At 60.6% G+C, this 228283-nt stretch carries 207 protein-coding genes, 2 tRNA genes and 1 other RNA gene (1 of these 210 only partly in view); 92 read left to right on the top strand and 118 right to left on the bottom strand.

Going from position 1 to position 228283, the window contains the following annotated elements; genetic code table 11:
* The first annotated feature begins 309 nt into the window (after positions 1-309).
* The 5 genes from H4I99_RS08225 (at position 310) to H4I99_RS08245 (ending at position 5130) form a co-directional block, all read left to right on the top strand.
* The gene (locus H4I99_RS08225) at positions 310-2607 is read left to right on the top strand and encodes a putative bifunctional diguanylate cyclase/phosphodiesterase (protein ID WP_163900893.1); all 2298 of its coding nucleotides are present in this window, start codon (positions 310-312) and stop codon (positions 2605-2607) included.
* 218 nt (positions 2608-2825) lie between these two features.
* A complete protein-coding gene (locus tag H4I99_RS08230) occupies positions 2826-3581 on the top strand; it encodes an N-acyl amino acid synthase FeeM domain-containing protein (protein ID WP_163900891.1) in 756 nt (251 codons plus the stop codon).
* A gap of 172 nt (positions 3582-3753) precedes the next feature.
* Positions 3754-3978 carry an aa3-type cytochrome c oxidase subunit IV gene (locus H4I99_RS08235; protein ID WP_163900889.1) on the top strand — a complete coding sequence of 75 codons (225 nt, stop codon included), beginning with the start codon at positions 3754-3756 and terminating at the stop codon, positions 3976-3978.
* A 23-nt stretch (positions 3979-4001) separates the two neighbouring features.
* Positions 4002-4316, top strand: a complete 315-nt coding sequence (locus H4I99_RS08240) for a hypothetical protein (protein WP_163900887.1) — start codon at positions 4002-4004, stop codon at positions 4314-4316.
* A complete protein-coding gene (locus H4I99_RS08245) occupies positions 4309-5130 on the top strand; it encodes an NAD(P)(+) transhydrogenase (Re/Si-specific) subunit beta (protein ID WP_163900885.1) in 822 nt (273 codons plus the stop codon). The genes H4I99_RS08240 and H4I99_RS08245 overlap by 8 nt, the downstream gene beginning before the upstream one ends.
* A 150-nt stretch (positions 5131-5280) precedes the next feature.
* Here the strand turns inward: H4I99_RS08245 and H4I99_RS08250 are convergent, their stop codons facing one another.
* Together H4I99_RS08250 and rpsU are read right to left on the bottom strand one after the other, a co-directional pair.
* Positions 5281-6066 carry a tetratricopeptide repeat protein gene (locus H4I99_RS08250; protein ID WP_244624997.1) on the bottom strand — a complete coding sequence of 262 codons (786 nt, stop codon included), beginning with the start codon at positions 6064-6066 and terminating at the stop codon, positions 5281-5283.
* A 213-nt stretch (positions 6067-6279) separates the two neighbouring features.
* Positions 6280-6504 (bottom strand): 30S ribosomal protein S21, encoded by a 225-nt coding sequence (rpsU, locus tag H4I99_RS24680; RefSeq protein WP_099058844.1) that lies wholly within the window; start codon positions 6502-6504, stop codon positions 6280-6282.
* Between the two features lie 300 nt (positions 6505-6804).
* On the opposite strand from rpsU, the gene H4I99_RS08260 reads away from it, so the two are divergent.
* From H4I99_RS08260 to H4I99_RS08275, 4 genes are read left to right on the top strand one after another with little or no spacing between them, the layout of a single operon-like run.
* The gene (locus H4I99_RS08260) at positions 6805-8058 is read left to right on the top strand and encodes a sarcosine oxidase subunit beta family protein (protein ID WP_163900881.1); all 1254 of its coding nucleotides are present in this window, start codon (positions 6805-6807) and stop codon (positions 8056-8058) included.
* Positions 8059-8077: 19 nt separating this feature from the next.
* A complete protein-coding gene (locus H4I99_RS08265; protein ID WP_163900878.1) occupies positions 8078-8398 on the top strand; it encodes a sarcosine oxidase subunit delta family protein in 321 nt (106 codons plus the stop codon).
* A complete protein-coding gene (locus H4I99_RS08270; RefSeq protein WP_163900876.1) occupies positions 8395-11388 on the top strand; it encodes a sarcosine oxidase subunit alpha in 2994 nt (997 codons plus the stop codon). Before H4I99_RS08265 ends, H4I99_RS08270 begins: the two co-directional genes overlap by 4 nt.
* On the top strand, positions 11381-11932 hold the full coding sequence (locus H4I99_RS08275; protein WP_163900874.1) for a sarcosine oxidase subunit gamma: 552 nt from the start codon (positions 11381-11383) through the stop codon (positions 11930-11932). The genes H4I99_RS08270 and H4I99_RS08275 overlap by 8 nt, the downstream gene beginning before the upstream one ends.
* Before the next feature lie 40 nt (positions 11933-11972).
* Here the strand turns inward: H4I99_RS08275 and H4I99_RS08280 are convergent, their stop codons facing one another.
* The 14 genes from H4I99_RS08280 to mgtA form a co-directional block, all read right to left on the bottom strand.
* Positions 11973-13031: a DUF2332 domain-containing protein gene (locus tag H4I99_RS08280; RefSeq protein WP_163900872.1), complete on the bottom strand. Its 1059-nt coding sequence runs from the start codon at positions 13029-13031 to the stop codon at positions 11973-11975.
* A 2-nt stretch (positions 13032-13033) separates the two neighbouring features.
* A complete protein-coding gene (locus H4I99_RS08285; RefSeq protein ID WP_163900870.1) occupies positions 13034-13522 on the bottom strand; it encodes a MaoC family dehydratase in 489 nt (162 codons plus the stop codon).
* 87 nt (positions 13523-13609) lie between these two features.
* Complete coding sequence (gene glgX, locus H4I99_RS08290; protein ID WP_163900868.1) at positions 13610-15577, bottom strand: glycogen debranching protein GlgX; 1968 nt, start codon at positions 15575-15577, stop codon at positions 13610-13612.
* Positions 15578-15590: 13 nt separating this feature from the next.
* Entirely contained in the window at positions 15591-17222 is a 1632-nt protein-coding gene (locus tag H4I99_RS08295; protein WP_163900866.1) for an alpha-D-glucose phosphate-specific phosphoglucomutase, read from the bottom strand.
* Between the two features lie 4 nt (positions 17223-17226).
* Entirely contained in the window at positions 17227-18666 is a 1440-nt protein-coding gene (glgA, locus tag H4I99_RS08300) for a glycogen synthase GlgA (protein ID WP_163900864.1), read from the bottom strand.
* A gap of 5 nt (positions 18667-18671) precedes the next feature.
* Positions 18672-19934 (bottom strand): glucose-1-phosphate adenylyltransferase, encoded by a 1263-nt coding sequence (gene glgC, locus H4I99_RS08305; protein WP_163900862.1) that lies wholly within the window; start codon positions 19932-19934, stop codon positions 18672-18674.
* 14 nt (positions 19935-19948) lie between these two features.
* Positions 19949-22162 carry a 1,4-alpha-glucan branching protein GlgB gene (gene glgB, locus H4I99_RS08310; RefSeq protein ID WP_163900861.1) on the bottom strand — a complete coding sequence of 738 codons (2214 nt, stop codon included), beginning with the start codon at positions 22160-22162 and terminating at the stop codon, positions 19949-19951.
* Positions 22162-24621, bottom strand: a complete 2460-nt coding sequence (locus tag H4I99_RS08315; RefSeq protein WP_186663279.1) for a glycogen/starch/alpha-glucan phosphorylase — start codon at positions 24619-24621, stop codon at positions 22162-22164. The genes glgB and H4I99_RS08315 overlap by 1 nt, the downstream gene beginning before the upstream one ends.
* Positions 24622-24896: 275 nt before the next feature.
* Entirely contained in the window at positions 24897-26021 is a 1125-nt protein-coding gene (locus H4I99_RS08320; protein WP_244624981.1) for a vWA domain-containing protein, read from the bottom strand.
* 184 nt (positions 26022-26205) lie between these two features.
* Complete coding sequence (locus H4I99_RS08325) at positions 26206-27084, bottom strand: transglutaminase family protein (protein ID WP_163900857.1); 879 nt, start codon at positions 27082-27084, stop codon at positions 26206-26208.
* Between the two features lie 4 nt (positions 27085-27088).
* Positions 27089-29497, bottom strand: a complete 2409-nt coding sequence (locus H4I99_RS08330; RefSeq protein WP_163900855.1) for a circularly permuted type 2 ATP-grasp protein — start codon at positions 29495-29497, stop codon at positions 27089-27091.
* Between the two features lie 8 nt (positions 29498-29505).
* Positions 29506-32832, bottom strand: coding sequence for a transglutaminase family protein (locus tag H4I99_RS08335; RefSeq protein WP_163900853.1), 3327 nt, complete (start codon positions 32830-32832; stop codon positions 29506-29508).
* Between the two features lie 153 nt (positions 32833-32985).
* A complete protein-coding gene (locus H4I99_RS08340; RefSeq protein WP_163900851.1) occupies positions 32986-34413 on the bottom strand; it encodes a mannose-1-phosphate guanylyltransferase/mannose-6-phosphate isomerase in 1428 nt (475 codons plus the stop codon).
* A gap of 416 nt (positions 34414-34829) precedes the next feature.
* Positions 34830-37457 (bottom strand): magnesium-translocating P-type ATPase, encoded by a 2628-nt coding sequence (gene mgtA, locus H4I99_RS08345; RefSeq protein ID WP_163900849.1) that lies wholly within the window; start codon positions 37455-37457, stop codon positions 34830-34832.
* A 129-nt stretch (positions 37458-37586) separates the two neighbouring features.
* Between mgtA and H4I99_RS08350 the strand changes: the two genes are divergently transcribed.
* Positions 37587-38570, top strand: coding sequence for a zinc-dependent alcohol dehydrogenase family protein (locus H4I99_RS08350; RefSeq protein WP_163900847.1), 984 nt, complete (start codon positions 37587-37589; stop codon positions 38568-38570).
* 15 nt (positions 38571-38585) lie between these two features.
* Here H4I99_RS08350 and H4I99_RS08355 read toward each other — a convergent pair whose 3' ends face one another.
* Positions 38586-39044 (bottom strand): MarR family winged helix-turn-helix transcriptional regulator, encoded by a 459-nt coding sequence (locus tag H4I99_RS08355; RefSeq protein ID WP_163900846.1) that lies wholly within the window; start codon positions 39042-39044, stop codon positions 38586-38588.
* A gap of 268 nt (positions 39045-39312) precedes the next feature.
* On the opposite strand from H4I99_RS08355, the gene H4I99_RS08360 reads away from it, so the two are divergent.
* The 5 genes from H4I99_RS08360 to H4I99_RS08380 all read left to right on the top strand — a co-directional run bounded on the left by H4I99_RS08360 (position 39313) and on the right by H4I99_RS08380 (position 44845).
* Entirely contained in the window at positions 39313-40017 is a 705-nt protein-coding gene (locus H4I99_RS08360) for a fumarylacetoacetate hydrolase family protein (RefSeq protein WP_163900844.1), read from the top strand.
* 94 nt (positions 40018-40111) lie between these two features.
* The gene (locus tag H4I99_RS08365; protein WP_163900842.1) at positions 40112-40744 is read left to right on the top strand and encodes a TetR family transcriptional regulator C-terminal domain-containing protein; all 633 of its coding nucleotides are present in this window, start codon (positions 40112-40114) and stop codon (positions 40742-40744) included.
* Positions 40745-40887: 143 nt separating this feature from the next.
* Positions 40888-41670, top strand: a complete 783-nt coding sequence (locus tag H4I99_RS08370; protein ID WP_163900840.1) for a transporter substrate-binding domain-containing protein — start codon at positions 40888-40890, stop codon at positions 41668-41670.
* Positions 41671-41715: 45 nt separating this feature from the next.
* Positions 41716-43077 (top strand): aspartate aminotransferase family protein, encoded by a 1362-nt coding sequence (locus H4I99_RS08375; protein WP_163900838.1) that lies wholly within the window; start codon positions 41716-41718, stop codon positions 43075-43077.
* A 283-nt stretch (positions 43078-43360) separates the two neighbouring features.
* Positions 43361-44845, top strand: a complete 1485-nt coding sequence (locus H4I99_RS08380) for a coiled-coil domain-containing protein (RefSeq protein ID WP_163900836.1) — start codon at positions 43361-43363, stop codon at positions 44843-44845.
* Between the two features lie 164 nt (positions 44846-45009).
* Here H4I99_RS08380 and H4I99_RS24750 read toward each other — a convergent pair whose 3' ends face one another.
* Positions 45010-45801, bottom strand: coding sequence for a LuxR C-terminal-related transcriptional regulator (locus H4I99_RS24750; RefSeq protein WP_186663263.1), 792 nt, complete (start codon positions 45799-45801; stop codon positions 45010-45012).
* A gap of 125 nt (positions 45802-45926) precedes the next feature.
* Here H4I99_RS24750 and H4I99_RS08390 point away from each other — a divergent pair, with 125 nt between their 5' ends.
* The 8 genes from H4I99_RS08390 (at position 45927) to H4I99_RS08425 (ending at position 53510) form a co-directional block, all read left to right on the top strand.
* Positions 45927-47270, top strand: a complete 1344-nt coding sequence (locus H4I99_RS08390; protein ID WP_206110884.1) for a glutamine synthetase family protein — start codon at positions 45927-45929, stop codon at positions 47268-47270.
* Positions 47271-47324: 54 nt separating this feature from the next.
* A complete protein-coding gene (locus H4I99_RS08395; RefSeq protein ID WP_163900833.1) occupies positions 47325-48482 on the top strand; it encodes an ABC transporter substrate-binding protein in 1158 nt (385 codons plus the stop codon).
* A 190-nt stretch (positions 48483-48672) separates the two neighbouring features.
* On the top strand, positions 48673-49776 hold the full coding sequence (locus tag H4I99_RS08400; RefSeq protein WP_163900831.1) for an ABC transporter ATP-binding protein: 1104 nt from the start codon (positions 48673-48675) through the stop codon (positions 49774-49776).
* Complete coding sequence (locus H4I99_RS08405; protein ID WP_163900829.1) at positions 49773-50651, top strand: ABC transporter permease; 879 nt, start codon at positions 49773-49775, stop codon at positions 50649-50651. Before H4I99_RS08400 ends, H4I99_RS08405 begins: the two co-directional genes overlap by 4 nt.
* The gene (locus H4I99_RS08410) at positions 50651-51484 is read left to right on the top strand and encodes an ABC transporter permease (RefSeq protein ID WP_163900827.1); all 834 of its coding nucleotides are present in this window, start codon (positions 50651-50653) and stop codon (positions 51482-51484) included. Before H4I99_RS08405 ends, H4I99_RS08410 begins: the two co-directional genes overlap by 1 nt.
* Positions 51485-51512: 28 nt before the next feature.
* Positions 51513-52688, top strand: coding sequence for an iron-containing alcohol dehydrogenase (locus H4I99_RS08415; RefSeq protein WP_163900825.1), 1176 nt, complete (start codon positions 51513-51515; stop codon positions 52686-52688).
* Between the two features lie 60 nt (positions 52689-52748).
* Positions 52749-53171 carry a beta/alpha barrel domain-containing protein gene (locus tag H4I99_RS08420; RefSeq protein ID WP_163900823.1) on the top strand — a complete coding sequence of 141 codons (423 nt, stop codon included), beginning with the start codon at positions 52749-52751 and terminating at the stop codon, positions 53169-53171.
* A 105-nt stretch (positions 53172-53276) separates the two neighbouring features.
* Complete coding sequence (locus H4I99_RS08425) at positions 53277-53510, top strand: Sec-independent protein translocase family protein (protein ID WP_244624982.1); 234 nt, start codon at positions 53277-53279, stop codon at positions 53508-53510.
* A gap of 128 nt (positions 53511-53638) precedes the next feature.
* On the opposite strand, the gene H4I99_RS08430 is transcribed toward H4I99_RS08425, so the two are convergent.
* Positions 53639-53713 (bottom strand) — tRNA-Val (locus H4I99_RS08430).
* Between the two features lie 94 nt (positions 53714-53807).
* Positions 53808-54170, bottom strand: a complete 363-nt coding sequence (gene cpdR1, locus H4I99_RS08435) for a response regulator CpdR1 (RefSeq protein ID WP_112828718.1) — start codon at positions 54168-54170, stop codon at positions 53808-53810.
* Positions 54171-54366: 196 nt separating this feature from the next.
* On the opposite strand from cpdR1, the gene H4I99_RS08440 reads away from it, so the two are divergent.
* Complete coding sequence (locus tag H4I99_RS08440; RefSeq protein WP_163905812.1) at positions 54367-55242, top strand: N-formylglutamate amidohydrolase; 876 nt, start codon at positions 54367-54369, stop codon at positions 55240-55242.
* A 417-nt stretch (positions 55243-55659) separates the two neighbouring features.
* Positions 55660-56436 carry a histidinol-phosphatase gene (gene hisN, locus H4I99_RS08445; protein WP_163900821.1) on the top strand — a complete coding sequence of 259 codons (777 nt, stop codon included), beginning with the start codon at positions 55660-55662 and terminating at the stop codon, positions 56434-56436.
* 3 nt (positions 56437-56439) lie between these two features.
* Here the strand turns inward: hisN and H4I99_RS08450 are convergent, their stop codons facing one another.
* Positions 56440-57441 (bottom strand): alpha/beta fold hydrolase, encoded by a 1002-nt coding sequence (locus H4I99_RS08450; RefSeq protein ID WP_163900819.1) that lies wholly within the window; start codon positions 57439-57441, stop codon positions 56440-56442.
* Positions 57442-57848: 407 nt separating this feature from the next.
* Between H4I99_RS08450 and H4I99_RS08455 the strand changes: the two genes are divergently transcribed.
* Complete coding sequence (locus H4I99_RS08455) at positions 57849-58316, top strand: Hsp20 family protein (RefSeq protein WP_163900817.1); 468 nt, start codon at positions 57849-57851, stop codon at positions 58314-58316.
* A 76-nt stretch (positions 58317-58392) separates the two neighbouring features.
* Here the strand turns inward: H4I99_RS08455 and H4I99_RS08460 are convergent, their stop codons facing one another.
* Complete coding sequence (locus H4I99_RS08460; RefSeq protein ID WP_163900816.1) at positions 58393-59379, bottom strand: bile acid:sodium symporter family protein; 987 nt, start codon at positions 59377-59379, stop codon at positions 58393-58395.
* Between the two features lie 98 nt (positions 59380-59477).
* Here H4I99_RS08460 and H4I99_RS08465 point away from each other — a divergent pair, with 98 nt between their 5' ends.
* Positions 59478-60338 carry a LysR substrate-binding domain-containing protein gene (locus H4I99_RS08465; protein ID WP_163900814.1) on the top strand — a complete coding sequence of 287 codons (861 nt, stop codon included), beginning with the start codon at positions 59478-59480 and terminating at the stop codon, positions 60336-60338.
* Here H4I99_RS08465 and H4I99_RS08470 read toward each other — a convergent pair whose 3' ends face one another.
* On the bottom strand, positions 60339-61394 hold the full coding sequence (locus H4I99_RS08470; protein WP_163900812.1) for a threonine aldolase family protein: 1056 nt from the start codon (positions 61392-61394) through the stop codon (positions 60339-60341).
* A gap of 421 nt (positions 61395-61815) precedes the next feature.
* On the opposite strand from H4I99_RS08470, the gene gltB reads away from it, so the two are divergent.
* Positions 61816-66537 carry a glutamate synthase large subunit gene (gene gltB / locus H4I99_RS08475; RefSeq protein WP_163900810.1) on the top strand — a complete coding sequence of 1574 codons (4722 nt, stop codon included), beginning with the start codon at positions 61816-61818 and terminating at the stop codon, positions 66535-66537.
* Between the two features lie 89 nt (positions 66538-66626).
* Positions 66627-68081, top strand: a complete 1455-nt coding sequence (locus H4I99_RS08480; protein ID WP_163900808.1) for a glutamate synthase subunit beta — start codon at positions 66627-66629, stop codon at positions 68079-68081.
* A 53-nt stretch (positions 68082-68134) separates the two neighbouring features.
* Here the strand turns inward: H4I99_RS08480 and H4I99_RS08485 are convergent, their stop codons facing one another.
* Both H4I99_RS08485 and H4I99_RS08490 read right to left on the bottom strand, forming a co-directional pair.
* On the bottom strand, positions 68135-69328 hold the full coding sequence (locus H4I99_RS08485) for an SGNH/GDSL hydrolase family protein (protein ID WP_163900806.1): 1194 nt from the start codon (positions 69326-69328) through the stop codon (positions 68135-68137).
* A gap of 74 nt (positions 69329-69402) precedes the next feature.
* Positions 69403-70614, bottom strand: coding sequence for a lytic murein transglycosylase (locus H4I99_RS08490; RefSeq protein ID WP_163900804.1), 1212 nt, complete (start codon positions 70612-70614; stop codon positions 69403-69405).
* 199 nt (positions 70615-70813) lie between these two features.
* Between H4I99_RS08490 and galU the strand changes: the two genes are divergently transcribed.
* Positions 70814-71701, top strand: coding sequence for a UTP--glucose-1-phosphate uridylyltransferase GalU (gene galU, locus H4I99_RS08495; RefSeq protein ID WP_163900803.1), 888 nt, complete (start codon positions 70814-70816; stop codon positions 71699-71701).
* Between the two features lie 8 nt (positions 71702-71709).
* Here the strand turns inward: galU and H4I99_RS08500 are convergent, their stop codons facing one another.
* Positions 71710-73221 carry an outer membrane beta-barrel protein gene (locus tag H4I99_RS08500; RefSeq protein WP_163900800.1) on the bottom strand — a complete coding sequence of 504 codons (1512 nt, stop codon included), beginning with the start codon at positions 73219-73221 and terminating at the stop codon, positions 71710-71712.
* A gap of 151 nt (positions 73222-73372) precedes the next feature.
* Here H4I99_RS08500 and H4I99_RS08505 point away from each other — a divergent pair, with 151 nt between their 5' ends.
* A complete protein-coding gene (locus H4I99_RS08505) occupies positions 73373-74368 on the top strand; it encodes a KpsF/GutQ family sugar-phosphate isomerase (protein ID WP_163900798.1) in 996 nt (331 codons plus the stop codon).
* Positions 74369-74488: 120 nt separating this feature from the next.
* On the opposite strand, the gene H4I99_RS08510 is transcribed toward H4I99_RS08505, so the two are convergent.
* From H4I99_RS08510 to H4I99_RS08560, 11 genes are all read right to left on the bottom strand, one after another.
* Positions 74489-74947 carry an NfeD family protein gene (locus H4I99_RS08510; protein ID WP_163900796.1) on the bottom strand — a complete coding sequence of 153 codons (459 nt, stop codon included), beginning with the start codon at positions 74945-74947 and terminating at the stop codon, positions 74489-74491.
* A 3-nt stretch (positions 74948-74950) separates the two neighbouring features.
* Positions 74951-75967: an SPFH domain-containing protein gene (locus H4I99_RS08515; protein WP_163900794.1), complete on the bottom strand. Its 1017-nt coding sequence runs from the start codon at positions 75965-75967 to the stop codon at positions 74951-74953.
* Positions 75968-76093: 126 nt separating this feature from the next.
* The gene (hemH, locus tag H4I99_RS08520; RefSeq protein WP_163900792.1) at positions 76094-77128 is read right to left on the bottom strand and encodes a ferrochelatase; all 1035 of its coding nucleotides are present in this window, start codon (positions 77126-77128) and stop codon (positions 76094-76096) included.
* A 126-nt stretch (positions 77129-77254) separates the two neighbouring features.
* Positions 77255-79123, bottom strand: coding sequence for a 5'-nucleotidase C-terminal domain-containing protein (locus H4I99_RS08525; RefSeq protein ID WP_163900791.1), 1869 nt, complete (start codon positions 79121-79123; stop codon positions 77255-77257).
* A 216-nt stretch (positions 79124-79339) separates the two neighbouring features.
* Positions 79340-79705 (bottom strand): outer membrane lipoprotein Omp10, encoded by a 366-nt coding sequence (gene omp10, locus H4I99_RS08530; protein ID WP_099060124.1) that lies wholly within the window; start codon positions 79703-79705, stop codon positions 79340-79342.
* Between the two features lie 209 nt (positions 79706-79914).
* The gene (locus tag H4I99_RS08535) at positions 79915-81357 is read right to left on the bottom strand and encodes a homospermidine synthase (RefSeq protein WP_163900789.1); all 1443 of its coding nucleotides are present in this window, start codon (positions 81355-81357) and stop codon (positions 79915-79917) included.
* A 197-nt stretch (positions 81358-81554) separates the two neighbouring features.
* Positions 81555-82466 carry a heme-dependent oxidative N-demethylase family protein gene (locus tag H4I99_RS08540; protein WP_163900787.1) on the bottom strand — a complete coding sequence of 304 codons (912 nt, stop codon included), beginning with the start codon at positions 82464-82466 and terminating at the stop codon, positions 81555-81557.
* A gap of 39 nt (positions 82467-82505) precedes the next feature.
* Complete coding sequence (locus tag H4I99_RS08545) at positions 82506-82790, bottom strand: YciI family protein (RefSeq protein ID WP_163900785.1); 285 nt, start codon at positions 82788-82790, stop codon at positions 82506-82508.
* Positions 82790-83419 carry an aminotransferase class IV family protein gene (locus tag H4I99_RS08550; protein WP_163900783.1) on the bottom strand — a complete coding sequence of 210 codons (630 nt, stop codon included), beginning with the start codon at positions 83417-83419 and terminating at the stop codon, positions 82790-82792. Before H4I99_RS08550 ends, H4I99_RS08545 begins: the two co-directional genes overlap by 1 nt.
* Positions 83404-84564, bottom strand: coding sequence for an aminodeoxychorismate synthase component I (locus H4I99_RS08555; protein WP_163900781.1), 1161 nt, complete (start codon positions 84562-84564; stop codon positions 83404-83406). The genes H4I99_RS08550 and H4I99_RS08555 overlap by 16 nt, the downstream gene beginning before the upstream one ends.
* A 20-nt stretch (positions 84565-84584) precedes the next feature.
* The gene (locus tag H4I99_RS08560; protein ID WP_163900779.1) at positions 84585-86438 is read right to left on the bottom strand and encodes a M3 family oligoendopeptidase; all 1854 of its coding nucleotides are present in this window, start codon (positions 86436-86438) and stop codon (positions 84585-84587) included.
* Between the two features lie 239 nt (positions 86439-86677).
* Between H4I99_RS08560 and H4I99_RS08565 the strand changes: the two genes are divergently transcribed.
* Together H4I99_RS08565 and mepK are read left to right on the top strand one after the other, a co-directional pair.
* Entirely contained in the window at positions 86678-88225 is a 1548-nt protein-coding gene (locus H4I99_RS08565) for a sigma-54-dependent transcriptional regulator (protein WP_186663265.1), read from the top strand.
* Between the two features lie 255 nt (positions 88226-88480).
* Positions 88481-90328, top strand: coding sequence for a peptidoglycan L,D-endopeptidase MepK (mepK, locus tag H4I99_RS08570; RefSeq protein ID WP_246225623.1), 1848 nt, complete (start codon positions 88481-88483; stop codon positions 90326-90328).
* Positions 90329-90412: 84 nt separating this feature from the next.
* On the opposite strand, the gene H4I99_RS08575 is transcribed toward mepK, so the two are convergent.
* The 3 genes from H4I99_RS08575 to H4I99_RS08585 form a co-directional block, all read right to left on the bottom strand.
* Positions 90413-90676, bottom strand: a complete 264-nt coding sequence (locus tag H4I99_RS08575; protein WP_099058787.1) for a DUF2312 domain-containing protein — start codon at positions 90674-90676, stop codon at positions 90413-90415.
* A 176-nt stretch (positions 90677-90852) separates the two neighbouring features.
* Positions 90853-91158, bottom strand: coding sequence for a DUF1244 domain-containing protein (locus H4I99_RS08580; protein ID WP_163900775.1), 306 nt, complete (start codon positions 91156-91158; stop codon positions 90853-90855).
* Positions 91159-91277: 119 nt separating this feature from the next.
* Positions 91278-92072: an N-formylglutamate amidohydrolase gene (locus H4I99_RS08585; protein ID WP_163900773.1), complete on the bottom strand. Its 795-nt coding sequence runs from the start codon at positions 92070-92072 to the stop codon at positions 91278-91280.
* 288 nt (positions 92073-92360) lie between these two features.
* On the opposite strand from H4I99_RS08585, the gene H4I99_RS08590 reads away from it, so the two are divergent.
* Entirely contained in the window at positions 92361-92753 is a 393-nt protein-coding gene (locus H4I99_RS08590) for a DUF1036 domain-containing protein (protein ID WP_099060122.1), read from the top strand.
* A complete protein-coding gene (pyk, locus tag H4I99_RS08595; RefSeq protein ID WP_163900771.1) occupies positions 92753-94192 on the top strand; it encodes a pyruvate kinase in 1440 nt (479 codons plus the stop codon). Before H4I99_RS08590 ends, pyk begins: the two co-directional genes overlap by 1 nt.
* A 78-nt stretch (positions 94193-94270) precedes the next feature.
* On the opposite strand, the gene H4I99_RS08600 is transcribed toward pyk, so the two are convergent.
* From H4I99_RS08600 to H4I99_RS08620, 5 genes are all read right to left on the bottom strand, one after another.
* Entirely contained in the window at positions 94271-94837 is a 567-nt protein-coding gene (locus H4I99_RS08600) for a tetratricopeptide repeat protein (RefSeq protein ID WP_244625006.1), read from the bottom strand.
* Positions 94838-95009: 172 nt separating this feature from the next.
* Positions 95010-95135: a type B 50S ribosomal protein L36 gene (gene ykgO, locus H4I99_RS08605; protein ID WP_003497670.1), complete on the bottom strand. Its 126-nt coding sequence runs from the start codon at positions 95133-95135 to the stop codon at positions 95010-95012.
* A 176-nt stretch (positions 95136-95311) separates the two neighbouring features.
* Positions 95312-96379: a 5-(carboxyamino)imidazole ribonucleotide synthase gene (locus H4I99_RS08610; RefSeq protein WP_163900767.1), complete on the bottom strand. Its 1068-nt coding sequence runs from the start codon at positions 96377-96379 to the stop codon at positions 95312-95314.
* Positions 96376-96876, bottom strand: coding sequence for a 5-(carboxyamino)imidazole ribonucleotide mutase (gene purE / locus H4I99_RS08615; RefSeq protein ID WP_163900765.1), 501 nt, complete (start codon positions 96874-96876; stop codon positions 96376-96378). Before purE ends, H4I99_RS08610 begins: the two co-directional genes overlap by 4 nt.
* Before the next feature lie 20 nt (positions 96877-96896).
* On the bottom strand, positions 96897-97100 hold the full coding sequence (locus H4I99_RS08620) for a YdcH family protein (RefSeq protein WP_112828684.1): 204 nt from the start codon (positions 97098-97100) through the stop codon (positions 96897-96899).
* Between the two features lie 239 nt (positions 97101-97339).
* On the opposite strand from H4I99_RS08620, the gene H4I99_RS08625 reads away from it, so the two are divergent.
* On the top strand, positions 97340-97516 hold the full coding sequence (locus H4I99_RS08625) for a YdcH family protein (RefSeq protein WP_163900763.1): 177 nt from the start codon (positions 97340-97342) through the stop codon (positions 97514-97516).
* Between the two features lie 171 nt (positions 97517-97687).
* On the opposite strand, the gene H4I99_RS08630 is transcribed toward H4I99_RS08625, so the two are convergent.
* On the bottom strand, positions 97688-97948 hold the full coding sequence (locus H4I99_RS08630; protein ID WP_163900761.1) for an ArsR/SmtB family transcription factor: 261 nt from the start codon (positions 97946-97948) through the stop codon (positions 97688-97690).
* Between the two features lie 251 nt (positions 97949-98199).
* Here H4I99_RS08630 and H4I99_RS08635 point away from each other — a divergent pair, with 251 nt between their 5' ends.
* The 7 genes from H4I99_RS08635 to H4I99_RS08665 all read left to right on the top strand — a co-directional run bounded on the left by H4I99_RS08635 (position 98200) and on the right by H4I99_RS08665 (position 106251).
* A complete protein-coding gene (locus H4I99_RS08635) occupies positions 98200-98853 on the top strand; it encodes a thiamine phosphate synthase (protein WP_163900758.1) in 654 nt (217 codons plus the stop codon).
* Between the two features lie 8 nt (positions 98854-98861).
* Positions 98862-99986, top strand: a complete 1125-nt coding sequence (locus tag H4I99_RS08640; RefSeq protein ID WP_163900756.1) for a tetratricopeptide repeat protein — start codon at positions 98862-98864, stop codon at positions 99984-99986.
* A gap of 30 nt (positions 99987-100016) precedes the next feature.
* Entirely contained in the window at positions 100017-101300 is a 1284-nt protein-coding gene (locus H4I99_RS08645) for an MgtC/SapB family protein (protein ID WP_163900755.1), read from the top strand.
* Positions 101301-101445: 145 nt separating this feature from the next.
* Positions 101446-102246 (top strand): inositol monophosphatase family protein, encoded by an 801-nt coding sequence (locus H4I99_RS08650; protein ID WP_163900753.1) that lies wholly within the window; start codon positions 101446-101448, stop codon positions 102244-102246.
* Positions 102247-102333: 87 nt separating this feature from the next.
* Positions 102334-103374, top strand: coding sequence for a MotA/TolQ/ExbB proton channel family protein (locus H4I99_RS08655; RefSeq protein ID WP_163900752.1), 1041 nt, complete (start codon positions 102334-102336; stop codon positions 103372-103374).
* A 1-nt stretch (position 103375) separates the two neighbouring features.
* The gene (locus tag H4I99_RS08660) at positions 103376-104407 is read left to right on the top strand and encodes a peptidoglycan -binding protein (protein ID WP_163900750.1); all 1032 of its coding nucleotides are present in this window, start codon (positions 103376-103378) and stop codon (positions 104405-104407) included.
* A 200-nt stretch (positions 104408-104607) separates the two neighbouring features.
* On the top strand, positions 104608-106251 hold the full coding sequence (locus H4I99_RS08665) for an FAD-binding dehydrogenase (protein ID WP_186663267.1): 1644 nt from the start codon (positions 104608-104610) through the stop codon (positions 106249-106251).
* Between the two features lie 2 nt (positions 106252-106253).
* Here H4I99_RS08665 and H4I99_RS08670 read toward each other — a convergent pair whose 3' ends face one another.
* Positions 106254-108056 carry an ABC transporter transmembrane domain-containing protein gene (locus H4I99_RS08670; protein WP_163900748.1) on the bottom strand — a complete coding sequence of 601 codons (1803 nt, stop codon included), beginning with the start codon at positions 108054-108056 and terminating at the stop codon, positions 106254-106256.
* A gap of 188 nt (positions 108057-108244) precedes the next feature.
* On the opposite strand from H4I99_RS08670, the gene rpmE reads away from it, so the two are divergent.
* Positions 108245-108466, top strand: a complete 222-nt coding sequence (gene rpmE, locus H4I99_RS08675; protein ID WP_099058772.1) for a 50S ribosomal protein L31 — start codon at positions 108245-108247, stop codon at positions 108464-108466.
* A gap of 168 nt (positions 108467-108634) precedes the next feature.
* Here rpmE and rcdA read toward each other — a convergent pair whose 3' ends face one another.
* Positions 108635-109150, bottom strand: coding sequence for a protease adaptor protein RcdA (gene rcdA, locus H4I99_RS08680; protein ID WP_163900746.1), 516 nt, complete (start codon positions 109148-109150; stop codon positions 108635-108637).
* A 44-nt stretch (positions 109151-109194) separates the two neighbouring features.
* Here rcdA and H4I99_RS08685 point away from each other — a divergent pair, with 44 nt between their 5' ends.
* Positions 109195-109440 carry a hypothetical protein gene (locus H4I99_RS08685; protein WP_163900744.1) on the top strand — a complete coding sequence of 82 codons (246 nt, stop codon included), beginning with the start codon at positions 109195-109197 and terminating at the stop codon, positions 109438-109440.
* A 76-nt stretch (positions 109441-109516) separates the two neighbouring features.
* Here H4I99_RS08685 and H4I99_RS08690 read toward each other — a convergent pair whose 3' ends face one another.
* Both H4I99_RS08690 and H4I99_RS08695 read right to left on the bottom strand, forming a co-directional pair.
* The gene (locus H4I99_RS08690) at positions 109517-109711 is read right to left on the bottom strand and encodes a DUF1192 domain-containing protein (protein ID WP_163900742.1); all 195 of its coding nucleotides are present in this window, start codon (positions 109709-109711) and stop codon (positions 109517-109519) included.
* Positions 109708-111003 (bottom strand): MFS transporter, encoded by a 1296-nt coding sequence (locus H4I99_RS08695; protein WP_163900740.1) that lies wholly within the window; start codon positions 111001-111003, stop codon positions 109708-109710. Before H4I99_RS08695 ends, H4I99_RS08690 begins: the two co-directional genes overlap by 4 nt.
* Before the next feature lie 182 nt (positions 111004-111185).
* Between H4I99_RS08695 and H4I99_RS08700 the strand changes: the two genes are divergently transcribed.
* Positions 111186-111341: a hypothetical protein gene (locus tag H4I99_RS08700; RefSeq protein WP_164490783.1), complete on the top strand. Its 156-nt coding sequence runs from the start codon at positions 111186-111188 to the stop codon at positions 111339-111341.
* A gap of 5 nt (positions 111342-111346) precedes the next feature.
* On the opposite strand, the gene H4I99_RS08705 is transcribed toward H4I99_RS08700, so the two are convergent.
* From H4I99_RS08705 to tkt, 7 genes are all read right to left on the bottom strand, one after another.
* Entirely contained in the window at positions 111347-112255 is a 909-nt protein-coding gene (locus tag H4I99_RS08705) for a PhzF family protein (protein WP_163900738.1), read from the bottom strand.
* 36 nt (positions 112256-112291) lie between these two features.
* Positions 112292-112732 carry a PACE efflux transporter gene (locus H4I99_RS08710; protein ID WP_163900737.1) on the bottom strand — a complete coding sequence of 147 codons (441 nt, stop codon included), beginning with the start codon at positions 112730-112732 and terminating at the stop codon, positions 112292-112294.
* A 178-nt stretch (positions 112733-112910) separates the two neighbouring features.
* On the bottom strand, positions 112911-113807 hold the full coding sequence (locus H4I99_RS08715) for a fructose bisphosphate aldolase (protein WP_163900734.1): 897 nt from the start codon (positions 113805-113807) through the stop codon (positions 112911-112913).
* 295 nt (positions 113808-114102) lie between these two features.
* Positions 114103-115305 carry a phosphoglycerate kinase gene (locus tag H4I99_RS08720; RefSeq protein WP_163900732.1) on the bottom strand — a complete coding sequence of 401 codons (1203 nt, stop codon included), beginning with the start codon at positions 115303-115305 and terminating at the stop codon, positions 114103-114105.
* A 77-nt stretch (positions 115306-115382) separates the two neighbouring features.
* The gene (locus H4I99_RS08725) at positions 115383-117218 is read right to left on the bottom strand and encodes a potassium/proton antiporter (RefSeq protein WP_163900730.1); all 1836 of its coding nucleotides are present in this window, start codon (positions 117216-117218) and stop codon (positions 115383-115385) included.
* Between the two features lie 265 nt (positions 117219-117483).
* Positions 117484-118494 carry a type I glyceraldehyde-3-phosphate dehydrogenase gene (gap, locus tag H4I99_RS08730; RefSeq protein WP_099058763.1) on the bottom strand — a complete coding sequence of 337 codons (1011 nt, stop codon included), beginning with the start codon at positions 118492-118494 and terminating at the stop codon, positions 117484-117486.
* An 81-nt stretch (positions 118495-118575) separates the two neighbouring features.
* Positions 118576-120558, bottom strand: coding sequence for a transketolase (tkt, locus tag H4I99_RS08735; RefSeq protein WP_163900728.1), 1983 nt, complete (start codon positions 120556-120558; stop codon positions 118576-118578).
* A 350-nt stretch (positions 120559-120908) separates the two neighbouring features.
* Here tkt and H4I99_RS08740 point away from each other — a divergent pair, with 350 nt between their 5' ends.
* The 3 genes from H4I99_RS08740 (at position 120909) to ssrS (ending at position 121853) form a co-directional block, all read left to right on the top strand.
* A complete protein-coding gene (locus H4I99_RS08740; protein ID WP_163900726.1) occupies positions 120909-121181 on the top strand; it encodes a DUF4164 domain-containing protein in 273 nt (90 codons plus the stop codon).
* Positions 121182-121243: 62 nt separating this feature from the next.
* Positions 121244-121618, top strand: coding sequence for a cell division protein ZapA (locus H4I99_RS08745; RefSeq protein WP_163900723.1), 375 nt, complete (start codon positions 121244-121246; stop codon positions 121616-121618).
* 76 nt (positions 121619-121694) lie between these two features.
* Positions 121695-121853: non-coding RNA, 6S RNA (gene ssrS / locus H4I99_RS08750), on the top strand.
* A 40-nt stretch (positions 121854-121893) separates the two neighbouring features.
* On the opposite strand, the gene H4I99_RS08755 is transcribed toward ssrS, so the two are convergent.
* The 3 genes from H4I99_RS08755 to H4I99_RS08765 form a co-directional block, all read right to left on the bottom strand.
* Entirely contained in the window at positions 121894-122523 is a 630-nt protein-coding gene (locus H4I99_RS08755) for a LysE family translocator (RefSeq protein WP_163900722.1), read from the bottom strand.
* Between the two features lie 87 nt (positions 122524-122610).
* A complete protein-coding gene (locus tag H4I99_RS08760) occupies positions 122611-123855 on the bottom strand; it encodes an SAM-dependent methyltransferase (RefSeq protein ID WP_163900720.1) in 1245 nt (414 codons plus the stop codon).
* Positions 123856-124139: 284 nt separating this feature from the next.
* Positions 124140-126173 carry a methyl-accepting chemotaxis protein gene (locus H4I99_RS08765; protein ID WP_163900718.1) on the bottom strand — a complete coding sequence of 678 codons (2034 nt, stop codon included), beginning with the start codon at positions 126171-126173 and terminating at the stop codon, positions 124140-124142.
* A gap of 185 nt (positions 126174-126358) precedes the next feature.
* Here H4I99_RS08765 and H4I99_RS08770 point away from each other — a divergent pair, with 185 nt between their 5' ends.
* From H4I99_RS08770 to H4I99_RS08785, 4 genes are all read left to right on the top strand, one after another.
* On the top strand, positions 126359-126931 hold the full coding sequence (locus H4I99_RS08770; RefSeq protein WP_163900716.1) for a 5-formyltetrahydrofolate cyclo-ligase: 573 nt from the start codon (positions 126359-126361) through the stop codon (positions 126929-126931).
* A gap of 19 nt (positions 126932-126950) precedes the next feature.
* Positions 126951-127775, top strand: coding sequence for a TIGR00282 family metallophosphoesterase (locus H4I99_RS08775; protein WP_163900714.1), 825 nt, complete (start codon positions 126951-126953; stop codon positions 127773-127775).
* 129 nt (positions 127776-127904) lie between these two features.
* Positions 127905-128741: an MBL fold metallo-hydrolase gene (locus H4I99_RS08780; protein ID WP_163900712.1), complete on the top strand. Its 837-nt coding sequence runs from the start codon at positions 127905-127907 to the stop codon at positions 128739-128741.
* Between the two features lie 123 nt (positions 128742-128864).
* Positions 128865-129611: a YebC/PmpR family DNA-binding transcriptional regulator gene (locus tag H4I99_RS08785; RefSeq protein ID WP_163900710.1), complete on the top strand. Its 747-nt coding sequence runs from the start codon at positions 128865-128867 to the stop codon at positions 129609-129611.
* Between the two features lie 112 nt (positions 129612-129723).
* Here H4I99_RS08785 and glmM read toward each other — a convergent pair whose 3' ends face one another.
* From glmM to ybgC, 10 genes are all read right to left on the bottom strand, one after another.
* On the bottom strand, positions 129724-131079 hold the full coding sequence (gene glmM, locus H4I99_RS08790) for a phosphoglucosamine mutase (protein ID WP_163900708.1): 1356 nt from the start codon (positions 131077-131079) through the stop codon (positions 129724-129726).
* A gap of 221 nt (positions 131080-131300) precedes the next feature.
* A complete protein-coding gene (gene ftsH / locus H4I99_RS08795; RefSeq protein ID WP_163900706.1) occupies positions 131301-133244 on the bottom strand; it encodes an ATP-dependent zinc metalloprotease FtsH in 1944 nt (647 codons plus the stop codon).
* Between the two features lie 110 nt (positions 133245-133354).
* Positions 133355-134671 carry a tRNA lysidine(34) synthetase TilS gene (tilS, locus tag H4I99_RS08800; RefSeq protein WP_163900704.1) on the bottom strand — a complete coding sequence of 439 codons (1317 nt, stop codon included), beginning with the start codon at positions 134669-134671 and terminating at the stop codon, positions 133355-133357.
* A 25-nt stretch (positions 134672-134696) separates the two neighbouring features.
* Complete coding sequence (gene ybgF, locus H4I99_RS08805; protein WP_163900703.1) at positions 134697-135662, bottom strand: tol-pal system protein YbgF; 966 nt, start codon at positions 135660-135662, stop codon at positions 134697-134699.
* 175 nt (positions 135663-135837) lie between these two features.
* Positions 135838-136371: a peptidoglycan-associated lipoprotein Pal gene (pal, locus tag H4I99_RS08810; protein ID WP_163900701.1), complete on the bottom strand. Its 534-nt coding sequence runs from the start codon at positions 136369-136371 to the stop codon at positions 135838-135840.
* Between the two features lie 154 nt (positions 136372-136525).
* Positions 136526-137833, bottom strand: coding sequence for a Tol-Pal system beta propeller repeat protein TolB (gene tolB, locus H4I99_RS08815; RefSeq protein ID WP_163900699.1), 1308 nt, complete (start codon positions 137831-137833; stop codon positions 136526-136528).
* Between the two features lie 22 nt (positions 137834-137855).
* The gene (gene tolA / locus H4I99_RS08820; RefSeq protein ID WP_163900697.1) at positions 137856-138971 is read right to left on the bottom strand and encodes a cell envelope integrity protein TolA; all 1116 of its coding nucleotides are present in this window, start codon (positions 138969-138971) and stop codon (positions 137856-137858) included.
* A gap of 9 nt (positions 138972-138980) precedes the next feature.
* Positions 138981-139430 carry a protein TolR gene (gene tolR / locus H4I99_RS08825; protein ID WP_163900695.1) on the bottom strand — a complete coding sequence of 150 codons (450 nt, stop codon included), beginning with the start codon at positions 139428-139430 and terminating at the stop codon, positions 138981-138983.
* 26 nt (positions 139431-139456) lie between these two features.
* A complete protein-coding gene (gene tolQ, locus H4I99_RS08830) occupies positions 139457-140176 on the bottom strand; it encodes a protein TolQ (protein ID WP_099058746.1) in 720 nt (239 codons plus the stop codon).
* A gap of 286 nt (positions 140177-140462) precedes the next feature.
* Positions 140463-140903 carry a tol-pal system-associated acyl-CoA thioesterase gene (gene ybgC / locus H4I99_RS08835; protein WP_163900693.1) on the bottom strand — a complete coding sequence of 147 codons (441 nt, stop codon included), beginning with the start codon at positions 140901-140903 and terminating at the stop codon, positions 140463-140465.
* Positions 140904-141027: 124 nt separating this feature from the next.
* Here ybgC and H4I99_RS08840 point away from each other — a divergent pair, with 124 nt between their 5' ends.
* From H4I99_RS08840 to H4I99_RS08850, 3 genes are read left to right on the top strand one after another with little or no spacing between them, the layout of a single operon-like run.
* Positions 141028-142248 carry an NAD-dependent epimerase/dehydratase family protein gene (locus H4I99_RS08840; protein WP_163900691.1) on the top strand — a complete coding sequence of 407 codons (1221 nt, stop codon included), beginning with the start codon at positions 141028-141030 and terminating at the stop codon, positions 142246-142248.
* Positions 142245-143114: a glycosyltransferase gene (locus H4I99_RS08845; protein ID WP_163900689.1), complete on the top strand. Its 870-nt coding sequence runs from the start codon at positions 142245-142247 to the stop codon at positions 143112-143114. The genes H4I99_RS08840 and H4I99_RS08845 overlap by 4 nt, the downstream gene beginning before the upstream one ends.
* Positions 143111-143995 (top strand): NAD-dependent epimerase/dehydratase family protein, encoded by an 885-nt coding sequence (locus tag H4I99_RS08850; RefSeq protein ID WP_163900687.1) that lies wholly within the window; start codon positions 143111-143113, stop codon positions 143993-143995. The genes H4I99_RS08845 and H4I99_RS08850 overlap by 4 nt, the downstream gene beginning before the upstream one ends.
* A gap of 100 nt (positions 143996-144095) precedes the next feature.
* Here H4I99_RS08850 and H4I99_RS08855 read toward each other — a convergent pair whose 3' ends face one another.
* From H4I99_RS08855 to ruvC, 8 genes are all read right to left on the bottom strand, one after another.
* Positions 144096-144428 (bottom strand): RcnB family protein, encoded by a 333-nt coding sequence (locus H4I99_RS08855; protein ID WP_163900685.1) that lies wholly within the window; start codon positions 144426-144428, stop codon positions 144096-144098.
* A 194-nt stretch (positions 144429-144622) separates the two neighbouring features.
* Positions 144623-145186: a DinB family protein gene (locus H4I99_RS08860; RefSeq protein WP_163900683.1), complete on the bottom strand. Its 564-nt coding sequence runs from the start codon at positions 145184-145186 to the stop codon at positions 144623-144625.
* Between the two features lie 34 nt (positions 145187-145220).
* On the bottom strand, positions 145221-146144 hold the full coding sequence (locus H4I99_RS08865; protein ID WP_163900681.1) for a metallophosphoesterase: 924 nt from the start codon (positions 146142-146144) through the stop codon (positions 145221-145223).
* On the bottom strand, positions 146145-147185 hold the full coding sequence (ruvB, locus tag H4I99_RS08870; RefSeq protein ID WP_163900679.1) for a Holliday junction branch migration DNA helicase RuvB: 1041 nt from the start codon (positions 147183-147185) through the stop codon (positions 146145-146147).
* 93 nt (positions 147186-147278) lie between these two features.
* Complete coding sequence (gene ruvA / locus H4I99_RS08875; RefSeq protein ID WP_163900678.1) at positions 147279-147896, bottom strand: Holliday junction branch migration protein RuvA; 618 nt, start codon at positions 147894-147896, stop codon at positions 147279-147281.
* Between the two features lie 12 nt (positions 147897-147908).
* Positions 147909-148322 (bottom strand): type II toxin-antitoxin system VapC family toxin, encoded by a 414-nt coding sequence (locus H4I99_RS08880; RefSeq protein WP_163900676.1) that lies wholly within the window; start codon positions 148320-148322, stop codon positions 147909-147911.
* 3 nt (positions 148323-148325) lie between these two features.
* A complete protein-coding gene (locus tag H4I99_RS08885) occupies positions 148326-148577 on the bottom strand; it encodes an AbrB/MazE/SpoVT family DNA-binding domain-containing protein (protein WP_099058735.1) in 252 nt (83 codons plus the stop codon).
* A 59-nt stretch (positions 148578-148636) separates the two neighbouring features.
* Positions 148637-149149 (bottom strand): crossover junction endodeoxyribonuclease RuvC, encoded by a 513-nt coding sequence (gene ruvC / locus H4I99_RS08890; protein WP_099058734.1) that lies wholly within the window; start codon positions 149147-149149, stop codon positions 148637-148639.
* Positions 149150-149345: 196 nt separating this feature from the next.
* On the opposite strand from ruvC, the gene H4I99_RS08895 reads away from it, so the two are divergent.
* The 5 genes from H4I99_RS08895 to serA all read left to right on the top strand — a co-directional run bounded on the left by H4I99_RS08895 (position 149346) and on the right by serA (position 157056).
* On the top strand, positions 149346-150347 hold the full coding sequence (locus H4I99_RS08895; protein WP_163900674.1) for an LLM class flavin-dependent oxidoreductase: 1002 nt from the start codon (positions 149346-149348) through the stop codon (positions 150345-150347).
* A gap of 171 nt (positions 150348-150518) precedes the next feature.
* Entirely contained in the window at positions 150519-152840 is a 2322-nt protein-coding gene (locus tag H4I99_RS08900; RefSeq protein ID WP_163900672.1) for a methyl-accepting chemotaxis protein, read from the top strand.
* A gap of 292 nt (positions 152841-153132) precedes the next feature.
* Positions 153133-153975: an outer membrane protein gene (locus tag H4I99_RS08905; RefSeq protein ID WP_163900670.1), complete on the top strand. Its 843-nt coding sequence runs from the start codon at positions 153133-153135 to the stop codon at positions 153973-153975.
* 219 nt (positions 153976-154194) lie between these two features.
* Positions 154195-155373 carry a phosphoserine transaminase gene (locus tag H4I99_RS08910; RefSeq protein ID WP_163900668.1) on the top strand — a complete coding sequence of 393 codons (1179 nt, stop codon included), beginning with the start codon at positions 154195-154197 and terminating at the stop codon, positions 155371-155373.
* Between the two features lie 87 nt (positions 155374-155460).
* A complete protein-coding gene (serA, locus tag H4I99_RS08915) occupies positions 155461-157056 on the top strand; it encodes a phosphoglycerate dehydrogenase (protein ID WP_163900666.1) in 1596 nt (531 codons plus the stop codon).
* Between the two features lie 81 nt (positions 157057-157137).
* Here the strand turns inward: serA and H4I99_RS08920 are convergent, their stop codons facing one another.
* Positions 157138-157779 carry a TetR/AcrR family transcriptional regulator gene (locus H4I99_RS08920; RefSeq protein WP_163900664.1) on the bottom strand — a complete coding sequence of 214 codons (642 nt, stop codon included), beginning with the start codon at positions 157777-157779 and terminating at the stop codon, positions 157138-157140.
* 14 nt (positions 157780-157793) lie between these two features.
* Complete coding sequence (locus H4I99_RS08925; protein ID WP_163900662.1) at positions 157794-158672, bottom strand: DMT family transporter; 879 nt, start codon at positions 158670-158672, stop codon at positions 157794-157796.
* Positions 158673-158949: 277 nt separating this feature from the next.
* Between H4I99_RS08925 and H4I99_RS08930 the strand changes: the two genes are divergently transcribed.
* Positions 158950-159945, top strand: a complete 996-nt coding sequence (locus tag H4I99_RS08930; RefSeq protein ID WP_163900660.1) for a Tim44 domain-containing protein — start codon at positions 158950-158952, stop codon at positions 159943-159945.
* 93 nt (positions 159946-160038) lie between these two features.
* Here the strand turns inward: H4I99_RS08930 and H4I99_RS08935 are convergent, their stop codons facing one another.
* Together H4I99_RS08935 and H4I99_RS08940 are read right to left on the bottom strand one after the other, a co-directional pair.
* The gene (locus tag H4I99_RS08935; protein WP_163900658.1) at positions 160039-160404 is read right to left on the bottom strand and encodes a GFA family protein; all 366 of its coding nucleotides are present in this window, start codon (positions 160402-160404) and stop codon (positions 160039-160041) included.
* A 39-nt stretch (positions 160405-160443) separates the two neighbouring features.
* The gene (locus H4I99_RS08940) at positions 160444-161028 is read right to left on the bottom strand and encodes a transglycosylase SLT domain-containing protein (protein ID WP_163900657.1); all 585 of its coding nucleotides are present in this window, start codon (positions 161026-161028) and stop codon (positions 160444-160446) included.
* A 488-nt stretch (positions 161029-161516) separates the two neighbouring features.
* Here H4I99_RS08940 and H4I99_RS08945 point away from each other — a divergent pair, with 488 nt between their 5' ends.
* Positions 161517-162038, top strand: coding sequence for a hypothetical protein (locus H4I99_RS08945; protein ID WP_163900655.1), 522 nt, complete (start codon positions 161517-161519; stop codon positions 162036-162038).
* Positions 162039-162185: 147 nt separating this feature from the next.
* On the opposite strand, the gene H4I99_RS08950 is transcribed toward H4I99_RS08945, so the two are convergent.
* Positions 162186-162262, bottom strand: a tRNA-Met gene (locus H4I99_RS08950).
* Between the two features lie 136 nt (positions 162263-162398).
* Entirely contained in the window at positions 162399-163595 is a 1197-nt protein-coding gene (mnmA, locus tag H4I99_RS08955) for a tRNA 2-thiouridine(34) synthase MnmA (protein ID WP_163905806.1), read from the bottom strand.
* A gap of 199 nt (positions 163596-163794) precedes the next feature.
* Here mnmA and dgcA point away from each other — a divergent pair, with 199 nt between their 5' ends.
* Entirely contained in the window at positions 163795-164781 is a 987-nt protein-coding gene (dgcA, locus tag H4I99_RS08960; RefSeq protein ID WP_163900652.1) for an N-acetyl-D-Glu racemase DgcA, read from the top strand.
* Positions 164782-164844: 63 nt separating this feature from the next.
* On the opposite strand, the gene H4I99_RS08965 is transcribed toward dgcA, so the two are convergent.
* From H4I99_RS08965 to H4I99_RS09010, 10 genes are all read right to left on the bottom strand, one after another.
* Positions 164845-166425, bottom strand: coding sequence for an FGGY-family carbohydrate kinase (locus H4I99_RS08965; RefSeq protein WP_163900651.1), 1581 nt, complete (start codon positions 166423-166425; stop codon positions 164845-164847).
* A 25-nt stretch (positions 166426-166450) separates the two neighbouring features.
* Positions 166451-167128, bottom strand: a complete 678-nt coding sequence (locus tag H4I99_RS08970) for an HAD family hydrolase (protein ID WP_163900649.1) — start codon at positions 167126-167128, stop codon at positions 166451-166453.
* A gap of 7 nt (positions 167129-167135) precedes the next feature.
* A complete protein-coding gene (locus tag H4I99_RS08975; protein WP_163900647.1) occupies positions 167136-168620 on the bottom strand; it encodes a mannitol dehydrogenase family protein in 1485 nt (494 codons plus the stop codon).
* Between the two features lie 47 nt (positions 168621-168667).
* Entirely contained in the window at positions 168668-169444 is a 777-nt protein-coding gene (locus tag H4I99_RS08980; protein WP_163900645.1) for an L-iditol 2-dehydrogenase, read from the bottom strand.
* Positions 169441-170439 carry an ABC transporter ATP-binding protein gene (locus tag H4I99_RS08985; RefSeq protein WP_163900640.1) on the bottom strand — a complete coding sequence of 333 codons (999 nt, stop codon included), beginning with the start codon at positions 170437-170439 and terminating at the stop codon, positions 169441-169443. The genes H4I99_RS08980 and H4I99_RS08985 overlap by 4 nt, the downstream gene beginning before the upstream one ends.
* 11 nt (positions 170440-170450) lie before the next feature.
* A complete protein-coding gene (locus H4I99_RS08990; protein WP_163900638.1) occupies positions 170451-171281 on the bottom strand; it encodes a carbohydrate ABC transporter permease in 831 nt (276 codons plus the stop codon).
* A 1-nt stretch (position 171282) separates the two neighbouring features.
* A complete protein-coding gene (locus H4I99_RS08995; protein WP_163900636.1) occupies positions 171283-172155 on the bottom strand; it encodes a carbohydrate ABC transporter permease in 873 nt (290 codons plus the stop codon).
* Between the two features lie 185 nt (positions 172156-172340).
* Entirely contained in the window at positions 172341-173654 is a 1314-nt protein-coding gene (locus H4I99_RS09000) for an ABC transporter substrate-binding protein (protein WP_163900634.1), read from the bottom strand.
* Positions 173655-173808: 154 nt separating this feature from the next.
* A complete protein-coding gene (locus H4I99_RS09005) occupies positions 173809-174762 on the bottom strand; it encodes a sugar-binding transcriptional regulator (RefSeq protein WP_163900632.1) in 954 nt (317 codons plus the stop codon).
* 69 nt (positions 174763-174831) lie between these two features.
* Entirely contained in the window at positions 174832-175503 is a 672-nt protein-coding gene (locus H4I99_RS09010; protein WP_163900630.1) for a spermine/spermidine synthase domain-containing protein, read from the bottom strand.
* 649 nt (positions 175504-176152) lie between these two features.
* Here H4I99_RS09010 and hpaR point away from each other — a divergent pair.
* Both hpaR and H4I99_RS09020 read left to right on the top strand, forming a co-directional pair.
* The gene (hpaR, locus tag H4I99_RS09015) at positions 176153-176695 is read left to right on the top strand and encodes a homoprotocatechuate degradation operon regulator HpaR (RefSeq protein ID WP_163900628.1); all 543 of its coding nucleotides are present in this window, start codon (positions 176153-176155) and stop codon (positions 176693-176695) included.
* A gap of 105 nt (positions 176696-176800) precedes the next feature.
* Positions 176801-177271 (top strand): MarR family winged helix-turn-helix transcriptional regulator, encoded by a 471-nt coding sequence (locus H4I99_RS09020; protein ID WP_244624984.1) that lies wholly within the window; start codon positions 176801-176803, stop codon positions 177269-177271.
* A gap of 21 nt (positions 177272-177292) precedes the next feature.
* Here H4I99_RS09020 and H4I99_RS09025 read toward each other — a convergent pair whose 3' ends face one another.
* Together H4I99_RS09025 and H4I99_RS09030 are read right to left on the bottom strand one after the other, a co-directional pair.
* Positions 177293-178642 (bottom strand): sigma-54-dependent transcriptional regulator, encoded by a 1350-nt coding sequence (locus H4I99_RS09025; RefSeq protein ID WP_163900626.1) that lies wholly within the window; start codon positions 178640-178642, stop codon positions 177293-177295.
* Positions 178643-178646: 4 nt separating this feature from the next.
* Entirely contained in the window at positions 178647-180476 is a 1830-nt protein-coding gene (locus tag H4I99_RS09030) for a sensor histidine kinase (protein WP_163900624.1), read from the bottom strand.
* A 246-nt stretch (positions 180477-180722) separates the two neighbouring features.
* Here H4I99_RS09030 and H4I99_RS09035 point away from each other — a divergent pair, with 246 nt between their 5' ends.
* On the top strand, positions 180723-182054 hold the full coding sequence (locus tag H4I99_RS09035; protein WP_163900622.1) for a dicarboxylate/amino acid:cation symporter: 1332 nt from the start codon (positions 180723-180725) through the stop codon (positions 182052-182054).
* 182 nt (positions 182055-182236) lie between these two features.
* Here the strand turns inward: H4I99_RS09035 and H4I99_RS09040 are convergent, their stop codons facing one another.
* Positions 182237-182545 carry a ribbon-helix-helix domain-containing protein gene (locus H4I99_RS09040; RefSeq protein WP_163900620.1) on the bottom strand — a complete coding sequence of 103 codons (309 nt, stop codon included), beginning with the start codon at positions 182543-182545 and terminating at the stop codon, positions 182237-182239.
* A gap of 216 nt (positions 182546-182761) precedes the next feature.
* Between H4I99_RS09040 and H4I99_RS09045 the strand changes: the two genes are divergently transcribed.
* The 3 genes from H4I99_RS09045 (at position 182762) to H4I99_RS09055 (ending at position 185511) form a co-directional block, all read left to right on the top strand.
* Complete coding sequence (locus H4I99_RS09045; RefSeq protein ID WP_163900618.1) at positions 182762-183157, top strand: VOC family protein; 396 nt, start codon at positions 182762-182764, stop codon at positions 183155-183157.
* Positions 183158-183288: 131 nt separating this feature from the next.
* Positions 183289-183834 (top strand): gluconate 2-dehydrogenase subunit 3 family protein, encoded by a 546-nt coding sequence (locus tag H4I99_RS09050; RefSeq protein ID WP_163900616.1) that lies wholly within the window; start codon positions 183289-183291, stop codon positions 183832-183834.
* Between the two features lie 105 nt (positions 183835-183939).
* Complete coding sequence (locus H4I99_RS09055; RefSeq protein WP_163900614.1) at positions 183940-185511, top strand: GMC family oxidoreductase; 1572 nt, start codon at positions 183940-183942, stop codon at positions 185509-185511.
* A gap of 226 nt (positions 185512-185737) precedes the next feature.
* Here H4I99_RS09055 and H4I99_RS09060 read toward each other — a convergent pair whose 3' ends face one another.
* A complete protein-coding gene (locus tag H4I99_RS09060) occupies positions 185738-186934 on the bottom strand; it encodes a ceramide glucosyltransferase (protein WP_163900612.1) in 1197 nt (398 codons plus the stop codon).
* A gap of 204 nt (positions 186935-187138) precedes the next feature.
* Here H4I99_RS09060 and ung point away from each other — a divergent pair, with 204 nt between their 5' ends.
* The 6 genes from ung (at position 187139) to H4I99_RS09090 (ending at position 192851) form a co-directional block, all read left to right on the top strand.
* A complete protein-coding gene (gene ung, locus H4I99_RS09065; protein WP_163900610.1) occupies positions 187139-187840 on the top strand; it encodes a uracil-DNA glycosylase in 702 nt (233 codons plus the stop codon).
* Between the two features lie 175 nt (positions 187841-188015).
* Positions 188016-189302: an FAD-dependent oxidoreductase gene (locus H4I99_RS09070; protein ID WP_163900608.1), complete on the top strand. Its 1287-nt coding sequence runs from the start codon at positions 188016-188018 to the stop codon at positions 189300-189302.
* Positions 189303-189420: 118 nt separating this feature from the next.
* The gene (locus tag H4I99_RS09075) at positions 189421-190848 is read left to right on the top strand and encodes an aldehyde dehydrogenase family protein (RefSeq protein WP_163900607.1); all 1428 of its coding nucleotides are present in this window, start codon (positions 189421-189423) and stop codon (positions 190846-190848) included.
* A gap of 147 nt (positions 190849-190995) precedes the next feature.
* Positions 190996-191883, top strand: a complete 888-nt coding sequence (locus tag H4I99_RS09080) for a DMT family transporter (RefSeq protein WP_163900605.1) — start codon at positions 190996-190998, stop codon at positions 191881-191883.
* Positions 191884-191898: 15 nt separating this feature from the next.
* Entirely contained in the window at positions 191899-192288 is a 390-nt protein-coding gene (locus H4I99_RS09085; RefSeq protein WP_163900602.1) for a RidA family protein, read from the top strand.
* A 164-nt stretch (positions 192289-192452) separates the two neighbouring features.
* Positions 192453-192851: a DUF1236 domain-containing protein gene (locus H4I99_RS09090; RefSeq protein ID WP_163900600.1), complete on the top strand. Its 399-nt coding sequence runs from the start codon at positions 192453-192455 to the stop codon at positions 192849-192851.
* An 81-nt stretch (positions 192852-192932) separates the two neighbouring features.
* On the opposite strand, the gene H4I99_RS09095 is transcribed toward H4I99_RS09090, so the two are convergent.
* From H4I99_RS09095 to H4I99_RS09120, 6 genes are all read right to left on the bottom strand, one after another.
* Positions 192933-193514 (bottom strand): NAD(P)H-dependent oxidoreductase, encoded by a 582-nt coding sequence (locus tag H4I99_RS09095; protein WP_163900598.1) that lies wholly within the window; start codon positions 193512-193514, stop codon positions 192933-192935.
* A gap of 202 nt (positions 193515-193716) precedes the next feature.
* On the bottom strand, positions 193717-195123 hold the full coding sequence (locus H4I99_RS09100; protein WP_163900596.1) for an FAD-binding oxidoreductase: 1407 nt from the start codon (positions 195121-195123) through the stop codon (positions 193717-193719).
* 32 nt (positions 195124-195155) lie between these two features.
* Complete coding sequence (locus H4I99_RS09105; RefSeq protein ID WP_163900594.1) at positions 195156-196475, bottom strand: cytosine deaminase; 1320 nt, start codon at positions 196473-196475, stop codon at positions 195156-195158.
* Positions 196475-197326: an ABC transporter permease gene (locus tag H4I99_RS09110; RefSeq protein WP_425314369.1), complete on the bottom strand. Its 852-nt coding sequence runs from the start codon at positions 197324-197326 to the stop codon at positions 196475-196477. The genes H4I99_RS09105 and H4I99_RS09110 overlap by 1 nt, the downstream gene beginning before the upstream one ends.
* Positions 197326-198168 (bottom strand): ABC transporter ATP-binding protein, encoded by an 843-nt coding sequence (locus tag H4I99_RS09115; protein WP_163900592.1) that lies wholly within the window; start codon positions 198166-198168, stop codon positions 197326-197328. The genes H4I99_RS09110 and H4I99_RS09115 overlap by 1 nt, the downstream gene beginning before the upstream one ends.
* Positions 198169-198328: 160 nt before the next feature.
* Positions 198329-199345 carry an ABC transporter substrate-binding protein gene (locus H4I99_RS09120; protein WP_163900590.1) on the bottom strand — a complete coding sequence of 339 codons (1017 nt, stop codon included), beginning with the start codon at positions 199343-199345 and terminating at the stop codon, positions 198329-198331.
* Positions 199346-199527: 182 nt separating this feature from the next.
* Between H4I99_RS09120 and H4I99_RS09125 the strand changes: the two genes are divergently transcribed.
* A complete protein-coding gene (locus H4I99_RS09125; RefSeq protein ID WP_163900588.1) occupies positions 199528-200520 on the top strand; it encodes a LysR family transcriptional regulator in 993 nt (330 codons plus the stop codon).
* Here the strand turns inward: H4I99_RS09125 and H4I99_RS09130 are convergent.
* Positions 200508-201305, bottom strand: a complete 798-nt coding sequence (locus H4I99_RS09130; RefSeq protein WP_163900586.1) for a creatininase family protein — start codon at positions 201303-201305, stop codon at positions 200508-200510. The two genes, H4I99_RS09125 and H4I99_RS09130, sit on opposite strands and share 13 nt — an antisense overlap.
* 311 nt (positions 201306-201616) lie before the next feature.
* Here H4I99_RS09130 and H4I99_RS09135 point away from each other — a divergent pair, with 311 nt between their 5' ends.
* Entirely contained in the window at positions 201617-202192 is a 576-nt protein-coding gene (locus tag H4I99_RS09135; RefSeq protein ID WP_163900584.1) for a transglutaminase-like cysteine peptidase, read from the top strand.
* 108 nt (positions 202193-202300) lie between these two features.
* Here the strand turns inward: H4I99_RS09135 and H4I99_RS09140 are convergent, their stop codons facing one another.
* A complete protein-coding gene (locus H4I99_RS09140) occupies positions 202301-203191 on the bottom strand; it encodes a DMT family transporter (protein ID WP_163900582.1) in 891 nt (296 codons plus the stop codon).
* A gap of 195 nt (positions 203192-203386) precedes the next feature.
* Between H4I99_RS09140 and H4I99_RS09145 the strand changes: the two genes are divergently transcribed.
* The gene (locus H4I99_RS09145) at positions 203387-204685 is read left to right on the top strand and encodes an adenylosuccinate synthase (protein WP_163900580.1); all 1299 of its coding nucleotides are present in this window, start codon (positions 203387-203389) and stop codon (positions 204683-204685) included.
* A gap of 63 nt (positions 204686-204748) precedes the next feature.
* Positions 204749-207145: a hypothetical protein gene (locus tag H4I99_RS09150; RefSeq protein WP_163900578.1), complete on the top strand. Its 2397-nt coding sequence runs from the start codon at positions 204749-204751 to the stop codon at positions 207143-207145.
* Positions 207146-207229: 84 nt separating this feature from the next.
* Here the strand turns inward: H4I99_RS09150 and rpoH are convergent, their stop codons facing one another.
* Together rpoH and H4I99_RS09160 are read right to left on the bottom strand one after the other, a co-directional pair.
* Entirely contained in the window at positions 207230-208132 is a 903-nt protein-coding gene (gene rpoH, locus H4I99_RS09155; RefSeq protein WP_163900576.1) for an RNA polymerase sigma factor RpoH, read from the bottom strand.
* Between the two features lie 169 nt (positions 208133-208301).
* Positions 208302-208985, bottom strand: a complete 684-nt coding sequence (locus H4I99_RS09160) for a helix-turn-helix transcriptional regulator (protein ID WP_163900574.1) — start codon at positions 208983-208985, stop codon at positions 208302-208304.
* Between the two features lie 95 nt (positions 208986-209080).
* Between H4I99_RS09160 and H4I99_RS09165 the strand changes: the two genes are divergently transcribed.
* Entirely contained in the window at positions 209081-209953 is an 873-nt protein-coding gene (locus tag H4I99_RS09165) for a DMT family transporter (protein WP_163900572.1), read from the top strand.
* A gap of 50 nt (positions 209954-210003) precedes the next feature.
* Here the strand turns inward: H4I99_RS09165 and H4I99_RS09170 are convergent, their stop codons facing one another.
* Entirely contained in the window at positions 210004-212994 is a 2991-nt protein-coding gene (locus H4I99_RS09170) for an autotransporter outer membrane beta-barrel domain-containing protein (RefSeq protein WP_163900570.1), read from the bottom strand.
* Positions 212995-213147: 153 nt separating this feature from the next.
* Positions 213148-214188, bottom strand: coding sequence for an RluA family pseudouridine synthase (locus H4I99_RS09175; protein WP_163900569.1), 1041 nt, complete (start codon positions 214186-214188; stop codon positions 213148-213150).
* Between the two features lie 178 nt (positions 214189-214366).
* Between H4I99_RS09175 and H4I99_RS09180 the strand changes: the two genes are divergently transcribed.
* Both H4I99_RS09180 and H4I99_RS09185 read left to right on the top strand, forming a co-directional pair.
* On the top strand, positions 214367-214756 hold the full coding sequence (locus tag H4I99_RS09180) for a hypothetical protein (protein ID WP_163900567.1): 390 nt from the start codon (positions 214367-214369) through the stop codon (positions 214754-214756).
* A 9-nt stretch (positions 214757-214765) separates the two neighbouring features.
* Positions 214766-215599, top strand: a complete 834-nt coding sequence (locus H4I99_RS09185; RefSeq protein ID WP_163900565.1) for a TrmH family RNA methyltransferase — start codon at positions 214766-214768, stop codon at positions 215597-215599.
* A 33-nt stretch (positions 215600-215632) separates the two neighbouring features.
* Here the strand turns inward: H4I99_RS09185 and H4I99_RS09190 are convergent, their stop codons facing one another.
* A complete protein-coding gene (locus H4I99_RS09190) occupies positions 215633-216799 on the bottom strand; it encodes a coiled-coil domain-containing protein (RefSeq protein ID WP_194362070.1) in 1167 nt (388 codons plus the stop codon).
* Positions 216800-216982: 183 nt separating this feature from the next.
* A complete protein-coding gene (locus H4I99_RS09195) occupies positions 216983-217570 on the bottom strand; it encodes a DUF1134 domain-containing protein (RefSeq protein ID WP_163900561.1) in 588 nt (195 codons plus the stop codon).
* 191 nt (positions 217571-217761) lie between these two features.
* On the opposite strand from H4I99_RS09195, the gene chpT reads away from it, so the two are divergent.
* Positions 217762-218409 (top strand): histidine phosphotransferase ChpT, encoded by a 648-nt coding sequence (gene chpT, locus H4I99_RS09200; RefSeq protein WP_163900559.1) that lies wholly within the window; start codon positions 217762-217764, stop codon positions 218407-218409.
* Between the two features lie 150 nt (positions 218410-218559).
* Positions 218560-218922, top strand: coding sequence for a response regulator (locus tag H4I99_RS09205; RefSeq protein ID WP_163900557.1), 363 nt, complete (start codon positions 218560-218562; stop codon positions 218920-218922).
* A 188-nt stretch (positions 218923-219110) separates the two neighbouring features.
* Here the strand turns inward: H4I99_RS09205 and ctrA are convergent, their stop codons facing one another.
* Entirely contained in the window at positions 219111-219812 is a 702-nt protein-coding gene (gene ctrA, locus H4I99_RS09210; RefSeq protein ID WP_099058674.1) for a response regulator transcription factor CtrA, read from the bottom strand.
* A 443-nt stretch (positions 219813-220255) separates the two neighbouring features.
* On the opposite strand from ctrA, the gene H4I99_RS09215 reads away from it, so the two are divergent.
* Positions 220256-220606, top strand: coding sequence for a flagellar export protein FliJ (locus H4I99_RS09215; RefSeq protein ID WP_163905801.1), 351 nt, complete (start codon positions 220256-220258; stop codon positions 220604-220606).
* A 200-nt stretch (positions 220607-220806) separates the two neighbouring features.
* Here the strand turns inward: H4I99_RS09215 and H4I99_RS09220 are convergent, their stop codons facing one another.
* Positions 220807-221100, bottom strand: a complete 294-nt coding sequence (locus H4I99_RS09220; protein ID WP_163900555.1) for a GNAT family N-acetyltransferase — start codon at positions 221098-221100, stop codon at positions 220807-220809.
* Positions 221101-221213: 113 nt separating this feature from the next.
* Here H4I99_RS09220 and H4I99_RS09225 point away from each other — a divergent pair, with 113 nt between their 5' ends.
* Positions 221214-221672 carry a paraquat-inducible protein A gene (locus H4I99_RS09225; RefSeq protein WP_163900553.1) on the top strand — a complete coding sequence of 153 codons (459 nt, stop codon included), beginning with the start codon at positions 221214-221216 and terminating at the stop codon, positions 221670-221672.
* A gap of 90 nt (positions 221673-221762) precedes the next feature.
* On the opposite strand, the gene sciP is transcribed toward H4I99_RS09225, so the two are convergent.
* The gene (gene sciP / locus H4I99_RS09230) at positions 221763-222038 is read right to left on the bottom strand and encodes a CtrA inhibitor SciP (RefSeq protein ID WP_006725852.1); all 276 of its coding nucleotides are present in this window, start codon (positions 222036-222038) and stop codon (positions 221763-221765) included.
* Between the two features lie 182 nt (positions 222039-222220).
* On the opposite strand from sciP, the gene H4I99_RS09235 reads away from it, so the two are divergent.
* Together H4I99_RS09235 and H4I99_RS09240 are read left to right on the top strand one after the other, a co-directional pair.
* Entirely contained in the window at positions 222221-222412 is a 192-nt protein-coding gene (locus H4I99_RS09235) for a hypothetical protein (RefSeq protein ID WP_163900550.1), read from the top strand.
* Positions 222413-222449: 37 nt separating this feature from the next.
* Positions 222450-223187: a helix-turn-helix transcriptional regulator gene (locus tag H4I99_RS09240; RefSeq protein ID WP_163900548.1), complete on the top strand. Its 738-nt coding sequence runs from the start codon at positions 222450-222452 to the stop codon at positions 223185-223187.
* 72 nt (positions 223188-223259) lie between these two features.
* Here the strand turns inward: H4I99_RS09240 and H4I99_RS09245 are convergent, their stop codons facing one another.
* The 3 genes from H4I99_RS09245 to cysQ all read right to left on the bottom strand — a co-directional run bounded on the left by H4I99_RS09245 (position 223260) and on the right by cysQ (position 226315).
* Complete coding sequence (locus H4I99_RS09245) at positions 223260-223886, bottom strand: sugar transferase (RefSeq protein WP_244624986.1); 627 nt, start codon at positions 223884-223886, stop codon at positions 223260-223262.
* 469 nt (positions 223887-224355) lie between these two features.
* Complete coding sequence (locus H4I99_RS09250; RefSeq protein WP_163900545.1) at positions 224356-225381, bottom strand: DUF2793 domain-containing protein; 1026 nt, start codon at positions 225379-225381, stop codon at positions 224356-224358.
* Positions 225382-225538: 157 nt separating this feature from the next.
* Positions 225539-226315: a 3'(2'),5'-bisphosphate nucleotidase CysQ gene (gene cysQ, locus H4I99_RS09255; protein WP_163900543.1), complete on the bottom strand. Its 777-nt coding sequence runs from the start codon at positions 226313-226315 to the stop codon at positions 225539-225541.
* 237 nt (positions 226316-226552) lie between these two features.
* Here cysQ and H4I99_RS09260 point away from each other — a divergent pair, with 237 nt between their 5' ends.
* The 3 genes in view from H4I99_RS09260 to H4I99_RS09270 are tightly spaced (at most 9 nt apart) and all read left to right on the top strand, a layout consistent with a single transcriptional unit that may run on beyond the window.
* Positions 226553-227806: a sarcosine oxidase subunit beta family protein gene (locus tag H4I99_RS09260; protein WP_163900541.1), complete on the top strand. Its 1254-nt coding sequence runs from the start codon at positions 226553-226555 to the stop codon at positions 227804-227806.
* A gap of 9 nt (positions 227807-227815) precedes the next feature.
* Positions 227816-228097, top strand: coding sequence for a sarcosine oxidase subunit delta (locus tag H4I99_RS09265; RefSeq protein WP_163900539.1), 282 nt, complete (start codon positions 227816-227818; stop codon positions 228095-228097).
* Positions 228094-228283, top strand: partial view of a sarcosine oxidase subunit alpha family protein gene (locus H4I99_RS09270; RefSeq protein WP_163900537.1) — the 5' portion only. Its footprint extends 2768 nt past the window's final position; only the first 190 of its 2958 coding nucleotides appear in the window; the start codon lies at positions 228094-228096; the stop codon falls past the right edge of the window. The genes H4I99_RS09265 and H4I99_RS09270 overlap by 4 nt, the downstream gene beginning before the upstream one ends.

The raw sequence follows: 228283 nt of genomic DNA on the forward strand, positions 1-228283 counted from the left end.
CTGCTGGAACGAGGTCTATCGGGGGCGTCCAGAAGGGTCTTCATCCACGAAGCGATTTCCTCCCGCATCCGAAGTCGTTCCAATCCGGTGCAGGCGGCCGATTCTGGTTGATGGGATCTTGAGGGATTGTCCGCCGATAAATTGTGATTTGTCAATTTATCGGGCAGGTTGTGGCGGGAGAAGATTGCGGGCTGTTCGAGGAATGTGTCCGGTGATGATCAATAACTGGAATAGATCGCCTTTTTCCTATGCTGGAAAGCGAATTTTAAACCGTCTTGCCTAACGTCGCCCGCATCAAGGAGGCCGTGGATGAAGGTTCGAAGCAGGAGGGCTGTGCCGCCGGACGTTTATCTGTCCTTCGTCAGCTCGCTTTTCGAAAATCGCAATACGTTGTTTACGGGAATGGCTGTCCATATCCTGACGTTCGTTGCTATCTACTTGAAAAGTGGCGATGCCTTCTATCTTATGCTCTGTGCCGGCTTCGTCATCGTCTTCGCCAACCGCATCTACTGGTTCACGCGTTTTCAGCAGGCGGACAAGTCGCAAATGACGCGGCACGAAATTCGCCAATGGGAACGACGTTATGTACTGGGCGCTGCTTCCACGGCTGCCATTCTCGGCACCGGTAGCGGCTATGCCATTTTCGTTTTGCAGGACAGTTTTGCCGAGCTGGCCAGCATTGCCGTCACCATGGCGTCGATGGTCTCCGTTGTCGGACGTAATTACGGCTCGCGTCTTGCCGTCGATCTTCAGACGCTCGCCTGCTGCCTGCCGATGGTGGCGGGGAGCCTTCTGGCACAGGACTTCTACAAGGCTCTGTTATCCTTGATGCTCATTCCGTTTGGCCTGACGACGCGGGCCATGGCCAACGGCGTGCGGGAGTTTCTCTACGAGAACGTCATTGCCTCGCAGGAAATGAAGAAGATCGCGGGGCGCTTCGATACGGCCCTTACGAACATGACCCATGGCCTGGTCATGCTCGACCCGCACAATCGCATCGAGGTCATCAACCGGAAGGCCTGTGAACTTCTGCATCTTGGCGATCGCAAACGCCTGACAAACTGCGATCTCGACGTAGTGCTGCGCTATGGCGTTCGTCACACCTTTGTCGATGGTTCCATGCCGAGCCTGATCCAGAAACAGTTGGCGCAGTTGATCGACGGCAGCACGTCTCGTGCGGTGATGCAGTTCTCCGACGATCTTATTCTCGAGTTCTCGGCAAGCCGGCGCCCCGAGGGCGGCGTCGTGCTTATTTTCGAGGACGTGACAGCGCGTATTCGGGCCGATCGCAAGATCCTGCACATGGTGCGCTACGATTCCCTCACCGGCCTGCCGCAGAGGGCCTACTTCTGCGATCTGGTGAAGGAAAAGGTTGCGCAGCAGGCGACGGGGCAGGTCGGCTTCATGGTCCTCGACGTAGACGAATTCAAGCACGTCAACGACATGAAGGGCCACCTGACGGGCGATCGTCTGCTGGTCGCCATCGCCAATCGGCTTCTCGAGCTTGCCGCCGGCGAGGCGATCACCGGGCATTTTGTCGGGAACCAGTTCGTTCTCTTCTTTCCCGGTCGAGAGGGTGAGCTCGGTCTCGATGCGCGCATGCGTTCTATTCATGAGCGGATTGCCGGCAATTACGACGTCGAGGGGCTTCACATCGCTGTGACGTTCTCCGCCGGATGCGTGATCCTCGACAGTGCCGAGTTGCGGATGGAAGAGTGGCAGATCAAGGCGGATCTGGCGCTCTACGAGGCCAAGTCTCGCAGCAGGGGGCGCCTCGTCTTCTTCGCGGAAGAGATGGATGCTCGTTACGTGGAGCGGCAGAGGCTGAAGACGGACCTGCGCGCGGCTGTCGATGCCGGCGATATCAGCGTCGCCTACCAGCCGATGTTCAAGCCCGACGGCTCTGCGCTCGAATGCTGCGAGGCGCTTGCCCGCTGGACGCACCCCGAGAAAGGCGCGATCCCGCCGAATGTCTTCATTCAGGTGGCCGAAGAGATGGGAATTGTTTCTGAAATTACCCGTCAGGTGATCAAGAAAGCGTGCCGCGACTGCATGACATGGCCGGAGCATATTTCCATTTCCGTCAACCTCTCTGTGCAGGACCTGCGAAACGAACTCATCATCGATACCGTGACATCGGTGCTGGCCGAAACCGGTCTTGCGCCCGGAAGGCTGCATCTAGAAGTTACCGAAAGCAGCCTGATCGAGGAGCTTTCGACCGTTCGGCTGATCCTCGAACAGTTGAGAGGCTACGGTATCACCGTCGCGATCGACGATTTCGGCACGGGCTTCTCCAGCCTCAGCTATCTCGACACGTTGCCGGTCGATGTGGTCAAGATCGACCGCTCCTTCGTGCGCAACATCTGCGAGGATGTTCGTCGTCTGAAGCTTTTGCGAGGCATCGTCACGCTTTCGCGCGGTCTCAATCTTCAGATCGTCGTCGAGGGCGTGGAGACACGGGAGCAACTGGCGCTTCTCATCAAGTATAATTGCGCCGATCTGATACAGGGCTATGTCTACTCCATGCCGGTATCTTCAAGCGACATCGAGGAACTCAGTCAGCTTGCCGAGCGCAAGGAGTTCGAGGCTCGCACCTACGTCGCCTGACGACTTCCTAGTTAAGGCGTTCCATTTTCTTACAGTTTGTTTCCGCTCGGCGGTCCCGAATGCGCCGGAGGCCTCAGCGTGAGCAATAGCGTTAACTAATTGTTAACCTTAACAAGGAATTAACAGGAAAACCTACTAATCTTACCGGGTGTCCCCGGGCCACTCCACGTGATAGCTATGCTTAACAATTCGTTAATCATCAGCGAGATCATAAGAGCATGGTGCCTTCGGGAGGAGACGGTTTCGCCCAGCGTTTGATGCGAATACTCGACGACATCGAGTACCGGCGCATCGAGACGGGTGAAGACATGGAGGATATCGCGCGCCTGCGATACAAGGCCTACAAGGCGGCCGAGGTGCTGCCGGTCTCGGGCTCCAGCCTCATCGATGAGGCTGACTTCGACGATCATACCTATGTGTTCGGAGTGTATTATTTCGAAGAACTGGTCAGCACCATCCGTCTGCACCATGTGACGCCGGACCATCGCGTCTCGCAGTCGGCGGGCGTGTTTCCCGATGCCATGGAAGACTTCCTGAATGCCGGCCTGACGCTGATCGATCCGGCGCGTTTTGCTGCGGATCCGGGCGTTGCTGCGGAATTGCCTGTCATTCCCTACATCACACTTCGGCCGAGTATCGTCGCCGCAGCCTATTTCAAGGCGGACCGTGTGTTGCAACACGTGCGCCCGGCGCATGCCGCTTTCTACAAGCGCGTGTTCTATGCAGATACAGTGGTCGAGCGCCGAATGGCCGATATCTATGGTTTCGAGCTTACCCTGCTCGCCACCAACACCCACACGACAGGCGACAGGCTCCTGAAACGTTATCCGTTTTTCGATTCCGGCATACATGAACGGCGTTTGATGTTCGAGCGGGGCGGCGAGCCAGTGTTTACTCCGCTAACCGTGTTGCCCTCGGCGCGGCTGGTTGCAAAAGGGTTCATCGCCGGCGCCGTCGCAGGGCTGGATTACTGACGCTCACTATCCGCTATTCACGCCGTCCGGAAGAGGGGGCCGGATTGCGCTTGGCTGCGGCATTGTGTATTTCCTTATGCGGAGGCGACGCTTACGGTGTCTCTGTGACGGCAGATAAGCGTTGCGGGTTTTGAGAGCGCCTGGAAAGCGCTCGCATGAGGGGAGATGAAGCATGAGCGAACATCACGCGGGTCCGGTCGAAACGGGAGCGCAGATGAACTATGCCGAGCACGAGAAGACCTATGATCTTTTCATCGCCGGCACGAAATACGGTACGGCTCTTCTGGTTGCGCTGATGATCGCCATGGCAGCGGGCTTCATGGGTGGGGCCGGCTTCTTCGGTGGCTTCCTTATCTTCATCGTCCTGAGCGCTGCCGGTATCTTCCTTCTGCGCTGAACATCCCGGTATAGAGCGCCTCGATGCTCATGGAAGCTTCCGATCCGTTTCTCTTTCGGCTGGCGGTGTTCGCACTGGCCGTATTTGCCGGTCTCGTGATCGGCGCAGGGACAAAGCGCGACTTTCGCAACACGCTCGTTCTGGCTGCGGGACTTCTCGCGGCGGCGTTGGCGGCGGCCTCGGTGTATGCCACGGGCAGGCTGCCGAGTGGCATGGGCCGTACGATTGCCTTTGTAGCTCTTACTCTTTCATCGGCCGGGCTTGTGTCCGGCCTTATTCTTGCCTGGCGCACCGGCTCGGGATTTTCAACCGACGACAAGGGTGGGCGCAATGGGTAGTGGCATGGCCGCGGTGGCGGAGCTTGCGGCGATTGCGTTCCTCATTTTTTCCATCGGTCGTGCTAACAGGTCGCACTCCCCTGGGAAGGCTGATTTCTGGCTCGTTGGTTTTGCGCTGACACTATGCGTCATGATCGGCCTTATGGCGGCGGAGCCGACGTTTGGCGGCTGGCTGATCGGTTTTCTCGCGCTCGCCGTGGGCGGTAGCCTCGGTGGCTGGCTTGCGCTGGCAACGCCGTCGAAAAAAATAGCGCAGTTGGTTGCCGGCCTGCTGGCCCTGCATGGACTGGTCGCGGTTTTGCTGTCGTTTTCCGTGGTGACTACCGGTCCGCAATTCTGGGATGACCGCATGATCGCCACCGAGTTCGAGCGCTCGCTCGGCACGGCCGTCGCCACCCTTTTTGGCGCTGCCGCATTTGGCGGAGGCATGTCGCTGGTGTTTCGTCGGCTGAGGTTCGGTCTGTCGAGGCGACTTCATTCGCTTGAGCCGTTCCGGCTGGTCTTGGTCGGTTTGGCCGCGGTTGCGTTGGTGTTGTTTGCAGTCTGGCTGGTGCCCGGCTTTTTCCTGCTGACCGCCATGCTTTCAACCGCAACGGGGATTGTCATGGTGCTGTCTGCCGACGACCGCAAGCTGCCTCTTGCGGCTGTCGTGCTCACGGCCTTTGGTGGGCTCGCGACGGCGGCCATAGGCTTTGCTTTTGCCAGCATCGCGCTGATCGTTGCGGGTGGCTGGGCTGGGGCGATCATGATCGCCCGTTACCGGACGATGTGCCGCGAACACTCGCTTGGCCCCTTCTGCCTTATCGTCGAATAGGCCTCGGGATAGCAGTCCTTCCGATAAGCTCAGGCCGCGATAAGGCCCGTGGCACTAATATGAAAAAAGCGCTGCGGTCGGGTTCCGCAACGCTTGTTTTTGTCTGCCATTTTCTCAACGGCAAGCCTGTCTCTTGACCTGTTGGGAAGATCAGACGCCGCGGGTGCGAGCGAGGCCCTGCTTGGCAGGTGCGTATTTCGGGTCAAGCTGGAGCGCGTGCGAATAGGACTTGGCAGCGCGTGCCTTGTCGCCGCGGCGCTCGTAGATCAGCGCCTGGTTGGCCCAGGATTCGGCAATCCGGCCGTTCAGCTCAATCGCGTGGTTGAAGTCGGCAAATGCGTTTTCGTCGTCGTTCAGGGCAACATAGGATACACCGCGACCATTATACGGCTCAGGCGAGCTGGGCGAGAGCGAGATAGCCTTCGAGAAGTCGTCGATCGCCTTGTCGTGCTGGCCGCGCACCTGATAGATCAGGCCGCGATTATGGTAGGCGCGACCATCCGTGGTGTCGAGCTGGATGGCGCGGTTGAAATCGCTGAAGGCCTCATCGATGCGGCCAGCCTGGCGGTAGATGTTGCCGCGGCCGATATATGCGACGTCGTAGTTCGCATTGATCTTGAGAGCGGCGTTATAGTCCGCTGCCGCTTCGACTGGCTTGCCCATATTGCGATAGACCAGCGCGCGGTTGGCGTAGGCCTGATAGAAGTTGGGGTTCAGTTGCAATGCGACATTGAAGTCGGCCAGCGCCTTGCTGAACTGGCCGGCACGACCGTAAGCCGATCCGCGGACATTGTAGCCTTCCGGATCGTTCGGATTGCTGCTGATGACCTGTGAGAGCGAGGCGATATTTTCCTGTGAGCCCTGGTCGCGGTCGATCTTGATCATGTCCGACGTTTCGGTCGTCTGGCACCCTGCAAGGCCAAGAGCCGTGATCATTGCAACGGCAAGGCCACCGCGCCGAAGGCTGCGGGCGGAAAGGGTTTCGAGAGACTGAGAAAGAAGTTGTACGGTCATGACTGCCATCGTTCGGACGCACCGTCCGCATCAGAGTCTGGGCGGGGCAGCACGTGGAGCTGAATATCAAAAGAGCGGCGGCGAACCCTTCGCCCCCGCCCTTAGATCATCGGAAAACGTCCAAAAAACGACCGATCAACGGCCAGGACGTGCCGCAATGAGACCTTCGCGCTGGGCGCGCTTACGAGCCAGCTTTCGAACGCGGCGAACGGCTTCGGCCTTTTCGCGGGCGCGCTTCTGCGAGGGCTTCTCGTAGTAATCGCGCATCTTCATTTCGCGGAAAATGCCTTCGCGCTGCATCTTCTTCTTGAGAGCGCGGAGCGCCTGATCAACGTTGTTGTCGCGGACAAGTACCTGCACGTCTATCCCGTTCCTTAGGTTTTGAGTTGGCAAACCGCCGATATCCGAGTCGACGGAAATAGTATAGCTTCGCTCAGCCCGAAGGCCGTCGATTGGGGACGCCAATTATCAGATCACTTCATGGAAGTCCATATGGAGACTGCAACCCCTTTGCAGAAAAAAGTTTGCAGCGCTTGAGGATAAGTCGGGCGTGTCGAAAGCCGGTCGTCAATGCGTCGCAAAATGACCGTCATGACGCATATTGATTTGCGACTTGTTTGGTCCTACCCAATTGCCTGAACCTACAGGAGTTTGAGGCGAATGCGCAAATATTCGGTCTTTGCCGTAGCACGCGAGGCGCTCCGTGCCCACAAGGGCTGGGAGGCCCAGTGGGTCTCTCCCGAGCCGCGCCAGTCCTATGACGTCATCATCATCGGCGGGGGCGGCCACGGTCTCGGCGCAGCCTATTACCTTGCCAAGGAGCATGGCATCACCAATGTCGCGGTGATCGAAAAGGGCTGGCTCGGCGGCGGCAATACCGGCCGAAACACCACGATCATCCGGTCCAACTATCTCTATGAAGAGAGCATGGACATTTTCGAGCACTCGCTGAAGCTCTGGGAAGGGTTGAGCCAGGAGCTCAACTATAACGTCATGTATTCGCCGCGCGGTGTTCTGATGCTGTCGCATAACGTTCATGACATGCAGTCCTTCAAACGCCACATCAATGCCAACAATCTCTATGGCATCGATAACGAGTGGCTGACGCCGGAGCAGGCGAGGGATTTCTGCCCGCCGCTCGACATTTCCAAGACGGCGCGCTTCCCGATCAACGGTGCAGCGCTCCAGCGCCGCGGCGGCACGGCTCGTCACGATGCGGTGGCATGGGGTTACGCCCGTGCGGCTTCCGACCGTGGCGTCCACATCATCCAGAACACCGAGGTCACCGGCATCCGTCGTGGTCCAAACGGCGAGGTGACTGGTGTCGAAACGACGCGCGGTTTCATCGGCGCGAAGAAGATCGGTGTTTCGGCTTCGGGTCACAATACGGTCGTCATGGCGATGGCCGATGTTCGCGTGCCGCTCATGAGCCAGCCGCTACAGGCTCTGGTGTCAGAACCGATGAAGCCGATCTTTCCCTGCGTGGTCATGTCCAACACGGTTCATGCCTATATCTCGCAGTCGGACAAGGGCGAGTTCGTCATCGGCGCTGGTACAGACCAGTACAATTCCTATTCGCAGACCGGCGGCCTGCAGATCATCACGCACACGCTGGATGCCATCTGCGAGCTCTTCCCGATGTTCCGTCGCGTCAAGATGATGCGTCAGTGGGGCGGTATCACCGACAACACGTCCGACCGTTCGCCGATCCAGAGCGTGACGCCGGTTCCCGGCCTATTCGTCAACTGCGGCTGGGGTACCGGCGGCTTCAAGGCTACGCCGGGCTCGGCGAACCTCTTCGCCCATCTGATCGCCCGGGGCGAGCCGCATCGCCTTGCCGCAGGCCTGACGCTCGACCGTTTCCGCACCGGCCGTCTGATTGACGAGGCGGCAGCGGCCGCCGTGGCGCACTGATTTCTAGGGATCACTCATCATGCTGATCATCAAATGCCCATACTGCGAAGAAGAGCGTTCCGAGCTCGAGTTTCGCTCCGCCGGCGAGGCGCATATCGTCCGCCCGGCCAATATCGCTGACATTTCCGATGAGGAATTCGCTGAATTCTTCTTTTTCCGGGACAATCCGAAGGGTCTCATCTTCGAACGCTGGCGCCATATCAGCGGCTGTGGCCGTTTCTTCAACGCGGTTCGCGACACCGTCAGCGACAAGATCCACCTGACCTACAAGGCCGGTGAGCCGAAGCCGGATGTTTCCGCCTTCCTCCCGTCCGCCGACCAGAAGGGAGCGTCGAAATGAGCGGCGCCAATCGTATCGCCGGCAAGGGCCGCCTGACGCCCGCCCGCACCGCACGTTTCACCATCGACGGCCGCAGCCTGACTGCTTACGAGGGCGATACCGTCGCTTCGGCGATGCTCGCCAACGGCATGCACCTCGCCGGACGTTCGTTCAAGTATCACCGCCCGCGCGGCATTCTGACCGCCGGTCCGGAAGAGCCGAACGCGTTGCTCGATATTTCCCGTGACGCTGCCCGTCGGCAGCCGAACGTCCGCGCCACCGTGCAGGAAGTGTTCGACGGCATGAAGGTCGAGACGCAGAACCGCTGGCCGTCGCTGTCGCTCGACATTGGCGAGATCAACGATTTCTTCTCGCCCTTCTTCGCAGCCGGCTTTTACTACAAGACCTTCATGTGGCCGAAAAGCTTCTGGCACTCGGTCTACGAGCCCTTTATCCGTCGTGCTGCCGGTCTCGGCGTCGCGCCTAAGGAAGAAGATCCCGATCATTATTCCACCCGTTACGTGCATTGCGATATCCTTGTCGTCGGTGGCGGAGCGGCAGGTCTTTCCGCTGCGGCTGCCGCTGCTGAGACCGGCGCGAAGGTCATTCTCTGTGACGAGCAGCCGGAAGTCGGCGGCGCCTTCCATTATGACACCGGCGCAACCGTCGACGGCCAGAACGGCTATGACTGGGCTCAGGCGACGGCGGCGCGGCTGAAGGCCATGCCGAACGTTCAGGTTCTGACCCGTACGACGGCCTTCGGTTACTACAACCACAATTTCGTCGGTCTGGTCGAGCGCGTCACCGATCATATCGCCAAGCCGTTGAAGACTGCGCCGCGCGAACGGCTCTGGCAGGTTCGGGCGAAGAAGGTGGTCCTCGCTACCGGTTCCATCGAACGCCACATGGTCTTCGCGAACAACGACCGCCCCGGCATCATGCTGGCTTCGGCCGCTCGAACTTACCTTAACCACTACGGCGTCGCCGTGGGTGCGAAGGTCGGCGTCTATGCCGCACACGACTCTGCCTATGAAACCGCGATCGACCTGCGCAAGGCGGGCGTGACCGTCGCTGCGATCGTCGATTGCCGCGAAAAGCCCGGCGAGAAGGTTCTGACGGAAGCCCGTTCGCTCGGCATCGAGGTGCTGACCGGCCACTACGTCGCCGACACTTCCGGCCGCCTGCGCGTCCGCTCCATGTCGGTCAAGCGCAATGGCGGCGGTTCCGCCCGCAAGATCGAGGTCGATGCATTGATCGTTTCGGCCGGCTGGACGCCTTCGGTTCACCTGTTCTCGCAGTCGCGCGGCAAGCTGAAGTTCGATGCGATCAACGATCGCTTCCTGCCGGACGTCTACGTTCAGGACAGCATCTGCATCGGTACCTGCAACGGTGTCGACGATCTGCAGGCGATCCTCGATGAGGGCTCGGCCGCAGGCGCTGCGATGGCCAAGGCCGCCGGCGCTGCCGGTTCGGCTCCGCAGGCTCCCACCGGGGTCAACGCTTACGGCTGGACCGGCGGGATGATCGGCGCGGCGGAAGGTGCGGGACGCGACAGCAACGTCAAGGCGTTCATCGACTTCCAGCACGACGTCTGTGCCAAGGACATCCGCCTTGCCGTTCGCGAAGGCATGCACTCGATCGAGCACATCAAGCGCTTCACCACTAACGGCATGGCTTCGGATCAGGGCAAGCTTTCCAACATGCATGGCCTTGCCATCGCTGCGGAAATGCTCGGCAAGGAAATCCCGAAGGTCGGTCTCACCACCTTCCGCGCGCCCTATACGCCGGTGACCTTCGGTACGCTGATCAACCATTCGCGTGGCGACCTGTTCGACCCCACCCGCAAGACGCCGATGCACGATCTCGAAACGTCGCTCGGCGCCGAATTCGAGGATGTCGGCAACTGGAAGCGCGCCTGGTACTATCCGCGTCCGGGTGAAGACATGCATGCCGCGGTCAACCGCGAGTGCAAGACGGTTCGCGAGACTGCCGGTGTGTTCAACGCGACCACGCTCGGCAAGATCGAGGTTGTTGGCCCAGATGCGGCCGAGTTCCTGAACCTGATGTACACCAACGCCTGGGATACGCTGAAGCCCGGCAAGTGCCGCTACGGCATCATGACCCGCGACGACGGCTTCGTTTATGACGACGGTGTCGTCGGCCGTCTCGCGGAAGACCGCTTCCATGTGACGACCACGACCGGCGGTGCGCCGCGCGTGCTGAACCACATGGAAGATTATCTGCAGACCGAATTCCCGCATCTCAAGGTGTGGCTGACGTCGGCGACCGAGCAGTGGGCGGTCATCGCCGTTCAGGGCCCGAAGGCGCGCGACATCATCGCACCCTTTGTCGAAGGCATCGACATCTCGAACGAGGCCTTCCCGCACATGAGCATTGCCGAGGGCAAGTTCTGCGGCGTTCCGACCCGTCTCTTCCGTGTGTCGTTCACCGGCGAAGTCGGCTTCGAAATCAACGTTCCGGCCGATTACGGCTCGGCCGTGTTCGAGGCGATCTGGAAGCGTGCGGAAAGCCTCGGCGCCTGCCTCTATGGCACCGAGACCATGCACGTCCTGCGCGCCGAAAAGGGTTACCTCATCGTCGGCCAGGATACCGATGGTACGGTCACGCCTGACGATGCCGGCTATGGCTGGGCGGTCTCCAAGAAGAAGAAGGACTTCGTCGGTATTCGCGGCCTCAAGCGTCCCGACCTCGTCAAGACGGGCCGCAAACAGCTCGTCGGCCTTCTGACCAAGGATCCGAAGGAAGTGCTGGAGGAGGGTGGCCAGATCGTCGCCAATCCGAACCAGCCGAAGCCGATGACCATGCTCGGTCACGTCACATCGTCCTACTGGTCGGAAAATCTCGGCCGTTCGATCGCGCTTGCCGTCGTCGTCGACGGTCGCGCCAGGAAGGGCGAAACGCTCTACGTGCCGATGAAGGACAAGACCATCGCGGTCGAAGTGACCGACACGGTATTCTTTGACAAGGAAGGGGGACGCATCAATGGCTGATGCTACCGTCGCTGAACGCAAGACCGTTCTTACCGGCTTCCATGGCGGTTCGCCTCTGGTCAAGCTGACGCCTGCCGAACCTGCCGCCCGCGTTTCGCTCCGGGCCGGCCCGGACGAAGTGGCGGCTCTCTCCAAGAGCCTCGGCGTCAAGCTGCCGGTCAAGCCGAAGACATCCGCCTCCGCCAAGGGGCGGCTCGCCTTCTGGCTCGGTCCGGACGAATGGCTGCTGATCGACGAGAAGGGTAACGACCTGATGGCCGATTGCGTGGCTTCGGGCGTGGTTCACTCGGCGACCGATGTCTCTCATCGCAACACGGCGATCGTTGTCTCCGGCAAGGGCGCGGTGAACGCGCTCAATGCCGGCTGCCCGCAGGATCTCTCGCTTTCGGTCTTCCCGGTCGGGGCGGTCAGCCGCACGGTGTTCGGTAAGATCGAGATCGTGCTTTACCGGGTCGACGAGGAGACTTTCCGCGTCGAGTGCTGGCGGTCCTTTGCGGAATATGCCTTCGGCCTGCTGGCCGAAGCTGCCGACGACGCAGCTTGACCAACTAACAAACTGACAAACTTTCTGGCTGGCCGGGGATCTACAGGAGACCCGGCCAGCCTTTCCATTTAATCCAGCGGCCGTGAAAATCGGCGCGACCGATTTCGTGTTTTTCGCCGTCCGGCCAGACCTGCAATGTCATGGCCGCTCCGTCCGGTTTGCCATCGGCTTCCATCTGCAAGCGCGCGACAGGCGAATCGATGGTGGCGCGGGAACCGGCGTTCGCGATCAGCTCTTCTCCTAGGCTTTTCAGCTCTTCCGGCAGATATTGCCAGGCAATCGTGTGATAGACGACATGAACCGCGCCGGGGCGGGAGGTCGCGAGCCGCCTTTCCAGCCATTCGATCGCATCGGACCTTTCTACGGCGAGACGATTTTCGACGGCGATTTCGAGCGCATGGCGGGTGCGTTCCAGACGGTCGCTCTGGTCGGCCCAGATGTAGGACATCAGCCGAAGCCGGTCTTCGGGCGAGGTCGGGTCGAGCGGATTGAGGTCGCAGCCGGATCGTTCCGCGACATGGATTATGGCCGGGGGAGGGGGCGGCCCCTGCCATTCCGGCTTAAGGGACACGGGTGATTCCGGTCCCCAGGTGAACTCGCCAAGGCGATAGGAATAACGATCCCATTGCAGGTTGAGGCCGGCGCTTGCGCCGACTTCGGACAAAACGAGCGGCCTGCCGAACAGTCGCGCAATCGTCAGGAAGCCCGGCAGAAGGGCCGCCGAGCGCCGAACTTCGTTGGTTTGCGGCGCGGAGCGAAGGCGTTCCAGAATGAATGCCTCGTCGCGCTGAAAGGCTGCCTTGCAGGCTTGCCACAGGGTCTCGTCGTCAACGGTGTTGGGCGGATAGGCCGCGGCGAGGGAGGAGTCCAAACCGGAGAGCACCAGCGCGTGAAGGGACCCCGCGAGACGCAGCGCGAGAGCATCGCGGGTGCCAGTCGGGTCGCCCTGCCAGTTCAGGATGCATCCTCCGACCTCGGTATCGTCATCCAGCCTTTCAGCCACCAGAGTGCAGAGTCGCGCGGTGAAGGGAGAGCCGAGATCGTTGCACGCGCTTGCCTGTCGCAGGAAGGACTGAAGAACGATATCGGTCTCTGCCATTGTCAAACTCCTTCGGGACGATCCTTCGGGTCGAATTGAACGATGGTGATCCATGTGGCGGTCAGCGCTGGCTTCTTCTCGCCCTCGATCTCGATGCTGACATCATAGGTGGTCATCACCATGCCGGCGCCGCGGAAGCGGGCTTCGGATAGCACGAAGTGGCCGCGGATGCGCTTGTCGCAGCGGACCGGCGACATGAAGCGGATCTTGTCGAAGCCGTAGTTGATGCCCATTGTCTGCTCGCGGATCTTCGGCAGGCAGTCGTAGTTCATCGCCGAAAGCAGCGAAAGCGTCAGGAAGCCATGGGCGATGGTGCCGCCGAACGAGGTCTCGGCGGCCGCGCGCACGGGATCGACATGGATGAACTGATGGTCGTTGGTCGCGCCGGCAAAGGCGTCGATCATCGTCTGGTCTACTGTGATCCAGCTCGAAAGCCCGATCTCCTCTCCGACCAGGCCGGGGATCTCCGACAGTGAAATCTCAACGGGCACGAGAACCTCATCGAATTGGCAAATCAGAATGCTTACAGCGGCTTGGCAGGCGTACTACCATGGCCTTGGAGTACATGGACAGAATAATCAGGGCTCGAGGTAAAACTCTACCGATCGCGGTTTCAAGTGGATCAAGGGGGTGCTACGGCCTGATGACAGCTTACGCCATTTCCGGCCGGCGGCGGGCTGCAGGACGAAATCCTGTGTCAAATGCGAACGATTGAAGAGGATCGCAAGGCGAACTTCCGCGTTGAGCTTCCGGTCCCAGCTGGTGAGGATCATGCCGAACGCGGCGCCATCAGGCTCCTCCCAGTCTTCAACGGTCATCGGGACGCCCCTTGCCGAGATCCAGGCGACGTCGCCACCGCCGTTGAAGAACTCGGTCTGCGAGAATATCGAGAAGCGCTTGCGCATGGCAGACAGCGCGACCGTCGCCTCCAGCAGTTCCTCGTCCAGCCCTTCCCAGTTCAGCCAGGTCATTTCATTGTCCTGACAATAGGCGTTGTTGTTGCCGTGCTGGGTGCGGCCGAACTCGTCGCCTGCCGTCAGCATGATCGCGCCGCGGCTGGCAAAGAGGGTGGACAGAAGAGCGATAACGTCCTGCCGGCGCTGGCGGCGAACCGTCCGGTTATGGGTTTCGCCCTCCACGCCGTTGTTCCAGGAATAGTTCTCGTCGTGGCCGTCGCGGTTGTTCTCTCCGTTTTTACCGTTGCGCTTGTGGCTGTGAGAGACGAGGTCGAACAGGGTGAAGCCGTCATGGGCGGCAATGAAGTTGACGCTGCGGGTGGTCGTTGCTCCATCCCGGGCGAATACGTCGGAAGAGCCGGCAAGTGCTGTCGCGAGCGTGCCGGTCATATGCGCATCGCCGCGCCAGTAACGCCGGATATTGTCTCGCGCGCGGTCGTTCCATTCGAGATAGGGCGGCGGGAAATTGCCGAGCTGATAACCGCCGGGACCGATGTCCCAGGGTTCGGCGATCATCACCCGATCTTCCAGAATGTCATCCTGCAGGATCGCCTGCAGCGTTCTCGAGTTCGAATGAAAACCGCTCAGCGAGCGTCCGAGGATAGGCGCGAGATCGAAGCGGAAGCCGTCGATGCCGGCGTGAAGCACGAAATGACGCAAGGTACTGACGATCAGCTGGCGGACGTGCGGATGATCGCAGGCCAGCGTGTTGCCGGTGCCGGTGTCGTTCACCAGAACGCCTGGATTGTCGGAGAGATGGCGGTAGAAGGAGAGGTTGTCGAGCCCGCGCAGCGAAAGCGTGGTGCCGAGCCGGTCGCTCTCGCCGGTGTGGTTGAAGACCAGATCGAGAATGACGCCGATCCCTGCGGCATGCAGCGCGGCGACGGTATCGCGCAGTTCGGCGACGCCACCGGGCACGATGCGGGGATCGAGCGCCATGAAGGCGACCGGATTGTAGCCCCAGCCATTGCTCAGGCCGAGCGGCGGCAGATGCCTTTCATCGATCCAGGCGACGATCGGCATCAGTTCGACTGCATCGACACCGAGCCGCTTCAGATGATCGATCACCGCGGGATGGGCGAGCGCCGCGACGGTACCACGCAGGTTCTTCGGCATATCTGGATGGCGGATCGTGAAGGGCTTGACCGCGACCTCGTAGATGAAACCGCCCTTGGGCATGAGCGGCATCATCGGCCGGGCCAGCCGGTCACGCGTCACCACAGATTTCGGAACGATCGGGGCGGTATCGACGCCATAGGTCGAGAGCCTGATATCGTGGACGAAGGGCCGGTCCAGCTCCTTGGCGTAAGGGTCGACCAGCAGCTTGGACGGATCGAACCACCAGCCATGGTCCGGGGCGTAATGCCCATGGGCGCGATAGCCGTAATGAGCGCCTTCCGTCACACCCTCGACGTGGAGGCGATACACGTCGCCTTCACCACGCGTCATGGGAAGGCGGCAGATTTCTCCGCCGCCATTGATGTCATAAAGGCAGAGATCGATCTGCTCGGCATGGCGGGACCAGACGGCGAAATCCGCGCCTGTGTCGGTGAGGATCACTCCGCCATGCCGGCTTTCGATCGGGTTCATGGAGCCGCCGCGATCACGTGATGACGGTCGGCGCATCGCGACCGGTACGGCTGCTGATCTCGGCAATGCTTTCGGCTGCGGCGATCAGGTCGGCCAGGGCGGACTGCGTCTCGAGATCGTGGCGGTTTGCGTCCGGCTCGTAGCGTTCGATGTAGACGCGCAAAGTCGCGCCCGAGGTGCCGGTGCCGGAGAGACGGAAGACGATGCGCGAGCCGCCTTCGAAGAAGATGCGGATGCCCTGGCTCTTGCTGACCGACTGGTCGATCGGATCGTGATAGGCGAAATCGTCGGCAGCGCTGACCACGAGGTCGCCGAACTTCGCGCCGGGCAGGGTGGCGAGCTTGGCTCGCAGGGTGTCGACCAGACCGTTGGCGGCGTCGGCGTCGACGGCTTCGTAGTCGTGGCGCGAATAGTAGTTGCGGCCATAGGTCGCCCAGTGCTGGGAAACGATGTCCTGCATGCTTTCACCACGCACGGCGAGAATGTTCAGCCAGAGCAGAACCGCCCAGAGGCCGTCCTTCTCGCGCACATGGTTCGAGCCGGTTCCGGCGCTTTCCTCGCCGCAGATCGTGACCTTCCCCGCGTCGAGCAGGTTGCCGAAGAATTTCCAGCCGGTGGGGGTCTCGTAGATGCCGATACCGAGCTTTTCGGCCACCTTGTCGGCGGCAGCGCTGGTCGGCATCGAGCGGGCGATGCCGGCGATCCCGCCGTTATAGCCGGGCGCCAGATGGGCGTTGGCCGCCAGAATGGCGAGGCTGTCCGAAGGGGTGACGAAGATGCCCTTGCCTATGATCAGGTTGCGGTCGCCGTCGCCGTCGGAGGCGGCGCCGAAATCAGGCGCGTCCTTGCCGCTCATCATCTCGTCATAGAGTTCCTTGGCATGGACAAGGTTCGGGTCCGGATGATGGCCGCCGAAATCCGGCAGGGGCGTGAAGTTGCGGACCGTGCCTTCGGGCGCGCGCAGGCGGCGCTCGATGATTTCCTTGGCATAGGGACCGGTCACCGCGCTCATGGCGTCGAACACCATGCGGAAGCCGAGGCCGAACAGATTGCGGATGGCGGAAAAGTCGAAAAGCTCTTCCATCAGTTCGGCATAGTCGGAGACGGGATCGATCACCTGGACCTGCATGCCGCCGACTTCAAAGGCGCCGATATTGTCGAGGTCGAGATCGTCGGCAGCGACAATGCGGTAGCTGGTGATGACCTTCGAGCGGGCGAAGATCGCATCGGTGATCTTTTCCGGCGCCGGGCCGCCATTGCCGATATTGTACTTGATCCCGAAGTCTTCGGTCGGGCCACCGGGATTGTGGCTGGCGGACAGGATGATGCCACCGAAGGCCTTGTACTTGCGGATGACGTGGGAGGCAGCGGGCGTCGATAGAATGCCGCCTTTACCGACCATGACCTTGCCGAAACCATTGGCGGCGGCCATCTTGATGACCTTCTGGATAACCTCGCGATTGTAGTAGCGGCCGTCGCCTCCGACGACCAGCGTCTTGCCCTGAAAGCCTTCCAGCGAATCGAAAATCGACTGGATGAAGTTCTCTGCATAATTTTCCTGCTGGAAGACCGGGACCTTCTTGCGCAGGCCCGAGGTGCCGGGCTTCTGGTCAGAGAAGGGCTTGGTGGCAACAGTCGATATCATGGACTTAATGGCCTTTCGAAACGAGGCGTTGATAAAGTTCGGCGTAGCGCTCGGCGCTGCGACCCCAGGAGACGTCGCTCTTCATACCCTGTTTCTGCAGCTGCGCCCATGCCTTGGGATCGCGATAGAGCCTCATCGTGCGCTGGATGGCACGGCGCAGGGCATCCGCGGTCACCGGTCCGAACTGGATTCCGGTGGCGACGCCGCCGGCAAGCGCGGCTTCATTGGCGTCGACAATGGTGTCGGCGAGGCCCCCCGTACGGGCGACCACTGGCACGCAGCCGTAGCGCAGTGCATAGAGTTGGGTCAGGCCGCAGGGTTCGAAGCGGGAAGGGATCAGGATGGCATCGGCACCTGCCTGCATCAGATGCGAGAGCGGCTCGTCGAAGCCGATGACTACGCCAACACGATTGCGATGACGCGACGCGGCGGCAAGCAGTTGTGTTTCAAGCGCGCTCTCGCCGGAGCCGAGAATGACCAGTTTTCCGCCGGCGGAGACGATGTCCTCGATCACTTCGCCCAGCAGGTCCATGCCCTTTTGCCATGTCAGTCGGGAGACGATGGAAAATATCGGGCCGTCATCATCGTCAAGGCCGAAGCGTGTGGTGAGTGCCGCGCGGTTCGCCTGCCGTTTTTTCAATGCACCCGAAGCATATGGCGTGGCGATGAGCGGATCGGTCGCGGGGTTCCAGACCTGGGCATCGATGCCGTTGACGATCCCGTAGAGATCGTCGGCACGGTTGGCGATTATGCCTTCCAGGCCCATACCGAATTCCGGCGTCAGGATTTCCTCGGCATAGGAGGGGCTGACGGTACTGAGCGCGTGGGCGGTGGAAAGACCGGATTTCAGGTAGCTCATCGTGCCGTAGTATTCGAGCGCTTCCCAATAAGCGTGGGAGGGAAGGCCGAGATAGGGGAAATAGCTGGCGGAGAACTGCCCCTGGAAGGCGATGTTGTGAATGGTGATGAGGCTCGGCAGTTCCGGCACCTCGGCATAGCGCATATAGACGGGGGTCAGCGCCGCTTGCCAGTCATGCACATGAACGAGATCAGGTTGCCAGCCGGGAAGTCCGCCCGCCGCGATTTCCGCACCCGCTTTCGAAAGCACGGCAAATCGTTTCCAGTTGTCGGGATAGTCGCGCGATGCTGGATCGACATAAGGACCGCCGGAGCGTTCGAAAAGCGTGGGCGAGTCGAGAACCAGAATATCGAGGCCTTCATGCCTGGCCTCCAGCAGAGTGGCATGTTCTCCGAGAAGATCGGTAAACTCGATCCGCTTCACGGCCTTCTTAATCGCCTTCATTACTGCCGGATAGCCGGGGATGAGTGTCCTGGTCTCGATATCATGCGCCTTCAGCGCAAGCGGCAGCGCGCCGGCAACATCTGCCAGGCCACCTGTCTTGATCAAAGGATAAAGCTCGGAGGCGACGGAGAGAACTTTCATCAGGCTCAAATATCCAGTTTGTCGATCATCGTCTGGGTAATCAGGCAGACTCCATTCTCGGAGCGACGGAACCGACGGGCGTCGATTTCCGGATCCTCCCCGACCACCAGACCTTCGGGGATCACCACCCCATGGTCGATGACCACATTGGTCAGGCGGGCGTGGCGTCCGATCTGGACCTTTGGAAGGATGACTGCGCCTTCAAGGCGGGAATAGGAATTGGCGCGCACGCCGGTAAACAGTAGGCTCCTCAACAGCGTCGAGCCGGAGATGATGCAGTCGCCGGAGACCAGCGAGGAGATCGCAGACCCGCGGCGGCCCTCGTCGTCATGCACGAATTTTGCCGGCGGCGTGATCTCGGCATAGCTCCAGATCGGCCAACTTTTGTCGTAAAGATCGAGGTCGGGAACGATGTCCGTCAGGTCGATATTGGCCTGCCAATAGGCGTCGATCGTGCCGACGTCGCGCCAGTAGGGCGTGCGTTCGAAATCGGAACGTACGCAGGAGCGGGCGAACCGGTGGGCGACTGCCTTACCGTTGGAAACGATGTAGGGAATGATATCCTTGCCGAAATCGCGGCTCGATGCAGGGTCGGCTGCGTCGCGGCGTAGGACATCCATCAGGAAACTGGTGTGAAAGACATAGATGCCCATCGAGGCAAGGGCGAAGTCCTCATTGCCCGGAATTCCCGGCGGGTCGGCCGGCTTCTCGACGAAGGCAATGATGTCGTCCTTTTCATCGACATGCATGACGCCGAAGCCCGTCGCTTCCTCGCGCGGCACTTCCAGGCAACCGATCGTCACGTCGGCGCCGGAATCGACGTGCTGCTGGAGCATCTGCTCGTAGTCCATCTTATAGATGTGGTCGCCAGCCAGGATCACCATGTATTCCGGGCCGTAGGACTCGATGATGTCGATGTTCTGATAGACGGCGTCGGCCGTGCCTTCATACCACTGGGTTTCGGACACGCGTTGCGAGGCGGGCAGGACGTCGAAGCTTTCGTTACGTTCCGGACGAAAGAAGTTCCAGCCGTGCTGCAGATGGCGGATGAGCGAATGCGCCTTGTACTGGGTGGCGACGCCGATGCGACGGATGCCGGAGTTGAGCGCGTTCGACAGCGCGAAATCGATGATGCGGGCCTTGCCGCCGAAATAGACCGCGGGCTTGGCGCGCCGGTCAGTCAGTTCCTTCAACCGGCTGCCGCGACCACCCGCGAGAACATAGGCCATGGCATCGCGCGCCAAGGGCTGGATCCGCTTTTCCGTCATTTCGTCCTCCCGCATCAATTTTCTTGTTCGAGCATGATGACGGCGAGAGGCGGCAGGGTGATGGTTGCCGTTGCGCGACCATCGGCACCGGCGCGTGCTTCTGCGCGGCCGCCATTGCCCTTGCCGCTGCCGCCATAGATCTCGGCATCGGTATTCAGGATCTCCCGCCAGCGGCCCGCAGCGGGCAGCGACACCGTGTAACGCTCGTGATAGACGGGCGTGAAGTTGCAGATGACGGCAATCGGTTTCTGGCCCGGCGCCTTGCGCAGCCAGCCAAACACCGAATTGTCGTGATCGTCGACGATCAGCCATTCGAAGCCGTCGCCCTCGCAATCACGGGCGTGAAGCGCGGGCTTGGAGCGGTAGGTGAAGTTGAGGTCGCGCACGAGACGCCGCATGCCTTCGTGGAGGGCATACTGGAGCAGGTTCCAGTCGAGCGGACGGCTTTCGCTCCATTCGCTCCACTGGGCGAATTCCTGTCCCATGAACAGCAGCTTCTTGCCGGGATAACCCCACATGAAGGCGTAGTAGCTCCTGAGATTGGCGAACTTCTGCCAGTCGTCGCCCGCCATCTTGGCGATCATCGAGCCCTTTCCATGCACGACTTCGTCATGGGAGATCGGCAGGACGAAATTCTCAGAGAAGGCATAGAGAAGACCGAAGGTGATCTCCTGATGGTGGAACTTGCGGTGCACCGGATCGCGCGAGAAATAGCTCAGCGTGTCGTGCATGAAGCCCATGTTCCACTTGAAGCCGAAACCGAGGCCGCCTTCGTGGACCGGCTGTGAAACCTTGGGCCAGGAGGTGGATTCCTCCGCGATGGTCATCACGCCCGGATGGGCGCCATACACCAGCCGGTTCATATTCTGAAGGAAGCGCACGGCTTCCAGGTTCTCGCGCCCGCCATACTCGTTGGGCACCCATTCGCCTTCCTTGCGGGAGTAGTCGAGGTAGAGCATCGAGGCGACCGCATCGACACGCAGGCCGTCCAGATGGAACTTCTCCGTCCAGTAGAGTGCATTATTGATGAGGTAGGACAGGACCTCGCTGCGGCCGAAATTGTAGATCGCCGTGTTCCAGTCCGGATGGAAGCCCTGACGAGGATCGGCATGCTCGTAAAGTGCTGTACCGTCGAACCAGCGAAGGCCGTGGGCGTCGGTTGGAAAATGGGCGGGAACCCAGTCGAGAATGATGCCGATGCCGACCTTGTGGCAGCCGTTGACAAAGCGGGCGAAACCTTCCGGCTCCCCGAAACGGGCGGTGGGCGCATAAAGCCCGGTCGTCTGATAGCCCCATGACGGATCATAGGGATGCTCGCTGATCGGCAAGAACTCGATATGGGTGAAGCCCATGTCCGAACAATAGGGGATCAGTCGGTCAGCCAGCTCATCCCAGCTCAGGAGTGAGCCGTCGTCGCGACGCTGCCAGGAGCCGGCGTGCACTTCGTAGATGCTGATCGGCTGGCGACGCTGGTCCACGCTTGCCCAATGCTGGCGATGAGCCTCGTCATCCCACTCCTGCTCCAGTTCGGGCGCGGTGATCGAGGCGTTTTTCGGGCGCAGCTCGGCACGGCGCGCATAGGGGTCGGCCTTCAGCGGCTGCAACACGCCGTCCTTGCCGATGATCTCAAATTTGTAGGCCGCTCCAGGGCGGACATCGGGGGCAAATATTTCCCATATACCGGTATCCCGGCGAAGCCGCATGACGTGTCGGCGGCCATCCCATTCGTTGAAATCGCCGACGATTGAGACGCGCTCGGCGTTTGGCGCCCACACAGCGAAATGGAAACCGTCGACGCCCTGGTGCTTCAGAGGATGGGCGCCCATTTTGTCGAACAACCTGAGATGCGAGCCTTCGCGAACGAAGTAATCGTCCATCGGCCCAAGCACAGGGCCAAAGCTATAAGGGTCCGTGACCGTCCATTCGGCATCGCCCCGGCAGGCCCTATAGCGAAGCGGATGGAAGCCGCCGACCGCCACCGGTCCGGCGAAAAATCCCGCCGGATCAATCTGGCGCAGTTCACCGAGGTCCTGGCCGTTGAGTGCCACCGCGGTGACGGTTTCTGCACCGGGGATAAAACAACGGGCGCAGAACCCCCTGTCAGTCTGATGAATACCCAGCACCGCGAAGGGATCACTGTGGACGCCTGCGATAATGGCCGCAACCTCCGAAGCCGAAGGAACCTCCGGCTGAAGGGCGTCACCGATGGTCTTCGGTGACTTCGCCATCAGGCTCTCCAGATATCGGAGTTGTACTGACGGATCGTGCGGTCGGATGAGAACCAGCCCATTCGGGCGGTGTTGCGGATGGTCTTGCCATACCAGCTAGCAGGATCCGTCCAGATCGCATCAACATCGCGCTGGGCCTTAGCGTAGGAATCGAAGTCTTCGGCGACCATGAACCAGTCGTGCTGGTAGATACCATTGATCAGGTCGGAGAAGCGATCGCGATCATCCGGTGAGAAAACGCCTGAGGCAATGGCCGAAAGGGCCTGTGACAGCTCGCGTGAACCTTCGATGGTTGCCCGCGGATTGTAACCCTCAGCACGGGCCTTGCCGACTTCTTCCGCCGTCTTGCCAAAGATCACGATGTTCTCCTCACCAACATGGTCGCGCATTTCCACATTCGCCCCGTCCAGCGTGCCGATGGTGAGCGCACCGTTTAACGCGAACTTCATGTTGCCGGTTCCCGAGGCTTCCATGCCGGCCGTCGAAATTTGTTCGGAAAGATCGGCCGCCGGTACCATGACCTCGGCCAGCGAGACATTGTAGTTCGGAATGAAGACGACCTTCAGCAGGCCTCGAACGGAGGGGTCGTTGTTCACAACGCGGGCGACGTCGTTGGCGAGCTTGATGATGAGCTTGGCGTTGTGATAGCTCGGCGCGGCCTTGCCGGCAAAGAGCTTGACGCGCGGTACCCAGTCCCGCTCCGGATGGGAGCGGATCTGGTCGAAGAGCGCAACTGTCTCGATGATGTTGAGAAGCTGGCGCTTGTATTCGTGGATCCGCTTGATCTGGATGTCGAACATGGCGGACGGGTCGAGGCGGATGCCCATGCGGCTGGCGACCAGATTGGCCAGACGCTCCTTGTTGGCACGCTTGACAGCGGCGAACTTCTCCTGGAACGACGCATCGTCGGCAAAGGCGTCGAGCGCCGTCAGCTTGCCGGCATCGTCGAGGAAATCGTCACCGATTGCTTCGCGCAGCAGCGACGTCAGCTGCGGATTGCACTGCATCAGCCACCGGCGCGGTGTAATGCCGTTGGTCTTGTTGTTGATGCGGTCGGGATAGAGCTTGTGAAGATCGGCGAAGACCGTTTCCTTCATCAATTCCGTGTGCAGGGCGGAAACGCCGTTGATGCTGTGCGAGCCGATGAAGGCGAGGTTGCCCATGCGCACACGCCGGTCGCCGCTCTCGTCGATCAGCGAGATACGGCGGATTTCCGGGTCGGAAAAGGACCGGTTCTTGCGAGCATCAAGCAGGATCTTGGCGTTGATGGCGTAAACCATCTGCATGTGGCGCGGCAGCAGTCGCTCGAACAGAGGGACGGGCCAGCTTTCCAATGCTTCGGGCAAAAGCGTGTGGTTTGTGTAGGAGAATGTTTTCCAAGTGATTTCCCAGGCGGTATCGAAATCGACGCCGTGAATATCGCAAAGAAGTCGCATCAGTTCCGCTACCGAAACGGCCGGATGCGTGTCGTTCAGCTGGATCGAAACCTTGTCCGGTAGCGCGGAGAGCGGATTACCCTGCTGCAAGTGCCGGCGCAGGATGTCCTGCAGCGATGCCGAACAGAAGAAATATTCCTGGCGGAGACGCAGTTCCTGACCGGCGGCGTTCGCGTCTGCCGGGTAGAGCACGCGGGTCAGCGTTTCTGCCTTGTTGCTTTCGCGAAGCGCTCCGATGTGATCGCCCGCATTGAAGGCATCGAGGAGAATGGGGTCTATCGGCTGGGCCGACCAGAGGCGAAGCGTGTTCACCCGTTCGCCGCGCCAGCCTACAACGGGCGTGTCGTAGGCCGTGGCGATGACGCGCTCGCTCGGCTTCCAGACGAAACGCGTTTCGTCGTTCTGGCCGTTGGCCGTCTCGACACCGCCGCCGAAGCCGATTTCGTAGGAGCTTTCCCGCCGTTCGAATTCCCATGGGTTGCCGTGAGCCAGCCAGGTTTCCGGCAGCTCGACCTGCCAGCCATCCGCCATCTGCTGGCGGAAGAGGCCGTGGACGTAGCGGATGCCGTAGCCATAGGCCGGGATGTCGACGGTAGCGAGCGATTCCATGAAGCAGGCGGCGAGACGACCGAGACCGCCGTTGCCCAGCGCAGCATCGGGTTCGAGGCCGGCGATGACATCGAGTTCGACGCCGAGCGATCCGAGCGCCTGGCGGATCTCGTCCATCAGGCCGAGATTGGACATGGCGTCGCGCATCAGGCGACCGATCAGGAATTCGAGCGAGAGATAATAGACACGCTTGGCGTTGTTGGCGTAGGTGGCACGGGTCGATTCCATCCACTTATCGATGATGCGATCACGCACTACGAGGATCGTTGCCGTCAGCCAGTCATGCGGTGTCGCCACCTTGGCGTCCTTGCCGATACCGTATGTCAGTCGCTCGATGATTTCGGCGGCCAGCACTTCCGGGTCGGAAACGCGTGGCTTCGGCAAGGGCAGGTCCGCTTTGCTGAGGGTCTTGATCATGATACCGCCTAAGGTTGGAGCAGCTTTACCGGGGGTGCTTCGCCGATTCTGGGAGCATCGGCGCATGGTCGATTTTCCGCAGTTTACGCACCGTTATGAAACACTTGCAACACAGGAAATCGGCAAATGCCGGATTGGTGCGCGGACTATGTGTTCTTTATAAATCGCTGAATTTTCAGGATTTATGTCACTGCGTATTTTTTAAACAAAAAAAGCCGTGGCGTTTGTCGCCACGGCGCTTTGTCTGTAGCGGTTGTGTCTCCGCCTGTCCATTAATTGGTCAGGCGTGTCGTGGCTGCTGTCGCCTTTTCGCCGATCTCCTTGAAGGCTGCAACGAGTTCGGCAGCATTCGTGGCGTCATAGTAATGCGAACTGTCGGTTGCGCAGTCTTTCAGCAGGTTCCGGCCTTGCTCGGGCGCCATGAAGGCGACGCTGTAGATCTCTACACCGCTGGTCTTGGCGCTAGCGCAGGTCGCCCTGGTGGAGGTATCGGCGTTGGAAATGTTGTTTGCGCCGTCGGTCATGAAGATGATGAACCGGGACGGGTCTTTTTGGCCGTTCTTTGTTTCGTGAGCGGTCGCCTCGCTGGCTGCTGCTACCTTAGAATAGGCGGTCTTCATGGCATTCGAAGAGTCAGTATTGCCCGATGCAGTCAGTGCATTCACATAGTTTACTGCAGTGGAGGTGCCCCATTCCAGCGTCGTGGGCGTCTGCATGGCGGAGTTGTAGGAAACCGCTGCCGTGCGCACATACATTTTGTCAGGATCGGCTAGGTTTAGCTGAGTGGACAGATCCTTAACGGCGAGTTTGAGGGCTTCGATCTTCGTGTAATACTTGGTGCAGCTTGTGGTCCGCCCGTAAGACGTGCATGTTGCCGTGTAGGATGTCGAGGTGGTATCGCCCATCGAGCCAGAACGGTCGAGGACGAGGAACATCGACAGGGCGTTCTTGCTTTCCGTCGTGCTGCGGGACGTGGCGGATACGCTGACACGCATCGATTCGTAACCGAGGAGCCGCGTTAGGGCATTCATCGCGACATCGTAATGGCCATTGAGGGTCACGTCGAAGGTCTTGCCTTGGCCTTTGCCGTTGGTGCGTTGGACGCTCGCCACCGCTCCGTCCGCAAGCTCTTCCTGTGACTTTTTCGCGGCTTCCGGATCCACCGCGGTGTCGCTGGTGCCGCTGGTGTTCATGAACTGGGCCGCCATGAACAACTTTGCCTGTTCGATGGCCTCCGCGTCTGTCATCTTGTCATTGTTTGCTAGCGCCGATGCTGCAGAAAGCGCTGCCGAGTCGGCAGCATCCTGCAGGGCTGAGCGCACTTGTATCACCTGGGTCATGTCCATCGCGAGCCCGGCGATGGCGAGCGTCACCGGCAGCAGAATCGCTGTCATCATGCCGAAATTGCCATTGCGATCTGTTGCGAACCGGCGGAAAAAAGTACTTGTCTTTACTGAACCAGTCATCATCTTGATCCACTCGATGGAATATCTTGATGGCTGGATATCCGAAAAATCTGATATTCGATTTAAGCGAGATACTAGGATTTTAATGTTTCCCGCGATGAGCGCGGGCCAGTCGTCATTTTACCGGAATGACGTCGACCGCCTGCACCGTCTGATGGCTGCCGTAGCTCTTCAGCACGCCGATGACCGGAGCGACATCGGAATAGTCGCGGCCATAGGCCACTACGACATGGTCGCTGCTGACGGCGATGTTATTGGTGGGATCAAGTTCGATCCAGCCCGTGGTTTCGCCACACCAGACACGGACCCAGGCATGCATTGCGTCGGCTCCTTCCAGGCGCTCCTTGCCGGGTGGCGGGATGGTGCGCAGGAAGCCGCTGACATAGCCTGCGGGTATGCCAAGGCTTCTGAGAGCGATGATCATTACGTGGGAGAAGTCCTGGCAGACGCCTCGCTTTAGTGCGAAGGATTCGGACGGCGTAGTGTCCACCGTGGTCGCATCCGGGTCGTATCGGAAGTCCGAATGAATCCTGGCGCAGAGCGTTTCGGCGATCTGTCGCACCGTCAATCCCCGCTTGATAGTCTTTGCCGCATACGCCGCAATTTCCGGGACTTCGTTTAGACGGGGGCTTGGACCGAGAAAATGATGCGGCGAATCCGGTTCGACGGACCAGAAATCGGCAAGCTCTTCCGGCAGTTTTTCGAGGATCGGGGAGAAGTCGGCAGTGATCGCGTGCGGCTGCACCATGACGCGCGCCTGCATGCGGATATCGAGTTTCTCGTGTTGTGCTCGCAGCATGATGGAGGTTGCCGGATGCTGAAAGAAGTCGACGAAGTTGCTGGTCTCGTCCGGTTGCGGATCTATCCTGACAGCGCCCGCGACAAGCCTCTGGCGATCAGAGAGGGATAGAGGCAGTACACGCAGGACGTGATGGGAGCCCGAAACCGGAACGTCGTAGGTATAGCCGATGTGAAGCGTGAGATCGTATAGCATCGGACTATCCGAGATAGGTGTTGGCAAGGATGTCGGACAGTTTCTCGAGTTCGCGTTCGAGGGTGGCGTAGATTTCCGGCGTCATCGTCTCCGGCGTCATCACCGCAAGGCCGGAATGAAGGCGCATAGCCTCGCGGTAGAGCGGCGACATCTGCCCGTTGACGAAGGCGTTCGGCAGCTGTTCCAGTTCGGTACGGATTTCGTTGAGCTGGAACAGAATGGAACGCGGGTTCAGCGGGTCGAGCGCCAGCAGGTCGGTCACGGTAAGCTTGGCCGTGTTGACATTGTAGCGGCGACGATGGGTCATCACGTTGTCGCCAATCTCCAGCAGCATGTCGAGTGAACCATCCGGTGCCGCGTCGGCGCTCATGTGGCCGAGTAGCCGCGTCATGTGCAGTCCGCGTTCGAGGAAGCGGCCGACAGTCAGAAAGCGCCAGCCGGTGAAGCGGTACATGTTTTCATGCACGAGGCCGGCGAAGCCCGCGAGCTTGCGCAGCAGGATTGTCATCGCATGGGCAGCGTCGTCGCCATGCCTGACGGTATCGTGGAAGCGTCGCGCTGTCTTTGCGAGATCATTCAGCGCCAGCCAGCCGTCCGGCGAGAAGCGGTCGCGGATGTTGCTTGCGGAATAAACGGCGCTGTCGATGTTGCGCATCATGCTTTCCGGCACGCCATGTTTCATGTCGACATCGAGGTCGGACAGGTAGCGCGTCACATAGGCGAGAAGGGGCTGGTCGGGATCCGCCGATTCGGCGAAGCGTCCGTGCCATGCGCGCAGGATGCGCAATGCACCTTCTGCCCGTTCGATGTAGCGGCCGAGCCAATAGAGGTTGTCGGCCGCCCGGCTCGGCAGGCTGCCCGGCATGTTGCGGGTGAAGCTTTCCTCCGCCGGGAGCAGCGAGGTGCGGTCAACAGGCTTTTCGGAAACGATCCAGACATCGGCGGCACTTCCCCCCGATTGCATGGCGATTGCCGAAACGTCGTCGCCACTGCCGATCCGGGCGAAGCCGCCTGGCATGATTTGCCAGCCATCCCTGGTGCGGGCTGCGTAAACGCGGAGGCTCATCGGACGAGGTGTGAGCTTGCCATCGACAAAGGCCGGGGTGGTCGAGAGGGTAACGACCTCCTGACCGACCAGTTTGCCGCCCTCGGCCTCCATGCGTTCCAGCATGGATATGTGTTGCTCCTTTGACAGCGAGGCGCCTAGCTGCGAGCGGCCGTTGTCATCAAAGAAGGGAAGCCGTGAATAGGCGGGGCCGATCACCATGCGATCGAGGTTGCGGGCCACATGCTCTCGCTCGGACTTCTGGCCGCACCACCAGGTGGCGATGGAGGGCAGCGCCAGATCCTCGCCGAGCAGATGGCGACAGATGGTCGGCATGAAAGCAAGCAGCGCCCGCGTTTCGAGAATGCCTGAGCCGAGCGCGTTAACGAAGGTCACCGCCCCGTTGCGCAGTGCCTGCACCATGCCCGGCGTACCGATATGGGAATTCTGGTTGAGTTCCAGAGGATCGGCATAGGCGGCATCGAGGCGGCGCCAGAGGACGCTGATCGGCTTCAGGCCGGCGACGGTGCGCACCATGACCCGGCCGTTGACGACGGCCAGATCCTCGCCTTCCAGCAGCATGATACCGAGATAGCGGGCGATATAGGCATGCTCGAAATAGGTTTCGTTGGCAGGACCGGGAGAGAGCACGGCGATGCGGTCGTCGGCATGCTGTTTGCGGGATTGTAAGGTGTCGCGGAATGCCCCGAAAAAGGAGGCGAGGCGATGAACATGGGTTTCCGCGTAGATGTCGGAGAAGGCGCGAGTGGTCGCAACCCGGTTTTCCAAGGCGAAACCTGCACCGGAGGGGGCCTGTGTACGATCGGAAAGCACCCACCAGTTGCCATCAGGCCCGCGACCGATCTCGAAGGAACAGAAATGCAGATAGTGTCCGCCGGCCGGTTTGATGCCGACCAGGGGGCGCAGGAATTCCGGATTTCCGGCAATCAGTTGCGGTGGAATGAAGCCTTCCTGAACAAGCCGATTGTCGTTGTAGATATCGGAGACGACGGCCTCCAGCAGGTTGGCACGCTGCACCAGGCCTTCGGCCAGCACCTGCCATTCCTTTTCCGCGATCAGAACAGGTATATGGGAAAAGGGCCAGGCACGCTCGCTCGAACCGTTGGCGCCATAGGCGCGATAAAACACGCCCGCATCCCGCAGATAGCGGTCTGCACGAGCGAAGCGCTCGTGCAGTTCGTGCTCGGACAGCCGGTCGATGGAGTTCACGAAGCGCTGCCACACGGGACGAATGGCGCCGTTGTTATCCAGCATCTCGTCGGCTGCGCCCGGCAATGCCCGATAACTCATGCTTCGCGTCTCGCTGATTTCGTCTTCCAGCTCTTCGGCCACCGTCTGGTTGGTCATATCCTCTTTCACATGCCCTGGGGTCTTCTCAGATCCAATGTATGCGGAAATTCCGGCGCCACGGTTTCCGGCCACAAGGGATAATTACCCGCTGTATGGCCCCAAGGCTCGAAACGTGCAAGCCGCCTGGCTTCTGCTTCATTGCCGTTCACAGGGAAGGTGTCGTAGTTTCTGCCGCCTGGATGGGCCACATGATATACGCATCCACCGATCGAACGGCCGGACCACGTATCGTAAATGTCAAATGTTAGCGGTGTGTTGACCGGCAGGACAGGGTGTAGGCCCGAGGCGGGTTGCCATGCCTTGTAGCGGACGCCGGCGACCGCCACGCCATTGGTGCGCGTCGGGGTCAAGGGTACGCGGCGGCCGTTGCAGGCGACCGCGAAGCGGGCGGGATTGGGCGTGTCGAGCTTCACCTGCAGCCGTTCCACCGACGAATCGACGTAACGCACGGTACCGCCGATTGCGCCCTGTTCCCCCATGACATGCCAGGGCTCCAGCGCCTGACGCAGTTCCAGTCGCGAGTCGCCGTATTCCACTTCGCCATAGAAGGGGAAGCGGAATTCGAGCTGGGCCTCGAACCATTCCGGCTTGAAGTCGAAGCCGTTGTCGCGCAGGTCGGCAAGCACTTCCAGGAAATCCTGCCAGACGTAATAGGGCAGCATGAAGCGGTCGTGTAGCGCAGTGCCCCAGCGGACGAAGTTGCCTGTGATCGGGTTCTTCCAGAAGCGGGCGATGAGCGCGCGGATGAGAAGCTGCTGGGCAAGCGACATGCGTGCATTCGGCGGCATTTCGAAACCACGGAACTCGACGAGGCCGAGGCGACCCGTCGGTCCATCCGGCGAAAACAGCTTGTCGATGCAGATTTCCGAGCGGTGCGTGTTGCCGGTGACATCGACCAAGAGGTTGCGGAAAAGCCGGTCGACCAGCCACGGCAACGGCGGCGGTTGGCCGTCGCCTGGCATCGGAATCTGTGTGAGGGCAATTTCCAGTTCATATAGGCTGTCGTGGCGGGCTTCATCGATGCGCGGAGCCTGACTGGTCGGACCGATGAACATGCCGGAGAACAGGTAGGACAGCGAGGGGTGACGCTGCCAGTGCAGGACAAGACTCTTCAGCAGATCCGGGCGACGCAGGAAGGGGCTGTCGTTGGGGGTAGCGCCGCCAACGACGACGTGATTGCCTCCGCCAGTGCCGGTATGCCGTCCGTCGATCATGAACTTTTCGGCGCCGAGGCGCGACTGCCGCGCTTCCTCGTAGATCGCCGAGGTTGTGTCGACACAGTCCTGCCAGTTGTAGGCCGGGTGAATGTTGACCTCGATGACGCCGGGGTCCGGCGCGACACGGATGACGTTCAGGCGTTCGTCGTGTGGCGGAGTGTAGCCTTCGATGTGGACCGGCAGGTTCAGGGCACTCGCCGCGCGCTCTGCGGAGGCGAGAAGATCGAGATATTCCTCCAACGCTGCTGTTGGCGGCATGAAGATGCAGAGCCGGCCATCGCGGACTTCGACGGAGATCGCGGTGCGAACACGACCGCCGATCTCTTCGTATGATTGCGGCATGTGGGCCTGCTGGGCGATGTCACGCTGAAAGGAGTGCTCCGGCATGCCTCTGCCCTTGTCCGTCGAGAAATCGGGCAATGGGGGTTTTTCCACGGTTGGATCGACCGGGTTGATGTACGGATACCAGGACGGCGAAATGTAGGGCAGGGAATTCAGCGGCAGGCGGAAACCGACCGGGCTGTCGCCGGGAACGAGGTAAAGGCGACCACGGCGGGTTCGCCATTTTTCGCTGACCCAGGTGCGGCCGGAAACGCGCGACTGCCAGGCCTGCACCGGCAGGACATACCCAGCCGGGGTGGTAAGACCGTTGGAGAAGACCTTGGCGATGCGGCTGCGCTCTTCCGGATCCTTGAGCTTCGAATTGGAAGGATCGACGTTTTCGGGAAGGTTCGCCTCCTTGACGATCCATTCCGCCGGGTCCTCGTAGGCGGCCACCACATTTTCGGGCTCTATATCGAGCTCGGTGGCGATTGCCTGCAGGAGACGCGAGGCGTCTTCGTGGGTGACTTTATGGTCTCGACTTTCGACGGCGATCAGGTCGGGGTTTTTCCAGACCGGCAAGCCATCGCGGCGCCAGTAGAGCGAGAAGGTCCAGCGCGGCAGGCTTTCGCCGGGGTACCATTTGCCCTGTCCATAATGCAGGAAACCGCCCGGTGCGAAACGCTGCCGCAGGCGGCGGATCAGTTCGTCTGCCTTTTCCCGTTTGGTCGGACCGACGGCGGCGGTGTTCCACTCGTCGGACTGGAAGTCGTCGATGGAGACGAAGGTCGGTTCGCCGCCCATGGTAAGCCGCACATCCCCGGCGAGCAGCGAACGGTCGACTTTTTGACCAAGCGCGTTGAGCGCATCCCAGCTTTCGTCGGAGAAGGGTTTTGTGATGCGTGGATGTTCTGAAACGCGCTTCACTTGCATGTCGAAGGCGAACTCGGTTTTGGCCTCGCCGAAATAGCCGCCGGAAATAGGGGCGGCGTTCCTGTAATGCGGGGTTGCCGCAAGCGGGATATGGCTTTCGCCCGTCAGGAGGCCGGACGTGGGGTCAAGGCCGATCCAGCCTGCGCCGGGAATATAGACCTCCGCCCAGGCATGGAGGTCGGTGAAATCCACTTCGGTTCCCGATGGGCCGTCCAGCGCCTTGAGGTCCGGTGCGAGTTGGATCAGGTAACCGGAGACGAAGCGTGCGGCGAGGCCGAGGCGGCGCAGGATCTGGACGAGCAGCCAGCTCGTGTCGCGACACGAACCCTTGGCGAGCGTCAGCGTCTCGTCGGGTTGCTGTACGCCGGGTTCCATACGGATAACGTAGCCGATTTCCTGCTGCAGGCGAGCGTTCAGGCCGACCACCATGTCTACGGTGCCCTGGCCGGGCGTCTTGTCGACGGTTTCCATGTAAGCGTCGAGTGCCGGGCAATCTGACTCGGGCTTCATGTAGATCGCGAGGTCCTCGCGAATGTCCGCCGGGTATTCGAAAGGCCATTTCGCCGCTTCTTCTTCGGTGAAGAAGTCGAAGGGGTTGTAGACGGTCATATCGGCGACAAGATCGACCTCGATCTTGAACTCGGTCACCGGGTCCGGAAAGACGAAGCGGGCGAGATAGTTGCCGTAGGGATCCTGCTGTAGGTTCACGAAATGGTTGGCCGGGGTCACCTTCAGCGAGTGGCTGAGCACCTTGGTGCGGGAGTGAGCTGCGGGCTTCAGGCGGATAATCTGCGGCCCTAGCCTCACCGGGTTGTCATATTGATAATGGGTGAGGTGATAGATACTGGCCTTGATCGACATTCGTGCTGCTTGCCCTGTTCCCTTATCGATCCCGTTTTCCGGGTTAAAGTCAATCTTGTGCAATGCAGCGGCATAAAGCAAGCAGGCCCCGGACGCTTATACGCCCGGGGCCTCGTGTTTTTCGCAGATGTCATGTCATTTTGGTTGTATAGGTTAGCTTCGTCCGAATTCGTCGACCAGACGAATGATGTCGTCTTCGCCGAGATAGGAGCCTGTCTGGATCTCGATCATCTCGAGCTGGATCTTTCCGGGGTTGGCAAGGCGGTGCACGGAACCCTGCGGAATATAGATCGACTGATTCTCGTGCAGGATCGTCACCTTGTCGTCGATGGTGACTTCCGCTGTGCCCCGGACGCACACCCAGTGCTCGGCGCGGTGGTGATGCTTCTGCAGCGACAGCTTCTTGCCGGGATGGACGAAGAGGCGCTTCACCTGGAAGCGCTCGCCGTTGAGCACAGAGGTATAACCGCCCCAGGGCCGGAACGAGGTAGGGTGGTTTTCCGTCAGATTGGCCGTTTCCTTGCGTGACGCGAGAAGCTTCACGAGATCGCCGACCTTCTGGCTTTCGTCGAGGCGTCCAACATAAACGGCGTCTTCGCTGGCGATGACGGCGACGCCGTCCATGCCCTGCACTGCGAGATGACTGTTGCGCGACATGACAAGCGAGTTGCGGGTGCCGATCACCGTCGCATTGCCGTGTACGACGTTGCCGTCGGCGTCCGGCTGGCCGATCTTCCAGACGGCATCCCAGCTTCCGAGATCCGACCAGGTGATCGGGGAGGGGATGACGGCGGCATTGGGGGTCTTTTCCATCACCGCATAGTCGATCGAGATGCTCGGGCTCTTGACGAAGGCGTCCTTGTCGAGACGGGTGAAGTCCAGATCCTTGGTGGCTTCCTCTGCCGACGACCGGGCGGCTTCCAGCACTTCCGGCGCGAATTTTTCCAGTTCCGCAAGGATCTGGCTCACGGAAAAGACAAACATGCCGGAGTTCCAGTAAAAGTTACCGGACTCGATCATCTTTTCGGCGGCCTCGGTCTTTGGCTTTTCTACGAAGCGCTTGACGCCGAACGCACCGTCTCCGAGGTCCTTGCCAAGTTCGATATAGCCGTAACCGGTAGCGGGTTCTGTCGGGGTGATGCCGAAGGTGACGATCTTGCCAGCATGAGCAGCCTTTGCCGCTGCCTTGACACAGTTGCGATAGGCATCGTCGATGACGATGTCGTGGTCGGACGGCAGGATCTGAATGATAGCATCTTCGCCATAAAGTTCTGACACGACCACAGCGGCTGCCGCGACGGCGGCGGCGGTGTTGCGGGCCTCGGGTTCCAGCACGATGCCGGAAAGCTTGGCATCCAGTTCGCGGGCCTGTTCGGCGACGAGGAAGCGGAACTCCTCATTTGTGATAACCAGCGCGGGTTCGTAAAGATCACCGTCAGCCACCCGAAGCAACGTGCCCTGAAAGAGGGTCTTGTCTCCAACGAAACGGATAAACTGCTTGGCCGCGGCTGCGCGCGACAGCGGCCACAGACGCGTTCCCTTTCCGCCTGCCATGATGACGGGTACGATCTTCGAGGTCATTTCTGCTTTGCCTTTCGGTTGGGCGCTTGAGGCGATGCGAAGGGCAGAGATCAGAAAGCAGTCTTGCGCGGGGGCGGATGCCCACCAGTATCCGACTGCGACGCTCTACCTTGCATCGATGAGGTTTGTTGCATTTTTTGCCCGGATCTCCAAGACCACAGGGCGCAGGGCTGGATAGTCCAGGGGGCGAAAACGGCCATATCCGGGCCGATACTGGCAGGAGAAGGCGTCACTGCCGGCAAGGGCTCCTTGTCGGAATCGATGGTTTCGTAGGTGAAGGTGACGGAAACGACACGCATCGGCGGACATTTACCAGTTTTGCATTTTCAACCGGTAAACAAACGGCCTGCTACAGGGTTTGTTCCATTCCGCCAAAAGAAATCGGCAATTTTTTGTAGTTTCCCGGTTCCGGGTATTTATCGGCGGCGTCCGTCGGCTGCGGGCATGGGACCCCTGCGACGCCTCTTCCTGTGAAAAAAACGATCATGAGGTTTGCTGAAGAACCAGTGCTTGGCGATTTCCGTGCTCGCCAGATACGCGAAGGTGATGCCGGCCAGGCCGATGAGAACGCCGACGGGCAGGTGCACGAAGCCGAACCAGTCCGATCCGGGAATGTAGGGAAGCGAGATGGCGAGCAAGGATATAGCGAGCGTCGACAGCAGGAGCCAACGGCCCGGGCGACTCCTGAAGAAGGGGGCCCTGGTGCGAATGACAAGAACTGTGGAGAGCTGGGTGATGAGCGATTCCACGAACCAGCCCGTCTGAAAGATCGCCGCGTGTTCGCCGGTCAATGCGAGCAGGAAGCCGAAGGTCAGAAAATCGAAAAGCGTGCTGATCAGGCCGAAGACGATCATGAAGCGCTGGACATAGGCGATATTCCAGCGTTGCGGATGCATCACCGCTGCTGGATCAACATTGTCGCCGGCGATCGCCATAGAGGGAATGTCGGCCAGGAAGTTGTTGAGCAGGATCTGCTTGGCGAGCAACGGCTGGAACGGCAACAGGAAGGATGCAAAGGACATGCTGATCATGTTGCCAAAATTGGAGCTAATGGCGCAGGACACGTATTTCATCGTGTTGGCGAAGGTCCTGCGTCCGTTGTCGATGCCTTCCAGCAGTACATCGAGACTCTTGTCGACCAGCACCATGTCGGCGGCCTGCTGGGCGACATCGGCGGCCCCTTCGACGGAAATGCCGATATCGGCTTCATGCAGCGCGGGCGCATCGTTGATGCCGTCGCCAAGATAGCCGACCACATGGCCACGCCCGCGAAGTGCCGCGACGATGCGCTGTTTCTGGTTCGGGTCGATCTCGACGAAGAGATCTGTGCGAACGGCGCGCGCCGCCAACGCCTCATCCGTCAGTTTCGACAGCTCTTCGCCAGTCAGTATATGCGTGCAGGCTAGCCCTATCGTGCGGGCAAGATGGGCGGCCACGAAACGGTTATCGCCTGAGATCACCTTCACCTTGACGCCGCGCTCGGCCATCGCCGCGAGCGTTTCGGCGATACCGCTCTTCGGCGGATCGCTGAACAGCAGGAAGCCGGCAAAGGCGAGGCCGGTTTCGTCGTCATGCCCGTAGCGTTCCCGCGATGGCGCAAAATGACGGATGGCGATGCCCAGCACGCGAAAGCCTTCATCGCTCCAATCGGCGTAGCGCTTCGCGAGCGCCGTACGCGCTTCGTCGTCCAGTGGCTTCGGTTCATCCCCATGCATAACATGGCTCGAGACCTCGAGAATGTTGGCGACGGCTCCCTTCGCGATCAGCAGGTCGCCGTCTTTTTCGCGAACGATCACCGAGAGGCGTTTGCGGATGAAATCATAGGGGATCTCGCCGACCTTGGAGAAGGCGTCCGTCTGAATGGCTGCAGCAGTGGCGGCCTTGTCGATGGCACCGTCCAGCGGGTTCGCCATACCGTTCTGCAGGCGGGCGTTGAGGGCGGCAAGCCGGAGCAATCCGTCCGGAGCGCCATCCAGCGGTCCCTCGACTCGGTCGAGGCTGACGACACCTTCGGTAAGGGTTCCGGTCTTGTCGGTGCATAGCAGGTTCATGCTGCCGAGATTTTCGATCGAAGCCAGCCGTCGCACGATAACGCCGCCGGCGGCCATGCGGCGCGCACCGCTCGACAGCGTGAGGCTGACGATCGCGGGCAGCAGTTCGGGCGTGATACCGACGGCGATGGCCAGCGAGAAAAGCAGCGAGTCGACCAGCGGGCGTTGAAGCAGGACATTGCCGGCGAAGATCACCACCACCATGATCAGTGCGACGCGCGTCATGAGATAACCGAACCGGCGGATGCCCCGGGCGAAATCGGTCTCCGGCGTTTCTTCCTGAAGGTGGGCGGTAATCTTGCCGAATTCGGTTTCGACCCCGGTCTCGACGACCATTGCCTCACCCATGCCGCTACGTACGGAGGCTCCTGTGAAGAGCATGCTGGCGCGATTGGCCAGTGCGGTATCGGTGGGAAGCTCGCCCGGATGCTTTTCGACCGGAAAGGTTTCGCCCGTCAGGGCCGACTGGCTGACGAAGAGATCGGTTGCCGAAATCAGGATGGCGTCGGCGGGGATGAGATCGCCGGCGGAGACGGCAACGATGTCGCCGGGTACGACCTCGGCTGCGGCTATGGAGACGAATTTTTCGTCCCGGCGCACCCGCGCCTTGAAACCGATGCGCTCCTTCAGTTTCTCGACTGCGACGGATGCGGAATATTCCTGATAAAAGCTCAGGATACAGCTTGCGAGAACGATCAGCGAGATGATGATCGCTTCGCGCCACTCCCCGACCACGATCGAAATCGCTGCGGCGGCCACGAGAATCAGCACCAGCGGGCTTTCGAACTGGGACAGAAAGATGCGCAGGGCGCTCCAGCGGTTTTCGTCTTTCAGCGAGTTGGGGCCGAAATGCCGCAGCCGTTCGGCGGCTTCCGCGCTTGTCAGACCCTGCTTTCCGGAATGAAACTGGCTGAACAGGTCATCGGGCGGCAGGCTCCAGTAAGCATTCCGATGGATGTCGCCGTTTGTTGAATTGCCGGGGGTGAGAGACATATACGGATCCGTCCGGGCGGGCTGGCTAAGAATGATGCAGGCGATTCCGGTCTTGAGATTGCCTTGCGTTGGCGAACATAGTCCATCCCTGCAACATCGTCATTGCGGACGACGAAGGAGATCGCAAAAATGAAAGCCATGGTGCTGCACGCCATCAGGCAACCGTTGCAGTTCGAGGAGAGGCCAGATCCGCTTCCCGGCGCGGACGAGATCCTTGTGCGGGTCGAGGCATGCGCCGTCTGCCGCACCGATCTGCACGTCGTCGACGGCGACCTGACTGAACCGAAGCTTCCCCTTGTTCCAGGACACGAAATCGTCGGCATCGTCGAACGCTGCGGTGATGGTGTCACGAACCTGCGGCCAGGAAGGCGGGTTGGGATACCATGGCTCGGGCACACCTGCGGATGCTGCAGCTATTGCGAGAGCGGCCGGGAAAACCTCTGCGATACGCCCGGTTTCACCGGCTACACGCGGGATGGCGGTTTTGCCAGCTATGTGGTGGCCGATGCGTCCTATGCCTTTCCGCTCGACGGCTTTTCCGATCCCGTTGCCGCCGCACCGCTGATGTGCGCCGGGCTGATCGGCTGGAGGTCGCTCAAGATGGCGGGGGATGGGCGTCGCATCGGGATCTTCGGTTTCGGAGCGGCGGCCCATATCATCGCGCAGGTCTGCGTGTATCAGGGACGGGATGTCTACGCCTTCACCCGCGAGGGTGACCATGCGGCGCAGGCCATGGCCAAGTCTCTCGGCGCTGTCTGGGCTGGAAGCTCGGACGAGACGCCGCCGAAGCAACTCGATGCGGCCATCATCTTCGCGCCGGTGGGCGCACTGGTGCCGGCCGCGCTGCGTGCCGTTGCCAAGGGCGGGCGCGTGGTGTGCGGCGGCATCCATATGAGCGATATCCCTCAGTTTCCCTATTCGATCCTCTGGGGTGAGCGGCAGATCCTTTCGGTTGCCAATCTCACCCGGGCGGATGCCGTGGAGTTCCTCGATCTTGCTCCGCACGCCGGGGTGAAGACCATCACGACGGTCTATCCGCTGGAAAGGGCGAACGAGGCACTCGACGACCTGCGCGCCGGCCGCTTTCAGGGTGCGGCGGTGCTGGTGCCGTGATCTCGATGGAGTGGTTCAGGTGATGCGCAGTGGCGCCCGGCTGCGTTCGTTAACCGCTTCGCACGCCTTTTGCAGGAGGCCGACGAACTGTTCGCGTTCGACTGTTGACAAACCGCTCAGCAGCAGCGCCTGGGTTTCCCGGACGATCGGGCGGATTTCTGCCAGCGTCTCGCTGCCCTTGTCGGTCAGGTAAAGGGTGCGGGCACGACGATCCTTCGGGTTGGTTTCCCGTCGTACCCAGTTCTTTTGCTCCAGCCGGTCGACCACGCCACCGATGGTCACCCTGTCATAGGCGATGTGGCTGGCAAGCGTTGCCTGATCTAGTCCGGGCGTCGCCTCGATGGCGTTGAGCGCCGCATATTGCACGGGGGTCAGATCAAAGCCCTTCTTGCCGGTTTCATCCATGAAGACGGAAACGGCCGTCTGGTTCAAGCGCCGGATCAGGTGTCCGGGCATTTCGTAGATTTCCAGCATGAAGATGCGCTCCCCCTCGCAAACAGATGCTTTTGATCGCCTTCTCTAGCGCTTATCCGATTGGCAAAAAAGGGCTCATTCCGGGTTAGGGGCGATACGCCAGCCGGATGGAATAAGGGCTGAGTGGCGGGTCGAATATCGCTTCGATCCACCTGCCGCCCGACCTTGCGGCAACCGCGCTGTGGACTTAAGCATTGATGAGACTTGCCGAAACCCGTTTCGATGCTGCGCATCTGGATCGAGCCGGCCATGACGAGGAGAGAATGCGTTGAGCACGCTTGAGCCACTTTTCGAAATTCCCGCTACCCCTCTCATCCCGGTCAAGGGCGAGACCAGAGGATATCCTGTCCACAGAATCTTCTGTGTCGGGCGCAATTATGCCGCCCATGCTGCCGAGATGGGCGTCGAAGTCGACCGCGAGGAGCCTTTCTATTTCACCAAGCCGGCTAGCGCGATCACGCCGACGGGCTCAACCATTCCCTATCCGCCGGGCACGGAGAATTTCCACTACGAGATGGAATTGGTGATCGCCATCGGCGCACCGGCATTCCGTGTCTCGGTGGAGGATGCGCCGAAGGCAGTCTACGGCTATGCATGCGGTCTCGACATGACCCGGCGCGACTTGCAGCAGGCTTCCCGCTTGAAGCAGCGTCCGTGGGATTTCGGAAAGGCCTTCGAACGGTCGGCGATCATTTCGGACATCACGCAGACCGGGGATTTTCCGGCCATCGGCAAGCAGCGCATCTGGCTGAAGGTCGGAGACGAGGTGAGGCAGGATTCGCATCTGTCTGATATGGTCTGGTCGGTTCCGGAGATTGTCAGCCACCTGTCGCGCTTCTACCATCTTGCGCCCGGCGACCTGATCTATACGGGAACACCGGCCGGCGTCGGCCCAGTTGTGGCGGGCGATGTCATTACCGGTGGAATCGACGGGCTGCGGGACCTCGCGCTGACAATAGGGCCCGCCGAGTAAGGCTGGCCTGAAAGCGTCATTTCGATTCGCATTCATGCGTCGGGTTCGTAAACATGCTACATCCTTGGAAAATGGATGGAATTCGATTCGCGGCATGGCGGAACTCGGCAAATTCGAACGTAAATTACCCGAGGATCGGCGCCGTACGCTGATCGAGGCGACGCTTGCGTGTCTCGCCCGGGAGGGGCACGCCGGGCTTTCTATCCGCAAGATCAGCAAAGAGGCCGGTATCTCGATCGGCCTTATCAACCATCACTATGGCGGCAAGGACGAACTGGTCGGCCATGCCTATGAGACGCTTTCGCTTGCCCTGCTCGAAAACATCGAAACCATGGTCACAGAAGCGGGTCATGATCCGCGGGCCAGGCTGAGCGCCTATTTTCGAGCATCGCTTTCCGCTCCCGTCATGGAAAGAAGCACGCTCCGGACCTGGGTGGTGTTCTGGGGGATGATCGAACATTCTCCGGCGATGAAGGACGTGCATGATCGCACTTATGCCGGATATCGCCGCCTGCTTTCAGCCTTGCTGAAGGATTTCTTTGCCTCGCGCGGCTGGCCGGAACCGGATGTCAGGCTTGCCGCGATCGGTATCGTTGCTATGCTCGACGGACTGTGGCTCGAATGGTGCCTCAACCCGGAGATCTTCACGCCGGACGAGGCAATCGGGCTTTGCGAACGCTGGGCCGATGTGTTCCTCAATGCGTCGGCGCCTCGCGCGACATCGTGAACCTCAAGGAAATTGAACGGTCGTTAAATTTTTCTTGTCTTGCTGCTGCCGGGTTGTATCATGATCGCATTTTGAATCGGCGGAGGCTGGGCGTTGTGTCCGGGAAATCTCTTGCTTCCGCCGGATAATGAAGGGGAATACTTGTGAAGTTGTTGCTGAGCATCGGTCTTGCCGCGTGCCTTTTCATGACATTGCCTGTTTCTGCCTTCTCCATCGAACCCTTGAAGATTGGCGTCGCCGACGAGCCTTATCCGCCCTTCACCTGGAAGGAACCTGACGGGAAATGGAAGGGCTTCGAAATCGACCTGTCGATGGCGATCTGCGCTGCCATCAAGAGGCAATGCGTTACCGTGAATACGAGATGGGACGGCTTGATCGAGGCGCTGACGACCAAGAAGATCGACATGATCATGAGCTCGATGGTGATCACGGATGAGCGCAGGAAGGTCATCGACTTCACCATTCCTTATTACTCGACGGGCGCCGCCTTCATGGGCTCCAGGGGTAGTGTCCTGGTGCTGACGCGGGATGGAATGAAGGGCAAGACCGTCGGTGTGCAGGATTCGACCACCCATGCAGCCGATGTCCAAAGCAAGTTCGGTGACGTGGCCACCATTCGCACCTATCCGACCCAGGAGGAAGCGAATGATGATCTGGTGGCAAAGCATGTCGATGTCGTGTTTGCCGACAAGGTGGCGCTTGCCGAATTCCTGAAAGAACCGCAGGCGTCAGGGCTTGCCATCCTTGCGGACGTGCCGCCCGGGGAACGGGGAGTCACCAAGGTTGGGGCCGGCCTGCGCAAGGAAGACAAGGCGCTGACCGGAGAGGTCAATACCGCGATTGCGACGCTGCTCGCTAATGGCGATTATGACCGTCTGGCGAAACCTTATTTCGATTTCGACATTTACGGGCTTCCGCGCAAGTAGCTTTCATTCGATCCCGCAGCCTGATGCCGTCGGAAGGGAAATGCCGTGTCGTCACTCAATACCAACTCCACTGGCAGCAGTTACGGGGTGCTGGCCCTTCCCAAGATAGCCTACGGTCGGGGAAGCTATCTCTACGATACGGATGGCAAGCGCTATCTGGACGGATCGGGCGGGCCGGCTGTCTATTGCCTCGGTCATGCGCACCCGGAAGTGACGGAGGCGGTCAAGGCGCAGCTTGACCGGGTGGCGCATGGCTACCGTTATCTCTTCATTTCCGATGCGATGGAGGAACTGACCGAGATCATCCGCCGGAATACGGATGGCTATTTCGGTAATATCGTCTTCGTCACCAGCGGGTCGGAAGCCGTGGAATCCTGCCTGAAGATCGCGCTGCAGTACCACACGGCACGGGGCGAGAAGAGCCGCCGCCGCTTCATTTCCCGCCGACGTTCCTGGCATGGCAACACGCTTGGCGCTCTCTCCGTTTCGGACTTCAAGACACGGCGGGAGGCTTTCGAGGGCAGCTTGCTCGACGTTTCCTTCGTCTCCAGTGCCAACACCTACCGATTGCCGGAGGGCGTGAATGCGGAGGGGCTGGTAACCTATCTCGCGAACGAACTCGAGGAGGAGATCCTCAAAATTGGTGCCGACAAGGTTGCTGCCTTCATCTTCGAGCCGGTGGTGGGCGCTGCCGGTGGTGTCGTACCGGCTCCGGAAGGTTATGCGAAGGCGGTCGCGGATGTTTGCCGTCGCCACGGTGTCCTTCTGATCAGTGACGAGGTGATGTGCGGTTCAGGCCGCACGGGTACCTGGCGGGCGCTGGCTGAAGACGGGGTGGTGCCGGATATCATGAGCATCGCCAAGGGACTTGCCGCCGGTTACCAGCCGCTTGGCGCAGCGCTCTACAGCGATCATGTTCACGAGACCCTGATGGCCGCCCACGGCGGCGCGATGACCGGGCATACCTTTACCGGTCATACCTCTGCCTGCGCTGCCGGTGTTGCTGTCCAGAAGATCGTGACGCGGGACGGGCTGCTCGACCGGGTGCTGGCGCGGGGTGCGATTCTGCAACGGGAATTGCGCGCGGCGCTTTCCGATGTCGGTGAAGTCGGCGACGTTCGCGGGCGAGGATTCTTCATCGGGCTGGAGATGGTTGCCGATCCCGTCAGCAAGGAGCCTTTCCCCGCTTATGCCAGCCTACATGCCGCGATCGGTCGTCGCGCCTTCGAGGCGGGGCTGATCTGCTATCCTTGCACCGGTAATGTCGGAGGGGTGGCGGGCGATACCGTCATCCTCGCGCCGCCCTATAATGCAAGCGAGGAAGAGCTCGGGGAAATCATCTCGATCCTGTCCAGAGCGATTCGGGATTCGGTTGCCGAGGTACGGCGGACGGTTACTTCTAGATAGGGCTTGCCCCGCATTTTTTGGGGAGGCGAACGGCCGCGAAAAGTGTCGTGCAATCAATACATTAGAACTCAATTAATAAGTTCCTGCAAATTATTACCAGAAAGTTGTTGGAATCCGCCGACGCCCACGAAGGGACCGTAAGTTTCCTTTGACGAATGTCATTCCCTGCCTGATCCTCCCCAATAGCATTGAGGAAAGACCGGCGGGCAAATGCGGTGGCCTGCCAGAAGCATTCGAAATGTGTGTTTTAAGTCTTTAGACCGGATTGGGGGTCAGGATGGTCATGAGCTTTTTCCGCCGGGGCGACGAGCCGGCAAGAACTGCCGCGGGCGGCGCATCCGCAGGCGATGGACTGGCCGGAACTGTTTCTTACTCTCAGGCGCCACAGGGACGCAGCGAGATTGGCGATCAGACTTTCGGTTCGGTGATCGAGGAAAGCCAGCTTTCGTCGGAGGAGCTGGTTTCCGGGTTTGGGTTCCTTCAGGAACGCGTTTCCTCGTTGCTCGGCGCTCACGGCGAAGCCTTGAAGGAGCTTGCCGCTCTTCGCGCCGAACGGGCTCGTATCGCCTCGCTCCTCGATTATGAAAGCACGGCCCGCCGACGGCTCGATGGCGAAAGCCAGCGGGCTCTCGCCGAGGCCAAGGAGTTGCGGGCCGAGAATGTACAGCTTCGGGCGGAGACGGAAGAGTCCCGCGAGAAGCTGATCAAGCTTCAGGCACTCTATGACGCCAACTCGCAGGATCTCGACATCGTGCAGAGGCGTCTGCATGACGTTGGCCGCGAGCTCGATGAGCGCATCGTGCAGTATGACGAAACCGCCGCCCTCCTGCGTCGCGCGCATCAGGATCTCGACCAGCGCAGCCGCGATCTGGCGATGATGCGCGAGAAGTACGAGACCGAGCGGACGCAGCATCAGGTGCTTCTCGAAACGTCGCGTCGCGAGGCCGACGCTCAGGCGCGCGAAATCGCCCGCCTCACGGAAGAACGGGGCCGGCTGAAGAGCGGGCTTGAGCATCAGGAAACGATTTCCCGCAATCTGCTTGGTGAGGTCACCGCTCTCAAGCAGGAGGAATCGTTCAGCCAGGAAAAGCTCAAGCGCCTGCAGTCGGAACTCGATAACCAGCAGAGCGCGATGGCTGTGGAAATGTCGCAGCTTTCGACCCGGCACGAGGCGATCAGTTCCAAGGCCGAACTGGTGGAAAAGCTGCTGGTTACCGCGCGCGGCCGCGTCAAGCTGGTCGAGGACGAGATGCAGGGCATGCGCACCGAGCTGAAGCAGACCAAGGCCGAGCTTTCGACTACGACGCTTCGCGCCGATCGTCTGGCGCAGGAACTTGCGACCGCTCGCGCCAGCACTTCGGAAAACGAAGCCGGTCGCCGCGAAATGTCGCTGCAGATCGCCGAGATGACCATGCGCCTGCGCGATGCTGAGAATGCGCGCAACAAGCGGGACCGTGACGCGGAAACGATGAAGCGTGACTTCGACCAGCGCAGCTTCGCCGATCAGGAAGAAATCCGTCAGCTGCGCAGCAGTGCGGAGGTTACGAAGGCCGAGATCCGCCAGCTTCGCTCGGAGATCGCCATTCTCACGGGACAGCTCGAATTCGCCCGCAACGACCGTCAGCAGGGGGCTCAGGCCAGCTCGCTGCCCATAGCAGCTTCGGGTGTCGATAGCTGGGTTCCCGCGCCGGAACAGGCTGCTGCAAAGCCGATCATCGAGATTTCCGAGAAATCACTGCGCATGCCCAAGGCCACCGTCGACTTCTGATCGGCGTTGGCAGCAAGTCACTCTCGTGACCTGGCGTCCGGGCTTGTCATGGCCAGAAGATATAAAGCACCCGTGGCGTGTCCTTCTCGCCCGGGTGCTTTTTATTTGTCTTGGCATGCCCTTTCCGCAAAGCCGCTGGACGCGTCTGCCCGACGGAGTTCGGGTTACTGTTTCGACAATTGCACGATGAACATGGAGAAGAGTTCGGATTGGCTCGAAGCTCCGAGCTTCTGGTAGATGTTTTTCCGGTGGATCTTCACCGTACCCTCGGCGATGTTCAGCGTTTCCGCGATGGAACGGCTGGAATGGCCGCGCAGGATGAGAGAGGTGATCTCGATCTCGCGCCGGGTGAGGATTCCGTCGGCCATGACGTCGAGCGTCTCGTTGATCGGGTCCTCGGCGTTGCGTTTCGCGGCGTCGCTTCCGGCGGGCCCTCCGTCGCACCAATGCTCCTCGATGGCTGCGCGTACCACCGGTTCGATCGCCCGCATCGTGTTGAAGTCGCGGCGTCCGAAGAAGGGGGCATCCCCTGGTCGGGTGAAGCTGATGACGACTGCGCCGGCGCCCGGAGGGCGGCAAACGATGCCGATCTCGTCGCGGATGCGGGTGCGGCCATAATGCTGGCGATAATATTCCGTGCTGTAAAACTGGTCCGGCGCCATCTTGCGCAGGTGGCGAACGCCGGTGATCTTCGGATCGATTGCGGCGAGATAGAACGGGTCGAGCAGGTAGGGTCCCTTGGCATAGGCGGTGATGACCGTCGCCGCCCGCTCCTCATCGAGGTTGTGGTAGAGGCAGACGGGGTTCTCAGTTCCCTGATAGGCGAACACCATGGCGATGTCGAAAGGCATTTCGTCGGCAATTGCGGTCGAAAGCTTGCGAGGCAGCTCCGGTGTTCCGATGGCCCGGATGAAGCTGCCTACATTCTCATTCCATCTTGCAAATTCGTTTTTCACCATACCTCCCAGCCCTGCGGTAACGCCCTCCGTGCCGACATTTAGCCCCGTCTATCCCTAACGGGATATTTCTTGTCTTGTTTTCGGGCGGTAGCGTTCGACAAAACAATAATGGCAGGAACCTGATGCACAAGGCCCGAAACAATTCGGTTGAGTTCGAGGCGGCCCTTTCCGAGATGGGTGCCAAGTCCGTTCACGTCGGCATGATCGACCCGGAAGGTGAATTCCGCGACAAGCTGGTCCAGGCCGACAAGGCGGTCAAGCTCGCCAAGTCCGGCTATCCTTTTTGCGAAGTGCTCTACTTCTGGGATATTGCCGAGAAGACCTATGCGGAAAGCGCCTTCATAGATCGCCCGGCCGAGATCTTCACTGACACGCTGCGCCTCTATCCCTTCTCCCCGGCCTCCGCGCTCTGCATCGCGGATTTTTCCGGAGAGTTCGGTGAACGCTCGCCGCGCAACCTCTGCCTTCGTCTTCTGGACGAGGCCGGCAGCATGGGCTTTTCGGTGGCTTCCGCCTTCGAATACGAGTTCTTCCTGTTTTCCGAGACGCCGGAGACGTTGAAGGCGAAGAAGTATCGCGACCTCACCAATTTCGCACAGGGCAACCGCACCTATTCGCTGCAGACCTCCGCTCTCCATGGAGAACTGCTGGACGGGCTGGCGCAGGCGATGAACGCCATGGAAATCAAGCTCGACGCCATCCACACCGAGCTTGGTCCGGGCTGTTTCGAAGTGCCGCTGACCTACGCCAAGGGCATCAAGTCCCCCGACGACGCGGTGCTCTTCAAGAATTTCGCCAAGGCTTATTTCTCCCGCAACGGGCTGACGGCCGGCTTCATGTCGAAGCTGTCTCCCGATCTGCCGGGCCAGTCGGGCCATCTGCATGTCTCGATGCGCGACCGGAACGGCAATCCGGCATTCTCGGACCCGGATTCGCCGGATGGCCTCAGCCGCACTGGCCGGCATTTCGTCGGCGGCCTGCTGAAGCTGATGCCGGAGATGCTGGCGATGTGCTCGCACACGGTCAACGCCTACAAGCGGCTGGTGCCGGGCGCATGGGCGCCGACGGCAGCGAACTGGGGAGTGCAGAACCGCACCTCCGCCGTGCGCATCATCAATGACAGCCCGGAAGCGACCCGCGTGGAATTCCGAGTGCCGTCCGCAGACGCCAATCCATATCTCGCCCTGTCCATGTGCCTGGGCGCGGGTCTCTACGGCATCCGCAACGAGATCGAACCGCCGGCGGCGAGCGACGAGAATTTCTATCTCGCCACGCCCGAGCCGCATGCCGTCTTCCCGAGCGATCTTGGACAGGCTGCCGACCGGCTCGATCGCAGCGTCATTGCGCGGGAGATCTTCGGCGATGCCTTCGTCGACAGTTTCGTGACCGGTCGCCGGTTCGAATACAGGGAATACCAGAAGCAGGTCAGCGAATGGGAGATCAGACGGTATCTCGGCATCGTCTGAGGTCCGGCGGGCCGCGACCACATTGTTGAATTTTAAAAAAGAGGGAAAAGGACAATGACAAAAGGAACAGCAGATATCGGCAATTCTTTGATGGCGGCCTCAGTCTCCCGCCGGTCCGTGCTCAAGGGCATGGGCGGTCTCGGTCTTGCCGCGGCAGGCGGCGGTCTTTTCGGCATGCCGCGCGGCGCGCAGGCGGCCGACAGCATCAACTACATGTGCTGGGAAGGTTATAATGCGCCGTCCATTCTCGAACCGTTCCAGAAGGAAAAGGGCGTTTCAATCTCGGTCGACCTGATCACCGACTCCGCCGGCGGCTTTGCCAAGCTCGCAGCCGGCGCCTCGAAGGATTTCGACCTCGTTTCCTCCGACAGCCCGTGGATCGCACGCATGGGGCCTGCCGGCATTTGCCGTTATATCGACGATGCCGAGTTCGCCGACCAGTATGCGGAATTCTACCCGCAGTTCCGCGCGCCTTTCCAGCCGCTGCAGTTCGACGGCAAGACCACCGGCCTGCCGACACGCTGGGGCTGGGTCGGCCCGACCGTCAACACCAAGTTCGACAAGCTCGAGAGCTGGTCTTCCTACGCGCCGGTATTCGACAGCGCCTACAAGGACAAGATTTGCCTTCTCGACTGGGGTGATTGGCCGATCATGCCGCTCGCTCTCTATGCCGGCGTCAATCCTTACGAGGAACTTGACCAATCGGCTCTCGACGAAGTTCGCAAGGTGCTGCGCGCAGCATTCAAGAACACCCGTGCCATTGTTGCCGACCTCGCGGTCGCGCAGAAGGGCCTGATCGACGGTTCGTTCCGCGCGCTGATCGGCGGCGGCACTTATTGCACCTCGTCGCTGCGTCTGCAGGGCCACGACTACATCCAGTCGATCGTGCCGGAGCCGAAGAACGGCCTGAAGCAGGGCATCATCTGGATGGAGGCCACCGGTCTCATCGAGAACGGCAAGGACAGCAAGGTCGCGGCCGACTTCCTGAAGTACATCGTCTCCCCGGAAGTCGCCAAGCAGCTCGCGATCACGGAAGCGACCTGCAACCTCGTGCCGAACCAGAAGGCCGAAGCCCTGTTCTCCGACGCCGAGAAGAAGGCCCTGCAGATGGACTACATGTGGACGGCCTGGGACAACAGCCAGTTCCACACCGTTGCGCCGAATGTCGATGACATGCTGGCCATCTGGCAGGAAGAGCTCGCCGCGCGCTAAGCTCTCCTGACAATTGCGACCTGCGGCAGTCCGCCGTCGCAGGTCGCATTCCATTTGCCTGGATGCAATGCTGAAACCCGGAAAAGTCCGCAGCGACTTGCTCTGCGGCATTGCACGGAAACAAGGAGATGGAGAAGCTCGGGTAACACCGTTTCACCCGCAGATGCTCCAGAGACAGGGAAGCTGAAGTTTGGCCAATCCGATCATTCACGCCGCCAACATCGTCAAGGATTACGGGACGGCGCGTGCGCTACACGGTGTCTCGCTCTCGATTGCCGAGGGTGAGTTCGTTGCGCTCGTTGGGCCTTCCGGCTGCGGCAAGACCACGCTCCTGAAGATACTCGCAGGCTTCGAGGACCCGACCGAAGGCGCGCTCTCCATCGAGGGTCGCGACATGGCCGGAGTGCCGGCGGCCAAGCGACCGACCCGTATGGTGTTCCAGAAGCTGGCGCTCTTTCCGCACAAGACGGTGGCGGAAAACATCGGCTTTCCGCTGAAGCTTGCCAAGACGAACAAGGCCGAGATCGCGACACGGGTGCGGGCGATGCTCGACCTCATGCATCTCAAGCCCGAATATCTGAACCGTTATCCGGCCCAGCTTTCCGGTGGCGAACAGCAGCGCGTGGCACTGGCGCGTGCACTTGTATCGCGCCCCGGCGTGCTTCTGCTCGACGAGCCGATGAGCGCGCTCGACGCCAAGCTCAAGAAGTCGCTGCAGGCGGAATTGAAGAAGCTGCACCGGGAACTCGGAACGAGCTTCGTTCTGGTGACGCACGATCTGGAAGAGGCGATGATGCTCGCCGACCGCATCTGTGTCATGCGCGGTGGTCGCGTTGTGCAGATAGGCACGCCGTCCGACATCTATTACCGTCCCGTCGAGACCTTCGTCGCCGGTTTCATTGGTGAAACGAATTTCCTGCCGGTGTCCGTAACCCGCGTTGGTGACGGTCCTGCAACGATTGTGAGCCCGCTCGCCGGCAATGTTCCGGCCACGCTGGCAGAACCTAATATCTCGCCGGTCTTCTCCGGTTCTGGCGGCTCGCTGCTTGTCCGTCCGGAGACCTTGCGGCTGGTGCGGGGCGATGCCGTGGCAGGCGAGTGGCTGCTTTCCGGTATCGTCGAGGAGTATTTCATCAAGGGATCGTCGACTCAGTATCGCGTGCGCATCGCAGGCAGGGATGCGCCGCTGATCGTCGATCTTGCCGGTTCCCTGCAATTGCCGGCCGATGTCGGTGAGGCCGTGCAGGTGGGCTTCCAGCCGTCGCAGGCTTTCCTTCTGGCGGGGCAGGCATGAAGACACACGCCAAGACCTGGAACGATCCGGTTCTCATCGCAGCCGTTGCGCCGCTGGCGATCGTGATGGTCGTCTTCTTCATCATTCCGCTGGCGATGACCGCGGTCCTGTCCTTCCAGACGACGCAGTTCTACAGGCTCAACTGGACCTGGGATCTCAAGGTGTGGACGGAGGTCTTCTCCAAGCCGCACTACTGGACGATTATGATGCGCACGGTGGGCATGGCGCTCATCTGCGTCGTGCTGTGCCTGCTTATCGCCTATCCGGCGGCCTATGCGCTGGCGACGCGTCTCAAGGCGTATAATGCGCAGATCCAGATCTTGATCATATTCGCCTTCCTGACGGATGCCGTGCTGAAGACATTCGGCTGGATCCTGGTGCTGGACAGGAACGGCGTGCTGAACTGGCTGCTCGCCCATCTCGGCTTCGGGCCGGAGGCGACCAACCTTCTCTTCACCGAGACCGCGACGATGATCGGCATGGTCTATAACCTCGCGGTCTATCCCGTCTTCACCATCTATCTGTCTCTGGTCAGGATCGACCGTGACCTGATGCTCGCTTCCTATGATGCCGGTGCCTCGCGCATCCGCACCTTCTTTGAGGTGACGCTGCCGTTGTCGCGTCCAGGACTCTATTCCGGGGCGGTCTTGGTGTTCGTTCTCAGCCTTGGCGTCTTCCTCGAGCCGAAGGTTCTGGGCGGCGGCACGTCGCCGCTGGCGTCGGAACTGATCCGGCAGAGCTTCGAGACCCGCGTCAACTGGCCGCTCGGAGCTGCGCTGACGCTGGTGCTGATTGCCATCGGCGCCCTGTCCCTGATGCTGGTGCTTGCCATTCTCAAGCTGCGTCAGGTGCGCAACGTGGAGGTGCCTGCGTGATGTCGGAGCATTTCAAGAACCGGACCGTCAGTGCGCTGCTCATCGGCTCGATACTGGCGCTGCTCGTCTTCCTCTATATTCCGATCGTGACGCTGGTGGTGTTTTCCTTCACCGGCAGCCGCGTACTGACATTGCCGATCGAGAGCTTTTCGCTGGAGTGGTATGGCGAATTGTGGAGGAAACCGGATTTCCTGCCGGCGGTCATCAATTCGGCCGTCGTTGCGATCATTACCACGGTGTTCGCGACGCTGCTCGGTACCGCTGGTGCGATCGCATGGATACGCTACCGTTTTCGGATGCAGCGGGCCTTCCAGACGCTGACCTTTGCGCCGCTCTTGTTCCCACAGCTGCTGCTCGGGGTTGTCATGCTCTTGTGGTTTTCGGTTCTTGGCAGCTGGCTCGGCTTTTCCACGGGGCTTGCGACCGTTGTGATTGGCCATGTCGTCTATATTACCCCGTTCGCTCTGGTCGTCGTTGCGGTGCAGGTTTACGGTTTCGACGATACGCTGGAGGATGCGGCGCGCGATGCGGGGGCTACCGGCTATGAAGTGTTCCGCGAGGTGACGTTCCCGCTGCTATGGCCGGGTATTCTTTCTGCCGCGACCTTTGCCTTCCTGCTGTCGTGGGGAAATTTCTACGTGTCCTACTCTCTCGCCGGAACCGCTAGAACCCTTCCCGTATTCGTGTACAGCGGAATTGCCGTCGGATCGTCTCCCATCTATCCGGCGCTTGCCACCTTGAATTTTCTGCCAGCTCTCGGCCTGGTCGCCTTTGCCGAGGTGATGCGTCGGCGTGCGCTGAAACGACAAAAATTTGTCGGAGCGAGCGAATAGTACTGCGTAACCGAAGGAGACATGCACCATGCCGGGAGCGCCATTTTCGCATCCTGCCAATTGGAGTTTTCCGACGGCCGTGCGGTTTGGTCCGGGCCGCATAGCGGAATTGGGTTCGATGCTGGCGGAGCTGGGACTATCGAGGCCGCTGGTGGTGACCGACGACGGGCTGAAGCTTTTGCCGCCGGTCGATGCGACGCTTTCCGCGCTGATCCGTGCGGGCATGGGCCCGGGTTTCTTCACGGAGGTGAAGCCGAACCCGACCGGGACCAATGTAGAGAAAGGTGTCGCCAGGCTGCGGGCGTGCGGCTACGACTCGGTCGTGGCCGTCGGCGGCGGAAGCGCGCTGGACGCCGCCAAGGCTATCGCCCTGATGGCGACGCAGGAGCGGCCGATCTGGGATTTCGAGGATATCGGCGATAACTGGCAACGGGTCGATACCTCTCGCCTCATCCCCGTGATCGCCATTCCGACGACGGCCGGAACAGGCTCCGAACTCGGACGCTCATCCGTCATCACCAACGAGAACGAGCACCGCAAGGTCATTATCTTCCATCCGCGCATGATGCCGGTTGCCGTCATCATGGACCCTGAGTTGACGATCGGCCTGCCTGCGCACATCACGGCGGCGACGGGGATGGATGCGCTCAGCCATTCACTGGAGGCTTTTTCCGCGCCGTCCTTCCATCCGATGGCGGAGGGTGTGGCTCTCAATGCGTTGCGTATCATCCACCGATGGTTGCCTGTCGCGGTTGCGGACGGCGCGAATATCGAGGCGCGCTCGCAGATGCTTGTTGCCTCCGGCATGGGCTGCGTTGCCCTGCAAAAGGGGCTTGGCGCGGTGCATGCGCTCGCCCATCCGTTAGGTGCCCTCTACGACGCCCACCACGGCCTGCTGAACGCGGTTCTGATGCCCTATGTGGTGGAATTCAATGCGCCGACGATTGGCGAGAAGCTGGCCCTGCTCGCCCGTTTCCTCGAACTGCCCGGTGAAGGGGCAGCGGCCGTGGTCGAATGGCTGCATGCGATGCGCCGGGACGTCGGCATCGGTGCGACGCTCGGCGAGATCGGACTTGCGAACATCGACGTGGAACGCGCCGCCACCATGGCGGCGGCCGATCCTTGCGCGGGCGGAAATCCGGTGCCGCTCGATGCGGAAAAGCTTGCGCTGATCCTGCGGGCTGCCATCGCCGGCTGCTTCTGATAAGGCTTCCCCGAAGCGCCTGCTTTCGGCGCATCCGCCGGTGAGCGGGAGAGGGGATCAATGACGATGGATATGGATGCGGCTCCTGCCGTGAAGGAACGCGCCTGCGGCTCCTGCACGCTCTGCTGCTACCTGCCCGATATCGATGAACTCGACAAACCCGCCAACACGTTCTGTCGGCACTGCATCGCCGGCACCGGTTGCTCGGCCTATGAGAAGAGGCCTGCCACCTGTCGTGACTTCCTTTGCGCTTGGATGTCGGACGCACTGCTGGATGATGCCTGGGAGCCTTCCCGCTGTCACATGATGGTCTACAGGCAGGGGAAGCAGATCACTGTTCTTGTCGACCCTGAGCATCCCGAGGTGTGGATGCGTGAGCCTTATCGAGACCGTCTACACGCGTGGGCGAGGGAGGCACGGGCCGAAGGCGGCTATGTCATCGTCTATGCGGGTGATGCGCTGTCTGTGATCGCGGGCGATTGAAGCCGGCAAGCCGTCTGTGCCTCGTCATTGACGTCCTCTCCCCGTTCGGTAACTCTTCCTGCGTCGGGGGCCAGCAAGGCTTTCGGCCTTTTGGGGGAGAGTTTCATGAACGATGGGGTTTTTATGATGGGGTCCTTTAGTCTCTGGCATTGGCTGATTGCCATTGCCTTCTGGTTCCTGCTGTTCGGCTGGCCGATTTCCAAGATCTTGCGGAAGGCGGGCTTTTCCGGCTGGTGGGTGCTTCTGATTTTCGTGCCGCTGGCAAACCTGATCGGCCTGTGGGTGTTTGCCACCGCGCAATGGCCCAACGCACCGGGTGCAGACAAGTCGTCGTCCTGAGGCGGGGCTGGCCCGTTTCGGCACACGGAAACCGTGGCCGGATAACAGATGAGGCGTTGGGGAAAACTGAGGTATTAAAAGCAACAAGGGCTCGCCGATTTTTCGGCAAGCCCTTGTTCTGAATAGGATGGTGGGCGTGACAGGGATTGAACCTGTGACCCCTACGATGTCAACGTAGTGCTCTCCCGCTGAGCTACACGCCCATCCGATGGCGGCTTAAGACCACAAAACCCTTGGTCCCGTCAATAGGGATTTTGGAGTTTTGTGAAGACTTTTTTACAGCCGCTTCGAAACCCCTTACGCAGCAAGGAGTTTGTTGACTTCGTCTACCAGGTCGCGAAGGTGGAAAGGCTTGGAAAGGACCTTCGCGTCCTTTGGAGCCTTCGAATCGGCGTTGAGCGCAACGGCCGCGAAGCCGGTGATGAACATTACCTTGAGGTCCGGATCGAGTTCGGTAGCGCGACGCGCCAGCTCGATGCCGTCCATCTCAGGCATGACGATATCGGTGAGGAGAAGCGAGAAGGGTTCCTCACGAAGCCTGTCGTAGGCGCTGGCGCCGTTGTCGAAGGAAGAGACCTTGTAACCCGCCTTTTCCAGCGCCTTCACAAGGAACCGGCGCATATCATTGTCGTCTTCGGCGAGAAGGATTTTCTGACTCATTGGGAACCGCTGATCACTGTATTTTGGTTATGGCTTTCGGCCGATTAGGGTAGGTCTTTCCCAGTAAACATCGGGTGAAGAACCTTGTAACGGCTTATATCGCCATTTATGTCAGTATGGACTTCCGCATGCCCAACTGGCAACATGGATCCACAACAAGTTTGTGACGTGGTAAAGAAGGGGCAGCGTGAACGGAATGACAGACGATTGCGAGCTGTTCGAAGTCCGCGAACCGGAAACGCAGTCCATCCCCTTCGTTTACAATTCCCCTCATAGCGGCCGTCGCTATCCGGCCGAATTCCTTGATGAATCGCAGCTCGACAGCATGGCGATCCGCCGGTCGGAGGATCATTTCGTCGATGAACTCTTCGGAGCTGCGCCCGATTTCGGCGCGCCCCTGCTTCTCGCTCATTTTCCCCGTGCTTTCGTCGATGTGAACCGCGAGCCCTATGAACTCGACCCTCGAATGTTCTCCGATCCGCTGCCGCCCTTCGCAAACAGCCATTCGGTGCGAGTCGCTGGAGGGCTTGGCACGATTCCGCGAATCGTTGCGGAAAACATGGAGATCTATGGGCGCCGTATGCCGGTCTCTGTGGCACTCGAGCGGATCGAAAACATCTACAAGCCGTATCATGCCCGCCTGAGGCAGTTGATTGCCCGCACCCACGCCCGCTTCGGTTTCGGGGTGCTGATCGATTGCCACTCGATGCCCGGTAATATCCGAATCGGCGGCAATGGCATTCGTCCGGATTTCATCATCGGCGACCGTTACGGCACCAGCGCCTCTGTCGAGTTGTCCCATGCGGCGCTGCAGATGCTTGAGGATCTCGGCTTTACGGCCGTGCGGAACAAACCCTATGCAGGCGGTTTCATCACCGAGCATTACGGGCGGCCGGTCCGGGGGCTGCATGCCCTGCAGATCGAGGTGAACCGAGCGCTCTACATTGATGAGGCAACGCTGCGGAAGCGACCGGACTTCCATGCCCTCGCAGGTTCCATTGCGGTCTTCATGGGGCAGATGGCGGCCTTTGTCGCCGACTATACCGGCACATCGGCGCTTGCTGCCGAGTAGCAGCCTTTTTCAGGTTTTCCGAAGGCAAAAAAAACCGCGCCATTGGCGCGGCTAAGTCTAGGGAGGAAACACCCAAGGAGGGTATTTACAGTCAGAAGACTGTAAGTTGACCCTATTGGTGCAACGCACAAATGTCAAGAATAATTTGTCTTATTTTTGTGCATGCCTATTTTTTAATCTTTATGCCCATTAAGAAAACAGGGGTGGGCGATGTCTTGGTCACCAGGACGTTGTTTGTGCGCTCAGGCGTGCAAATGCCGCTCTAGACGATGAAGCTGGGTCATCAAGTCTTGCGAAAAACGATTTCGATTTCCCGGACGATGCGTTGGCGGAAATTCCGTGGGCGACGGTTTCATTTGGCGGACCGATGTTCTAAGACGAGCGGGCCTGTTTTCTCCTTTCAGTCGGATATTTTTGATGCGCCCCGATCGCGATTTCTTCTTTCGTCTCGCCGAAGCCGCCAAGGCAGAAACCTTGCCGCGTTTTCGTTCGTCGCTTTCCGTGGTCAACAAGGAGGCCGGCGGTTTCGATCCGGTGACAGAAGGCGACCAGCGGGCGGAGATTGCCATCAGGGCGTTGATCGAGAAGGAGTTTCCCGATCACGGAATTCTGGGTGAAGAACACGAGAATGTCGGCGTCGATCGCGAGAATGTCTGGGTGATCGATCCCATCGACGGTACGCGAGCCTTCATTTCCGGGGTTCCTGTCTGGGGTACGCTGATCGGCTTCCAGCAGAACGGCCGCGCCCGCATGGGGCTTATGGATCAGCCGTTTACCCGCGAGCGTTACTTCGCCGATGGCGAAAAGTCCTGGTATTTCGGGCCGGATGGCGAGCGCCAGATCCGCACGCGCGATTGCGGCTCGCTGGAAAACGCCATCCTGTTCACCACCTCTCCGCATCTCTTCCAGGGCTGGGAAGTCGAGCGGTTTCGGACGGTGCAGGACAAGGTCAAGCTCTTCCGCTATGGCATCGATTGCTATGCCTATACGCTGCTGGCCGCCGGTCATATCGATCTGGTGATCGAGACCGTTCTGAAGCCTTATGATGTCGGCGCACTGATCCCTATCGTCGAACAGGCGGGCGGTGTCATGACCACATGGGATGGCGGACGCCCCGAAAACGGGGGCTCTATCATCGCTGCCGGTTCAGCCGCCGTGCATGCTCAGGCGATGGCGATCCTCAACGGGCGTTGAGGATCATTCCTCCAACGTCTCGGGACTTGTCTCTACCGCGTCCGTCATCGGTTCGTTCTCTCCGCCGGGGATGAATGCGTGGAAGGCCGCGAGCGCCTGGGCGCGATAACGGTCGCGTTCATGCAGGATCTCGTGGCGGCTGCCGGGAACGGGCACGAGCTGGCCCGCACGGAAATATTGTGACAGCTTTTCGGGAAAGGCGAAGGGAACGATCGGATCGTTGCCGGGCGCAACGATGACGGTCGGCACCGTGATCGAGGCGAGATGCCGTGGGTTCGAGACCTTGGCGATGGCCTTCTGCGCCTCGTAGAGCCAGCGTGCCGTCGGCGGGCCGAGTGCAAATTCGGGGTGGGCAGCAAATATAGCGTTGTTGCGCTGGAAGCGCATGATGTCCGAGGTCAGGGGATTGTCGGCGAAAGGTTTGACAGGTTCGTCTGCTGTCAGGCAGAGGCGACCCAAGCCGGTCAAGCTCATCAGCGCCGAAAGGCGATGGATGTTCTTCGGAGAAAGCTTCTGGCCTCCGAGGCCGACAAAAGGCGACATTAGCACCATGCGGTCGATGCGGTTTGCGAGGCGCGGCGCAGCGGAAAGCGCGACCAGTCCGCCGGTCGAATGCGCCAGCAGGAAGAAGGGCAGGCGCGTATCCGGAAGCACGATCTGTTCGAGAAAGATGTCGAGATCACGGATATAGTCCGAGAAGCGATGGACATGCCCCTTGCGGCTGTCCTTCAGCAGGCGCTGCGATCCGCCCTGGCCGCGGAAATCATAGGTCGCTACCCAGAGGCCGGCGGCGTTCAGGTCGCGGATGGTCTCGAAGTATTTCTCGATCGTTTCGTTACGGCCGTGAAGAAGGACGACGGTGCCCCGGGCGGGCAGTTCGGAACGGAAAATGGCATAGCGCAGCATGACGCCGCGATGGCCCTTGAAGAAGCCGGCGACCGGTTCTCCGGGAATGGGATTGCCTGGAGTGGCGTATAGGGGGGGGGCGTGTAGGATCCTGTCCATGCTCGCATCTGCCGAATCGTCAGCGGGCGCACTCGCCCCATATGCGATTGGGATAGGATGAAGGCCGTGCGAGGTCAAAGAAAAAAGCCGGAACCACTTTGGTAAGGCCAGGCGGTTCCGGCAAAACTGGACCGGAGAGGAAGGGACTATGTTCTCCGGCCATCGGTCTAGAGACATCCGATAATGCCGTTCTAGATTCTCAGGGCTGAATAGGGACTGAAACGGCTGTTCATCCGCCCTTCACCTTTGCCTTCAATCGCTTGCCGCTGCGAGGGCTTGAATTGGCCAGAGGCCCTTCCCATCTCATGGATGCGGTCGCCGGAAAGGGACCGCGTTCCGTTCCGGCACGGCCAGCAAGGGGTGTCGGATGAGAAAACCGCTATCCGTCGCTTCCCAAGGAGGACACCATGCGTCACGTTGATTTTTCCCCGCTCTACCGTTCCACCGTCGGCTTCGATCGTCTGTTCACGATGCTCGATAGCCTCGGCCAGCCTGAACAGGCTCAGAGCTATCCACCCTACAATATCGAACGTACCGGCGAGAACACCTACCGCATCACCATGGCCGTTGCCGGTTTCGATGAAACCGAGCTTTCCATCGAGGCCCATGCCCATGTGCTCATGGTAAAAGGTGAGAAGGCCGAGGAAGACAAGGCCGAACCGACTGAATTCCTCTATCGCGGCATTGCCAAGCGCGCCTTCGAACGCCGCTTCCAACTGGCCGATCACGTGGAGGTCACCGCCGCTTCGCTGAAGAACGGCCTGTTGCACATCGATCTCCTGCGCAACATCCCCGAGACCATGAAGCCGCGTCGCATCTCGATTACCGCTGAGGCCAACGCCCAGCCCAAGGCCATCGAGGCGCACATCAACTAAGGCCTGCCGGCACCGCAATTTTCAAAGCCCCGCTTCATCGAGCGGGGCTTTTCGTTTGAGCAGTATTCCCGTCAGATCAGGCCTGCGCGGTTATGGCAGCGCGCCCGTCCTTATGAGCGGCATAACGCTGGGCGATGACGGCGCAGGCCATCAACTGGATCTGGTGGAACAGCATCAGCGGCAGGACGATGGCGCCGATGCTCTGGCCGGCGAAGATCGCATTGGCCATGGGCACGCCGCTGGCGAGGCTCTTCTTCGAACCGCAGAAGGTAATGGCGATCTCGTCTTCGCGGGAGAAGCCGAGGATACGGCTGCCATACATGGTTATGGTCAGCGCAATCGCCAGCAGCACCATGTCGAGTACGATGACGACGGCGATGTCGGTCGCGGAGAAGGTGTGCCACAGTCCTTCCGAAACGGCCTCGCTGAAGGCGAGATAGACCACCATGAGGATGGAGCCGCGGTCGACCGGCGCGAGAAGCTGCTTACGGGCGCGGATCCACTTGCCGATCCAGGGTTCCAGCAGCTGGCCGGCTACGAAAGGAACGAGCAGTTGCAGCAGGATCTTCTCCAGAGAATCCAGCGAGAAACCGCTGCTGCCCGTGGTGGACATCGTCAGGCCGACGAGGAGCGGCGTGAAAAACATGCCGAGAAGGCTCGATGCCGAGGCAGCGCAGACGGCGGCCGAGACATTGCCGCCCGCCATCGACGTGAAGGCGATCGACGACTGCACCGTCGAGGGCAGCAGGCAGAGGAAGAGGATGCCCGCATAGAGCGACGGATTGAGCAGGCTCTCAGGAATGAGGCCGGCGGCAAGACCAAGCAACGGGAACAGCACGAAGGTGGTGCAGAGGATCGCCAGATGCAGCCGCCAGTGCAGCAAGCCCGCAAGCACGACATCGCGGGAAAGGCGGGCGCCATGCAGGAAGAAGAGAAGGCCGATCGCAATATTGGTGGCGATGCCGAAATAGTCCGCCGGCTTGCCGCTGATCGGCAGCACCGATGCGAGCAGCACCGTGCAGACAAGCATGATGGTAAAGCGGTCGGGCAGAAAGCGCTTCATTTCCTGTTCCTGTATCTTGCATCAGTCAAGCGGGCTTTACTGATGTGTTATCATGAAGCAAGATGCAAACACTAACAGTTATCCTGAATTGTGATGACATGCTCAACCTTCATCATCTCACCAGTTTCGTCATGCTGCATCAGGCCGGCAGTTTCACGCTGGCTGCGGAGCGGCTCGGCATCGGTCAATCGACCATCAGCCAGCATATCCAGCGGCTGGAAAAGTCGCTGGGACGGCAGCTCGTCGCGCGCGATACCCACCGCGTCAGTCTGACGGCGGAAGGCGAGGCATTGCTCGGCTATGCCCGCGGCATGCTGGAAATCAATGGCAAGGTCACCGCGCTGTTCGGCGAAAGCCGGCTGCGGGGTCGACTACGCTTCGGCATTTCCGAGGACGTGGTGGCAAACCGCCTGAGCGGTATTCTGGAAGATTTCGTGCGACTCCATCCTCTGGTCGATCTGGAGCTGACGGTGGCGCTGAGCGCCGTGCTCTACCAGATGCAGGAGGCGGGTGAGCTGGATCTGGTTCTGGCCAAACGCCGGCTGGACGAGCAGCATGGCAAGCTGCTCTATCGCGAGCCGCTGGTGTGGCTGGCGCGCGATCCGGAATTCGTGCTGTCACGCAGCGATTTCATGCCGCTGATCGCCTTTCCGCCGCCGAGCATCACCCGTAAGGTGGCGCAGGAAGCGCTGGACGGGGCAGGGATCGCCTGGCGGGTGGTGTGTACCTGCGGCAGCCTCAGCGGGTTGACCGCAGCGGCCCGCGCCGGCATGGGCGTGCTGGTGCAGCCGCGCAGCATGGCGCCGTCCGGCCTCCGGGAGATCATGGAAGGTGACTTGCCGCCGCTTGAAGATGTCGAGTTCGTGCTGGTGCCGCGGCGCGGTGCGGATCAGGCCCTTGTCGAGGCGCTGTCGGGTCAGATCCGCTCCCGTATCATGCCGCCGTCGCGCGAGGCATGATCAGGCCCCGGTGCAGATGTCGAGGAAGCGGTCGACATCCTCGTTGGTGGTGGCGAAGCTGGTGACGAGGCGAGCCAGAACTTCGTTTTCCGAGACGAGATGCGGCATGTCGCGGGGAACCAGCCAGTCATAGAACTTGGCGCCCTTGGCCTTTGCTTCGTCTGCGAGTGCCTTGTCGAAAACCGCGAACACTTCGTTGCTCTGGGTTTCCCATGCAAGGCGGGCGCGGTTTCCTGTCTTCAGTGTGGAGCGCAGACGGTCGGCCATGGCGTTGGCGTGGCCGGCAAGTTCCAGCCAGAGGTTGTCTTCGAGATAGGCTTCGAACTGTGCGGATACGAAGCGGGTCTTGGAAAAGAGCTGGGCGGAGCGCTTGCGGATATAGGGCATTTCCTCGGCCATTTCAGGATCGAAGAAGATGATCGCCTCGGCGCACCAGCAGCCGTTCTTGGTGCCGCCGAAGGAGAGGATGTCGACGCCACGTTTCCAGGTCATTTCCGCAGGCGTTGCGTCGAGCGCGACGAGGGCGTTGGCGAAGCGTGCGCCATCCATGTGTACGGGCAGCTTCTTCGATTTCGCGATGGCGCTGATCTCGGCGATTTCATCGAGCGTGTAGATGGTGCCGGATTCCGTTGCCTGTGTGAGGGTGACGGCCATCGGTCTGCCCTGATGGACGGAGGGAACGTCGAAGCGGTGGACGTGACCACGCAGTGCTTCTGCGTCCATCTTGCCGTTTTCGCCCTCGACCGGATAGAGCCGGCAGGCGCTGGTCAGATATTCAGGCGCGCCGCCTTCGTCGGAATTCACATGGGCGTCGAAGTGACAGAAGGTGACGCCGCCGGCGCGCGCGACGCTTGCGAGCGCCAGCGAATTGGCCGCGGTGCCCGTGCCGACAAAGAAGACCGCGACCTCCCGCTCGAAAAGTTCGTTGAAACGGGCTTCGATCCGCTTGTCGAGATCGCTCGACCCATAGGCAGCGGCATAGCCGGACGCCTCGCGGGTCAGGCTTTCGGCAATCTTGGGGTGGGCGCCTGCCCAATTGTCGGAGGCAAAAAACATGTCACATTTTCCAATGACTGGTTGGGGGGTGGGGAGAGGTGTCGCCGAGATTAGGCATTTCGCAAATGCGATCAATCCATTCAGCGTCGAAACATGTCGCATAGCTCAAGAGCGCAAGAAAATGGACCGCATTCGTTTCAGTCGCGAAATTTAATTTCGTTGCCTGCTGCGTCGTGGCAACTTAGCGTCCGGAAGGGCGTTAATTTTTCACTAGACTCCCTTGCGCTGGTATATCGTTTCTGTCATAGAAAAGCAGAAAATAGGTCAGAACAATTGACCTAATTGGAAGTTTGAGCCGGTTCGGTTCGCTTGTCATGCTGGTGAGGGCTAATCTTGCCAGACTGGAGCGGCCGCGCCGGCCGTCGCGCCAGCGGTTCTGGCGGATTTCACCCGGATGTCCGGGCTGACAGGAGGGAAGGCAATGACTGAGATGACGCCATCCGAAAAGAACGTGAAGCCCCTTGGCGATGTCGCCGAGAAGCGGGCCGGCCGAACGGCCGTTTACGGTCTTCCCGCCAAGCAGGGTCTCTACGATCCGATGAACGAACATGATGCCTGTGGCGTCGGCTTCATTGCCCATATGAAGGGTGAGAAGTCGCATCAGATCGTCAAGGACGGCCTGTTCATTCTGGAAAACCTCACCCATCGCGGCGCTGTCGGCGCCGATCCGCTAATGGGCGACGGTGCGGGCATTCTGGTGCAGATCCCGGATCGCTTCTTCCGCGAGGAAATGGCGAAGCAGGGCATTACCCTGCCGAAGGCCGGTGAATATGCTGTCGGACACTTCTTCTTCCCGCAGGACGAAGAGCAGATCGCGCATTTCAAGAAGGTCATCGCCGAAGTCTGTCATGACGAGGGTCAGCACCTGATTGGCTATCGCGATGTGCCGGTCGATAACTCCTCGTTGTCGAAGGCGCCCCACATTGCTGCCACCGAGCCGCGCCATATCCAGGTGTTCATCGGTGCTGGACAGGACGCCGCGACCCATGAGCAGTTCGAACGTCGCCTGTTCCTGCTGCGCAAGGTCATTTCGAACCGCATCTATGACGAGTTCGGCGGGCAGGAGACCGGCTTCTATCCGGTATCGCTGTCGTCCTCGACCATCGTCTACAAGGGCATGTTCCTCGCGTTTCAGGTTGGCGCCTATTACAAGGATCTTGGGGATCCGCGCTTCGAGTCGGCCGTTGCCCTCGTGCACCAGCGCTTCTCGACCAACACCTTCCCGTCGTGGAAGCTCGCGCACCCCTACCGCATGGTCGCCCATAACGGCGAAATCAACACGCTGCGCAGCAACGTCAACTGGATGGCGGCCCGTCAGGCATCCGTCTCGTCGCCGCTGTTCGGCGCCGACATCTCCAAGTTGTGGCCGATCTCTTACGAAGGGCAGTCGGATACCGCCTGCTTCGACAACGCGCTCGAATTCCTGCAGCGCGGCGGTTATTCGCTGGCCCATGCGGTGATGATGCTGATCCCGGAGGCCTGGGCCGGCAACCAGCTCATGAGCCGCGAGCGCAAGGCGTTCTACGAATACCACGCCGCCCTGATGGAGCCGTGGGACGGACCGGCTGCGGTCTGTTTCACCGACGGTACCCAGATCGGTGCTACGCTCGACCGTAACGGCCTGCGTCCGGCCCGCTACCTCGTCACCGACGACGACCGCGTGATCCTCGCTTCCGAAGCCGGCACCCTGCCGGTGCCGGAAGAGCGCATCGTCAAGAAGTGGCGTTTGCAGCCGGGCAAGATGCTGCTCATCGACATGAACAAGGGGCGGATCATTTCCGACGAGGAAGTGAAGTCCGACCTCGCCAACAGCCATCCGTATCGCGAATGGCTCGACCGCACCCAGCTTATCCTCGAGGAGCTGAAGCCGGTGGAGCCGCGCGCGCTTCGTCGCGACGTTTCGCTGCTCGACCGCCAGCAGGCCTTCGGTTACACGCAGGAAGATACCAAGCTCCTGATGTCGCCGATGGCGACGACCGGCCAGGAAGCGATCGGCTCGATGGGCACCGATACGCCGATCTCGGCAATGTCGGCGAAGTCGAAGCTGCTCTACACCTATTTCAAGCAGAACTTTGCGCAGGTCACCAACCCGCCGATCGACCCGATCCGCGAAGAGCTGGTCATGAGCCTCGTGTCCTTCATCGGTCCGCGGCCGAACCTGCTCGACCATGAAGGTGCTGCACACGCCAAGCGTCTGGAAGTTCGCCAGCCGATCCTGACCAATGGTGATCTGGAGAAGATCCGTTCGATCGGTCACACCGAGGACCGCTTCGACACCAAGACGCTCGACTTCACCTATGATGCCGATCGCGGCGCCGAAAGCATGCCGGAAATGCTCGATCGCCTGTGTGAGCGGGCGGAAGCGGCGGTCAAGGGCGGCTACAACATCATCGTGCTTTCCGACCGCCAGATCGGTCCGGACCGCATCGCGATCCCGGCGTTGCTCGCGACGGCTGCCGTCCATCATCACCTGATCCGCAAGGGGCTTCGCACCTCGGTCGGTCTCGTGGTGGAATCGGGCGAGCCGCGCGAAGTGCACCACTTCTGCTGTCTCGCCGGTTACGGCGCGGAAGCGATCAACCCGTATCTCGCCTTCGACACGCTGCTCGACATGCACAAGCATGGCGAGTTCCCGAAGGAAGTTTCGGAAGACGAAGTCGTCTATCGCTACATCAAGGCTGTCGGCAAGGGCATCCTGAAGGTCATGTCCAAGATGGGCATCTCGACCTACCAGTCCTATTGCGGCGGCCAGATCTTCGATGCCGTAGGTCTCTCTTCGGAACTCGTCGAGAAGTATTTCTTCGGCACTGCCACGACCATCGAGGGTATCGGGCTCACCGAGATTGCCGAGGAGACCGTGGCCCGCCATCGCGCAGCCTTCGGCCGCGATCCGGTTCTCGCCAACACGCTCGCCATCGGCGGCGAATACGCCTACCGCATGCGTGGCGAAAACCACGCCTGGAGCCCGGATTCGATTGCAGCCCTGCAGCATGCCGTGCGCGGCAACAGCCAGGACCGCTACCGCGAATTCGCCAAGCTGGTGAACGAAAGCTCGCTCAGGATGAACACCATCCGCGGCCTGTTCGGCATCAAGTCCGCGGAATCGCTCGGCCGCAAGCCGATCCCGCTGGAAGAGGTCGAGCCCGCAGCCGAGATCGTCAAGCGCTTCTCGACCGGTGCCATGTCCTTCGGCTCGATCAGTCGCGAGGCGCATTCGACGCTTGCCATCGCCATGAACAAGATCGGCGGCAAGTCGAACACGGGTGAGGGAGGCGAGGAAGCCGACCGTTACCTGCCGCTCTACGACGGTTCGGCAAATCCGGAACGTTCCGCCATCAAGCAGGTGGCCTCGGGTCGCTTTGGCGTGACCACCGAATACCTGGTCAATGCCGACATGCTGCAGATCAAGGTCGCGCAGGGCGCCAAGCCCGGCGAAGGCGGCCAGCTGCCCGGCCACAAGGTCGACGCGACGATTGCCAAGACCCGTCACTCGACGCCGGGTGTCGGTCTCATCTCGCCGCCGCCGCACCATGACATCTATTCGATCGAAGATCTGGCGCAGCTGATCTTCGACCTGAAGAACGTCAACCCGACTGCCGATGTCTCGGTGAAGCTGGTGTCCGAAGTGGGCGTCGGTACAGTTGCTGCGGGCGTTGCCAAGGCGCGTGCGGACCATATCACCGTCTCGGGCTTCGACGGCGGCACCGGCGCTTCGCCACTCACCTCGCTGAAGCATGCCGGCAGCCCCTGGGAAATCGGGCTTGCCGAGACCCAGCAGACGCTGGTGCTCAACGGCCTTCGCTCGCGCGTGGCACTTCAGGTCGATGGCGGCCTGAAGACCGGCCGCGACGTCATCATCGGTGCGCTGCTCGGTGCCGACGAATTTGGCTTCGCAACCGCGCCGCTGATCGCAGCTGGCTGCATCATGATGCGTAAGTGCCATCTGAACACCTGCCCGGTCGGCGTTGCGACCCAGGATCCGGTCCTGCGCAAGCGCTTCAAGGGTACGCCGGAGCACGTCATCAACTACTTCTTCTTCGTGGCCGAAGAAGTGCGCGAGATCCTTGCCTCGCTGGGCGTTGCCAGGCTTGACGAGATCATCGGCGCTTCGGAACTCCTCGAAAAGGATGAGATGCTGTCGCACTGGAAGGCCAAGGGTCTCGACTTCAGCAAGATCTTCCACAAGGTCGAGGCTCCGAAGGACGCGACCTACTGGACGACCCGCCAAAAGCACCCGATCGATGACGTGCTCGACCGCAAGCTGATCGAAAAGGCCATGCCGGCTCTTGAAAGCAAGCAGCCTGTCGTGTTCGACGTCGACATCAAGAACGTCGACCGTTCGGCCGGCGCCATGCTGTCGGGCGAGCTTGCCAAGCGTCACGGTCACAAGGGCCTCAAGGACGACACCATCCATGTCACGCTGAACGGCACAGCCGGTCAGTCTTTCGGCGCCTTCCTTGCCCGCGGCATCACCTTCGATCTCGTCGGCGATGGCAACGACTATGTCGGCAAGGGGCTGTCGGGTGGCCGCATCATCGTCCGTCCGCCGGAAAATACCCGGATCGTCGCCGAGAACTCGATCATCGTTGGCAACACGGTGCTTTACGGCGCCATCGCCGGCGAGTGCTACTTCCGCGGCGTGGCAGGTGAGCGTTTCGCTGTGCGTAACTCCGGCGCGGTCGCCGTTGTCGAAGGCGTGGGCGACCACGGCTGCGAATATATGACCGGCGGTGTCGTCGTCGTGCTTGGCGGAACGGGTCGCAACTTCGCGGCCGGTATGTCGGGCGGTGTCGCCTACGTGCTGGACGAGAGCGGCGATTTCGCTTCCCGCTGCAACATGGCGATGGTCGAACTCGAACCGGTTCCGGAAGAGGACGACATGCTGGAGAAGCTGCACCACCACGGCGGCGACCTGATGCACAAGGGGCTGGTCGACGTGTCGGGCGACATGACCCGCCACGACGAGGAGCGGCTTTACCAGCTGATCTCCAACCACCTGCACTACACGGGTTCTGCCCGTGCCAAGGAAGTGCTCGACCACTGGGCCGAGTTCCGTCCGAAGTTCCGCAAGGTCATGCCGGTCGAGTACCGTCGCGCCCTTGAGGAAATGGAGCGCATGCGCATGGGAGTGGCAGCGGAGTGATTTGCCACCACCGGCATCCCGGATATCCGGGGTGCCGTCGCCCACGGCTTGGCCGTGCAGTATCAAGCTCAGTTTAGCAGGACGAAAAAATGGGCAAGGTTACAGGTTTCATGGAAATCGACCGGCAGGTGGCAAAGTATCAGCCCGCCTCCGACCGTATCCGCCACTTCCGCGAATTCACCATCCCGATGTCGGATGCTGAGGTCACCAAGCAGGCCGCGCGCTGCATGGATTGCGGCATTCCTTATTGCCACGGTCCGACGGGCTGCCCGGTCCACAACCAGATCCCGGACTGGAACGACCTCGTCTACAACAACAAGTGGGAAGAGGCGATTCGCAACCTCCATTCCACCAACAACTTCCCGGAATTCACCGGTCGCGTCTGTCCGGCGCCCTGCGAGGAAGCCTGCACGCTGAACCTCGAGGACATGCCGGTCGCCATCAAGACCGTCGAACAGGCGATTGCCGACAAGGCCTATGAACTGGGCTTCATCGTGCCGCAGCCGGCAACGGTTCACACCGGCAAGAAGGTTGCGATCATCGGTTCGGGTCCGTCCGGTCTCGCCGCCGCCCAGCAACTCGGTCGCGCCGGCCACGAAGTTCATGTCTACGAGCGCGAATCCAAGGCCGGCGGCCTGCTGCGCTACGGTATTCCGGACTTCAAGATGGAGAAGAACTTCATCGACCGCCGCGTCGAGCAGATGAAGGGCGAGAACGTCACCTTCCATTGCGGCGTCAATGTCGGTGTCGACGTCAAGGTCGAGACGCTGCTGGCGGACTATGATGCCGTGCTCTACTGCGGCGGTTCGGAAACCCCGCGGGAGGCCGGCATTCCCGGCGTCGACCTGCACGGCGTCTATGACGCCATGCCCTATCTGGTTCAGCAGAACCGCCGCGTCGGCCGCGAAAACATCGACTCGACCGGCTGGCCGTCCGATCCGATCCTTGCCGGCGGCAAGCATGTCGTCGTCGTCGGCGGTGGTGACACGGCGTCCGACTGCGTCGGCACTGCGTTCCGTCAGGGTGCGGTGAAGGTCACGCAGCTCGACATTCGTCCGCGTCCGCCGGAAAAGGAAGACAAGCTTGCCGTCTGGCCGTTCTGGGCCACCCGCATGCGCACCTCGTCCTCGCAGGCCGAAGGTGCGATCCGCGAATTCCAGGTTGCGACCCTTGAGTTCGTTGGCGAAGACGGTGTGCTGACCGGCGTGAAGTGCTGCCAGGTGGATGAACGCCGCAAGCCGATTGCCGGCACGGAGTTCATTATCAAGGCTGATCTCGGTTTCATCGCCATCGGCTTCTCCGGTCCGTTCAAGGACAGCGTGCTGAAGGAACTCGACGGCAAGCTGAACCTCAACGTCGACAGCCGCGGCTCGACCAACGTCATTGCCAACACCACTGACTACAAGACCTCGGTCGACAAGCTCTGGACCGCGGGCGACGTACGTCGCGGTCAATCGTTGGTGGTCTGGGCCATTCGCGAAGGCCGCCAGGCCGCCCGCGCCATCGACGAAGCGCTGATGGGATCGAGCGTCCTGCCGCGCTAATTGTCAGAGAATATGGAATGAATGAGGGCTGCGGTGACGCGGCCCTTTTTCGTCTAAGGTGCCGTCGAACCTGTCGGAGGAATGCGCAGGTCGTCCACGCGTCCCGCAGGGGGGGGCGGCAGGACGCCGTTCCTGACCAGTTGCTCGCGGGGAGAGGGAATGCTGGAAACGGGCAGCGGAGCTGCGCCGAGCAGTTCGCTCGATCCATCGAGTTCCGGGTCGAACAGGTCGATCGGCTGGGTCCTTACGACGTTTTGCGTTTCAGCTGGCGGCAAGTCGATGAGGACGGGCAGGTTACTGGAGTCCAGCCGTACGAGATCCGGGCTCGTCAAATCGCCGAGGTGGCGGCGGGCCGCCTTTTCGACATAGAAGGCGAGCTTTCGCTTGCCGGAGGCGGTGAGGCCTATGCCATCGGTGCCGCGTAGTCGCACCTGCTGTCCGTTGATATCCGAACCGGTTACGATGAAGCGACCGTCCTGATCGACGAAACCGTCCCAGACATCGACGAATTCCGCGCCGATCTTCTCTGCTGCTGCGCGATAAACGCCGTTGAGCGTCAGGGTATCCGCCGTCATGCTCTGCGGACGGAAGGCCGGAAGACCGACCCAGATCAGCGGCAACTGACTCTGCTTGACGGTGTTGCCGAGAACGGCGATGCGCCGTTCGTATTCCTTGAACCAGGCGTCTGTGCGGAAATCAAGTTTGGCCGACGCCGTTTCGATCTGCTGGCGGTCGTTGGCGCCGATTTCAATGACGACAAGGGCTGGCTTCACCTCGTCGAGGATGGCCGGAAGCTGGCTGTGCCAGTCGTAATAGTCGTCGCGGACAAGCCCGGACGAACCGTTGCTTCGTTTCTCGATGACAACACCCGGCGACGCCGCAAATGCTTCCTTCAGGCCGTCCGCGAGCCCGTCCGCCATGAAGTCCCCGATGACGAGGACCTTGCGCGCGTCTTCAAGCTTGGCCGCGGGCGGAGGTGGCGCGGGCGCCGTCGTCGTAATGGTGGTGATGCTGGTAGACGTCGGCTTCTTGCGGGCGCGGGGAGGCTTCGTCTGCTTGCGCGGCATGGGCGGCGGTTCCACATAGCGTGGTTCCCGTGGGCCGAACAGCAGGTCGAGCAGATTTCGCCGCTCGCCATATTGCTGGGCGCTGGCCATTTCGGCAACCATCGAGAAGCACGCAACCAGCGACAGGGCGAGGACGATCTTCCTCTGCCGGGTCTTTGCTTGCTGGTTTGTCCCGCGCATTCCTTTGGTCGCCTTTTGCCTGCCTCACCGTCGTCGCGAGATGCCTCGATATGTGAAACGCGTCGCGACGGTTGTCAATTCCGCAGGGCGTCGAGCAATACCTTTGACGGCTGTCCATCCACCGACATGCCGAGCCGCGACTGGATCGCCTCGATCGCTGCCTTGGAGCCGGAGCCGAAGTTGCCGTCGATCTTGCCGTCGTAATAGCCGAGCGCCTGCATGCGCGTCTGCAGCTCGAACTTTTCCTTGATGTCGAGCGTGTTGTGCGGGCGCGGCCATGCCTGCTGCATGCCGCCATAACCAGCGATCTCGTCGGCCAGCATGCCGACTGCCAGTGCATAGGAATCGGCTGCATTGTAACGCTTGATGACGAAGAAATTCTTTGTCATCAGGAAACCTGGGCCATTCGGACCGCCGGGCATCTTCAGTTCGGCGCGTTCCGCACCGTTCTTGAAACCTTTTCCGCTCGGACGGGTAAAGCCGAGGGCCGCCCACTGGGCCAGCGTCTTGGTCTTGCCGGCATGGGCAGCGCCCCCGGCTGGAACGACGATTTCGTAACCCCAGGTCTTACCGCTCTGCCAGTCATTTTTTTGCAAGAGGTTGGCGGAGGTGGCGAGCGCATCCGGGACGGAATGCCAGATGTCCTTCTTGCCGTTACCGTCCGCGTCGATCGCGTAGAGAAGGTAGCTGGACGGAATAAACTGTGTATGCCCCATGGCGCCGGCCCAGGATCCCATCAGTCCTTTCGAGGTTACGTCGCCGTTCTGCAGCATCTTGAGCGCAGCGATCAACTGCTTCTGTGCATATTTGGAACGCTTTGGATCGGCATAGGCGAGGGTGGCGAGCGCACGCGGGACGTGATGAAGTCTCTCTGGCGTCTCAAGCGCTGCGCCGTAGTTCGATTCCATCGACCAGATTGCCAGAAGGATATGCTTGTCGACGCCGAAATGGCGTTCGATCACAGCGAGCGTCGGGCCGTATTTGGCGGCCATCTCGCGGCCGACCTTCACGGTATAAGGGTTCACGCGCGAATCGACGTAATCCCAGATCTGGGATTTGAATTCGGGTTGATAGCGGGCCTTTTCGAGAACGAAATCATCGGGTTCGCTCACGCCTGCGAAAGCCTGATTATAAGTTTTCTGGCTGATCCCGTTCTGGGCCGCCGTTGCGTAGAAGCCGTTGATCCACTTCTTGAAGCCGACATCGGCACGAGCTTCCACCGGCAGAAGGCCGGTGAGGATCGAAAAGGCAAGGGCGCCAAAAAGCTTGCGACTGGTCCTGTTCATTGGGCATCTCCCCGTCGAATTTACGGTTCGCTTTCAAGCCGCAGCAGCGGCTGTTCACCCTAGGTTAATGCTATAGCGTCAACAAATTCTTTACCATCGACCGCCTGTCGAAGGTAGCCTTTGCGAAACGGTAGTAAAGATATACTAGTTGGCAAGGGCGTAATGAAGGCGCCTGTAAATTATCCTCCAGGAGGAATGTGTGGTTCAACGAAATAAACTCCGCAAAGCTGTTTTTCCCGTAGCCGGTCTGGGCACGCGTTTCCTTCCCGCGACCAAGGCCGTTCCGAAAGAAATGCTGACCGTCGTCGACAAACCGGTGATTCAATACGTTGTCGATGAAGCGGTTGAAGCCGGAATCGAGCATTTCGTCTTCATCACCGGTCGTGGAAAGGGCGTTATCGAAGACTATTTCGATATCCAGTTCGAACTGGAACAGACGCTGAAGAGCCGCAACAAGAATGCCGAGCTGACGCTGCTTTCCGGCCTGTTGCCCAAGGCGGGCACGGCGAGCTTCACCCGTCAGCAGGAGCCGCTCGGTCTTGGCCATGCCGTATGGTGCGCCCGTGACATCGTCGGCAACGATCCCTTCGCCCTGCTTCTGCCCGACATGATCATGCGTGGCGAGAAGGGCTGCATGAAAGGCATGGTAGAGCTTTACGAAAAGACCGGTGGTAATGTCATCGCCGTTGAGGAATGTGCTCCTGAGCATGCCCATAAATACGGTATCGTCGGCGTTGGTCAGACGCTCGAAGGCGGCTTCCACATTACCGAGATGGTCGAAAAGCCGGCCAAGGGAACCGCACCTTCCAACTTCTTCATCAACGGCCGCTATATCCTGCAGCCCGAGATTTTCGCGATCCTCGAAACCCAGGAACGCGGCGCCGGCAATGAAATCCAGCTGACCGACGGCATGCTGAAGCTTGCCAAGGAACAGGCGTTTGCCGCTTATCACTTCAAGGGCGACACCTTCGACTGCGGCGCCAAGGATGGCTTCATCCTCGCCAACGTTGCCTTTGCACTCGATCGTGCGGACATCCGCCCGACTGTCGAAGAGCCGCTCAAGGCTCTCCTTGCGGCCCTCAAGTAAGAGGGCCGTCAGCGCTTGGCGGTCAGGCCGACCATAGCGCGCATCACATTGCTATCTGCGGCGGACTTGTACTCGGTTCTTTCGTAACTGAGGTCCGCCGTCAGATCGAGATAGCGGTTCACATTCCAGGTCAGCTCGGCGCCCGTGGCATAGGTCACCGTGTCGGGTGGAGCCGTGTCATCCTGATATTCCGTCCAGCGTGAGGAACCCGACAGTCGGGCGACGAGGTTGCTGCGCAAGCGATGCTCGACCTCGGCCGTCAGGGCATAGATCACCGAGCCGCTGAGGCCGGCGGTGGTCGAGGGATCGATCGTGGTGGTCAGGCCAAGGTTCACGTCGGTGCCCTGCTGCGGAGACCAATAGACGTTGCCGTCCATGGTCATCGCGCCGATTTCTTTCAGGCGATTGTCGTCGAACTGCTGTTGACGGTAACCCAGCCCGACTTCACCTCTCAGCTTTTCACCGAAATCGGCAGAAATGCCTGCCTTGGCGGCATAGAAATCACCTGACCGGCGGTAGCCATCCTTGTCCTCCTTATCGTCATAGGCGACGTGACCGACGGAGACTTCCGTGAACGGGGTGATCGCCGGCGATAGCTCGTAGCCGATGCGGCCACGGAGCGAGCCTGAGAGACGGTTGCGGTCGCTCAGCGAGACCTTGGAGCCGTCGGAGAGTTCCGCATCGGAATACTGCCAGCGCTCGAGATCGGCGCCGACGGTGCCGCGCAGCTTGCCGAAATCGTGCTCGACCGAAAGCCCACCATTATACATATGCACACCGGACTGCACGGCCGCGCCCGAAATGGCGTTCGGATCGTTGGTGTCCTCGCGGCTGAAGGAATAGCCGCCGGTGATATGGGCGATGGTGTCGCGGGAGATATCGAGTCGCAGGTCGGCATTGACGTTTGCATTCGGCTTGGTCGCACTGTCGCCGGAGAAATTCCTCTGCCAATAGCCTTCGCCGCCGATCGTCAGTTCATGACGCGACCAGTCGGAGGTGAGGCTGCCTTTGAGGCCCGTTTCCATATAGTTTCGGGTGTCCTTACCCTCACCGTCCCTGGTGGTCTCGCTGCCGAAGCGCTGGATGAGGGAGGGGCGCAGCACCATGGTGCCGAGACGAACACCATCCGTCTCCGCTGCCTCGCGCCGAATGCGCTGGGAAGTGGCGTCGTCCAGCGTCGTCTCGCGCAGGTTCATGCGGCCGAAATCGTCATCCGGCTCGGTGAGGTTCGCATCGGAAAAATCCGGCGCCGCGGTGCCGGCGGTGGTGAGGGGATCGGTTGCCGTGGCGTTCGCGCCAGTCGTGGCGGTGGACTGTATTCCGGTAGAGGTTGTCGTGGCCGAGGATTGCGCGATCGTGGACGATGCGCTGCCGCCTGCCGTGCCTGTCTGGGGCTGCAGGGCCGTCTGGGCCAGCGATGGCGATGCAAGGCCGAATACGCCCGCCATCAGGACGCCGGCGAGGCGGCGGGTCCTGCGGCAACGGTCGTGAGCCGTTCCGGTCTCTGAATTCTTTACCATCGGGTTATTGCTCGAAGCTTGAATGCTTACCCAAACGTAAAGTCATGTGGTTAATGTTTGGTTGCCATTCTGTCCGCAGCATCGGTCGGGTGGCTAACGACCGCAGCGTTGGCGTGTGGACAGGGCAGAGCAAAAGCAGTATGGGACTGCCATGATAAAGCGCGCTGTCAATCTCGTCGAAGCCGGTGCAGTCGAATCGGCTCTCAGGGTCGTTACGACCGAACGCAACGCTCTGGAGGCGCTGGAAGCGTCCTTGACCAATGGCCTTGCCGGCCCCTTCTGCAATGCCGTCAACATCATCGGCGGCATCTCCGGTCGCGTGATCGTCACCGGCGTCGGCAAGAGCGGCCATATCGGCACGAAGATCGCCGCGACCTTCGCCTCGACCGGCACACCTGCCTTCTTCGTCCATCCTGTCGAAGCAAATCATGGCGATCTCGGCATGATTGGCCGCGACGATGCGATCCTCGCCATGTCGTGGAGCGGAGAGAGCCAGGAACTGCTGGGTATCCTCAATTATTCCCGCCGGTTCTCCATTCCACTGATCGCAATGACGGCGGGCGAGACCTCGACGCTTGCCCGCGAGGCGGATATCGTGCTGTTGCTGCCGAAGGTTCAGGAAGCCTGTCCGCACGGACTTGCGCCGACCTCATCCACGGTCATGCAGCTTGCCATGGGCGATGCTATCGCGATTTCCCTGCTCGAGGCTCGCGGTTTCACGCCGAGCGATTTCCGCATCTTTCACCCCGGTGGCAAGCTGGGTGCGAGCCTTACCCATGTGCGCGACATCATGCACACGGGTGACCGGTTGCCGCTCGTCAAGCACGGTACGCCGATGCCGGAGGCGATCGTTACCCTGTCGCACAAGCATTTCGGCTGCGTCGCCGTTCTGGACGATGACGGCAAGCTCTGCGGCATCGTCACCGAGGGCGACATGGCGCGCAATCTGACGCGTAATCTTTCGGAACTCTGCGTCGATGACGTGATGACCCGCACGCCGAAGACCATCAAGCCGACGACGCTTGCGACCGCGGCGCTTGCCACGCTAAACGAGCACAGTATCGGCGCGCTGATCGTTGTCGATGAAGAGAATAGGCCTATCGGCCTCGTGCACTTCCACGATCTCTTGCGGATCGGTGTTGCCTGACCGTTATTGAAGTGCCTTGCGTCCCTTCTGGCGCAAGGTGTACTCCAGTCTTACGAAGCTGAGCCTGGCCCTTTCCTAAAATCGATTTCTCTTTTCGGAAAGCATCCAGGAGTCTGTTGATCAGGCCTTTTCCACTGTCAGGTTGCGGCCATTGCCGGCTATCACCTTCACGCGGGTGCCCGCAGGCAGGTCTGGCCCCTGTACCAGCCAGTAGCTATCGTCGAGCTTAACCCGGCCGTGCCCTTCGGCAATAGGCTCTGCCAGCACGGCCGTGCGCCCGACAAGGCTCGCGGCCCGCTGGTTGAGGAGCGGTTCGTCCGACGTGGTACGATCAGTGCCGAGCAGGCGGCGGCCGAGCAGAGTAGAGATTACCGCCAGTGCCGCAAACAGAAGTAACTGGATTTGCCAAGTCCAGAGCGAGACCTCCCATAGAACCAACGACAGCGCTCCGGTGATCAGCGCTGCAATGCCGATCCAGACAAGAAAGACGCCGGGCACGAGGAGTTCCGCTGCCAGCAGGATAAGGCCGAGCAGCCACCAGCTCCATGGTCCCAGTTCTACGATCATGCGGCTCAGCATGGATCAGCCCTCCGGATTCTGACCGAAGGGGTTTACCGGGGGTGTCGAGCGGGTGACGGGTGCTGCGGGGCGCGGGCGAGGTGCGGGGGCGGGTGTCGCCGCGTCGCCGAAAACTTCCCGCGCAATCGCTCCGATGCCGCCCAGCGAGCCGATGAGGCTGGATGCTTCCATCGGCATCAGCACGACCTTGGCGTTGGATGCCGTGCCGATTGCGGCCATGGCTTCGGTGTATTTTTGCGCGACGAAATAGTTGATGGCGTTGACGTCGCCGGCAGCGATGGCGTCCGAGACGAAACGCGTTGCCTTGGCTTCTGCCTCTGCCAGTCTCTCGCGTGCTTCCGCTTCCCGGTAGGCAGCTTCGCGCTGGCCTTCGGCCTGAAGGATCGCTGATTGCTTGGCGCCCTCGGCGCGCAGGATCTGGGCGTTTCGAAAGCCTTCGGCTTCGAGCACCTGGGCGCGCTTTTCGCGTTCAGCCTTCATCTGGCGCGCCATGGCATCGACCAGATCCTTCGGAGGCTGGATGTCCTTGATCTCGACGCGGGTCACCTTGATGCCCCAGGGGCCGACTGCTTCGTCGACCACCTTGAGGAGGCGGTCGTTGATCGCCTCGCGGTTCGACAGCAGTTCGTCGAGATCCATGGACCCCATGACCGAACGGATATTGGTCATGGTGAGGTTCAGGATGGCATTTTCCAGATTGGCGACCTGATAGGCAGCCTGCGCGGCATTCAGCACCTGATAGAAGGCGACGGCATCGGCCGAGACACTGGCATTGTCCTTGGTGATGACCTCCTGCGTCGGTACATCGAGCACCTGCTCCATCACGTTCATCTTGGCGCCGATGCGTTCGATGAAGGGAATGATGAGGTTAAGGCCGGGCTCGAGTGTGCGGGTATAGCGGCCGAAGCGCTCGATGGTGTAACGGAATCCCTGTGGTACCGTCTTGATCCCCGCGAAGAGAACAAGAATGACCACTACGACAAGCGCGATGACTACGATATCGGGACCTGCGAACCCCATGGTGTTCCCTCCTCATTCCGTAAGCGATCTTGATTGCGCTTGCGGTGTCTTTCTAACATCGGTTGACGGCCGTTCCATTGCAAGGTCAAGGCAATGGCGACTGTGCCTTCGGCGATCTCGAATGCGTCAGACCCAGCCCTGCAATTCGCGGCGGACGACCTTCTCCAATACGCTCATACCTTCCGGGCTGTCGTTGAGGCACGGGATGTGCACGAATTTTTCGCCGCCGTTGTGATGGAAGATCTCGCCTGCCTCACCGGCGATTTCTTCAAGCGTTTCGAGGCAATCGGATACGAAGCCAGGGTTCATGATGGCGATACGCTTAACGCCCTCCTTGCCGAGCTTTTCCATGGTCTTGTCGGTGTAGGGTTGCAACCATTCCTCCGGTCCGAAACGCGACTGGAAGGTGACCATGAAGTTCTTCTCCGAGCGCCCGAGCCTCTCGCACAGCAGGCGACCGGTCTTCATGCAGTGGCAGTGATAGGGGTCGCCCTGGCGGAAATAGGATTGCGGGATGCCGTGGAACGAGGTGATCAGGAGTTCCGGCTCCCAGTCCAGCGTTGCCAGCTTCTTCTCGACCGATACCGCGAGAGCGTCGATATAGGCGGGATCATCGTGATAGGGCGGCACGGTGCGCAAGGCCGGTTGCCAGCGCATCTTCATCAGGTGTTCGAAAGCCTTGTCGTTGACGGTTGCCGTGGTCGATGCTGCATATTGCGGATAAAGCGGGAAGAGCAGGATCTTCTCGCAACCGGCCGCCTTCAGCGCATCGATCTTCGAGGCAATCGATGGCTGGCCGTAGCGCATTCCCCATTCGACGATGACGTTGGGCAGGTCCTTTAGCGCTTCGGACATCAGTTCGGCCTGGCTACGCGTGTAAGTGCGCAGGTAGCTCTCGTCCCTGTCCTTGTTCCAGATCGCCTCGTAGGCCTTGCCGACCTTTTGCGGACGGGTGTTGAGCACGATGCCGAACAGGATCGGATACCATTTCCACGGCGACCACTCGATGACGCGCTTGTCGGTCAGGAACTCCCTGAGATAGCGGCGCATCGAGGTGTAGTCAGTGCCATCGGGTGTGCCGAGATTGACGAGAAGTACGCCTACCTTGCCGAAACGGACGGGCGGATGATTGGAAGGCAGGCGGGAGATGTCTGCGGTCATGTCTTGGTTCCTGCTGGTTGCACTTGATGCAATACGAATGCAAGTGGCGCCGGGATCAGTTCTTAAAAGCAAAAACCGGCCCGGGGAAGCCCGGACCGGTTCCGTTGATGCGGCAAACTGCCCTGCTTACTTCGGCGGCAATTGCAGTTCCTTGCCCACGCCGATGATGTTGGGGTTCTTCAGTGTATTGGCTTCCGCGATCTTCTTCCACAGCATGCCGTCGCCATAGGTCGCGACAGCGATCTTCCACAGGCTGTCGCCATGAACGACCTTGTAGACGGTGGCTGCGGCGGTTGCCGCGGCCGAAGCCGGAGCGGCCGTTTCCGCATTTGCAGTCGGTGCGGTGGGAGCAGCCGGTTCGGTGGCCGGTGCCTCGACCGCGGCCGAAGATGTGACTTCGGTGATGCGGCCGTCGGTATAGGGCTTGTAAGGAGCGTTCTTGGCTAGGTAGTCGGCGACCACCGTTTCGAGGCCTGGACCGAAGTCATAGGCGTTTTGGCCGCCAGTTGCGAAGATCTTGTAGCCGTCGCCTCCGGCGCGCATGTAGTTGTTGGTCGCGACGCCGTAAAGCTTTTCCGGGTCGAGCGGCACGAAGGCATCGCCTTCCTTTACTTCGACGGACACCAGACGTTTGCCGGGCTCCTTCGATTTGTCGAACGAATACTTGAGGCCGGAAACCTGCGGGAAGCGGCCGCCGCCGTCCTGAATCTGGCTCAGGCCGTTTTCAAGTGCTGAGACGATATCCGAGCCCTTGAGCTGGAAGGTGGCGAGCGTGTTCTGGAATGGAAGCACGGTCAGTACTTCGCCCATGGAGACGGTGCCGGCATCGATCGACGCGCGCAGACCGCCGCCGTTCTGGATGGCGATGGTGATGCCCTGATCCTTGACGCGGTCGACCATGGCGTCGGCCACGAGGTTGCCCATGGTGCATTCGGCGACGCGGCAGACTTCGCGGGAACCGTCGATGGCGTCAGCCGTCTCGCCGATTTCCTTCTTCTTCAGTTCCTCGATCGGGCCGGCGAGCTCGGCCACCTTGGCGGTGTAGTCCGCATCGGGGGTGACGGATGCGTCGAGCAGGATGGGAGCGCCTTCCGCGGACTTCACCGCGCCGGTGTCATCGAAGACGACCTTTAGGTCGCCGAGATACTTGGAATAGGCATAGGCCGTGACGATCGGCACATCCTTGCCGGACGGGTTCTTGACCAGCGTCGGATAAGGGCCGGCCGCCTTTTCGTCGGTATTGGAGAGCAGGGTGTGGCTATGGCCGCCGACGATGACGTCGATGCCGTCAACCGCTGCGGCGATGCGCTGGTCCACGGTGTAGCCGACGTGAGAGAGCAGCACGATCTTGTTGACGCCCTGTGCCTCTATCTCCTTCACGGCTTCCTTCAGATAACCGATCGGTTCGGCGAAGAGGATGCTGTCGCCGGGCGAAGAGGTCTCGTCCGTATCGGTGGCGAGAACGCCGATCACAGCGACCTTCTCTGAGCCGAAATCCTTGATGATATAAGGCTTGAACTTGTCGGCGATCGGCGAGTCCAGACCTGCGAGCGTGTTGCCGGAAATCATCGGGAATTTCAGGGCTTCGATGAACTTTGCCAGTTCTTCCGGGCCGTCATCGAATTCGTGGTTGCCGATTTCCATTGCGTCGAAGCCGATGCCGTTCATGAATTCGGCGATCGGAGCGCTCTTATAGGTAGTGTAGAACAGCGAGCCCTGGAACTGGTCGCCAGCGTCGAGTGTCAGGATGTTCTTGCCGGCCAGTTCGTTGCGGCGGGTATCGATCGCACTCTTCATGCGGGCGATGCCGCCGAAGCACTCGTTCTTGCCTGCCTCTTCCGTGGAGCAGGTGGAATCGAACTTGTTGATCGCTTCGATGCGTGAATGAAAATCGTTGATATGCAGGATATTCAGCTCGAAATCGGCAAAGGCGCCGGTGGCCGAGATCGCGAGCGCGGATGCGCTCAAGAGGCCGAACCGAAGGTGTCTCAACATCGCTTTTCTCCTGTTTTCGTAAATCGGCAAACGCATGCTACTCCGCAATCCTGTAGGTTTTTTCGTGCCTTGGAAGCGGGCGAATGTTTTCATCAAGTGGATGCGACTGCAAGGGAAAATGCTTGTCGCGCAGGCGGGCAAAAATGAAAAAAACCGACCAGCATGGGTGCCGGCCGGTCTTTATTCGGAAATCATAATATCAGGGTAATCCCGCTCTCAGCCGCGGCGTGTGAGCGAGAACTGGCCGCCGGAGTCCGAGGTGCAGTTGAGCTGGGTCGGGGTGACCAGCGCGCAGTTGACCTTGGATTGGGTGTTGCGCACATGCGAGGTCATGTTGATTTCGACAAGGCGATCCGAGACAGAGGTGTAGGTACCGGACGCCAGAAGCTGATTGGTGTCTGTGGTGCGGGTGGAGAATGAACCGCCCTGGAATGTCGAAACGATACCGTTCGGATCCGACCATGCCCCTTCGACAGTCGGCGCCTGGTTGCTAACCACCGGCAAAGGCCGCGGGCCGCTCGAATAGCAGGCTGAAAGCGTCGTTGCGCAGGCCAGCAATGCCACCACGGTTGTCTTCTTCATCGTTGTCTCCAGCATGAATTTCAGCGACTCGCGGCATAGGAACCGGAAGACGTATTTTGCCGAACCATGCCGCGAAGACATGGTGAAAGCAAGGCCGCAAACCCGGTTAAAGCGCTTTATTCCGGGGTGTTTGCCCATATGGAGCTCCCGAAAAAGCAGAAGCCCGTCGCGGTGACGACGGGCTTCTTTCTTCATTTCCGGAGTGCGGCTCAGCGAACCAGAATGTTCTTGAACTGCCAGGGATCCTTCTCGTCGATGTCTTCCGGGAATAGGCCCGGACGACCGTCGAGCGGAGTCCAGTCGGTGTAGTGTCCTTCGACCGGGCCGAGATAGGGCGACTGCACTTCGAGGCAGCGCTTGTAGTCCATCTCATCGGCTTCGACGATCCCGGCCTTCGGGTTTTCAAGAGCCCAGACCATGCCGGCGAGAACGGCGGAGCTTACCTGCAGGCCGGTGGCATTCTGGTAAGGCGCGATACGGCGGGTTTCTTCGAGCGACAGGCGCGAGCCATACCAGTAAGCGTTCTTGTCATGGCCGTAGAGCAGCACGCCGAGTTCGTCGAGGCCTTCGACCAGTTCGTCCTCATCGAGGACGTGCAGGACCGGCTGTGCGTTGCCGCCATTGCCGAACATTTCGTGCAGGGAAAGCACGGCGTCATTGGCCGGGTGATAGGCATAGTGGCAGGTCGGACGATAGACGACCTCGCCTTCCTTCTCGACGGTGAAGTAGTCGGCAATCGAGATCGACTCGTTATGGGTGACGAGGAAGCCATATTGCGGGCCGGGTGTCGGGCACCAGGTGCGTACGCGGGTGTTGGCGCCCGGCTGCTCCAGGTAGATCGCTGCCTTGCAGCCCTTCTTGTGCTTCTTGGCGTTCTTCGGCATCCAGTTTTCATGGGTGCCCCAGCCGAGTTCTGCCGGCTGTAGACCTTCGGAAATGAAGCCTTCTACCGACCAGGTGTTCCAGAAGACGTTGAGTGGCTTCGGGTTCTTGGTGAGCTGGGTGTCGCGTTCGGCGATGTGAATGCCCTTCACGCCGACCTTCTTCATCAGCTTGGCCCAGCCTTCGCGGTCGTCTGCCGTGGGCTCATCGAACTTCACGCCGAGTTCATGAGCGACGTTGACGAGAGCCTGCTTGACGAACCAGGAGACCATGCCGGGGTTTGCGCCGCAGGTGGAAACGGCGGTGGTGCCGCCCGGGTTCTTGCGCTTCTCGGCGCGGGCCGTTTCGCGCAGCGCATAGTTGGTGCGGTCGGCGTTTTTCATGTTCTTGTCGAAGTAGAAACCGAGCCAGGGTTCGACGACGGTGTCGATATAGAGCACGTCGAGCTTGCGGCAGAGCTTCATCAGGTCGACCGAACCGGTATCGACGGAAAGGTTGACGCAGAAGCCCTGGCCTTCGCCTGCGGTGAGCAGGGGCTTCAGCAGCTCCTTGTAGTTGTCCTTGGTGACATGGGCCTGAATGTGCTTGACGCCATGCTTGGCCAGCAGTTCGGCCTCGTCGTTGCGGGGATCGATGACCACCATCCGGCTCTTGTCGAACTTGAAGTGGCGTTCGATCAGGGGCAGTGTTCCGCGGCCGATCGAGCCGAAGCCGATCATGACGATCGGGCCGGTGATCTCACCGTAAACCGGATAGGCTTCTGTGGTCATTTCGTTCTCCTTGGGTGCAGCATGTGTGCAGCGATCGGGCTATCCGACATTCGCGCTCTAAATCATAGATTTCAGACATAATAAAGGGCGCTCAACGATCGGTAACGCCAGTTTATGACGGTTGTTTTGCGGATTCATGGCGTCGTCCTCGACGGAAAGGATCCGCACACGCTCCATGTCCGCGATAGAGCAGCCTTTCAGGCTTCGGAGACGACGTTCCGCCTTGCTGCATCGAGCAGACAGTCGACCAGTTCTCGGCGCTTTTCCGCGAGGCCCTTGTAGTTGATCTGATCCTCCTCGAGCGCTTCGAGCTGGGCGGCCATCGAAGCTGCGAGGCGCGCGCCGTCAGGCGCTTCCATGATCGCATTCAGCGGGTCGAGATAGATGCGGACGGTAAACAGCAGGTCGCCGGTCTCCGGCAGTCGCCGCAGCACCTGACGCTCGATGCGGATGATCGCATTGGCGGCGGCAACGCCCGGTGAGTTTGGCTCGATCGCCGTCTTCTCGGGGCGGGGATGGTAAAGCGCATAGCGCCAGTTGACCGACCAGTTGTAGCGCTTGACCGGCTGGTTCACATCCAGCTTGTCGAACATGCGGTTGATGAGGGTGGCGTTGCGGGTGCCGCCCTGAAAGCCCGGAACGCCGGCATGGATCTGGTCCATCGGCTTCATGAACTTTTCCGGCAGCGACCATGAGGAGGGGAAGGCGAGGTGGGCGGCCACCAGCGTCCAGCCGTCTTCCTTCCGGCGCAGGATTAGCAGGTCGTCCTGAACGAGCGAACCGGCGCGCAGCAGCGGAGGCCTCGTTTCATCGGAAAGATCGACCGAGTGGCCGGCCATTTCGACAATATCACCGCGGCGGCTGTAAATGCCGGAATGACGGGTCGTTACGTGCTCCGTGAGAAGGGCAAGCGTCTCCCGCTGGGCATCGAGCGATTCAGGCGCCGCAAGGAAGATGTTGTCGAAGTGAGTTTTCTCCAGCGCCTTCTTTTCTGCGAGAAAGATTGCGAGATCGTCGTCGGGCTCGATCCAGTCGTTCAGGTCGATTGGGGTAAGGCCAATGGAGAAGGGCTTGGAGGAGCCGTCATAAGGTGTGTAGGTGGGGATCATCTTCAGTTTCGGCGGGCGAGAGGAAGATGTAGTCTCTCCTCAACCCTGAAGCTTTTCAAGTCCGTTGGCGACACGCGTGAGGGCGACCTCGACAATATCGTAGTCTGCAACTCCGTGGATGGTGAAGGGATCGGCCGCGACGAAGGCCTCAATCGCGGTGCGCTCTCCAACCGCGAGCACGACGCCGCCGGTGCGGGGAACCTTGCGGCCGGAGGCGAGGAACATGCCGCTGTCATAGCCTTCCTTCACCCAGGCCATATGGGGTTCCATGTAGCGGTCGGCTTCCTCGTTCGACTTCTTGTAGGTGAGGGAGAGAATGAACATCAGGCGTCGCTTTCAACGAGTTCGGCGCGGATCAGGCCGCGCAGGGAATTGCCGACGAAGAGCTTGCGGAACTTCAGGTCCTCGAGCTTGAGCACTTCGCTGCGCGCCTTGCGTTCGCGAATGAGTTCCGCCCTCAGCACGCCCGGCAGCAGGCCGCTCGACAGGGCAGGCGTCACGAGATGGCCGTCCTCGGCTTCGGCGAAGAGGTTGGTAATGGTGCCTTCGCAGACTTCGCCGCGTTCATTGAGGAGCAGCACCTCGTCGGCCTCTTCCTTCTTGAAGGCGGCGCGTGCCTCCTCATAGGGTTCGCGGCGCGAGGTTTTGTGACGATAGAGCGCGTCGTCTGATTTCAGGCGGTTGGGCGCGATCCTGAGTTTCCACACAGTTTCTTCCGCCACCGGCTCGAAGGGCGAAGTGGTGATCTCGATCTTGCCGCGAAAGCTCATCGTCAGCCGGACGCGCAGCGGCGTGTCGCCGCCGACCTCAGCGTTCAGCTTGCCGGCGGCGTCCTGCGGCTGACGAAAGCCCAGCGCATCGGCGGAGCGACAGAGCCGGCGCAGGTGCTGGTCTAGCCGCACGAAACCTTCATCTGGTTGCCAGCGCATCGTCTCGATCAGCGAGAAATCCATTGGTCCCCTACCGCAAAGCGCGCCTTGAGCAGACATTCCTCATATTCGGCCTCGGCTTTCGAATCGAAAACGATGCCGCCGCCGACATTGAAGACGGCGCGGTGGTCGTTGAAAAGTGCCAGAGTGCGGATGGCCACCGAAAAACGCATCGGTCCCGCCGGATCGCAGTAGCCGATGGCGCCGCAATAGACGTCCCGCGGACCCTCTTCCAGCTCGTGAAGAATGCGCATCGCCCACATTTTCGGGGCGCCGGTGACCGATCCGCAGGGAAAGAGGGCACGAAAGATCTCTGACAGGCCAATGTCGGGCAGGAGCCTTGCCCTGACATGGCTGACCATCTGATGCACGGTCGGATATGTCTCGATGTCAAAGAGCTTCGGCTCCGACAGCGTGCCGACCTCGCTGATAACGGAGATGTCGTTGCGAAGCAGATCGACGATCATCCGGTTCTCGGCCTGTGTCTTCTCGTCGGCGAGCATGGCGGCGATGATCGCCTTGTCTTCTTCCGGTGACCTGCCGCGCGGGGCCGTGCCCTTCATCGGGTGGGTCTCGATCCAGCCATCGCGGTCTGTCGAGAAGAAGAGTTCGGGAGAGCGCGACAGGATGACCGGACCACCGAGATCGATGAGCGCGCCGTAATGGACCGGCTGGCGGGCGACGAGCGACCAGAAGGCCGCGCGGGCGCTGCCGGACCAGCTTGCCGTCACCGGCATGGTGAGGTTCGCCTGATAACAGTCGCCCCGGCGGATATGCCGGTGCAGCTTGTCGAAACGCTCGCGATAGGTTTCGAAATCCCAGGCGGCGCGGGGGTCGGTCAGGAAGGGTTCTGCTGCCCGTTCTTCCGGCGCGGATGACAATGGATGATCGGGATCTTCCGGGGCATCGAAGATACCGATTGAAAGAAGCGGCGTTTCCCTGTCGTCGATGATGAGCGGGCGGAGCTTTTCCTCGAAGACATAACCTGCCTCATAGGAGACGTAGCCGGCGAGCCATCTGCCGGCCCGGCGCGCTTCTTCTAGTCTGGCAAAGGCGGGCAACACGTCTTCGGCTTTCCGCGCGGTTACGATCTCGCGCGGGTCGGCGAACAGCAGGCTTGTTCCGCGACGGTCATCGCGGAACAGCGCATAGGCGGAATGGTCAGCCATGGGGCCGGGCGTTCTCCGGTTCAGGACGCCTTATCAAGCGCCTCCAGCTCGTCGATCAGCCCTTCTATCATCGACAGGCCTTTGGCCCAGAACGACGGGTCGGTGGCATCGAGGCCGAAAGGTGCGAGAAGTTCGGAGTGATGCTTGGTGCCGCCGGCTTTCAGAAGCTCGAAGTACTTCTGCTGGAAACCCTGGTCCGCCTGCCGGTAGACGGCATAGAGCGAGTTCACCAGGCAATCGCCGAAGGCATAGGCATAGACGTAGAAGGGCGAGTGGATGAAGTGGGGGATATAAGCCCACCAGCTCTCGTAGCCCTCGGAAATCCGGATGGCAGGACCGAGGCTTTCCGACTGGACGGAGAGCCACAGCTCGCCGATCTTTTCGGCCGTCAGTTCGCCTTCCTTGCGGGCGGTATGAACCTTTCGCTCGAACTCGTAGAAGGCGATCTGGCGCACGACCGTATTGATCATGTCCTCGACCTTCTGCGCCAGCATGGCCTTGCGTTCGCGTTTGTCGGTCGTGCGGTCGAGCAGCGCCCGGAAGGTCAGCATCTCCCCGAAGACGGAGGCTGTCTCCGCAAGCGTCAGCGGCGTCTGGCACATCAGCGCGCCTTGGGCTCCGGCGAGCACCTGATGAACGCCGTGGCCGAGTTCATGGGCGAGCGTCATGACGTCGCGCGGCTTGCCGAGATAGTTGAGCAACACGTAAGGATGGGCGGAGGGAACCGTCGGATGGGCGAAGGCGCCGGGCGCTTTGCCGGGACGCGCCGGCGCGTCGATCCAGCCGCCGTCGAAGAAGCGCGAGGCGATCTCGGCCATCTCGGGCGCGAAGCTGCCATAGGCGGAAAGCACGGTTTCCTTTGCCTCCGTCCAGGGGATCAGCCTGTCAGGGGTTTCCTTGAGCGGCGCGTTGCGGTCCCAGTAATTCATCTGGTCCATGCCGAGCCACTTCGCCTTCATCGCATAATAGCGATGGGAGAGGCGGGGATAGGCCTCGCGCACGGCAGCCGCCAGCGCATCCACCACTTCGCGCTCGACGCGGTTCGAAAGATGGCGGGCATCGGCGATGTCCTCGAAACCGCGCCAGCGGTCGGAGATTTCCTTGTCCTTGGCCAGCGTGTTGGTGACCAGCACGAAGATGCGGATATTGTCGCGGAAGGTCAGCGAGAGAGCTTCGGCTGCGCTTTTGCGGACCTCGGGGTCGGCGTCCTGCAGCATGGTGAGCGTCGGTTCTAGCGTCTGTTCCTTGTCGCCGACCTTGAAGCGCAGCGAGGCGAGCGTTTCATCGAACAGGCGGTTGAAGGCAGCGGCTCCCGTCATCGACTTTTCGAGGAAGAGCTGTTCGATGCGGTCATCGAGCTGGAAGGGCTTGTCCTTGCGCAGATCGACGATCCACGGACGATAATGGGCGAGCGCCGGATCGCGATCCATGGCGGCATCGACCGCCTCATCTTCGATGCGGTTGAGTTCCAGCGCGAAGAAAAGCAGGCGGGAAGAGATGTCGGTAAGTTTGGCCTGAACGTCGCCGAAGAACTTGCCATTTTCGACATTAGTCATGTCGGAATAATAGGTGAGGCCGGCATAGGAGGCGACGCGACCGAGGAGGTCCTCCAGCGCATCCATCTGCGTAAGGGCCGCTGCAAGGCTGTCGCTGCCCGTGGCGTTCAGGGCCGTCGCGAGATTGCCCTTCCACTTCGTTTCAAAAGCCAGCGCATCTCTGGCGGCTTTTTCCAGGTCACCCACGAAAGCATCCGAGGTCTTCGACGGATAGAGGTCTTCCAGCCGCCAGACCGGAAGTTCACCGAGCTTTCGGGATTCCGTGAGCGTCGACTGGGTTTCTGCCGGTGCGCGTGCAGGGGTGAAGTCTCTCGGCATGGCGGATCTTCCTGTTCGTTGCGTGTCGGTGAGGAGATGTAGTCAGTCCGGATGGGCTGGGCAAGCCGAACGATCGGTTCGTTGACGGACGACGCCCGTAACCTCTTGTGCGCTTTGCTAAAATGCGAGCTTTTCTCAAAAGAGGATCTTCAGTCCTTTCTGACAGTCTGCGCTGAAGCATGACACTTCGGGTGCATGACGCACCAGATGAAACTCAGAATGATTCCGGGAGCCATACATTGAACGCGCATATCCTCGTTATCGATGAAGACCCGGCGCAGCGACGCGCACTCAAAGCAGGGATCGAGGCGCAAGGCCACGTAGTTCACATCGCCGAAAGCGACCATGAAGGGCTGAACATCTTTCGCAGGCATCGCGATGAGATCAATGCCATCCTCGTCGATCTAAGCGATCCGTCCCGTGCCGGTGCAGGCTTCATCAATACGCTTGGTGATCTGCATCACATCGCGCCAGTCATCGTGCAGACTGCCGAAGGAGCGATGCAGTATGCAATCGAAGCGATGCGCGTCGGCGCGTTCGAATTTCTGGTAAAGCCATCCTCTACCGAGCGGGTCGTCGGGGCCATAGAAAGTGCCCTGAAAGTTGGACGCTATGGTTCCGAAGGCCGTCCCGTTCGTCGCGCCCGTTCCGGTGCGGTTGGCTTCAACGATATCATTGCGGCAAGCGCCGCCATGTCGCGGGCGGTTGAGCTTGGACGCCGGGCCAGCCAGTCGATGATCCCGATCATGCTGGAGGGCGAGGCGGGCGTAGGAAAGGAGATGCTTGCGCGTGCCATCCACGGCGCCAGCGAGCGTTCGGGCCGGACCTTCGCTTCCTTCAATTGCGCCGCAGTCCCCCATGGATTGATGGAAGCGCAGTTGTTTGGCTCGGAGGGTGCCTTGCTCCCCGGTTCCGGCGAACGGCATGCCGGCAAGTTCGCCGAGGCAGATGGTGGCACGCTGTTCATTGAGGAAATCAGCGAACTGCCCCAGCACCTGCAGGTCAAGCTGCTCGGCGCGGTCCAGTCCGGGGAAATCGAGCCTTCCGGCGGCCGCAAGCCGCGCAAAGTCAATGTCCGGCTGATCCTCGCGACCAACAAGGACCTGATCGAGGAAGTCAAGTCCGGGCGTTTCCGCGAGGACCTCTATTATCGGCTGAATGTCTTTCCGATTACCATTCCGGCATTGCGTCGTCGCAGGGAAGATATCCCGCATCTGGTTCGGGCCTTCATCGAGCGCTTCTCTTCGGAGCAGCGTCTGGCGAAGCCTCTTTCGATCGATGCCGCCACCCTTGCCATGCTGACGAGCTTTGATTGGCCGGGCAATGTGCGGCAACTCGAGAACGCCGTCTTCCGGGCCGTCGTGCTTTCCGATGGTGGCGTGTTGATTGAATCGTCCTTCCCGCAGGTCCTCGCGCAGGTGTCGGAAGGACGGGAGGGCGTCCTTGCCGCTGCCATACAGCGCGCGCCGCTCGATGAGCGGACGGTCGCGGCTGCCGTAGCCTCCGCCCAAGCCGTCGCAGAGGAGATCGTTGCCAGGAGAAGCGAAGCGGCAGCAGATGGGTTGGCGCCAGTTCAGCCAGACAATGTCATCGTCAGCACCGATGAAGCGGGCAATGTCCGCAAGCTCGCGGATGTTGAGGAGGAACTGATTCGTTTTGCGCTGAAATTCTACCGGGGCCAAATGAGCCAGGTGGCTCGCAAACTCGGGATCGGCAGGTCGACGCTTTATAGAAAGCTCAAGGATTACGGCATCGATCCTGACGATCCGCAAAAACACGCTGCCTGAACCGCCGAAAAGAGCCCAATCGTTAACGGTTGGGTAAAGAACTTCCCTTACGAACAGTGAATGACTTGTTAGACAATCGTTCACTATATATGGATTGCTTGTGCATCTGTGGCAGATTTGCCATGCTGTTACCGCATTTGACATCCATGTGAGTTGGCGTGGGACGTAGTCTTTCGGACGGGGATAGAATTGCAGAATCCGCATGATACAAGCGCGCCTGTCGACAGAATAGGGCGCAGCCATCGGGCTGCACGCGTGCGTTCAGCCGCCCAGTTGTGCTTCACAGTCCTTGCTGTCCTCATCGTCAGCACCGTTATGCTGTTCGGCGCCTCCTCTTCCGCCCATGCCGAAACCCGTACTCTGAAGATCCATTTCGTCCACACCGGCGAAAAGGCCGCCATCACCTTCAAGCGCAACGGTCGCTACGATGCGAACGGTTTGAAGCAGCTCAACGTCATTCTGCGCGACTGGCGTCGCAACCAGCCGACCAAGATGGATCCGCGCCTGTTCGACCTCGTATGGGAGGTCTATCGGCGGGCAGGTGCTTCGGGCTATATCAATGTCGTATCCGGTTATCGTTCGCCGGAAACCAATTCAATGCTCCGCTCCCGTTCGAAGGGCGTCGCCAAGGAAAGCCAGCACATGCGTGGCACGGCGATGGACTTCTATATCCCGGGTGTACAGCTCAAGACGTTGCGTGAAATCGGCATGAAGATGCAGGTGGGCGGCGTCGGTTACTATCCGAACTCGGGATCTCCCTTCGTTCACATGGACGTTGCTTCCGTCCGTGCATGGCCGCGTATGTCGCGTCAGGATCTGGTGCGTCTCTTCCCTGACGGCAAGACGCTGCACATCCCGGCCGACGGCAAGCCGTTGCCTGGTTACCAGCAGGCGCTCGCCGACTACAAGCAGCGCGTGAGCTCCAATCAGGTCATCGTTGCGGATGCCAAGCCTGCCAAGCGCAAGAACTTCCTGGCCGCCCTATTTGGGGGCGGTGGCGACGAGGATGAGGAAGAGGATGTCGGAGTTCCTGCCGAACGGCCTTCCGTTGCGCCTCAGCCTGTCGTGACGGCTGCAGAGCCGACGATGGTCGCCACGGCCGCTCCACCTCCGGGTGTTGCTCCGGCCCAGCAGATGCTGACAGCCGCACCGCCTGAGAACCAGCTGGCTCTTAATGCGCCCGTTCCGCAATCGCGGCCTTCGTTGAAGCCCGCTGACACCAGCCTTGCTGTGGCACTCTATTCGCCCAACCGTAGCGCCGCCGAGGATGCCTTGTCGAAGGTTGCTGCCGGTGCGCCGACCAATGGTGATGAATTCGCCGACCTGCAGTCAATGAAGGTTCCGGTTCCGACCCTGCTCGGCAATCGCGGGACCCAGCCTGCCGGCATGATGACCGCATCGATCGATCCAAACATGGTTGACGATACTCATATCCCGCTGCCAACGGCTCGCCCGGCTGTGGCCGAGGCACTGCTTGCCGGCTCGGATGCTGAGCCGGAGGCTGATGTCGATGAAGTCGAACAGGCAATTCTTTCTCCGGAAGCTGCCGCTGCTCTCGAAAAGAGCAATGTGCAGGACAATATGCCGACGCCGGCTGAACGTCCTGCCACGGCCGAGTTGACCGCAGCACCCGCTGCCATGGTTCCAACCCCGCAGCCCTCACCGGCGACTGCAAGCAAGGCAGCGCCCGCCGCTCCGATCACGATACAGCCCAAGCCGGCTGCGCCGAAACCTGCAACGACCCAGGTTGCGTCGATTGACCAGAAGCCCGCCGCCCGCGCAGTCGATTTTGGAGATGCCTTCGTCTTTGTCGCTCAGGAGCCGGAAGCGAGCGGCGTGAAGGCCGGCCTGCCCGCCAAGGGTGGTCGTCCGAGCCAGGTCGAGGCGCAGCAGGCTCGCATGGCGATGACCGGCGGCACGAAGCTTACGAAGAACATGATTGCCCAGTGGGCGCTGAACAAGGATCGCTTCGAGACCGTGGCAAAGCCGGTCAAGGCGCCGCGCATCGTCAGTCGTTCGCTGACTGCACCCGCGACGGTTTACCCTGTCGGCTTCCAGCAGGGCGCCACGACCGTGGACCCGAACCGCTTCGGCGCTCCCTGAGTTTTGCGGTTTCTTATTCACAGGCACTAAAAAACCCGCCGGACATTCCGGCGGGTTTTTTGATGGTTCGCTATAGCGCGAGGCTCAGCCTTCCGGCGGGCTCTCGATCATGCCGAGGGCGTGCAGGTAGGTGTCGAGGATGAGGTCCTCCTCCATGCGCTCCTGCTCGTCCTTCTTGCGGAGCGCGATAACCTTCTTGAGGATCTTGGTGTCGAAGCCCATGGACTTGGCTTCGCCGTAGACGTCCTTGATGTCGTCGGCGATGGTCTTCTTTTCTTCTTCCAGACGCTCGATGCGCTCAACAAAGGCGCGGAGTTGGTCGCGGGCGACGCCGTGGGCATCAGACATTGATAATCTCCTTGATATCTCGGAATTCGTTCGTCGGGGCTGACCTGCCGCGAAGCCGGGGCCGCGTCAAGACCTAAAGCGCATCGCGGTCGATGGGATTTGCTCTCAGGGCTTCTTGTCCGGGGGCTGTTTGCTCGTTGTTGCCAAGCCGTCGATCAGGGGATGGCTCTTTCCGCTTACTCCTTCGGCTTGTTGCGCTCGAAATCGGCTTTCTGCGCCTCGCTTGCTTCCTTCTGGTGAAGGGCTTTCCATTCTTCGTAGGGCATGCCGTAAATGCGTTCGCGGGATTCATCCCTGGTCACTTCGAGACCGGCCTTGTCGGCGGCTTCAAGATACCAATTGGACAGGCAATTGCGGCAAAAACCCGCGAGGTTCATCATGTCGATGTTCTGAACGTCGCTGCGTTCCCGAAGGTGGGCGACGAGACGGCGGAAGGCTGCGGCTTCCAGTTCGATCTGCTGTTGTTCGTCGGGTTTGCTCATGGCGTATTTCCTGTCTTTGAAACGCGTCGCGGTTCCTCGGGACCATTGCTTTGCGAAATGTATTTCACTCTATTTCTTACCGGCGCTGCAAACGTGCCGGTCGGCTCCTGTCGTATGCCTCAGGCGGGGTAAGGACCGGTACGGGACACATGGACCTCATAGGCATGCAGCGCGGGGTCTGCATTGAGTGTCTCGAAGATCGGCGCCAGACGGGTGGCCCAGGCTTCAACTCCTTCCTCGCTGCCGATCAGATCCTGCCGGACCTCCAGAAGCGCGTGAGGCATGCCTGTCATCATGCAATGACGATACATGGTATCGCCTCTCAATGCGCCATCATAGGGTTCGTTGTCGCCGACCGTTATGTCACCCGGTTGGCGAAGGCTTTCGATCAGCGGTCCGGCCGCTCGCCTGTCGCTGTCCCACAAAACCGCAGCGTGCCAGGGGCGGGGCACGCCCTTCCAGAAAGGCGTAAACGAATGGAGCGATAGCACCAGCGGCGCTTTGCCGGATGCCTTCGCCACTTCCTCGATCGTGTGGCTCACTGCCTCGTGATAGGGGCGGTGATAGGTGGCGATGCGGCCGTTCCATTCCTCTTCGGTGATCGGATGATTGCCCGGGATGATCGCGCCATCGGAAATCTTCATGATGAGGGTCGGATCGTCCTCGCCGCGGTTCGGGTCAATCAGCAGGCGGGAGAAACAGCTCATTACCGCGGGCACACCGAGCATGGCGGCCAGCCGGCGCGTCAGCGCCTCGATGCCGATGTCGTAGGCGATGTGGCGGGAGAAGGCGGCCTCGGGCAGGCCAAGTCGGCCGTATTTCTCCGGCACACGGTTTGTTGCGTGGTCGCCGAGAAGAACCAAAGCCCTGTCATAATGGCCGGATATGATTTCAAACGGATTGAAGTGTTGCATGACGCGCTGCCGGAAAAGGAGTGGCAGGCTTGATGACATGGGGGAAAGGCGAGCGCAAGCTTTCGTCTCGGTCACGTTTGTGCCAAGATCCGCCCCGATGGTTCAGGCCATGATTACAATCGATTAGAGTTGCGTTGACATTCTTGGTGCATCATCGCAAGAAGGCTGTCGACGCACAAAGATGGAGTTCCGGCGGAAACCGTGCTGAAGCAAATTCAATCTCCTCTGGCCGGCAAGGCCAAGCGTCATTTGCGCCCTCTCCTGATCGCCGGCGCACTTCTCTCACCTATGTTCGCGGCGGGTGCCGCACATGCGGAATTCCGGGTCTGCAACGGAACGCAGAACCTCGTCGGCGTCGCGATCGGATATCGCGCCGAAGAGGGTTGGATCACCGAGGGCTGGTGGCAGGTGCCGGCATCGACATGCGCAACCCTCATCGAGGGCGAGCTGCAGTCTCGCTACTATTATCTCTATGCTGAAGACGCTGCCCGTGGCGGCCGCTGGACCGGTGACATCAACATGTGTGTCGCCGAAAACGAGTTCAAGATCGTTGGGGTGAAGGATTGCTTCGCCCGCGGCTACCAGCAGATGGGCTTCAAGGAATACGACACTGGCCGACAGGGCAGCTGGATGGTCCAGCTTTCCGATACGCCGGGTACACCACAGGAAAGCCAGAACTGATGAAGCGTAACCGCAAAGTGAAGATCCTTGCCACACTAGGTCCGGCATCGTCCGATGAGGCGATGATCCGAAAGCTTCATGAAGCGGGTGCAGACCTTTTCCGCATCAACATGAGCCATGCGAGTCATGATGTGATGCGCGGCCTGATAGCCAAGATCCGCTCCGTCGAAGCGGCCTGCGGCCGGCCGATCGGCATTTTGTGCGACCTTCAGGGACCCAAGCTGCGCGTCGGCAAGTTTGCCGCGACCACCGTTGAGCTGGTTCCCGGCCAGACCTTCACGCTCGACAATAAGGACGAGCCGGGCGACAACACCCGTGTCTACCTGCCTCATCCGGAAATTCTCGAATCCGTCAAGCCGGGCCATCGCTTGCTGATCGATGACGGCAAGCTGCATCTGCGCGCCGAAAAGTGCGACGGCAAGAGTATCGTGACCACCGTCATCTCCGGCACCAAGATTTCCGACCGCAAGGGCGTGAGCCTGCCGGATACCCTGCTGGCGACCGGTGTTCTGACCGACAAGGACCGGGCCGACCTCGACGCCGTTCTGGCGACCGGCGAAGCCGACTGGGTGGCGCTTTCCTTTATCCAGCGCCCCGAAGACCTTGCCGAAGTGCGCAAGGTCGCGCGCGGCCGCGTCGGCCTGATGTCCAAGATCGAAAAGCCGCAGGCCATCGAGCGTATCGATGAGATCATCGAGCTTTCCGACGCCCTGATGGTGGCCCGTGGCGACCTTGGCGTGGAAATGCCGCTGGAAGCCGTTCCGGGCCTGCAGAAGCAGCTTATTCGCGCCTGCCGTCGTGCGGGCAAGCCCGTCGTCGTTGCCACCCAGATGCTGGAATCGATGATTTCCGCCCCGGTGCCGACACGCGCCGAAGTCTCCGACGTTGCGACTGCAGTTTTCGAAGGCGCGGATGCGATCATGCTGTCGGCGGAATCGGCCTCCGGCCAGTATCCGGTCGAGGCTGTTGCCACCATGGCTTCTATCGCCTCTACGATTGAACGCGAGCCGCATTATCCGGGCATCATCTATGCTCAGCGCGCTCAGCCGGAAGCTACCGGAGCGGATGCGATCTCGCTCGCCGCGCGCCAGATCGCCGAGACTCTCAAACTGCAGGCGATCGTCTGCTACACCTCGTCTGGCAATACGGGGTTGCGCGCCTCCCGCGAGCGGCCGGAAGTGCCGATCCTGGCGCTGTCCCCGGTTATTCAGACCGCACGCCGCCTGTCGGTAGTCTGGGGTCTGCACTGTGTGGTGTCTGAGGAGCCGACCGACCTCGACGATATGGTCAATCGTGCCTGCCGTATTGTCGTTGAGGAAGAGTTCGGCAAGCCCGGCGACCGCGTCATCATTTCCGCCGGCGTGCCGCTCGGCACGCCCGGTTCCACGAACATGCTGCGCATTGCCTATATTGGTCCCGACGGCCTTTCGGGCATCTGACCGGTTCTGAAGCGTAATAGTGAAAAAGCCGCCTCATGGCGGCTTTTTCATGCCCGGTTTAGCGGAAGGGTTCGAGCCCTATGTGCGGCTGCCGGCGAGCTTTTCTTCGAGCTTGTTGACGAGGTTCTGGGCGTCGCGGTCGGCCGGGTAGATGTCGAGGTAGCGCTCCCATGCCTTGAGTGCCATCTCCTCGCTGCCGCGTTCGCTGAGGATCGCGGCGAGGCCAGCCAGAGCGCCGAAGTGCCGTGGCTCAAGCGACAGGACATGATTGATGTCGGAAACCGATTTCCGGTAATTGCCCATGGTGTAGTTCAGCGTGGCCCTGAGGTTCCATGCGCCGACGAAGTCGGGTTTCAGAACGATGGCCTGATCGATGAAATCGAGGGCTGCGGGATTGCGCTTCTCGGAAATGGCGGTGTTCGCCCACTGCATCAGAAGATTGACGGTAGGGCTACCGGAATCGTTCCATGTGCCCATGATCTCGGCCGAGATGCGATTAGCCGCTTCCGGGTTGCGCTCCCGCTTCAGGCTGGTCAGCAACTGGTCAATGGTGCGGGCGGTATCGGTCTGCTGTGGGGATATCGACGCATGCTGCTCGCTGTCCTGTGCGTACGCATGGCCTGCCGAAACCACAGTCGAGGCCATCGCCACGAGTGGCGCGACGAAGAACAGTCGATGAAAACTAAAGCGGCGCATAACGGTCAGAATAAACCGCTTGCGCCAGCTTTCATATTCAAATCTTTGCTATCAACAGTCTCCGGCGAAAACGCCGGAAACGATCTGCAAATCCGCCATCGCCAGAAGGCGATGGAAAGCCTCAGCCCTGACGAGCCTTGAAGCGCGGGTTCTGCTTGTTGATGATGTATACGCGGCCCTTGCGGCGAACCAGACGGTTGTCGCGATGACGGGCCTTAAGCGCTTTCAGCGAGTTCTTGATCTTCATTTTTCTGGTCCGCAACTGTTGTCGGGGAATCTCACATTCACCCGCTATCTTTTAACAATCAAAAGCGCGCCGGGGGCGCGCTCCTGAAGGGTTGGTGGCAAATACTCCGACCTGACCCCTCGTGTCAACCGGTTCCCCGGCTTTCAGCGCCAGATACCGGCAATTAAGCCGATTCTTCAAGGCCTGATCGCCATCAATTCCGTAACATGCCCCATCTTTCTTCCGGGGCGGGCTTCAGTCTTGCCATAAAGGTGGACGAGTACGTCGGGCTTGGCGAGCCATGTCGGTACGGCGTCGATGTCATCGCCGATGAGATTGGTCATTACGCAATCGGAATGGCGGGCCGGGCTGCCGAGAGGAAGCGAGGCAATCGCACGGATGTGTTGCTCGAACTGCGAGACGACGCAGGCGGCTTCCGTCCAATGTCCGGAGTTATGAACGCGCGGAGCGATCTCGTTGGCGATCAGGCCGCCATCGGCCAGTACGAAGAACTCCATGCCGACGACGCCGACATAGTCGAGTGCAGCAAGCAGGGCGCTTGCGGCTTCGCGTGCGGCATCCGCCGTCGCCGTCCCGATCCGGGCGGGGAGGGTGGAGGTGTCCAGGATGCCGTTGCGATGAACGTTCTCGGCGGGATCGTAGCAGGCAATTACGCCATCCGTGCCGCGTGCCGCGATGATCGAGATTTCTCGCTCGAAAGGCACGAAGCTCTCGAGGATCAGCGGAACGTTGCCGAGGTCGGCGAAGGCGCCTGCCGGGCTGTCGGCGGAAGAGCGGAACACGCGCTGTCCCTTGCCGTCATATCCCATGCGGCGGGTCTTCAAGACGCCGGCTCCGCCGAAGTCGTCAAGGGCCGCTTCAAGCTGTTCCTGGCTGTCGACGGCATGGAAGCGAGCTGTTGGGATGCCGCAACCATTGAGGAAGCGCTTCTCCGTCAGACGGTCCTGTGCCACTTCTAACGCCTTCGGCGGCGGGAAGACGGGAACGTTGCGGGCGAGGATTTCAGCCGCCTCGACCGGGACATTCTCGAATTCGTAGGTGACGATGTCGCAGGCGGCGGCGAGTTCCGCGAGAGCGACCGGATCGTTATAGGCGGCGGCGATCTGGCTGTTGGCCAGTTGCGCTGCCGGACAGTCCGCCTGCGGCTCCAGAATTACGGTGCGGAAGTTCAGGCGTGCCGCGGCCATGGCGAGCATGCGGCCGAGCTGGCCGCCGCCGATGATGCCGATCGTTTTGGCGGTCATGGGGTATCGTCCAGCGGATATTCTGCAACGGAATTGGTCTGACGCTCGCGCCATTCGTCGAGCCGCTCGGCGAGATCATCGTCGTAGAGGGCGAGAACTGAGGCGGCGAGAAGGGCAGCGTTGACCGCGCCGGCCTTGCCGATGGCAAGTGTGCCGACGGGAATGCCGGCCGGCATCTGCACGATCGAAAGCAGGCTGTCCTGACCGGACAGCGCTCGAGACTGGACAGGTACGCCGAAGACCGGGAGAGGTGTCATGGCGGCGGTCATGCCCGGCAGATGGGCCGCGCCACCGGCGCCGGCGATGATCACCTTGAAGCCTTCATCGCGTGCGCCCTTGGCAAAGGCCACCAGCCGGTCCGGCGTGCGATGCGCTGAAATGATGCGGGCCTCATAGTCGACGCCGAGGATCTCAAGCGTATCGGCGGCGTTCTTCATGGTCTCCCAGTCAGACTGGCTTCCCATGATGATGGCGACAGGCGGGCGCTCTTCAGGCATCGGGTCTCCTTGCAGGCCGTTCACGCGATGATGTCGGGGATGATCTGGTCTTCCAGCTTGGTCATCTTGTCCTTGATGGCCAGCTTCTTCTTCTTCATGCGCTGGATGCGCAGGGCCTCACAACCCGTCTCGATCATTGCGTTGATGGCCGCGTCGTAGTCCTCATGCTCCTGCCGGAGCCGCGCCAGCGCCAGCCGGATATCGGCCTGTTCCTGATCGGGCATTTTGTCCTGTCCCCACTCTCGCTCAACTTACGCCTTCGTTTGTGAGGCGCACCGAAGATTCCCGCAAGCTCCTATCATCAAATACCGGTAACGGGAAGTTATCCTTTTCCGCGTTTTTGCACTGCCGAAATGGCAATTTCGCCTTCGACAAGCCTCAATCTTCGTGTCACATTACTTTTGCAAAGCCTGAAACTCCAGCGATAGAGGACTGGACGTAGGCGAAAGGAAGGACGTATCAAATGACCATACAGGCTCATCTTGAATCGCTCGAAAAGAAGCATGGCGCGCTTGAGGAGAAGCTCCATCACGCTCTTGTCTCTCCCTCCAAGAACGACAACCATATTGCCGAACTGAAGCGGCTCAAGTTGCGTATCAAAGACGAAATGGAACGCCTGAGAGCGTCGACGCGACATTAACCAATAGAAAGGCTGCGCCGGCCGGGGATCGCCATGAAGAGCTGGTCCCGCCCGATGTGAAGAGTAAGCAGCCAACTCCCAAGCGGAACCCCGGAAATCAGAGCGATTTCCGGGGTTCTTGTTTTTCAGGCAGATAAATGGCGGGTGATGAAGGCCGCGATGACTGGCCCGTCAGGACCAGAATTGATCGAGCCAGAGGTTGAGCTTGTCGAAGCCGTGACGGTTGACCGAGTAGATGCGTTTGGTGCCCTCGGAGGTCACGGTGACCAGTTCGCAATCGAGAAGCGCCTTGAGGTGCTGGGAGACGGCCGGGCGGCTGATCGGCAGACCGTTCGCGAGATCGCTGACCGTTTTCGGCGCGCGCCGCAATTCCTCGAGCAGGTAACGCCTGTTCGGATCGGCAATCGCTGCAAAGGGGTCCGTGGTCGACATGAAGGCAGGTTACGTCAATCGGCCGTGCGCGGCAAGCGAGCGTGTGCATTGCAACCTGCGGTCTGACGCGGCACTGGACGTCGCCAGCTCGGCCTTGTCGAGATCGGGCATTACGGGGAAGGACTTAAAGACGATGCCTGTATCGTTTGTTTCTGTTGATCCTTCTGCTAGACCCGTCTATCGGATTTGCTTGAACAAAAAAGATGGAGGAGCTGGCGTTACAGGTCGTCCTCCCGGAACGGATCGTGCCCATGACCACCACCGAAGACCGCTGCCGCCTTGTCCTGATCGTTCCCGAAATCGCCGATGCCGAGGAAAGTGCCCGGATTGTCGGCGATGCGCTGAAGGGCGGCGACGTCGCTTCCGTGATCCTGCCGCAATATGGTCTTGATGATACGGCTTTCCAGCGCCATGCCGAACTGCTCGTCCCTGTCATTCAGGATGCCGGCGCTGCTGCGCTGATTGCCGACAACAGCCGGGTTGCCGGTCGGGCAAAGGCCGATGGTCTTCACATCAGCGGCAATGTCGCGGCGCTCGCGGAGGCGGTGGAGAAACACGTTCCGAAGATGATCGTCGGCGGCGGTAATGCGATGGACCGCCATCATGCGCTGGAGATCGGCGAAGTACAGCCGGACTACGTGTTCTTTGGCCGCCTTGATGGAGACATCAAGCCCGAAGCGCATTCGAAGAACCTTGCGCTTGGGGAGTGGTGGGCATCGATGATCGATATTCCCTGCATCGTGATGGGAGGAACCGATCCGTCTTCGGCAGTCGTCGTTGCGGCCACAGGTGTCGAATTCGTGGCGCTGCGGGAGGCCGTTTTCGCCGATCCGGCGCAGGCGGCGACCATCATTGCCCAGGTCAACGCCGAACTTGACGAAAAAGCGCCACGGTTTGAAGATTGATACGCAATATGCGCACTCGTCTTCTTTGTTCTCCGGTCCTTCTTGCCCTGCTCGCTGCGGGCCTCTGCATGCCGTCCATCGTTAGGGCGCAGCAGGCTGCTGACCAGCCGGTGATGCGGCCGTTGACGCCGTCCGACACCGGATCGCTCGATCGCGGTCCCCGGCCATCGTCCGAGCCTGAAAAGGGTAAGGGCGGTGCGGACGGCAAGGCCGAAGCCGAAGACGATCCGCAGGGGCTCAACATCTTTGCCCGCATGGGTGCACCACTGCCGGATGCACCAACGGAAAAGGAGTTCAAGGGGACCGTCGACGAGGCATATGGCGCCTATCAACGTGGCCTGTTCACTACGGCTATCGATAAGGCCTTGCCCCGCGCGCAGCTTGGCGACCCCGCAGCGCAGACATTGCTGGCGGAGTTGATGGGGCGCGGGCTTGGCGTGAAAAAGGACACCAAGGGTGCGGCCTTCTGGTACGGACAGGCGGCGCAAGGCGGCGATCCCCCGGCGATGTTCAAATATGCCCTGCTGCTGATGGAGGGCAAGGACGTCCCCCACGACAAGGCCAAGGCCGATGAGTACATGCGCAAGGCGGCCGACGCCGGCAACAGTTCGGCGCAGTTCAACTGGGCACAGATTCTGGTTTCGGATAATCCCGGCGTCAAAGGCCTGACACTTGCTCTTCCCTATTACGAGAAGGCGGCCGAGCAGGGCGTGGCCGATGCGCAGTATGCGGTTGCACAGATCTACAGCGTGTTGAAAGACCTGCCGGACGAGAAGAAGGCGAAAGCGCGCGACTGGCTCGGTCGCGCTGCAAGGGCTGGCTTCGATACCGCCCAGCTCGACATGGGGATCTGGCTGGTCAACGGCATCGGCGGTCCGCGCGATTATGAGAGGGGTTTCCGCTGGCTGTCGATCTCGGCCAGGCGCGGTAATGCCGTCGCGCAGAACAGGCTTTCGCACCTCTATATCAATGCGCTTGGAACGAAACCCGATCCCATAGAGGCTGCGAAGTGGTATGTCCTTTCCCGACGCGCCGGCCTCAAGGATCCGGCGCTCGAGGACTTTTATCTCGGTCTGACGGACGAAGAACAGAAGAAGGCGATCGACGCGGCGAACAAGTTCCGTCGGGGATAGGCAGTCTCCATCGGGGCCGGGGAGGCAGGTTTGGATAACATCGAGCTCTTCCAGCGTCTGGGTCTGGCCATTGCCATCGGGGCCGCAGTCGGTGTCGAGCGACACTGGCGCGAGCGCGACGAACCGGAAGGCGCACGCGCTGCCGGTATCCGCACCTTCACCATGGTCGGCATGACGGGCGGTGTGGCTGGTCTGCTGGAGCGTAGCCTGACCGTCGGGACCGCCTATACCGGGTTCGTCATCGTCGGTTTCCTGATCGTCGTCGCCATTGTCATGGCGATCTTCGAGCTGCGTCAGGCTATCGCCGAGCAATCCTACAGCGTGACCTCGGTCATCGCGGCGATCCTCACATTCGGGCTCGGAGCCCTTGCTGTCACCGGTGACATGGTGCTTGCGTCGGCCGGCGGCGTATCGCTGGTGGCGATCCTTGCAAGCCGGGAGTTCCTGCATAGCGCTATCCGCAAGCTCCAATGGATCGAGTTGCGCTCGGCAATCATCCTGCTGACGATGACTTTCGTGCTTCTGCCCATCCTACCTAACACTCCGGTCGGACCTTATGGCGGTGTCGTGCCGCGCAGCGTCGTGCTTCTGGCGATCATGCTCGCCTCGATCTCATTCGTCGGATACATCGCGGTCCGTATGCTTGGCGCGTCGCTCGGCGACCTGATCGGCGGGGCGGTCGGCGGTCTCGTCTCGTCGACGGGCGCCACGGTCGATTTTGCCAGACGGAGCCGGGAACTCGAAGAGGCGGATGCGTCGGACGCGATATCTCTGGCCGCGGGTGCAGCCGCCGCGGGTGCGGTATCGCTTGTGCGGACGATCGTTCTCGTCGGAGCGCTTGCGATGAGCCTGCTTCCCGAGCTTCTTGTTCCGCTTGCACTCGGGGCTGCCGTCATGGCCGGTTATGCCACGGTTCTCGCTCGCCGGCAGGCGGGAGCCGCCGGTGAACGATCACTCGGCAATCCCTTCGAGTTGACTGCCGTAGCCAAGATGGCGGGGCTGCTCACGATCGTTGCCTTTATCGCCAGGGCGGCCACCGCGCATTTCGGTAGTGCCGGCCTCGTGGCTGCATCGGCCATTTCCGCTCTCGCCGATGTGGATGCAGTTGCCGTGACGGTCGCGGGCATGCTGCCACCCCTCGATATAGCGACGGCGGGACGGGCAGTCGGCGTTGCCGTGGTGACCAACATGGTGGCGAAGGCTGTCTATGCCTTTGCCTTTGGTCGGCGGAGCTTCGCGATGCATATTCTCGTTGCCACAGTCCTTGCAGTAGGTGCCGGCGTGGTGGCGGAGCGGCTGCAGGCGATGGCGTGACGCGGTTCTTCGCGTCGGTTTAGCCCAAGCCCCTTGAATTTCGGCCGCATTTGTGGTCTTGAACCGGCCCAACTGCCGCCGCGAGCAATCGCGCGCTTCTGCCGCCGTCATCCGGCGCTACGCCTCTTTTCAAGGATTTCGTTCAATGGCCCGTTCTGCTCTCCTCAATGTTATGGTTCAGGCTGCCCTAAAGGCGGGCAAATCCCTGTCGCGCGACTTCGGCGAAGTGCAGAACCTCCAGGTCTCCGTCAAGGGCCCGAGTGACTTCGTTTCCCAGGCCGACCTCAAGGCTGAAAAGCTGGTGCGCGACGAGCTGTTGAAGGCTCGCCCGACCTATGGTTTCCTCGGTGAGGAAAGCGAAGAGATCAAGGGCACCGATGGCGCTCACCGCTGGATCGTCGATCCGCTGGATGGCACCACCAACTTCCTGCACGGCATTCCGCAGTTCGCCGTTTCCATCGCGCTCGAGCGCAATGGCGAGATCGTCGCCGGCGTCATCTTCAATCCGGCGACCGACGAACTCTACACCTCTGAAAAGGGTGGCGGCGCATTCCTCAATGATCGTCGTATTCGCGTGGCCGCCCGTAAGGTTCTGTCCGACAGCGTCGTCGGTTGTGGCATTCCGCATCTCGGCCGCGGTTCGCATGGCAAGTTCCTAGTCGAGCTTCGTCATGTGATGGGCGAAGTGGCCGGCGTCCGCCGCATGGGCGCGGCCGCGCTCGACCTCGCCTATGTCGCTGCCGGCCGTCTCGACGGCTTCTGGGAAGCCGGTCTTTCGCCCTGGGACATGGCTGCCGGCCTCTTGCTGATCCGCGAAGCCGGTGGCTTCGTCAGCGACATGCATGGCGGCACCGAGATGTTCGACACCGGTACCGTGGTCGCCGGCAACGAATATATCCGCAAGGAATTGATCGAAGTCATCGCCCGTCCGGTACCGAAGAACTGATCTGTTCCTTCGCTGTTTCCGCGGCTTCAATTCGTCTCAATCTTCCGCTAGCTTCGCCTTGCGAGATTCCCGGAGGCTGAGGAAGACATGGCGAAAGTGAAGCTGGCGGACCTTGAAGCGGCGGAGACCGGGGGAGGGGACGACGGCCATAAGCTGTCCAGTCCGATGTCGTTCTTCAGCACCATGGTGATCTTCCTGATCATCGTGGGTTTCATCGCGGCCATTTTGTACCGGCAGGCTCACGCGGCCTTCGTCACCAATCCGGGCCTGAACAGTCTCATCCTCGGCGTTCTGGCCATCGGCATCGTCCTCGTCTTTTCGCAGGTGCTGGCTCTGCGGCCAGAGGTCCGGTGGTTCAATTCGTTCCGCGCAGCTGGTGGCATAGAGAAGGCCGGACGTGAACCCCGTCTGCTTGCTCCCATGCGTACGTTGATCGGTGGTCGTCGTTCCGCCGCAATCTCCACCACTGCCTTGCGTTCCATTCTCGATTCTATCGCCACACGCCTTGATGAGTCGCGCGACACCTCGCGCTATCTGATAGGTCTGCTCGTCTTCCTCGGCCTTCTTGGCACATTCTGGGGCCTGCTCGGCACCATCGGCTCGATTACGACGGTGATTCAATCGCTTGATCCTGCCGGTTCCAGTGACAGCAATGATGTGTTGCAGGCTTTGAAGAGCGGACTTACAGCACCGCTCGCGGGCATGGGTACGGCATTCTCTTCCTCGCTGCTTGGTCTCTCCGGATCGCTCATTCTCGGCTTTCTCGATCTGCAGGCCGGTCGCGCGCAAAACCGTTTCTACACCGAATTGGAGAACTGGCTGTCCTCCGTGACGGATGTCGATTCCGACCGGGTGGCTCCTTTCTCGAACGGCAGTGGGTTGCAAGCGGAAGAGCTGTCTCGTCTTGTCGAGCAGCTTGCGAGGATTGCAGATCGCGAAAACATCACGGATGGCGATAAGTCGCTGACGGCGATTGCCGGGCTGGCTGAGGGCATACAGGGTCTTGTCAAGAACATGCGCAACGAGCAGCAGATGCTGCGCGACTGGATCGAGGCGCAGCAGGATGAGTCCCGCGCCATGCGCAAGACGCTGGACAAGCTGAACGAGAAGATCGGCGGGGGCAAATAAGATGGCTCTTAGCCGCAACCGCCGTCGCGAACGGGGTGTCGACTATTGGCCGGGTTTCGTCGATGCGCTGTCGACGCTGCTTCTGGCGATCATGTTCCTGCTCACGGTTTTCGTGGTCGCCCAGTTCATCCTCAGCCGGGAAATCTCCGGCCGGGACGAGGTGCTCAACCGACTGAACAGTCAGATTGCAGAACTGACCCAACTGCTGGCGCTGGAAAAGAATGGCAAGCAGGACCTTGAGGATACGCTCGCTTCGCTGCAAACCTCGCTCTCTGCATCCGAAAGCGAGCGCACCCGGCTGCAACAGTTGCTGGACAGCGGTGCGGGAGCATCGGATGTCGCCAACCAAAAGGTTGGCCGTCTCACGCAAGACCTTCTGCAGGAAAAGCAGGTCAGCGAACGGGCCATGAGCCAGATCGAACTCCTCAACCAACAGATCGCGGCGCTCAGGGCGCAGATCGCGGCCGTCGAGGAAGCCTTGCAGGCGTCGGAGGCGCGGGATCAGAATTCGCAGGCCAAGATCGCCGATCTTGGCCGTCGCCTCAACGTCGCTCTTGCGCAGCGGGTGCAGGAACTCAACCGCTATCGCTCCGACTTCTTTGGCCGGTTGCGCGAAATCCTGTCCGACCGCGAGAATATCCGTATTGTCGGGGACCGATTTGTCTTCCAGTCGGAAGTCCTTTTCCCATCGGGTAGCAACGAGCTTAATCCCGCCGGTGCAGGCGAGATGGACAAGCTTGCGACAGCATTGCTCGATCTTGCCCGCGAGATCCCGCCGGAGATCAACTGGGTTCTGCGCGTCGACGGGCATACCGACAACGTGCCGCTCACCGGCGCCGGTCGTTACGCCGACAACTGGGAGCTTTCGGCAGCGCGCGCCATCTCGGTGGTCAAGTATCTGATCTCCAAGGGTGTACCTTCCAACCGGCTGGTCGCGGCCGGTTTCGGCGAATACCAGCCGATTGCCGAAGGCGACAGCCCCGAGGCCCGTGCGCAGAACCGCCGCATCGAACTCAAGCTGACCGAGCGTTGAAGCGCTTTCCGCGCAGGATGGCGTGGCGGCTGGCGGCAATGTTCTGAACTGGATGCGTTGCATATGAGGCGGTCTGAATGACCGTCTATGTCTTCCGTTTGTCTGTCTCCATCCGAATTCCCCCAAAGTTCGCAGGTTGTGCAAGTATTTACGTGTCCGTAAAGGTAAGGTCATCCAAGTGATCGGGGAGGGTTGCGCTGATGGACTGCGATGTACTGGTGATCGGAGCCGGCCTTTCCGGCCTCGTGGCGGCCGCGGAGGCCGCGGATCGCGGCCTCAGGGTCTGCGTAATCGACCAGGAAGGAGAGCAAAATCTCGGCGGTCAAGCCTTCTGGTCGCTCGGCGGTCTCTTCTTCATCGACAGCCCAGAACAGCGGCGTATGGGTATCCGCGACACCATAGATCTGGCTCGACAGGACTGGCTCGGTTCTGCGCGTTTCGACCGTCCCGAGGACTATTGGCCACGTCATTGGGCGGACGCCTATCTCGATTTTGCAGCCGGGGAAAAACGCTTCTGGCTGCATCAGCAGGGCATGCGCTGGTTTCCGGTGGTCGGCTGGGCCGAACGCGGCGGGTCGCGTGCGGATGGCCACGGCAATTCCGTTCCGCGCTTTCATATCACATGGGGAACCGGGCCAGCCGTTCTCGCGCCCTTCATTCGCCGTGTACGGGAGGCTGAAGGGAAAGGGCTTTTGTCCTTCCGGTTTCGACATCAGGTGGATCAGCTTGTGGTGACCAACGGCGCGGTCACCGGTGCGCGGGGTACCGTGCTTGCGTCCGACGCGGCGCCGCGGGGTGCTGCGACTTCACGCTTCCCGGAGAGCCAGTTCGAGATTGCTGCGGGGGCGGTCATCGTCGCTTCCGGCGGGATCGGCGGCAATCATGATCTGGTGCGCAAGAACTGGCCGGTCGAGCGTCTTGGCCCTGCGCCGAAATCCATGGTGGCGGGCGTTCCGCAATATGTCGACGGGCGTATGATCGCCATCACCCAGGCGGCGGGCGGCGATGTCATCAACGGCGACCGCATGTGGCACTATACCGAAGGGCTTCGCAACTTCGATCCGATCTGGCCTAACCATGGCATCCGTATCCTGCCGGGTCCCTCATCCTTCTGGTGCGATGCAGACGGCAACCGTTTCGATGCGCCTGCCATGCCCGGCTTCGATACGCTGGCGACGCTGAAGGCGATCCGGGCGCGGGGAGACGAATACAGCTGGTTCATCCTCAACAAGGCGATCATCAAGCGCGAATTCGCCCTGTCCGGTTCGGAACAGAACCCGGACCTGACGGGAAAGAACATCCGGCTGTTGCTCAAGCGTCTCGGCAGCAACCCGCCCGGACCGGTGCAGGCCTTCATGGACAAGGGCGAGGATTTCGTCGTGCGCGATACGCTCGAGGATCTGGTTGTCGGGATGAACGAACTCAGCGGCGAACACCGCCTCGGCATTCATCATATACGGGCGCAGATCGAGGCGCGGGATCGGCAGGTGAATAATGCGTTCGGCAAGGATGCACAGATGACGGCTATCCGTGGCACTCGCCGCTTCCTCGGCGACCGGCTGATGCGGACAGCCAAGCCGCACCGGTTGCTCGCATCCAGGGCCGGGCCGCTGATCGGCGTGCGTCTCCACATTCTGACACGCAAGACGCTTGGCGGTCTGCACACGGATCTTTTTGCCCGTGTGCTCGACGCGACCAACAAGCCGGTGCCGGGACTCTATGCCGCAGGCGAGGTGTCCGGCTTCGGTGGCGGCGGCGTGCACGGCTATAACGCGCTGGAAGGTACGTTCCTCGGTGGCTGCCTGTTTTCTGGACGGATTGCTGGCCGGTCGGTCGGCGCGTAACCCTATTTTGCGGTGACCGCAAAATCTGCAGCGCCACTTTCGAACTGAAGCCGGGCGAGCTTTGCATAGAGCCCGCCTTGCTGGATCAGGCTCTGGTGGGTGCCCTCCTCGACAATCCGCCCATCTTCGAGCACCAGGATACGGTCGGCTTTGAGGACGGTCGCAAGGCGGTGAGCTATGACGATGGTGGTCCTATTCCGCATCAACCCATCGAGAGCCTTTTGAACGAGCGTCTCGCTTTCGGCGTCGAGTGCGGAGGTTGCCTCGTCCAGTAGAAGAACCGGGGCATTGCGCAGGAGAGCGCGGGCAATGGCAATCCGCTGGCGCTGGCCACCGGACAGCGTGATGCCGCGTTCGCCGACCTCGGTGTCGAAGCCACGCTCGAGCCGCTTCACGAATTCGCTTGCCTGGGCTGCTTCCGCCGCTGCCTCCACCATTTCGCGTGTTGCATGTGGCGAGCCGAAGGCAATGTTCTCATGGATCGTGGTGGCGAAGATCGTCACGTCCTGCGGTACCATGGCCATGCGGTCGCGCAGGGCGTGGGGGTCAACATCCCTGAGATCAAGACCATCAAGGCGAACCGCGCCGCGCTCCGGATCGTAGAAACGCAGGAGCAGCGAGAAGACTGTGCTCTTGCCCGCGCCGGATGGACCGACGATGGCGACGGTCTCACCCGCTTCCACCTTGAAGGAGAGGCCCTTGAGGGCCGATTTTCCCGGGTGCGACGGATAGGCGAAGTGGACATCCTCGAACGCGACCTGTCCGAGCGGCGGCTGGGGCAGGGCAAGCGGGACGACCGGCGCAGTGATGGCGGAGCGTTCCTGCAGGAGTTCGGTCAGGCGCTCGGCGGCTCCCGATGCTTGAGAGAGTTCGCCCCAGATTTCGGAAAGCGTGCCCATCGAACCGGCGGCGATGACGGAATAGAGGAGGAACTGACCGAGCGTGCCTGCGGAAAGGGTGCCGGCCAAAACGCTTTGCGCCCCGAACCAGAGAACGGCGACGATGCTGCCGAAGACGAGCGAGATGGCGATACCGGTCAACAGCGCGCGCGACTTGATTGCAGAGCGGGCTGCCTCATAAGCGTCCTCCACGGCTTGCGTATAGCGAGCGGTGGCGGCTCCTTCCGCGTTGAACGCCTGCACGGTGCGGGCCGCGGCAATGGTTTCCGACGCGAAGGATGATGTGCTCGCCAGCCGGTCCTGCGCCTCGCGGGAACGTTTGCGCACGGAGCGACCGAAAGCGACCAGAGGGAAGACAATGATCGGGATTGCGATGAGTACTAGTACGGAGAGACGGGGGCTCGTGTAGATCATCATGCCCATGGCGCCAAGACAGAGGATGGAGTTGCGTAGCGCCTGCGAGGCGGTGGCGCCGACGGCCGATTTGATCTGTGTCGTGTCCGCCGTAAGACGCGAGACGATCTCGCCGGACTGATTGACGTCAAAGAAGGAAGGAGAAAGCGTCGCCACATGGGCGAAAACTTCCCGGCGCAAATCCGAAACGATGCGCTCGCCAATGGTGATGACGTAATAGTATCGCATGCCGCTTGCCACTGCCAGCACGATGGCCATGATGATGAGCATGCCGAAGTAGTTGTTGATGAAGCCGCTGTCTGCCGACTCGAATCCGTGATCGACCATGCGGCGAACGGCGAGCGGCAGCGCAAGCGTGGTTGCGGCGGCAAGGCAAAGGAAGAAAAGCGCGCCGATGACCAGGGAACGGTAACGGGAAAGATAGGGCAGGAGACGCGACAAGGGCTTCAGGGAGCGGCGCTTCTTTAGTTCGGTTTCGTCGATTGCTGACACTTTGCTCTTCTCCAACGCGCGCGAGAACGCTTTCGCGCCATGGCTCTTGTTATCCTCGCGCCCTTCATGTATAGGCACCGCATCGAATTGGGAAGCCGTGGCCTGATCGGACTGCGGCTTTGTCTATTGAATAGGACCGCAAGGCGCAATTGCGTCAAATGGACCTCCGGCACAGCAGGAAGAAAGTTATGAAGGCTGACATCCATCCCGACTACCACACCATCAAAGTGGTCATGACCGATGGCACCGAATACGAAACCCGTTCGACCTGGGGTTCGGAAGGCGCTGTCATGAATCTCGAAATCGATCCGAAGTCCCATCCGGCTTGGACCGGCGGCAACCAGCAGCTGATGGACCGCGGCGGCCGCCTTTCGAAGTTCAACAAGCGTTTCGGTGGCCTCGGCCTCTGATCGACGCTTCGATCGAATGTTTAAAAGAAGCCCGGTTCATCCGGGCTTTTTTGTGCCCGCAGTTTGACACTGAGGAATTCCTGGTTGGCGTGTGGGCAAAGAAAAGCCCGGCGATGCGCTTGGCATGGCCGGGCAAGCATTTGCTGCGGTGGATGAGTTTCGACGGCGTCAGTTGCTATTGAAAGCGGTGCGTAGCAGGTTGAGCTGCGCCTGGACGCTGTTTTCATTGTCGGGCACGATCGGGGCGTCCGACGGGCGATAGATTTCGCGGTCGAGCAGTGCAATACGGTTCTGCAGACGGAGCGAGCGCTCGACCAGATCGCGGAAGGCTTCCGGCAGGTCGCTCCAGCCCGGTGCATTGCGATCGACATTGAAGCCATCGAGGCGAACCTTGCTCTTTTCCGAAAGAACCTGATCGCGGCTCATTTCACCATTGTTGACGGCGCGCTGGAGCAGGAGCCAGGAAGCCATCTGCATGAGGCGGGTGGTGAGGCGCATGGATTCGGCTGCGTAGAGGACGGAGGCCATGCGCGGCAGAACCTTTGCGGCTGCGCGGCCGGGCCCATCGAGGTAGGCAGCGGTTTCTTCGACCAGTCCCATGCCTTCGGCATAAGTCGCCTTGAACTGCGACGATGCGGCCGCACGGCCCGCAAAGCTCACGGTATTCAATCCGAGTTCAGACATCGATTCACCCCTGTTTTACGCATCACTTTTTATCATGAACGGAGGTGAAAACTTACTTCGTCGCCGCCGTCTTTCATGACGCTAAGATGCTATTATTACCGCAAACCCGCAAGCCGTTTCTTAAAGAAGGGTTAATTCCCACAATTTTGCGTAAATGGGACGGTGCGGAAAAGAAGAGCCGCATGTGCGGCTCTCAAGGTAAAACAGGGAGAAAAATCAGACGAATTCGCCATGTGGAGAAATGGCCTGAATCCAGAAGATCTGGATGGAATTACAATCGCCCAAAATGATTAACCAATGGTTAATTTCAAGCTGAAACTTCGAATTTTCCCGGTGTGGAACAGAGTTGATGTAAAAGTCGGAAATTTATACTTTGGGACGGAATAAACTATCGGCCGCACGCTTGCTATGGTCCTTGCGTGTGATTTCCAACTCGATGCGTGCGATCTCCTCGCGCAGGACTGTGATTCGATTGCGCAGTTCCTCAGCGGATATGGCCGAGAGGTCGGTTCCAATCTCGTGGGTGGCGGATTTCTTCGGGCGTTCCTCATCGAATGTCATGCGTTTGCCTCCTTCGGCGGTAGGTTGCCACCGGTCTCCTGAGGCTCCTGCAGGGGAGCGGCACGAGGATCGAGCGTCAGGCTTTCCGGGGTGCTCATCGGCGAAGCCGTGACCGGAATATTGGGCACGTTCTCGCGGTCGGCGACCGGAACCGGCGCTCTCAGACGGCTGCGATAGATGGCGTAGGCGGTGAGCAGGACGTGGGCGGCGGCCGTTACAGAGAATAGGGCATAAGGACCGAGTTGCGTCATAACCGGGCCGCCGATGGTTGGTCCGATGATGGTGCCGATGCCATAGAGCAGCAGTAGTCCACCGGACACCTTCACGAAGTCATCGGTGGAGGCAAAGTCGTTGGCGTGGGCCACGGCAATGGGGTAGAGCGAGTTCGCTGCTGCACCGTAGAGCGCCACGAAGACGATCATCATGATCGGATCAGTGGGCTGGAACACGAGGAGTATGATAGCCGCCAGCGCTGCCATGCCTGACAGGGCGGCGAGCACATAGCGGCGGTCTGTGCGGTCGGATGCCTTGCCTGAAGGAAACTGCATGACGGCGCCGAGGAAGATGGTGATCGACAGCATGGCAGCGATGACACTTGGCGAAAGGCCCGCGCGGGCGCCGAACACGGCACCCAGCGTGCCGTAGGCACCGTTGGCGATCCCGATCAGCAGGATGCCGACGAAGGAGACCGGCGAATTGCGATAGAGGGTCGGCAGGTCGAGCTTGATCGACTTGAGCGGCTGCGGCGTGGCTGCCGTAGAGATGGTGGTCGGCAGCACGGCCACGCAATAGAGCATGCCGCAGATCATGAAAAGGATGGTCGTCTTCGGATCGAAAAAGCCCACCATCATCTGGCCGCCGACGACGCCGATCAATGTGATGGAAATGTAGAAGGAGAAGATCGTTCCGCGCGTTTCGTTGGTCGCGCGTTCGTTCAGCCAGCTCTCGATAATCATCGACGTGCCGGCCGTGCAGAAGCCGGTGACCGCACGAAGGGCCACCCACCAGTAATCGTCGACGACAATGCCGGTCAACAGCGCGATCAGCGAAATCAGCGAGACGAAGGCGGAGAACGCTCTGATGTGGCCGACCCGCATGACGAGCTTCGGCGCGATGAAGCAGCCGAGCACGAAACCCGTCGCCCAGGAGGTTCCTAGAAAACCGAGGATTTCGTTGGAATAGCCTTCCTCCGCGCCGCGCACGGGCAGCAGCAGGCCATGCAGGCCATTGCCGAGAAAGAGGAAGAGGGTGCCCATGAGAAGGGCCATGACAGGCAGGAGATTTCGTCGCATGGCGTCTCTGTCGGTCGTTTATGCTTTATGCATTGAAGGAAGGATCTGTAACGTCGCAGTCTAGTGCAAGGTCCCTAGCGATATCTGAACGATATAGGGCTTGCCGGAGAAATTTCTGGCGGGCAAAAGTGTCGTCGTTGTGGCCGTGCCGGAATCGGCACCACGAAAGGTTGCCTGATATCATGACCAAGCTCATCGCTATCCTGCTGATGCTCGCCATGGTGATTCAGGTCATCAAGCCGCTCGGGCTTCCCGGCCTTCGCCAGCGCAAGGATTTCTGGAAGATCGCGGTGCTCGCCTTCGCGATCTGGACCGTCACGCTGCTTATCCGCCCCTGAACGGCTCAGATCGAAATCGAGCCGCGCATGACCTCGACACAGCCGCCGGTGACGCGGACGTGTTCCATGACGCCTTCGCGGCTTTCGATATCGAGGTGGATCAGGCTACGACGTCCCATTTCCACACCTTGTTCGATGAGCAGGTGCCGGTGGCCTGAGGCCTTTGACAGGAAGGCGAGATAGGCGCCGAGTGCGGCCGAGGCGCTGCCGGTCGCCGGATCTTCCGGCACATTGTCCAGAGGCGCGAACATCCGGGCGCGGATGTGGTCCTCGCCGACATGGGTATAAAGGAAGGTGGAGCAATCGCTTCTCTCATGCGAAAAGGCGTGCTTCAGCTTTCTGACGGCATCGATGTTCGGCCCTGCGCGACCAAGCGCATCGAGGCTTGCGATCTCGGCGATGATGAATTTCAGGCCGACCGAGACGAAACTCGGCCGGTGGCTGGTGGTGGCGATATCGTCTGCCCGCAGCGATACGCATGGGGCAAGCGCCGCAGCATCGACGGCGGAACCCACGACAAGAGGTCCCGGCGCACGGATTGTGGCGCCGGTCACCGTTTCGCCGGCCCTCGCGAGGGCGATCTCGACGAGACCTGCCTTCTCCTCGAAACGCATCACGCTGCTGGTGGACTTGCCGAAAACTTCTGCCTGCCGACCGAGCACGAAGGCGGTACCGACATTCGGATGGCCGGCGAAGGGGACCTCCACCGTCGGAGTGAAGATCCTCACCGCGGCCGTATTGGCCTCATTGCGCGGCGGCAGGACGAAAGTGCTTTCCGAATAACCGAACTCGGTTGCGATCTGCTGCATCTCCCAATCCGTCAGGTCGCGCGCATCCGGCACAACGGCCAGCGGATTGCCGGAGAAGCGCGTGTCGGTGAAGACATCGACGGTGACGAAGGGGATGGAACGCATGATCTCTCCGCTTTCAGATGCAGTATCTCTGCTTGCTTAGCCGGCGGTCTGGCTCCGATCCTGCCATTCCGGGATAGGGAAGACGCGGTCATAGGCCCAATTGAAGACAAAGGCATAGACCATGTAGAAGAGCGAGAAGGAAACGTCCATCACCACCGCATGCCAGAAGCCGACATTGAGGTACCAGGCGATGAGGGGAGCAAGGACGATGAGCAGGCCCGCTTCGAACAGGGCCGCATGCAGAACACGCACAGCGACCCTCTTGGCCGTAGTACCTGTTAGCCTGTGCATCGCATGGTCGAAGCCGATGTTGTAGATGTAGTTCCACAACATTGCGATGGTCGCGCTGGCTACACTGATGACACCGATTTCCGATATGGGCAGGGAATAGACCCAGGCTCCGAGCGGCGTGATGATGCCGAGGGCGATGAGTTCGAAACTGATGGCGTGGCGAATTCTGTCGCTGGTCGAGCGCATTTTGATCTCCCGCAGAGGGTATGTCGGGTCGTCCCGGCCAGATGCCCATTATGGGGAGAGGTCGTCCTCAGCTGCCGTCAATATAGTTTGCCGATCCGGAAAGGCAAGCGTTGCCATACTGGAACGAAAAAGCCCCGCCTTGCGGCAGGGCTTTGAAGGTCTTCTCTAAAAGTGCCGGTCAGGCCTTGTTCACGCTTGCGGCGTAGATCTGATCGATCGTTCCGGCCAGGCTGGCGTTGAACTCGGCATCGCTCATTGAAACGCGCAGGTTTTCTGCCAGGGCACGCGAGAAGCTTGCGATCATGCCGTGGTTGTGGCTGAGCTTCTCACAGGCGTCCGCGGTGCTATAACCACCCGAAAGGGCGACGACGCGGACGACCGACTTGTGGGCGACCAGAGGGGCGTAGAAATCTGCGACCGTCGGAATCGTCAGTTTCAGCATTACGGTTTCGCCTGCGGGGAGCTTGTCGAGCTGTCCGGCGATTTCGTCACGAAGAATGGCTTCAGCCTCAGTCTTGGTGGGGCTCTTGATGGAGACTTCCGGCTCGACGATCGGGATCAGGCCCTGGCCGATGATCTGGCGGGCAACCTCGAATTGCTGCTTGACGACGGCGGCAATGCCGGCCTCGTCGGCATGGGCGATCACCGAACGCATCTTGGTTCCGAAGATTCCCTTTTCGCGGCCGCGGATCAGGAGAGCGTCCAGATCGGGCATCGGCTTCATCAGCTGGACGCCGTTCTCTTCGCCAGCGAGGCCCTTGTCGATCTTTAGGAAGGGCACGACGCCGCGTTTTTCCCAGAGATAGGAGGGAACGTCCTGACCGTCGACGTCGCCGTCCATGGTGCGCTCGAACAGAATGGCGCCGATGACCTTGTCGCCCGAAAAGGCGGGCGCGCTCATGATGCGGACGCGCATGGCATGTACCAGGCGGAACATTTCCTCGTCACCCTGGTAGTCGGATTCGGAAACGCCATAGAGACGCAAAGCTCCGGGTGTTGAACCGCCGCTCTGATCTAGCGCCGCAATGAAACCCGGCGCCGAGCTGATCTTGTTCAACATCTTCGCGTCCACCATACTTCACTCCTATCCCTAAAAATGGCGCATCGCGCGCTCACGTAAGTTCTGTGATTTCACGACCAATCGGCAATGCCGGATTGATCAATCACCGGATGATATCTTCGAGACATCCAGTTGTTCTCAGTCTTTCGAAACCAAGATGACTCCGGCGATAACAGAACTTCTACGACAGGAAAATGGCAGCCTAACCTATTGAAACGATTGAAATCACTTCAATCGTTTTAAAATTCAATAAAAAATACTTAAAGTTAACGGCGGCAGATTCAAAAATCTGCCGCCGGCGATCATTGGCTTACTTGGAGGAAGAGAGAACCGCCACGCCGGGAAGCTCCTTGCCTTCCATCCATTCGAGGAAGGCGCCGCCCGCCGTCGAGACGTAACTGAAATCGTTCGCAACACCTGCGTGGTTGAGCGCCGAAACCGTATCACCGCCGCCGGCGACGGAGACGAGTTTGCCGGCGCGGGTTTCTTCAGCGGCATGCTTCGCGGCCGAAACCGTCGCTGCATCGAAGGGGCTGATTTCGAAAGCGCCAAGCGGGCCGTTCCAGACCAAAGTGGAAGCTCTGGAGATCCAGGCATTAATTGCAGCGACCGATTTCGGGCCGACGTCGAGCACCATGGCATCGGACGGGATGGCCTTGATATCGACCGTTTCGTTGGCCGCGCCTGCCTTGAATTCGCGGGCGACGACACCGTCTTCCGGCAGTACAATGGCGCAGCCGGCTTCCTTGGCCGTGGCAAGGATCTCCCTCGCGGTCTCTGCGAGGTCATGTTCGCAGAGCGACTTGCCGATATCGATGCCCTGTGCGGCGAGGAAGGTGTTGGCCATGCCGCCGCCGATTACCAGCGCGTCGACCTTCTTCACGAGGTTGGAGAGGAGGTCGATCTTGGTGGACACCTTGGCACCGCCGACGATGGCGACGACCGGGCGTGCCGGATTGCCGAGGCCCTTTTCAAGCGCCTCGAGCTCAGCCTGCATGGTGCGGCCGGCGTAGGCGGGCATGTGGTGGGCAAGGCCTTCGGTGGAAGCGTGGGCGCGGTGGGCGGCCGAGAAGGCGTCGTTGACGAAGATATCGCCGTTCTTTGCCAGTTCGGCGGTGAATTCCGGCGTGTTCTTTTCTTCGCCCTTATGGAAGCGGGTGTTTTCCAGAAGAAGGATGTCGCCGTTTTCCATCTTGGCGATGGCGTCCGCTGCGACCGGGCCAATGCAGTCGGCGGCGAAGCCGACCTTCTGGTCGAGCACTTCCTCCACTGCAGGGGCGATCAGCGAGAGGGACTGGTCGGCGACCGGTTCACCCTTCGGGCGGCCGAAATGGGCGAGCAGGATGACCTTGGCGCCTTTCTTCGACAGTTCCTTGATCGTCGGAGCAACGCGCTCGATGCGGGTGGTGTCACTGACCTTGCCGTCGGTGACGGGAACGTTGAGGTCGACACGGACAAGAACGCGCTTGCCCGCGATATCGGTGAGATCGTCGAGAGTCTTGAAAGCCGGCATGATGATACCCGTCGTTTTGCTGTTAACTGGGCTGACGGGCCGGACATTTACATCGCTCGCCAAACGACGCAAGGCGATCAGTTATTATTTTCGCCCTGTGCCGCAATGGCCCGTTCCGCGCGTTTCTTGCGAAGATAGTCGCGGAGAGCGTGTGCCAGTTCACGGATATTCAAGAAGATAGGCAGGTTGGTGGCGGGAGCCACCGGCTCCAGCGAAACGCCGACCGAGGCAATATGTCCCGATTCGTCGAGGTCGCGCACGATCAGAACGATGGTTCCGAGGCGCACGCGGTCGGCGTATTCACCGCTGCCGCCGAGGCGCTGCGCGATGAGTTCGGCGACGGTCTTCTGGCGTTCAGCTGCATTGATCAGTAGTGGGCCATAGGCCTGATCGAGGTCCTCGACGCGGGTTGTGGGTGAAATGGCGAAGGTACCGAAGAATTCGCTGTCGTCCTCCGCCACGGGCGCCTTGCTGGCGAATAGGCGGTCCAGCAGCTTGGAATAGCCGGGGGCGATGAAGAGATAGACCTGATCGTTTTCGCGCAGACGGCCGGCATACTGGTAGCGCATGGACTTGCCGTCACGGATGACGAGGGAAGGGGCGGCCCAGCGGGGGATGCGCTCGCCGCGCAGAACCGGGCTGTCAGCCACCACACGGTAGGCCAGCAGTTCATGGTTGGCGGCGCCCGGCAGGTCGAGTTCCAGCTTGTCGACGGCGCCGAGGCGCTTGGGGATGATAAGGCCGAGCTTGCGGGCGACGGGCTTGATGGTCCAGCCCTGCAGCACCAGCGAGATCATCACCACGATGAAGGCCGTGTTGAAATAGAGCTGGCCGTCCTCAAGATTGCCGAGAATGGGCAGAATGGCGAGCAGGATTGAGACCGCCCCGCGCAGGCCGACCCAGGCGATGAAGCCGGTTTCGCGCTGGGTGTAGTCGAATGGCAGCAGGCAGATCCAGACCGCCAGCGGCCTGGCCACGAACACCAGGAAAAGACCGAGCAGAACGGCTGGCAGCAGGATCGCCGGAAATTGCGAAGGACTGGCCAGCAGGCCGAGGACCAGGAACATGACGATCTGCGCAAGCCAGGTCAGCCCGTCCTGGAAACGGGTGATCGAGGCGCGCGATGGTATCTTCTGGCTGCCGGCATAGATGCCTGCCACGTAAACTGCGAGGAAGCCGCTGCCGCCGACGGCGCCGGTGTAGGAGAAAACCAGCAGGGCCAGCGCCAGCATGAAGATCGGGGCAAGGCCCCTTTCCACCGAAATGCGCTTCAGGACGAAAACGATGATGGCGCCGCCGATCAGCCCGAGTGCAAGGCCCATTCCCATCTGCTCGATGAAGAGCCTGACAAGTTCGAGGTCGAAGCCGGAATATCCCTTGCCGGTGGAAAGCAGTTGCACCAGCGCCATGGTGAGGAAGATTGCCATCGGATCATTGGTGCCGGATTCGACTTCAAGCGTCGAGCGCACCTTGTCGCGGATGTTGATGCCGCCGATGCGCAGCAGGAAGAACACCGCAGCCGCGTCGGTGGAGGCGACGATGGAGCCGAGCAGCATGCCTTCCATGAAAGAAAAACCCAGCAACAGCTGGGCAACAAGACCAAACAAGGTGGCCGTCAAAAGAACGCCGACCGTGGAGAGCGTCAGAGACGGCACGGCCGATAGCTTGAAGGACTGCAGCGACGTTCCAAAGCCGGAATCAAAGAGAATGATCGCGAGCGCAATCGAACCCAGCACATAGGCAAGGCTATTGTTGGAGAACTCGATGCCGAGGCCATCCGTGCCGGTCAGCAGGCCGATCACGAGGAAGAGCAGCAGCAGCGGAGCGCCGAAGCGAAAAGCGATCAGACTGGAAAAGGCGGCCAACAGGACAAGAGCGGTTGCCACCAAAGTTATGGCATAGAATTCGTCCAACCCCGCAATCCCCTCTTACATGCAACGCCAAGTCCCGGCAGTGCGCACAATAATCCCGTTCGCGCCGCCGGACAGCAGTCACAGCAGCGTTTCGCACTCGTGACGGACACGACGACGGTGCAATGGGACGATCAGGCAGATCTGCCAGAAGACGAGAACCAAGTTATCATCTTCAATCATGATGAGAGTAGGGCGAAATCTGAAAAACATAAAGGCGGATCGGTGATCCGATCCGCCCTTTTTCTCATGCGATATGGTCGCCGGCTCAGATGAACTTGGCGAAGGCAACCGAGGTGTCGGCCATGCGGTTCGAGAAGCCCCATTCGTTGTCATACCAGCTCAGGACGCGGACGAAGTTGCCTTCGAGAACCTTGGTCTGGTCGATCGCGAAGATCGAGGAGTGGCTATCGTGGTTGAAGTCGCGCGAGACCAGCGGCTCTTCGGTGTAGCCGAGGATGCCCTTCAGGGCGCCGTTGGAGGCAGCCTTGATGGCTTCATTGATCTCTTCCTTCGTGGTGTTCTTCTTGGCGACGAACTTGAAGTCGACGACCGAGACGTTCGGGGTCGGAACGCGGATCGAGGTGCCGTCGAGCTTGCCCTTGAGGTGCGGCAGCACGAGGCCGACGGCCTTGGCGGCGCCGGTCGAGGTCGGGATCATGGACAGGGCTGCTGCGCGGGCGCGGTACAGGTCCTTGTGCATGGTGTCGAGCGTCGGCTGGTCGCCGGTGTAGGAGTGGATCGTGGTCATGAAGCCGTGGTCGATGCCGACCGCGTCGTCCAGAACCTTGACCACCGGAACCAGGCAGTTCGTGGTGCAGGATGCGTTGGAGATGACCAGATGGTCCTTGGTCAGCTGGTCGTGGTTGACGCCGAAGACGACGGTCAGGTCGGCGCCATCGGCCGGAGCCGAGACGATGACGCGCTTGGCGCCGGCGGTCAGGTGAGCGGCGGCCTTGTCGCGGGCGGTGAAGATGCCGGTGCATTCCAGCGCGATGTCGACGCCGAGTTCGCCATGGGGCAGGGTTGCCGGATCCTTGATCGCGGTGACCTTGATCGGCTTGCCGCCGGCAACGGTGATGGTGTCGCCATCGACCTTCACATCGGCCGGGAACTTGCCGTGGATGGAATCGTAGCGCAGCAGATGGGCGTTGGTTTCGACCGGGCCGAGGTCGTTGATGGCCACGACTTCGATGTCGGTACGACCCGACTCGACGATGGCGCGCAGTACGTTACGGCCGATGCGGCCGAAACCGTTGATGGCAACTTTCACAGTCATTGTGTGGACTCCCGCTTTAGAAAAGAGCTTCGGATTATGATGCGTAAGGGCGCCCTTGAGCGCCCTTAGTCAACTGGAACTTTAGGCGAGCTTTGCCTCGGCTGCGGTAACGACCGCCTCCGGGGTGATGCCGAAATGCTGGTAGAGTTCCTTGTAGGGGCCGGAGGCGCCAAAGGACTTCATGCCGATGAAGACGCCGTCGGAGCCGATGATGCTGTCCCAGCCCTGGCGGATGGCAGCTTCGACGCCGATTTTGACCGGGGCGTTGCCGATGATCGCCTTGCGATAGGCTTCCGGCTGCTCGAAGAACAGCTCGAAGCAGGGAACCGAGACAACACGGGCCGGAATACCCTTGGCAGCAAGAGTCGCCTGCGCCTTGAGGGCAATCTCGACTTCCGAACCGGAAGCGAAGATCGAGACTTTGGCGTCGCTGGCCGAAACCAGTTCGTAGGCACCGTAGGCGCTGAGGTTCTTCTCTTCGTATTCGGTACGGGCGGCGACAAGGTTCTGACGGGTCAGAGCAAGGCCCGACGGACGATGCTTGTTCTCAAGCGCGACCTGCCAGCATTCCGCCGTTTCGGTGGCGTCGGCCGGACGGAACATCAAGAGGTTCGGGATGGCGCGCAGCGCTGCCATCTGTTCGACCGGCTGATGGGTCGGGCCGTCTTCGCCGAGACCGATGGAATCATGCGTCAGCACATGGATGACGCGAATGCCCATAAGCGCGGCAAGGCGGATCGACGGACGGCAATAGTCCGAGAAGATCAGGAAGCCGCCGGAGTAGGGGATCAGGCCCCCATGCAACGCGATACCGTTCATGGCAGCAGCCATGCCGTGTTCGCGGATGCCGTAATGGATGTAACGGCCAGAGAAGTCGTCAGGGGTGATCGACTTGGTCTGGCTGGTCTTGGTATTGTTCGAGCCGGTCAGGTCGGCCGAGCCGCCGACGGTTTCGGTCAGTACACCGTTGATGACTTCGAGAGCATCCTCGGAAGCCTTGCGGGTCGCGACGGTCGGCTTGGTCTCGGCGAGCTTCTTCTTGTAGGCGTCGATAGCGCCGTCGAAGCTGCCCGGCAGGTCGCCGGCGAAGCGGCGGGTGAACTCGGCACGCTTTTCCGCGTCGGAGCTTGCCAGACGTTCTTCCCAGTCCTTGCGGGTCTTGGTGGAGCGAAGGCCTGCGAGGCGCCACGCGTCGAGCACGTCAGCAGGAACGACGAAGGGTTCCTCTTCCCAGCCGAGCGCCTTGCGGGCGGCAGCGATTTCCTCGGCGCCGAGCGGCGAGCCGTGAACCTTGTGGGTACCGGCCTTGTTCGGGGCGCCGAAACCGATCACCGTCTTGCAGGCGATCATGGTCGGCTTGTCGGAATTGCGGGCGGTTTCGAGCGCTGCGGCGATTTCTTCCGGATTGTGGCCGTCGACCGCAAGCGTATTCCAACCGGAGGCACGGAAGCGTGCATGCTGGTCGGTCGAGTCGGCAAGCGAGATCGCGCCGTCGATCGAGATGCCGTTATTGTCCCACAGCACGATCAGCTTGTTGAGCTTCAGGTGGCCGGCAAGCGAAATCGCTTCCTGGCTGATACCTTCCATGAGGCAGCCGTCACCGACCAGCGCGTAGGTATAGTGGCTCTGAAGATCGGAGCCGAATTCGTTCGACAGCTTCTTCTCGGCAATCGCCATGCCGACGGCGTTAGCGACACCCTGACCGAGAGGGCCGGTCGTGGTTTCGATGCCCGAGGCATGGCCGTATTCTGGATGGCCGGCCGTCTTGGCGCCCATCTGACGAAACTGCTTGATGTCCTCGATGGTCATGTCCTCATAGCCGGTGAGGTAAAGCAGGGCGTAGAGGAGCATGGAGCCGTGGCCGGCCGAAAGGACGAAACGGTCGCGATCGGGCCACAGCGGGTTCTTGGGGTCAAAGCTCAGGAAACGGGTGAAGAGCACGGTTGCGACATCGGCGCATCCCATGGGCATGCCGGGATGGCCCGAATTGGCCTTTTCCACTGCATCCATGGCGAGGAATCGGATCGCATTCGCCATCCGGTTATGTTTGTCGGGAGAAATCATGGCTGTTCCGCTTGTTCCGGGTCCTGGGGAACGCTCCGCGCATTCACGCGGTCGTTTGAAAGCGGCTGATCCTTAGCAGGTGAATCGCGCAAGTCAACAAATGCCCGGTATTCTGGCGTTTAACGCGACAAAAAACACGTTTCTGCCTCTTTTCTATGCGCTGCACTGTATCGGCTCATCAATGGCTGTAAGGAGTTGGAGATGGGGCATTCGTCCACAAGATAGGCCGTGTTGCCAAAGGGGCTCTTTATTGACGGGTGGCAATCCCGCCGCATACTGTTCCCCCTCAATTCAGCGTGTCTTTGATAGCGATTCGGGTCACCTTTTCTGGAAAGCAGAGGCTTCAGGGAATGCCGACGGAAAATTCGTTCGACATAGCGCTCGGCGCCCTTCGGCAGGCGATCTCCGGTCTCGAGAACGCCATCGACATGCGTATCGAGGCACAGAGGGACAACAGCGAGGTCGCCAGCGAGGTCAAGCGGGTGCATGCCGACCGCGCGCGGCTTGCCCAGGAACTGGACCAGTCCGAATTCCGGGCCAACCGCCTGGAAGAGGTCAATCGCGAGGTTTCCCGCCGGTTGGTGACGGCCATGGAAACCATTCGGGCGGTTCTCGACAGGTAGGTCCACCTGCCTGAATTCATTGAAATACAAAGCCGGCGCCAGAGCGCCATTTGGGAAGACTGATGGCACAGGTGACTGTAACGATCGATGGCAAAGCCTATCGCATGGCCTGCGATGAGGGACAGGAGGATCATCTGATCGACCTTGCCACCCAGTTCGACCGTTATGTCAGTCATCTGAAGACGCAGTTCGGCGAGATCGGGGATCTCCGGGTGACTGTCATGGCCGGTATCATGATCATGGACGAGCTGTCCGAACTCAATCGCCGCATTGCCGCGCTGGAAGGTGAGCTTGCAACCTTCCGTTCCGGCCAGGATGCGGCGATGACGGGTGCGCGCCAGCGGGAAGAGATGTTGACCCAGGTGGTCGGTGAACTGACCGAACGACTGAATGGCATCACCCGGAAGCTGACGGCGCGTCCGACTGTCGGAGCCTAAGTAGACCGTTTCGAAATTTCCTCGGATGTCGCTTCGAACCACTGGCGAACGCCAATGTTTCATCCTATATTCCGTATGCGGTCTGCGGCTCTCGACAGGAACACACAATCCCTGGGGCCATACCCGATCCAAAGGGAGCTGTCCCTGACCCGGCCCGTGGGCTTGGTCATATGGCGCCCACCTACGTTTGTAGGCACCCAGGATCGTAACTCTCCATCGGCTCCGTGGATCGCACTTCCCTTGTCAGGTAAGTATCGTCGTCCTTCGGGTCGCGACTAAGCAGTTGGCCGATGTGCCAACGCAAGCATGGCGCCGAATGCGATCATCAGGCCGCCGCTTGCCTTGTTCATCCACGAAAAGACGTTCGAATTGCCGGCGAAGCGGCCGAGATGGCTGCCGATGAAGGCGTAGATAGCGATCGCTGCCATTTCGAGCAGCAGGAAGATCAAGCCCAGCACGGCAAAACTCGTTGCATAGTCGCCGCGGTCGAGGAATTGCGGAAAGAAGGCGGTGAAGATCAGGATTGCCTTGGGATTACCGATTGCCACCCAGAATTCCTGCCGGGCAAGGCTTGCTGTTGTCCGGGCAGGCCTCGCCGCGTCGAGATCACCGACCCTGGGCGCACCTGCGCGCAGTAGCTTGAGGCCGAGCCAGACAAGATAGGCGGCGCCCACCCACTTCACTGCCGAGAAGGCGATTTCGGATGCAATCAACAGCGCGCCGAGACCAAGCGCGGTGATGACGATCATGATGGCGAAGGCGAGGATGCGACCGAGCGACGCGGCAAGCGCCGCCGCAATGCCGGCACGCATGGCATTGGTCAAGGCGAGAAGGTTGTTCGGGCCGAACGCCATATTGAGCGCGAAGCAGGCGGGGATGAACCAGAGTATAGTGTCTGTCGACATGGCGGGAATTTCCGTGGCCTCTGTTGAGGAGGCAACGTTATCGCGCGGTCATCGTCCCCGCAACGGCTTGGCCAAATACTCATTTGCTCAAATGCTCAGGCCGAGTTCCTTTTCCTTCTCGATATAGGCGCGCTGGCGGTCGGTGGCATAGTCACGCACGATCGGGGCACCGTCACGCTTTCGGGAAAGCTGGAGATGGAACACCATCTGGCTGCCGGCGCGGAAGGTCATTTCGGCGCTGACGAGATAGAACTCCCACATGCGGGCGAAGCGCTCGTCATACATGGCGACGACCTTGTCGCGGTTGGCCTCGAAGCGCTGGCCCCAATGGGCGAGCGTCATGGCATAGTGCAGGCGCAGCACCTCGATATCCGTGACCCACAGGCTGTTCTGTTCCGTGACAGCTAGCACCTCGGAAAGGGCGGGGGAATAACCGCCGGGGAAGATGTATTTGCGGATCCACGGGCTGGTTATGCCGGGTGGGCTCATGTGGCCGATCGAATGGATGACAGCCAGACCGTCATCCGGCATCAAGGCGTTCAACTGCTTGAAGAACTCGTCGTAGTGCTGCACGCCGACATGCTCGAACATGCCGACGGACACCACGCGGTCGAAGGTTTCCGTGACATCACGGTAGTCCTTCAGCTCGAAACGCACGCGATCCGAAAGGCCGGCATCGGCGGCTCGTTTGGTCGCCAGCGCGTGCTGTTCCTTCGAGAGCGTGACGCCGACGACCTCGACGTTTTCGAGTTGCGCCAAGTAAAGAGCGAGATCACCCCAGCCGCAACCGATATCCAGTACCTTCAGCCCCGGTTTCAAGTCGAGCTTGGCGGCGAGGAGTCGCAGCTTGTTGCGTTGAGCCTGTTCCAGCGTTTCTCCTTCCCCGCGGAAGTAGGCACAGGAATAGAGCATGTTGTCGTCGAGGAAGAGCTTGTAGAACTCGTTTCCAAGATCATAATGGTGGGCGACGTTGCGTTGGGCCTCGCCCTTCTTGTTTGATTGCAGCCGCTTGCGGAAGAGCATCTTGATCTTCCGAAGGACCTTCTCGATCGGGTATTTGCCCAGCGACAGGCGGTTCACCGAAAACAGCATGAGGAAATCACGCAGCGTCGATCCTTCCTCGAAGCGCATGGTGCCGTCCATGTAGGCCTCGCCGGCCACAAGTTCCGCTTTGAAAACCAGACTGCGATAGAGCTTGGGATCCGTCAGTCGCATCGTGACCTGCGGACCAGGTTCCATTCCGCCGAAGACGTGACGTTTGCCCTCGGCATCGATCACCGTCAGTTGGCCCTTTTGGATGAATGACTTCAACATGTGCGACAGTAGAAACATGTACACCTCTTAGCGAGTCGGACGGCTACGTCGTTATGTTAGCGAAAAAGGCAGCGGGTGCATCCGGAAATGGAGATGCCGGACCTCATCATGCCGAGTTGTGTCGAGGGTTCACTTGGATGTTTCGCCGCTCGGGTGAGGCGGCTGGATGAAACGCGGCGTCTGAACTTGCGCCAGCTCCGTGATGGCTATGGGCAACCCCAGCCTGAGGCGGTGCGTGCCGGCGTCGGTTTCGTTGATTACGGTTGTCATTCGGCAGAGACTTGTTCTGCCGACGAAAAGGCTCAGAATTCTTCCCAGTCGGCAGAGGCGGCAGCGGATGCCGCGCCTGAGGAGGTGAACGCCTGAGCGAGCTTGCCTGCCATGGCGCGAGCGGGGGAGGAGACAGCCCGGGACGTCGCATCCGCGGTGCGGGGCGTTACGGGTGCCTTGGCCAGTGCGGAAACCGGTGCCGATGCCGCCGGTGTCGAGGTTGTCCGGCGACCGGATGCTGCGACCGCATCGGAGGTGCGGAACTGGGCGACGAGGCCAGAAAGCGTCGTAGCGCTTTCGGCCAGACGGTGCGTTACCGCCGTCGTTTCCTCGACCATCGCGGCATTCTTCTGAGTGAACTGATCCATGTGGTTCACCGAGGAACTGATCTCGTTCAGGCCGGCCGACTGTTCGCGTGCGGCGGTCGCGATCGCCGCGATGTGGTCGTTTATGGCGACGACCTGACCGGCAATTTCCTGTAGAGCCTTGCCGGTTTCACGCACCAGCGACACGCCGCCGGCGACCTCCTCGCCTGACTTCGTAATCAGTGCCTTGATATCCTTTGCGGCGTTGGCGGAACGCTGGGCAAGCTCGCGTACTTCCTGTGCGACAACGGCGAAACCCTTGCCTGCTTCGCCGGCGCGTGCGGCCTCGACGCCGGCGTTGAGCGCCAGAAGGTTGGTTTGGAAGGCGATCTCGTCGATAACGTTGATGATCTTGGAGATCTCGCTTGAGGCATTTTCGATGCGGCTCATGGCTTCGATGGCATCCGAAACGACCTTGCCGGAGCCTTCCGTGCTCCTGCGGGCAGCCATAGCAAGGGTGGATGCTTCGTCGGCCTTGGCAGACGAACTGCGGACCGTGGAGGTGATCTCCTCAAGGGCGGCGGAGGCCTCTTCCAACGACGAGGCCTGCTGCTCCGTGCGCTTGGAAAGATCCTGGCTTGCCGAGCGCATTTCCGTCGAGCTTGCCTCGATCCCGAGGGTTTCGTTGCGAAGCTGGGAGAGGGTGCCGTTCAGCTTGTCGATGGAATGATTGAAGTCGGTGCGCAGACGCTCCAGCCCGCCATCGAAATTCTGGTCGATGCGGACAGTGAGGTCGCCTTCGCTGAGACGATGCAGACCGGTCGCCAGTGCATCGACGGCGGCCTGGGTCCGGCGTGCCTCCTCGACCTTGAGCGCTTCACGTTCGACGCGTTCCTGCTCACCGAGAGCAATGTTCTCCGCCGCTTGCCGTTCAAGCTCGATCTTCTGCTGAGCGCTCTCGCGGAAGACGTCGAGCGCTCGCGCCAGCGCGCCGACCTCGTTACCGAGATCGCCATGGGGCACGACGACATCGAGATGGCCGGATGCCATTTCGCCGGCGACGGCAGTCAGCTGGGGCAGGGGGCCGATGATGCGGCGCGCGATCAGCGCGATGATAACGGCGCCGAGCAGGAGGACTGCAAGGGCCGTCGTGCCGATAGCCCATACCATCTGATGGGCCATGCTGTCGATCTCGGCTGCGCGGACACCGGCATAGAGGATGCCGGTCACTTCGCCGGTCGGCGCGAAGATAGGCTGGTAGATCGTATAATAGGGAACGTCGAGAATGACGGCCTCGCCACGATAGGTGCCGCCCTTGGTGACGACGGGGTAGACGGCGCCCTTCTGACCCAGTGCCGTACCGACCGCGCGTTTGCCGTCCGGCTTTATGATGTTGGTGGTCTTGCGCCAGAAGTCCTGGCTTGCTTGATCCCAGGCAAAAATGGTGGCGGTCTGGCCGGTCATGCGGCCGATCGTGTCGATCATTTCGTGAGAGGCGTATTCCGCCGGGATCGCGGTCGTTGCGATGCGCTGGACGTTGCCATCCTTGCCCCAGGTGATGACGGTTCCCGGCAAATCGCGTTCGACGATGGTTGCTGCCGTTCTGAGGCTCGCATTCTGGCCCGCGATCGCTTGCTCCGAAATGCGTGTAGCTATGTTTTGAGAGATCACCCACGACACGACGGCGAGCGAGGCCATCAATACCAGGACGGTTGTCATGGTGACGGTCTTGACGATGCCGAAGCGCGAGAAAATCTTCATGAAGAATATCCTGTCAGTTGTGTTGCGATGCACTATAATTGACGAGTGTTAATTATCCTTTGGGAAAGCCGGAAAAATAGGATCTAAAGCGCTTTGGGGGCCCGACTGGTTGAGCAGCTGAGGCGCGATTGCAAAAAGTGCCGTCTAGGGTATGGTCCGCTCACTTTGAGGGATGCATGCACGATATGAGCAACAGAGAACGGAAGGCCGTCATCCGTCGTGAGCGGCTTGCAGCGAGGGATGCGATACCGGTAGACCTGAGGACGGAATACAGCCTTGCTATGGCTGAATATGGCGGAGATCGGCTGGAGTTTGTGCCGGGGACGATCATTTCAGGGTTCTTTCCGATCCGCTCTGAGGCCGATATTCGCCCGCTGATGGCACACTTGAGGACCCGCGGAGCAAGGCTCTGCCTGCCGATCATACAGGACAGGCAAACCATCCTGTTCCGTGAACTGGTGGTAGGCGCGGACCTGATCGATACCGGTTTCGGCACGCGCGGACCTGGTCCCGAGGCTGTGGTTCTCGACCCGGAAATTATGCTGGTTCCGCTTTCGGCCTTCGACGCTCGTGGCCACCGCATTGGCTACGGCGCGGGTCATTATGATCGCGCGATCGCCCGGCTGAGAGAAAAAGGCCACGATCCAAGGCTTATCGGCATTGCATTCGACTGTCAGGAGGTGGCAGAAGTGCCCTTTGAACCGCATGACGTACAGCTCGAGGCTATTCTGACGGAAAGCGGCTACAGGCAATTCTGACAGAGACTGGACAAGGCGAATGAGACTGCTTTTTCTCGGAGACATGGTAGGCAAGACGGGGCGCACGGCGGTATGGGAGCGGCTGCCCGGCCTGATCTCCGATCTCAAGCTGGATTTCGTCGTCGTCAACGGCGAGAATGCGGCCGGCGGTTTCGGCATTACCGAGGACATCTACCTCGAAACGATCAATGCCGGTGCCGACGTCGTGACGACCGGCAACCATGTCTGGGACCAGAAGGAAGCCGTGGTGTTCTGCGAGCGTCATGACCAGTTCCTTCGTCCGGCAAACTATCCCGCCGGCACACCCGGCCGCGGCTCCGGCATCTATTACGCCCGCAATGGCGCCCGCGTTCTGGTCGCCAACATCATGGGCCGCGTGTTCATGCATCCTGAACTCGATGATCCCTTCAAGTCGGCGGAGGCCATCCTGGCCGCTTGCCCGTTGAAGGAACAGGCGGATGCGATCATCTTCGATTTCCATGCCGAGGCAACGAGCGAGAAGCAGTGCTTCGGTCATTTCGTCGATGGCCGCGCGAGCTTCGTCGTCGGTACGCATACCCATGTACCGACGGCAGACCATCAGATCCTCAATGGCGGTACGGCCTACATGTCGGACGCCGGCATGTGCGGCGACTACGATTCCTCGCTCGGCATGGAGAAGGAAGAGCCGCTCAACCGCTTCATATCCAAGATGCCGAAGGGCCGTTTCGAGGCCGCGCACGGTCCCGCCACGATCTGCGGCGTCGGCGTCGAGATCTCGGACCGGACCGGTCTTGCCGAGAAGATCGCACCGCTCAGGATCGGGCCGCGTCTGACGGAAACCATTCCGGATTTCTGGCGCTGACCATTGCCGTCGAGGCGGCGCACGCCCCGGCCTCACGGTAATGTGACAGTGGCCGCCTCGCGGGGCGCTTTACCTGATATCCAGCCTGTCGCATCCTCAGTCATCTGATCGATGAGCGGGGCCTGCGTGATGCTGCTGCGACTTGCGATGGCGTTCATTTCCCTGACGCTTGCCGCCGTTGGTGCGGCTGCCCAGGATACCAACCGACAGGTCAGTCAGTGTCAGTTGATGTCGGAGAAACTGCCATCGGCGACGTTTGCGGCCTTCAAGCCCTCGGAAGATACGGTTTCCCGGCAATTGGCGGCGCTGCCCGAAAACGTAACGATTACCTTTCTCGGCCATTCAACCTTTCAGATCGATACGCCGGGCGGCATCTCCATCGCCACCGATTTCAATGGTTGGCTCCGGACGTCGAAAATTCCCGATATCGTTACCATGAACAAGGCCCATTCCAGCCATTTCACGCTCACGCCGGATCCCTCGATCACTAACGTGCTGCATGGCTGGAACGACGCGAAGCCGGGCGAGAAGATCGAGCACCGGCTCGTGGTCGGCGATACCTATATTCGCAATGTCTCGACCGACATTCGCAGCTGGGGCGGCGATTTCGAACCTAATGGCAATTCCATCTTCATTTTCGAGGTGGCAGGGCTCTGCATCGGGCATCTTGGCCATTTGCATCACGAGTTGACGGATGGTCACTATGCCGAGATCGGCCGCCTTGACGTTGTGATGGTGCCGGTCGATGGCGGGCTGACCATGGGGGCCGACAGCATGAGCCGCACGATCAAGCGGTTGCGTTCGGCGCTCATCCTGCCGATGCATCGAACGGGGCAACCCGTCCGTGATTTTGTTGCCATGTTCGATCAGAGTTTCGATGTGAAAGTGTCGGACAGTCCGGGCGTTACTGTCTCTATGCGCACCATGCCGCGCAAGCCGCTGATCCTTGTACTGCAGGGAATGTGAGGTGGTGCAGAGCCGAAGCCCACTGGGGCCGGGCGTCGGTTTTGCCTTGCTTCCCCTTGAACGGTGAGGTTTTCACCCTTATAAGGCGGCCATTCCCAATATTTAGACCTGATCAGGGGTGCCATGGCTGGCCATTCACAGTTTAAAAACATCATGCACCGCAAGGGCAAGCAGGACGGTATCCGTTCGAAGATGTTCTCCAAGCTTGCTCGCGAAATCACGGTTGCGGCGAAGACCGGTCTGCCTGACCCGGCCATGAACGCTGCTCTTCGTCTTGCCGTGCAGAATGCCAAGGCTCAGTCGATGCCGAAGGATAACATCGACCGCGCCATCAAGAAGGCGTCGGGCGCCGATGCCGAAACCTATGACTCGATCCGCTACGAAGGTTACGGTCCAGGCGGTACGGCGGTCATCGTCGAAGCGCTGACTGACAACCGCAACCGCACGGCTTCCAGCGTTCGCTCGATCTTCTCCAAGGCTGGCGGTGCGCTGGGTGAAACCGGTTCGGTTTCCTTCTCCTTCGATCACGTTGGCGAAATCACCTACAAGGCCTCCGTCGGCGATGCCGACAAGGTCATGGAGGCCGCGATCGAAGCCGGTGCCGAAGACGTGGTTTCAGATGACGACGGCCACACTATCTATTGTGGCTTCGAGGACATCAATGAAGTGTCCAAGGCGCTGGAAGCAGTCCTCGGCGAAGCCGAAACCGTCAAGGCGATCTGGAAGCCACAGAACACCATCGAAGTCGATGAGGAGAAGGCTCGGTCGTTGATGAAACTCATCGACACGCTGGAAGATGACGACGACGTCCAGAATGTCTATTCGAACTTCGAAGTCTCCGACGAGGTCATGGCCAAGCTCTCGGCCTGATCCGTATTCTGTTCAAGAAAAGGCCCGGCGCTGATGGCGGCCGGGCCTTTTTTCGTTTTCCTTTTGAGCATCCGCCTTTCCTCCTCAGATGAGGAGAGCCTCAAAGAGGAAGTTATGCGGCTTCACTGCGAACGTTGGCAATGACGTCGACCAGATCATTGACGATGCGCTCGACCTGGCTGCGGTCGTCGCCTTCGGCCATGACGCGGATCAGGGGTTCGGTGCCGGAGGGGCGGATGACAAGGCGGCCGTTCTTCGACAGTTCGCTTTCGGCGTCGGCGATGGCCTGCTTGACGGCGGTGTCCTCAAGCGGCTTGCCGCCGGAATAGCGTACGTTGCGAAGGAGTTGCGGAACCGGATCGAAGCGGTGGCAGATTTCGCTGACCGTCTTGCCCGTACGCTTGACGCAGGCGAGGATCTGAAGAGCGGCTACGAGACCGTCGCCGGTCGTGCCGAAATCGGAGAGCACGATATGTCCCGACTGCTCTCCGCCGACATTGAAGTTGTGCTGACGCATGTGCTCGACCACGTAACGGTCGCCGACTTTGGTGCGGGCGAGGCTGAGACCCTTGCCCGACAGGAAGCGTTCGAGGCCGAGGTTGGACATGACGGTGGCGACGATGCCGTCGCCCTTGAGGATCTGGTCGTGCGCCCAGGTATCGGCAATGACCGCCATCAGTTGGTCGCCATCCACGATCGCGCCGTTCTCATCGACGATGATGACGCGGTCGGCATCGCCGTCAAGCGCAATGCCGATGTCGGCGCGGACTTCATGCACCTTTTTCTGCAGTGCTGCCGGATGGGTGGAGCCGCAGTCGAGGTTGATGTTGGTGCCGTTCGGTTCGTTGCCGATGGTCACGACCTCCGCGCCGAGTTCCCACAACGCCAGCGGGGCAACCTTGTAGGCGGCGCCGTTGGCGCAGTCGATCGCGACCCGCAGTCCATGCAGGGTAACATCGCGGGGCAGGGTGCGCTTGACGAATTCGATGTAGCGATAAATGTCGCCCTCGACGCGCTTGGCACGGCCGATCTCATGGGCTGGCGCGAGCTGGCCGTAAATATCCTGTTCGAGAAGGTCCTCGATCTGCGCTTCAAGCTCGTCGGAAAGTTTGTATCCGTCCGGGCCGAAGAGCTTGATGCCGTTGTCAGCGAAGGGATTGTGGGACGCCGATATCATGACGCCGATATCGGCGCGCAGTGAACGGGTGAGCATGGCGACGGCAGGCGTCGGGATCGGGCCAAGCAGGAAGACGTCGAGGCCGGCAGCGGTGAACCCGGCAACAAGCGCATTTTCCAGCATGTAACCGGAAAGGCGGGTATCCTTGCCAATCACCACGCGGTGGCGATGATGGCCACGCCGGAAGATGGTGCCGACCGCTATGCCGACCCGCATTGCGAGGTCAGGCGTCATCGGAAAGTGGTTGGACTGTCCGCGAATGCCATCCGTGCCAAAATAACGACGTGTCATGTGTTTTCCCGAAATGCTTCGTTTGCTGCCTGCTTGCGTCGACGAGATGAATACGCCGCGTGAGGCGGATAACGCGATATCTACTGGGCTGCTCTTGCCACAAAATCGGCGGCAGGACACGTAAATTACCGCAAAAACCCATTACATCGCGTTACCGTCTACAAGAAAGCCACCCGCCGTTGCCGGGGGTGGCTTGCTGTTTGCGTACTGAACGCGAGGGATCAGTGAGGTTGGGGCTCGAGGCCGCCCTCGTCGGTTTCGCCGCTCTTTGTGCTCGGGCCGTCCTTCTTGGAGCCGGCGCTTGGTACGGCGGAGCCGCGCGACGGCGGGCTGTCATCCCCCAGATCACGGGCCGGTTTTTCGCCCTTGAGCAGCGCCTTGATCTCGTCGCCGGTCAGGGTTTCGTATTCCAGGAGGCCCTCGGCGATTGCGACGAAGCCGTCGTGGTTTTCCGTCAGGATCTTGGTCGCTTCGGTATAGGCCTCGTCGATCAGGCGACGCACTTCGCTGTCGATCTTCTGGGCGGTCGATTCCGACACGTTCTTCGACTGCGATACCGAATGGCCTAGGAAGACTTCCTGCTGGTTTTCACCATAGGCGACGTGGCCGAGCACGTCGGAGAAGCCCCACTGGGTGACCATGGCGCGGGCGAGCTTGGTGGCCTGCTCGATGTCGGAGGACGCACCCGAGGTGATGTTCTCCTTGCCGAAGGTCAGCTCTTCCGCCACGCGGCCGCCCATCATGATGACGAGGCGCGAGACCATCCACTTGTAGCTCATCGAATAGCGGTCGCCTTCGGGAAGCTGCATGACCATGCCGAGCGCACGACCGCGCGGAATGATGGTGGCCTTGTGCAGCGGATCGGCGACAGCAACCTTGAGTGCGGTGATTGCGTGGCCGGCTTCGTGATACGCAGTCAGCTTCTTTTCGGCTTCGGTCATGGCGGACGAACGACGTTCGGCGCCCATCATGATCTTGTCCTTGGCGTCTTCGAATTCCTGCATGGTGACGACGCGTTTGTTGCGGCGGGCAGCCATGAGGGCGGCTTCGTTGACGAGGTTCATCAGATCAGCCCCGGAGAAGCCGGGCGTACCGCGAGCCAGAACCTTGAGATCGACATTCGGCGCCAGCGGAACGTTGCGGGCATGAACCTTGAGGATGCGTTCGCGGCCGACGATATCCGGGTTCGGCACGACGACCTGACGGTCGAAGCGGCCGGGACGCAGCAGTGCGGGGTCGAGAACGTCGGGACGGTTGGTCGCGGCGATCAGGATGATGCCTTCATTGGCCTCGAAGCCGTCCATCTCGACCAGAAGCTGGTTGAGCGTCTGTTCGCGTTCGTCGTTACCGCCGCCGAGACCGGCGCCACGATGGCGACCGACAGCGTCGATTTCGTCGATGAATATGATGCAGGGCGCGTTCTTCTTGGCCTGCTCGAACATGTCGCGGACGCGGCTTGCACCGACGCCGACGAACATTTCAACGAAGTCCGAACCGGAAATGGTGAAGAACGGCACGTTGGCTTCGCCGGCGACCGAACGGGCGAGAAGCGTCTTACCCGTGCCCGGAGGACCGACGAGCAGCACGCCGCGCGGGATCTTGCCGCCGAGGCGCTGGAACTTCTGCGGGTCGCGCAGAAATTCGACGATTTCCTCGAGGTCCTGCTTGGCTTCGTCGACGCCAGCGACATCGTCGAAGGTGACGCGGCCATGGGCCTCTGTCAGAAGCTTTGCCTTGGACTTGCCGAAGCCCATCGCGCCGCGCGAACCGCCCTGCATCTGGCGCATGAAGAAAAGCCAGACACCAAGGATAAGCAGCATGGGCAGCAGCGTGCCCAGATAGCTCAGGAAGCCGGACGAGCCATCCGTTTCCGGACGGGCGACGATCATCACGTTCTTCGACTGCAGCTTTTCGAGCAGGTTGTCGTCGATGACAGGCGAGTAGGTCTGGAAGGCCGTGCCGTTTTCGGCATAGGTGCCGAGAACGCGGTTGCCAGTGACGGTCACGTCACGCACACGTCCGGAATCCACTTCGCGAAGGAACTGCGAATACGGAATTTCGCGCGAGCTTGTCTGCGACGGCGTCGTCTGGAACATGCTGAACAAGGCGATCAGCAGGAGGGCTATGATGGCCCATAGCGCAAAGTTCCGAAAATTTGGGTTCATCGAACTCCCCGAATAAGGTACGCGGGCAAATGGCCCGCCTGATTATCGACTAACATAGGATTGCACTGCGGCCTTGCCAAGGCAAAGCGGCGTTTTGCCTGCTTTTTCCGTCAATAAGGATTAAACGGCGGAGGGCAATAGTCCTTCCGTCCCATGAGTCTTGCCATGGCGTTCGCCAAATCGAGGTCGAATGCCGGCAGGAAGCGGTCGAACAGGGGCAGACAAGGTTGCAAATCCACGGAGCCGGATGATGTGCCCGCAGACATCACTATTGCTTTACCGGGGGCAACAGAAGGTCCGATCCGGTTCAGATGGCGAATGATGCCATCAGCGAGACCCTGAGGACAGGGAAGGGGCGGCGCTGCCCGACCGGGCGTTACGCGTACGGTTTGCGTTCCGGTGTTGGTAATGCGGAAGCGTCCGTCCCATTCCGCGGTTTCTCCTGCCGGGATTTCCAGCGGCAAAATATCGCGGTTCTCGCGCATGAGAAACAGGCCGTCCTTGCGCCGTTCGACGAGCGCGCGGGAGAGAGTGATGCGGCCCGTCCGGTCGGTGGCAAGGAATGAGATCAGCCGATCCATGCTCTCGCGCCCTGGCCGATGCGAGCGGCCCCCGGTGACGGCGCAGAGCGTCGAGAACGCGTGCAGGAAAGCAGGCGACCGGGGGGAAACGGCTTCGGGTGGCAATTTTACGACGAGCGAGGCGTAGCCTGCTGCATGTGTTCCGATAAGGGCTGCTGCCTGCCGCGACAATTCCGTTCTTTCGACGCCGGCGGAGCGGATAGCTTCCGGATCGACGGCGCCGCGGTCCTGACGTAGTCGAACGCGTTCATATTTGCGATCCTCGTTGCTGGGATCGTCGATCCAGCCGAGATCGAGTTGGAGTAGATAATCGCGGATATGCTGACGGCGAACCGAAAGGAAGGGGCGCAGAAGCCAGAAGCGGCGGTCGTGGAGTGTGGCTTCCGCCATGCCTGCGAGACCGAGATTGTCGTTCGCAGCGCGGGTGGCGCGCATGGCGACGGTTTCTTCCTGATCGTCGAGCGTGTGCCCAGTGACGATGAGGTCTGTGCCGAATTCCGTCGCGGCCTTTGCGAGAAGACGGTAGCGCGCTTCGCGAGCCGCCGCCGAAATTCCCGTTTTGGGCTTTTCATCTTTCCAGGCGATGGTGCGGTGAGGGATGCCGAGCGAGGCGCAGAGCCTGCCGACGGCTTCAGCTTCGGCAGTGCTCTCCGCTCTTAGCAGGTGATCGATCGTAACGGCGGTGAGGGAATGGGGCAGGCGGCACGAGCGAATGGCGCGATCGAGAGCGATCAGCAGGCCGGTGGAATCGCTGCCGCCGGAAATGGCGACAAGAAGCCTGCGCGAACCGGAGAGACGGTCGAGGAACCTTGAGGCGGCATTTTCGGGGGAATGGGAATGGTCCACGGCGGATCGGCCGAGCGGACGCGGATCAGCAGCCGAGGCGCTTTTGTTCGCTCGCCACCTTGGAAACCACCGCGCGGGAGGCCTTCGGGTAGCGCTTCGACACTTCGCGCAGGGTGGCGCATGCGGTGTCGGTATTGTCGAGCGCGGCCAGCGACATGCCGAGCTTCAGCAGCATTTCAGGGGCCTTTGGCGACGTGCTGTAGGCCTGATGGGCGTTCAGGAAGGTCTTGGCGGCCTCGTTGAAATTGCCCTGCGAATAGAGCGCTTCGCCCAGCCAGAAATTGGCGTCGGCAATCTTGTTGCTCTTGGGGTAGCGGGTGATGAAGTCGCGGAATTCGTTTTCAGCCATGCCGTAGTCGCCGGAGAGAACATGGGCGTAGGCAACCTGATAGACATCGCCTTCCGACCCGCCGGCTGCGGACTGGGTTGACGAGGGAGCGGCCACGCCGGGCAGGGCCGAGGATTTGTTGACGGCATCCTGGTTGATTGTCGCAGTCTGCGGCATGCCGCTGGAGTCGAGTTCGATCGAACCGAGCGTCTGCTCGGGCTGTCCGAGCGACGAAGAGGAGGCGCCGGTGTTTCCACCGGCCGCCGGTTCCTGGGTGATGATCTCGGCGACCGAATCCTGCTGCGTCGCACCCGCATTCACCGGCTTGTCGAGCGCACCACTCTTTTTGGCGCCGCCCTTTTCCAGATCCTGGAAGCGGTATTCATTGTCTTCCTGGGTCTTGCGCATCTGTTCCTGCATCTGCAGCAACTGATAGCTCATTTCCTCGATACGACCGTTGAGGGTGCGGATCTCTTCTTCGAGCTGCTGCACCCGGATGGAGGGGTCGGCGCTCTGCGCAAGCTGCACAGGCTGGCGGCTGTTGGCAGCCGGAGCCGGCTGGCTCTTGTGCAGCGACGGGAACAGCTGCAACGCGTTTGCCGTCCCGTTCAGGCCTGCCAGCGAGGCCGTCGCAAGCAATGCGGCCATGACAAGTCTCTTCATATGGTTCGTCCTGTTATCCTTGAATCGTCACGTCGAATGGCGTGCGTAACGGATTTTTACAATTGACCGTAAAAAAGCAACTCAAGTTCGGCCAAAGTGTGGAGAAAAGAAAAGGCGGCCCGGGGGGCCGCCTTCACATGGGGTTGATCGATCGGGCGTCGATCGATGTCCCGGATCAGAGGCCTGCGCCACCGAGAACGGTGACGGCGCGGCGGTTCTGCGACCAGCACGAGATGTCGTCGCAGACCGCGACCGGGCGTTCCTTGCCGTAGGAAATGGTCTTCATGCGGCTTGCCGGAATGCCGCGCGAAGCGAGGTAATCGCGGGTGGCGGCTGCGCGGCGTGCGCCGAGCGCCAGGTTGTATTCGCGGGTACCGCGTTCGTCGGCATGGCCTTCGACCGTGATGGCGTAGTTCGGGTAGCGCTGCAGCCACTGGGCCTGACGGTCGAGGGTCTGCTGGGCATCGGCGCGAATCGAGGTCGAGTCGGTGTCGAAGAAGATGCGGTCGCCGACGTTGACGGTGAAGTCCTGCGTCGAACCCGGGGTGGCGGAACCGCCGGCGCCGAGGCCGAGTTCGGAAGCGCTGTTCGGGAGGTTCTTCTTCGAGGCACAACCGGCAAGTGCCAGCGTCATCGCGATGGCGACGATTGCGGGGTTGCTTGCCAGCTGCTGCATGCGGCTCTTCGCCGGGGTGTGAATGCGGCTCATCGCCGGTCTCCTTGATTCTTTCCGTTAGGGTTGCCGGACTTTAACCATTCGAGGTTAACCGGCTTCGAACGAACATGGTTAACAAAGTGTCAAAACACTGCCGCAATGCGCTGATTCTCAACACTTTGCGGCAGGAAGAGGGCGTAGCTGTGTCCTATTCGAGAAGCGGCGACCAGGCCGGGTCGGAGGCGTAGCCCGGGGTCTTGACGAGCTGTTCGTTGTAACCGGTGAGGTCGATCGAGTAGAGCTGCGGACCGCCGGCACCTGCGCTCTGGCGGAAGAACATCAGCACCCGACCGTTCGGCGCCCAGGTCGGGCCTTCGTTGTGGAAGCCGGTGGTCAGGATGCGCTCGCCCGAACCGTCGGTCTTCATCACGCCGATGGAGAACTTGCCACCGGACTGCTTGGTGAAGGCGATCAGGTCGCCGCGCGGTGACCAGACCGGGGTGGAGTAGGAGCCGTCGCCGAAGGAGATGCGCTGCTGGCCGGAGCCGTCGGCGTTCATCACGTAGAGTTGCTGGCGGCCGCCGCGGTCACTTTCGAAGGCGATGCGGTTACCGTCAGGCGAATAGGAGGGCGAGGTGTCGATCGCAGCTGTGGAGGTCAGGCGCGTCGTGGTGCGCGAGCGCAGGTCCATCGTGTAGATGTTGGCGTTGCCGTCCTGCTGCAGGCTCATGATGACTCGCTGGCCATCGGGAGAGAAGCGCGGCGAGAAGGTCATGCCGGGGAAGTTGCCGACGACTTCGCGCTGGCCGGATTCGAGCTGCAGGAGGTAGACACGCGGCTGCTGGCCTTCGAAGGACATGTAGGTGATTTCCTGACGGCTCGGCGAGAAGCGCGGCGTCAGAACGATATCCTTGCTGTTGGTCAGCGTGCGGACGTTTTCACCGTCCTGGTCCATGATCGCGAGCTGGCGCTTGCGGTCGGCCTTGGAGCCGCTTTCGGCAACGAAGACGACGCGGGTGTCGAAGTAGCCCTTTTCACCGGTGATGCGCTCGTAGATCGCATCGGCAATGATATGAGCGAGACGACGCCAGTTTTCCGGCTGGGTGTAAAACTGCTGGCCTGCCATCTGCTGGCCGGCGACGGTGTCCCACAGGCGGAATTCTGCGCGGAGCCGGCCATCGCCCTCCTGGCTGACGCGACCGACGACGAGCGCCTGTGCATTCAGCACGGTCCAGCTCTGCATGTTCGGTGTCTGGTCCGGATTGCTGATCTTCTCGATGAACGCGGCGCGGCTCACCGGGGCGAACAGGCCGGAACGCTTCAGATCCGCCTCGACGACTGCCGAGATCTTGGCGCCGATACCGTTGCTGGAGGCGAAGTCCGTGATCGCAATCGGCAACGGCTCTACGTTACCCTTGTTGATGTTGATCTCGACGACCGCGTGGGCCGGTGTGGCGAAGGCGCCGGCAAGGCCGACGACCACCGCCAGATATCGAAGAAGATTGAGTTTCATCATGAGTTCCAAGCCTTTTTAGCTTTTACATCATTTCGCTGGGGTCGAAGTTCACGATGACCTCCGACCAGGCGTCATATTTGTCACGTGGAAGATTGCTGAAAGGAGCGGAGCGCAGAACCGCGCGTCTTGCGCTACCCATCATGACTTGCTGTGTCGATGTCTCGCCGCCCTTGGCGCTTACTTCCGGATCGCCGACCAGATTGCCGGATTCATCCAGCCGGAAGCGGACCGTAATGATCATGCCTTCCATGCCGGCCAGTCCGGGGATGAAGGACCAGTTGTTCTGGATGACACCCTTCAGCGCATCCATTTCGGTCTGGCTCAGCTTCGTACCACTGGTCGTCTTCTTGCCACCGAATGCGGCCTTGTCCTGCGAGGACTTGGCGCCACCGGCGGTCGGATCGTTCTTGTTTAGGAGCGCCGCGACATCGTCGGCGTTGAAATCACTTTCCTTGGTGGATTTTGACTTCGCCGCTTCCTGGGTCTTGGTGTCCTTCTTCTTGTCAGGCGTCTTCGGCGTCTGGCTCTCGGTCGGCTTGGCCTCGGCGGCCTTTGGCTCAACCGGCTTCGGCGTTTCAGGCTTCGGACGGACGGACGGAACAGGCGCCTTTTCCGGAAGCGGAATTTCCGCGGTTTCGTCAGGCTGCTGCGGAGTAGGCTCCGGCGGCTTTTCGGGTGCCGGCGGCTGCGTTACTTGCGGCTTCGGCGGTTCGGCCTTGGCCACTTCCTTCTGCGGCTCGGCGACCGTGTCTTCCTTGATGATTTCCTTGATGTCGTTGGTTTCGTTGTCCTGCTTCGGCTGGACCTTCTCGACCTTCTCCGGCGCGGCGGAAGACTCGTTGTTGCTCGGCTTGGCGTTCGGGGTCGGCACCGACTTCAGGTCGATCTTGTTGTCGCCGAGGTTTTCGGCGTTCTCGACAGGCGCCGGGCGCTTGGTGGGAACGGGAGCAGCCTTTTCCGCCTTCGGAGCCTTCTGATCGCCCTGCTGGATCTGCGTCAGTTCCTCGATCGGCACGAGTTCGACAGGCAGCGCCTCGACGTTCGATACGTCAAGGGTTTCGGTCGAGCTGATAGATACCAGCGCCCATGTGAGCGCCAGTGCATGCAGTACGGCCGATGTCGCGAGGCTGACCTTCATCGCTGTAAATCAGTTTGTCTTCTGCTCGGTTATAAGGCCCACATTCGTGTAGCCTGCGGCCTGCATGCGGGCCATGACGTCTGCAATCACGCCATAGGGCGCTTCGCCGTCGCCGCGCACATGGATACGCTCGGTGTAGCCGGTCGTTGCAATAGCAGCGAGCTTGGCGCCGATTTCGTCGACGGGAATCTGGGTTTCCTGAATGAACACCGAGCCGTCGGCCTTGATGGAGACGGTGATCGGCTGCGTTTCGGAATTGAGAGCCTTGGCACCCGTCTTGGGCAGGTTCAACGGCACGCCCACGGTCATCATCGGGGCGGCGACCATGAAGATGATGAGCAGCACGAGCATGACGTCGACGAGCGGCGTCACGTTGATCTCGCTCATCGGAGCCTTGCGGCCGCCGCGCCTGCCACGACGTCCACCGCCGCCACCGCTCGATCCAACAGACATACCCATTGCTTGCGTCTCCTAAGTCGAACCGATTACTGCGCCGCCTGACGGGGCTGCAGTTTCTCGTCGATCTGGCGCGAAAGAATGGCGGAGAACTCGTCGGCAAAGCCTTCCATGCGGGCGGTCAGCTTGCCGGCCTCGCCGGAGAATTTGTTGTAGGCGATAACGGCGGGAATAGCGGCGACGAGGCCGATTGCCGTCGCCAGAAGTGCTTCCGCGATACCGGGGGCGACGACGGCGAGGTTGGTCGACTTCGAACCGGCAATCGCCTGGAACGAGGTCATGATACCGACAACCGTACCGAAGAGGCCGACGAACGGGGCGGCAGAGCCGATGGTAGCAAGCGATGCAAGGCGGGCTTCGAGCGTTTCCGACTCGCGCGCCAGCGTCACGTCCATGGCGCGGTCGATACGCATCTGAAGACCGATCGGCGACCGTGCGCCGCGTTCGAAGCTCTTCTTCCATTCGCGCATGGCTGCCACGAACATCGCGGCAAGGCCGGTGTTGCTGCGCTCGGCCAGCGTCCGGTAAAGTTCCTCGAGCGACTGGCCGGACCAGAACACCTGTTCGAACTGGTCGAACTGCCGGCGGGCCCGCGAGTAGCTCATGAACTTGTCGATGACGATCGCCCAGGTCCATACCGAGGCTGCGAGCAGCCCCAGCATCACGAGTTTCACCACGAAGCCGGCCTGCATGAACAGGGCCCAGAGGCTCACGTCATGGGTCGCTGCTGCCAATCCAACTTCTTCCATCGCTTTGTAATCCCCGAAATCCAAACGCCCGGCGCATGACCGGGCGGTGAAAAAGCTCTGTTACCGGAAATTTGCGGTAGCCTTCGCCGAACGCCCTAATCCCGCTTCAAGCTCCCAGATTGCCTTCTTGCCTCGAAATTTGGTCAAAGGAAGGCGTGCGACGCACAATTTCCCATAATGTTAGTAAGACATCATTATGGTTAAAGGAGCGTTATCACTGCCGCATGTCAGCGGTGACGGATTGCCATCGAAGCATTTTTGTTCGCTCGCTGCGCGATACCGCGAATCAGGCGAGAAACTGCGCGGCGAGATCTTCCGGCAGCCGGCGGGGACGTCCGCGACGGTTGACGACGGCGATGACGACCTTCGCAGCGATCAGAAGGTCCTCGCCACGGCGGATTTCCTGTTCCAGCACCATCTTTGCGCCGCCAGCCTTGGTGGTGGTCGTCCTGATTTCCAGTATATCATCCATGCGGGCAGGCGACTTGAAGTCGATTTCCATGCGATGAACGACGAAAACGAGGCCTTCCTCGTCTATCCCGATCAGCGCGCTTTGCTCGACGCCGAGGCAGCGAAGATAGTCGGTGCGGCCCCGTTCGAGGAAGTGCAGGTAGCGGGCGTGATAGACCAGACCGGAAAAATCGGTGTCCTCATAATACACGCGCTGAATGAGCCTGTGTCCGTGCTCCATCAGGTGTCCGGAAAGGGAAAAATCCATATTCGTCATTATGTTGTCCTTGTTCGGGAAATGCCTGAATGCCGCGCCGGGAGGGCTTTTCTGCGGCGATTGTAGTTCTGTCATAAATCGGCATTATCAGGTTTGATACCTCATCGGCAAAGGAGAGCATCTTATGAAGATTGCAGTCATGGGCGGGGATGGTTTCGTTGGGTGGCCGACTTCATTGCATCTTTCCGATGCTGGCCACGACGTTCATATCCTTGATAACCTGTCGCGCCGATGGATCGATACCGAACTCGGGGTGCAGTCCCTGACGCCGATGGATTCCATACAGGAACGCACCCGAATCTGGCATGCGGAAACCGGCCGGCGGATCCATTTCAACCTCATCGACCTCGCCAAGGACTATGAGCTTCTGAAGAAGTGGCTGGCCGAAGAGCGTCCCGATGCGATCATTCATTTCGCCGAACAGCGCGCTGCTCCCTATTCGATGAAGAGCGACCGGCACAAGAACTACACGGTCAACAACAACGTTTCGGCGACCCACAATCTGCTCAATGCTCTGGTGGAAATCGGGCTCGACGCGCATCTGGTCCATCTCGGCACAATGGGTGTCTATGGGTATTCGACCGTCGGCGCGGCTATCCCGGAAGGGTATCTGCCGGTCGGGATCGAAACGACCGAAGGCGAGACAGTTTCGCAGGAGATCCTCTATCCGGCCAATCCGGGCTCGATCTATCACATGACGAAATGCCTCGATCAGTTGCTCTTCCAATTCTACGCGAAGAACGACGGTCTTCGGATCACCGACCTGCACCAGGGCATCGTCTGGGGTACCCATACGGAACAGACCCGCCGTCATCCGCAACTCGTCAACCGCTTCGATTATGACGGCGACTACGGCACGGTTTTGAACCGCTTCCTGATCCAGGCGGCAATCGGCTATCCGCTGACGGTGCATGGCACCGGCGGCCAGACCCGCGCCTTCATCCATATTCAGGATTCGGTTCGCTGCATTGAGATTGCGCTGAACAATCCGCCGGCGCGGGGATCGCGTGTCGAGATCTTCAACCAGATGACGGAAACGCACCGGGTGCGGGACCTTGCGGAGATGATTGCGAAGATTTCAGGCGCGGACATCGCCTGGCTGCCCAATCCGCGCAAGGAAGCAGCGGAGAACGACCTCATCGTCAAAAACGAGAAGCTCCTCGGGCTCGGATTGCAGCCGATAACGCTGCAAGGTGGGCTTTTGGAAGAGATCGTCGATGTCGCGAAGAAGTTTGCCTACCGCGTCGACCGGTCCCGCGTGCCGGCGGTTTCCGCCTGGACCAAGGATATCGCGCGGACGATCAATCGCGATCCGGAGGGCAAGAAGCTGAAATCGGTGTCATGATGATGGGGGCTGAACTGCTGAAGGGCATACGACCGGCCACGACGGCCGGTTCGCGTGAGGCCTATGTCACGCTGGTGACCAATCGCGACTATGCCATGGGCGCGACCGCGCTTGCGCGTTCCATCCGTCTGACCGGGAGTTCCGCCGATGTCGTCGTGCTCTTCACCGGCGGTGTGGAGGCGGATGCGCTTCTGCCGCTCGACCGGCTCGGCTGCCGGATGGTCGAGGTCGAGCACCTGTCTTTGTCCGATGGCTTCAATCAGCGGCATGCGCGCGGCAACCTGCACGCCAATGCACCTTTCACCAAGGGGCGCAAGCCGGCCTTTCACTCGCCGCTTGATAATTTCTGCAAGCTCCGGCTCTGGCAACTCATCGATTACGAGACCTGCATCTTCATCGATGCGGATGCGATTGTTCTGCGCAATGTCGACCGGCTGTTCGACTATCCGGAATTTTCCGCTGCGCCGAATGTCTATGAAAGCCTTGCCGATTTTCATCGGCTGAATTCCGGGGTGTTCGTCGCGCGCCCCTCGCTTGCCACCTTCGACGACATGCTGCGCAATCTGGATCAACCGGATGTCTTCTGGCGGCGCACGGACCAGAGCTTCCTCGAGAGCTATTTTCCGGACTGGCATGGCCTGCCGGTGTTCATGAACATGCTGCAATATGTGTGGTTCAACCTGCCGGATCTCTGGGACTGGCGGCAGATCGGCATTCTGCATTACCAGTATGAAAAGCCGTGGGAGAAGGATCATCCCAAGGCGGCGGCACTGAAGCCGCTGATCGATCTCTGGCACGCTTATTACACGGGGTACGGCATCCCGGAAATCGCCTCGCTCTCCAAGCCGGAGCAGGCGGCTGCATGAAAGTTCTGGTATCCGGCGGAACGGGGCTGGTCGGGCGCTATATCGTCGAAGACCTGCTCGCCGCGGGTTATGCGGTCGTCATCGGTGCGCGTCATCCGCCGGCGGAAGGATTGTTTTCCCATCCCGTTGGATTTCGTCCGCTGTCGCTCGATCCTCAGGAAGACCAGACTGACGCTTTCGACGATGCCTATTTCTTCGTTCATGCGGCTTTCGATCATCTGCCCGGCAAATACCGGGGCGGGGAGGGCGGCGATCCCGAACGGTTTCGCCGGCTCAATCTCGATGGCTCCATCCGACTGTTCGAGACGGCGAGGCAGGCTGGTGTCCGGCGTGTGGTCTTTCTTTCCAGCCGGGCGGTCTATGACGGGCTTGCAGCCGAAACTGCGCTGACCGAGGAGCAGTTTCTGCAGCCGACCAGTCTCTATGGCGAGGTGAAGCTTCTGGCCGAGCGAGTGCTGGCCGATCTCGCCGCGCCCGGTTTCGTGACCTCGAGCCTGAGGGTGACGGGGGTTTATGGCGACGCCCGGCCGAACAAGTGGGATGCGCTTTTTGCGGATTATCTAGCGGGGCGGGAAGTTCCGGAACGGGCCGGCTCGGAGATCCATGGCCGTGATGTGGGACAGGCCGTGCGGCTGATGCTGTCCACCGAGGCGGCGAAGGTCAGCGGACAATCCTTCAATGTTTCCGATATCGTGACAGATACTCACGATATCCTCGGCATCTTCCAGTCGGTGATCCGATGTCCGCAGCCCTTGCCCGCGCCGGGGGACAAGGCGGCTGTCAGGGCAATGCCGGTCGAGAAGATAACGGCGCTTGGCTGGAAGCCTGGTGGGTGGCCTCTGTTTCAAAATACGGTTCACTCACTGGCCGACAGTTACTGAAATCCCTTGTCGGCTAAGGGGCGCAATACATACTCCCCCTAGAATGAAGAAAGCCGCAGACGCGTTTGCGCCTGCGGCTTGTTCTGTATGCTTTGGCCTCTTAACGAGCCGTAACGATGCCGGCGATCAGGCCGGAAGTGATGCCGATCAGCAGGTACTGATTATCGACCCGGATCCAGCGCTGGTCGCGGCCCGGCTTGCGCAGGCCATAGCGACGGTAGTCGTTGATCTGGTTGTGGCGGCGCCAATCGCGCATGCTCTGGCCCTTCTTCCAGTAGTAGGGCTTGGGCGCAGCCTTGTGCGGAGCGGGCTTGTGTGGCTTAGCCTGATGATGCTGAGGGGGACGACGATCGTCCGGGCGATACTGCTGGGCCTGGGCCATCGGAGCGGCGATCATCAGGCTGGCAATTGCAATCAGAAATGCTTTTTTCATTGGTGTGTTCCTCGTTGTCTATGACCCGACGCTAGACCCCGAGATGTGAATGCAATATGAATGTTATAATTAATAATTTTTAATGAAAACAGCCAATTGAGTATGCTGCTCAATTGCTCCTACTCTTCCCGCATACCGCTTTATCCTTGAAAAAAAAAGCAGAACGCCGGCCCGGGAGGGCTTGTATTAGCTCTTCAACGCATCAGATCGTTTTCGCTCCATCCGAGCGCATTCATCTCGTTTTTCCGCGCCTGCGCATCGTCACCGACGATGAATTCATCCAGCTGCGGCGGCCTGACGCTGGTGCCGGCCAGCATGGCATGCACCTGTCCGCGATGGTGAGTCTGGTGCTGGAAGAGATGGCTCAGGATGTCGTCGCAGCGGTCTTGCTGGATGCGGTTGCCACGGTGAACATTGACCGTTTGCGTGAGGTCGTCCGGCCTCAGGCCGTCACAGAATGCGAGCAATCTGCGGTCGACATCGGCCTGTGCTGCCAGGAGCGCCTGTCGTTCGGGAAAGGGCATTTTGTTCTCCCATGCATTTGGTCCAAGTGTTCCGCCTTTCAGCGCGTCGACATAAAACCAGTCCACCACGAGGATGTGGTTGAGCGTGGCCCGAATGGAGGGGAAGAAGCTGATGCGTTCCTCCTCGAATTCTCCGGGTTGAAGACGCGCCACCGCCTCATGCAGCCTGAGATTGGCCAAGGTGTTGTTGCGGGCGAGTTTTCGAAATACGCGGCAGGGGGCGAGAGGGTCCATTATGCTGTCACTTCCTTGCCTCGAGGTTCCATCATCATGCCGCGGGCAAGCCTGCTCCGCCGAGCTCGACCACGACGATTTCAGGCGGCGCTCCCAGCCGTATCGGCAGGTTGGAAAGGCCGAAACCGGCGGAAACGATGAGATGGCGGCCATCCTCGACGATGTGGCCATAGGCATAGCGGTTACCGAAGCGCGAGGGCACCAGCGGCGAGTAGCCGAAGAGCCTGAGCTGACCGCCATGGGTGTGTCCCGAAAGCGTTAGCGCAATCCGTCCGGGAACCTCGACGAAAATATCCGGCTCGTGGGCCATGAGGATTGCGGGTTCATCGCCCTTTATCTGTGCGAGCGTTGCCGGGAGGTCGTCGAGCCCCGGGATGATGCCGGAGCCGTCGGGCGCCGGATTACCGGGCTGGAGCTGGTCGGCGAGGCCGGCGAGCCAGAAAGGGCGGCCATCCTTTTCCATCCGGACGGCGAGATTGTCGTAGACGGGAATGCCGACATCACCGAGCGCCTTGTGCGCGAGCGTCGGGCCGTGACCGGCGGCCAGAGCGACGGGATCGTTCAGCCAGTCGTGATTGCCGAGGATGGCATGAACGCCGAGCGGCGCCTTGAGCCGTGACAGTGCTTTCGCCCATCTGGCCGGTTCGACATAACCGGTGTTGAACCACATGCTGGTCATGTAGTCGCCGAGCAGGAGGACCATGTCGCCCTCAAGGGCGTTCGCCTGATCGCAGATCGCGGCGATGCGGTCGGCCGGCATCCATGGTTCGCAGGCGTGGAAATCCGCAAGTGCGATGATTTTTAGTTTGAGATCCCCCGGCCAGTCGCGAGGGGTGAGGGCATATCGCGTCACGCGGGGTCGGGCGAAGGGCTCTATGCCGACAGCGTAGGCGCTGGTTCCGAAGCCTGCCATCAGCAGGCCGCCGAGAAGTTTGAGGAACCCGCGCCGCGCGATCATTCAATCCTCCTCGAGGGTCAGGCGGAACTGCGCGGCTTCCAGATCCTTCGGCGGCTGCAGGCCGAGGTGTTTCCAGGCGATGGTCGTCAGGACCCGGCCGCGTGGTGTGCGCTGGATGAAGCCCTGCTGGATCATGTAGGGCTCTATGATATCCTCGATCGCATCGCGGGGTTCGGAGAGCCCTGCTGCGATTGTCTCGATGCCAACAGGGCCACCGCCGAAGTTTACGGCGATCATGTTCAGATAGCGCTTGTCGAGCTGGTCGAGGCCCATGTTGTCGACCAGCAGGCGGGTCAACGCCTCGTCGGCGATCTCGCGGGTGACGGCTTCCGCGCGGGCCACTTCGGCGAAATCACGCACGCGGCGCAGCAGGCGGCCGGCGATACGGGGCGTGCCACGGGCGCGCCGGGCGATCTCACGAGCGCCTTCTTCCGTCATGCCAAGGCCCATCAGGCGAGCGCCGCGGCGAACGATGCCTTCCAGCTCCTCTACGGTATAGAAGGAGAGACGCACCGGAATGCCGAAACGGTCGCGAAGCGGCGTCGTCAGCAGACCGAGGCGGGTGGTGGCGGCGACGAGGGTGAACTTGGACAGGTCGATCTTGACCGAGCGGGCGGCCGGGCCTTCGCCGATGATGAGGTCGAGCTGGAAATCCTCCATAGCGGGATAGAGGATTTCTTCCACTGCCGGGTTCAGCCGGTGGATTTCGTCGATGAAGAGGACGTCGCGCTCTTCGAGATTGGTCAGCAGGGCGGCAAGGTCGCCGGCCTTGGCGATGACTGGGCCGGAGGTCGAGCGGAAGTTGACGCCGAGTTCCTTTGCCATGATCTGGGCAAGGGTTGTCTTGCCGAGGCCGGGCGGGCCGACAAACAATACGTGGTCAAGCGCTTCGCCACGGTTCTTGGCGGCCTCGATGAAGATCTTAAGGTTAGCGCGTGCTTCGGCCTGTCCGGTGAATTCATCGAGCGACTGCGGACGCAGCGCGGTGTCGATATCCTCGCCACGCTTTTCCGATGAAATGAGACGGTCGGCTTCACTCATGACAGTACTTCCGGTTGGCGGCCATGATGGCAGGGCGGAGGGGACCGCTCAAGCGCCTTTGACCAGATTCATTAGAAGGGGTAAAGCGCGGTATCACCGCGACAGTTCCTTGAGGCCGAGGCGGATCAGCTTGGCGCTGTCAGCGCCTTCGCCACCATTCTTCAGGGCCGCGGCGATGGCGTTCGCTGCCTGTTCGCGCGAGTATCCGAGGTTCGTGAGCGCCGATACGGCATCAGCGACCGGAGCCGCGGCAACGCCTTCCCCGAGTTCCTGTTTCAGGGCGATATTGGCGGCGGCTTCTCCGGCGAAGGCGGGAGCCTTGTTCTTCAGCTCGGTCATGATGCGGACTGCGACCTTCGGCCCGACGCCGGGCGCGCGGGACACAGCCGTCTTGTCCTGCAGCGCGATGGCGTTGGCGATTTCGGACGGCGTCAACGTCGAAAGCACGGCGAGTGCCACCTTAGTGCCTACGCCCTGAACACTCTGAAGCAGGTTGAACCATTCGCGCTCCAGTGCGGTGAGGAAGCCGAAGAGCTTCAACTGGTCTTCGCGGACATAGGTTTCGATGAAGAGAACCGCGGCCTCTCCGGGCGAACCGAGCCGGGACAGTGTGCGCGAGGAGCAGTGAGCAATGTAACAGACGCCGTGCACGTCGATCAGCGCATGGTCGTCGCCGATTTCGTCGATGGTGCCTTTGAGCTTGCCGATCATGAAGTGTGTCCGTTAGGGATGGGTTTCAGGGGAAATGAGGGGAACCATCGGGAAATAGGAGCGGTAGCTCTTGGTGTCCCGAGTGAGAATTGAGTAGCCGCGAATGGCCGCATGCGCGCCGATCAGGAAATCCGGCAGAACGCGTTCCCGCTTTCCACCGCCTGAGCGGTAGCGCCTGAACGCCACCCCCGCGGCGAACGCTGCCGTCCAGGGGAGGCTTTCCCTATGGAAATCCGTTCGCGGAAGGAGTCGGTCGACCAGATCGATATCATCGTAGCGAACCGAGAATTCGGCGTAAATGACCGGATTAATGACGAGCGGCTGGGTTCGGGCTATGCGCAACAGAGCATTGCGAGACCATTGAAGCCAAACCGGATCGCGAACGGCGAGGTCCACGAGAACGTTCGTGTCCACGAGTGTCGTCATGGATCAGCGATCTCGCGTCATGGTCATGAGAGCATCGGCGTCGATCGTCTGGTCGCCGGTTCCCTCCATGGCATCAAGGGCGTGCATGAAGGCCTGCAGGCGCTCGCGCTCGACGCCTTGCTGTCCTTCCTTCTTGGGAGAGACAACCAGCTTGCCATCTTCGATCGTGAAAATGACTTCGCTGTTCGGTTCAATACCGGCAAGCTCGCGCAAGTCGCGCGGAATGGTGACCTGACCCTTCGATGTAACGCGCATTGCCTCGCTCCTTCGTTGGGTAAGAAAATATCTTACCGTCGGAACAAGTCAAGAACAAATCAGGCGGAAGCCAGCACCTTGCGCATACGGTCGCCGCCGCGATTGTGGGCGTGGCAGATGGCGATGGCCAGTGCGTCGGCGGCGTCGTTGCCCTTGAACTCCGCCTTGGGCATCAGGATCTTCAGCATCATGTGGATCTGCTGCTTTTCACCATGACCGACGCCGATCACCGATTTCTTCACCGCGTTCGGCGCATATTCGGAGACGGGCAGGCCGGCGCGGGCAGGAACCAGCATGGCGATGCCGCGTGCCTGGCCGAGCTTCAGGGTCGCGACCGCATCCTTGTTGACGAAGGTCTGTTCGACCGCGGCTTCATGAGGTTGGTAGCTGTGCACCACATCAGCCAGCCCGTCATGCAGCTGGCGAAGACGCGAGGCGAGGTCCATGTCTCCGTCGGAGGTGACGGTGCCTGAGGCGACGAAACGCAGGGAGTTGCCGAGCGTTTCGATCACACCCCATCCGGTGCGCCTGAGGCCGGGGTCAATACCTATAATTCGAATCGTGTCTCGCATGGCGATATCCTAACTTGCTGATGCATGGATCTGCCAGCGAAAAGTGAACAAACCAAAAACATCCGTTTCAGTGAAGCGCAACGTCGGTTCAAAAAGATTGCGGTGACGGTTCGGCAAAACCGTCATTTCGTTCTGGTATTGCTTTCATGAGCCTCTACATATGAAGCTATATCAAGACCAGAACGGGATGCCGCGCATGATACCCTTTTCGATCCTCGACCTGTCACCGATCGCCGAGGGACACAGCGTGACGGAGGCGCTGGATGCGTCCCGTCAGATGGCCCAGAAGGCGGAGGAACTCGGGTTCAATCGTTTCTGGCTCGCCGAGCATCACGGCATGCCTGGAATTGCCAGTGCTGCGACCTCCATCGTGATCGCCCATGTGGGGGCCGCAACCAAGCGCATCCGCATCGGTTCCGGCGGCATCATGCTGCCAAACCATTCTCCGCTGGTGATCGCGGAGCAGTTCGGCACGCTTGCGGCCCTGTTCCCCGATCGCGTCGATCTCGGTCTCGGTCGCGCGCCGGGAACCGACATGCGCACTGCGCGGGCTCTTCGCCGTAATCTGGACGCCGGGGCGGAAAGCTTCCCGCACGATATCATCGAATTACAGCGCCTGCTCGGCGACCCGGATGGCGATCAGGCGTTGCTGGCGGTGCCGGGTGCGCGCAGCCATGTACCGATCTGGCTGCTGGGTTCCAGTCTCTACAGCGCTCATCTCGCTGCGGCGCTCGGGCTTCCCTATGCTTTCGCTTCCCATTTCGCTCCGGATTCGTTGCTTGAGGCCATCGCCATCTATCGCGAACGGTTCCAGCCTTCGGCGGATCTCGACAAGCCCTATGTGATGGTAGGGGTGATGGGCGTCGGCGCGCAAAGCGATGAAGAGGCGCAATATCTCTTCACCTCTTCGCAGCAGCAGTTCGTCAATCTGCGGCGCAATGTTCGGCGTCCTTTCCCGCGTCCGGTGGAGAGCATGGACGGGTTGTGGACCGACATGGAGCGTATCGGCGTGGAGCACACGCTGAGTTATGCCGTGGTCGGCTCGCAGAAGACTGTCGAAAAGAAGCTCGAGGACTTTCTCGATGAGACCGGCGCCGACGAACTCATCGTTTCAATGCCGATCCATGACATCGATGCGCGGTTGCGCTCGGTCGAGATTTTCGGCGGCGTCATGCAGAAAGTTCCGGAAAACAGCTGAATTTTGCGGTGCGTCAACCACCATAAATTGCTGCCCGTTTTAACTGCCGTTTAAACAACAACCTGAATGATGCAATCTCCAAGGTGTCCGCGTTGTCGCGGTTGTGCCTAAAATAGTCTGAAAGACCGCTGCGCTCAAGCGAAGGGCGACGGCGGCCGTGGGGATTCGCTTATGGTTTTTCGTTTCAACTCCCTTTCCTCCAAGGTGATCGGGATTTTCCTGCTGTTGACGGCGCTGTCAGTAGGGATTCTTAATGTCCTTGCCTACTTCACTTCCAGTTCGCTTTTCGACAAGCAGACCTATCGTGCGATGGACGGGACGCTGACATTCCGGGGCGACATGCTCAGGGAACAGTTGCAGCAACTGGAAAATCAAGCGACATCGATCGCCAAGATCGAAGGCCTGCAGCAGTCGTTCACGTCGATGAAGAGCGGCTGGAACACCATCGTCAAGAATTCCGGCGATGCGAAGGGTGAGCTTCAGGCGGTCTTCGTCAAGAACAACCCCTATCCGGCGGGAGAGCGCGAAAAGCTGCTGAAGCCCGAAGGGCCGAGTGGCTTCTACTATTCGAACCATGAAGCAACCCAGAACCTTGTCGCCAGCTATCTGCGCGATACCCAGTTCCGTGACCTGCTGATGGTCGATCAGGCCGGCAACGTTATCTATTCCTACCGCAAGGGTCCGTTCTTCGCCGAGAATGCTACCGCCGGCGAGCTTGCCGGTACCGGTCTCGGTCAGGCCTTTGCGCGCAGCGCCGATGTCGCCGCCAAAGCGGTCGAGGACGCCGCGCCGACCACGTTCTCCGGTCTCAAGACCGGCAAGGATGCCCTGTCTCCGGATATCTATTTCTCGGTGCCGGTGGTGAAATTCGGGGCCTTCAAGGGGTCGATCCTGTTCCAGCTTAAGGATACGGCGATCACCAGCCTGCTTTCGAAGGGCATTGCCGCCGATAGCGTTGAGCGTGCCGCCGTTCTCTCCGAGGATGGCACGGGCATCAGCCTCGGCACTGACGGCAAGCTCATGGACATTGCAGCGGCTCCCTTCGGCTTTGCGCCGGCCGCCATGCAGGGCAATGGCGGCATCGTCACCAGCGATTTCGCCCGCGATGACGGAGCGGCTAGGGCCTATGGTCGCGCGATCGAGTTCGGCGGCCAGAAATACCTGATGGTGGAGAGCCTGACGCTTGCCGAACTCGGCGCCGGCTCGCTGCAGATCGCGCTGACCTTGACGGCAATTGCCGCGGCGACGCTGGCCGTGATGTCCATTGCGACCGGTGTCCTGACCCGTCGTCTTTTTGCGCCGCTCGCCCGGCTTGCTGTGGTGACGGGCCAGGTGGCTGACGGCCAGCTCGATAATCCCGTCGCCAATCAGGATCGCGGGGATGAAATCGGCACCATGGCCCGGGCGCTGGAGCGTTTCCGCACCGCGCTTATCGAGCAGCAGCAGCTGGAGAGCCGCGCGAACGAGGAGCGGGAGCAGGCGGAAGCGGAACGTCGCCAGCGCTTTTCGGAACGCGAGGCGGAGGCCCGTACACTCGGAGGCGTCGTGGCCGCGCTCGATCAGGGTCTCGACCGCCTGGCCCACGGCGATCTCGCCTTCGAGATCCGCCAGCCGTTCCCGAACGAGCTGGAGTCCCTGCGCGTCAACTTCAACAATGCGCTCTCCACCCTGAGCGCGACGCTCTCCGGCATCGGCGGCAATTCGCTTGCCGTGCGCGGCGGTTCGGAGGAAATGCGCGCGGGCGCCGACCAGCTGGCGGAGCGCACCGAGCGGCAGGCCGCGGCGCTCACTGAAACCGCAAGCGCCATCAAGGCCATGACCGATGCAGTCAAGGTGCAGATCGCCCACGGCGAGGATGCCGAGCGGAGCGCGCGTAACGCCAAGGATGAAGCCGAGCAATCCGGCCACATCATGCGGGAAACGATTGCGGCGATGGAGGCCATTCGCGGTTCGTCGCAGGAGATCAACCAGATCATCGGCGTGATCGACGAGATCGCATTCCAAACCAATCTTCTGGCGCTCAATGCCGGCGTTGAGGCCGCGCGTGCGGGCGAGGCCGGCAAGGGCTTCGCCGTCGTTGCCCAAGAAGTGCGCGAGCTTGCCCAGCGCTCGGCTGGTGCGGCCAAGCAGATCACCAGCCTGCTTGCCAAATCGGCCGGCGAGGTGGCTCATGGCGTGAGCCTCGTCGAGAAGGCTGGCCACGCGCTGCAGGGGATCGGCGAGCATGTGCTGTCGATCAACGGCAAGATCGGCGACATGATGCACTCGACGCGTGAAGAAGCGCAGACGATCTCCGAGATCAACGGCTCGATCAATGCGCTCGATGTCATGACCCAGCAGAATGCCGCCATGGTGGAAGAGACGACTGCCGCCATCCACCGGCTGGCGACGGAGGCTGCCGAAATGGATCAGCAGCTCGGACACTTCACACTCGGCCAGCAGGCGGCGGCTCCGCGTCATGCCGGACCTTATGAAATGCGACGGGCAAGCTAGTCCCTGGAACTTTCGGTTTCACTCGGAACGCGGCGGGTCGAACCTGCCGCGTTTTTCGTTTGTCCGGCAAACTATCGATCTGGAAATACAATCAGAAGGTGATTTTTCTGAAGCCTTTTGCGGGCGTTTTGTTTTTGCGCAACGCGCCTATGGTAAGTAAAATCCCAGCAAACACGGTAAATAGACGTAGTTAAGCCAGCCTTAACTTTTCTCCTTCATTATCCAAGAGAAATCACGATGTCGGCCATCTGCGGGTCCGATAGCTCAACGATAGATTTTGGAGTATCTAGCCATGAAGACGAGCCTTTTTGCTGCGGCGGCCGCACTGCTTGTCAGTACGACCGCCTCTTTTGCTGCGGATCTGTATCAACCCGAGCCGGCTCCGATCATGGATGCGCCGGAGGTCACTGTGTCGGAAGCTTCCGGCTGGTACCTTCGCGGTGACGTCGGTTACTCCTTCAACAAGCTTCGTGGTGCTGATTTCTTCCAGGGCTCGAACGCCAATCGCGCTGATTTCGCCAGCGCCTCGCTGAAGGACGCCTTCACCGTCGGGGCCGGTGTCGGTTATCAGGTCAACAACTATCTGCGCACCGATCTGACGTTCGACTATATGTTCAAGTCGGATTTCCGCGGCTCTACCTACGGCAGCGGCGCTGATTTCGGTGCGTGCGTCGGTCCTTGTACCTCGTCCGATCGTTCCGCAATGCGGGCCTACACGCTGATGGCCAATGCTTATGTCGACCTCGGCACCTACGGCCTGTTCACGCCTTATGTCGGTGGCGGTGTCGGTGGCTCCTATGTCAAGTGGGACAAGTTGCGCAACACGTCCTGCGCCGATGACGGCAGCAGCTGCGACGACACGGTCGAACATGGCGGCAAGGGCAGCTGGCGGTTCGCCTACCAGCTCATGGCGGGCACCACAATCGACGTGAGCTGCAACGTGAAGGCCGATGTCGGCTATCGCTTCCGCCAGACGATGGGCGGCGACATGTTCGGCTACGAGCAGAACGGCGGTCCGGGCTACGACAAGGGCTTTTACAGCCACGAAATCCGCGCCGGTGCGCGCTATGTCTTCGGTGCCTGCGAGCAGCCGGTGGCTTACGAACCGCCGCCGCAGCCGATCGTCTACAAGTAATACTTTTCTATACTCCAGTCGTGAAAAGGCCGTCCGCACCCGCGGGCGGCCTTTCTCGTTTTGCGTGCATTTATGGGCGCGTATCGCATGATCCGGGAGCGTCGAAAAATTTTCCAGGAGCGACACGAAATTCGCTTGACGGGAAATCCCGACAGGCGTAGTTCCGACGGCGGGACACCTCTCCCCAACGAGAGGCTAATTACCTGGAAGGGTATCTATATGGCTGATATCGTCGCCCCCGCCGCGCGTCCGGCGAATACTCATTTTTCTTCTGGCCCCTGCGCCAAGCGCCCTGGATGGACGCTTGAGGCTCTTTCCGATGCTTCGCTCGGTCGTTCGCACCGTGCAAAGGTTGGCAAGGCCAAGCTGAAGCAGGCCATCGATCTTACTCGCGAAATTCTGAATGTTCCGGCCGATTACCGCATCGGTATCGTTCCGGCTTCCGACACTGGCGCCGTCGAAATGGCGCTCTGGTCGCTGCTCGGTGAGCGCGGCGTAGACATGCTGGCCTGGGAAAGCTTCGGCGCCGGCTGGGTCACCGACGTCGTCAAGCAGCTGAAGCTTAAGGACGTCCGCAAGTTCGAAGCCGATTACGGCGCTCTTCCCGATCTCGCTGCCGTCGATTTCGACCGCGACGTCGTTTTCACCTGGAACGGCACCACCTCCGGCGTTCGCGTTCCGAACGCCGATTTCATTCCGGCCGACCGCAAGGGCCTGACCATCTGCGACGCGACCTCGGCCGCTTTCGCGCAGAACCTCGACTTCGCCAAGCTCGATGTCGTCACCTTCTCCTGGCAGAAGGTTCTGGGCGGCGAGGGCGGTCACGGCATGCTGATCCTTTCGCCGCGCGCTGTCGAGCGTCTGGAAAGCTACACGCCCGCATGGCCGCTGCCGAAGATCTTCCGCATGACCAAGGGTGGCAAGCTGATCGAAGGCATCTTCACCGGCGAGACCATCAACACGCCGTCCATGCTCTGCGTCGAAGACTATATCGACGCGCTGCTTTGGGCCAGGCAGATCGGTGGCCTTGATGGGCTAACCGCTCGTGCCGATGCCAATGCGAAGGTCATTTTCGACTTCGTTGCCGCAAACGACTGGATCGCCAACCTCGCCGTCAAGGACGAGACCCGCTCCAACACGTCCGTTTGCCTGAAGATCGTCGACAAGGATGTAGCGGCGCTCGACGCCGATGCACAGGCGGCCTTTGCCAAGGGCGTTGTTGCTCTCCTCGAGAAGGAGGCCGTCGCTCTCGACATCGGCGCCTACCGTGACGCTCCGTCCGGTCTGCGCATCTGGGCCGGCGCCACCATCGAGAAGGCCGACATGGAAGCTCTGATGCCCTGGCTCGCCTGGGCCTACAAGACCCAGAAGGCCACGCTGACCAAGGCTGCGGCCTGAGGTTTTCCGGCTCCGCCGTCAAAAGGCGGAGCCTCTTTTAAAATTCCCAGAATTCATCGACACGAACTCTTTGAAGGAGGCCTCGCAATGGCACCTCGCGTTCTCGTATCCGACGAACTGTCGGAAACCGCCGTCCAGATCTTCCGCGATCGCGGCGTTGATGTGGATTTCCAGCCGAAGATCGGCAAGGACAAGGACAAGCTCGCCGAAATCATCGGCAACTATGACGGTCTCGCCATCCGCTCCGCCACCAAGGCAACGGAGAAGCTGATCGCCGCCGCGACCAACCTGAAGGTCATCGGCCGCGCCGGTATCGGCGTCGACAACGTCGATATCCCCGCTGCATCGCGCCGCGGTATCATCGTCATGAATACCCCGTTCGGCAACTCGATCACGACCGCCGAGCATGCCATCGCCCTGATGTTCGCCGTTGCCCGTCAGCTTCCGGCTGCCGACGCATCGACGCAGGCCGGCAAGTGGGAAAAGTCGAAGTTCATGGGTGTCGAAATTACCGGCAAGACGCTCGGCGTCATCGGCGCCGGCAATATCGGCTCCATCGTCTGCTCGCGCGCCATCGGCCTCAAGATGCGCGTGCTTGCCTATGACCCCTTCCTGTCGAAGGAACGCGCTGAAGAAATGGGCGTGACCAAGGTCGAGCTCGACGAGCTGCTGGCCCAGGCTGATTTCATCACCCTGCACGTGCCGATGACCGACAAGACCCGCGGCATCCTCAACAAGGAAGCCCTTGCCAAGACCAAGCCGGGCGTTCGCATCATCAACTGCGCCCGCGGCGGTCTGGTCGATGAAGCGGCGCTTGCAGAAGCGATCAAGTCCGGCCATGTCGCCGGCGCCGGTTTCGACGTGTTCGAAGTCGAGCCCGCGACCGAAAGCCCTCTCTTCGGTCTGCCGAACGTCGTCTGCACGCCGCACCTCGGCGCATCGACGACGGAAGCACAGGAAAACGTCGCTCTGCAGGTTGCCGAGCAGATGTCGGACTACCTGGTCAAGGGTGCTGTCAGCAACGCCATCAACATGCCGTCGATCACGGCGGAAGAAGCTCCGATCCTGAAGCCGTTCATCAGGCTCGCCGACGTTCTTGGAGCGTTCGTTGGCCAGGTTACGGAAGGCCCGATCAAGGAAATCGAGATCCTGTACGACGGCCAGACCGCGTCCATGAACACAAAGGCTCTGACCTCGGCCCTTCTCGCCGGCCTCATCCGCCCGCAGGTCGCTGACGTCAACATGGTGTCGGCACCGGTCATGGTGAAGGAAAAGGGCATCATCCTGTCCGAGGTCAAGCGCGACAAGACCGGCGTTTACGACGGTTACATCAAGCTCACCGTCACCACCGAAAAGCAGACGCGTTCGGTTGCCGGTACGGTCTTCTCGGATGGAAAGCCGCGCTTCATCCAGATCAAGGGCATCAACATGGATGCCGATGTCGGTCCGCATATGATCTACATCACCAACACCGACGTTCCCGGCATGATCGGCTTCATCGGCACGACGCTCGGCAATGCCGGCGTGAACATCGCCAACTTCCAGCTCGGACGCGAAAAGGAAGCCGGCGACGCCATCGCGCTTCTTTATGTCGACGGCGAGGTGGATCAGGCCGTTCTCGACAAGCTGACGGCCAACGCCGCCATCAAACAGGCCAAGCCGCTGACCTTCAGCGTCGAATAAGTCATCTCTCCCAAGAGAATCGGAAAAGCCCGGCAGGTTTTTTCCTGCCGGGCTTTTCTTTTATGCGTCGCCTGAGGCTGGTCAGTTGGCGCGCGGCAATTGCCCGAGCAGAAATGTTGCGATCGCGTTATCGATGGAGCGTTCGATCTCGGCGGGGGAGGGCTTTTTGCCCATCAGGGCGAGATAAAGCGGGTTGGTGACGATCATGTCGTGATACTGGATGGCCAGCATGTGCGGATCGGCCTCCCGCATCTCTCCGGTCGATTGTTTCGAGGCGATGAAATTCGCGAGGGCTTTGCGGGACTGAACAGGGCCGCTCTCGAACCAGACGCCCGTCAGGTCCGGGAAGCGACCGGATACGGCCAGCATCAGCCGTTGGAATGCGACATGCCGGTCCGCCATCAGCATTTTCAGAAGCGTGGAGCCGAGCACTCTCAGGCCGTCGGCTGGGCGCAGGCTCGAGACCTCCAGAACCGAGAGAGGCTGAAGGAAGTCGTGACACAGCTGTTCGACGACCTCGGAAAACAGCCCCTCCTTGCCGCCGAAATGTTTGTAGAGGTTGGTCTTTGACCCGCCGACGACGCGGATGATTTCGTCGACGGTGACGGCGTCGTAGCCTTGCTCGAGAAAGAGATCGGTCGCGGTGGTCACGATCAGGTTGCGCCGCGCCAATCCACGCGATGTTGTCCGCTCGACATGGTCCGGTGCGGCGTCCCTGGTCATGATGGCATGCGTCCTCAGTTTTTCTTCGTCGGATGAACGTGGTGGGCCGGGCGGAAACCGCGGCGGTCGACATGTTGGCTGTATAGCAGGCTGCCGATCACGAGCACCACGCCGACGATCTGCACGGTGTTGGGCACGAAGCCCCGGAAGACCGCGTCCAGAACAAACGCGGTGATCGGTGTCAACAGGAAGAAGGGCGCGACATTGGCCGCACCCGCACCCTGGATCGCCCGGAACCAGAGGGCAAAGGCGAGTGCCGTAACGAACAGCGCAAGGATGACGAAGCCGACCACGTTGAGGGCGGAGAGGCGGGCGGGGACATCGGAGACAACGGCGGTGACGAGGCTGAGTTCGATACCTGCGACGAGCAACTGCCATGCGGTGAAGCCGAGCAGCGAGCGCGGCCGGCCCCACTTGTGAACCAGGATGCCGCCGAGTGCAACCGAGAGTGCGCTTCCAAGCGCTGCAGCGACACCGATCGGATCGATGGCTGCATTGCTCTTCAGCACGACCATGGCCACGCCGACCGCGCCGACGAAGACGGCGGAAACCTTGGCGATGGCCGGGATCGCACCGAGCAGCGGCCAGGCCAGCAGCACCATGAACAGCGGACCGAGCGCCTGAAACGTTGCTGCGACCCCGCCCGGCAGGCAAATGGCGGCAATGAACAGGAGGCCGAAGAACAACCCGCTGTTCAGCGTGCCGAGAATCACGATCTTCCCCCACCACTCCCTTGGAGGCAATTCGCGAGCAATCAGCAGGAGCGGCAGGGCGCCGCCGATGGCACGCACGGCCGCGATGAACATCGGGTTCGGTGGCAGCATGGTCGTGGTGATGATGTAGGTAAAGCCCCAGAGAATGGTGGCAAGAGCAGCGGACAGCTTGGGATACATGGCGGACCTCGAGGCTGGAGTGATCAGGCCGCTTACCATTATGTACGATATCGTATCAATTAGATACTTTTTCGTATTTATTGAACGCTGTGTTCACAGTTCACCAAAACGTGAAGGCGCGTGTTTTCGCCAAAAGCCCGGAAACTCTGTGTTTTCAGGATCGCCTTCGGGGAAAAGCGTATCGCAAGTCTTCAATAGTTCGCGAAGCTCCCCCATATGGGTGCATGGAATTCCGGCGCTTATGCCGGTGAACAAAGGGAAGGGACAGGATCAAGCCATGGGGCGATACGGTAAGTTTTTCGGAGTTCTGGCAATCGGCATGGCGGTTGCGCTGAGCGTGGCCGATATGGCGGAAGCACGCAAGGCGAGCGGCGGCTTCGGTAGCCGGGGCACGCGCACCTTTTCCGCCCCGCCGGCCACCCGGACCGCACCCGCACCGGCTGCTCCGATCGAGCGCTCGATGACGCCGAACACTGGCGCATCGCAGGCTGCGCCTTCGGCTGCCCAGACACGTCAGCAGAATGCTCAGCGTCCCGGCATGTTCGGTGGTCTCCTTGGCGGCCTCGGTGGTGGTCTGCTCGGCGGCATGCTGATGGGTGGCCTGTTCGGCATGCTGATGGGGTCCGGCTTCGGCGGTGGCTTCGGCTTCCTCGGCCTGCTGCTGCAGGCGGCGGCGATCTTCTTTGTCATCCGCTTCGCCATGCGCATGTTCGCCAACCGGCAGCCGGCATTCTCCGGTGCAGGCGGCATGGCGCGTGACACACAGCAGCCTTCGCGCCCCTCTTTCGAGATCCCGCGCATGGGTGGCGGTTCCGCCTCCGCTGCTCCGGCAGCACCGCGCAACGGCAATCCCGACGAATTGGGCATCGGCCAGTCCGACCTCGAACGCTTCGAGGGTCTCCTGCAGGAAATGCAGGCTGCCTATGCTGCAGAGGATTATTCGGCCTTGCGTCGCATCACCACGCCGGAAGCCATGTCCTATCTCGCTGAGGAACTGAGCGAAAACGCCACGCGCGGCGTGAAGAACGACGTTCGGGACGTTCATCTCGTTCAGGGCGATGTCGCCGAATCCTGGCGCGAGGGCAATGTCGAATATGCGACCGTCGCCATGCGCTATGAGAGCATTGACGTCCTGCGGGACCGTAACAACGGCAGCGTCGTCAGCGGCGATCCCGACCATCCCTCGGAGTCCACCGAGATCTGGACCTTCGTTCGCCGCCCCGGCACCGACTGGCAGATTTCGGCGATCCAGGCTGTCGGCGACGCGGAATAACAGAACGGGGCCGATCCGGCCCCGTCATCACTCAACAAAGCCGCCCGTGGCAGATTGCTGCGGGCGGCTTTTTTCGTCAGAGGTGTCACTTTGTCAGGTGTGCCACCAGCGCGGCTTGCCATCCTCGAAGGAGTGGTATTGCGGCTCTAGTTCGGCGGCGGTGCTGTCATCGAAGGTGCCGATCAGAAGGGCGACCACGGGCTCGTCATCCAGTGCGCCGAGTGAACTTCCGCATGAGGGGCAGAAAGCCCGGCTGGAATACTCCGACGAGCGATAGGTGGAGGGTGCTCCGCCTGAACCGGTCCACGCGACGTTCTCGCGGGAAAACTCCACCCAGCTTGCCGTCAGCGCGCCCGTATGCCGCTGGCAGAACTTGCAGGAACAGGTATGCGGCTTTTCAGCCGCGCCCGTTGCCTCGAACCGGATCGCGCCGCACAGGCAGCCGCCTCGATAGATCATCCAATATCCTCGTGTCTTGGGCGGCAGCTTTTGGCAGGATCAGTTCGGGCAACTCTGCAACTGCCTGGAATAGGTGTAGGCGATGTTGGTAAAGCGCTTGGCGCCCTGCAGCGCCTCGCTGTTGCTGCGGTAGCTTCCGCGCGAGTAGCCGACATGACCGGAATGGTATGCGAGGTAGAGCTGGTAGGGCTCGTTCAGCGGAATGCCGTTCTTGATGTTGCTCTGGCGGTGGTACCAACCGATGAACTGGATGGCATCGGCAAAATCGGTGCGGCGTGCCGAGTAACGGCCGGTCTCGCGCTGATAGCGATCCCAGGTGCCGTCGAGCGCCTGCGAATAGCCATAGGCCGTCGACTTGCGCTTCCACGGGATGAAGCCGAAGAGCTTGGTGCGCGGGGGCTTGGCGTTGGAGCGGAATCCCGATTCAGTATAGATCGTCGCCATCAGGATCGGAACCGGCACGCCATATTCGCGCTCGGTATTGCGGGCTGCCCGCCGCCAGTTGTTGAACAGGCCATCGCGCTGCTCGAAGATCGCGCAGGCATTGCGCGTCTGGTTCGGCGGTTTGGCGCAGGCAGACAGGATCAGCATGACGCTGAGCGTTGAGACAAGGGCGGTACGCATGACAAAGACCTCTCTTGGAGCGCCCAGTCTATTCCTTAAAATTTAATGAAAAGTTTTCTGACCTTTATGGGTGATAGGGGTGGTGCGACGATTATGCAAAACCGCTGTTTCTGCACGGTTGTTTTTGTCGTTTTCTGGCGAATTCGATACATTCGTGGAGCTTGTCACGTAATCTCGCTGCGGTAGCCAGATCGAAGTTGATTTAGTTCGTTGCCGATGCCTGGGGCCTGATAACGCTCAGGTTTCAAGTGACGCCGTGCAACAGGGAAAGGTGGTGTCTGTTAAAGTAGACGCTAGTTGGAGATGGTTTTGCGATTCGGCGTAGCCCGCGAACTGGCAAGCTGCGACAACCAACAGGCAACCCAATTTGCGCAACCTGCAAAATCGCCCGGCGAGAAGCAATCGAGGTCTACGGTATGGAACGCCCTAGCAAGCAAGCCCGCCCCACAGTGCAACAGCGAACGCTGATTCTGAATGATGCCCTAGGCATGTGGGAGAAGTTGGCTTGGAATGTGGAAGAGCTTGAGGACATTCAGCGCATGCAAAATGACGAGTTTCAACCGCTTTGCTACGCGTTCTTAGATGCCTGTATCACCGCTCAATGCCTCCAGCATTGGGTTCTTCATCATCTCGGGATGCAAGGCAAGGAAAAGTCAAAGGCTTTTGAGGCGGAGCTTTATACCCGAATGCCAGATCAGTTAATGTGCGTTTCAATTGCAAATTCGGCAAAGCACGCCCACTACTCTGGTGACTGGTCAGGCGTTTTGGAATTGGTTTTTGAGCCATCGGATGAAGATGTTCAGGGCGGCTGGAGTGTTCGTCACATTTATCCAGGCAGCGAGGAGAGGCTAGTGACCGTGGGAAATCTCCGAGAGCTTTGCTTCCAGTGGTTTAACTTACTCGTAGAACGTGGCCTAGTTCATGGTCCATACACTTCACCCGCTTGGTTCTCAAACAAGATGCGACGTATTTTCGGCAATTGGGATCTGCCGGAACAAGAACCCCTTTGAACGGCGTCTTCGACGGGTCTCTGAAAAACGCATTTTTGCAATTCTCGCTGTCAAAAATGCAAAATCGCGCGTCATGCCACATAGGCCAAAGGCAGCGCCCCGCCACAGGAAAGAGCTCAGAACAGCATCATCGAGAAGCCGGAAATTTGGTAGCGGGAGGCGGACTTGAACCGCCGACCTTGGGGTTATGAATCCCACGCTCTAACCACCTGAGCTACCCCGCCACACATCGATCGTCGCGTTTGAAAAATCAAAGCCGCCCGAAGCGATGGGCGGCTTATAAGGCGAGGCTCCCGTTAGTGTCAAGCGCGTGACAGGCAAAAACAGAAGCGTTTTCACCGACGTTTGAAAGGAGGCCTTTCAGGCGGCGACGGGAGACGAAAGAAGTGTCTTCAGCGAGGCCTCCGCATCGGCCGCCCGTTCGGAGCGATCGATGAAGCCGCCGCCATAGACGCGGGCGTCGGCGCCCGGCGCAGAATAGAGAACGCAGGCCTGACCCGGAGCAATGCCGGCTTCGCCGATCTCCAGATCGACATAGATGCCGTTTTCGTCAGCACGCAGCATGGCCGGTGCCGGCGGGCGGGTGGAGCGGACCTTGGCGAAGCAGGCGAAGCCATCACGGGCTTCATCGACAAGCGCCTTGTCGCCCAGCCAGTTGATGTCGCGCAGATAGACGCGGTGGGTTTCCAGCGCTTCCTTTGGACCGACGATCACGCGGCGCGAGCGAGCATCGAGATAGATGACGTAGAGCGGTTCGCCGGTGGCGACGCCCAATCCCTTCCTCTGGCCAATCGTATAATGGAGGATGCCTTCATGGCGGCCGAGCACGCGACCGTCGAGATGCACGATGTCGCCGCCAAGCGCCGAGTCGGGGCGAAGCTTGGTGATGATGTCGGCATACTTGCCCTGCGGCACGAAACAGATGTCCTGACTGTCGGCCTTCTGGGCGACGACAAGGCCCATTTCCTCGGCCAGCACGCGGGTTTCAGCCTTGGAGAGGCCGCCCAACGGAAAGCGCAGGTAATCGATCTGTTCCTGCGTCGTGGCAAACAGGAAGTAGCTCTGGTCGCGTTCGCTATCGATCGGGCGAAACAGCGCCCGATGCCCCGGATCATCGGGAAGGGGCGTTGCCCGGGAACGGATATAGTGGCCGGTCGCCAATGCGTCGGCGCCGAGTTCCTTCGCGGTCGCCAGGAGGTCGGCGAACTTGACAGTCTGGTTGCAGGCAACGCAGGGGATCGGCGTTTCGCCGGCGACATAGCTTTCCATGAACGGGTTGATGACCGTGTCGCGGAAGCGCTGTTCGTAGTCGAGGACGTAATGGGGAATGCCAAGCGTTTCGCAGACGCGGCGCGCATCGTCGATATCCTGACCGGCACAGCAGGAGCCTGCACGATGCACGGCGGCGCCGTGATCGTAGAGCTGCAGCGTGATGCCGAGAACGTCATAGCCCTCGCGTTTGAGAATGCCGGCGACAACGGAGGAATCCACGCCGCCCGACATCGCCACAACGACGCGGGTATCTTCAGGCTTCTTGTCAAAATCCAGCGTATTCACGGGGCTCATCCGCCAATTTCATGCGTTGAAAGGTGAGGCATGGCCAGCGTTCCGCCATCGGAATGCGGCAAATTGCGTTTATGGATCGCGAAGACCTCGACCAGATTGTTGACGGATATAGAAAGGATTGCTGTCCCGCGCAAGGGGCGGCGATTCGCCAGCGGCGCGGGACGCCCTGCAGGGAAAGGAATGAAAGACGATGACTGGCCTCATTCTGACCGCCACGGAGGAGCGTTTCCCTGTTGCCGGCAGCTTCACCATTTCGCGCGGTTCGCGCACGGAAATCCGCGTCGTTACGGTCACGCTTTCGGACGGCAGTTTCACCGGGCGAGGGGAGTGCGTACCCTATGCCCGCTATGACGAGACCGTTGACGGGGTGATCGCGACCATCCTGTCCTGTGCGGCCGACATGAAAAAGGGCATGACGCGCGAGGCGCTGCAATCGCGGCTGCCGGCGGGTGCGGCACGCAACGGCCTCGATTGCGCATTCTGGGACCTTGAAGCAAAGCGCGGCGGGCGGCCTGCCTGGCAGATCGCGGGCATTCCCGCGCCGAAGCCGGTCGAGACCGCCTTCACGCTGTCGCTCGGCACGCCGGAAAGCATGCGCGAGGCGGCCGCGAAGAATGCAGCGCGGCCGCTCCTCAAGGTCAAGCTCGGCGGTGAGGGCGATATCGAACGGATCGAGGCGGTAAGGGCGGGTGCGCCGGCTTCAAAGATCATTGTCGACGCCAATGAGGGGTGGTCGGTCGAGCAGTATCAGGCGCTTGCGCCCGTTCTGGTCAAGCTCGGCGTGGCGCTTGTGGAACAGCCGCTGCCGGCGGGAAAGGACGATGCTCTTCTCGATATCAAAAGAGTGCTGCCCGTCTGCGCCGACGAAAGCTGCCATGACCGCGCTTCGCTTGCAAAGCTTGTCGGAAAATATGATGCCGTGAACATCAAGCTCGACAAGACCGGTGGTCTGACCGAGGCGCTGGCGATGCGCGAGGTGGCGCTGGTTGCCGGCTTCGACATCATGGTCGGCTGCATGCTCGGCACATCGCTTGCCATGGCGCCGGCCTTTCTGGTGGCGCAGGGCGCGCCTTATGTCGATCTCGACGGACCGCTGCTGCTTGCCGCCGACCGCGACGATCCGATCCGCTATGACGGTTCGATGATGCAGGCGCCCGCTTCACGTCTCTGGGGTTGATCGGGCTTTGATTCTGGAGCTATTCCGGACGCAAAACCGGTTCCCACTTTTGCTGGACTTGCTCTACAGCGTATCCAGTTCGGCGCGGTGGCGTTGCATGGCAAGGAAACGCCGGTAGTCGCTCTCATAGAGGGCGTGTTTCGCTTCATCCGGCTGTCTGCTGCGTGAGGGTGCGGCCATGCCGACACCTGCGGCCGCAAGCGACGGATAAAGCCCGCCGGCGGCCGCCGCATTCATAGCGGTGCCCACCAGCACGGCGTCGTCGGTGTCGGGTATCACCAGCTCGCGACCGGTGACATCGCCGTAAAGCTCGACCAGCAGCGGATTCTTGACGTGCCCGCCGGTGAGATGCAGACGCTCCGGCCGGATGCCGCTCCTCTCCATTGCTTCGAGGATTTGGCGCAGGGCCAGCGCAATCGCCACGCAGGCGCGCCAGTAGATGCGGCAGAGGCCGTCGAAGGAACTATCGAGCGTCAGGCCGGTGATCGCGCCGGTAAGGTTCGGATCGGCAAAGGGCGAGCGGTTGCCGTGAAAGTCCGGCAGGATATGGAGGCGGGCGGCAAAGTCTTGCCCTTCCGTCTGCCTGAGAGCCTGCACCCGTTCAATTACCTGTCGATGCCGCGAAGGCGTTGGTTCACCGCCTTCTCCATGCAATCGAAGTAGATGATTGAGCAGGCCGCCCGTGGCCGACTGGCCGGCCTCCACCAGCCATTGGCCGGGAAATACCGCATCGAAGAAGGGTCCCCACAAGCTCTTTCCGAAATGGGGCGCGGCGGCAAAGGAAATCAGGCAGCTCGAGGTGCCGCCGATCAGCGCGATCCGTTGTTCCAACGCGTCAGGCTGATCCGCGATTGAGCCCAGCACGCCCAGCGCGCCAGCATAGGCATCGACCATGCCGGCAGCGACCACGACGTGGGTGCCGAGGCCAAGTTCCGTTGCGGCCTTCTCCGTCAGCGAGCCTATCGCCTGTCCGATGGCCACACCCTCTTGCGGCAAACCACCCCGTGTCAGAAGATCGCCAAGGCCGATCCTGTCGAGAAAATCCTGGCTCCAGCCGCTTTTCTCATGGGCGAGAAAATTCCATTTGGAGGTGAGCGTGCAGAGCGACCGGCCGGTGCTGCCGGTGGCGCGCCAGCTCATGAAATCCGCCAGATCGAAGAAATGGCCGGATTTCACCCATAGATCGGGGCGATTGCGCTTCAGCCACATCAGCTTCGGGATCTGCATTTCCGGCGAGATCGCCTCGCCGGCATAAGCGAGCAATGGATGGCGCGTTTGGCTGATTTCGGCGGCCTCGCGGCTGGCGCGGTGGTCTAGCCAGGCGATGGTGTCGAAGGTTGCTCCGTTTTCACAGGCAAGCGCCAGCGGCTTGCCCTGTGCATCACGCAGAACGAGCGAGCAGGTGGCGTCGAAGGCAAGCGCGGCGATGCGTTCAGCCGACAGTTCGGCCGCCGCGAGGGCCTCGCGGACGGCTATACAGGTGGCGGTCCATATCTGTTCGGAATCGTATTCGGCGATGTGGTCGCCGATCTGCCGCATCTCGATCGGATGTTCCCTGCGGCAAAGCAATCGGCCTTGTCGGTCGACGACACCGGCGCGCGCGCTGCCCGTCCCGACATCCACCGCAATCACGTGGTCGCGCATCGTGGCCTGTTTCCGTCCCGTTTTTTCATTTTTGCATAAGGTGGAGCAATTCGACCATGTCGTCAAACTGCCTGTCAGGCTCGAGGGCTGCGATTTCGTCGCGGTAGGAAGCGAGGGTTGTATGCGAACCGCCGGTAAAGGCGAAAACCGTCATGCCGGCCGCCCTTGCCGCCATGATGCCGGCGGGACTGTCCTCGATAACGACGCAAGCCTCGGGCGGAAAGCCCATCTCCGATGCGGCATAAAGGAAGAGATCGGGCGCCGGTTTGCCATTCTCGACCATGGATGCGCTGAAGAGATGCGGCGAGAAACGGTCGAAGAGGCCGGTTATCGTCAAGGAAAGCGCAATGCGTTCCGGCTGGCTCGATGAGGCCACGCACCAACTGTGCCCGGCTCGATCGAGATCATCGAGTGCCTTGGCGACATTCGGTATGGGCTTAAGTTCCTGCCGGAACCTCGCGTGAAGAGCGGTCCTCAGGTCGGCGAGGAAGCGCTCGCCGATTTCGAGGGCGAACTCGTTGCGCGCGGTTGCGATCACCGCCGCGAGGCTCTTGCCGAGAAAACGCCGGTGGGCATAGTCCGCGTCGATCGTCACGCCGGCCTGCCGGAAGGCATCGACCAGAACGGCGAGCGATATCGGCTCGCTATCGACGAGCACGCCGTCGCAATCGAAGATGACCAGCCGTCTTTCATCCTTTTCCATGACGGGATCAGGCTGCCAGCCTGCCGTCGAGATAACGCTTCAGCGTTTCTGCCGTGCCGACCACGCGAAGTGTTGTCAGTGCATGACTGAAGCGTCGGATGAAGAGCGGGTTCTGGCCGACCGCGCCGAAGATGTCGCCGAGCGCGAGGAAGGCCTTCGGGTCATCGCGGGAGGCGAGCGCTGCTTTCTGCAGACGCTCGGCGCTGGCATCGTTGAACACGATGGCCTTGCCGCTGTCGGACTTGCCCTCGAAATAGCGGCACCATAGAGCTGAGACGAGAGCCAGCCCCACGACGTCCAGTCCCTTGTTCAGCCGGTCGGCGGTTGAGGGCAGGATGAACTTCGGCTGGCGGTTCGAGCCGTCCTGCGCGAGTCGCGGAATGGTGTCGCCGATCTTCGGATTGGAGAAACGGCTTTCGATGAGCTGGAAATAGTCGTCTAGGCTGGTGTCCGGCACCGGCGGCACGACGGGTATGATTTCGTCCCGCTCCAGCTTGGCGAGGAAGGCGCGGATCAGCGGCTCCTCCATCGCCTCGTGAACGAAGTGGATGTCCATCAGCGCGGCGGGATACGCGATGGCCGCGTGGCCGCCGTTCAGGATGCGCAGTTTCATCAGCTCGTAGGGCGCGACATCCGGCACGAAGGTGACGCCGACTGCCTCGAGCGCCGGGCGACCGAGCGGGAAGCGATCCTCCAGCACCCATTGCTTGAATTCCTCGCAGAAGACTGGCCAGCCATCCTCGATGCCGTAGGTATCGCGGGCGATGCCGATTTCTCGTTCGCCGGTTGCGGGCGTGATGCGGTCGACCATGGAATTGGGGAAGGCGACGTTTTCATGGATCCAGTGGGCGAAATCGGGGTCCGAGAGCTTTGCAAGACCGGTGATGGTGGCTTCCGTCACCTCGCCATTGCCCGGAATGTTGTCGCAGCACATGACGGTAAAGGGGGGCATGCCCTTCGCCCGACGGGCCTTCAGGCCGGCGATGATGAGGCCGAATACGGTCTTCGGCTCTCCCGGATTGGCGGCGTCGGCCACCATGGCCGGATGGCCGGGGTCGAACTTGCCGGTTGCCGGATCGATGAAATAACCGCCCTCGGTGATGGTCATCGACACGATGCGGATCGCCGGATCGGAAAGCGCCGCGATGATGTCGCCGAAGTCGGGGGCGGCGATCATGCCGGTCATCGGTCCGGTGACGGTGGCGGTGCTGCGGTTGATGTCCTGCTCGACGACCGTCGTCAGATAGTCCTGCGCTTCCAGCGTTTCCTTCATCTTGCGGTCGGATGGCAGGACGCCGGCGCCGAGAATGGCAAAATCCATGTCCCGGCCCTGGTTGAAGAGCTCGTGGAGGTAGACGGCCTGATGGGCGCGGTGGAAGTTGCCGACGCCGAAATGCAGGATCCCGGCCTTCAACTGTTCCCGGCTATAGGCCGGGATGGTTGCGGTTCCAGAGATTTCGGCAAGGTTTGCCAGCGATAGCTTGCAGGTCATTTCACTAGTCCTCGAAAGCGAGACATGATTTGTGCCGACGGCGGCCTTCAGCTCATCCAGTTGCCGCCGTCGACGTTGTAGGTCTGGGCGACGATGTAGTCGGCTTCCGCCGTGGCGAGGAAAATCGCCATGCCCGTAAGATCTTCGGCGCGGCCCATGCGGCCGAAGGGAACGGCTTCTCCTACGAGCCGTTTCTTTTCCCCGATGGGACGGTGCTCGTAGCGGGCGAAAAGCGCATCCACGCCATCCCAGTGCTCGCCGTCCACGACGCCGGGTGCGATGGCGTTGACGTTGATGCCGTGCTTGATGAGGTCGAGACCGGCCGACTGGGTGAGCGAGATGATCGCGGCCTTGGTGGCGCAGTAGATGGCGACCAGCGCTTCGCCGCGCCGACCGGCCTGGCTCGCCATGTTGACGATCTTGCCGCCCTTGCCGCGGGCGATCATCGATTTCGCGACCGCCTGCAGTGTAAAGAGCGAGCCCGCGACATTGATGGAGAACAGCCGGTCATAGCTTTCGCGAGTGATCTCGACGATCGGTGCAAGGTCGAAGAGGGCGGCGTTGTTGACGAGAATGTCGATGCCGCCGGTCCTGTCTTCCACGGCTTTGACGGCGGCGTCGATCGAGGCCTGTTCGGTCACGTCGAGCAGCACCGGATAGGCCTGCTCGCCGATTTCCGCGGCGGTCTGGCTGGCGCGTTCGAAGTCGATGTCGGCGATCGCGACCGTTGCGCCCTCGCGGACATAGGCTTCCGCGAAGGCCCGGCCGATGCCGCGCGCCGATCCGGTGACCAGCGCCGATTTGCCCTGAAGTCTGCCGGTCATACTGCCAGTCCCTTTTCATTGAAGCGGTGGATGCGGTTTGGATCGGGGCTCACGTACACCGTGTCACCGCTTTTGGCCGCGAACTCACCGCCGGCGCGGGCGGTTATCTGGCCGATGCCATCGACCGTGATATGGAGAAAGGTGTCGGACCCCAGATGTTCAGCGACTGCGACCTTGCCCATCCACGTCCCGCCTTCGGTCGAAAGCGTCACATGTTCGGGACGGATGCCGATGGTGGGCGCGCCGTAGCCCTGCGCCGTCTGGCCGGAAATCAGGTTCATCTTCGGTGAGCCGATGAAGCCCGCGACGAAGAGGTTTGCCGGATTGCGATAGAGGTCCAGCGGTGAGCCGACCTGCTCGATGCGGCCCTTGTTGAGCACGACGATCTTGTCGGCCATGGTCATTGCCTCGATCTGGTCATGGGTGACGTAGATGGAGGTGGCGTTGAGCTGTTGGTGAAGCTCGGAGATTTCGAGGCGCATGTTGACGCGGAGCGCCGCGTCGAGGTTCGAAAGTGGTTCGTCGAACAGGAAGCATTCCGGGGAGCGGACGATGGCGCGGCCGATGGCGACGCGCTGGCGCTGGCCGCCCGAAAGCTGGCGGGGCTTGCGGTCGAGATAGTCGGTAAGGTTCAGGATGCGGGCGGCATCGTCCACCTTGCGGTCGATCTCGGTCTTGTCTATGCCAGCCATCTTCAGCGGGAAACCGATATTGGACCGTACGCTCATATGTGGATAGAGCGCATAGGACTGGAACACCATGGCAAGGCCACGATCAGCGGGCGCAGTATCGGTCGCGTCCTTTCCGTCGATCAGAATGCGGCCGCCGGAGACATCCTCCAGGCCGGCGATCAGGCGAAGCAGAGTGGACTTGCCGCAACCGGAAGGGCCGACGAAGACCACGAATTCGCCGTCGTTGATCTCAAGATCGATCGAGGGAATGACGGTCGCCTCGCCGAAGGACTTGGAAACATTTTCGAGCTTGATGCTACCCATGTGCGTGTTCCTTATTTGACTGCGCCGAAGGTCAGGCCGCGGACGAGCTGTTTCTGACTGAACCAGCCGAGGATGACGATGGGCGCGATCGCCATGGTCGATGCGGCGGAGAGCTTGGCGTAGAAGAGCCCTTCGGGGCTGGAGTAAGAGGCGATGAAGGCGGTGAGCGGTGCGGCCTTTGAAGCCGTAAGGTTCAGCGTCCAGAAGGCTTCGTTCCAGGAGAGGATGATGTTGAGGAGCACCGTGGACGCGATGCCGGGTACGGCCATCGGCGTCAGCACATAGACGATTTCCTTCATCAACGACGCTCCGTCCATGCGGGCCGCCTCGAGGATTTCGCCGGGGATTTCCTTGAAGTAGGTGTAGAGCATCCACACGATGATCGGCAGGTTGATGAGGGTCAGCACACCGACGAGGCCGGTCCGGGTGTCGAGCAGTCCGAACTCGCGGAAAATGATGTATATCGGCACCAGCACGCCGACCGGCGGCAGCATCTTGGTGGAGAGCATCCACATCAGGATGTCCTTGGTGCGCTTGGTCGGCGAAAATGCCATGGCCCATGCGGCCGGAATGGCGATGATGAGGCCGAGCAGGGTGGAGCCGAACGAGATCACCACCGAGTTCATAAAGTGGCGGAAGTAGTTCGAGCGGCTCTGCACTTCCGCATAGTTTTCCGTCGTCCAGTCGAAGAACAGGAAGGAAGGCGGCGAAGCGATGGCTTCGGCTTCCGTCTTGAAGCTCGTCAGGAACGTCCAGAGGATCGGGAAAAAGATCAGGATGCCGAGCGTCCACGCGATGGCGGTCCAGACGACTTTGCGGCGGGTGGAAATAGCACGTGCCATATCAGCTCTCCAGGTTCTTGCCGATCAGGCGAATGAGGAAGAAGGCGACGATGTTGGCCAGCACCACGGCGACGATGCCGCCAGCAGAAGCGCCACCCACGTCGAACTGCAGGAGAGCCTGGGCATAGACGAGATAGGTGATGTTCGTGCTTTCATAGCCGGGGCCGCCATTGGTGGTGACGAGGATTTCGGCGAAGACGGAGAGCAGGAAGATCGTCTCGATCAGGATCACCACCGTGATGGCGCGGGCCATATGCGGCAGGATGATATAGATGAGCTTGGAGACGGGGCCTGCGCCATCCATCTCGGCGGCTTCCTTCTGCTCTTCGTCCAGCGACTGGAGCGCGGTCAGAAGGATCAGCGTGGCAAATGGCAGCCATTGCCATGCGACGATCATGATGATCGACAACAGCGGATAGTTGGCGAGCCAGTCGACCGGTTGCAGGCCGAGGAGCTTGGCGATCCAGGCGAAGAGCCCGTTGACCGGGTTCATCAGCATGTTCTTCCACACCAGCGCGGAAACGGTCGGCATGATGAAGAAGGGCGCGATCACCAGAATGCGCACAATGCCCTGTCCGAACATAGGCTGGTCTAGCAATAGCGCGAAGGCGATGCCGCCGATCACCGTAATGAGGAGGACGCCGCCGACCAGCAGCAACGTGTTGGTCAAGGCCGCGAAGAAGGCCGGGTCCGTTAGGAAGAAGCGGTAGTTCATCAGGCCGGCGAACTCTTCCATTCCCGGCATCAGAAGATTGTAGCGCAGGAAGGAGAAGTAGACCGTCATCACCAGCGGCACGATCATCCATGCCAGCAGGAGCAGAACGGAGGGCGCCATCATCAGGCGCGCCGAGGAGTGGGTGTGCGTAGTCGCCATGACGATCCCGCGCCTTTCTCGATCGCAGTTTTCAAATGTCGGTTTTTAGGTTTCGGCCATCTGCGGAGGGCCGCGGCAGTCCCGAAAAGAGAAGCGGGATGAGAGGAGTGGCTGACGCCACCTCTTTCGATCCCGCTCCAGGCAGGCCGGACGCTCTCGTCGCCCGGCCCCAAGTCCACGGGAGCTTACTTGATGTAACCGGCCTTCATCATTTCGCGCTCGGTCAGCTGCTGGGCGTTTTTGAGCGCCTGATCGACGCTGACCTGTCCTGCAAGGGCGGCCGAGAACTGCTGGCCGACGGCGGTGCCGATGCCCTGGAATTCCGGAATGGCGACGAACTGAACGCCCACATAGGGAACGGGCTTGACCGAGGGGTTCTTCGGATCGGCCGCATTGATCGAGTCGAGCGTCATCTTCGCGAAGGGCGCTGCCTTCTGGTATTCCGGGTTTTCATAGAGTGAGGTGCGGGTTCCCGGAGGAACGTTGGCCCAGCCATCCTTCTCGGCGACCAGCTTCAGGTAGTCCTTGCCGGTCGCCCAGGAGATGAACTTCTCGGCAGCGTCGGCTTTCTTGGTGCCGGCGGGAATGGCGAGGTTCCAGGCCCAGAGCCAGTTGCCGCGCTTGCCAAGCCCGGTGTCGGGAGCGAGCGCATAACCGACCTTGTCGGCGACCTTGGATTCCTTCGGGTTGGAGACGAAGGAGGCGGCAACCGTCGCGTCGATCCACATGCCGCACTTGCCGGTTTGGAAGAGCGCCAGGTTTTCGTTGAAGCCGTTGGAGGAAGCGCCCGGAGGGCCGGCGTCCTTCATCAGGTTGACGTAGAATTCGAGCGTGTTCTTCCATTCCGGTTGGTCGAACTGGGGTTTCCAGTTTTCGTCGAACCAGCGTGCGCCGAAGGCGTTGGAGGTGGCGGTCAGAAACGCCATGTTTTCGCCCCAGCCGGCCTTGCCGCGCAGGCAGATGCCGTAGACCTCATTCGCCTTGTCGGTCATCTTGCGGGCCGCATCGGCAATGAAGTCCCAGGTCGGAGCGTCGGGCATGGTCAGGCCGGCCTTTTCCATCAGGTCCTTGCGATACATGACCATCGAGCTTTCGCCGTAGAAGGGCGCGGCATAGAGTTTGCCGTCATCGCCGGTCAGGCCCGAACGGATCGCCGGCAGGAGGTCGTTCACGTCGTAATCGGCGCCGAGGTTGTCGAGCGGCAGGAGCCAGCCCTGCTTGGCCCAGATCGGAACCTCGTAGGTGCCGATCGTCAGCACGTCGAACTGTCCGCCTTTCGTGGCGATGTCAGTCGTCACTTTCTGGCGCAGCACGTTCTCTTCGAGCGTTACCCATTCGAGGTCGATACCGGGATTTTTCGCCTTAAAGTCGTCCGTCAGCTTCTGCATCCGAATCATGTCGCCGTTGTTGACGGTGGCGATGGTGAGGGTTTCGGCGGAAGCCAGGCCAGCCATGGCCAATACCGAGCATGCGCCCAGCAAAATTGTCTTCAATGTCATATCTTCCTCCCAGAAGAAAAATGAGCATTCGCTTTGCTCGTGAGCAATTTCTCACTCTGTCGCGTAAGGAGTCAATGCGGAATCCATGCTGCACTGCCGAAGGATGCAGTTAAGCATCTGCGTTAAAAGGGGGAATTGTTGTTTTCAGGAGATCTCAGGATTGCAGCAGGAAGCGGGCTGCATCCTCGTCTGTAATGAGCGCATTGATGTGCGAGCCGCGCAATGCAGCGCGGATGGCCGCATGCTTGCGCCTGCCGCGGGCCAATCCGATGACGCAGGAGGTATCGCGCGAGGGTAGCGGAATACTGGCCACCCGCTCGTTGACGGGGTTGTCGAGCAGCCTGCCGTCCGCATCGAAAGTCCAGCCGCAGATCTCGCCGGTGGCGCCGGCCTGCATCAGGCTTTCCACTTCCTGTGGTTGCAAGAAGCCATCCAGCAGGAGAGGGGCCTGCGGGTCGATTTCGCCGATGCCGACGAAGGTGACATCGGCCTTCGCGCCGAGTGCTATGGTCGGCCGCACGAGCGCCTGCTGGTGTAGCAGATCCCGTTCCGCACGGGACGAAACGAGCACAGGAAGCGGCATGGGGAAATGGCGTGCCTTGATGGCATCGGCCATGGAGAAGATGACGTTGTAATAGGCGGCTGAGCCGTCGGGGCTGATATTGCCGGTGAGCGACACGATGCGATGCTGCGGGCACTCCATCGGCGACAGCTGGTCGACGGCAGCGCGCAGGGTTCGTCCCGTGCCCATGGCGATGATCAGCGGATCGGGCTGTTTCAGCCAGCGTTCGAGTTCGGCAGCGCCGGCCTCGGCGACACCCGTCGGAGCAGCATCGGAGCCGTGATCGGTCGGGACGATTTCGACCTGCCGCAGGCCGTATTTCTTCTTGACCTCTTCGGCGAGTTCCATGCAGACGGCGATTGGATGGTCGAGACGGACCTTGATCAGCTTTTCGGCAACTGAGAGCGAAACGAGGCGCTGGGCGCTCTGGCGCGAAATCCCCATGGCAGCCGCGATCTCGTCCTGGGTCCGGCCGGCGACATAATAAAGCCAACCGGCGCGGGCCGCGTCGTCAAGCCGTCCGAAATTGCCAGCTCTTTTCGCCATCGAAATCCTCTGCTCGATTTTGAGTAGCGTTGCAGTTGCTGGGTGTCAATTCAGCTGCCAGCGCGGAGCTTACCGCTTGCTCGCCAGCCAGATCACATGACGGGCGCCGCCGCGCTTGCCGTTGGCGCGGGTATTGACCTCCTTCACCGCGAAGCCGCTGCTTTGTAGGCGGCGGGTGAAGCCGGCATCGGGGCCAGAGGACCAGACCGCGAGCACGCCGTTGGCTCGGAGCGCGACCTTCGACGCATTCAGCCCGCCGAAATCGTAGAGGCCGTCATTCGAGGTGCGTGTGAGGCCATCCGGTCCGTTGTCCACATCCAGCATGATGGCGTCGAATTTGCCGGGCGAGGTGCGGATCAGCGCGCCGACATCGCCTTCATGGACCCGCACACGGGGATCATCGAGGCTTCCCTTGAAAATCTCGGCCATCGGGCCGCGCGCCCAGGCGACGACGGCGGGTACGAGTTCGGCAACGGTAACCTCCGCATCATCGGGCAGGACAGCAAGAGCTGCGCGCAGGGTAAAGCCCATGCCCAATCCGCCGATGAGGACCACCGGACGCTTCTTGTCCTTGATGTGCTCGCAGGAAAGCGTGGCCAATGCCTCCTCCGAACCGCTGAGGCGGCTGTTCATCAGCTCATTGGTGCCAAGCATGATGGAGAATTCCGTTCCCCGCTGCTTGAGGCGCAATTCACCGCCGCCCGGAATGCTGGCGATATCGAGCTGCTTCCAGGGGATCATGCCGGTCTTTCTTGATATCTGCAGGAGTTTTGCGCTCTCCTATCATGAGCGCATGCGATACTTCAATCACGTGACGCGGGCTGAGCCACGCCTGGCATGGCCGTGTCGGCGTCGATAATCATGCCTTGTTTTTTAATGATTGTTGAAAGGGGAAGAACCGGACAGAGGCGTCGTCGTTGCGTATGACAGCAAATTCTCTTGCATGCCCCTAAAATGAGAAATGCCGGTTATAGCGTCCTCCCACGCCAACCGGCATCCTCCTCCCTCCCGGAGTTTTAGAAGCCCCCTCCCGTCCGGCACCGAGTGCAGCAGACGGCCTCCTTGAGGGGTGAAGTCGAACTTAACAAGTTAATAAGATGGCATTCTCGAGAGATTGTCAAGCGCCTGAAACGCAGAAATGCACTTTGATATTTAACGCGTTAATCATCTGTGGATAACGCGACTGTGAGGTGGGTCGGGGGCGGGGCGGTGTTGCAATGGGTGCTGGACCTGCCTGCCAGGTAACCCGATCAATGTGCGTTCTTGCCGATGCCGAGAAATGATTGATATAGAGACGCCAAACAAAAGTTATATAAGTTATTCTTGAAATTATAAGAGGCCCACTTTCGCAGCCATGTCGATGCGGTGGCAGGGTCTCGGTGGGGACGACATGATGGACAAATACGGCGAGGCTGAGGACAGTCACAAGGATGGCAGTGCCAGCGCGCAGAGATTGCGGCTGCGCCATTTCTCACGTTCGATGCCGATGCTTCTTTTGCGCGCTCGCGAATCCGTCATGAAGCATTTCCGCAATGCACTACGCATGTACGACATTACCGAACAGCAATGGCGCATCTTGCGGGCGCTGGTTACGGTGAAGGAAATCGAGGTGACCGAATTGGCGCGCGCCACCTTCCTGCTCGGCCCGAGCCTATCGCGCATTCTGAAGGATCTGGAGGGACGGCATCTGATCGAACGTCATCCCGATGAAAACGACCTCAGGCGAGCCCGCATTTCGATCAGCGCTGCAGGACTTGAACTCATCGAGAAGATGACCCGTCATTCTGATGAGATCTACGGCGAGATCATCAACGCCTACGGCGCGGACCGCATGCGGGACTTGCAGAAGCTTCTGGAAGAACTGGAGACAGCGATGGCGCAAGTGGATGTGTCCGCAGTCGATGCCGCTGCGGGCTTCATTGATGACGATTGAGGTCTATTCTACCTGTTGACGGCGATAATCGCTGACTTCGCTCAGTTGTTACTGGAAGCACCGGCAATCCTCCGCCGGTTTGCCGATACGGCCGGGAAGGCGGCTATGAACATGTCTAAGATCGCGCAGATGCCGGGTCATCTCATTCGCCGCCTGAACCAGGTGGCCGTCTCCCTGTTTCTGGAGGAGATGGCCAAGGGGGGCTATGATCTGACGCCCGTGCAGTATGCAGCGCTGGCCGAACTGGAGATCGCGCCCGGGATCGATCAGGCGACCCTTGCTGCGCGCATCGCCTATGACCGTGCGACGATTGGCGGTGTGGTCAACCGGCTCGTGGCCAAGGGACTTGTCGATCGCGATACCAGCAGCCGGGACCGCCGCGCCAAGCAACTATCGCTCACGGAGGAGGGCAAGCGCGTTCGAGCCGACATCGAGCCGCTTGTCGAGGAGGTGCAGCGGCGCATTCTCACCGGGCTTTCGGTCGGGGAGGGTGAGGTGATGGTAAAGCTCCTGCAGAAGGCGGTGGAGGCCGGCAACGAGCATAGCCGCGCGCCGATGCGCAGCGACGACGAATAGGGCGTTCCCGATCTTTGAGGCTTATTCGTAGTCAGCCCGATTGATGCCGTGTCGCTGGAGCTTGTCGTAAAAGGTCTTGCGGGGGATCTGCAGCGCCTCGATCGTGCGGCGAACGTCTCCTTCATTCTCGATCAGCGCCGTGCGGATCAGTTCGGCTTCGTGCTGTTCCATCCGTTCAGGCAGGCTTGCGTGACCATCGGACGGTATGGTGCCCGTTGCCGCGGCGGGTGTGGCCGGTTCGGCGAGGCCTAGCGCCACCCGCTCCGCATAATGGGCGAGTTCGCGCACATTGCCCGGCCATGAATGGCTTGCGAGATGTTGGTGAACGGCAGAGGTGAGGGAGGGGGCCTCCCGCTTGAATCGCTCGGCGGCGCGGGCAAGGAAGTGAGAAAACAGCAGCGGTATGTCGGCACGCCGCTCGCGCAGCGGCGGAATGGAAACGGTCACCACATTGAGGCGGTAATAGAGGTCCTCGCGAAAATCGCCGCGCTCGGCCGGATTGCCAAGGTCGATCTTTGCCGCTGCAACGACTCTGAGATCGACCGGGCGGACATCGTTGGTGCCGAGCGGGCTCACCTCGCGCATTTCCAGAACGCGCAGCATCTTCACCTGCGTCGCAACCGGCATGCTCTCGATCTCGTCGAGGAAGAGCGTGCCGCCGCTTGCATGTTCGATCCGGCCAACGCGCTTCTTCTGGGCTCCGGTAAAGGCGCCGGCCTCGTGGCCGAACAGCTCGCTTTCGATCACCGTTTCCGGCAGCGCGCCGCAATTCAGTGCGACGAAATTGCCGTTCTTCCGGCGGCTCCAGCGATGCAATAGTGTAGCCACGACCTCTTTGCCGCTACCGGTCTCGCCGGCGACCAGCACGTCGACATCGGTATCGGCGATCTGGCGAAGCATCTGGCGCAGGTGTTCCATGGCCGGCGTCTGGCCGATGAGCGGCAGGTCGTCACGACTTTCCTCGGCCGCCTGCCGCAGGAACCGGTTCTCCATGACCAGACGGCGTTTCTCCACCGCGCGGCGCACGGTCTGCGCCAGCCGGTCGGCCGGAAACGGCTTGGCGATGAAGTCATAGGCGCCGTCATGCATGGCCTGCACGGCCATGGTGATATCGCCATGGCCGGTGATCAGGATGACCGGCAGGTCGGGATCGATGGTCTTGATGCGGGCGAAAAGCTCCAGTCCGTCCATTCCGGGCATGCGGATATCAGTGACGACGATGGCCGGGGTTGCGGCTGAAAGCGCGCCGAGAGCCGATTGTGCGTTGGCGTGATCCTCCACCGCGAAGCCGGCCAGTTCCAGCGTCTGCCGGGTGGCGCGGCGCAGGTCGGTGTCGTCATCGATCAGAATGATGTCGGTCTTGTCCTGCATGGGCTCAGGCTCGTTTCAGAGTTACGGTGAAGGTCGTTCCGTTCGGGCCGCTGTCCACGGCAATGCGTCCGCCATAATCTCCGACGATATCCTTGGAGATCACCAGCCCGAGGCCGAGGCCGCCTTCCTTTGAGGTGTTGAACGGCGTGAAGAGGCTCTTCAATATTTCGGGCGGAATGCCGGGACCGTTGTCGGAGACGACGATTGTTGCTTCTGCTTCGTCGCTTTCGCCCAGACGCACGACAATGTGTCCATCGGCATTGCCGGCAATGGCTTCAAGCGCGTTTTGCAAGAGGTTGATCAGCACCTGTTCAAGCCGCACACGGCTACCGAGAACGCGGATATCCGTTGGAATGTCGGCGATGCGCAGCATGTCCAGTCGGCCGGAGAAGCGGCTTCTGAGGAGCAGAAGGGCGCCATCGACGACGGTCTTGAGCCCAACGGGTTCGGCTGCCGCGCGGCCCTTGCGGGCAAAGGTTTTAAGTTCGTCGGTGATTGTTCCAATTCGCTCTGTGAGCTTGGCGATGAAGGCAAGGTTCTCTACCGCCGGTTCGTTTTGCCCGCGTGAGAGAAATGTACTGGCATTGTCGGCATAGGCGCGGATCGTGGCTACCGGCTGGTTGATTTCGTGGGCGACGCCCGCTGCGACCTGGCCGAGGATGGCGAGGCGGTTTGCCTGCACCAGTTCCTGTTGCACCTTCTGTAGCCGGGTCTCGGTGGCGTGGTGTTCCTCGATCTCGGTTTCCAGCCGGTCGCGGGCGAGGCTGAGTTCGCCGGTACGCTCCTTGACCTTGCGTTCCAGTTCGTCACGTGCTGCCCTGTCCACTGCCTCCCGCTGACGGGTGCGCTGCCATCTGAAGAGCAGTAACGCGCCAAGGCCGACCAGCGGCAGCAATCCCGCAAGCGCCTGCAGGCGCCCTTGCAGAATGCCGGCGGTCAGCGCTGCGTCGGCGGGCACCAGAAGATGCAGGCTCCACGGCGTTCCGGGTACGGGCGAGGCGAGAGCCAGGAAGCGCCCGGTCTCTCGCATGGGGGGCTCTTTGACGTTCACCAGTGGTCGGCCGCCGGCCTGGAGCGGCGGTGCGATCGGCAGCATCCTCAGCGAGGCTTCTCCGAATTGCAGGCTTTCGCGGATCGCTGCGCGCTTTTCGGGCGGAATGGCCGTAATCGACGAGAAGCGCCATTCAGGTCTGCTTGTAATCAACACGATGCCGTTGCGGTCGGTCACGAAGGTCGGCTTTCCGGAAAGGCCCCAGTCCTTTTCCAATCCGTCGAACTCCACCTTGACGACGACAACGCCCAGCGCCTTGCCGTTGCTGCCTTCTACGCGGCGGGAGAGGTAGAGGCCCGGTCGCTTGCTTACGGTGCCGAGCGCATAGTGCTCTCCGCGCCCCGTCGCCATCGCCTGGCTGAAATATTCCCGGAAACTGTAGTCGTTGCCGATGAAGCTGTCGGTCTGTTGCCAGTTGCTGGCCGCGATGGCTATGCCGTTTGGCGGAATGACGTAGATGACGGCGGCCTGGCTATCCTCGACCAGCTTTTCCAGCTTGCGGTTGAGGTGATCTATTTCACCCTCGCTGCCGGTAAAAAGGGCGCTACGCAATTCCGCGTCGTCGGCGAGTACAAGGGGCAGGGATCGCGGGCGTTCCAGTACGGCCTGCAGCAGCGCGCTCTTCAGTGCCACGTCATTGCCGGCATCATCCGCCAGGGCGACCAGCGCAGCTTCTCGGCCGACGCGACCCGCGTAATAGGAGCTGGCCGCGAGGATGATAGCAGCGACCAGAGCGAATACGGCCCAGACGGTGCGATCCTTTATTTTAGGTCCAGAATACATGTTTTGACTGTGCGTCAAATCGCACGGAAAGCCAAGGTGGTCGTGCGGAAAATCGCACTCTCGCTGATTTCATGGTGATTTCGTGGATCCATAAATCTATTCGAATCAATGAGATGAATGAAGTTTCACAATTCTGGCACAGCTCTTGCAAATTCGTAAATACAACGATGAACCGTTGCTAACGTTCAAATTGCTGTGCCCGGGAGGCCGGAACGAGTTCCGACAGGGTACGAAACGGAGGACATCATGAATATCCCGTCCGCGGCTCCGATTTCCGGGGCCAAGCAGCCTTTTTACAAGCATCTCTACTTCCAGGTTCTGGCGGCTATCATTGCCGGCATCCTGCTCGGCCATTTCTACCCGGATATCGGCACGCAGTTGAAGCCGCTTGGTGACGCCTTCATCAAGCTCGTCAAGATGATCATCGCTCCGGTCATCTTCCTGACGGTCTCCACCGGCATCGCCGGCATGACCGACATGAAGAAGGTCGGTCGCGTCGCCGGCAAGGCGATGCTCTACTTCCTGACCTTCTCGACGCTGGCGCTGGCTGTCGGCCTGATCGTCGCCAACGTCATCCAGCCGGGTTCGGGCATGCATATCGATCCGGCCTCGCTCGACGCCAAGGCGGTCGCTTCCTATGCCGAAAAGGCGCATGACTCGACCATTGTCGGCTTCCTGATCAACATCATCCCCACGACCATTGTCGGTGCCTTCGCCGATGGCGATATCCTGCAGGTGCTGTTCTTCTCGGTGCTCTTCGGTATTTCGCTGGCGCTGGTCGGCGAACGCGGCCAGCCGGTCACCGACTTCCTGCATGCCGTCATCAATCCGGTCTTCAAGCTGGTCGCCATCCTGATGAAGGCCGCCCCGATCGGCGCCTTCGGTGCAATGGCCTTCACAATCGGCAAGTACGGCATCGCATCGGTCGCCAACCTCGCCATGCTGATCGGCACCTTCTACCTCACCTCGATCCTGTTCGTGGTCGTGGTTCTCGGTGCGGTCGCCCGCTACAATGGCTTCTCCATCCTCTCGCTCATCCGCTACATCAAGGAGGAGCTGCTTCTGGTTCTCGGCACGTCTTCTTCCGAAGCCGCGCTGCCGGGCCTGATGAACAAGATGGAAAAGGCCGGCTGCAAGCGCTCGGTCGTCGGTCTGGTTATCCCGACCGGCTATTCCTTCAACCTCGATGGCACCAACATCTACATGACGCTTGCCGCGCTGTTCATCGCCCAGGCAACAGACATCCATCTGTCGCTCGGCGACCAGATCCTGCTGCTCGCCGTCGCCATGCTGAGCTCGAAGGGTGCCGCCGGCATCACCGGCGCAGGCTTCATCACGCTTGCCGCAACGCTTTCGGTCGTTCCGTCCGTTCCGGTTGCCGGCATGGCGCTGATCCTCGGCATCGACCGTTTCATGTCGGAATGCCGCGCCCTCACCAACTTCATCGGCAATGCGGTCGCGACCGTGGTGGTTGCTCGTTGGGAAGGCGAGCTGGATGAGAAGCTCTTCCATGCGGCCCTCGGTGGTGTTGTCTATGAGGATGAAGCCAAGCGTCCGGAGTTGCAGGCGGCGGAATAAAACGTTCGTTCGGTGCCGACCCAAGACGGCGACCGGATATAAAACGCGGCCCGACCTAAGCGGGCCGCGTTTTTTTATGTGTGGAATGTTTGCAGGGAAGCAGAACCGCTTCCAAGGCGCGATCACTTTGTTTTCACGCGATTCTTGACGCTAGACCAGTTCCTGCTTTTGCCGGAATTACTTTATTCCGCAGCCATGATGTGGAAGGCCTGAGGCACGTCCGGATGCTGGGCCTTGCCCATCAGATAAATCAGGCAGCTTGTTCTCAGGAGCGAGGCGAAGTTGGAAACCATGCCGTTACGCTCCAATGCTTCGTCATAAAGGGTGGATAGAAATCGTGAGGTCGACATCGACTGTCCCGCAGCGATCTCATCGATCAGGTCCCAGAAGGCGGCTTCGATCTGGATGCTGGTCGAATGACCACCGATCCTCACAGAGCGGTTGACTGCGCGGTAGCGGGCCGGATCTTGTCCGGCAAAGACTTCACACATGGCATGCTCCTCCGGTGTTTCTTGTTTTGTAGGGCATTATGGGGCGGGGCGTGATCGTGGTCAATTTCGCAAATCGCCGTAATGCTTTGCCTCAAACAGAAAGAATACGAAAAAAACCACTCGAAATCATGGGTGCGGTAGTGGGCTGCTACCCGATTTGCCACCGGCATAGGAAACTCTTCAGCATTGATGATTTGCATGAAACAGGAGTTGCCCTTGGCGAAGATGATCCATTCGATGATCCGGGTGCTGGAAGAAGCCCGGTCTGTCGCGTTCTACGAACAGGCCTTTGGCCTGCGGATTGCCGAAAGACTGGATTTCGACACCTTCACGCTGGTTTATCTGAGCAATGCGGAGATGGAGTTCGAGCTCGAACTCACCGTCAACAAGGACCGCGAGGAAGCCTATGATCTCGGCAATGGCTACGGCCATCTTGCCGTGAGCGTCACCGATCTCGATGCCGAGCACAATCGGCTTACGGATCTCGGGCTCAACCCGAACAAGATCGTCGAGTTCAATCGGGACGGGGCACTCTTCGCCCGCTTCTTCTTCATCACCGATCCGGACGGCTACAAGATCGAGGTTCTGCAGCGTTACGGACGTTTCAAGTGATCCGCCCCGCCGGAGGGTTGGAGGACCTTCCGGCAATGCGTTGAAATCGGGCGGCGCGTTCGCGCGCCGCTCCTGACGGACCGGAGGATGAGGGGCCGTCGATTGCCACAAGACCTTGGGAGGAGACTGACGTGGTAACACTTTTTGAAAAGACCAATGGGGAAAAGACCAGTGGGCTTTCGCGCCGTGACCTGTTGAAAACCGGTAGCGTGGGTGCGCTGCTCGTCATCAGCGGTTCGGCGGTGATCTGTCCGCAGGCGGCCTGGGCGCTCGAAGCCAAGGCCCTCAAGCCCGAAACCATGGCGACGCTGATCAAGCTCGCCCGCGATATCTATCCGCACGACCAGCTTGCCGACCGGTTCTACGCGATCGCGGTCAAGGGACAGGACGATCTCGCCGCAAAGGACGCGGCCCACAAGAAGCTGGTGGAAGAGGGTATTGCCGATCTCGACAAGCGTTCAGGCCCCGGCGGCTATTCTGGGCTTGGCTGGGAGGACCAGCGCGTGGCGATCCTGCGCGATATCGAGAAGACCCCCTTCTTCCAGGCGGTACGGGGCGACCTCGTGGTCAGCCTCTATAATCAGAAGGAGCTGTGGCCGATCTTCGGCTATGAGGGCGAGTCCTTCTCGAAGGGTGGCTATATCCACCGCGGCTTCGACGATCTCGAATGGCTCTGACGCCCCGATTGTAACCCGACGATGCAAGCCGCCCGAGGAGGCCCGCTGATAGCGGAGCGGCGGCGCATTGACGAAATTCCGGATTGATATTCCTGGGAGGAAACCATGGCAGCGCCTTATGATCTCAACGACGACAGTGTGGTCGTCATCATCGGTTCGGGTGCGGGCGGCGGAACGCTCGGCAACGAACTTGCCCAGAAGGGCATCGACGTCGTCGTTCTCGAAGCCGGAAACAGGATCGAGCACGAGGATTTCATCAACGACGAATGGGACAGTTTCGCCCAACTCGCCTGGCTTGACCACCGCACCACTGGCGGTGGCTGGCGGGTGGCGAAGGACTTTCCCAATCTGCCGGCCTGGATCGTCAAGGCGGTCGGCGGCACCACCACCCATTGGGCGGGCGCCTCGCTGCGTTTTCAGGAACATGAGTTCAGGACGCTCACCCATTACGGCAAGGTGAAGGGCGCCAACCTTCTCGACTGGCCGATCACACTTGCTGACCTCGAACCTTATTATGCCAAGGCCGAGGACAAGATGGGCGTGACCCGCACCAACGGCATCGAGGGACTGCCGGGGAGCAACAATTTCAAGGTCTTCAAGGCAGGTGCCGACAAGCTTGGTTATCAGGAATGTCACACCGGCCGGATGGCCATCAACTCTGCCGACCGTGACGGTCGTGTCGGCTGTCAGCAGACGGGCTTCTGTTTCCAGGGCTGCAAGTGGGGTGCCAAGTGGTCGACGCTCTACACCGAAATCCCGAAGGGCGAAGCGACCGGCAAGCTGGAAGTCAGGCCCAACTCTCACGTGGTGAAGATCGAGCATGACAAGTCGGGCAAGGTGACGGCGGTCGTCTATGCCGACAAGGACGGCAAGCTGCAGAGCCAGAAGGCCCGCATCGTCGCCGTCGCCGGCAATTCCATCGAAAGCCCGCGACTGCTGCTCAACTCGCATTCCTCGATGTTCCCGGATGGTCTTGCCAACTCGTCCGGGCAGGTGGGCAAGAACTACATGCGCCACACGACCGGCTCGGTCTATGCCGTGTTCGAAAAGCCGGTGCACATGTATCGCGGGACGACGATGGCCGGCATCATCCGCGACGAAGCGAAGCACGATCCGTCGCGCGGCTTCGTCGGCGGCTACGAGCTCGAAACGCTGTCGCTCGGTCTTCCCTTCATGGCGGCTTTCCTTGATCCGGGTGGCTGGGGCCGCTCGTTCACCTCGGCGCTCGACAACTACGCCAACATGGCCGGCATGTGGATCGTCGGCGAGGACATGCCGCAGGAGCAGAATGCGGTGAAGCTGCACAAGGAGCTCAAGGACAAGTACGGAATGCCGATCCCGGATGTCTGGTTCACCGACCATCCGAACGACGACGCCATGCGCAACCACGCCTACAAGCAGGGCATGGCGCTCTACGAAGCGGTCGGGGCAACCCGTTCTTTCCCGACGCCGCCTTATCCCTCGACCCACAATCTCGGCACCAACCGGATGAGCGAGAAGGCTCAGGATGGCGTGGTCAACAAGCATGGCCAGACCCACGACATCAAGAACCTGTTCATCTCTGATGGCAGCCAGTTCACGACGGGCGGCGCGGAGAACCCGACGTTGACCATCGTCACGCTGGCGATCCGGCAGGCGGAATATATCGCCGGGCAGATGGGCTCAGGCGTAATCTAAGGCATGTCGCGAATAAGTGTGGAGCGGTTTTGCGGCAACGACATGCGATGAGGCAAGAGCTTCAAGCGTATGGAGCGCATCAGCGAGATCGCGGCACGCTTCAAGGAAACCTCCCTGCGGGCGGGGGCGGGGCTTCGGCCTTGCCTCCGTTCGCAGTCATTCCGTTCCTGATGATATCGGGAGGCGGTTGAAGCGGACCCGAGCCAGCTTTCCGATCTTGCCGGGATCAGTTGCGGAATACGGTCAGCGTTTTTGCCCGCTCGCGGGTCTTGTCCATCACGCGGCGAAGACGGGCCTTGGCGGGTGGTGTTTCCGTCGTCTCGTCGGACGCCACCGTCATGGCATTGCCTCGCCAGACAAAGCCGTTTCCGAACCATGCCGCGATCCACAGAACCGGAAGCGCGATATCCCTCGCCACTGTGGCCGGCAGGCCAAGGAGGCCCGTATGCCAGCCGAAGCTTCTGTTGAGCAGGGTTTCCCCGCCATACCATGCGACGAGGTAGAGGAGCGCGCTCAAGGGCGAGCAGGTGCCGGTTGCAACGAGGGCTGTCAATGCGGCGAGCGGCAGGGCTGCGCCGGCAATGAGTTCGGGCACGAAATAGAGCGGGAAGGACGCGCGCCGCAGGCGAGCCCAGCGCAATTGCCGCTTCCACACCGAGGCGAGATCGCGGCGACCGAGCGGCTGGGGGAAGGGCTGCTTCACCAATCGGACCTTGAGGCCCAGCCCGCGGATCAGGCCGGTCGTCGCCGCATCTTCCGCCACTTCCTCGCCGAGCCGCTCGAAACCGCCGGCGCGGGCCATGATCTGGCGGTTGAGCAGCATGGTCTTGCCCTGCGCGAAGCCAAGCCCGATGGCATCGGCCAGCAACTGCCAGCGGGCCTGGAAGCCGTTCAGCCATGCGCATTCCAGCTCGGCGGCGAAGCCTTCCGGCGCGGAGCCGATGGGCGGCGAGCACACGGCTCCCGTGCCGGGAAGCCAGCGCGCGAAGAGCTGGCGGATATAGTCTTCCGGCATCAGCACGTTGCTATCGGCCAGTACGATCCAGTCGTAGCGGGCGGATCGCCAACCCTTGATGACGTTATTGAGTTTCGGATTGACGCTGATCCTGTCGTCGCCGACCAGCAGGCGGGCAGGTATATGCGGATGCGACGCCATGCAGCGGCGGACGATCGCAATCGCGGGGTCGTTGGCGGTCGCCACGCAAAAGATGATCTCGTAATCCGGCCAGTCTAGCCGGAAGGTCGACTGGAGCGTCGTTTCCAGATTGTTTTCCAGACCGCAAACGGGCCTGACGATGGTGACGGCAGGCGGACGCGAAGGAAGAGGCTCCTCATGGCGCGTGCTTCTCCAGACGAGCACCAGAATGATGCTGGAGAGGTGAACAACAAGGGCTACCGCGCAGAACCATATCAGCAGAGTCATGGGACAACCTCACCGTTGAAGGTTCCGCATAGCACTGGCTTGTGACAGTTTGGCAAAGCTGCCTGTGACTGATTTCGTTGGGGATCATTGGCGCTGCGGTGGATGGTCGGGGAGGTTTCGCCGGACTGGCAAGTTGCGGGATTGACAGGGCGGACTTTCGGCTTTCAATCACTCCCGATCGAAACGCAGGACGGTGGTATCGCAATGACTTCGTCGGATGTCAGGCTGGAAGAGAGCTGGAAGCGGGTGCTGGGGCCGGAGTTCGCCAGCCCCTACATGCAGCAGCTCAGGGAGTTCCTGCTGGCGGAGAAGGCGAGCGGCAAGCGCATCTTCCCCAAGGGTAACGAATATTTCCGCGCTCTCGACCTGACGCCGCTCCAGAATGTCCGGGTGGTCATTCTCGGTCAGGATCCCTATCACGGTGCCGGGCAGGCCCATGGTCTCTGCTTCAGCGTGCAGCCCGGTGTTCGCACGCCTCCGTCGCTGGTCAATATCTACAAGGAAATGGCGACCGATCTCGGCATTGAGCCTGCCCGTCACGGCTTCCTCGAAAGCTGGGCGCGGCAGGGCGTACTCCTGCTCAACAGCGTGCTGACGGTGGAGGAGGCGAGGGCCGCGGCGCATCAGGGGCATGGCTGGGAGCGCTTCACCGACGCCGTCATCCGGGCGGTCAACGACGAATGCGAAAACGTCGTCTTCATGCTTTGGGGTTCCTATGCGCAGAAGAAGGCTGCCTTCGTCGACCGAGAGCGCCATCTGGTGCTGAAGGCGCCGCATCCGTCGCCGCTTTCGGCCCATAACGGCTTCTTCGGCTGCCGCCATTTCTCCAAGGCCAACGACTTCCTGAAATCCCGCGGGCTGGAGCCGATCGACTGGCGTCTTCCGGAGCGTGTGGACGTCGCATAATAGAGAATTCCCGGCGAGAACGGATTCGCCATCGATGCTCCATCTTCCTGCTTCGACACCGGCCTTGCCCGGCCACTGTTGATAGGGCGCATGCTCCCTAAAAATCTATTGATTTTGGAAAATGTCGCGTTCAGTCTGCGCGGCAGCTATTTGATATATTTTCAGGATATTGGTTATGTTGCCCTCGCGGTTTTCCTGCCCGGTGTGGAGACGGCCCGATCGTGACCGGATTGCTGTTGCGCCGGTTGGTCCACGGGAGGTGGTTGACCTTGTCGTCGTCGGGGCAGGTTTTCAGGGTCTTTCGACGGCGCTTGCCGCAGCCCGCAGCGGGATGGTCGTCAGGGTGGTGGAGGCCCGCGACATCGGCGAAGGGGCTTCCGGGCTCAATGGCGGACAGGTCATTCCCGGTCTCAAATACGATCCCGAATGGCTGATCGCCCGTTTCGGCGAAGAGAAGGGCGAGCGGCTGATCGATTTCGCTTCGCGCACGGCCGATGCCGTTTTCGATCTCATCGAGGGCGAGGGGCTCGACGTCGAGCACCTGCGCAACGGCTGGATACAGGCCGCGCATACGCATACGGCGATGGGCAATGCCGAGGAGCGCAACAGGCAGTGGCGCGCTCGTGGTGCCGACGTGACACTGCTCAATGCATCCGATATCGCCCTTATGACTGGCGCACACGGCTATCTGGGCGGTTGGCTCGACCGGCGGGCAGGCGTCATCAATCCGCTTGCCTTCGTCTGCGAACTCGCGCGTCTCGCGGTTGCTGCCGGTGTCCGCATCGCTACGGGAGAGACCGCCACTGGGCTTCGTCAGGAGAGCGGCGCCTGGACGGTTTCGCTTTCCGGCGGCCAGTCGATTTCGGCCCGCACCGTTCTGCTGGCGACCAACGCCTATTCCGGCCGTCTGGTGCCGGGGCTTGCCCAGAGCCTCGTGCCGCTGCATTCCTTCCAGATCGCCACCGCGCCGCTGAGCGAAGCGCAGCAGGAAGCGATCCTGCCTCATGGGCAGGCAGTTTCCGACAGCCGGCGCATCCTCGTCTATTATCGCAAAAGCCCGGATGGTCGGCTTGTACTCGGCGGGCGAGGGCGAATGTCCGAGCCGAAGAGCGAGGAAGACTGGGCGCATCTGCAGCGCGCGTTGCTGCGCCTCTTCCCCGCGCTTAGTGATATCTCCATTGCCCACAGGTGGTTCGGCCGGGTGGCCGTGACACCGGATCATCTGCCCCATGTTCACGAGCCGGAAAAAGGCCTGCTGATGGTTGCCGGCTGTCAAGGGAGGGGTGTCGGCCTGATGACTGCGATAGGGCCGCGACTTGCGAAGTATATCGAGACAGGCGACCGGACGGCCCTGCCTTTCCCCGTCTCCGCCATTCATCCCATTCCGTTTCACGGTCTTCGGCAAATCGGCGTGGCGGCGGCAATCGCTTGGTATCGTCTGCTGGACGGTCTGGAGAAGTAACCCCGTACATCGTTGAATATTTGCGCCGCCTGTGACGCGATCTTCTTGCGGTCGACTTTGCCTTGAAGGATAGTTCGCTGCGACAAACACGCCCCCACTTCCTTCCAAGGAGCCTTGCATGTCCAATCACCTGAAGTTTTTCATCGACGGCGCATGGGTCGATCCCGCGGTGCCTGCGGTTCTGGACGTGATCGATCCCTCGACTGAAGAGGCTTACACGCAGATATCGGTTGGTTCGAAGGCCGATGTGGACAAGGCCGTGGCTGCTGCGAAGAGGGCATTCTCCACCTTCTCGCTGTGGCCGGTGGCCGAGCGACTGGCGCTGCTGAAGAAGGTTCTCGAAGTCTATAACGAACGCTTCGAGGATATCGCCCAGGCTGTCAGCCAGGAGATGGGCGCCCCGCTTTCCTTCGCCCGCGAGGCGCAGGCATGGGCCGGGCGCGCCCACATGGAATCCACCATCGCAGCGCTCGAGACCTATGAGTTCTCGGAGAAGCGCGGCAGCACTACTGTGGTCAAGGAGCCGATCGGCGTCTGCGCGCTGATCACGCCGTGGAACTGGCCGCTCAACCAGATCGTCTGCAAGGTGGCCCCCGCCATCGCCGCCGGCTGCACCGTCGTGCTGAAGCCTTCCGAGATCGCGCCGATTTCCGGTGTCGTCTTCTCGGAGGTCATGGAAGCCGCCGGCGTGCCGAAGGGCGTTTACAACATGGTGCAGGGCAACGGCCCCGATGTCGGTCAAGTCATGGCCGGGCATCCCGATGTCGACATGGTTTCCTTCACCGGTTCCACCCGCGCCGGCATCATCGTCACCAAGACGGCCGCCGATACGGTCAAGCGCGTGGCGCAGGAGCTTGGCGGCAAATCGGCCAACATCATCCTGCCCGATGCGGATCTCGAAACGGCCGTTCGCAAGGGCGTGCAGGGTTGCTTCGGCAATTCCGGCCAGTCCTGCGATGCGCCGACACGCATGCTGGTGCCGGCCGACCGTCATGACGAAGCTCTCGGTTACGCGAAGTCAGAAGCCGAGACCTTCGTGGTCGGGGATCCGCGCTCGGAAGAAACGGTGCTCGGCCCGGTGGTCAGCCAGCTGCAGTTCGACAAGATCCAGCGCCTGATCGAAGCCGGCATCAAGGAAGGTGCGACGCTGGTGACGGGCGGTCCCGGTCGGCCGGAAAACCTCAATCGCGGCTACTACATCCGCCCGACCATCTTCGGCAATGTCACCAACGATATGACCATCGCGCGCGAAGAGATCTTCGGGCCGGTGCTGTCGATCCTGCCCTACAAGGACGAGGAAGAGGCTGTCACCATCGCCAACGACACCGTCTACGGGCTTGCGGCCTATGTGCAGTCGCAGGATATCGCCCATGCCCGCAAGGTGGCCGCTCGCATGCGGGCTGGGTCCGTCTACCTCAACTATCCTGAGTGGGACACGTTCGCGCCGTTCGGCGGCTACAAGCAGTCCGGCAACGGCCGCGAATATGCGGATTGGGGCATTCACGACTTCCTCGAAATCAAGGGCATCGTCGGCTACGGCGACTGAACCTCGATCTGATCCATCGACAACCGGAAGGCTCGCGGTCGAAGCGAGCCTTTCTCATTCCGCGACCGAAAGCGCCGCAGCCTGAGCTTGTGGCGGTCTTGCTGTCGCGATACTCCTTGCCGCATTCTCGTTCATACCGGTTTTTCCATGACCCTCGACGACCCCCGTCAATATCGTCTCGGCGTGTTGTATGTCGCGATATCCGCGCTCGCCTGGTCTACGTCCGGTCTGTTCATCCGCACGATCACGACCGATCTGATGACCATGCTGTTCTGGCGTGGCCTCGTGTCGGGCAGCTGCGTGCTGATGCTGTTCTTCTACATGGAGCGTGGTGCCGCGATCACGATCCTCAAGCGCATGCGCGCGCCGTCGTTCATGGCGATGTTCTTTTCCGCCGTCAGCATGATCTCCGGCATCGGGTCGATGTATTACACGTCGGTTGCAGATGCGATGGTGATCTATGCCACGGTGCCTTTCGTGACCGCCGGCGTCGCCTATCTGTGGATAGGGGAAAAGCCGACGCGAGCAACCCTGATCGCCAGCGCCGTCGCGATCTGCGGCGTGCTGGTCATGCTTGCAGATGGCGGTGAGACGGGCGGCTTGCTTGGCAAGGGGCTTGCCGTCGTCATGACGCTTTCCGTTGCTGTGCTCGCAACCGTTATGAGGAAATATCGCGGCGTACCAATGTTGCCGGCAATGGCGGGCTCCGCTTGGCTCTGTTCGCTGATGACCTTCCCGTTCGCAGCGCCTCTTTCTGTCAGCGCCAGCAATATGGGGCTTATCGTCGTCTTCGGCATTGTGCAGAATGCGGCCGGTCTGGTTCTTTATACGGCAGGCTCCCGCCGGGTTCCCGCTGCCGATGCCAGCCTGCTAACCTCGCTGGAGGTGCCGCTGACGCCGTTGTGGGTGTGGCTGATCCTTGGCGAGACGCCGTCGGCGGCGACGATGATCGGCGGCCCCATCGTGCTCGCGGCGCTGTTCGGCCATATCTTCCACGAAGTCCGGCGTGACCGGACCGATGTCGTTACGAGTTAAAGGAAAAACACGCTCATGAAACGCGTCTTCAATCCGTCATCCGTTCGTGCGCCGTTCGGCAACTACAATCACGGCCTGCTGGTGCCGCCGGGCGCAAGCCTGCTGGTGACATCCGGTCAGCTGGGAATCGGCGTCGATGACAGTATTCCGGCCGACGTCACCGGTCAGGCGGAACTCTGCTTCGATGCGATCAAGGCGATCCTCGATGATGCCGCCATGACCTTCGGCGACGTGATCCGCATTTCCGGCTTCGTGACGAAGCGCGAGGACTTTGCCCCCTATATGGCAGTGCGCGACCGCTACACGCTGGAACCAAAGCCGGTTTCCACGCTGATCGTGGTCGGCGGGTTCACCCGCGCGGACTTTCTTGTTGAGGTCGAAGTGACCGCGGCAAAGGTATTTTGAGGGAAATTTCGGTCCGCCTCCACGTGAAAATCTCCCGCCGGGAGCTGGGTTTAACGACAAGTATTAAGCGCTCTGCCTATTCCGCGGGAGATATATAGCAGGAACAAAGTCTGGTGGTTGGGGTTGTTTCGTCACTGGTATGACAGAGACGAAAGGAACTCGCCATGACCATGAAAACTCTCGCCGTATCTGCGGCGCTACTTCTGTCTGTATCTGCTCCGGCCATTGCGCAAGAGGGGGCTGTAACGGGCGCGGCAGGCGGAGCGGTGACCGGCGCGATCGTCGGCGGTCCGGTGGGCGCGGCGGTGGGTGGTGTCGTTGGCGCTGTTGCCGGCACGGCGATCGATCCCCCGCCTGAGCGTGTTGTCACCTACATTCGGGAACAGCCCCTGCCGCCGCAGCCGATCATCATCCAGCAGCCGATTGCCGTCGGTGAAGCATTGCCGCCTGATGTCGTGCTTACCCCAGTGCCGGAAGACCCGAGCTATGCCTATGCGATGGTGAACGAGCATTGGGTCATCGTCGACCCTGAAAGCTATGTGGTCGTTCAGGTACTTCCCTGACGCGGGCCAACGGCCACGAGAGGGATCGAACGTTGAGCGAGGCGGGCCGGAAAAGATCCGGCCCGCCTTTGCTTCAAAGGTTCAGAACCGCTCCATCTGGTGTTTCACCTTGGCAAGGAAGGCGGCTCTCGTTTCGTCCGTGCAGTTGTTCATGTCGTAATGGGCGAGGTATTTCACTGGCGCACCGATCTTGATCTGGGCGCGCAAGACGCGCGTGACGATCTTCTTCGGCGGATTGCCGACCACGAAGGCCCGCCACGGGGTGGCGCCGTAGGTCATGACGGCGGCAAGCTTCCTGATATGCCGAAGCGTCGGCGTCAGTTTGCCATCCTGGAGGTCGAAGGACACGCCCATGAGCCAGACTCTGTCGAAATAGCCCTTCAGCATTGCCGGAAAGCCGAAGTTCCAGACGGGGGTGACGATCACCAGCCCCTCGGCGGCCTTCAGTCGCTCGACATAGCTTTTCACCAGAACCGTGTTTTCGGGATAGTCGTGATAGACGCGGCGGTCATGGGCGGACAGCACCGGGTCGAAACCTTCCTCATAGAGATTGCAGCCATCGACCTCGTGGCCGGCCTTCGTCAGGCTCTCGCAGGTCTGGCGGTAAAGCGCCCGGCCATAGCTTTCATCGAGGGGATGAGAATGCAGAACAAGTACGCGCATAGTCTGGAAAGCTCCATGTCTTGGCCCGACGAAAGGATTTCGCCGGGCGTCGAGTGAAATTTTTCCGCGCCGTTTGTCCCGATGATGGTAGGCCCGCCGCCATAGCCGGTCCTGACATCACCATGGTCTGTTCCATGCACCTGAGGCAATCGTCTCGCCCCGGCCGGGAGTACCTTCGGAAGTTCAATTGGTTTTGGCGGTATCAGGTCTCCATGAAAGACTGAAGACCCGGGAAGAGGTAGTTCTTGCCGGACTTGAAGTCGAAGTCGGGGTTGTCCCAGGCAATCATCTTGCCGGGGTTCAGGAGGCCCTTCGGATCGGTCTCCTTCTTGAAGGCGAGCTGGACGGTGTCGGTCTGCTTCATGCCGCCTTCTTCCAGCGTATAGCGATGCGGGTTGAAGATCGGGCAGCCGTTATCCTCGTGAATCCTGATGATCTCCTCCAGCCGCTCTTCCGTCGTGTAACGGACCAACGGCAGGCCGGAGCACTGGATGGCGCCGTCGAACTTGATGAATTCGAGATGGCTGATGACCTCGTCGCCGAAGATCTTCACCAGCTTGCCGACCTTCTCGACGTGGTCGGGACCGGGATACTGGACCTGCAGATAGGTGATGCTTGGGTCGACCTTCAGGGCGCGAAGGGTCGTGTGGTTCCAGGCGAGTTCATAGGCATGCGGGATACCCTTCATGCTCTCCACCTTGTCGGAACGGAAGCGGATGTCGCCCTTCATCTTCTCGGCATAGGCGACGAGCGGTGCCATGGAGTGCGGCGCCACCATCAGCACGACGACGGACTGACCTTCCTTCAGCCACGGCTTGTGGCGGGTGAAGTACTCATACGGTATCGGGGCGGAGATCGGGGCCACTTCCTTGAGCAGGATGCCGTTGCGATGGGTCAGCGCGTCGGCGAAGCGGACGGCGTCCATGTAGTCGTCATAGCCAATGACGACATCGACCCAGTCATAGGCGGGCGCCAGCGGCATCTCGACTTCGGTGATGATGCCGTTGGTGCCGTAGGCATGGCTGACCTTCTGCAGGTCCCAGGCCGAAAGTTCCAGAACACGCGGTTCGGCTTCCATGGTGACGACACGCAGGCGCAGGATGTTGCCGAGGTCGCGCAGGCCGCCCCAGGTGATGGAGCCGACGCCGCCGGAGCCGCCGGCGATGAAGCCGGCAAGCGTCGCCGTGCCGGTGGTCGACGGATGGAAGCGTAGCTCCTGACCGGAATGGGCCTTGGTCTGGCGATCGAGTTCCGCGGTGATGATGCCGGGTTCGGCGATCACGCGGCCGGGATGGATCTCCTTGATCCTGTTCATGTTCAGGAGGTTCAGGACGATGCCGCCCGAAAGCGGCATGGCCTGGCCGTAATTGCCGGTGCCGCCGCCGCGAGGGGTAACGGGCACGCCATGGGCATAGGCCACTTTCAACGTGCGGATCACTTCCTCTTCCGTCTTCGGCGAGACGATGAGGTCGGCGGTCACGTTGTCGAGCTGCGCCTTCAGGATTGGCGAATACCAATAGAAGTCGCGGCTCTTCTGCTTGACGAGCGCCGGGTTGTCCTCGACGGCGATCCCTTCGAGTTCTTGTCTGATCTGCTGGTAGTCAGGCACGATTTGTCTCCAGATTCTTGAACTGCATGATCTCAGTCGGGATCACGCATCAGCGGGTCAAGGTCGCGATAATCCGGCAGGCTGCGGTCGATGCCCATGCCATTCCGCATCACGATGCGGTCGGCCTGCGGACGGGAAAGGAATTCACTCCAGCTACGGGCGCTGAAAAGCACGAGATCGGCCGGAAGGCCGGGGGCGATGCGGCCCTTGTCCGGGCGGCCGAGAATGTCGGCCGGTGTACGCGTGACGACGCGGGCCGACTTGTCCAGCGGGTGGTCGAGATGAATGATACGGACCGCTTCGCGGAAGACCTCGACGGCGTCGAGATCGCCATAGGCGTAGAAGGGGTCGCGGGTGTTGTCCGAGGAAACGGCGGTCGCGACACCGGCTGCCGCCAGTTCGTGAAACAGCGTCACGCCGCGATAGCGGGGGGTGAAGCCGTGGTGCCGATCCTGCAGGTACATGTTGCACATGGGTAGCGACACGACCGCAATACCGGCTTCCGCCACCTTGTCGATGGTCTGCTTCGCGACGTCCTCGTCCTGACGGGCGAGCGAGCAGCAATGGCCGACGGTAACGGTGCCTTCGAAACGGTTCCGGAGCTTTGCTTCGGCGATGGCTTTCAGGGTGAGGACTTCCTTGTCCTGCGTCTCATCGACATGGAGGTCGATATCGAGGCCGTTGTCGGAGGCCGCGCGGAACAGGAGGTCGAGGCGCTGGTCGAGATCCGGCCACATCTGGGTCAGGCCGCCGATGAGGCCGCCATGGGTGACGATCGTGTCGATGAGGTCAGGGAAGTAGACCTCGTCGGTGATCAAGTCGAGCGGGAAGAGGGCGGCCGCCTGAAGGGAGATCCTGTCCTTCCATTCCTCGCGCAGGGCGGCGAAGACCTCAAAGGAGATCCGGTGCTGGGGCGCGAGGCTGTCGAGATGGGTGCGGATCAGGCTGGTGCCGTGGGCATAGGCCGTCTTTAGCGAGAACTCCATGCGGGCGCGGACGTCGTCCGCGTTCCAGCGGGCCTCGCGGTCGGTGCGGACCGCGTCGAGCGCGCCTGGAAAGTCGCCCGTCGGATTCGGCCTGCGTTCCCAGATATGGCCCTTGTCGAGGTGGGTGTGCATGTCGACGAAGCAGGGCCAGACCATGCTTCGTCCGAGATCAGCCTGCGGCAGTTCGGCCGGTGCCGCGCCTGCCGTCAGGATGGCTTCGATCCTGCCGCTGGCGATCACCAGATCGGCGCTGACGAGACCTTCGCGCGCGGGTGCCGCGAAGCCGTCGACGGAAACGGCGGGAAGGGTGGCGTTCGTAAGGACGAAGCGATCGGCAACAGGCAAGCGGGGAGGATATGCGGGCATCAGTTTTCTCGCTTGAGGCTGCTTTCATGCCAGCGATGCAGTGCCAGCCAGGAGATGAAGGAGGTGATGGCGAAGATCACGACGCCAAGACAGGAAAGCAGGAAGAGGGCGGCGAACAGCCGCGGAATGTTGAGGCGGTACTGGGCCTCGAGCAGACGGAAGGCGAGGCCCGAACCGGCACCGGCGGAACCCGCGGCAAATTCTGCGACGACCGCTGCGATCAGCGCCAGACCGCCGCCGATCCTCAGACCCGTCATGAAATAGGGCAGCGAGGCCGGCAGCTTGAGATAGAGCAGTGTCTGCCAGCGGGAAGCACCGTAGAGGTCGAACAAGTTCAGGAGGTTGTGGTCGACGCTCTTCAGGCCCTGGACCATGTTAGACAGTATCGGGAAGAAGGCGACGAGGAAGGCGCAGATCAGCAGCGCCACCTGGGTCGACGGCGCATAGATCAGGATCAGCGGCGCAATCGCCACGATCGGAGTGACCTGCAGGATGACCGTGATCGGATAGAACGCCGTCTCGATCCACTTCGACTGGACAAGAAAGACGGCGATGCCGACGCCGCCGATCAGCGCCAGCCCGAGCGAAGCCATGGTGATCTGGGTGGTGACCCAGAGGGCAGGCGCGAGGATCCCCCAGTCCTTGAACAGGGAGATGGCGACTGCACCGGGGCTGGGCAGGATGTATTGCGGCACGCCGCTGACCATCACGCCGATTTGCCAGATGCCGATCAGCACCGCGACGACGAGGATGGGCACGAGGATGCGCAGCAGCGTCTCTCCGTGGCGGGCAAGAAAGCCGGGTGCGGTTGCGGAAGGGGTGCCGGAAGGGCTGACGTTCATGTCGGACATCAGTGCGCGTCCTCTCCGCCCATGGCTTCGAGAAGGGTTTCGGAAACGGTTTCGCAGGCCTGCCGATATTCCTCGGAGGTGCGGTAATGCGCATCACGTTCGAGGCTGGTCTTCAGCGGGAAATCGGCATGGACGCGGCCGGGGCGCGCCTTCATCACGACGATGCGGCTGGAAAGATAGGCGCTTTCGAAGACCGAATGGGTCACGAAAATGACGGTGATGCCGGTCTCTTTCCAGAGGCGCAGCACGTCGTCGTTGAGCTTCTGGCGGGTGATTTCATCGAGCGCGGCGAAGGGCTCGTCCATCAGCAGGAGCTTCGGCTTGGTGACCAGAGCGCGAGCGATGGAGACGCGCATCTTCATGCCGCCGGATAGTTCGCGCGGATAGGCCTCGGCGAAGTCCTTGAGGCCAACGGTGGTGAGTGCCTCCATGATGTCGTCGCGGGCTGCCGCCTTGGATATGCCGCGCAGCTTGAGCGGCAGGTAGACATTGCCGAACACGGTCTGCCAGGGCATCAGCGTCGGTTCCTGAAAGACGAAGGAAATGTCGCCTTCCGGCAGGCCCCGGGAATTGATGCGCGAGCTCGGCCAGTCGATGGTGCCCTTGGTGACGTCACCGAGGCCGGCGATGATGCGGAGCGCCGTCGACTTGCCGCAGCCGGAGGGGCCGAGCAGGCTCACGAACTCGCCGCCGTTGACGGTGAGCGACATGTCGGAAAGGGCGAGCGTTCCGCTGGAAAAGGTCTTCGATACCGCGTTCATGACAACGAGCGGCCGGCGTTGCTCGCGTGGGGCGCTGGCAGGAACGGGTGGCGTTGCCGTCGTGGCATCGAAAGCAGTCATTGCGGGCCTTTGTCAGGTCTCGGATGGCGGAGCCTCTGGCTCCTTTACCCTCGGACGGAGAGGGGTGGTCCAAAAAGGACGGGACGAGGGGAGGGAAAATCCCGGTTCCCCTCGTCACCTTTTGTCGTTCGATGCGTCCCCTCAAGGGAGCGTTCGAAACTTACTTCTTCAGCGAGATGCCGACGCCCTTGCAGACGAACTGTGTGGTATAGGACTTCTTGAAGTCGAGGTCGGCCGGCTCGACGCCGATCTGAACCATGGCGTCGAAGAATGCCTTGTACTTTTCGTCGGTCATGCAGCCGATGCCCTTGTCGAGGGCTTCGCCGGATTCAACGATGCCATATTCCTTCATCTTGGCGATGGAGAAGGCGATCTGGCCATCCGTCATTTCCGGATTGTCTTTCTTGATCATGTCGTTGGCGGCCTTGTTGTCGCCGTAGAGGTAGTTGTACCAGCCCTCGATGGAGGCATCGACGAAGCGCTGGACGAGTTCCGGCTTGCTTTCGACGAGATCGGTCTTGGTGGTGATCATTGTGGAGTATGGGCTGAAGCCGTTGTCGGCGAGAAGGAAGACCTTCGGAGCCCATCCGGCCTGCTTTTCGATTTCATAGGGCTCGGAGGTCAGGTAGCCCTGCTGGGCAGACTTCGGATCGGCGATGAAGGGAGCCGGGTTGAAGGTGTAGGGCTTGTACTGCTCGTCCTTGAAGCCTTCGTAGTTCTTCTTCATCCACTCGAAATAGGTGACGTAGCCGTCCTTGCCCATGAAGATCGAGTCGAGTTTGGCGAGGTCTGCGAATTTTTCGATGCCCTGATCAGGATGGGCGAGAAGTACCTGCGGGTCCTTCTGGAAAATCGCGGCGACGTCGACCAGCGGAATGCCTTCCTTGACTGCGTCCATTTCGCCGAGCGGGCTGCCCATGTAGAAATCGACCTTGCCGGCGATCAGCAGGGCGCGGTTGGCGGCATTCGGGCCACCCTGAACGATGGTGACCTTGAGGCCGTACTTCTCATAGGTGCCATCGGCAACAGCCTGATAGAAACCGCCATGCTCGGCCTGGGCGAGCCAGTTGGTGCCGTAGCTGACTTCATCCAGCGCGTAAGCCTGACCGGCCACCGAAAACGCAGCAGAGAGGCCGAAAGAGAGCGCGAGAGCCTTTAGTTTCAAAGAGCTATGCATGTTTATCTGTTCCCCTGTTAAACCTTGCGGCATCGTGAGACTGGCCGTTTTTGATATTTGAGCGATTGCCTTGCTCTTTGAAAAGCATCAAAATTCGTCCGCATTGATGCCTTTTTTGCACTGCATCAAAGATGACTGCACAAATAATGCTTTCTGAATAAATTTTGCGCAATGGTGGTTTCGTGCTGCATTCCCGAAAACTTCTCTACATCAACGAAATCGTGCGCTGCGGCTCCATCCGTAAGGCGGCGGCGCGGCTGAACGTGGCCTCGTCGGCGGTCAATCGCCAGATTCTGGCGCTGGAGGAAGAGATCGGCGCACCGCTCTTCGAACGCCTGCCGCGGGGCTTGCGGCTGACGGCCGCCGGGGAACTTTGCGTCGAGCACATCCGGGAGGTGCTCAAGAATTACGAGCGGCTGGAAAGCCGTATCCGTGGGTTGAAGATGCCTCAGGCGGGCAAGGTGACGCTGGTGACGACGGTCGGGCTCGCCTCCGGTCCGCTGCCGCCGATCCTGGCGCGGTTTCTCGAAAGTCATCCCCGCGTGCGCATCAAGCTCAGGAACGACGGCGGCTCCACGACCATCAACCCGGTGCTGACCGGAGAGGTGGATATCGGCCTCGGCTTTAATATCCCAGCGACGCCCGGTATTCGCACGCTTGCGAATTTCGATGTGCCGGTCGGGGTGGTGTTGCCGCCTTCGCATCCGCTTGCACAGGAGGATGGGCCGATCGATCTTGTCGATGTGGTGCAGGAAAAGCTGGTGCTGGCGCAATCGGGGACCAGTCTGCGCAATATCATCGACCTTGCGCTTTCGCCTTTGCCCTTGCCGGTTGAGCCGCTTCTGGAGACGAATTCCTCCGAATTGATCAAACAACTTGTCAAGTGCGGTACGGGGCTGACACTTCTCAACCCGCTCGATGTCATAACCGAGTGTCGGGCGGGCGATCTGGTGTTCAGGCCGCTTGCGGAACAGCATGTGCGCCACCAGCCGATGAAGCTGTTTGCCCGCGCGCGGGCGCCGCTCGACGCGGCAACCAGCCTTTTCGTGGAATATCTGATGCAGGAACTCATGCTGCTGATGCAGGAGTTGCGCGCCAAGGGGCATCTGCCAGCCGGAGAAAAACCGGCCGAGCGGTCAGCGGATGCCGATAGCGCCGGGGATCAGCGCGAATAGAGGTTGGCGAGCGGATAGGCGACGAGATCGCGCAGAAGCTCGATGAACCCCTTAACCTGATGCTTGCAGATGAGTTCGCCCTTTTCGGCCGTGCCCTTCGAGGCATCGCCGACGACGCCGTTCGGGTTGAGGTCATGGGCGATCCACGCCAGCGAATGGGGCGGAAGTGGCGTCAGGAATTTTGAATTGGCGCGCATTTCCTCAGCTCGGGAGACGAAGTTCTCGGCCTTTTCCATGCGTACGAGTTCCGGCCGGAAATGCAGCATGAGGGATGTCTCGACCTCGCCGCCATGAATACCGTAGCGGCTTTCATGCTCGGAAATCATGCCTTCCGGGTTGCCGAAACGGCCCCACTGGGTGGAGACAACCGCCATCTTGTGGCGGACGCGCAGTTCGCGGGCGACAATGCTCATCACATCGACGTTGCCGCCGTGGGAATTGACGATCACCATCTTGCGGATACCGGCTTCGGCAACCTTGGTACCGATCGCGGTCCAGGCGGGGATCAGGATCTCCGGGCCGAAGGACAGCGTGCCGGGACCGTAGATGTGTTCATTCGCCTTGCCGATTTCCTGCGTCGGCAGAACGAGGAAATCGAGATCGTCGGGTCGCTGGTTGCGAAGCTCGGCCAACATGCCGTTGGCAATGGCGACGTCGGTGGCGATCGGCAGGTGCGGGCCGTGCTGCTCGGTCGATGCGATCGGCAGGATGGCGACGGTCTTTTCCGGATCCAGGCCGGCGAAATCGCCCGTGTTCAGTTCGTTCCAGAAGAATGGCTTAGCCATATCCGCACCCTCGCTGTTTCTCTACCCATTCGATTAGGAAATAATGCGGGCTGCGAAAAGCATCATATTGCGTGCAGGCTGATGCCTTAAATGTCGCGGCGGAGCGAATGCGGATGGGTGGGAGACAATGGATCGACATCGCCGCCGGTAGGGCGCTTGTATCGATTCGAGAAAAAGACGCTATTCGCTAAAATTGTCGGCATCTGCTTAAGCGCACCGAAAAACACCCCGTGTAGGTTCAGTCACAAGGAAGCCGGAGGATTTGTTCCGGCCCGCCAAAAACCAAGAGTTCTGAACGGGGACCTAAGGATATGCTGAAGAAACTCCTCGCAACGGCCGTCGTCGCCGCGACGGCATTCGTTCTGTCTGACCCGGCCCATGCATTCGGGCCTGGCGGCTTCGCCCGCAACCTCACAGATGCGCCGAACATGCGTCTCGTGATTTCCGGTGAGCGTCTGTCGTCGAGCGATGCGAAGCTGTGCCTCGATGCACAGGAGGGCTGCCAGGCTGTCGAGCGTCCTTACACCTTCGTGCTCACCTCGTATCGCGAAAGCCAGCTGAAGCGTGTCAATGCGACGGTCAACGCCTCGGTCCAGCTTATCAACGACCTCTATTCGTTCGGTCGTCGGGACGTTCTGAAGATTTCCGGACCTGTCACCGTCGGCTCTGACCTCGCCAGCGCCAAGCGGGCCATGCTGATTGCCATGGGCTGGTCGGCTGATGCGCTGACGGTTGCGAATGGCCGCACCACGGACGGCGAGCGCCGTGTCGTTCTGGTGGTCACCACTAATAGGGGAGACTACGCACTGGACGATCGCTCGAACGCCATCAAGAAGTGGAAGCGCGTCGAGATCCCGACCGCAAGCATTCGCCCGATGGGGCTCTAAAGAATTCTTCGGGGCGGTGAGTTTGCCGCCCGGCTGAATGTTTCTGTCTGTACTGCCTAATTTGCCCTGATGGTATGAACCACCGTCAGGGCCTTTTCTTTTTTGCTGTCAGATCTTGCTTGCCGGCTTGCCCCATTCGGCGATGGCGATACCGCCCAGCACGAGGACCAGCGCGAGAACGTGGAACGGCTGGAGCGCCTCGCCAAGCAGGGCGAGCGACAGGAGCGTTCCGAACACCGGCACCAGATTGATGAAGAGGCCGGCGCGATTGGCGCCGATGCCTTCGACACCCTTGATGTAGAAGATCTGGGAGACCAGAGATGGTAACAGGCCGGCATAGGCGATGATTGCCCATCCCGTGGCGTCGGGCAGGATCATGTCTCCGTTCGCCTGCTCCCAGAACATCAGGGGAAGGGCGGTTAGTGCCGCACCGAGCGCCGGACCTGCCATCAGGCTCTTCCAGTGCACCGGCGGCTTCCAGCGCAGCGCGATGGTGTAGATGGCATAGGCGAGGACGGCGAGCAGCAGCAGCCCGTCACCGTAATTCAGGGTGAGGTGCAGCAGCGACATCGGGTCGCCATGGCTTGCCGTCACCGCGACGCCGGCAAAGCTGATGGCAAAGCCGATGATCTGCACCGGTGACACCGGGATGCGGAACAGCACGAAGTTGAGGATGAAGATCAGCACCGGAATGCCGCCCTGTTCGATCGCGCCGTTGACGGCGCTCGTATATTTGAGGGCAGTATAGAGGAAGCCGTTGAAGGCGGTGTAGCCCACCGCGCCATAGGCGAGCAACAGCAGCCAGTTCTTGCGCAGAAGCGGCCAGTCCTTCCTGATCTGCGGCACTGAAATGACGCAGATGACAATGACGGCGATCAGCCAGCGTGAGAAGTTGAGAACCATGGGGCTGACATGGCCGACAGCCAGCTTGCCGACCATGGTGTTTCCGCCCCATAGAAGCGTCGCGACGGTGAGGAAAAAATAGGCTCGAAGAAGCAACTGCAACACCAGATGGAATAAGGAAAAGGGGTTCGCTCGACTGCAATTCGCCGTTTGGATAGGCGACGGGCGCTCACATGTCACGCAAAAAGCCAAATTGCTGATCACAAACGGGTCGATTTCCCAAAAACAACACAGTATAGATGCGCGGGTTTGGGTTAGGCGCAGGCCTTGTGCAATGAACAGGATTTGGAAATGACGAATGTCGTGGTTGTAGGGTCGCAGTGGGGAGACGAGGGTAAAGGCAAGATCGTCGATTGGCTTTCCGAGCGAGCCGATATCGTTGTCCGCTTTCAGGGCGGGCATAATGCCGGACATACTCTGGTCATCGATGGCGTCAGCTACAAACTGTCTCTTCTGCCGTCCGGCGTCGTGCGTCCGGGCAAGATGGCGGTCATCGGTAACGGCGTCGTCGTCGATCCGCATGCACTTCTGGCTGAGATCGAGCGCCTCAAGGTTCAGGGCGTTACCGTTACGCCGGAAAACCTGCGAATCGCCGAAAACGCGACCCTGATCCTTTCCCTCCACCGCGAACTGGACGGCATGCGCGAAGACGCCGCCTCCAATAGCGGCACCAAGATCGGCACGACCCGCCGCGGTATCGGCCCGGCCTATGAAGACAAGGTCGGCCGTCGCGCAATCCGCCTCATGGAACTTGCCGACGTCTCGGCGCTCGAAGGCAAGGTCGACCGTCTGCTTTCGCACCACAACGCGCTTCGCCGCGGCTTCGGCGCGGCCGAAGTCGAGCACAAGACGATCATGGAGGAGCTGACCTCCATCGCCGACCGCGTCCTGCCGTTCATGGATACCGTCTGGCAGCTTCTCGACAAGGAGCGCCGCAAGGGCTCGCGCATCCTGTTCGAGGGCGCCCAGGGTTCGCTGCTCGACATCGACCACGGCACCTATCCCTTCGTGACCTCGTCCAATACGGTTGCCGGTCAGGCTGCCGCCGGTTCCGGCATGGGCCCGGGTTCGCTCGGCTATATCCTCGGCATCACCAAGGCCTATACGACTCGCGTCGGCGAAGGTCCGTTCCCGACCGAACTGACGGATGAAATCGGCCAGTTCCTTGGTGAGCGCGGCCATGAGTTCGGCACGGTTACGGGCCGCAAGCGCCGTTGCGGCTGGTTCGATGCGGCACTGGTGCGCCAGTCGGTCGCCACCAATGGCATCACCGGCATCGCGCTGACCAAGCTCGATGTTCTCGACGGTCTCGATGAGCTCAAGATCTGCGTCGGCTACAAGCTGGACGGGCAGGAAATCGACTACCTTCCGGCATCGCAGGCCGCCCAGGCTCGCGTCGAGCCGATCTTCATCACGCTCGAAGGCTGGAAAGAATCGACAGTCGGCGCCCGCAAGTGGGCGGACCTGCCGGCACAGGCGATCAAGTACGTTCGTCAGGTCGAGGAACTGATCGGCGCGCCGGTCGCTCTGCTTTCCACCAGCCCGGAGCGTGACGACACCATACTTGTGACCGATCCGTTTGAGGATTAATGATAGAAATCGTTAACGTTTTGTCAGTCGGAATCACTCCGGCGACCAAGAGAAAAAGTGCTGATGGCTGACTTTATCGCAGTTATTCGGCGGGCCGTGGACGGACTGTCGAACAATACCCCTGAGATGCGTGCGAAGGTCTATGACAAGGCTCGCAGTGCCGTGTTGCGGCAACTCGAGAACATGTCTCCGCGCCCGCCCGAAGAGATGCTGCGCCGTCAACTCGATAAGCTCGAGATTGCCATCAACGAAGTCGAGGCCGAGCACGCCGAGGCACTTCCGGAAGTTGAAGAGCTTCCGGAGGAGGTTTCGTCCGCGCCGGCCGCGTCCTCCTGGGAAGATCATGTTCCCGGTGTTTCCGAGTCCCGGCAGGCACCCGCCTATGAGGCCGAGGAAGAGCCTGAACCGGATCATGAGCCGGAACCCGCCTACCAACCGGAGCAGGCCTACGAGCCGGAACCGGAAGAAGCCGCAGAGCCTGAAGAGGCTGCTCGTCCCGAATACGAGGACGAGCCTCATGTTGCTCCTGTAGCTTCTGCGTCCACACCGGTCGCATGGGCCGAGGAGCCGGTCGCGGCTGCCGCTGACGAGCGCTATCGCGAGCAGGAAGAAGAATATGTCGAGCCTGCTCGCGCCGCTCCGTCGGTAGAATACGAAGAGGTCGAAGACCCCTGGCATGAGGCCGAGCCGGAAACGCCGGCTTATCAGCCGCCTGCAAGCCACGAGCCGGAAGTCGTTGCACCTGTCGCACCTGCGGTCGAGCCCGGGCCTGTCGAAACTCCGCGTGCGGAAGAGGCCTTCCCGGTATGGGAAGAGGAGCCGGTCCAGCGTTACGAGGAAGAGCGGGTCGAGCCCGTACAACCTGTGATCCGTCAGGCCGCTCCGATGACGGATGAAGCCGAGGAATGGCTTTCTCCGGCCCGTTCCGATTTTACGGCAAAGCCCGCTCCTGTTTCAGAGCCGGTCGCCTATGAACCCTGGGATTTCCCTGAGGATACGCCGGCTCAGGCCGCTCCTGTCGAGGAGGTTGCACCGGTCGTTCGTCGTGAGGAGATCGCACCGGCGGTCCCCGAACAGCGGCGTGACCATGATTTCGGCGCTTTCGCACCGGCTGAGCCAGGTGCTCGTGTCGAGCCTGCGGCAACGGAGGTTCCCGATCTTCTCGAGTGGAATGTCGATGAATATCGGTCTCCGGCTGCATCGGCACCGACTGCGACCGCTGCAGCTCCGAAGCCGACCGACGATTTCTCCGACTGGTTTGCCGATGTCGGCGACCTGAAGTCGAAGGAGCCACAACCGGCAGCAGCTGGCGGAAATGGCGGTCGACCGGCGGCTCCCGTGGCGCCTGTGGCTGCGTCCGACGAGGACGTCGACGCCTTTCTTGAAAGCGCACAGCAGTCGGCCTATCGCAAGGAAGCCAAGCCGCGCCGCAATTTCGCGCCGATCGTGCTCGGTGCTCTCGGCGTGTTGCTGCTGGCCGGCGGTGGGTTCGCCGCCTGGACCTATCGCACGTCGATGACGGAATTCATCAGCGGCTTGACGGGCTCCGAGCCGCCGTTTGTCGCTGGACAGCCTGCGACGACGGACGGGCAGGCGGAACCGCCGGCAACGGAAACTCCACCGGCTGCGACTGATACGGCCACTACGCCGGTAACGCCGCCGGAAGAGGGCGCGGTTGAGGGTCAGAAGTTCACCCAGCGTCTGAAGGCCGACGGGTCGGAAGTCGATGAGGGTGCCGGAACAGCCCCGGCCGCTGGCGCAGATGCCGAGGGTAAGTCGGTTTCGCAGCAGAATGTCGCCTCTAAGGTCGAACCGACGGATCAGCCGCCGGTCGGCACCAATGCCGGCACGCCTGTCGCTCCCGCTACTACGACGCCTCCGGCTGCTGCCGGTGCGGGTACTGCTGCCGGCGAAAAGGCATTCCTCTATGAGGAGAAACTCGGCCAGACCACGCCGGTCGCAGTGGCCGGCACCGTTGCCTGGACTGCCGTTCGCGAGACCGGCGACGACGGCAAACCCAATCCGGAGATCCAGGGCAAGATCACGATTCCGGAACGCGGCATGACCGCGCTACTAACCATCAAGCGCAACACCGACAACTCTCTGCCGGCAAGCCATATCATCGAAGTCGTCTTCTCTATCCCGCCGGATTTCGAAGGCGGGGCGGTGGATAATCTGCAGCGCGTCGCGATGAAGCGGACCGAGCAGGACCGAGGCGATCCTCTGGTCGCGGTTTCGGCGCAGGTAACGGAAGATACCTATCTCGTGGCACTCAATGACTTCGAGGACGTCATCAAGAAGAACCTGGAACTCCTGTCCACGCGCAGCTGGATCGACATGCCGATCACCTACCGCAACGGCCGCCGCGCCTTGCTGACGCTCGACAAGGGTGCTGCCGGAACGGCGGTGTTCGATGCGGTTCTAAAGGAATGGAGCGCGCTCGGCTCAGCTGGCAACTGAGCCGGCTCCTGCTTTCTGCAAGAAATGAAAAACCCGGGTGCCTCGCGGCCCCGGGTTTTCTCGTTTCATTCGTCTTTCGGAGGATCAGGCTTCGACGACGCGGAGCTGGGAGGCGCGTTCCAGCGCCTCCTTCTGGACGGCCTCCTGCACCTTTTCGAAGGCGCGAACCTCGATCTGGCGAACGCGTTCGCGGCTGATGTCGAACTCGGAGGACAGTTCCTCGAGGGTCACCGGATCTTCCGCGAGGCGGCGAGCCTCGAAGATGCGGCGTTCGCGGTCGTTGAGAACGCTCATGGCGCGGGCCAGCATGCGACGACGGGTCTCCAGTTCGTCCTGCTCGATCAGCACTTCTTCCTGGCTGTCGTGATCGTCCACCAGCCAATCCTGCCACTGGCCGGATTCGCCCTCGGTGGCGCGGATCGGAGCGTTCAGTGAGGCGTCGCCGGAAAGGCGACGGTTCATCGAAATGACTTCCTCTTCCGAAACATTGAGCTTGGTGGCGATTTCCGCCACCTGCTCAGGCTTCAAGTCGCCTTCCTCGATTGCCTGGATCTTGCCCTTCAGCCTGCGGAGGTTGAAGAACAGCCGCTTTTGGTTTGCGGTGGTGCCCATCTTCACGAGCGACCAAGAGCGCAGGATGTATTCCTGGATCGAGGCCTTGATCCACCACATGGCATAGGTTGCCAGACGGAAGCCGCGTTCCGGGTCAAACTTCTTGACGGCCTGCATCAGGCCGACATTGCCCTCGGACACGACTTCACCGATCGGCAGACCGTAGCCGCGATATCCCATGGCGATCTTGGCGACGAGGCGCAAGTGGCTGGTGACGAGCTTGTGGGCAGCATCGCGGTCGCCATGTTCGGCGTAACGCTTCGCGAGCATATATTCCTGCTGCGGCTCCAGCATCGGGAACTTGCGGATTTCGTCGAGATAACGATTGAGGCCGGCTTCACCGGCGGTAATGGTAGGCAGAGTATTGCGGGCCATAAAGCACCCCCTTTTCCAAGTGTGGCTCCCCTTCATCCCTGGGCGAGCCGGTTCTCCGTGGATTTCCAAAACCCCACAGAAACCCACGTAACAGATAAGTGCGGCTAAACGGTGTTTCAAGCGATCACGGATGCGTTATGACATTACGTTTTGTTAATGTCCGGAGCGCTCAGTAGTCGAACAGTTTGCGGTTCTCGCGCCATGTTTTGCGGAGTTTATCCCCGTCGCGAAAACCTTCTTCCAGAAGGCGGCAGCACTCGATCCTGTCATGCCTGAAGTGACGGAAATCCTGCCGCATTTCGCACCATGCCGCAAGGTGTATGCCATCGACATAATAGACGAGGCCGAGCGGGCGTATCGTTCTTTCCGTCTCCCGGTTTTCCGCGTCGCGATAGGCGAGCCGCAGCTTGCGTTCCTCGCGGATGGCGCGGCGCATGGTGGCGAGGTCAGCCTTCGGCTCGGGTATCTCGTGCCATCGGGAGACGTAAAGCGGCATGGCGTCGATGCCTGTCGTGTCGCAGGGTAGGACGTCGCCGATCTTGGCGGCGGCGCTGCGACCGGCGGCTTCCAGGCTGCTGTCGCCGGTGCGAGCGACGAGCGACAGACCGACGGCGATCGCCTCGATCTCTTCCGGGGAAAACATCAGCGGCGGCAGGTCGTAACCCCGGCGCATGACATAGCCGACACCGGCGGCCCCCTCGATCGGCACGCGGGAGGCCTGCAGGGCGGCGATGTCGCGGTAGACGGTGCGCTTCGTCACCTCCAGCCGCGTGGCGATGGCTTCGGCGGTCAGAGGCGTCGGAGATGCGCGCAGCATCTGGATGATGTCGAACATGCGGCTCGGCTGCACCATCGCCGTCTCCCGGCCCTCCGGCCTCTGCTGACAAGAAGCTGTCAGCAGTATTCTGCTACAGCTTTTCCGTCTTTCCAATCCGTCGAGATTTCCCCATGCAGATGCCATCCTATATTGTCGGCCTCCTCAGCGTCTCGGTTGCGACCATCGCGCTCAGCACCGCGGGGCTGATGACGCGGCTGATCGACATGGACAGCGCGACGCTGCTCTTCTGGCGAGGCACGATCAGCGGCGTCTTCCTGCTTGTTTGCTTGATCGTGGTCCGGGGGAGGAGCGTCTATCGCGATTTCGCGAGCCTTGGGCTCTCTGGGCTTGCCATCTGCGTGGCATCCGCCGTCAGCGCCTCGTTCTTCATCGCGGCTCTGCACGAGACGACGGTTGCCCATGTCGCCATCATCTTCGCGACCTGTCCCTTCGCCGCTGCCGGTCTGGGCTTCCTGATGCTCGGAGAGAGGCCAGGGCGCGGCGCGCTTGCCGCAAGCGGTATCGCTCTCGCCGGTGTCGTGCTGATGATCGGGCAGGGAGGAGAAGGTTCGATCTTCGGCGATCTCCTTGCATTTGCCATGACGCTTACCATCGCGCTCTGGACCGTTCTCGTGCGCCGCTATCCGGACAAGCCGGTGCTTGCCTGCTCGGTGCTGTCAACATTGCTGAGTGCTGCCTTTGCCGCGCCCTTCGCTGCTCCGCTTGCCACGTCCAGTGGGGATCTCATGGTGGTCCTGCTCTTCGCCATCTTCGGATTTTCGCTCGGCGTGGTGCTGCTGATCGTCGGTTCGCGCCTGCTGCCGCCCGTGGAGGCGGCGCTGATCGGGGCGATGGATGCGCCGCTGGCGCCGCTCTGGGTGTGGCTGTTTGTCGGAGAGGTGCCTTCCGGCGCGACCATGGTTGGAGGCAGCGTGGTGCTTGCAGCGGTGGGGTTGCATGTTGTCGCGACGACCAGGCAGAACATGCGGGCGCGGACCGCCTGAAGGCTCTGGCCGTGATGTATCGGCATCGGAGTTGAGGTTAGGCGATCTTCCTAAAAATCGACCTTGAGATTGGCTTTGGCCGCGTGGGATGCCGAGCCGGAACCGAACTCGCCGGAATAACTCATGTTCAGCCGTGCGCTCTTGGTGAGCGCGACGGTGATGCCTGCCTCGGCCACCATGGCATCGTGCGGAATGATCACGCCTTCGATCAGGAAGGCGCTGCCGCCGGCAAAGGCGAAGCTGGTCGATGGGGAGAGGTCGCCGAAGGCATGACGCCAGCCGAGCATGCCGGAAACCATGAACGGTATTTCACCGGCCGTAAGGTCGGCCGACCATCGCAGGCCGAGCGTGGACAGGGCTATATCGTCGGTGGCGCCGGCTGCTGAAAGCGCTGCCGCACCGCCGTCTTCCCGGAACCCGTCGGTTCTCAGGCTGAGGTAGGCGATATTGGCGAACGGCTGCAACGTCATTTCGTCCAGCTTCGTTGTCCAGGAGATATCGGCGAATGCCTGCGCCATGGCGCTGCGATAATCCGCCGTTAGCCGGTCCTCGAAATTGCTGAAGGACACATCTCTGGCGGTCGACACCTCGTTCACCGAGTAGATGGCGCCCGCTGTGAGGCCGAGCGGGCCATAAGTACCACCGGCATAGAAGCCGAGATGATAGGTATCGTAGTCCGCCAGACGATCGAGGCTGGTGCGGCCGTAACCGAGCATGCCGCCGACGCGCCATTCGTCCGACACTGCCGCATCGGCGCCGACGAAGAGTCCGGCGGAGGTGCCGTCGATCCCGGCTGCGTTGCCGTCTCCGTCAAGCCGGTTCGTCGTGCCGTATCCTGTCGTCCAGACGCTCAGGCCTTCGGCTGTGCCCGGAAGGGAGGCGTGTACGGCGCTCATCCGGTCGAGGATGGCCTCACGCGGAATACGGCCGTCCTGCAGTGCCCGGCTCTTGAGCGAGGCATGGTCCTCGCCGCTCAACTGCGAAAAAGCATCGGTTGCCGTCGCGGCGTTCAGGGAAACGACAGCGAGATAGAGGGAGTTGGAGGCGCCGAGTGCTTCGACAGCGCCTGCGGTCGAGCGCCCGTTGGCGGTCGAGGCGACATCGGCGAAGGCCACGTCGTTGCGGTCGAGACTGAGATCGATACCGGTCCCGCCGTAGGTCAGCACCGGTGTCAGGAAGGCGAAGTCGCTTGTGACGTTTTCGAAGCTGCCGGTGATGCCGGAGGCGGCGGTGATGATCGTGTAGTCGATGCCGGGCGTATAGCTGCCGGTGCCGGAAATGAGTTCCAGCGCGCCGCCACTGATGATGACTGCGCCAGAGACATCGATGCTGTCGGAGTTGCCGCTTGCATCGATGTCGACCTGATAGGTCGAGCCGGCCACGAAGGTCAGGTTGCCATTGACGGAGATCGTCTGCATGCCGGGGCCGGGTGAGAGCGTGCCGCCGGAATAGATGGCGAGACCCGCCGTCGTGCCGCTGCCGGAGAGAGTGCCTCCATCATAGACCCCGACTGCGCCGAGCACCGTACCGTCGTTGGTGAGCGTGCCGCCTGTAACGTTAGCGGTGCCGCTGATGGTGCCTGTATTGGCGAAGAGGCCGTCGGTGTTGGTCAGCGATGCGATGGTTCCGTCGCTGGAGCTGGTGCCGGCATTGGTGACCGCATCCGCAACCGCGCCGCTGTTGTTGACGAAGGTGCCATTCGCTCCGATGTCGACGTCTGCAAGCGTGGCGTTGTTGACGACGGTGCCGCCGGTGACTGTCGTCGTTCCGGTGACTGTTCCGCCGGAATTGTTGGTGAAGGTACCGCCGGTGTTCTCGACCGATGCGATGGTGCCGGCATTGCTGGTGTTGCCGGCATTGGTGACATTGCGTGCCGTTGCGCCGGTGTTGTTGACCAGTGTCGCGCCTGCGGCAACGTCGGCATCGGTAATGACGAAGTTGTTGGTGACCGTTCCGCCCGTCACCGTCGTCTCGCCGGTGACTGCTCCGCCGAAATTGTTGGTGAAGGTGCCGCCGGTGTTGGCGAGCGAGGCAATATCGCCAGCATTGGACGATGTCCCGGCATTGATGACATCACCAGCCGTCGAGCCGGTCGTGTTGGTGAAAGTGCCGCCGGTTGCGACATCGACGTTGCCGAGTGTGCCGTCATTGGTGACGGTGCCGCCCGCCACTGTGGACTGGCCTGTTACTGTGCCGTCGGAATTGTTGGTGAAGATGCCTGCAGTATTCTCGACGGAGGCGAGCGTTCCCGAATTCGAGAGCGTGCCTGCATTGGTGATGTTCTCGGCGGAGGCGCCGAAGTTGTTGACCAGCGTCGCGCCCGCGGCAACATCGGCATCGGTGATGACGAAGTTATTGGTGACCGTTCCGCCCGTCACCGTCGTGTCGCCGGTGACCGTTCCGCCGGAATTGTTGATGAAGGTGCCGCCGGTGTTGGTCAGCGAGGCAATGGTGCCGGCGTTGGAGGTCGCCCCGGCATTCGTCACGTCGCCGGCGGTCGCGCCTGTGTTGTTGATGAAGGTTCCGCTCGCGGACACGTCGACATCGCCGACATCCCCGTTGTTCGTCAGCGCTGTCGTGGCTCCGACCGCGGCACTGCCGAGCGTGCCGTTGACGGTGACATTGCCGTTGTTGAGCGTCAGCTTGCCGTTGAGATCGCCATCGATGGACAGGCCGCCGCCGTTCATCTCGACGTTGGAATTGAGCACGCCGCCGGCATTGATGCTGATCGTACCGGAACTCAGTGTGGTGCCGCCCGTGGCGGTCAGTTCGCCCGTGTTGGTGACGATGACGTTGCCGCCGGAGACATCGAGATCGGTGATGACGAAGTTGGTGGTCACCTGCGGCGAGCCGGTCGCAACCGTTGCGCCATCGCCGGTGCCGGGTGCCGAGGGGTTCCAGTTGGCGTCGTTGGAGAATTCGTTATCGGAAGCGCCGGTCCATACCGACTGCGCAAGCACCGGCAGCGCAATGGATACCGAGACCATTGCGGTGAAAAGCCCGAGATGCCGGGAATATGCCGAGAGCCGTCTTTTCCTCATGATGCCCGATGCTAGCGAGGCCGCCGCAGATGCGGGTTCGCTAACAACAGGTAGACAATCATGGTTAATGAAGTGCTACGGCGGTCCGTTGCCATGAGCGGCAAGTCCATCCGCGTCATGGCCCGCACCGTCTGTGGAGCACCCGTCATGAGATCAGGAACGTGGCTGCTCGATGGTTTGCAAGGCGTCGATGATCTGCTGCATGTCGTCCGGGATCGGGGCTTCGAACGCCATGGTCTCGCCCGTCGTCGGATGCTCGAAGGCGAGGAGATAGGCGTGCAGCGCCTGACGGTGGAAACCGTTGACGATGGATTTCGCCGGTTCCGGCAGAAGGTTCGCCTTGGTCTTGAAGGCTGCGCCGTATTCAGGGTCGCCGATCAGCGGATGGCCGATATGGGCCATGTGCACGCGGATCTGATGGGTGCGGCCGGTCTCCAGCCGGCATTCGATCAAGGAGGCGAGGCAGCTTGCATCGGGCTTTTCGCCATAACGCTCCAGTACCTCGTAGTGGGTGATCGCCTCGCGAGCATCGTCACTGTCGTCGCGCTTGACGGCGCGCTTGGTGCGATCGCCGGCGCGGCCGAGCGGCGCGTCGATCGTGCCGTGAAGCGTGCGGGGACGGCCCCAGACGATGGCCTGATATGCGCGCTCCAGCGGGCCGGTGCGGCCATGGTCGGCAAACTGGTCGGCGAGATGACGGTGTGCCGCGTCGTTCTTGGCCACCACCATGACGCCGGAGGTTTCCTTGTCGAGGCGGTGCACAATGCCGGGGCGCTTGACGCCGCCAATGCCCGACAGGCTGTCGCCGCAATGATAGATCAGCGCATTGACCAGCGTGCCAGTCCAGTTGCCGGCACCGGGATGGACGACCAGGCCGGCCGGTTTGGCGATGACGATCAGGTCGTCATCCTCGTAAAGCACCTCGAGCGGAATGTTCTCGCCCTTGGGTTCCGGGTCTTCTGGCTCCGGCAGAACGACGGACAGGCGGTCGCCGGGCTTGATCTTGCGCTTCGGCTCGGTGACGGCCACGCCGTTGATGGTGATCGCCCCCTGTTCGATCAGCGCCTTGATGCGATTGCGCGAAAATTCTCCTGATAGCTCCGCCGTCAACCAGGCATCGAGCCGTCCTTCGGCGTCTTCGCCGGCAATCAGCTCTTTTCTTGACGTCTCTGTTTGTTTAAAGGGGTCGTTCATTCTGTCATCCCGCGTGTCTACCACCGGCATTGCGGCAGAGGTTTTGCTGCCAATTGGCACAGACCGATGCGATCCACAATCGACGGCCATGAAAATCATGGCTGGTTTTCCCGAGCTAAGGTTCGCAGCAGGGAAAATGCAAGAGCCCCTGCGAACGATAAGGACCCGGGATACCAGCATGGCAAATGTCGAGCCCGACGAACAGGAAGAAAAGCCGCTCGATCCGGCGATGGAAAATGTCCGCCGCAAGATGGTGAAGCTCCAGCTCGTATCCGGCGGCATCATGCTCCTGATGTTCATGGCGGTGCTGGCGGCGATTGTCTACAAGGTCACGCGTAAAGATGGCGCCGAGCGTCCCGTTGCCGTTGGCGGCAGTCTTGCCGTGCCTGCCGATCAGCCGGTTGCTGCGACCGCAGCGCTCCCCGCCGGCTTCCGTGTGTTGTCGACGTCGCTTTCCGGCACGCAGATCCTGTTCTACGGCGAAGCCTCGGATGGCCAACGCAAGGCTTATGTCTTCGATATCGCCGTCGGCCGTATCGTCGCCGACGTGACGCTCTCCGCAAACTGACGGTTTCCCGTGTCCGGACGCACCTTCATCACCATCGAGGATCCGAAAGACCCCCGGATTGCGGAATTCTCCCAGATCCGCGAGCGGGACCTGACGGGGCGCTCCGGGCGCTTCATCGCCGAGGGAACGGTCGTCCTCAGGATGCTGGCCGCGGCGCATCGGGCGGCTCGCGATTTCCGGGCGGAAAAGATCCTGCTCCTGAAAAACCGCGTGGACGGTGTCGGCGATATCCTTGCCGCTTTTCCCGAAGATATTCCGGTTTATATCGCCGATGCAGCGGTGATCGATGCCATTGCCGGCTTTCACCTGCATCGCGGCGTGCTGGCGCTTGGACAACGGCTGTCTGTTGCCGAGCCGGCTGATCTCGTCGGTCGGTTGCCCGAGACATCGCTGGTACTGGTCGGCTGCGGGATTTCCAACCATGACAATGTCGGCTCCCTGTTTCGCAACGCCGCCGCATTTTCCGCCGATGCGGTGTTGCTCGACGAGACCAGTTGCGACCCGCTTTATCGCAAGGCGCTCAGGGTATCTGTCGGTTCGGTGCTGGCTACCCCCTATGCGCGCGGCGGTTCCGCCGAGGCCATGCTGTCGTCGCTTGCTGACGCGGGTTTCTCGATCTGGGCGCTTTCACCTGCAGGCAGGACAGAACTCAGCTCGATTCCAGCCGCTGACCGGATGGCGCTCGTGGTGGGAACCGAAGGGGAGGGATTACCGTCAGAAATACTCACTCGCTTCGCCACGGCACGGATCGCCCAGTCGCCACAACTCGACAGTCTCAATGTAGGCACTGCGGCGGGCATCGCCCTTTATTCTATGGCACGGGCCATGGGGCGGATTTCTTGAGCGGCAGGTGAGGGCGTCGACCCTTATGCGGCCTTACTCCGCAGCCGGGTGCTGATTGGAGGTTTTTCCCGCAAGGCCAGGATCGAGAGCCAGCGCCCGTTCGGCAAGGCTCGGATGGTCACTCGCGCCCTTGAGTGATTTGCTGCGTAAAAGACCTGGGATCGGTGAGCCATCGCCTTCGCGGTGAGCCGTGACGACGATCATCTTGGCGGCGATGTCGGCGATTTCCTCGCGCAGGGCATCGTCGTTCGCCGGCGACCTGGCCTTCAGCAGGCGTTCTGTCAGCGCCGTGTGGCGATGGCGAAGCTCTTCGGCCAGCCGTTCGATATCGATTTCCGGAGCCGGAGTTGTCATCAGGGCGGGAGCGGGTTCGATCAACTCTCCTTCTGCCATTTCGCTCTCCTTGAAATCCGGGACAGGCAGGTTGGCGCCGCGCAGCGTCTTGGCAACCTGGCGCAGCTGGCCGTTTGCCGACTTGAGGTTCTGCTTGAGGCGGGCGATTTCCTTGAGACGACGGTCGATGGTGGCATCCTTGTCTACGTTCTCGGACATCTGCCGAGCAAGGCGGTCGTCGAGCCGTAGCAGCTTGTGTTCCTCCTGGGAGAGGCGCAGTTCGGCGTCCTTTGCCCGTTTGGTCAGAAGCTTGGTCTCACGGCGCAGTTCCTCGCGTTCGTCGCGCAGGGTCTGGACCCGCATCTTCAAGTTCTCGATCTCGGTTTCCCGGCTGGAGGCCTCGATCTTCATGTTGTCGATGTCGGAAGCCATCAAGCGAAGTCGCTTCGACTGGGCCTCGATTTCCAGCCCCTTGGCGACAATGTTTTCCTCAGTGCGCTTCAGCGCTTCCTTGAGGTTGTCGGCTTCGAGTTCAGCGCGGCGAATCTTGGAGCGGAATTCGGCCGCCTCCACGCTCATTTCATTAATCTGCGCATGCAGATCCTGGTTCTCGGCGACGAGACGACTTGCCTCATGTCCAAGCTGTTCGTTCGAAAGCTTCAGGGCGATCGACTTTTCCCGTTCGCGGGTGAGTTCCTGCGTGGTGCGGGCGTTCTCCGCGGCATAGACGGCGCGGGCCATGTCCTTCTGGGCACGGATCTCCTGGGGGCTGAGCGGCATCGTCGCCTTCAGTCGGTTCTCGGTATAGAGCACGATGCGCTGGTGGATTGCGGGCGCAACCAGCATCACGACCAGAGCGGCCGCCATAAATCCCAGTCCAAAAAGCAGGCCATATTCGATCACGGGCGCGCCAATTCAGGTTCGTCGAACAAACAAATTCGATAGTGGCCCATTGCTTCGCTGAGCAAGTGAGCATCAATAAATATATAATCTATGCACGATGCATAGAAAAATCCAGTAAGCTTGTGCGAACCGTACGACCTGACGTTATCAGAAAGGATTCCAGGTCGGCTGGCGGGTCAGCTTGAGATAGCCGACGTTGACGCCAAGCCGGGCCCCGATGCCGGTCCTTATCGGCACAAGCACGACGTCGCGGCTCTTCATCGCGGTCATGCCAAGGCCGGCAACCACATAGGCCGAGCCGCTGACGCCGCCGTAGCGGGCGTAAAGGCTGTCCACCGACGGCAGATCGTAGACCAGCATCATGACACGCGTACCATTGCCGCCATAGTCGATGCCGAGCGAGGGGCCTTGCCAGAACACATCGTGCTGGCCGGCGTTCTTAGTGTAGAGGCCGCCTTCGCCATAGGTGAGGCCGGCGACGAAGGCGCCGGAGCCTTCCTGGCCGAGAATGTAACCATTCGGCAGTCCGTACTGCTGGAAGGCCTTTTCGATGACCTTGGCGAGGCCGCCGCTGGCTTCGCCGAAAAAGCCGTGTCCGGCATCGACGATTTCCTGAATGCTGTATTCGCCGTCGGCATAGGACGACCGTGGGGCGAGGGTCAATGCGGTGATGACCAAGAGTGCGGCTGCCAGCAGTCGGTGGCCGGCGAAGTCGCTGAATCTCAAATGGCGCATGGGGGTCCTCCGTCCGAATTTCGATGCAATCGGCATCTCCAATGCTTATGGGCCAATTTAGAAAGCATCGTCTTAATAATCGGTTTACCAAATATGGTGTCATTATGGCTTAAAGGAATCCGACCATGCCGGAAGCCGGGATTCGACCTATCCGGTTTCTTTCGTCGGGATTGCGTTCTTCAGGAGAGACGATGCCGAAAAACCCGAACCTCACTCTCGCCGGTCCCGATCTTGCGGCTCTGCTGTGCAGCAGGGTCTGCCATGACGTGATCTCGCCGGTCGGAGCGATCAACAACGGTCTGGAACTGCTCGATGAGGGCGGAGCCGATGCGGATGCGATGGACCTCATTCGCGCAAGCGCCCTCAACGCTTCGGTGCGCCTGAAATTCGCCCGTCTAGCGTTCGGCGCTTCCGGCTCGGTCGGCGCGTCGATCGATACGGGCGAGGCCGAAAAGGCCGCCAAGGACTTTGCCGCTGCGGAGAAGAAGACCGAGGTGTCGTGGAACGGTCCGCGCGCCATCATCGCCAAGAACCGGGTGAAGCTGCTGCTCAACCTTTTCCTCGTCGCTTATGGTGCGATCCCGCGTGGCGGTTCGCTGGAGGTGTTCCTGGAAAACCCGGAATACGACGCCAAATTCAAGATCGTGGTCAAGGGTCGCATGATGCGGGTGCCGCCGAAATATGCGGAGATCTGCAATGGCGCCATCGAAGAGGCGATCGATGCCCATTCGATCCAGCCGTACTACGCCGTGCTTCTCGCCGAGGAATGCGGCATGGAGCTGAAACATATCGTCGCCGAAGATCATATCGCCTTTACTGCGGAAATCCCCGCAGCCTGAGTTGAATATTCAAAAATTCCCGCCGTTCTGTTTCAAGTCGGGACGGCGGAGCGCGACTAGCGGTAACTTTTCCTTAGTTGAAAGCTCCTATGCTTGGTTGCATGGATCTAAATTCCGTTTGCGGAATGAGATCGGTACAGGGAGTTGACGATGCAGCGCTTAATGATCGTGGATGGTTCCGACGTCGTTCGCAAGGTGGGCAAGAAGATCCTCTCGGAGCTTGGTTTCCTCGTCAGCGAAGCCGCTTCCGCCCGCGATGCCATCCTGCGCTGCGAAACCGAACTGCCGAACATCGCGATCATTGACGCCGGTCTCGACGGAGCCCTGGACCTGATAGCCAACATTCGCGCGCTGCCCGAAGGCAAGAGCGTGCGGATCTACTATTGCGTCGTAGAAGCCGACCTCAAGACGATGATGGCCGGCAAGCGCGCCGGAGCCAGCGACTTCCTGCTGAAGCCTTTCGACCGAAAGATCCTGACGACGATCTTTACCAACAAGGCAATCGCTGCCTGATCCTCCGAGAGATTAAACCTCCCCATCTTGCGCCCCGCTTTGTCGGGGCGTTTTTGTTAGGGCTTCAGGCCTTTTCGGATGGCCGACGACCCCGCCTTTGCCGAATGGCTGCCAACAACAAAAAAACCTGCCCGGAGAGGGCAGGTCTTGAAACCTTGGGGGATCTGGCAGCGGGTTAGGAAACGGCTTTATGCCGTTTCCATGTATTCCGAACCGTCGGGCTCGCGCAGGACGTAGCCACGGCCCCAGACCGTCTCGATATAGTTCGCGCCGCCTGCGGCGTTTGCGAGCTTCTTGCGCAGCTTGCAGATGAACACGTCGATGATCTTGAGTTCAGGCTCGTCCATGCCGCCATAAAGGTGGTTGAGGAACATTTCCTTGGTCAGCGTCGTACCCTTGCGGAGCGAAAGCAACTCCAGCATCTGGTATTCCTTGCCGGTCAGATGAACGCGCTGGCCGCCGACTTCGACGGTCTTGGCGTCGAGGTTCACGATCAGTTCGCCGGTGATGATGATCGACTGGGCATGGCCCTTGGAGCGGCGGACGATCGCATGAATACGAGCAACCAGTTCGTCCTTATGGAACGGCTTGGTCATGTAGTCGTCGGCGCCGAAGCCGAGACCGCGTACCTTGTCCTCGATGCCGGCCATGCCGGAGAGGATCAGGATCGGTGTCTTGACCTTGGAGAGACGCAGCGTGCGCAGCACTTCATAACCCGACATGTCGGGCAGGTTTAGATCGAGCAGAATGATGTCGTAGTCGTAGAGTTTGCCGAGATCGACACCCTCTTCGCCGAGATCCGTAGTGTAGACGTTGAAACTTTCCGATTTGAGCATCAATTCGATGCTCTGCGCCGTAGCGCTATCGTCTTCAATGAGTAGAACCCGCATAATTATCCCCTTTACCGCCGCCGAAAGGTCGAGTTGGCCCCCTACGCGATACGGATCCAGTCGTTGCCTGATTTGAAGGCTGCCACCAAATGGTTAACAAATTCTGATTCCCTCTGGCAAGGAATATCGAATTCATTAAACATTTTTTGCAGTCTCCTGATTTTTCACAAGTTTCCGGCATCGCCACTGCTGAATCAGAACATCAGGAAATACCCGTAACCGATTCATTTGACTCATCATTGTCGTGGGCCTTTTTGAGCCCTGGCATTTACTGACCCTTAAATGATCGTCCTTATCATTAACGATGCCCGTAAACGAAAGGTTACCAACGGTAGTTTTTTGTTAACGCCGCCGTTTTTTTTCGAGAATGATTCGTCGAAAAGGTGGGTTTGGCATTTGTTAATATGTGTGGCGGGGGGTCTCGCATCACGGGAGTATTGCGTATGAAGTCGCGTGAGAGCCTAGTGCGCCTGAAGGGATTTCAGGTCACAGAAAAACGTCGGCAGTTGCAGCAGTTGCAATCAATGATGTCGGAATTCGAGCGCATGGCGAAGGAACTGGAAAGTCAGATCGCCATCGAAGAAAAGAAGACCGGGATCAGCGATCCTAATCATTTTGCTTATCCTACATTTGCCAAGGCGGCGCGCCAGCGGGCGGACAACCTCCAGGTTTCCATTCGCGAACTCAAGGTCCAGCAGGATGCTGCGGAACTTGCGTTGGAAGAAGCCGAGGCCGAACATGCAAAAGCTGCTGCGCTGGAAGAGCGGGACGGCCAGATGCGGGCGCGCGCCTAACTCAGGGCAAGCGTTCATATCGAACAATAAAACGGTCGGAGTGGCGCGGACTTTCCGCGACCGCGTCCGGCCGTTTTCTTCGTTCGGGGGAAGCATGTCGCGCTCGTGAAGATCAGCCCTTCACGCTTCATCCTGTCTCGTTACATCAAAATCGTCGTGCGCCTTTGCGGGGCGCGCGTCGGGTTCTTTTGCCAAATGTGTCAGCCTTGCGCCTTAACCACATCGCTCCATTCCGGATGACGTAGCGACTGGGCGCGAAAGAACGGGCAGAGCGGAATGATTTGCCAGCCACCGAGGCGGGCCTCTTCGACGACGTGTTTTGCCAGCGCCTGTCCGACGCCCTGACCGCGCATGCTGTCGGGTACCTCCGTATGATCGACGATGATCAGCTTCGGGCTTGCGCGCGAATAGGTCATCATGGCGGGTTCTTCCACGCCATCCACCCGAGCAACGTAGCGGCCACCCGACTTTTCTTCTTCATGGACGATGTTCATCTCGGGATTTCCTTCCATCATTATTGTCCCTTGTGCGGGACGGTCGTGCAATGATAGCCAAACTGCTGGTCGTTTCAACGCATGCTGGCCATGGCCAGAGAAGGAGCACACCGATGCTGTGGTTGAAATCGATCGCTCTGCTGGCTGCGCCGGCTTTCCTGACGCTGGGGCTGATGCTTCCCTTGGTGCGTTTCGAGACGCTATATTTTTTTAGTGAGACGCCTTCGCTGCTCGTCATCGTCGCTTCGCTCTGGCAGGGCGGGGACGAGACGCTCGCCATACTGGTGGCGCTGCTTTCGATTGTTTTCCCGGCCATAAAACTGTTGGGGCTTACGGCGGAAGCCCTGGCGCCGGTATCCTCCCCGGCCGATGGGGATCTGTTGCGGCGGCTGGTGCCGATCCTCGCGAAATGGTCTATGATGGACGTGTTATTGGTTGCGCTGGTTATTGTTGCGGCAAAAACCAGTGGCCTGGCGGAGGCTTTTACCCAACCTGGCCTGTGGTTTTACGCAGGTTCGGCGCTCATTGCGGGATTATTGCCCGCGCTCATCAAACGTCCACAGAGTGGCTGACAAGACATTAAGCGGGCCGATGTTGCGGCCCGCTTCGGGAGGATTCTCTGATTTTGGAAAACGGCGTTTCCTGCCGTTTTACCTTTAGTATCAATGGCGATACTGCTGAATGCGGGTGGTGCGCAGGCCCGGAAGACCGTGGTCGTTGATGGATGACTGCCAGGAAAGGAATTCCTCGACTGTCAGAGTATAGCGCTCGCAGGCTTCCTCAAGGCTCAACAGGCCGCCGCGCACCGCGGCGACAACCTCAGCTTTCCTGCGAATCACCCAGCGGCGCGTATTGGCCGGCGGAAGATCGGCAATGGTCAGCGGGCTGCCATCGGGACCGATGACATATTTCACTCGGGGGCGGATCATTTCGGTCATTGGACTCTCTATACAAACTCAAGACCACACCAGCGCATCCTAGCTCTCCACCTTTAAAATTTGCCTAAGCCCATTGTAAGCATTTGATAATAATTTTCACAGGTTGCCACTGGGGTGGTGGGCCGGTTATCCTTCCCCTGCAGGTTGACGTTGCGTAAAGTTGCGGCATCTGCATAGGAGTTATGCCGATTCAGGAATTTATTCGCTCGAAATTTATTGTAGAAGCCGCATCGGAGCTGGCGTTTCGGCGCGTTCATTTCTTGTTGGTCGCCAACGAAGACGACCTGACCGGTGATCTCGATTGGGTTCAGGTGAACGGGATCTGGCCCGTTTCCTGCTTGGCTGGTGAAACTCGTTTGATCGAAATTCTTTAGCGGACGAGCGAATTGCAATTCGCTCGAAAGGAGCGTGATGTTCAGGGTGAACGAAGCCGTCTGTCGGGACGGTGAAGATGGTGCGGTCAAGACTGCGCCCGCCGACGAAAGCGGCCTTTGCGCGCTTGGTCAGGAGTTCGCCGCGATCGGACGCAAGAACGATCTGCCGTTTTTTCTGGTGACGAGCTTTCCCAAGGCCGACAAGCCGGGGTTTGTCGCGAACCTGTTGCTGACCAACTGGCCGGCGGATCTGGTTGCCTCCTATGGGGCAAGCGATACGTTCGCATCGAGCGCACTGCTTGCTCGCCTTAAGGCCACCATAATGCCGGTCTTTACCGCGAACTGCCCCTTTCCGGCGGTCCAGGATGTTGCCGGCGATATGGTTCTGGAGGCGTTTCGCTCCCGTGGTCTGAATTCGACCATAGCCTTCAGCCTGCACGACCGGATGCTCGCCCATTATATCGTTGCCTTTTCGGGCCAGCGGCAGGCGCCAGAGAGAGCAGAGATGGCGGCTATCCATTATGACTGCATCGAACTGATTGACACGTGTTTCGGGCGCCTGCTTCCTCAGGACGGGCCGCGTGAAAAATTGTCGGCTCGGGAGTTGGAATGCTTGCGCTGGTCGGCAGCTGGGAAAAGCAGCGACGAGATCGCCATCATTCTCAATATTTCGAGCCACACGGTGGTCAGCTATCTGAAGAGCGCCATGCGCAAGCTCGATTCTGTGAACCGTATGCAGGCGGTCGCGCGCGCCTGCCGTTTCCGGCTGCTCTGATCGGGAAACAAAAAAACGCCCGCCAATGCTTTCGCAAATGGCGGGCCGCCGTTTTCTATTCCTGTGTTGGCCTCAGAAGCCTTTGCCGCCCTTGAGTTCGGATACAACGGTTCCGACTATGATGCGCAGGTCGAGCCAGTAGTTGAAGTTCTCCACATAGTGAAGATCGCAGGCGATGCGGGCACGTGCCTTGCCCGGTCTGTCCGTCGGACCGCGAAGACCGCGCATCTGAGCGAGCCCGGTCATGCCGGGACGCATGACGTGACGGCGATGATATTCCGGCACCAACTCTTCATAAGGCATGCCAGCTGCGAGCATGCCAATGGCATGGCATCGAGGTCCCACGAGCGACATGTCGCCCTTCAGTACGTTCATCAGCTGCGGCAGTTCGTCGATATTGGTGCGGCGAATGATGGCGCCGATCTTGGTGATACGGGGATCACCGGCAACCGTCTGGTTGACGCCTGTCACATCGCAAAGATCCGTCCGCATGGAACGGAACTTGTAGACCCGGATTTTTCGGCAGCCCTTGCCCCAGCGCTGCTGGGTAAAAAGGACGGGACCGGGGCTATCCAGTCGAATCAATGCCGCCACCGTCAGAAGGAAGGGCAACAGGACGAGGAGTGCCGTTGCAGAAAGGACGATATCAGTCAGTCTTTTGATGAAATAATGTGCATGCCCTGCACGTTTTGAGGGCAAGAAGCTTTCTTCCCGATAGTAGTCATCGAGAAGTATAGCAGGGTTCGCCATCTGAAAATGGCGGGGTGCGTGATCGTTTTGGGCTTGCGGGAAACTCAAAATCTTTACCCAGCTCATTAGTTTCGATTGTTGCGAGATGTTGGGACCTATAAATAGTACAGCTCGATGACATTGTCATTACTGTTTTTAACTGTTGGTTAACCTCATCGCGGTTCTTAAGCGCGCAAATGACGGCACTCGCCGTTAAGTTCCCGATTCCATCGGCAAAATTGTTATCGGCTAAATTTGGTCTCATTATGAAGCAGCCATGCAAAAGTGGTATGACTGCTTCCCGGTTGGGTGTGCCAAAGCGGGATGCCTTCACGAAGCGGTCGCGTCGGGGAGTGCAAATTCAAGGACTTCCTCGAGATTGTTGGACAAGCGCAGGCCCCGTCAGTCGTGACCCTAAACATGCCGCTCAACGTGTCTATTACAGCATGACGATGGAAAGCTCGGTGGCAGCCAAGCCGAATTGGAGTTGCGCTGAGCCCGAATGATGCACGGTCAGAATGTCTCCGGCCGCTAGGCTGGCAATTGCCACCACCGATCGACTGCCGGCTGGTCCCGTGGCGGCAGCGAGTGTGGTCATGTCGTTTTGGCGAAGGCTTGCGGAGTGGCTGGTGGCAGACAATACGGTCACGCCCAGCGCAAGAAGATAGAGGCCTGTTATTGGGACGACCAGACCGCTACCGTGCCCTGACGTTAGGGGCGCTCCGAGGAGAAAGCCGCCGGCCGAAGCATGCAGGTCGTCAAAACCCGTCACGGTGCCGTCGGCAATCGTAAGCGTGGCAGTCGATCTCGCGGCCCGAGCGAGGGGGCGATGGTCCATCGTGACTACGCCATCCGGCGAGACGGCAAGCGCCGTTTTCCACTCTGCGCCATTGTCGCTTACCTTGATAGAGAAGCCATCATCGCCGGCAAGCCCCATCTCCGCCTTTCCCTGCCAGCCGGATTGGAAAAGGAGCGATGCCGTGTCGCCGGTCGCAGCCTTGTTGATCTTTACACGATGATCGTTGCCGGCATGATTGAAGAGGCTCGCCGGTGAGGAAAGCGACAGGCGGTTCGTCGCGTCGGCGGAGGTCGAGATGCCAAGGGTAGAGACTTCCGTTTCCGACGGCATGGAAATGTCGTGCCAGGCGTCCGCCGAGAAAACCTTGATCTTGTTGTCGATCATATCGAGGGCGCGCCAGCCGCTTTTCGGGGTTATGAAGATCCACGCGTCATCCTGGCGGAAGGCAAGCCGCTCGCTTCTCCCGGAGAAAGCGCCGGTAGCGGGAGAGACGACCCAGTAGCAGTCACCCTCTTCGGCCTCAGTCGGTGGTTCATGCAGGCTGCCGGCCATCGTCAACTGGACGATGGCGTCCAGTCGCTGCAGCGCTTCGTTGTGGGTCACGTGTTTCTGCGCCTGCGCCGGCAGAATATAGGGAAGGGCGAGATTGCTGGTGATATCGGACATGCGTTTGGGGCTCCGTTTTGCTGCGCTTCGGTTCCCTCTTTGTGCGAGGGGCCGATGCGAGGTTCATGGAGTCATCCTGAAGCAGGCTTGGTGGAGGGGGACGAAATCCGTATCCGCTCTTGAAAAGGCTTGTTTTTATCGGTTTTTCGTCCGACGTTTACGGCTGTTTTCCCCAAGCGATGAAGTCGGGGTTGGCGAAATCGCGGAGGTCCTTCCGGCCGCGTTTACCGTATGTCAGGGGTAGTCCATCGAGTGTCAGCGTGATGCCTCCGGCCGCTCGCAGCACGGCATCGCCTGCTGCCGTGTCCCATTCCATGGTGCAGCCGAAGCGGGGGTAAAGGTCGGCGCTGCCTTCCGCCAGCAGGCAGAACTTGAGCGAAGAGCCGACCACGCCGCGGTCGGTGATGTCGTTCGCGGTCAAGTATTCCATGGTGGCCGGGCTGTTGTGGGAGCGGCTGATCAGAGCCTTCGGGTGTGCCGGAGTGGTGCGCGTGGCGATCGGTGTCCGTTCGCTTACCCGGAACTCGTCATTCACCGTCAGCTTGAATGCGCCTTCCGATGATCCCGAATAGGCCACGCCAAGCGCCGGGGCGTAGACGAAGCCCGCGACTGGCCGGCCGGTCTCGATGAGTGCGATGTTGACGGTAAAGTCGCAGTGCCCACCGACAAATTCCCTGGTGCCATCCAGCGGATCTACGAGCAGGAAACGCCCGGCCGTTTCCGGTATACGGCCGGCGGCAACGGATTCCTCGGCGACGACCGGGATCGTTCCAAGGTTTTCGGAGACATGGGCGAGAATGATCCGTTCGGCGTACTCGTCGGCTTCGGTCACTGGCGAGTGATCCGCCTTCAGGCGGACATCAGGCCCGGCGCGACAGATTTCCATGATCGCGCGGCCGGCATCCAGTGCCGCCTTCTCGAATATTGCCAGCATGCCTCTCTAATGGCCCCGTATTCAACTCGTGTCGCGTTGCTTATGCGGCAGGCGCGCGCTCATGCCAATGGTTCTTCATGCTTTTCCGCTTAAAGGTGAACCCGACGTTTTGCTCGGGAGAAGATTAGGCCGGAAAGAAGATATGTCAGGTCCCAATCTTGTTATTTCCCGTCCTATTCTGGCTTGCTCTTTAGCTGGCGTGTGCGAATGTGCATCGAAATCTCGACAGGATGCCCGATGCGTTATTCCGCTTTCTCGATTTTTAAACAGGCTCTTTCCGGGAATCGGAACTGGGCGCCCATGTGGCGTGAACCCACGCCCAAGCCGCATTATGATGTCATCATCGTTGGTGGCGGCGGCCATGGCCTGGCGACGGCCTATTATCTCGCCAAGGAACACGGCATCACCAACGTCGCGGTTCTTGAAAAGGGCTATCTCGGTTCGGGCAATATCGGCCGCAATACGACGATCATCCGATCGAACTACATGCTTGAGGGCAATGAGCCCTTCTACGAACTGTCGATGCAGCTCTGGGAAGGGCTGGAGCAGGATTTCAATTATAATGCCATGGTGAGCCAGCGCGGCATCGTCAACCTCTTCCATTCGGACGGGCAGCGCGACGCCTATGCGCGACGTGGCAATGCCATGCGCATCCATGGCGTCGATGCGGAATTGCTCGACCGGGAGCAGGTGCGCAAGATGATGCCCTATCTCAACTTCGACCATGCCCGCTTTCCGATCCTTGGCGGCCTCCTGCAGAAGCGCGCCGGCACGGCGCGTCACGATGCGGTTGCCTGGGGGTACGGACGCGGTGCGGACAGTCGGGGTGTGGATCTCATCCAGCATTGCGAGGTCACCGGCATCCGTCGTGACGAAAACGGCAGGGTTCTCGGGGTCGAGACCACCAAGGGTTTCATCGGCTGCAACAAGCTGGCGCTTGCCGCCGCCGGCAACACCACGACCGTCGGCCGCATGGCGGGGCTGGATCTGCCGATCGAGACGCATGTGCTGCAGGCTTTCGTGTCGGAAGGCATCAAGCCGGTGATCGACAATGTCATCACCTATGGCGCCGGGCACTTCTATATATCGCAGTCCGACAAGGGCGGCCTCGTGTTCGGGGCGGATATCGACTACTACTCGTCCTATGCCCAGCGCGGCAATCTGGCGACGGTCGAGCATACCATGGAGGAGGGGGTGTCCCTGATCCCTGGCCTGTCGCGTGTCCGGGTGCTGCGCACCTGGGGCGGCGTGATGGACATGAGCATGGACGGCTCGCCGATCATCGACCGCACGCCGATCGACAATCTCTACCTCAACTGCGGCTGGTGCTATGGCGGCTTCAAGGCCACGCCGGCATCGGGCTTCTGTTACGCGCATCTGATCGCGAAGAACGAGCCGCACCCCGTAGCAAGGCTGCTGCGTCTTGACCGTTTCCGTCGTGGCTTCGCCATCGACGAAGGCGGCAAGGGCCCGCAACCCAATCTGCACTGAGACAAGACCATGGCCAGCCTTATCAAATGCCCGCATTGCGGGGTCCGCCCGAAGGAAGAGTTCTCCATTCGTGGTGATGCTTCGATAGTGCGTCCAGCGCCGTCGGCTTCCGATGAAGAATGGTACTCCTACGTCTTCGTGCGCGACAATCCCAAGGGACGCATACAGGAATACTGGCATCATGCCTCCGGTTGCCGGCGCTGGCTTGTCGTCGAGCGTGACAATGCGATGAGCCACGAGGTGTATTCCGTCACCGATGCTGCCGAAAAGGCGAAGGAGGCTGGCCGATGACCGGTTATCGTCTGTCGAGCGGTGGTATCATCAACCGCAGCCGAGCCATTTCCTTCCGTTTCGACGGTCGTGAATTCAAGGGCTTCGAGGGCGATACGCTCGCCTCGGCGTTGATCGCCAACGACCAGATTCTGGTCGGCCGCAGCTTCAAGTATCACCGCCCGCGCGGCATCGTGACTGCCGGTT

The sequence above is a fragment of the Paenirhizobium daejeonense genome (genome assembly GCF_014280875.1).
GTDB lineage: Bacteria > Pseudomonadota > Alphaproteobacteria > Rhizobiales > Rhizobiaceae > Allorhizobium > Allorhizobium daejeonense.

Bases quoted from the DNA above. Each gene is read 5' to 3' on its own strand.
- H4I99_RS08225 (WP_163900893.1), top strand. From the start codon at position 310: ATGAAGGTTCGAAGCAGGAGGGCTGTGCCGCCGGACGTTTATCTGTCC.
- H4I99_RS08230 (WP_163900891.1), top strand. From the start codon at position 2,826: ATGGTGCCTTCGGGAGGAGACGGTTTCGCCCAGCGTTTGATGCGAATA.
- H4I99_RS08235 (WP_163900889.1), top strand. From the start codon at position 3,754: ATGAGCGAACATCACGCGGGTCCGGTCGAAACGGGAGCGCAGATGAAC.
- H4I99_RS08240 (WP_163900887.1), top strand. From the start codon at position 4,002: ATGCTCATGGAAGCTTCCGATCCGTTTCTCTTTCGGCTGGCGGTGTTC.
- H4I99_RS08245 (WP_163900885.1), top strand. From the start codon at position 4,309: ATGGGTAGTGGCATGGCCGCGGTGGCGGAGCTTGCGGCGATTGCGTTC.
- H4I99_RS08250 (WP_244624997.1), bottom strand. From the start codon at position 6,066: ATGATCACGGCTCTTGGCCTTGCAGGGTGCCAGACGACCGAAACGTCG.
- H4I99_RS08260 (WP_163900881.1), top strand. From the start codon at position 6,805: ATGCGCAAATATTCGGTCTTTGCCGTAGCACGCGAGGCGCTCCGTGCC.
- H4I99_RS08265 (WP_163900878.1), top strand. From the start codon at position 8,078: ATGCTGATCATCAAATGCCCATACTGCGAAGAAGAGCGTTCCGAGCTC.
- H4I99_RS08270 (WP_163900876.1), top strand. From the start codon at position 8,395: ATGAGCGGCGCCAATCGTATCGCCGGCAAGGGCCGCCTGACGCCCGCC.
- H4I99_RS08275 (WP_163900874.1), top strand. From the start codon at position 11,381: ATGGCTGATGCTACCGTCGCTGAACGCAAGACCGTTCTTACCGGCTTC.
- H4I99_RS08280 (WP_163900872.1), bottom strand. From the start codon at position 13,031: ATGGCAGAGACCGATATCGTTCTTCAGTCCTTCCTGCGACAGGCAAGC.
- glgX (WP_163900868.1), bottom strand. From the start codon at position 15,577: ATGAACCCGATCGAAAGCCGGCATGGCGGAGTGATCCTCACCGACACA.
- H4I99_RS08295 (WP_163900866.1), bottom strand. From the start codon at position 17,222: ATGATATCGACTGTTGCCACCAAGCCCTTCTCTGACCAGAAGCCCGGC.
- glgA (WP_163900864.1), bottom strand. From the start codon at position 18,666: ATGAAAGTTCTCTCCGTCGCCTCCGAGCTTTATCCTTTGATCAAGACA.
- glgC (WP_163900862.1), bottom strand. From the start codon at position 19,934: ATGACGGAAAAGCGGATCCAGCCCTTGGCGCGCGATGCCATGGCCTAT.
- glgB (WP_163900861.1), bottom strand. From the start codon at position 22,162: ATGGCGAAGTCACCGAAGACCATCGGTGACGCCCTTCAGCCGGAGGTT.
- H4I99_RS08320 (WP_244624981.1), bottom strand. From the start codon at position 26,021: ATGATGACAGCGATTCTGCTGCCGGTGACGCTCGCCATCGCCGGGCTC.
- H4I99_RS08325 (WP_163900857.1), bottom strand. From the start codon at position 27,084: ATGCTATACGATCTCACGCTTCACATCGGCTATACCTACGACGTTCCG.
- H4I99_RS08330 (WP_163900855.1), bottom strand. From the start codon at position 29,497: ATGACCAACCAGACGGTGGCCGAAGAGCTGGAAGACGAAATCAGCGAG.
- H4I99_RS08335 (WP_163900853.1), bottom strand. From the start codon at position 32,832: ATGTCGATCAAGGCCAGTATCTATCACCTCACCCATTATCAATATGAC.
- H4I99_RS08340 (WP_163900851.1), bottom strand. From the start codon at position 34,413: ATGACCTCGAAGATCGTACCCGTCATCATGGCAGGCGGAAAGGGAACG.
- mgtA (WP_163900849.1), bottom strand. From the start codon at position 37,457: ATGTCTCTCACCCCCGGCAATTCAACAAACGGCGACATCCATCGGAAT.
- H4I99_RS08350 (WP_163900847.1), top strand. From the start codon at position 37,587: ATGAAAGCCATGGTGCTGCACGCCATCAGGCAACCGTTGCAGTTCGAG.
- H4I99_RS08355 (WP_163900846.1), bottom strand. From the start codon at position 39,044: ATGCTGGAAATCTACGAAATGCCCGGACACCTGATCCGGCGCTTGAAC.
- H4I99_RS08365 (WP_163900842.1), top strand. From the start codon at position 40,112: ATGGCGGAACTCGGCAAATTCGAACGTAAATTACCCGAGGATCGGCGC.
- H4I99_RS08380 (WP_163900836.1), top strand. From the start codon at position 43,361: ATGAGCTTTTTCCGCCGGGGCGACGAGCCGGCAAGAACTGCCGCGGGC.
- H4I99_RS08390 (WP_206110884.1), top strand. From the start codon at position 45,927: ATGCACAAGGCCCGAAACAATTCGGTTGAGTTCGAGGCGGCCCTTTCC.
- H4I99_RS08395 (WP_163900833.1), top strand. From the start codon at position 47,325: ATGACAAAAGGAACAGCAGATATCGGCAATTCTTTGATGGCGGCCTCA.
- H4I99_RS08405 (WP_163900829.1), top strand. From the start codon at position 49,773: ATGAAGACACACGCCAAGACCTGGAACGATCCGGTTCTCATCGCAGCC.
- H4I99_RS08410 (WP_163900827.1), top strand. From the start codon at position 50,651: ATGTCGGAGCATTTCAAGAACCGGACCGTCAGTGCGCTGCTCATCGGC.
- H4I99_RS08415 (WP_163900825.1), top strand. From the start codon at position 51,513: ATGCCGGGAGCGCCATTTTCGCATCCTGCCAATTGGAGTTTTCCGACG.
- H4I99_RS08420 (WP_163900823.1), top strand. From the start codon at position 52,749: ATGACGATGGATATGGATGCGGCTCCTGCCGTGAAGGAACGCGCCTGC.
- H4I99_RS08425 (WP_244624982.1), top strand. From the start codon at position 53,277: ATGAACGATGGGGTTTTTATGATGGGGTCCTTTAGTCTCTGGCATTGG.
- cpdR1 (WP_112828718.1), bottom strand. From the start codon at position 54,170: ATGAGTCAGAAAATCCTTCTCGCCGAAGACGACAATGATATGCGCCGG.
- H4I99_RS08440 (WP_163905812.1), top strand. From the start codon at position 54,367: ATGACAGACGATTGCGAGCTGTTCGAAGTCCGCGAACCGGAAACGCAG.
- hisN (WP_163900821.1), top strand. From the start codon at position 55,660: ATGCGCCCCGATCGCGATTTCTTCTTTCGTCTCGCCGAAGCCGCCAAG.
- H4I99_RS08450 (WP_163900819.1), bottom strand. From the start codon at position 57,441: ATGGACAGGATCCTACACGCCCCCCCCCTATACGCCACTCCAGGCAAT.
- H4I99_RS08455 (WP_163900817.1), top strand. From the start codon at position 57,849: ATGCGTCACGTTGATTTTTCCCCGCTCTACCGTTCCACCGTCGGCTTC.
- H4I99_RS08460 (WP_163900816.1), bottom strand. From the start codon at position 59,379: ATGAAGCGCTTTCTGCCCGACCGCTTTACCATCATGCTTGTCTGCACG.
- H4I99_RS08465 (WP_163900814.1), top strand. From the start codon at position 59,478: ATGCTCAACCTTCATCATCTCACCAGTTTCGTCATGCTGCATCAGGCC.
- H4I99_RS08470 (WP_163900812.1), bottom strand. From the start codon at position 61,394: ATGTTTTTTGCCTCCGACAATTGGGCAGGCGCCCACCCCAAGATTGCC.
- gltB (WP_163900810.1), top strand. From the start codon at position 61,816: ATGACTGAGATGACGCCATCCGAAAAGAACGTGAAGCCCCTTGGCGAT.
- H4I99_RS08480 (WP_163900808.1), top strand. From the start codon at position 66,627: ATGGGCAAGGTTACAGGTTTCATGGAAATCGACCGGCAGGTGGCAAAG.
- H4I99_RS08485 (WP_163900806.1), bottom strand. From the start codon at position 69,328: ATGCGCGGGACAAACCAGCAAGCAAAGACCCGGCAGAGGAAGATCGTC.
- H4I99_RS08490 (WP_163900804.1), bottom strand. From the start codon at position 70,614: ATGAACAGGACCAGTCGCAAGCTTTTTGGCGCCCTTGCCTTTTCGATC.
- H4I99_RS08500 (WP_163900800.1), bottom strand. From the start codon at position 73,221: ATGGTAAAGAATTCAGAGACCGGAACGGCTCACGACCGTTGCCGCAGG.
- H4I99_RS08505 (WP_163900798.1), top strand. From the start codon at position 73,373: ATGATAAAGCGCGCTGTCAATCTCGTCGAAGCCGGTGCAGTCGAATCG.
- H4I99_RS08510 (WP_163900796.1), bottom strand. From the start codon at position 74,947: ATGCTGAGCCGCATGATCGTAGAACTGGGACCATGGAGCTGGTGGCTG.
- H4I99_RS08515 (WP_163900794.1), bottom strand. From the start codon at position 75,967: ATGGGGTTCGCAGGTCCCGATATCGTAGTCATCGCGCTTGTCGTAGTG.
- hemH (WP_163900792.1), bottom strand. From the start codon at position 77,128: ATGACCGCAGACATCTCCCGCCTGCCTTCCAATCATCCGCCCGTCCGT.
- H4I99_RS08525 (WP_163900791.1), bottom strand. From the start codon at position 79,123: ATGTTGAGACACCTTCGGTTCGGCCTCTTGAGCGCATCCGCGCTCGCG.
- omp10 (WP_099060124.1), bottom strand. From the start codon at position 79,705: ATGAAGAAGACAACCGTGGTGGCATTGCTGGCCTGCGCAACGACGCTT.
- H4I99_RS08535 (WP_163900789.1), bottom strand. From the start codon at position 81,357: ATGACCACAGAAGCCTATCCGGTTTACGGTGAGATCACCGGCCCGATC.
- H4I99_RS08540 (WP_163900787.1), bottom strand. From the start codon at position 82,466: ATGATCCCCACCTACACACCTTATGACGGCTCCTCCAAGCCCTTCTCC.
- H4I99_RS08545 (WP_163900785.1), bottom strand. From the start codon at position 82,790: ATGTTCATTCTCTCCCTCACCTACAAGAAGTCGAACGAGGAAGCCGAC.
- H4I99_RS08550 (WP_163900783.1), bottom strand. From the start codon at position 83,419: ATGGATTTCTCGCTGATCGAGACGATGCGCTGGCAACCAGATGAAGGT.
- H4I99_RS08555 (WP_163900781.1), bottom strand. From the start codon at position 84,564: ATGGCTGACCATTCCGCCTATGCGCTGTTCCGCGATGACCGTCGCGGA.
- H4I99_RS08560 (WP_163900779.1), bottom strand. From the start codon at position 86,438: ATGCCGAGAGACTTCACCCCTGCACGCGCACCGGCAGAAACCCAGTCG.
- H4I99_RS08575 (WP_099058787.1), bottom strand. From the start codon at position 90,676: ATGTCTGATGCCCACGGCGTCGCCCGCGACCAACTCCGCGCCTTTGTT.
- H4I99_RS08580 (WP_163900775.1), bottom strand. From the start codon at position 91,158: ATGAGCAAACCCGACGAACAACAGCAGATCGAACTGGAAGCCGCAGCC.
- H4I99_RS08585 (WP_163900773.1), bottom strand. From the start codon at position 92,072: ATGCAACACTTCAATCCGTTTGAAATCATATCCGGCCATTATGACAGG.
- H4I99_RS08590 (WP_099060122.1), top strand. From the start codon at position 92,361: ATGTTCGCGGCGGGTGCCGCACATGCGGAATTCCGGGTCTGCAACGGA.
- pyk (WP_163900771.1), top strand. From the start codon at position 92,753: ATGAAGCGTAACCGCAAAGTGAAGATCCTTGCCACACTAGGTCCGGCA.
- H4I99_RS08600 (WP_244625006.1), bottom strand. From the start codon at position 94,837: ATGGCCTCGACTGTGGTTTCGGCAGGCCATGCGTACGCACAGGACAGC.
- ykgO (WP_003497670.1), bottom strand. From the start codon at position 95,135: ATGAAGATCAAGAACTCGCTGAAAGCGCTTAAGGCCCGTCATCGCGAC.
- H4I99_RS08610 (WP_163900767.1), bottom strand. From the start codon at position 96,379: ATGACCGCCAAAACGATCGGCATCATCGGCGGCGGCCAGCTCGGCCGC.
- purE (WP_163900765.1), bottom strand. From the start codon at position 96,876: ATGCCTGAAGAGCGCCCGCCTGTCGCCATCATCATGGGAAGCCAGTCT.
- H4I99_RS08620 (WP_112828684.1), bottom strand. From the start codon at position 97,100: ATGCCCGATCAGGAACAGGCCGATATCCGGCTGGCGCTGGCGCGGCTC.
- H4I99_RS08625 (WP_163900763.1), top strand. From the start codon at position 97,340: ATGACCATACAGGCTCATCTTGAATCGCTCGAAAAGAAGCATGGCGCG.
- H4I99_RS08630 (WP_163900761.1), bottom strand. From the start codon at position 97,948: ATGTCGACCACGGACCCCTTTGCAGCGATTGCCGATCCGAACAGGCGT.
- H4I99_RS08635 (WP_163900758.1), top strand. From the start codon at position 98,200: ATGACCACCACCGAAGACCGCTGCCGCCTTGTCCTGATCGTTCCCGAA.
- H4I99_RS08640 (WP_163900756.1), top strand. From the start codon at position 98,862: ATGCGCACTCGTCTTCTTTGTTCTCCGGTCCTTCTTGCCCTGCTCGCT.
- H4I99_RS08650 (WP_163900753.1), top strand. From the start codon at position 101,446: ATGGCCCGTTCTGCTCTCCTCAATGTTATGGTTCAGGCTGCCCTAAAG.
- H4I99_RS08655 (WP_163900752.1), top strand. From the start codon at position 102,334: ATGGCGAAAGTGAAGCTGGCGGACCTTGAAGCGGCGGAGACCGGGGGA.
- H4I99_RS08660 (WP_163900750.1), top strand. From the start codon at position 103,376: ATGGCTCTTAGCCGCAACCGCCGTCGCGAACGGGGTGTCGACTATTGG.
- H4I99_RS08665 (WP_186663267.1), top strand. From the start codon at position 104,608: ATGGACTGCGATGTACTGGTGATCGGAGCCGGCCTTTCCGGCCTCGTG.
- rpmE (WP_099058772.1), top strand. From the start codon at position 108,245: ATGAAGGCTGACATCCATCCCGACTACCACACCATCAAAGTGGTCATG.
- rcdA (WP_163900746.1), bottom strand. From the start codon at position 109,150: ATGTCTGAACTCGGATTGAATACCGTGAGCTTTGCGGGCCGTGCGGCC.
- H4I99_RS08690 (WP_163900742.1), bottom strand. From the start codon at position 109,711: ATGACATTCGATGAGGAACGCCCGAAGAAATCCGCCACCCACGAGATT.
- H4I99_RS08695 (WP_163900740.1), bottom strand. From the start codon at position 111,003: ATGCGACGAAATCTCCTGCCTGTCATGGCCCTTCTCATGGGCACCCTC.
- H4I99_RS08700 (WP_164490783.1), top strand. From the start codon at position 111,186: ATGACCAAGCTCATCGCTATCCTGCTGATGCTCGCCATGGTGATTCAG.
- H4I99_RS08705 (WP_163900738.1), bottom strand. From the start codon at position 112,255: ATGCGTTCCATCCCCTTCGTCACCGTCGATGTCTTCACCGACACGCGC.
- H4I99_RS08710 (WP_163900737.1), bottom strand. From the start codon at position 112,732: ATGCGCTCGACCAGCGACAGAATTCGCCACGCCATCAGTTTCGAACTC.
- H4I99_RS08715 (WP_163900734.1), bottom strand. From the start codon at position 113,807: ATGGTGGACGCGAAGATGTTGAACAAGATCAGCTCGGCGCCGGGTTTC.
- H4I99_RS08720 (WP_163900732.1), bottom strand. From the start codon at position 115,305: ATGCCGGCTTTCAAGACTCTCGACGATCTCACCGATATCGCGGGCAAG.
- gap (WP_099058763.1), bottom strand. From the start codon at position 118,494: ATGACTGTGAAAGTTGCCATCAACGGTTTCGGCCGCATCGGCCGTAAC.
- tkt (WP_163900728.1), bottom strand. From the start codon at position 120,558: ATGATTTCTCCCGACAAACATAACCGGATGGCGAATGCGATCCGATTC.
- H4I99_RS08740 (WP_163900726.1), top strand. From the start codon at position 120,909: ATGCCGACGGAAAATTCGTTCGACATAGCGCTCGGCGCCCTTCGGCAG.
- H4I99_RS08745 (WP_163900723.1), top strand. From the start codon at position 121,244: ATGGCACAGGTGACTGTAACGATCGATGGCAAAGCCTATCGCATGGCC.
- H4I99_RS08755 (WP_163900722.1), bottom strand. From the start codon at position 122,523: ATGTCGACAGACACTATACTCTGGTTCATCCCCGCCTGCTTCGCGCTC.
- H4I99_RS08760 (WP_163900720.1), bottom strand. From the start codon at position 123,855: ATGTTTCTACTGTCGCACATGTTGAAGTCATTCATCCAAAAGGGCCAA.
- H4I99_RS08765 (WP_163900718.1), bottom strand. From the start codon at position 126,173: ATGAAGATTTTCTCGCGCTTCGGCATCGTCAAGACCGTCACCATGACA.
- H4I99_RS08770 (WP_163900716.1), top strand. From the start codon at position 126,359: ATGAGCAACAGAGAACGGAAGGCCGTCATCCGTCGTGAGCGGCTTGCA.
- H4I99_RS08775 (WP_163900714.1), top strand. From the start codon at position 126,951: ATGAGACTGCTTTTTCTCGGAGACATGGTAGGCAAGACGGGGCGCACG.
- H4I99_RS08780 (WP_163900712.1), top strand. From the start codon at position 127,905: ATGCTGCTGCGACTTGCGATGGCGTTCATTTCCCTGACGCTTGCCGCC.
- H4I99_RS08785 (WP_163900710.1), top strand. From the start codon at position 128,865: ATGGCTGGCCATTCACAGTTTAAAAACATCATGCACCGCAAGGGCAAG.
- glmM (WP_163900708.1), bottom strand. From the start codon at position 131,079: ATGACACGTCGTTATTTTGGCACGGATGGCATTCGCGGACAGTCCAAC.
- ftsH (WP_163900706.1), bottom strand. From the start codon at position 133,244: ATGAACCCAAATTTTCGGAACTTTGCGCTATGGGCCATCATAGCCCTC.
- ybgF (WP_163900703.1), bottom strand. From the start codon at position 135,662: ATGAAGAGACTTGTCATGGCCGCATTGCTTGCGACGGCCTCGCTGGCA.
- pal (WP_163900701.1), bottom strand. From the start codon at position 136,371: ATGAGCCGCATTCACACCCCGGCGAAGAGCCGCATGCAGCAGCTGGCA.
- tolB (WP_163900699.1), bottom strand. From the start codon at position 137,833: ATGATGAAACTCAATCTTCTTCGATATCTGGCGGTGGTCGTCGGCCTT.
- tolA (WP_163900697.1), bottom strand. From the start codon at position 138,971: ATGAAGGTCAGCCTCGCGACATCGGCCGTACTGCATGCACTGGCGCTC.
- tolR (WP_163900695.1), bottom strand. From the start codon at position 139,430: ATGGGTATGTCTGTTGGATCGAGCGGTGGCGGCGGTGGACGTCGTGGC.
- tolQ (WP_099058746.1), bottom strand. From the start codon at position 140,176: ATGGAAGAAGTTGGATTGGCAGCAGCGACCCATGACGTGAGCCTCTGG.
- ybgC (WP_163900693.1), bottom strand. From the start codon at position 140,903: ATGACGAATATGGATTTTTCCCTTTCCGGACACCTGATGGAGCACGGA.
- H4I99_RS08840 (WP_163900691.1), top strand. From the start codon at position 141,028: ATGAAGATTGCAGTCATGGGCGGGGATGGTTTCGTTGGGTGGCCGACT.
- H4I99_RS08845 (WP_163900689.1), top strand. From the start codon at position 142,245: ATGATGATGGGGGCTGAACTGCTGAAGGGCATACGACCGGCCACGACG.
- H4I99_RS08850 (WP_163900687.1), top strand. From the start codon at position 143,111: ATGAAAGTTCTGGTATCCGGCGGAACGGGGCTGGTCGGGCGCTATATC.
- H4I99_RS08855 (WP_163900685.1), bottom strand. From the start codon at position 144,428: ATGAAAAAAGCATTTCTGATTGCAATTGCCAGCCTGATGATCGCCGCT.
- H4I99_RS08860 (WP_163900683.1), bottom strand. From the start codon at position 145,186: ATGGACCCTCTCGCCCCCTGCCGCGTATTTCGAAAACTCGCCCGCAAC.
- H4I99_RS08865 (WP_163900681.1), bottom strand. From the start codon at position 146,144: ATGATCGCGCGGCGCGGGTTCCTCAAACTTCTCGGCGGCCTGCTGATG.
- ruvB (WP_163900679.1), bottom strand. From the start codon at position 147,185: ATGAGTGAAGCCGACCGTCTCATTTCATCGGAAAAGCGTGGCGAGGAT.
- ruvA (WP_163900678.1), bottom strand. From the start codon at position 147,896: ATGATCGGCAAGCTCAAAGGCACCATCGACGAAATCGGCGACGACCAT.
- H4I99_RS08880 (WP_163900676.1), bottom strand. From the start codon at position 148,322: ATGACGACACTCGTGGACACGAACGTTCTCGTGGACCTCGCCGTTCGC.
- H4I99_RS08885 (WP_099058735.1), bottom strand. From the start codon at position 148,577: ATGCGCGTTACATCGAAGGGTCAGGTCACCATTCCGCGCGACTTGCGC.
- ruvC (WP_099058734.1), bottom strand. From the start codon at position 149,149: ATGCGAGACACGATTCGAATTATAGGTATTGACCCCGGCCTCAGGCGC.
- H4I99_RS08895 (WP_163900674.1), top strand. From the start codon at position 149,346: ATGATACCCTTTTCGATCCTCGACCTGTCACCGATCGCCGAGGGACAC.
- H4I99_RS08900 (WP_163900672.1), top strand. From the start codon at position 150,519: ATGGTTTTTCGTTTCAACTCCCTTTCCTCCAAGGTGATCGGGATTTTC.
- H4I99_RS08905 (WP_163900670.1), top strand. From the start codon at position 153,133: ATGAAGACGAGCCTTTTTGCTGCGGCGGCCGCACTGCTTGTCAGTACG.
- H4I99_RS08910 (WP_163900668.1), top strand. From the start codon at position 154,195: ATGGCTGATATCGTCGCCCCCGCCGCGCGTCCGGCGAATACTCATTTT.
- serA (WP_163900666.1), top strand. From the start codon at position 155,461: ATGGCACCTCGCGTTCTCGTATCCGACGAACTGTCGGAAACCGCCGTC.
- H4I99_RS08920 (WP_163900664.1), bottom strand. From the start codon at position 157,779: ATGACCAGGGACGCCGCACCGGACCATGTCGAGCGGACAACATCGCGT.
- H4I99_RS08925 (WP_163900662.1), bottom strand. From the start codon at position 158,672: ATGTATCCCAAGCTGTCCGCTGCTCTTGCCACCATTCTCTGGGGCTTT.
- H4I99_RS08930 (WP_163900660.1), top strand. From the start codon at position 158,950: ATGGGGCGATACGGTAAGTTTTTCGGAGTTCTGGCAATCGGCATGGCG.
- H4I99_RS08935 (WP_163900658.1), bottom strand. From the start codon at position 160,404: ATGATCTATCGAGGCGGCTGCCTGTGCGGCGCGATCCGGTTCGAGGCA.
- H4I99_RS08940 (WP_163900657.1), bottom strand. From the start codon at position 161,028: ATGCGTACCGCCCTTGTCTCAACGCTCAGCGTCATGCTGATCCTGTCT.
- H4I99_RS08945 (WP_163900655.1), top strand. From the start codon at position 161,517: ATGTGGGAGAAGTTGGCTTGGAATGTGGAAGAGCTTGAGGACATTCAG.
- dgcA (WP_163900652.1), top strand. From the start codon at position 163,795: ATGACTGGCCTCATTCTGACCGCCACGGAGGAGCGTTTCCCTGTTGCC.
- H4I99_RS08965 (WP_163900651.1), bottom strand. From the start codon at position 166,425: ATGCGCGACCACGTGATTGCGGTGGATGTCGGGACGGGCAGCGCGCGC.
- H4I99_RS08970 (WP_163900649.1), bottom strand. From the start codon at position 167,128: ATGGAAAAGGATGAAAGACGGCTGGTCATCTTCGATTGCGACGGCGTG.
- H4I99_RS08975 (WP_163900647.1), bottom strand. From the start codon at position 168,620: ATGACCTGCAAGCTATCGCTGGCAAACCTTGCCGAAATCTCTGGAACC.
- H4I99_RS08980 (WP_163900645.1), bottom strand. From the start codon at position 169,444: ATGACCGGCAGACTTCAGGGCAAATCGGCGCTGGTCACCGGATCGGCG.
- H4I99_RS08985 (WP_163900640.1), bottom strand. From the start codon at position 170,439: ATGGGTAGCATCAAGCTCGAAAATGTTTCCAAGTCCTTCGGCGAGGCG.
- H4I99_RS08990 (WP_163900638.1), bottom strand. From the start codon at position 171,281: ATGGCACGTGCTATTTCCACCCGCCGCAAAGTCGTCTGGACCGCCATC.
- H4I99_RS08995 (WP_163900636.1), bottom strand. From the start codon at position 172,155: ATGGCGACTACGCACACCCACTCCTCGGCGCGCCTGATGATGGCGCCC.
- H4I99_RS09000 (WP_163900634.1), bottom strand. From the start codon at position 173,654: ATGACATTGAAGACAATTTTGCTGGGCGCATGCTCGGTATTGGCCATG.
- H4I99_RS09005 (WP_163900632.1), bottom strand. From the start codon at position 174,762: ATGGCGAAAAGAGCTGGCAATTTCGGACGGCTTGACGACGCGGCCCGC.
- H4I99_RS09010 (WP_163900630.1), bottom strand. From the start codon at position 175,503: ATGATCCCCTGGAAGCAGCTCGATATCGCCAGCATTCCGGGCGGCGGT.
- hpaR (WP_163900628.1), top strand. From the start codon at position 176,153: ATGATGGACAAATACGGCGAGGCTGAGGACAGTCACAAGGATGGCAGT.
- H4I99_RS09020 (WP_244624984.1), top strand. From the start codon at position 176,801: ATGAACATGTCTAAGATCGCGCAGATGCCGGGTCATCTCATTCGCCGC.
- H4I99_RS09025 (WP_163900626.1), bottom strand. From the start codon at position 178,642: ATGCAGGACAAGACCGACATCATTCTGATCGATGACGACACCGACCTG.
- H4I99_RS09030 (WP_163900624.1), bottom strand. From the start codon at position 180,476: ATGTATTCTGGACCTAAAATAAAGGATCGCACCGTCTGGGCCGTATTC.
- H4I99_RS09035 (WP_163900622.1), top strand. From the start codon at position 180,723: ATGAATATCCCGTCCGCGGCTCCGATTTCCGGGGCCAAGCAGCCTTTT.
- H4I99_RS09040 (WP_163900620.1), bottom strand. From the start codon at position 182,545: ATGTGTGAAGTCTTTGCCGGACAAGATCCGGCCCGCTACCGCGCAGTC.
- H4I99_RS09055 (WP_163900614.1), top strand. From the start codon at position 183,940: ATGGCAGCGCCTTATGATCTCAACGACGACAGTGTGGTCGTCATCATC.
- H4I99_RS09060 (WP_163900612.1), bottom strand. From the start codon at position 186,934: ATGACTCTGCTGATATGGTTCTGCGCGGTAGCCCTTGTTGTTCACCTC.
- ung (WP_163900610.1), top strand. From the start codon at position 187,139: ATGACTTCGTCGGATGTCAGGCTGGAAGAGAGCTGGAAGCGGGTGCTG.
- H4I99_RS09070 (WP_163900608.1), top strand. From the start codon at position 188,016: ATGTTGCCCTCGCGGTTTTCCTGCCCGGTGTGGAGACGGCCCGATCGT.
- H4I99_RS09075 (WP_163900607.1), top strand. From the start codon at position 189,421: ATGTCCAATCACCTGAAGTTTTTCATCGACGGCGCATGGGTCGATCCC.
- H4I99_RS09080 (WP_163900605.1), top strand. From the start codon at position 190,996: ATGACCCTCGACGACCCCCGTCAATATCGTCTCGGCGTGTTGTATGTC.
- H4I99_RS09085 (WP_163900602.1), top strand. From the start codon at position 191,899: ATGAAACGCGTCTTCAATCCGTCATCCGTTCGTGCGCCGTTCGGCAAC.
- H4I99_RS09090 (WP_163900600.1), top strand. From the start codon at position 192,453: ATGACCATGAAAACTCTCGCCGTATCTGCGGCGCTACTTCTGTCTGTA.
- H4I99_RS09095 (WP_163900598.1), bottom strand. From the start codon at position 193,514: ATGCGCGTACTTGTTCTGCATTCTCATCCCCTCGATGAAAGCTATGGC.
- H4I99_RS09105 (WP_163900594.1), bottom strand. From the start codon at position 196,475: ATGCCCGCATATCCTCCCCGCTTGCCTGTTGCCGATCGCTTCGTCCTT.
- H4I99_RS09110 (WP_425314369.1), bottom strand. From the start codon at position 197,326: ATGTCCGACATGAACGTCAGCCCTTCCGGCACCCCTTCCGCAACCGCA.
- H4I99_RS09115 (WP_163900592.1), bottom strand. From the start codon at position 198,168: ATGACTGCTTTCGATGCCACGACGGCAACGCCACCCGTTCCTGCCAGC.
- H4I99_RS09120 (WP_163900590.1), bottom strand. From the start codon at position 199,345: ATGCATAGCTCTTTGAAACTAAAGGCTCTCGCGCTCTCTTTCGGCCTC.
- H4I99_RS09130 (WP_163900586.1), bottom strand. From the start codon at position 201,305: ATGGCTAAGCCATTCTTCTGGAACGAACTGAACACGGGCGATTTCGCC.
- H4I99_RS09135 (WP_163900584.1), top strand. From the start codon at position 201,617: ATGCTGAAGAAACTCCTCGCAACGGCCGTCGTCGCCGCGACGGCATTC.
- H4I99_RS09145 (WP_163900580.1), top strand. From the start codon at position 203,387: ATGACGAATGTCGTGGTTGTAGGGTCGCAGTGGGGAGACGAGGGTAAA.
- H4I99_RS09150 (WP_163900578.1), top strand. From the start codon at position 204,749: ATGGCTGACTTTATCGCAGTTATTCGGCGGGCCGTGGACGGACTGTCG.
- rpoH (WP_163900576.1), bottom strand. From the start codon at position 208,132: ATGGCCCGCAATACTCTGCCTACCATTACCGCCGGTGAAGCCGGCCTC.
- H4I99_RS09160 (WP_163900574.1), bottom strand. From the start codon at position 208,985: ATGGTGCAGCCGAGCCGCATGTTCGACATCATCCAGATGCTGCGCGCA.
- H4I99_RS09165 (WP_163900572.1), top strand. From the start codon at position 209,081: ATGCAGATGCCATCCTATATTGTCGGCCTCCTCAGCGTCTCGGTTGCG.
- H4I99_RS09170 (WP_163900570.1), bottom strand. From the start codon at position 212,994: ATGAGGAAAAGACGGCTCTCGGCATATTCCCGGCATCTCGGGCTTTTC.
- H4I99_RS09175 (WP_163900569.1), bottom strand. From the start codon at position 214,188: ATGAACGACCCCTTTAAACAAACAGAGACGTCAAGAAAAGAGCTGATT.
- H4I99_RS09180 (WP_163900567.1), top strand. From the start codon at position 214,367: ATGGCAAATGTCGAGCCCGACGAACAGGAAGAAAAGCCGCTCGATCCG.
- H4I99_RS09190 (WP_194362070.1), bottom strand. From the start codon at position 216,799: ATGGCGGCCGCTCTGGTCGTGATGCTGGTTGCGCCCGCAATCCACCAG.
- H4I99_RS09195 (WP_163900561.1), bottom strand. From the start codon at position 217,570: ATGCGCCATTTGAGATTCAGCGACTTCGCCGGCCACCGACTGCTGGCA.
- chpT (WP_163900559.1), top strand. From the start codon at position 217,762: ATGCCGAAAAACCCGAACCTCACTCTCGCCGGTCCCGATCTTGCGGCT.
- H4I99_RS09205 (WP_163900557.1), top strand. From the start codon at position 218,560: ATGCAGCGCTTAATGATCGTGGATGGTTCCGACGTCGTTCGCAAGGTG.
- ctrA (WP_099058674.1), bottom strand. From the start codon at position 219,812: ATGCGGGTTCTACTCATTGAAGACGATAGCGCTACGGCGCAGAGCATC.
- H4I99_RS09215 (WP_163905801.1), top strand. From the start codon at position 220,256: ATGAAGTCGCGTGAGAGCCTAGTGCGCCTGAAGGGATTTCAGGTCACA.
- H4I99_RS09220 (WP_163900555.1), bottom strand. From the start codon at position 221,100: ATGAACATCGTCCATGAAGAAGAAAAGTCGGGTGGCCGCTACGTTGCT.
- H4I99_RS09225 (WP_163900553.1), top strand. From the start codon at position 221,214: ATGCTGTGGTTGAAATCGATCGCTCTGCTGGCTGCGCCGGCTTTCCTG.
- sciP (WP_006725852.1), bottom strand. From the start codon at position 222,038: ATGACCGAAATGATCCGCCCCCGAGTGAAATATGTCATCGGTCCCGAT.
- H4I99_RS09235 (WP_163900550.1), top strand. From the start codon at position 222,221: ATGCCGATTCAGGAATTTATTCGCTCGAAATTTATTGTAGAAGCCGCA.
- H4I99_RS09240 (WP_163900548.1), top strand. From the start codon at position 222,450: ATGTTCAGGGTGAACGAAGCCGTCTGTCGGGACGGTGAAGATGGTGCG.
- H4I99_RS09250 (WP_163900545.1), bottom strand. From the start codon at position 225,381: ATGTCCGATATCACCAGCAATCTCGCCCTTCCCTATATTCTGCCGGCG.
- cysQ (WP_163900543.1), bottom strand. From the start codon at position 226,315: ATGCTGGCAATATTCGAGAAGGCGGCACTGGATGCCGGCCGCGCGATC.
- H4I99_RS09260 (WP_163900541.1), top strand. From the start codon at position 226,553: ATGCGTTATTCCGCTTTCTCGATTTTTAAACAGGCTCTTTCCGGGAAT.
- H4I99_RS09265 (WP_163900539.1), top strand. From the start codon at position 227,816: ATGGCCAGCCTTATCAAATGCCCGCATTGCGGGGTCCGCCCGAAGGAA.